The following is a 230,686-nucleotide window of genomic DNA, read 5'->3' as shown; positions in this document are numbered from 1 at the left end:
CCCTACTTGAAGGGGCTAATATGGCCGAAGAAATAGAAGAGGTCCTAAGCCGATTGGTCAATGCCCTGGATCAATTTCGAGAACCCGAAACGCTCCCTCCAGTCACCCTGCTGCACCATCGAACCCACCCCCATCATCCCACGACCCAGGGATTGGAACCCTCCTCGGCTAACCCCAAGGGAAGCCCCCAACCCGAAGTGCAGCTAACACCGCTCCTTCCCCCCTTCCAGGAGCTCCTTCCCCCCATCCAGTTTGCCTCTCCTCCCCTCCTTAACCTTTCTTCCCAAAACTTTTTCACCGAACTTGTGGATCACTATCTCTTCGCCACCCTCCATGAAATCTGTTACGCCTCCTTGATGGCCGAAAACTACCACCGTATGCAACACCTAGAAGGGGCTATCCATCGTTTAGAGGAAAAAATCGCCAATCTGGCGCTCAAATCTAATACACTACGCCAGGAAGAAATTATTGAAGAAATTGAAGTTATTCTGTTAAGTGCGGAGACGATGATACCGGGTTTATCCCCCTAATCTAGATTTTTCACCACAAAGACACAAAGGACACCAACGTGTTTGTGTTCTTCGTGCCTTTGTGGTGATCCCAGGCATTATCCGGACTAATCCAAATTTCACCATAAAGCTCAAAAAGCAATAACAACAACTGTCGATGAACACCCTACCTAGCGACTACACTCCATCCCCCCATTGGTTTCACCGCGGTTTTCTGCCCGCCCTATCTCCGCCAATTCCCAAGGATGTGAAGCAACTCCCAGTTGCCCCCATGAATTCTCGATAAAACCTGCCGTTAAGGTTTTCAGGTTGAGGTTGCCGAACTCAAGTTCGGTGATTTCCCAATCACTAAGTTTTGTCCTGCAACCCAAAGGAGCAATTTATGGAACGCTGTATCGCGCGCCAAGGAGCGCACCTCGTTTCACTCATTAAAACCACCTCCATGCTTTTTCTATTAGCCGCCGCCCTGCCCCTATTCATTTCCCCGGCCCAAGCTGAGCCCCCTGCCAAGCCCTGGGCTCCCGGACGCCTCCTGGTCCAACCTAAGGCAGGATTGCCAGACTCAGAACTGAATAAAATCTTTGCCCGGACGGGCGCTACCTCAAAGGGCCGTATTGGTCCCCTCAATGTCCATATTGTAGATGTGCCTGAACAAGCCGAAGAGGCCGTGGCCCGGGCCCTGGCACGCAATCCCCACATCAAGTTTGCCGAAAAAGACTGGGTGGTGGAGCTGAGTGAAACCATTCCCGATGATCCGAAATATTCAAGCGCTTGGCACTTGCCAAAGATCGCCGCACCTTTAGCCTGGGACACCGCCTTCGGGGATAACATTACGGTGGCGGTTCTAGATACGGGGGTGGATGACACCCACCCGGATCTGTTTGGCAAAGTCCTCTCTGGGTGGAATACGGCCGGCAATAACAGCAACACCTCCGATATCCACGGCCATGGCACCAAGGTGGCCGGCACTGCCGCAGCCAGCAGCAACAATAGCCAGGGGGTTGCCTCCATCGCTTGGAACGCCCTTATTATGCCCCTCCGAGTCACGGATTCCAGCGATGGCTGGGCCTACTGGAGCGATATTGCCGAGGCCCTGACCTGGGCGGCTGATCAAGGCGCCCAGGTAGCCAACATCAGCTATGATGTGACCAATAGCTCGACCGTCTCCAATGCCGCCCAGTATTTCCAAAGCCTAGGGGGAATTGTGGTAGTCGCCGCCGGCAACAGTGGCAGTAATCCCGGCTACAGTGATAACCCCTACATGATTTCGGTTTCTGCCACCACCAGCAGCGACAGCAAAGCCAGTTGGTCCAGCTATGGCGACTATGTGGATGTCTCCGCTCCCGGTGCGGGAATCTGGACCACTACCCGGGGCGGCAGCTACGGCTCGGTTTCTGGCACCTCCTTTGCCAGCCCCGCTACTGCCGGGGTGGTTGCACTGATCCTATCCGCCAATCCGTTCCTCTCACCGGGAGAAATAGAATCCATTTTAGAAAGCACCGCCGATGACCTGGGTAGCAGCGGTTGGGACAGCTTCTACGGCCATGGTCGTATCAATGCTTACAGCGCCGTGGTTGCCGCCAGCGAGACGAACGCCATCGATACCCAAGCACCCTCGGTGGCCATCCTCTCTCCCAGCGAGGGAGCCACAGTGTCCGGTACCGTCGCCATCGACGTCAGTGCCGAGGATAACGCCGGTGTGACCCGAGTCGACCTTTATGCTAATGACCAATTCGTTGGCAGTGATACCACTTCCCTCTATGGCTTTAGCTGGGATTCCACTCAGGTAGCCGATGGTTCGGTATCCCTTATCGCTTATGCCTATGATGCTGCCGGCAACGAAGGGGTTTCCTCCACTGTCACCCTACTCGTGGACAACACCCCGGATTCCAGCGACACCACGCCTCCCAGCGTGAGCATCACAGAGCCTGCGGAGGGTAGCACCGTTAGCGGTACAGTCCATATTACAGTGAATGCCAGCGATAACACCGACCTTGCCGCCATTCAGCTCTTCATCGACGGGGCAATGAGGAGCGCAACCGACACCAGTCCCCTCTCCTACAGTTGGAATACCCGCAAAGACGCCAAAGGTTCCCATAGCATCAGTGCAGTCGCCGAAGACAGGGCAGGCAATACCGCCACGACCTCAATAACCGTCAATGTGGGTTCTGGTAGTAAAGGAGGCTCCGGGGGAGGAAAAGGCAATGGCAATGGGAAGGGAGGTAAAGATAAATAGCGGAAATTTTCTGTAGAAATTCAACCCCAAAGACACCGGCTTAAAGCCGGTGTCTGTTTTTTTTACACAAAAATTTTGTTTTAAGCTAAGCGCTTACGACGACGGCCAATGAGACCTAAGCCCAGAAGACCGGTGCCGAAGAGAGCCAGAACGCTTGGTTCGGGGATTTGCTGGGGTCCACCGCCGTCACTGTAAACACCCAAAGCAAATCCACTATCGCTACAACTACCATCAGGGCAGGTGGCATCATTCACTGCAAGTGACTGAAGATGAGCACCCAATTGACCGGAACCCAAATCATTATCCGTACTCACCGAACTAGGCGCCATCAAAAAATCATCTGCTACAAAATCGCCAATGTTAGAAACCATTGTAAAACTCAGTGACGTTAAATTATTAACATTTGATCCTGAGTATTCAAATAAGAAGTTTGGTGTAAAGGTCCCCCCACCCACAGGGTCGGCAGGCGAATCAATCAACCAATCAGCTGGATCAAAATCGGTAAAATAGAAATTAGCATTTCCACTATTTGATCCCGCTGGCGGGTTTGTTTCAAATGTCCAAGGCGAACTGTTACCGTTAAACGGATCTCTTAGATTAAAATAAAATTCATCAAGTTTGATGTCGGGGTGGTTAGTCGTATCGACAGTAATATCCCACTCTGCAACATTACCGGTCACATCTATCAGAACATCGACCTGGAGCAAGTCAGGGTTACCAGCCCGACCATCTCCCGTAAGCTGGGCGTTTATCAACACAGCTTGGGCTGAACTCGCTATAAGCCCGAGAAACAACAACAGACCAGACCATAAAAGTTTATACATAATCTCTACCCATCGTATTAGGCAACCAACAACAAGTTGTTCCTAAATCTATATTTTTATGAATGCAATCCTAATTAAGGGGTACTCTCTCCATACAAGATATCTTATGCAAGATAAACGCCAAATAAGTAAGTAACTGTTTTTTAAAATTTTAAAATTAAGTTTTTACCCTAACTGTAAACTTTTATGACAATCCACTAAATCTGCGTAGGATGGGTAGAGCGTTAGAAAGTGTAAAAGTGTTTGATTTTCCCCTATTCCAGCAAATAACAATGAACAGCCTGCATGTCCCAACGCATAAAAATCAGTAATACTTTTACACTCTCTTGAGCGAAACCCATCAATTCCATACTCTATTCCCAATCCATTTCCTGATTCACTTCATCACCCGCCCAATCTTGGGGATAAACTCCCCAACCCACGAAACGATGAAAGGAGGAATATGGCCAATCGACAACCCGCTGGACATAACCATGCTTTACAGGATTGTAATGAATATAATCCAGGTGCTGGCGATAATCCCTATCATCCCGTATCCCATGTTCCCAAAAACGGCGTTGCCATAAACCTCTTTCCCGTTTCTTGATCCTGCTCTTTGATCGCGCCTCCACCTTGGGAACTTGCCGCGAGAAAGCGGATTTGATCTGGCGCCACCGCATGGAAAAGCGATCGTCCCCTTCAGGAAGGGTCCAGATGCAATGCAGATGATCAGGCAGAATGACAATGGCGTCAATTTGAAAAGGATGGTTGGCCATGACCTCACGAAATGCTAACCGTAATTGGCCAATATTTTCTATCAGCACCCCCTGTTCCCTGTCCACAAGCGCAACGGTGAAAAAATAACAACCACCTTTGATACGATAGCGACGGTAGTCGGTCATAACATAATGATGAAACCCGCTGTAATGATGGGTTTCGCTAGCGCTCTACCCATCCTACGTCCTATATTTGCTGTCTCCGGGGTGAGGAGGGTGTCACCTCTTCGCTCTTTGGCCGGAGGCGGCGTACGAGAAAAGTACGGATAAGCAGCATGCCCGCTAAAGCAGCCAGTATTTGTTCCCAATGGCTCCCCAAGAGGAAATAGAAACAGGCAAGTACTACCGCGGAGCGCAGCACCAGGCTCAACATCATCCATAAGGCGGGATGCCGTACATGAGGCAAACGGCGTACGGTCAGCCATAGCCCTCCAAAATAAAATCCCCCCAGGAGCATCCCCCCCAAAAGGGCCAGGATCATGAACCCAAATTCCCCATACTCCATGACTAACTGCTCAAGATATGGCGTTCATTCGCGTGCATTCGCGGCTTCATTAGATTTGGTGCTTACTGCCGCTTCACAGGCTTAAATGCGGAAGGATCCAAGTTATGACGTTGCAAAAGCTTATAAAAATCGGTGCGATTACGCTGGGCCAGACGGGCCGCCTGAGTCACATTGCCATTGGTGATTTTGAGTAGGCCCGCCAGATATTCCTGCTCAAACTGCCTCCGGGCTTCTGCAAAGGAAGGAAATTGGCCTGACTGCTGCCGCAGTGCTTTTTTGACCAGTTTAGCGGAAATAATGGGGGTGGTGGACAAAGCGACGGTTTGTTCCACAACATTATGGAGCTGGCGTACATTGCCCGGCCAAGGAGCACTCACCAACAACTCTATGGCTTCGCCGGAAAACCCCCGAACATTTTTCTTGATTCCATTCCCAATAGTGGATAGAAAATGGCTGGCAAGGGGAAGGATATCTTCTCGCCGCTCGGCGAGGGGTGGAATCTCCAATACCACCACATTAAGCCGATAATAGAGATCTTCCCGAAAATTGCCATCACGTACTTCTGCATCCAAATCTCTGTGGGTGGCCGAGATAATACGCACATCCACCATGACAGTGGAGGTACTCCCCACAGGCCGTACTTGTTGCTCCTGCAAAGCCCGTAGCAATTTTACCTGGAGAGAAAAAGGCATATCCCCGATTTCATCCAGAAACAAGGTACCCCCATGGGCGGCCTGAAATAGTCCTGGATAATCCCGGGTTGCGCCAGTAAACGCACCTTTAGCATGGCCGAATAACTCAGATTCCAGCAGCAACTCTGGAATGGCCGCACAGTTAACGGCAATAAAAGGTTGTTCATTCCGGGAGCTGGCCTTATGGATAGCTTTGGCCAGTAACTCCTTGCCCGTCCCGCTGTCACCTCGCAGGCAAATGCTGGCATCGCTTTCGGCAACTAGCCGAGCCTGACTCAGTAAATCCTCCATCAGTGAGCTGCGGGTGATGATCTCCTCGCGCCAACTCTCTGTCGGCTCTTTCTCCGAAGCGTAGTGGGTACCCGAAATCTGAAGCGCCTTCTCCACTTGGGCCAAGAGTTCCCGGCTATTGAAGGGTTTAGTCAGAAAAGCGAAGACTCCATTTTTAGTCGCATGCACTGCATCGGGGATCGAACCATGGGCGGTCAAAATAATCACCGGCAATGCTGGGTTTTTGCGGTGAATGCAGTCCGCCAACACCATCCCATCCATTCCTTCCATTCGCAAATCGGTGATTACCGCTTGGGGGCGGGCCAACTCCACCTGAGCCAACGCCTCTTCCCCGCTTTCCGCGACTACAGTTTCGTAACCACGTCCAGCCAAACGCATTGATAATAATCGCAGCAGATCGCGATCATCATCTACCAGTAGAATCCTGTTTTTTTCACTCATCTAATTCTTTTCCCTGTTCAGGTAGTTCCAAATTCTCCTTGGATTGATTTCGGTGCTCTAGCCTTTTTTCTATGGTTTTAAGGGCCTCAAGCTTTCGTTCTAACGTTTCCGCTCTTCCTCGCTCGTCTTCTAGTTGCTTCTCCAAGCTCTTGGCCCACTCCTGCTCCTGCTTACGACGACCATCAAGGTATTTCAGTCCACTTCTCAAGCGTCTCACTTGCTCCTCTTTTTGTTGGAGCTTTTCTTGAAGGAGACGATAGCGACGTTCCTGTTGTGCCTCTTCCACCACAAACCCTTGAAGCAATAAGGCCAAATCATAGAGTCCTTCAGCATTCTCAGTCTCTAGAAAATCATGCAACATCCCCCGGGCTTGCTCCAAGTCCTGGAACGGTGCCTCGGGTAAAGAAAGGAGCAAAATCAGCCGTAAGCGATCAAAGGCCGTCGGCTCTTTGGCGGTCGCCTGCCATGCTCGATCCAATTCTTGCCGCAGCTCCCCCTCTGACAAGGAACGCAAACCACGATAATAGTGAAGCAGAAGTACCGAATTATTCGGATCCGGTTCTAAGTGGTTGGGTGGCGGAGTAGAAAGTTCATCAACGGGAATTGGATAAGCAGATTTCAGTGCGGTACAGCTGGCTAACAACAAAGCCAGCACCAACACACCTAGTGCCTTCCCATAGCTTATCTCCCTCATGGGCGCTGCTCCGCCACTGTCAAAGGCAGAGTCACTCGAAAATGCGCTCCCCTTTGACCACTATTGATAAGTTCGATATGGCCTCCATGGGCGAGGACGCTTTCTTTTACAATTGAAAGTCCTAAGCCGGTTCCTTTAACGGGGCCTAAGGGCTGCGCCCTCCCTTGATAGAAGGAATCAAATATCCGTTCTCCATCCTCAGACGCAACCCCGGGACCGGAATCACACACATCAAGGTGGACTTGATTGCCTTCCTGGGCTAATTTGACCTTCACTGAACTATCAGAGGGTGAATACTTAAGGGCATTGGACACTAAATTATCAATAATGGCTTTCAAACGTTCCCGGTCACCAAAAACTCTTACCGGATTCAAATCTGCAACGAGCTTAACCCGCTTCGATAGCGTGGTCGGCTTGTGATCAGATAACACGATTTTAATCAGCTGATCCAACCGCACGACTTCGGGAATATGTTCGATTTGATTGCTCCCTGCTAGGCTAAAGCGAAGCATATCTTCAATCAGCTTTTGCAAACGCAAACTATTGTCACGTAAGATCCGGGCCACTTCTAATTGCTGCGGATTCAAACGGCCCGTAACCTGATCGCAAAGCAATTCCGCCCCCTCCCGCAGGGCTGCCAACGGCGTTTTGAGCTCATGGGAAACGTGTCGAAGAAACTTGGTTTTGGCTTCTTCCAGCTCGACCAAACGTTGTCGTAACCAATCCAATTGTTGCCCTAGTGCTTCCAAGTCACGGGGACCCGTCACCTTGATAGGGGTCTCAAAATCCCCATCACCCAGGCGCCTTATGGATTTGTCAAACTGGCGAAAATATCGCCTAATCAAGACCGTAAACAAACCGGCCATGGCCACTGCCGCAGGAATAAGAATCAATGCTTGCCAAAAGAGCCACTCCTTCGACTTGCGTGCCGTCTCTTGCAGGGCATTAACCTCTTCGCCCACCAACTGATTACTCTCCGCTAGTAGCGCCTGTGCCTGGCGTGCTAAGCCGGAAAACTGGTTGAGAGCTTGTTTACTGGCATCGGCATCTAAAGCATAACGACTCAAAACATCGTAAATCTCGCTCTCTTTACGCGCCAGCGCGCCAAACCCTTGCCGTTGCTCCTCGCTGAGAGGTAATTCTAACATTTGCCCTAGAATATCCCGGAATTTGCGGCGGTTAGCCATATAGGCCTGATATAGCGCAGGATCATTCAACACCTGAAATTGCCTCACAGCACGCTCCATTGCAATAAGTTGTTGTCCCAAGATTCGACTTCCTTGAGTTACCCGAACGCTTTTATAAACGGCTGCCGTGCTTTGACGCGCCAAGTATTCCATTTCCACAGTGGCGATAATCAGTCCGGCGGATAAAGGCAAGGCTACAATTAAGAACCCCCCCAAAATCAAAGCAATAAAAGAGTTTGGGCGTGCCCAGTAAAGACGCCCCAAAGGGGATATTTTGGCCTGTGCTAATTTGAACAACCGCTGTCTAAATGGGACAATTCCAAACTTTCCGAAAGTCCAAACGCTTTTTTTGACACCAGACTTATGGGATCGATGGCGAGCAGTAACGGATTGATCCTCCATTTATGGAACCTAGACTCTAAGCTTGTATAATGAAAAAAGATTTGCCTTGGATATGATGACGAAACAACTCCTGGCCCATTCGCCATATCCTCTGACTTGACACAATAAGTAGGGCCGAAACAGCCATAAATTATCATGAGGATTCGAGCCAGTATTACGGAAAAATTAAGATCAGTTATTTCAGTTATTATTGTCCTTCTCCCTATAGCCTCATCGGCGTGGGCGGTTGAAGCAGCTCCCCTTGTCCCGGAACTCGTCTCTGACAGCCGTACTGCAACAGCAGGATTTTACCATCTAAAATGGCAGGGAAATGGGTTGTTAGCCTCAAGCTATGAACTCCAAGAAGCTAGTGACGCGGGATTTACCCAACCAACAACGATTTACCGAGGTCCCGATCAAGCAACGCTAATCAGCGGGCGCAAGAACGGCCAATATTTTTATCGGGTCCGCGCCTTGGACCAGGGACAGCCAACAAGCCCATGGAGTTCACCGGTAGCGGTAACTGTCCGACACCATCCTCCCGCGCGCGCTTTTGCTTTCTTTGCCGCTGGGGCCGTGGTATTCCTTGCCACCCTAGTTCTTATAATCTCTGGAGCCCGGCACAGTCAAAAAGAGAGAGCCAAGTGATGGCGAAATCCCTCAAGGTGAACTTCGAGCGGCTGCAAGCGGATGTGGAGACCTTAGCCCGTATTGGCCGGCATGAAAATTACAGCCTTTACCGCATGGCCTTTAGCGAAGGCGACCAGGCCGCCCGCGAATGGCTGCAAAAACGCATTCAAGAAGCGGGATTAGATCTGTACGTGGATGGGGCTGCGAATATCCACGCCCGCTTCAATTGGGATGGTCAACGTCCCAGCATCATGACCGGCTCCCATATTGATACGGTACCGGGAGCCGGCCACCTCGATGGGGCCCTAGGGGTATTGGTGGGACTGGAGTGCCTGCGACGCTTCAAGGAGCTGGGGCTGTCTTTGCGCCATGCGGTAGAAGCCATCGCTTTTACCGATGAAGAAGGGCGTTTCGGCGGCATGCTGGGGTCTCAGGCTATCTGCGGCCAGCTCACCCCTGAGGCTATTTACAATGCCCGCGACCTGGACGGAATGAGCCTCTCCCAAGTGATGACGGCCCAGGGCCTTAATCCCACGGATATCCTGCGGGCCCGGCGCAAGCCGGAAAGCGTACTCGCCTTTCTAGAACTTCATATTGAACAAGGTCCCGTTTTAGAACGGGAGGGAGTCAGCATTGGTGTGGTTGAAGGCATCGTCGGCTTGTTCAAATGGGAGGCCACCCTGAAGGGAACGGCCAACCATGCCGGCACCACCCCCATGGACATGCGCCAGGATGCCTTTCAAGGCCTGGCTGAATTTGCTGGGGAAATCCCCCGGATCCTGGAAGAAAATGGCAGCGCTCGTAGCGTAGCGACCATCGGTCGGGTAGAGATTTTTCCCGGAGCCGCCAATGTAGTCCCGGGAAGCGTCAAATTCTCGCTGGATGTGCGGGACACCGAAGGGGTCATCCTTAGGGATTTAGCTGATGCCTTCCGCCGCGCCCTCTCTGCGATTGCCCGTCGCCGAGGGCTCATGTTCGAATTTGAAGTTTTGAGTGAGATTGAACCGGTCAAGTGCGACCCAGGCCTCATGGAGGCCATTTTTGATGCGGCCCGAAATCTCGGGGTGGAGCCTTTGCAGATGCCAAGCGGAGCTGCCCACGACACCCAAATCATGGCGACCCTTACCCGGGCAGGCATGATTTTTGTTCCTAGCCAAGGGGGACGCAGTCATTCCCCGGCAGAATGGACCCCCTGGGAGGACATCGAAATAGGAGCCAACGTAGCGTTAAATACGCTCTATCAACTAGCCCACTAAGCTTTCATTAATACCATCATGGCCAAACCAAACTCATCCTCAAAGGAAAGTTTTGATCCATTGCGGGACAGCTACCGGGAGACCGTGACCGAAATCCCCGCCGTTGTGGAATCCTTAGAAAGGGGCCGCACCGCGCTGCTGGTAGTGGACTTACAATACCTGGATGCGGCGCCTGGCTATGGAGTTTTTGCCCATTTACCCAAAGGGCAAGTCCCTAAAGAGGCCCCCGAATTCTATTACTTTGACCAGTTAGAACAGATCGTCTTACCCAATGTGCGGCGCCTGCAAGACACCTTTCGCAGCAACGGCTTGGAGGTCATTCACACCCGCATCCAGTCCTTAACAAAAGACGGTCGTGATCGCGGCCCCCAACACAAACGCTTAGGCCTCTATGCCCCGCCAGGCTCTAAGGAAGCGGAGTTTCTGCCAGAAATCGCCCCCCAAGGAGATGAGATTATCATTAACAAAACCGCCAGCGGCGTCTTTAGCTCCACCAATTTGTCCTATGTCTTGCGTAACTTAGGGATTACGGGCCTATTCGTGGCTGGAGTCTATAGCAATGAATGTGTCTCCACAGCTATTCGCGACGCCTGCGATCTAGGTTTCTACACGACTTTGATCGAGGATGGTTGCACCACGGTCACTCCGGAACTGCAAAAGGCGACCATACAAACTATGAAAGATCGTTATGCACGAGTCATGTCCACCAATGAAGCCATTGAGGAAATCAACCAGGTGGTGCCCACATGAATTCGATTAACAGCGCCATCCTGGAGCCTCGCCTCGGTTGGATCACCTTAGCCATTCTCAGCGTGATTTGGGTCTGGCTCGGCTGGTTCTGGGGCCGCAATGCCAAAGCCCTAGACGAATATGTGCTGGCCGGACGCAGGGTAGGACTTGCCTTAGGCACTGCCACCGCCATGGCCACCTGGGTGACCAGCAATACTACCATGGCCGCCCCCCAGCTGGCCTTCCAGATGGGCATCTGGGGGATGCTGGGCTATTCCCTGGGAGCGGTAGGGCTGCTCATGTTTGCCCCACTTGCCAAGCGGATCCGCAAGCTCATGCCCAATGGCTATACGAGCGGTGATTTTATCCGCTTGCGCTATGGAAAAACTGCCTGGCGACTGTTCCTTCTCATCTCCCTGTTTTACGGCCTCGGCTGGCTAGTGAGTATGGGAATGGCGGGAGGCATTCTCATCAATGCCCTGACCGGCATTCCCTACCACTATGGCATGACTATTATTCTAACTATCTGTGTCAGCTATACCCTGTTGGGAGGCTTTCGCGCCGTTATCGGCACCGATTTTATCCAATCGCTGCTGATTTTATCTGGGCTGGTGGTGATTGCCTGGCTCGCCATCGATAACGTAGGCTTTGACCGCATCCATACCGCAGTCGTTGAAGAACGCCCCCAATTACTTAATCTCCTGATGCCCGCTGCCCTCATGTTTCTTTTCAATAATCTGTTGTTTGGGATAGGTGAAGTGTTTCACTCTAACGTGTGGTGGAGCCGCGCTTTTTCCTTTCGAGAAGGGGTGGGATTTAAGGCCTATTTCACTGCGGGCATCTTATGGATGCCGATCCCGGTCGTGGCTGGTTTTATTGCCCTGGCGGTTCCCGCCCTGGATCTCAATATCCCGGCGGCGGATATGGTCGGTCCCATGGTTGCCGGAGAATTGCTGGGTGTCACTGGCGCAGTTCTGGTACTGATTATGGTATTCTCAGCCCTTTCCTCAAGCCTAGATTCTTTATTGGCAGCGACCAGTATCTTGGTGGTGGAAGACCTCTACCGGCGCCACTTGCGCCCTCATGCCACCGGTCAGCAGCTCCGTAGGGTGACGGTGGTCACCATTATCGGTCTTGGGGTATTGACTTGGCTCCTATGCGTCCCCCGGCTAGCCACGCTCGCCGAATTGCTCTATTTCACCGGCGCTTTCGTGGCCAGCACCATCTGGCCCATTGCCGCAGGGCTCTATTGGCGCCGCACCAACCCAATGGGGGCAGTCGCTGCCATGGCCCTGGGCAGCATTGCCGGTCTCTCCAGTTATTTCGCCATTGGGTTTTATGTGGCCGCCCTGGTAGGCGCCTTCGTGTCCATGGTTATCGTGCTCTTAAGCACCTGGCTTTGGCCCCGGGACTTCAACTGGGACAGATTACAGGAAGCTCATCCACAAGAGGAAACCCCATGCTGATATCGGCAGAATGGCTGACTGGGTTAGTCACGGCAGCCCTAATCATCACCTCCGCTGCGCCTTTAGTTTTGCTCGTATTGCTGCTTCGCGATTGGATAAAGGGTCAGTTATGGTGAAGAAATTCAACCCTCTATTAAAGGAGCCTTTACAGCCCAAGGATGATACGGCCGGCATCGAGCGGCCCTTGGCCCTCATGGAGCAGATTCCAGAAAATCCGGCGCCTTTGGTGGATCTGGCTAATCGCCCTATACTCAGCGCTCGCCAGTTCGACCGGGAGAAAGTCATTCAACTCAGCCGTCTAGCGGCCCTTTATGAGACTACCCCCACCCGGATGCAACTGCCCCTCACGGGTAAGATTCTCATCAATGCCTTTTATGAACCCAGCACCCGTACCCGACTTTCATTTGAGAGTGCCTGGCATCGACTAGGCGGCGATGTAATGTCCATTACCGATCCGGCCACTACGGGCATTGCCAAGGGGGAAACCTTGGCCGACGTGGCCGAGATGTTCAATAACTACGGAGATTTAGTGGTACTGCGGGATGGCAGCGAGGAGGCCGTCTACAAAATGCTGGAATCCTTGCGTATTCCCATTATCAATGCAGGGAACGGCATTGATGAGCATCCCACCCAGGGCTTAGCCGATTTGTATACCTTGTTCAAGTGGCGACCTGAGTTGATAGCACCGAAGGTCCCGGCCGAGACCCAGATAAGGGTGGGCATCGTAGGAATACCCGGTTATATGCGCACCGTGCGCAGTCTGCTGTTGTTCCTGGCCTTATTTGCACCAGCGATAAAAGAAGTGGTCGTGATTTGCCACCAGGAAGACGTATTTGCAAAAGATCAGCGGGAGGAGCTAGAACTTTCCGGTCTTACCCTCCGAATAGCCCGCCATCTCAATCCTGAACTTCCCACCTTGGACGTGGTGTACATCAATTCCATTGCTTGGGTAGGAGACAGTTTTGAAAAGCTGGGAGAAGGCTTGGGACTTCGCCAGTCTTCTCCCCTAAAACCGGGGGCGATTATTCTCCATCCCTTGGCTCGGGGGGAGGAATTGTCCACTGATTTGGACAATACGGAGCATAATTGGTACTTTGCCCAAGCCCGGGGGGCCGTATTTATGCGCATGGCTTTACTCACTTCCCTTGTTCAACGTATCGATCAGGTGATGGACACCCCAGGGCAAAGCTAGCCTGGAATAAATACGCCCTAAAGAGCGCTTTCTCTAAACCCACTTGGTGACCCAACAGCGAAACCTAAAACGCCCTTTTAGGGAGTCACCCGCTTGCCATTTTCCTAGGAACTGATTCTCAACCCACAAAAGGAATGAAACTATGTGTGGTATTGCCGGTTACATACATCTCAACCCCTCCCATCCTATCGATCCCCAAACCCTCGTGGCCATGGCTGCCATTCAGCATCATCGCGGCCCGGACGGTTTTGGCTATAAAGTCCTCAATGAACAAGGGATCGGCTTCAGTCATGCCCGCCTCTCCATTATTGACCTGGAAGAGAACCGAGGCCAACAACCTTTTGCTTCTGAGGACGGTCGATTGCTGCTCACCACCAATGGGGAACTTTATGATTACAAACGAATCCGGGCCGATTTAACCGCGCGGGGGGCCCGTTTTCGAACCAAGAGCGACTCCGAGTTGGTGCTTCATCTCTACCCCCGGCTAGGGCTACAGGGCATGTTACCTCACTTGCGGGGAGAATTTGCCTTTGCCCTCTACGATCAGGAAAGGGATCGGCTAATGCTCGTACGGGACCGTTTTGGGATCAAACCCCTCTACTGGACCCAAGTGAACGGCACCCTGGTATTTGGTTCCGAACTCAAGGCCCTCTTTGCCCACCCTGAAGTTCCACGCCGCTTCAGCCCTCAAGGCCTCTTTCATCAATTGATGCAAACCATGGTACCCGGCAGCACCGCCTTCGAGGGCATTCATCAAGTCAAACCCGGTCATGTGGTCATTGTGGAGCGCAAACAGGGTACTTTCCAGATCCGGGAAGAGAAATACTGGGATCTTGATTTTCCCCGGCTATCGGATCGCCACGACTCCCTGCCGGAAGAGCACTATATTGAAGGAGTCCGGGCAAAGCTTACCGAGGCTGTGCAACTTCGACTAGAAGCAGACGTGCCGGTAGGGTGCTATCTCTCCGGAGGCATTGACTCCTGCATCGCCCTAGGTCTCTCGGCTGCCATCCAGCAGTCACCCGTCAAAGCTTTCACCATCGGTTTTGATGATGCGGATTATGATGAAACGCCCATCGCCCAGGAAATGGCGCGCTCAACAGGGGCTGATCAAGACATTATCCGGCTGCGGGCCGATCACCTCTATGACCACTTTGCCGAAACTCTCTGGCATACCGAGCGAACTATCTACAACACCCTTGGGGTTGCCAAACTGCTAATGAGCCGCCATGTCCACCAAGCGCAATATAAAGTGGTCGTCACCGGTGAAGGCTCGGACGAACTATTTGGGGGCTATCCCGCCTTCCGCCGAGACATGTTCCTCCATGGGCTTGATATCCTCTCCCCCCAGGAACGAGCCCAATGGGAACAGGGGCTGGCCCAAAGCAACCAACTCTTCCGGGGGGCGATGCTGGCCGAGAACGAAACCCAGGACCCGGCTCTGAATGCCTTGATGGGTTTTACCCCTAGCTGCCTTCAGCCTTGGCTCCATGCGGCTGAACATGTCCCTGCTTTGCTGAGCGCTCCGTTCCGGGAGCAACTAGAAAACTATAAACCGGGACAAGCTATCGCGGAGAATCTGGACGCAGATATGTTGGCTGACCGTCATCCTTTGGACAAGGCCCAGTATGTTTGGGTCAAAACCATGCTTGAGGGGCAGATCCTGACCTGGGGGGGAGACCGGGTGGATATGGCCAACTCCATGGAAGCTCGCCCCCCCTTCCTAGACCACCATCTGGCCGAACTCGCTACCCAACTGCCCCCCGCTATGCGGATTAAAGGGCAGAAGGAAAAGTATGTCTTACGGGAGGCCATGCGAGGGTTACTACCTAAGGTACTTTATGAACGAGAAAAATTCGCTTTCATGGCGCCGCCTGCCCATACGGATCCCCAAAAGTGGGCAGCCGTGAACCAATTGGCCCAAAAATATCTGACGGAGGAGGCCATCGCCCAGGCTGGATTATTGGATGTTCAAGGGGTCAATACCCTGTTTGAATTACATGAGGCCGAAGCAACACCAATATCCACTAAAGTGCGGTTAGATGCAATCATCAACCACCTCCTAGGGGTGCAAATCCTGCATCAGCATTTTATTGCTACGGATATCCCGGCGCTGGCGCGGCAACGGGCTCAAGAATTAGGTTGGGTCGCTTAACCCTTAGTGGTCAATCTGAAAGCGCAAGCCCTAGCGCCTCCTTCCAATGGGGCAGTTGAATCCCAAAGGTGTCCCGAACATGGCTATTATCCAAACTAGAGAAGGCAGGGCGCTGGGCTGGGGTAGGATAACCTGAAGTCGGAATAGCCTCCAGCCTCGCCACCGGCGTGGTCCTTTGCGCTAACCGATCCAAAATGACCCGCGCAAAACCATACCAGGTAGTTTTTCCCCCACAACTTAGGTGGTAAGTACCTGCCTGTTGGCGAATATAGTCCTGCATCTGACCTCGGGACTGGGCAATAATTTGGGCCGTTCCTTCTGCTATCAAACGGCTCCAGGTGGGAGTGCCCCATTGGTCATCCACTACTTTGAGGGCCTCTCTCTCCTGGGCAAGTCGCTGCATGGTCAATAGAAAATTACGGCCCCTTAACCCATAGACCCAGCTGGTTCGCAAGATCAAATAGGCTCCACCCACTGCGGCGATAGCCTTCTCCCCCGCCAGTTTAGTTTGGCCATATACATTGAGGGGGCGGGGAGTATCCGTCTCCCGATAAGGGGAAGTATTTTCCCCATCAAAGACATAGTCGGTGGAATAATGGATAAGCGCCGCGCCCTGTTGGCGCGCTGCTTCAGCCAGAATTCCAGGAACATCGCCATTGATGGCCATGGCCCGTTCCGGTTCCTCTTCTGCCTGGTCCACGGCGGTATAAGCCGCTGCATTGACAATTAAGATCGGCTGAATGTCGGCAAGGCAAGAGCCAATATTCTCTACTTGGGCCAGATCGAGGCGATCTCGTCTCAAGGCAATCACCTCCCCTAAGGGAGCCAGTGTCCGCTGCAACTCCCAACCCACCTGACCACTTGCGCCCAGCAAAAGTATCCGTTTCCGAGTATTGTTCATGGGAACAGCTCCGCCTCTTTAAAAGCGACACCTGCTTGGTCCTTGGTGGAGACCAGCGGAGCCTTCTCCAAGGGCCAGTCTATAGCCAGCTCCGGATCATCCCAGCGAATGCAACGCTCATATTCCGGGGCATAGTAGTCCGTGGTCTTATATAAGAACTCCGCATACTCACTTAGCACTAAAAAACCGTGGGCAAATCCTTCTGGCACCCAGAGCTGATGCTTGTTTTCCGCCGAGAGGTGGCAACCGACCCAATGGCCAAAACTAGAAGAACTGCGCCGCAGATCAACGGCCACATCAAAGACTTCACCCGCAACGACCCGAACCAATTTACCTTGGGGCTGCCGAATCTGGTAGTGTAAACCCCGTAGGACGTGCCTTGCCGAGCAAGAATGGTTGTCTTGTACAAACTCGGCCTGAATATCGGTGGCTGCCGCAAAGGCTATCTTGTTATAGCTTTCAAAGAAAAAACCCCGCTTGTCACCAAAGACACGGGGTTCAATGAGCAAAACCTCGGGGAGCTTAGTCGGCTTAGCTTTCATGGAGATTTAATAAACTTTTTCACGCAATAAATTCAACAAATAGTCACCATAACCGCTTTTTTGCAGCGGTCCGGCCAAACGCTCCAGATCTGCGTCGCCGATATAGCCCATCCGATAGGCAATCTCTTCGGGACAAGCAATCTTCAGTCCTTGGCGTTTTTCAATAGTATGAATGAATAAGGCGGCATCTAACAGGGAGTCATGGGTGCCCGTATCTAGCCAAGCCATGCCGCGGCTCATCACTTCCACAAACAGTTGTTCTTCTCTTAAGTAGTGTCGATTAACATCCGTGATCTCCAACTCTCCCCGAGCTGAGGGAGTCAGGGATTCTGCTATTTCCACTACCTGCTCATTGTAAAAATACAAGCCTGTCACCGCATAACGGGATTTGGGCGCGGCAGGTTTTTCTTCAATGCTCAAAACCTTGCGACCATCTTCAAATTCAACGACTCCATAACGCTCTGGATCATGAACAGGATAGGCAAATACCGTGGCTCCCGAATCCCGCTTGGCGGCCTCCTGGAGCAGTAAAGAAAGATCGTCCCCGTGGAAAATATTGTCTCCAAGTATCAAAGCACAAGGTTCTCCCCTGATGAAGTCTTTGGCAAGAATAAAGGCTTGTGCGATTCCCTCGGGCCGGGGTTGCACCCGGTAGGAAAAACTCAGCCCCCACTGGGAGCCATCCCCCAATAATTGCTCGATACGAGGCAAATCCTGGGGAGTGGAAATCACCAAGATCTGCCGGATACCCGCTAACATCAATACCGAGAGGGGATAGTAGATCATTGGTTTGTCATAGACAGGTAGCAGTTGCTTGCAAACCGGCTGGGTGACGGGATATAACCGGGTCCCCGACCCCCCGGCAAGAATAATTCCCTTACGCATAGACTTGCCCCCTTGTGCCCAAACGCTCTCGACGATAGCTGCCATCGAGTACCCGCTGACACCACTTCTGATTATCCAAATACCACTGAAGGGTCTTGCGCAGCCCAGTCTCAAAGGTTTCCTGCGGTCTCCAACCTAATTCGCTAGCGATTTTTCCCGCATCAATGGCATACCGTCGATCATGACCCGGTCGGTCCGACACGAAGGTAATGAGAGAACGGTGAGGCCGGTGGGGGGACTCGGGAAGCAGTTCATCGAGTAGCTGGCAAATGAGTTCAACCACTTCGATATTGGTCTGTTCGTTATGCCCACCAATATTATAGGTTTCTCCTGGCTGTCCCTCAGTCAGGACGATTTGCAAAGCCCGCACATGGTCTTCCACATAAAGCCAATCCCGCACATTGTCACCCGCGCCATAAACAGGGAGGGGCTTACCTTCAATCCCATTCAGCACCATAAGGGGAATGAGTTTTTCCGGAAATTGGTAGGGACCATAATTATTGGAACAGTTGGTGATCAAAACCGGCAATCCATAAGTATGATGCCAAGCCCTCACCAGGTGATCAGAAGCGGCTTTGCTCGCTGCGTAGGGTGAATTGGGTTGATAGGGTGAGTCTTCATGAAATAAGCCCGTTTCACCTAAAGAGCCAAAAACCTCATCGGTGGAAATGTGGTGAAAGCGAAACTGGGCTTGGGCGCTCTTATCAAGCTTTCGCCAATAATCTAAGGCTGTTTCCAGTAAGGTATAGGTCCCGGTGATATTGGTATTGATAAAATCCACTGGACTATCAATGGAGCGATCCACATGGGATTCGGCGGCCAAGTGCAGCACGGCATGGGGCCGATACTGGGCAAAGAGTTGCGCCATCGCCCCCCCATCACAGATATCGGCATGGACAAATTCATAGCGGGGATGGAAGGCGATAGATTCCAAGGACTCCAGATTACCCGCATAGGTGAGTTTATCCACATTAATCACCCTTTGGTCTGTGTTTTCAATGAAATGCCGTACCACGGCAGAGCCGATGAAACCAGCCCCCCCTGTGATCAAAAGCGTTTGTTGTGTCATTGGTTTTTATCTCTAAAGAGTATTCCGCCAGCGTTGGTCATCACGGTCAAACAAGCGCGAGGTTTCAGACGGCCCCCAACTGCCCGCCCCATAACTATGGATAAACTCCCGCTCACTTGCCCACACCTTAAGGATGGGATCCACCACCCGCCAAGCCCAGCGCACTTCGTCATAACGCAAAAATAGGGAATTATCTCCCTCAATAACGTCCAAAAGCAGCGCCTCATAAGCATCCAGTTTAATTTCCCCTCGGCTACAGTAGGCGGCATCCAAAGTCGTGGTATGGGCCCGCATTTCCAGCCCTGGCTCCTTGACCTGCAGTTCAAGCCGTAAGCACTCATTGGGTTGGATGCCAAGCAAGAGCCAGTTGGGTTCGAGGCGATGGATGGGGGTTTGGCGAAATAGCTGCTGAGGCACATGTTTAAAACGGATCGAAATCTGGGAGGTGGTCGTCGCCATCCGTTTGCCCGTGCGCAAATAAAACGGTACACCACGCCAGCGCCAATTATCGATATAAAGCTTGAGGGCCGCATAAGTCTCCGTGGTGCTATCCTTGTCGACCCCTTTTTCCTCCAAATAGCCTGGCACTTTTTTATCCTGGAAGGTGCCGGGTGCGTACTGGGCCCGAAAAGCATGGGCATTGACGGCGCTTGCCGGAATAGGGCGGATGGACTTCAATACCTTGACTTTCTCATCCCGCAAGGATTCCGGATCCATACTCGGCGGGGGTTCCATTGCCACTAGGGCAAGCATTTGTAAAAGGTGACTTTGGATCATATCCCGTAGAGCACCAGTCCCTTCGTAATACCCTGCCCGCCCCTCAAGCCCCTGTGTTTCTGCATGGGTGATTTGAATGTGGTCGATATAATTACGGTTCCAGAGGGGTTCGAGCATCAAATTAGCAAAGCGGAAAACAAACACATTCTGCACCGTCCCCTTCCCCAAATAATGGTCGATGCGAAAGATTTGACGCTCGGCAAAATATCGATGCAACCGAGTTTCCAGGCGCTCAGCGCTGTCCACATCATAGCCAAAAGGTTTTTCCACCACCAACCGCCGCCAACCGTCTTTTTCTGAGTTAAGGCCCACCACACCTAAATTATCGGAAACCACGCCGAACTCTGCCGGACGGATGGACATATAGAACACCATATTGGCAGGAAAGGCCTGAGCTTCCTCTTCCAGGTAGGCCTTAAGATGGGGGTAGGTGTCCGCTTCCGCAAGATCCCCCTGAAAATAATACAATCGTTGTTGAAAACGGGCTAAAATCGCTTTATCTAGGCCCCCTCTTGCCTTCGACTCAATTTTCTCAGCCACCCATTGGCGCCAGTGCTCAGTATTCCAATCTCGACGTCCAAGACCTATGATAGCCATTTTATTGGGCAGCCGTTGCTCCACCTCTAAATGATAGAGCGCAGGCAATAGCTTATTGCAGCTTAGGTTACCGGTAGCACCGAAAATTACGAAAGTACAGGATGCAAGCATATTAACCTCACCTGGCGATCACAAAGGCCATAGGGAATACTATAGCCTGGATTTTAGATCGTCCTTTTCAAGGTCCTCACCCGCCCACTCAGCATTCAAGTTGCTCAGCAGGAGAGAGAATATAACCATCCGCCAGGGTGAGAACTTAAAAGCCCGGCACAATATTCTGATTAGCACATGAAATCAAATTTTGGTATACTAATGGGCTTTTGTTAAAAATATATCTAGTTTTTGCAGACAATTTTTATTGCGTCTAAGCACCGACCTCCCGGCGCGGGTATGGTTTTGCTATACCTTAAGCTTAATTTTCCATTTTTTAAAACAAAAAAATCAAAAATAATCTGTCTAACTTAATGACATGCACCTTGTGGCCGAATAAGCTTTGTGATTTTTCGAGGCATCAAAGTGTATAAAATCCTTTTTGCCAGCAGTGAGGTCCATCCTCTAATCAAAACGGGCGGTTTGGGTGATGTCGCCGGCACCTTGCCCGTGGAACTCGCCCACCTAGGACAGGACGTAGGCATCATCCTACCGGCCTACCCTGCCTGCAAAATCCACCTTGGAAACCTGACAGAAGTGGCCTGTTTGCAGCTTCCCTCAACACCAAGGCCAGTTCGCATTTTGAAAAGCCAACTCCCCGAGGGGCCAAACCCCGTCTGGTTGGTAGACAGTCCTGAATACTTTGACCGCCCAGGCAACCCTTATTTAGACGAAAATGGCCAGGATTGGCCAGACAATGCCTCACGCTTTGCTACTTTCTGCCAAGCCATTGCCGCCTTTGCAAGTCATCCAGCACTGGGGCGACAGCCTGATATCATCCACTGCAACGATTGGCAAACAGGGCTGCTTCCTCCGCTTCTCAGCCAAGCCAAAAATCGCCCTGCAACGCTATTCACCATTCATAACCTCTCCTACCAAGGGGTGTTCCCCCGCCAGCAGTTCGAAGCCTTAAAACTGCCCTCCGGGTGGTGGTCCCCCGATGCTTTAGAGTTTCACCAGCAATTTTCCTTTATCAAGGGGGGACTGGTATTTGCCGATTGGCTCACCACCGTCAGCCCCACCTATGCCCGGGAAATCCTGACCCCAGAATTTGGTTGCGGCCTGGACGGCGTGCTTCGCCGGCGGGCAGAACACCTTACGGGCATTCTCAATGGCGCCGATTACCAGCATTGGGATCCAATCCACGATACTTTCATCGAGAAACCCTATGACAAAAGCTGTTGGCACCATAAAGCCTTTAACAAGTTGGCACTGCAGCGCCACTATGGCTTGCTTGAAGACGAAACTATCCCCCTGCTGGGTTTTGTCGGGCGGTTAGTAGAACAAAAAGGGATTGACCTTATCCTCAGGGCGTTACCTAAGCTACTCTCTGAAAAGGTCCAAGTGGTTTTTCTAGGCCAAGGCGACGAAGACTATGAGCATGCCCTGCAAAAACTTGCTTCCCGCTACCCCCACCAAATGGGATTGTCCATCCGCTATGATGAACAGCTCGCCCATGGCATCCAAGCGGGTGCTGATATCTTCCTCATGCCTTCTCGCTTTGAACCCTGCGGCCTAACCCAGCTTTATGCCTTACGTTATGGCACTGTGCCGATTGTGCGCCGCACTGGGGGTCTCTCCGATACCGTGGTGGATGCAACCGAAGAAAACCTCCGCCGAGGACGGGCCACAGGCTTCATCTTCACAGAGCCTACCCCCTCCGCCCTACTTGCTGCCATCCGACGGGCATTGGCTTTGTATCACCAGCGCAGCCTATGGCGCCAACTCGCCCTGACCGGCATGGAACAGGACTTTAGCTGGCGGGCTAGCGCTAAGGCCTACCTCCACCTTTATCGCCGGCTCGTCCCAAATTAGCCCCATGCCAAAGTATAAATAGGGGTGTATCTTAGCCTCGGAGTTCGCTGCTTATGAGTGACAATTATCGGCTTATCTGCTTTCGCCGACCGGGCTCCTGCCCGGTTGCCCTCTGCGCGTTTCCTGCTTCATTGAGGCCCCTATTGTCCCAGGCCGACCCTGGTATCGTCGGGAGGCTGTGCCCCTCCACAGGCCTAACTTCCCGCGCTCCTCGCGGTAGCCAAAAGGGATGTGCCGGTCGGGTTTTACATCATGGCCGATCTTCTGATAACAACCCCAAGGTCTCCCTATTGAGACCACACCCTAGCCTGAGGTCGATGTTACCGAAACGCGCCACAGTGAACAACAAGTTATGTGGCCCTCGCGCTCGATGCTCCGCAAAGCTGCGCACTCTCGCTAGGGGGTCGTCGTGCGTCCATGCACTCCTTCAAGGCCAGATGCGCCAGACCAAGCTATACAGGTTATAATGACACCCATGATGAAACAAATCCCCGAAGCCAAACCCGCACCAATAGCTTCCGTGTCCCCGGATCAAACCAAGAATGCCACTCCCTGGCGCGATAAGGAATTGCGTGCCCGAGTCAAGCTTTTTGGCAATCTACTGGGCCAAGTCATCCAAGCCCAGTCGAGGGAAAAAGTATTCGCCGCTGTAGAAGCCTTGCGCAAGGGCTACATCAACCTACGCAAAAAAGAGAATCCAGATAAACGAATCCAGCTACTGCGCCTTATCAGTAAGCTAGATGTGGAAACGCTTACCCAAGTGGTGCGGGCATTTAGCATCTACTTCAGTCTCGCGAATATTGCCGAGGAGGCCTACCAACACCGCCAACGGCAACGCCGCATTGATGCGGGGGGACCTCTTTGGCGGGGCTCATTTGAAGAGACCCTACAGGAGGTACGAAATGGGGGAGTTGGGCCTGGGCAACTTCAAATTCTACTGGATAGCCTGGCTTATATTCCTGTCATTACCGCCCATCCCACTGAGGCCAAGCGGCGCACGGTAATGGAACACCTCCGCAAGATTTTCCTCACCAGCAAACTTCTGGACGAGGCTCGACTGAGTCAACGGGAGGAGGAAGCACTGCACCGTCAATTAGAACGGCAGATTCAAGTCCTCTGGAAGACTGACGAAGTGCGGGCTCACCGGCCCCAGGTCCGAGATGAAATCATCAATGGCCTGTTCTATTTCAAAGTCAGCTTATTCCAAGCAGTCCCCGAAACCTATCGCCAACTGGAAGAAGCCATTCACAAAGTCTATGGGGATGATCTCCCTGAAAATACCACAATCCGAGTACCCAGCTTTTTGCACTTTGGATCCTGGATTGGAGGAGATCGGGACGGCAATCCCAATGTCAAACCGGAGATCACTGCCATGGCAGTGCGCTTGCAAATGCGGATGGCGTTGCGGCATTACCTCGAGCGCATTGGGGAATTGATGCGTATCCTGACTCACTCCATTCCCCTCATCCAACCCTCCACAGCCCTGATGGACAGCATTAACCAGGATCTTAATGACTGCCCAGAGGCCCTCCTCGGCAACCCTACCCGCTTTAGTCATGAGCCTTACCGGCGCAAGCTCTACCTGATGCGCTACCGCCTGCTTGATAATTTACGGGCAGTGGAGCTACATCTTAAGCCAGAGAGCGGGCTCAGCCCCCCTAGCGGTGTAGGTTATCCCTCTGAGGATGAATTCCTTCAGGATCTTTACCTCATTCGCGACAGTCTTATCAACCATGGCGATGGCAACATTGCAGCAGGAGAACTACAAGATCTGATTCGCCTGGTAGAAAGTTTTGGGTTTTACCTCCTTAAACTGGACATTCGCCAGGAATCCAGTTGCCATACAGAGGCAGTCGCTGAATTAGTAAAGCAGGCAGGACTCCACCCCGCTTACCTTGATCTCTCAGAGACCGAACGTCAACAACTGCTCTCCGAACAGCTCGCCCGTGAAGAAGGAGTCCCCATCGACCGGGAGCAACTGACTCCCCCTACCCGGGAAACCCTTGAAATATTTGACGTCATGGCCCAAATGCGCCGGGAGGTCAGCCCCCGGGTCTTTGGCACCTATGTGATTTCCATGACCCATGCCGCCAGTCATGTCCTAGAGGTCATGTTCCTAGGCCATCTCGCTGGCTTGGCTAAACACCAGCAAGGTCAATGGCATTGCGACCTCCAGATTTCCCCCTTGTTTGAGACCATCGAGGATTTGGAGCATATCGAGCCTGTCATGACCGCTCTGCTCGATGATCCCAGTTATCAAGCCCTACTCCAGGCTTCTGGTAACCAGCAAGAAGTCATGATTGGCTACTCGGATTCCTGTAAGGACGGGGGAATTCTGGCCTCCTCCTGGAAACTGTATGAAGCGCAAAAGAAAGTCACCGCCCTGACTGGCGACCGGGGTGTAGATTGCCGCATCTTCCATGGCCGGGGGGGAACCATTGGCCGTGGCGGCGGCCCCACCTTTGACGCTATCCTGTCCCAACCTCGGGGTACAGTCCACGGTCAAATCAAATTCACGGAACAAGGCGAGGTGCTCTCCTCTCGGTACAGCAACACCGAGACTGCCATTTATGAGCTAGACATGGGAATAAGCGGCTTGATTAAGGCGAGCGCTTGCCTCGTCCAGCCCCCCCAAGAAGAAAAGCGCGACTATCTCGGAGTCATGGACTTTTTAGCCGAAGCTGGCGAGCGGGCCTACCGGGAACTTACGGAGGAAACGCCCGGTTTTCAAGATTATTTCTACGAAGCCACTCCCGTCAATGAAATTGGACTTTTGAATATTGGCTCCCGGCCCTCCCACCGGAAAAAAGGCGATCGCTCCAAGGCCTCAGTACGGGCCATTGCCTGGGTCTTTGGTTGGGCCCAAGCCCGCCACACTTTCCCCGCCTGGTATGGCATCGGCAGCGCCTTGGAGCAATGGCGGGCCGGCGCCCCCGATCGGCTTGCAAAACTCCAAGCCATGTATCAAGAATGGCCCTATTTTCGGGCCATGCTGAGTAATATCCAAATGTCTTTGGCCAAGGCCGAGTTGCGCATCGCCCAACAATACGCCGAGTTGTGTCTCGATCCCGAGACGGGAGAGCGAATCTTTGCCATGCTCAGTGCCGAATATCAGCGCACCGTGACGCAAGTGCTCCATATTGTGGGCGCTCACACGCTACTGGAGGAAAATCCCTCCTTGGCCTTGTCCCTGAGGCGTCGGGACCCTTATCTAGACCCCCTCAACCATATCCAACTCACCCTCATCCAGCGCACCCGCGACCCCCTGCTCACCCCCGTAGAACGCCAAGCTTGGATCGATCCCTTGCTGCGTTCTATCAATGCTATTGCCGCGGGGATGCGCAATACAGGCTAGTCTATCTTGAAGGAGTATCCGCTGATTTTCCAACTAACCCAGGAGGGCAATGAAACCACCTACTCCCAAGCCCATCCGCCAAGTTGTCACTGTTTTTTTGGAACATCAAGGCAAGATATTGCTGGTCCGCCGCAGCCAACGAGTGGGCAGCTACCAAGGGCGCTGGTCAGGGATTAGCGGCTATTTAGAAGATCCCACTCCCCTAGCGCAGGCCCTCCGTGAAATCCAAGAAGAGACCGGGCTAAAGGGAGAAGACATTACCCTGCTCAAGAGTGGCCCACCACTCTCCGTGGATGACCCTGATTCGCCGGTACTGTGGGAAGTTCACCCTTTCCTATTCCAGGTTGAACATCCTGAGGCTATCCGTTTAGATTGGGAAAACACCGAGCTATGCTGGGTAACCCCCACAGCATTATCCGATTATCCCACCGTTCCTGCCCTTGCTGAGGCCCTTGCTCAAGTCTATCCCCCATGAAAGATGAGATAGCAATTCTTGCCGAGGATCGGGAACACGGGGCCAGCGAATTGGCTCGGCGCAGTCTCGCCTTGCTGGCTAACCGAGCCCAAACCAGCCCGGCCACAAGCTGTGGTGGCCTTATCACCGAATTAAACCTCATCGCTAATCGGCTCCGGCAAACCCGACCCAGTATGGCTCCCGTCCAGAATCTAGTAGGACGCTGGCAATCCCTCCTAGTTTGTCTCCCCCAGGAAGAGGTGGCCAGCCTGCGTCCAAAAATAGTGGCCCTTGCCCAGCAACTACAGGATCAATCCCAACAGGCAGTCACTGCCATCGCCCGGCAAACAGCAGCGCTGGTAGGTAGGAGCGCGACGGTGATGACCCACAGCCTCAGCTCTACCGTGGTGGCTTCTTTTAAGATATTGAAAGAGCAAGGGGTTAACGCCGTTGTGACCGAATCCCGGCCGCTCCAGGAAGGCTATAGGCTCGCCAGGCAACTGTCCGCATGGGGAATTGCCACGACCTTGATTACCGACGCCCAGATGGGGCTCTTTGTGGGAAAGGCCAAAGCGATTGTGGTGGGCGCAGACACCCTGCTCAATGATGGCTCCGTAATCAACAAAGCCGGTACCTTGCTACTCGCTTTAGCCGCCCGCCGCCAAAATATCCCCTTCTATGTGGCCAGCGAAACCTTTAAGCGGGTATCTGCTTCGCCGGCCCAGGCCCACCTAGAGGAAAAAGGGCCGGAGGAGTTGGCCCTTGAGCCCCAGCCCGGGATAACCCTGCGCAATATTTATTTTGATATTACGCCCCCGGATTTGATCAGTGCCTATATCACCGAGCAGGGAGTTTACCGCCAGGCGAGTGAACTTCCTTTTTTTACAATATAGCGGCCAGTAGTGCCTTTTTTCTTCTCCCCTGGCGGGAGAAGGTAAGGATGAGGGGGTGAATAGAGCACCGGCAGTATTGTTTTGCCGGATACGCGACGCTTAATCCGGCCTACAGGCTGTTTATTGGTGCCTCCTCGTAGGCCGGAGCGATTCGCCGGGAGCGAATCGGGACTTCCGCCGGAGGCCCGAAGGGGCGCGCATCAACATCAATAAGGCCTTGAGGCCGTTTCCGGCAAGCTCATACCTGAAACGGATGGACTTAGCCCCCATTAATTTGCTCAATTCTCCCCATTTAAAACACAACCTAGAACATCTTATGGATGGAGCACGGCACGCAACCGTTTCAACACCTCATCAACATGTATTTCCGGCTCTCAACGAACAACCGCTTGCCCCACCCCCCTGGGATCACTGGCCGCCTCAACCCGGTTTCGAACTCGATCCCAAAACAGGGCTTGCATATTCCCCCACCGCCGCTCATGGGGTGTCAGGCGATGCCCCAAAGCTTGCAAACGCCGAATTAGTTTGTCATCAAAAGCCTGGGGTTCATATTGCACCTCATCGGGTAAATATTGGTGGTGAAAACGGGGTTGCGATACTAAGCGGGTTAAATCCGCCCCCTCCACATGATTCAGGAGGCCAAGCAATACCATGGTGATAATCCGGCTGCCCCCAGGCGTTCCCAATACCAATACGCCGCGTTCGTCCTCCACGAAGGTAGGGGTCATGCTGGACAAGGGCCTTTTCCCAGGCGCAATGGCATTAGCTTGATTGCCAATCAGGCCATAGACATTGGGTACGCCGGGGGCAGCCGCAAAGTCGTCCATCTCATCGTTAAGTAAAACCCCCGTACCGGGAGGCATGAAACCAGAGCCAAAAGGGTAGTTGATACTCAAGGTGGCGGCGACCCAATTTCCCTCCCGATCGATGATAGAAAAATGCGTGGTATGTGGTCCGGTTTCCTGGTTTCCAATACCAGGAAGATGGGCGCTAGGGGTTGCCCGGTCGAGGCGGATGCCAGCCCGCAATCCGGCACCATAATAAGGATGGCTCAACCTTTCCACTGGAATATCCACAAAATCCGGGTCCCCTAAGTACTGGGCCCGATCCCGGTAAGCACGGCGCATGGCTTCGATAATGAAATGGGTACGAGCCGCCCCTGAGAGGGTGGATAAATCCTCCTGGGCGAGGATATTCAACATGGTCAGCAAAGCGATGCCACCGGAAGAAGGGGGACTCGCAGAAATAATATTAAAACCACGGTATTTACCCCGCACCGGTTCTCGCTCCACCACCTGATATTGGGTTAAATCTTCCAAACGCCAAATACCTCCAGCAGCTCGCACGCCGTCTACCAGGGCCTCTGCCACCGGCCCCTGGTAAAAACCTGCCGCGCCCCGTGCAGCGAGAGCTTCCAGGGTAGCCGCCAAGGCGGGTTGTTTAATCCGCTCCCCTAGGGTGGGTACTTTTCCATTGCTCAAAAACACCCGACTGGCAGCGGGCCAGCGCTTAAGCACAGGAAGGCGAAAGGCCACCCGGCGGCGGTAAGGCTCATCCACCTCAAATCCCCCATGGGCATAGCCGATGGCGGGGGCTAAAGTTTCGGCGAGGGACAAGCGACCATAATGCGCTGCCAGATGGGCCAGTGCCGCTGGCAGACCGGGGATTGCCGCTGCTAACGGCCCATCGACAGAGGCTCCCTCAATCAATTCACCTGCATCATCAAGATACATTTGAGAGGTGGCCGCAAGGGGAGCCCGTTCTCGGCCGTCAATCATGATTTCGACATTATCCTTGGCGCGATGGAGCAGCCAGAATCCGCCCCCTCCCAGCCCGGAGCTGTAAGGTTCCACCACCGCCAGGGCTGCGCTCATCGCCACCGCCGCATCAAACGCATTACCCCCCGCTTCCAGCACCTTATGCCCGGCACGGGTAGCAAGGGGGTGGGCACTGGCGATAGCCGCTGCGGGGGGGGCTTTCTGGGCGACAGCTAAACTACTCCCCAAAACCAGAAAAGCAAACACCGCGATACGGAGGAAGATGGTCATCACCGGGTCGACAACAGGCTTAATAGTAAGTGGAGTTGAGCGGACAGCCGCCATTGGTCTGAAGTATTTGAGAGATGATTTTGCTGCGTTAGATTGAACGCAAGTGTTTAGGCTGCTTCTTCGTTGACAAGGGGCAATAATCCTTTAGCTTTTGCGTCCAAAATCACCATTTGGACAACATTGCCCTGAGCGTCATAACTTTTGGAGTTTCGCCATGACTGATTTCAATTTTGTTCCTACAAAACTTCATCAACCTGGAGAATTCGCGATTCCTCGCGGTCCTCGACGAAGGGGTGACCTTGGTCTTGGGGTCTTTACCGCTCCTCGCGCTTTCACATCGGGTGCTCCCCACCCTAGGCTCCGAGAGCAATAAAATCATAGCGCCAATTCATGGCAAAACGCAAGCAATGCGGCCCTCGCGCTCGGCGCGCCGTTTCACTTCGCAACCTTGCTAGGGGGTCGCCTAACATCCATGTGAGGCTCCAATGGAACGCATGAGTTAACTCTCCTCAAAATGGTGCATCACCGTCTTGACGATCACCAATTAAACCTCTCAGGTTGGCACAGGCGCGGAGGCCCCGACCTTCAGGTGGGGGAGGAAGCGCCCGCAATTAGGGTATAATGTGCCTGCACTTAGGCACCCACCGGGTAAACAGTTCGTGCTTAAAAATACTGGCATTGTTTAACGTCTCCGGGTAACTGGACAGCATCGCCAAACGACCAAGATGCTGCGTTAATACAATAAGGCTGCTCCGCTTCTGCAGCGTCCTGGTCAGACGTGTCAACCAGCCTAACGGGCAAGCGGTTAAGCCAGGAAACCCGCTCTTGGTGCCCAATGTAGCGTGCGTTGATCTCATAGGGATTGAGGGAGTACAGCTACAAGCCTCTTCCTTTAGGGAGAGGTAGTTGACGTGGGCTCAGACTCTTCGGCAAACGAGGGTACAGAAATTCGGCAGGGTATTGCGGAATTCCGTCTTGAAATCATAGGGTTCATCCGGATCGTCGAATAGGGCATTCATTAAGGAGATTTTCATGAAAAGAGAGCTTGACGGGACAGGCTATCAACTTTATGCCATCGGCCTCGGCGCCATGCCTCTTTCCATCGCCGGGCGGCCGGAGAAAAAGGACGCCATGGAGGTCATTCGAGCATTTGTGGAAAACGGCGGCAATTTTATCGATACCGCGAATGTTTACTGTCTTGATGATGGAGAATTGGGTCATAACGAGCGCCTTATCTATTCTGCCCTGACCCAACTTGGGGCACGCAATGAAGTATTGGTTGCGACCAAGGGAGGACTCCGGCGTCCTCGCGGAGAATGGGTCGTTGACGCCCACCCCGAATGGCTACGCACCTCCTGCGAACAAAGCCTGCGAGATCTCCACTGCGAAATCATCGACCTCTATTATCTCCATGCGCCTGATCCCAACATCCCCTTCGAGGAGTCCCTGGGGATGCTAATCCGGCTCAAGGAGGAAGGCAAAATTCGGCACTTAGGGCTCTCCAATATTGATTCCCGGCAATTGGAACTGGCTTTGAAGCAAGTTCCAATTGCCGCAGTGCAAAATCGCTGCCATCCCTTCCACAAGCAGGATTTCCAGAGCGGATTAGCGGATCTATGCCAAAACCAAGGGATCAGCTACGTTCCTTACAGCCCTGTCGGAGGACGGCGTCACCACGAACGTTTAACTGCCCACCCTTTATTTCAAGATCTTGGTGAAAAGCACCAGGCCTCCCCCTATCAGATTGCGCTGGCTTGGCTACTGCAAAAAGGAGAGCATATCCTGCCTATCCCCGGGGCTAGCAAGATCGCCAGCGTGCTAAGTAGTATGGGGGCGATCAAGGTCCAACTGGAGACAGGGGATAGGGAGGCCATCGACCAGCTAGCGGATGATTAAGTCTCGATTCGGCTAACTGATCTATCTAGGCTAACCGGATATCGCAAAAAGACTTAGCTATCCAAAAAACTTCGAGTTACTCCGATTGAGCCATCAGCGCTTTATATTTGCCCTCTAGCTCCTCTTGGGTTTCTTTACGGCCAGGATCAGGAATAATACATTCCACTGGACAAACCTCAACGCATTGGGGAGTCTCAAAATGCCCGACACACTCCGTACAGAGCTTGGGCTCAATGACATAAATCTCCTCTCCTTGGGAAATTGCTCCATTAGGGCACTCGGGCTCGCAGACATCGCAGTTGATGCACTCGTCGGTAATCAATAAAGCCATAGCTTATTCCTGACTAAAATACTCAATTATAAATATTTTAGCCCAATTTTTCAGTCAGCGCAGCCAGCACACTAGGATGCACAAAAGGCGATACATCGCCTCCTAAAGCGGCCACCTCCCGTACTAGGCTAGCCGAAATAAAGGCATATTGCTCGGCAGGTGTCAGAAACAGCGTTTCCACTTCCGGCACCAAGTGGCGATTCATGCTGGCTAATTGAAATTCGTACTCAAAGTCGGATACTGCCCGCAACCCTCGCAGCAACACGCGGGCGCCACAATCCCGGGCAAAATCCGCCAGCAAACTATCAAAGCCTTGCACTTCCACATTAGGGTGATCCGCCAAGACCTCTTCGGCCAAAGACACCCGTTCCTCTAATGAAAAGCAGGGTGCTTTCACGGGACTGGCGGCAACGGCCACAATAATCCGCTCAAATAAGGGGGCCGCGCGCGCCACCAAATCACTATGACCTCGGGTAATAGGGTCAAAAGTCCCTGGGTAAACAGCAGTAATATTTGGCATGGGTTAGAATTCTCAAGTCAGCTGAGTTTAACTACGGCGAGCCAAATAATACCCCACTTCCCCGGCTTGTTTGCTGTGCACTAACTCCCAGCTAGCGGGCAAAGGCGGTAAACCCCCACGGCCCCGGGCCTCCAGATAAATGTAGGCGCCGAGGGTCAACCAACCGCCCTGCTCCAGGTGCTCGCAGCAGGGCCCTAGCAACTCACTCCCAAAGGGGGGGTCTAAAAAAGCAATATCAAAACTTTGAGTAGGGCTCCGGAGATAAGCCAAAGCCTCACTGGCAACCACCTCTACCCCCTTAGCATCAAGGCGCATTACCTGAGCATAAATTTCCCGACAGACCCGCGGATCCTTCTCCACCATGACCACTTGCGCCGCCCCCCGGGAACTGGCCTCCAGACCCAAGACGCCGCTGCCTGCAAATAAATCCAAGCAATGGGCGCCCATAATCACCGGCTGAAGCCAATTAAATAAGGTCTCCCGAACCCGATCCGGGGTAGGGCGCAGCCCTGGGCGAGGGGAAAAGGTGAGTTTCCGACCGCGCCAGAGACCACCAATAATCCGAACCTGGCCTCGGGAAGCTCCGGCTCTACCCTTCGGCGGCACCACCCACCATAACCGTGACCATCTTATCTAGATCAACTCTTTTCTGAAAGGCCTCCCGAATCTGGGCCACCGTGACCGCTTCCACCTGGGAGGTAAAGGTTTCCAAATAATCCAGCGGCAATCGATAGAAACCAATCATAGCAAGATACTGGACTTTCTCCCCATTACTATCGATTCTTAGTGGAAACCCCCCGGTAATATTTTGCTTGGCAAACTGGAGTTCCTCCTCACCGGGCCCCCTGGTCATAAACTCTTTCAGAGTGTTGCGCAGCACCTGCAAGGCTTCCTCCGCCTGTTCATTGCGGGTCTGTAACGCCAAAATATAGGGACCCCGGCGACGCATGGGGCTAAAATAGCTGTAGGCGCTATAGGTCAGGCCCCTTTTCTCCCGCAGTTCCACACTGATCCGTGACACCAGGCCGCTGCCGCCCAATACATGGTTCCCCACATATAAGGGGAAATAGTCGGGATCGCCACGGCGCATGCCTACCGTGCCCAGGATGACGGTGGTTTGGGTGGAAGGATAAGTAATGACCTCCCTACTGGCCTCCTCGAGGCTAGGTACAGAAGGTAGCGTGGGCGCCGGTTTTCCGGCGGGCAAATCGCCTATCACCTGCTCTGCGACTTCTTCGGCCTGAGTACGGTCCAGGGCGCCTACAATGGCCACTACCGCATTACGACCCACATAGTGGCGCTGATGGAAAGCCAAGGCGTCATCCCGGCTCAGACTGGCTAGCCCCTCCTCGGTCCCTGAAGGTAAATGAGCATAAGGATAATCGCCGTAAAGGTGACGGTAAAAGGCTCGGCTAGCAAGACTGCTTGGCGACTGCAACTGCCTTTGTAGGGTGGCCTCCATGCGTTTGCGCACTCGCTCAAAAGCCCCTGATGGCATGGCAGGCTTGGCCAAAACCAAGGCCATGGTCTCCAGCGCCGGCTGCAAAATTTCAGGCCTTGTCAGGCTGCGTAGACTCACTACTGCCATGTCCCGCTCGGCTTGGGTGCCAAATTGGGCGCCCAGGCTATCGAAACGCTCGGCGATGGCATCGGCATCCAGCTCGCCCGCGCCCTCCGACAATAAAGCATTGCTCAATCGGGCCAATCCCGGTTGGTCCCCATCCCGGGCCGCACCGGCGTCAAAGACCACCCGGATATCCACCATGGGCAGTTCCTTGGCCTGGATAAAATAGACCCGCGCCCCGTTTGCCGCGGTCCAGTGCTGAATATCAGGGGCTGCCGAAACCGTCCCCGCAATACCCCATAGAATTAAAACGAGCAGACTACGAAACATGGCGGCCTCCCTCGGTGGGCTGAGTTGGGGGTGCTTCTTCTCCCGGCTGAATAGGCAAAGGCACCAATTCCGCTCGGGTCAAATTGCCCTCCAGCAGATATTTTTGGGCCACCGCTTGAACTTGCTGAGCGGTGATGGCCTGTACACGATCCACATAGGCATCGGCTAGCCGCCAGTCTAAGCCCACTGTCTCCAACAAACCCAACTGCATGGCTTGAAAGAACATGGAATCCTGCTCAAAGACTTTATGGGCCACGACTTGGTTTTTGATTCGCTCCAGTTCTTCTTTGCTTACCAGCTCCTTTTGCAACCGCTGGATCTGGGCCCCAATAGCCTCCTCTAACTCGGCGATGGTATGTCCTTGGGCCGGGACCCCGGCAATCACCAACTGGTCCTGGCCACGGGCATAAAGATCGTAGCTAACCCCCACACTGGTAGCGACCTGACTGCCCCGGATCAGTTCCTTGGAGAAACGGGAACTGCGCCCCCCATCCAGGATTCCTGCTAGCACTTCCAGGGCGTAGGCCTCCCAATCCTCTTCAGCAGTCTTGATGACGGGAACTTTCCAGCCTAACAACAGATAAGGCAGCTCGGCCGGGGCCTTCACGAAGATCTCCCGACGGCCATTCTGGGGAATCTCTTGCTGGGGTTTCGGCGGAGTGATCGTCTCCGGCTCCAGGGGACCGAAATACTTTTTGGCCAAAGTATAGATGGCCTCCGGGTCCACATCGCCCACCACCACGACCGTGGCATTGTTAGGGGCATACCATTTCTGATACCAGGCCTGCAAATCCTTTAGCCCATAATGTTGGATATCACTCATCCAGCCAATGATGGGATGATGATAAGGACTACTCAGAAAGGCCGTGGCGTTAAAACGCTCGTAGGTCAAGGCATTGGGGTTATCTTCCGTGCGCATACGCCGCTCTTCCATCACCACCTGCTTTTCCTTGCGTAGTTCCTCGGGATCGAGCACCAGATTACGCATGCGATCAGCCTCCAAGCGGAAGCTCACCTCCACCCGGTCATTGGCCATTTGCTCAAAATAGGCCGTATAATCGCGGCCCGTAAAGGCATTCTCCTCGCCGCCGTTAGCGGAAATAATTTGCGAAAATTGGTTAGGCTCCAGGGTTTTGGTACCCTTAAACATCATATGCTCCAGCATATGGGAAATGCCGGTGATCCCACTGTGCTCGTAGCTAGAGCCTACCTTGTACCACACTTGGGAGACCATCACTGGTGCGCGAGGGTCTTCCTTAACCAGGAGTTTTAGCCCGTTCTCCAGGGTAAATTCATGCACTTTGGCCACAGCCGCCAGCGGCAGCACCAAGACCACAAAGGTCCCTAGCAAGCGTATGAATGGCGTCATCGTCTTCCTTCTTACTCTTAATGAAAATGGCAATAATGATAGGATACTTAGTCAGTATTACCTAATGAGTCGTAACAACCATGGTAAGTTTCTTTAAGCGAAAGGGAAAGAGCCCAGAACAAAATCCAGAAACGGTGACTTCTCCCCCTGAAATGGCTGAAACCCCGGAGGAAGCCAATGGGGGCACGGAAACCGTGAAAAAGCAGCGGTTGTTTAAACGCCTGCGTAATCGCCTGGGTCGCACCCGCGGCAACTTGACCGGCGGCATCGCCGACTTGATGCTGGGTAAAAAAAACATCGATGATGAATTACTGGAAGAGATTGAAACTCAACTGCTTGTTGCCGATGTAGGGGTAGAAGCCACCCAATCCATCATCGATAATCTCACCGTGCGAGTCTCCCGCAAACAACTCAAAGATCCGGCCGCCTTAATGGCCGCCTTACGGGAGAATATGCAAGAACTGCTGCTGCCCTCTAGCCACCCCCTCGTGATTCCCGAGGGCATCAAACCCTTCGTCATTCTCATGGTGGGCGTCAATGGAGTCGGCAAAACCACCACGATCGGTAAGTTGGCCAAAAAATTCCAGGCGGAAGGCCGCTCGGTAATGCTGGCTGCAGGCGATACCTTCCGCGCTGCCGCGGTGGAGCAGCTTCAAGCCTGGGGCGAACGTAACCAGGTGCCTGTGATCGCCCAGCGCAGCGGGGCTGATTCTGCCTCGGTGATTTTTGATGCCCTACAATCGGCCCAGGCGCGAGGAATCGATGTACTGATTGCGGATACTGCAGGCCGCCTGCATACCCAGGCCAATCTCATGGAAGAACTCAAAAAAGTCAAACGGGTCATGGGGAAAGTGGATCCCCAGGCTCCCCATGAAATAATGCTGACCGTAGATGCCGGGACGGGCCAAAATGCCCTCAATCAGGCTAAACAGTTCCATGAAGCCGTGGGCCTTACAGGGATTACCCTCACCAAGTTGGATGGCACCGCTAAGGGGGGAGTCATTTTCGCCATTGCCAAGAAAATGGCGCTCCCTATCCGCTTTATCGGCGTTGGTGAAGGAATCGACGACCTCCGTCCTTTCGACGCGGAAGAGTTCGTGGCGGCCTTACTTACCCCTACCTCCGCGGAAGAGATGGAGGAAGAAGCTTAAGATCGGCGCCTACGGGGACTAAAACCCTACTGAATTAAAATAGCCGCAAATGAACGCGAATATTTCAATGGATTAGAAACAGGTAATGCCTAGCCCAATTACCCCCTCATCCACATCTTCTCCCGCCGGGGGAGAAGAATTAAACATGGATTTTTACCACCCAGGCGCAAAGAGGAAGGAATCTCAGTCAGTTGAGCAGCCCTTGAAATTTTCCTGCGGTGGCCAAATTTAATAGTGCAAACTAGTAAAAAATATGCTTGTCTAATTTTTTACTCCCTGTGACCGGTGTTCAAAGGCCAACGCGCGCCACCGGCAGGAAACCTTTGCGATAAATTCATACTCAAAATTAGCACTCTTACTACTTGAGTGCTAATATAAGAAGAGCTTTTTTCTGAAGGGGAACTTATGGAACTGACTGTACGCAATAGTAATGGGTTCTTGGTGCCGGTGGCTGTGGGGGATCTGGATACCTACTGCCAAACTGTCCATAGCATTCCCATACTAAGCGCGGACCAGGAGCACAATCTGGCCCTTCGCCTTAGAGATCATCATGACCTGGACGCAGCTCGGCAGTTGGTACTCTCCCACCTTCGTTTCGTGGTCCGGATTGCGCGAGGATACAGCGGTTATGGGCTTCCCCTGGCCGATTTAATCCAGGAAGGCAATATTGGCCTCATGAAGGCGGTCAAACGCTTCGATCCAGAACAAGGGGTCCGTCTGGTATCCTTCGCTGTGCATTGGATCCGGGCTGAAATCCATGAATTTATTCTTCGCAACTGGCGCATCGTCAAAGTAGCCACCACCAAGGCCCAGCGCAAACTATTCTTTAATTTGCGGAGCGCTAAAAAGCGCTTGGGCTGGCTAAATCGAAAAGAGGTGGATGAGGTTGCCCGTGATCTAGGAGTCAGTCCTAAGCAGGTCTTGGAAATGGAAGCGCGCTTGAGCAGCCAAGACACTCCCTTTGAGGGCCCCAACGCTGAAAATAGCGAAGACGACATCCCCGCGCCGATCGCCTATCTTTTCGATCCTACCACCGACCCGGCGAGGCAAATGGAGCGGCTGGACCAAGAGAATCATTACGGCCAACGTCTACAGCAGGCACTGGAAGCGCTAGATCCTCGGAGCCGTGCGATTATCCACCGCCGTTGGCTTCAAGAAAGCAAAAGCACCTTGCACGAACTGGCTGCGGAATACCAAATTTCTGCCGAGCGAATCCGCCAGTTGGAAAATAACGCCATCAAGAAATTGCGCTCTATGCTGACTGATTAACCGCCCCTCAAATTGGGGAGCGGGAGACTATTACAGCTTCACCCCCGCTCTTTCAAGTAGGGCCTTGACATAATCCACTGGAATAGCATAGGTAATCCCGCTTGGATTCTTGAGTACGTTCTCCTTGCTACCTTTAACAAATACCATATTTACCACGCCTAGCACCTGTCCAGTATCAGGATCATAGACTGGACTACCACTATTACCGGGGTATGCCGTAGCATCCAGCTGAAATACTTTAAAAGAACGCTGGCGCAAGTGTTGAATTCGCTGAGGATTAAGATCTTGGCTGGTCCGGCCAGCTGTGGCAATAGGGGTAATAGCTGACACAATACCACGGTGGGTCACAGGATGCAGCCCCAACACAGCTCCAATCGGAAAGCCGGTAAAAGCAATGGATTCGCCTTCACGGACTTGCGAGGTATTACCCAACGACATAGGGGGCAGAGGGGAACCCTCTATCTTCAACAAAGCAAGATCATGTACAGTATCGACAGCCACTTTCTTTGCCCGCCGTAGCAGACCTTTTACACCGACAAATACTGCGATACGTTCATTACGTTTAGAATCAAGTTGGGATGGCAACACATGGGCGTTAGTCACCACATAGCGACCGTTAGCGACCACAAAGCCTGTCCCCCGATAACTTGCCTGGGCACCCCGGGTGGAGGCATAAGTACCTACTCCCACCACTGCCTGTTTAATATGCTCAATGGTCTCTGGTAAGCTCGCTATAGCATTGGTTGCCATTAGAAGCAATACGCCAATCTTTAACAGCAACCATAACCTTTGCAGCCGCGTTTGCCAACACAAGTTTACTGCCCTCTTTCTCTGGAAAAAATGCGCTTAGCGTTTAATATCCCGCTTTTTCATCCCTTAGTAGCCAAAGCGGGATAACATATAATACTAGCTCAGAGAAGATACACCATCGACTGTTCGATCGCCTTCCCCTGTTTCAGGGCGCTCCCTGCCAGATGTAAACTAAAACCAGAGTCTAGAGGCAGCCCACTTACCACCGCTGAATTACGGCATAATGAAGCTTTTTAAGGCGGGTAATGAATAGATGATGTTTGACTATTCTCTGATAGCCAAAAAGATCCAACGCGGGACCAGCAATTTCATCGAAGATAGCCTGATCTGAGAGTGGCATCTTTGATGTCCACTCAAAAACCTTGTCAGGGTCTGGCGCTTGCATTGATTTTTGGTGCCACTGAATGCTTCCTACTGGCATTTCAGCCTCTGAACTGGATTGATAAGCCATCATCCGGGCATGGAAAGGCTCCCCCAAAAAATTGCAAATGGTACGCAAGGTCGCCTCCGTATCCAAGACCAAATCCTCGTATCGAACCTCCAAATAATGTTCTCCAAGGAGGGTGCCCATCTTGCGCATAAGTGTAGTCTTCCAACGCCACTCTTCCGCTACCCTAGGGATATGTTTTGACCCCCAAGAGATCTTACTTAGGGAAAGGGCTACATCTCGACCATCACGGACTAAATGAATTACTCGGCAGCCCGGAAATAAATGCCATAGCACATCCAATTCAGTGCAATAAGATGGCGTCTTATCGCCCCAGCGCAACTTGTGCTTAGAACGGGCATACTCTAAAATATTGCATGGATAAGATCAGCATAGCTTTTGATAGGGCGAGCTAGGATAGTATCCATATCACCTGGGATAAGTCCCCCTCTTCTAACGAAGGGATGCGCAGCAATATCGCGCAAAAGATTAGCTACACTCTCCTGCTTAGTCAGATCACCATAGTCAGCTAGTCGCCTATAAAATTCTGGAATAAAAACCGATTCAAACGGTACTGCAATATTGGGGTGATTATTGACCATCAGGCGCAGCATTGTGGTACCGGAGCGGTGGACACCCACAATGAAAAATGGTTCCGTTTTAGGGTATTGAGTATACATTGACTCTTGATATTGAAAGCACGATGCATCGACTTTCAGGATAGGTACGTTTCGTTACCGTTTTATACCAATTTAATCAAAGAATGCAATTTATTAAGGCTTCAAGTGCTTGTTTAGACTGCATCTATACAATGCAAAATTACATGAAATTGGTATTATTACCGTTCCTAGACCATGGTTAAATTTCCAGAGAGCTCATAACGCTGCTCACCCGAACTTTGGGGAAGAAAGAAATATCTCCAGACCAGGAATCGGGAAAACTCCCAATGATATTGAGAGAAAATAACCCAGGAGTACCAGCTATGAACTTAGAGACTTGGCCTATAGAGGGTTAAGGGGGTTATGACTTGGCTGGCAGTAAAACGAAGAAGTTACCGTCTTTTAAAAACACGGGCAGACCCGCGCAACTCCTGACGTAAGGGGGCATATACCCAAGGTAGCCACCACGCCAGTAAAGCAAGCATGGCATCAGTGATATCGGGATATCGACCTGCAATATATTGCTGATTCCATTCCAAAGCAAACATTCCAATCAACACCCCCATTCCTCCCCACATAAGTACTCTTATGGGTTGCTGAGGACGGAAATGGAGAACCAATAGGCTCAAGGCAAAAAACGGCCAAACGCCAATAAAAGTGTCGATAATACCAATCAAAGTACCAGCAAGGTGCCCCTTGAAGGGAATCCAATTAAAATCGGAAGTTAAGATCGTTCCTCCCGCACACAGTTGGTCGATAATAATAACGCCGAGAATTGCCACAATTCCGGTTAAAATAGCAATCTTTGGCGATAGCCTACGTAGCCAGGCAAAACAAAGCATTCCTAAGCTGACACCTGCAATGGCTTCGGCCGAGAGCGGGCGACCTACCACGGGTAATTTGAGTAAAAGCACCGCACTGACAAATGCAGCAAACCACCAGAACACCGGTTTACCAGGCTTCAAAATCCCATTACTCACCGTGCCCAAAGCGATAATCGTTAAAATATATACCGCCATCTGATCGAGTTCTAAGGAAGCCTGTCGAGTAAGCGCATACCAAAGGGGCTTTAATTCCTGGCGCAGGCTATAGACATCAAGCGACGGTACCCATGGGCTGGTTTGAGAAAGTGCCCATAAACCCAAGAGAAACAAGCTTGAACTGGCCAGCGCTCCAGGCTGCATATGGGCCCGGCGTAGCGAGAGTAGGCCCTCATAGATCCGGCCTTGGGGGCAAAAAACAATGAAGAGTACCCCTCCGACAAGGGCCCCCATGGTATTAAGCCCTAAATCTAGAAATGAAGGCACTCGGCTTGGCAAGTAAATCTGCAAATACTCGAGCAAAAAACTTAATGTGGCTCCCCCGAATAGGGCTGCGGAAAATTTGGCAATTAGGGAACGGAAAGCCGCAGCACGCGCAAGCAAGAAGCCTAATGGGATATATACAAGAATATTCGTTAAAACATCCGAATAGCTGATATTCAACTCATATTCAAAAATAAATCGCCATTTCACTTCTAATGGAACTTGCCAGTCATGCAACGGATAGAGAGTGCCATAAGCCAACAGCCCCCCATAGATGATCACTGGCAATAAGCGAAATTGCTTACCCTGTTGCCTAGAGTACATGGTGTATAACCTACCTTTGGCATTCAGACAGTATGCCAGTATAACCCGGATATTGCACGAGCAGGAGAGATAAACCTAATTAATCCCTTATAATTCAACTAGATAATAAAAACAGGGAGGCTCTGTCCACGACAGGCTGTACCTTAGGATGGGATGGATTTTCCAGTATTTTACCTCCCGCATCCTTAAAGTGTAAAAGTTGGCATTTAACCTATCGGACATTGTCAGATGAAATTGTATTCAGGGCATGGTAGCCAAAGTGTACAGGACCGCATACCATGAAAATAGCCCTGAAGATGGAATTTGTTCCTACACTGTCTGATAAATGAAATACCGAGTTTTACAATTTTTTTTTGTAGCCGATCCATGACCAGAGTAGCATCCCGAGCCAAGACCACGTCAAAACAAAGGGGAATAACTCCAAGTACGATGGCCGTAATGACAATATCTCTTAGTGGCATCGAGGGGCTCTCTCACTTGGGTCCTAGCATCCGGAATATGGGCGCGCGTTTTGACGCTTCCACGAGATTTTCCCAATATCTACAAATTACGTCTAGTTTATCGAGCACTATGCACGCTGCACTGATTTGCTGTACCAGCCGTTGCGCCCGATCTTCACCAATCGAAGGATCGAAACAAACACGGGATACCAGCCGAGCTCCCGGAGCAATCCTAAGCGCGCCAATCCAAATCCCATCTTGGTAACGAATTCGTACCGGCTGTCCGATATGGCAACATTGACCCGCCAATCGTCGCTCTGCGTCCGAAACCCCTGAGGGAAGCCACGGGGATAAGTCCGTATTGAGCCAGTGATACGCTGCTGTCGCCTCGTCGTAGCTCAACAGGCCCGAGGTGCGCCGTACCAGAAAGGTGAAGATGGTAGGAACACTATCCCAAGATTCACTCTCTTCCCCACTGGCCCGCCGGTAAACGGACGGTGGTAGCGGTTCGATGCACGACCACCGGCCCATACGGCTGTGCAGAATTTCGGCGAAATCGCGGAAAATACCGTACCGACTTCTCGAATCTGCAGCGAAAAAGGCTTCCATTTCCCATAATGCTGCCTGCCATCGCAGAAGCAGCCCGTAGTTGGGTGAGGTGCCCAAGTGCAGCGCCTGGGCGCACCACTCCTCAGGGACGTCCCAGCGGCTCACGTAGCAGCCGAGACCTCGTGGAAAGGTTTTCTCCGCCTTGATGCCACTGACCACCGACGACGGGACCAGGAGCGCCCCTGCAAACGGCGGGCCAGTAAAGAACTTCGATCCAGTCGCAATCACGTAGAAACCTTGCCGCAGGTAACCGGCCAGGTTGGCGCGGCTCACCCGCATCTGGGCCGCATCCACGATCACTGCGACCTGATCGCCATAAGTCGCCTGCAAGTGCGCGATGCAATCGAGACCGGGCGCCCCCAACCCTGTCTTGGACGAGTCCAAAACATGAATGAGCACCGATTCGCCGACCTTGATCCCTCTTCTCACCAGCTCGCACAGGCGATCTTCCACCTCATTACGAGGCAGGGCCTGCCCCATCTCGTCGCGCAATTCTAACTCCCGTACTCGAATCTGATCGCAGGGCAAACCCTCCACCGCCGCGCCGGGCTGAACCGCACCACCCAACGGGCTCATGTGGTCGAAATGTCGCCCAGCAGCTGCATGCCGACTGCCACTGCCGATCTCTCGTGGGGAAATAAGGATGTTTAATAAGGGTCGCTTGGCCACCACGCTCGCGCAATACACCGCAAATAACTCTGCATCCGTGCCCGATGGTGTCAGCAAGACCTTGGCACCGGATACCTGTTCAAGCTGCAATACGTCAGCCAAGCGTCCCCTCGCCCATGCCATCTCTTCGACGAATCCATCTACCAGCCGACCGGCTAGGGCCGCCGGGAACAGGTGCCGGCGCTGCGCTTCGGCGCTCCCATACCCGGGTGCCGAAATCGAGGAGGCGGTACATGTGGAGAACGTGATCGCCCGGGAACGTGGGCTCGGGCTGCATCCGTATCTGTTGAGTCCTAAATCCGGGCGGACCAAGAGTCGTTCGTCGCCTCCAAGAGTCAGCAATCGCTCTGTCGGCTGAGCGATTGCTAAACCCTCCGCCGCGCATGCGACCGCAGCTTCGCAATCTTCGGCGGAACGAGAAAGATAGTCAGTTACCTCATATAAGAATGACAGGAAACGCGCCAAGCCGGCAGCGATAACCTGCGGCGAACTTTGCTGGGTGCGCTGGAATATCAGGGATCCAAAGGAATCTCCCAGCCAGGCGGGACCCGCTGCTAAAACCCGCGCCCGATCTTCTGAATGCATGCTTTCAAGAAAAAGCAAGCTAGAATGCAACGCAAGCAACGCCGCCGAGACCTCTTGCATCGACCCACGCGCCGCCCGTGCCCATGCAAGTTGCTCTACCCCATGTCGCAAATGGAAAATCGCCAGCGCAGAATGCGCGAGTGCACTAGAACCGATCTCCAAACTTCCGTCACGCAGGACCCGCAGGGGCTGGCGCTGTGTAGACACCCGGACTGAGAAGCCGCGCAGTAATATACCAATGGCCGGAGCCTGCAAAGCTCGCTCCAGAACCATCCGTTGCTCCGGTGTCAGCGGCGCGTCTACCCTTGGCTCCACGGCGAACGCAAAGTCACTATAGGTTTGGTAAGCCTCTTCAGCGTCCATAGTCATCGAGCAGCGCCCCCTGAAAACCGTTACCGCCGATCAGTGCCAGATGTATGCACTACACGCATCTGTGTTTGTGCAGAAGATCCTTTAGAGGACCTCTGTTGATCCCCGCGTCGACCACCAACTGGGGCAGACGCAGCCCGCCGATGATATTTACCTCGAGCATAACCGGACCCCGGTCCGTCAGCGCAATATCCCACGCCTGCATCTTCAAACCCGGCAACGATGCAGTGCCCTCCAGGCAAAGCTCCAGTGCCCGCCCCCAGTCCGGTAACGTTACCCCCACCAGCCATTTCCCGGTATCCGGGTGCTCGGAAACGTCGCGGCGCTGTAGACCGAGACCCGTGAACATCTGTCCAACGACTCCAGTCTCTGCGCCGATAGGCCCCACAAGATTGCCAGGCTCCCAAAAATTATCAGCCATTGCGCCGCCCGCAGCAACTTTCCAGAGGGTGCTAATCACCTGGGGCACCGGATCCAGCAACGTGACCATGCGAACGCTGCAGATGCGATTGCCACACAGATCTGACACCACCGGGTGCGGCTTCAGAAGCTCCTGAAAGAGGTATCCTTTCTCCGCCAGCGGCTCGAGGGTCTCCACAAACTCCGTCACGGCGATGCGCCGCCCGTTAACCAGCACCAGCTCGTCACATTCACCATCGAAACAGTCCACAGCGTACACGCCTTTTCCCCACATTCCGAGCACAGGCTTGGCGACCAAGGGAAACGGCGCCTGCTCGCGAAGAAACTGCCCCAATTCGGCGCCGTTCCGCACCACCGTCAAAGCGCCATGACGGCGGATCGGATGATAGGCTGCGTACAGTTTGGGTGTAGGCAACTGCAAAGCTTCGAACAAGCTGTACGCGACCAACTTGTCGTTTGCAATGGCATGCCAATGCTGGGAGTTGAACAGCTTCCAAAGATCGTACTCCATCTGCCGACCCAGAAAGGCTTGCTTCTGCTCGGGACTGAAGCGCTGGTCATCGAATAAGCAATACTGATAGTATTCATCAGGAGCAAGGTGACCAAAGCCACTGCGCAGCGCGATCATCTCCACGACCTGGCCCCATAACGACTTTCCGGAGGCCTCGCGAGCCGCTTCGCCATGTTCTCGCACCGCACGACACAATGCACCAAGGTCCTCGGAAATCCGTGCAACGCGTTGGCGCAGTCTCCAAAGCATTTCGGTTTACTCGCTCGCGACCCCGTGCGCCGACGGTGCTACCGCCGAAACGGGCGCTGTGTCCTCCCGGCCGAGCATGGCCGGTCGGTAACGGTCACGAATCTGCGCAACGGCCCAATGAAACTTGTACCCCGTCTGGGAAACCAGCAGGCGAAGGGAGATGGGCATTCGTAGCGGCACTCGCAGGCCAAGCCGGTCAGCGACTACATTGCCCCGCCACACAATCCAAAGATACAGAGAAGCCCATGCGCAGCGCAGACGGTAACGCACTGATCGACGGTTACGGGAGTCGAGTTCGCGCGAGAATGCCAGCAGAGCCTGCCGCGATGCCGCCGAGAACATCCCATCGTTGTCCAGAGTCACCCAAAAAGGTTGCGTAATTGCCTTCTTCTCCTGTCCAAACGCCTGTCGATCGATGCCAGCCGATTCGACTAGCCGCCGGGGAATAGGCCTATCGTAATCGTTTCCAAGACGCCAGGGTGCCATTTCAGGCGATTGAGAGATTTTCAGGATCTCGTCGTGGCGAGGCATCATCAGGACCGGCAACGGCGCGTGGATGAAGCCCAGTCGCAATCGGAATTCCCCTAGTGAGGCCCCGGAAGGATCCTTGCTCTTGAATTGAGTACTGTCCGCAATGGCTTGCGGCGCGAAGTCCCAAATCGTGTCGCCACGGAATCCGGTGAATAACACTGTACCGGGAAGCTGCTCGGCCAACACCGACATCACCACATCATCACCGCCATTGCCTGTGGCTAGGAACTCAGCCTCTGGGGCGTCTTCACGCTCAAGATAGTGCGAGCGGTCGAATTCGGCTACGCTGAAACCGAGCTGTCGTCCGATTTTACCCCCGTCGTCGTTAGTATTCTGAGGGGTGGCCTCATTAAACTCCATCCGCGCACTGCAGAAAGTCACTGCCTGAGTACCGCCGCACTTGCGCGCGATTACCGCGCACGCCGGCGAGTCATACCCTGTGGAGACAGTGACGAGCGGCGCATAGGTGATGGAACGGCGAGAATCGTTGGCATTGCCAAGAACCTGTTGCGCTGTCGCTTCAAGATGGCCCATGTAATCCTCATAGGTGCGGAAATGGGGAAGGGATGGTGGAAGATCCATGCGCATATGGAGATTGCGGTCGACGCTGAGCCTACGGTAATACTGGAGCTGAATCCGGCGCCTTCTCGCTGTAGGGACCCACTGTCGCGCGCGATGATAGCCCTTCAGTATTGTCAAAAACTCCGATTCGTACTCGGCGTGCATCGGATCAGGTCCATCTTCGAGCACTGTGAGCAGGTAGACAAATGAATTGGAGACAAAGAGGCGGTCGCAATCCCGGCAGAAGTGCAGGCGCTCCATGGTATGGCTGCTGGGAATGAACACTACCTGATCCTTGGATAGCCCCCCCCCAGAACCCAACACCGCTTCGGCGCCCAACAAACCACGACGATCATAGGGTCCGGCCCATGCACCTTCGAAGAAAAAGTCGTCCTGGCTTTCTACCCAGGGCCCGTGCTCCACAGTAACGATATCGGAACCGCGCTCAATGCGAGCACACCAAGCCAGTCGCGGCAATGCCGCATTCTTTTGCATCCTAAATTCCACTGCCGTACCCCCTTGGTCGTTCACGCTGCATCGACTACTGCCAATATCTAAATATAGTGCGGAACGCTGTAGCGCTCCATGTTTTTAGTCACCGCCCACAGAAAGCTGTCGGCCAAACGGTCCGGTCCATAGCGCCTTTCAAAGTAGTTAGCCGCTGACCGGCCACACTCGGTTTCGGGCATGGAAAAACAGCAGTCTCAATTCGTCCCAGATGGGATGACGGAGTGCGATTACAGCAGCGAGCCAACCCACGCCGCCCCCCGCGGCGCCAATGATAAAAGTCTGCCAAAGGGGCTGACCGACACCAGCCGTCGCCCAAAGATGGAGCATCGGGAGCGCTGCCGTAGCAGCGGTGATCAGCAAGCTTGAAATGATGGCCCTTGCATAGATACTGAATTCGAGACCAATAGCCGAACGCATCAACCAATAGGAATAGAGCCATCCCACCGCAGCCGGAAAGACCATGGCGAAGGCAACAGCCTCCAGCCCCTGGGGAACAGCCAGCGCCAGTGCCGAGATCGTTGCCAATAGCGTGGCAACCCGTAACCGCACCAGCAGGTGTACCGCGCCGACTGCAACTAGAGCCTGTCCGGCAAAGGCGAAGAGCACATTGACTGCCGCATAGATGGACAAAATGCGTGCCAGAGGAACAACAGCATCCCACTGGTCACCGAACAGGATTCGAACCACCGGGAGCGCCATTATGGCGACGAAGGCATAGAACGGCCACGCTAGGGCCGTGATTAATCCAAGTCCATGGGCATAAAAATCCGTGATGCTATCTCCCGATCGGTGCTTCGCCGACATGTGCGGCAAGATTACCGGGTGTACCGCCGCCAACACGGTGCGGTCAAATAGCTGAATGACACTGAGGGCCTTGCCGAAGAAACCAACCGCCGCAGCGCTCAAATACCGGCCAATGATGACGTCAGGCGCACCCCGCTGAAACTCGAGCGCGATGGTCGCAAGCGTAGCTTGCCCTCCAAAACCTACAACCCTTCGCCACTCCCGAAATTCTGGGCGCACGACGAAGTGCCTGGGCCCCAAGAGACGGGCCAGCGCCACTGTGGCGATTACACCGAGGAGTGCGCTCCACGCTAAGCTCATGGCCCCGAGGCCTATCCATGCGAACCAGATGCTGCTTGCGGCACGGATGACTTCACTGCTGACAGCCACGAGGAAAATGGTTGTAAACTGCATCTCCCGCCTCATGTATGACAGGACCACCGAGCCGAACGGGATCAAAGCGAAATTGATGGCAAGGACCCGCAGGATTTCCGTCACCCGCTCGTCACCGTAGAAACCGGCGGTCCAAGGTGCCGCAACCGCTAGCAGAATGGCCATGGACCAGGCAATTACCAACGTAATCCCGAAGGCGGAGCGGATGCGTTCAGTAGTAAGCTCCTTCTCCTGAATGATGTACTGGCCCACACCGAAGTCACGCATGGAGTGGGCAAGGTTCACGAAGACCACCGCCATGGAAAAGATTCCAATCTCAGCCGGAGTAAGCAGGCGCGCCAAGGCCATCGTGGAGACCAGTGAGATAATCAGAACCGAATAGCGGCTCAGCGTCGTGACCACCATCGAGCGCCGAACTCCCGGTTTGTTTTCGCTTCTGGTCATGCTCTCCTTTACCCTTTTCCCACAGGGACTGCGAGCAGCGAGCGTACTGCAGCTGCAGCTGCAGCTTCGAGCAAACCCAAGATCTCTCCGATAAGATTACGGCGGCTATAGCGCTCCAGCCGACTGAGCGGCACGGCTAGCTCTTTTATCTGAAGCGCTTTCTGCGATGGAATAGGATTACTACAGAACTCGGCGTTGACACTGCCTGCGTGAAAAACCCACAGTAGTGTTCTAGATTGGGAGATCACAAAATTATATCCGCACGCCAAGTTCATACTCGATCGACAAAAACCCCAGCAACAATATCATGCAATTGGCATATTTTGGAAGGCGTTGTTGCACGAATTGACCTCCGCTCCCATATGTCGCACAGGTTAGGGTATACCCATATGATCCTCCGGGTTGTCAATAGGCAAATCTATGCTTAGCTGAGCCCCTATCAACACCGATTGAAATTTGACCCACCCGCTTTATTAATCGTCTCTGATTTTGGAAGCCGGAAACACACCGGCCTGACGTTTCTCCCTCAATCGATAACTTTCCCCCTGAATGGGCACCACATGGGAATGATGCAACACACGACTTGGAAAGTTAACCTCAAAATGCGGAGATAGGGGTAGAGTTAAGGGGGCATCAGCTGCTCCAACACCTATTCCTGAGATTGCCCCTGTGCGAAGAGGGCTTACACGAAGTGCAACATCTGCCCTAAGGCCTGACGGGTGAGGGTATGGAGTTTCTGGCCGACAGTGTGCTGGTGGTTTTCAGCAAAGGTAAATCGTTCAGATTTTCTGCCGCCTGCCGGGGTGCGCTGAAGCAGCGACTGCGCTACGCAACTCAAGCGGAAGTGGCGTTTGACCGCCTCCTCCCTGCGCACCTGAGACGCTTCCAGCCCCACGGCCTGTTTGCAAAACCCATGAAAGATTTCCACCGGCCAGCGGTAGCTCCAGACCCGAATCACCCGGCTTCCTTCCCAGTTGCAGGGCATCGGTGAGTAAAAATCGGGGCGGGTCCGGTAGCTCGGCCTGCTCATGAACAATGACCAGGCGTTTGCGACCATAGCGCTTTAACCGCACGGTCTTGGTAAAGACCCAGAAGGATTTTTCCTCACCGCTACGCAGCTTCACGTTGACGCGACGAAAGCTCTCGGGAGGGTGCTGGCGCAACTCGGTGGCGATCTCATCGACCCGGCGCCATTGCCCCTGCCATTGAATGAGCCGCGAGCTTTCCAGCTCCGACACCCAATGCTTCCCTTGCTGTTCAATCAACCGCGTGAGCGGCAGTGAGAGCACCCCATTATCAAACGCGTAGTGGGCTTGCGGAAACTGGCCCTCGGTCTCTAATTGACGCACAATCTCCACGGCCATTTCCGTACGCTTGCGGTAGGACAACCGATTTTTCTGATAAGGGAGCAAGTCAATAAATCGCTGCCGGGCAGCCTCCAAGTCCGCGTAGTCCTCTTGGGGCTGTCATGTTCAAATAGCCTAACTCTTCTGCCTGGTAATTAGGGAACTGCACCTCGACCGCTAAACCATCGATTCTATCGGTATTGGCCACTACCGCCGTGACCAGTGTCTGGTGACGGCTCATCCGCCCTTCCACATAGTCATACGCACGCTTGGTAGCGTAAATCTTCGGTCCCCGGTCATGATGGAGATAGGTCCAATCCAGGCTCATCACTTCCAAGCCCCGTCCATGATGCGCTCCCGACACCACCGCTCGATGCCGTCCCATCAATCCTGCACTGTCCCAGCCCGCCTCAAATACCGCCGCGTGCATCGCCCGTTGACTCACCCCTTGAGATTCCGGCCACACCTGCTGGGCGTAAATCCCTTGCAGCGTTTTATTAGAGCTGAGCAACAGACCCGTCACGTATCGGCTCACATGTTCAAAACCTGCCTCCCGACAGAACAGATCCCGGTAAGGTGCTAGACCCTCTTTGATAAGGTAGCCACATCTCTCAGCATTTCCTTGAGCTATTTTTCCCCTATCATGCTCTTTAGACCCTTAACTTTCCAAGTCGTGTCAATAAATATCAACGCAAACCAGGCTACCGAAACGATACACTTTCAACTGCCACCTTCAAGAGCGCTTTTCCTGAGTAGATCGGCTATTAACGTTTTGTGGGCTTGATGCCCAAAACCAGGTCATCGCCAAGTGCAGAATTTTTATTACTGACGCACGGTTATAACAAGCAGCTAACTCACTCACGCGACTTGATCGGGGCAAACTCGCCGTATTGGGCCTTAGCTCTTTCCACGGCCCAGGGAAAAATGAATCGCCTGAGATAAGTAGGTTTACCCTCGAACCAGCTAGCCATACGCCAAATCGCCGGCTGCTGCTTGGCCCAATCGGCAAAAAGGTTAGCGGCTTGATGAAGCCGCCGATCCAAACTTGCGCTCGCAAGAGGCGGTATACGCCCTCTACCCCACCATATGGATCTGTGATCTTTGAGCCACAGCAAAAAGTCTTGCATAGAAGAAGGGGTGAGAAACTCATCGTAGTTGTGAATTATTACCGACGCCATGCGCTTGTTCACACCGAAGGCTTCTCGGGGCACTCCTTTGCTCTCGACAATACGTCGACATATGGGACGACTGTACTCGTCACTCACATCCCACTGGCTCATCTCCGGATCATTACTAATCCGATTCACGTCTCGGATAAACCTAACCGCCCAAAAAGGGACGGGGCAATGAATGAAGCCAGCCCACAGCCTAAACTCAGCCAAACCCAATCCAGAAGGATCTCCGCGAACAACATTCGGGCCGAGGTGCTTTGTGTGTTTGCCCCACATTTTATCGCCATGATAGCCTGTCAGAAGAACCCGTCCTGCTAGGGTCTCCTCTGCCGCACTAAAACGCACTTCCTCTCCCATGCTGTTCGCGGCGATAAAAGGAATTTCCGGTTTCTGTAAATGCCGCCAAGCAGTCCCTGACAAAACGATAGGGCGCACACCAAGATAACTCGCAATGGTTTCCCCGCTATCCTCTTCATCGAGGTGGGTTCGGTCAAAACAGATAGCTTCATCGCACCCAACTCGGCTTGCTAGCGTCATTACCGTCGGTGAATCGTATCCCGTAGAAAGTGTCCCCAGCATATGAAGTTGTTTGGGCCGACTTTGACTCTGAATGTTTTCGGCCATGCGTTCCATAGTTCTTTCCAGAAAGCCCAAGTATTGTCCAAAATTTGCAAGCTCTATATCTGCTGTGGGCTTAGGAATCACAGAGGCTACGCTGCCATCCCACAGCACGTTGTCAAAATAGACGAGCTCAATGTCCCCTTTAGAACTCGATAAAAATCGTTGGTAATTATCGATGCCGTAAGTGACTGAATACAAATCTTTGTAGTAATATCCATATGTTGGATCCAGTTCAGCATCGATTATAGACAGCAGGCATACGAGCGAATTCGACAACCATACACCATCATCCCTTCTCAACATGCTCAAACGATCAACTGTGGATCCAGAAGAGACGAATATTATGTCTTTTCCTCTTATACGCCCTCCGCTTCCCGCAACTACATCCGTCTGATCAAACTCTCCTGCTTCATATGATCCAGGCCACACCGCCTCACAAAAAAATTCTTGGGTAACATCCACTCGAGAACCATGGTAGACAGTGACTTTCTGACCCCCCTTGCGACATTCTGCAAGCCATGCCTGGCAGGGCCAATTGCTCATCAATTCGTACTCGAAACCCATCGACTCTGTCTGCCATGCCTAGCGTGTACAAGATTCAATACAAAGTTTCTGGTCAATCAAATTATCAACTCCTAATAATTTATCCAAAAATCCATGAACTCATTGCCATAGAAAAACAAAACGGGCTCAACATAATCCAAGATCTAAGTTAGGGTAGCAATTGTAAAGGTTTCCATGCATAGGCCGTTCATGCAGAGCATGCGGTGGAGGTTTGTTGCAAGAGTGTCGCCAGAACACTCGTACGCGAGATTAGTGATGCTCTCTAAGGATGTCAAGTTTTCTGTATAACGATGTTTAAGTGAGCATCTAACCCGTGTAAAACCCTAGACGCTCTGTTGAAAAACACCTGTGGTGAAGCACCCGCGATAAGCTGAGAGGTAGAGTGGGGTTTTGCCAAAACCGTATGGCGAAGGGGTAGGCGCTGAAATACAGAGGGATAAAGATAATCGCCTTGAGGACAGCAGGTACCGCTCCTTCTGTCGGTTGTAGCTGAAGTCACGGGGTGTATAGGGATCATGCAAGGGAATGTTATGGCGGATTTTCTGCTCGCGCAGTGGCGCATAGGTGGAGCCACGACTATACCCCCGATCAGCGATGATCTCTTTGACGGGCAGACCTAGGGTTTGGCAGCGATAGTCATAGTCCATTCGCCCGGGGAGGACCGGACCTTCGTGCCGGACCCCAGGCATAGTGAAGCAGTCCGTGACCATCCGTGACCATTTGACTATCCCCATCCACAGAAAAATGGGCTTTGTCACCCAGTTTTTTGTATCCCTCCCGGGCGAGAGACCCAACTCGCATTGGGATCGGGACTGCTGACATCGGCTTCCACCAAGCGGGCATCTGCCAAAATGCGTCGACCTCGCCGCTGCCCTTCCTCCTGTCAATGCCGGATAAACCGCTCAAAGAGTTCAGCAAAAATCGACTCGCCAAAGCGATCTCGGATACGGTTCATCGAGGAATGATGGGACACCGGCTCGGTAAGCCTCAAACCGACTTTCCGACCCTACTTTGAGATTTTTCACGGATAAGCCTCCTGATAAGGCAAGCCGAGCAAGGACAACAGTGTTCTGAGTTCTTCTTTGAGATTGACGGTCAAGAGTTGGGTGGTCTCTTGGGTGATCAAGAGTAAATGCACATCTAAAAAGAGTTCAAATATCCAGCGGGTAATCGGCTTCTGGGTCGGTTTGCCCTTTTGATCGGGCACGCTGGCCTGATGAGCGGCGAGGGTGGTACGGATACGGCGTTCCAGGGCCGAGTAAACCAGGAGGCAAACCGTCATGACCATCAAAAGCGCCATGATACCATTTCTTTAAATATTTGCATGCTTTAAAGCGGAGAGGATAAAGGGGTAACCGGTTAAAGAACGAATCGTTTGTGGAGTGAGGTCCTGGAGGATTTCCCCGACAGTCTGTCGAAGGGAGTCCAGTGTGCTAAAGAGAACCCAACTGAGCTGATCTTTCATGTGTTGCCAAAGTCGCTCGATAGGGTTGAGCTCGGGGCTATAGGGAGGCTGGAACATCAACACGATATTCTCAGGCAACTCCAGCTTCTTGGCCCAATGAGAGCTGGCATTATCAAGTTGAACGATATGGAGAGCGTGGGGATAGCGTTGAGCGAGGTGATCCAAATAAATCTGAAAACAGTCGCTATCGTGATGAGAGAACTCCAAAAAGAAGCTTTCCCCGCTCAGCGGCTCCACTGCCCCATAGAGATAGAAGGCTTTAAATTGCCATTGCACCGGCGCTAGGGGCTTGGTGCCGGTCAACGTAATCAGTCGCCGAGGGATGGTTTTAAGCCCAAAGCGCGTCTCATCGTAACACCAATACCGCACCGCTAAAGCGGGGTCTTCCGCCCCGTAGAGGACCGGCAAAACTTCTAGGCGCCGCGGGAGTTTTTTTTAAAGTCCACCCCCGCCGCTTCCTCTCGATGAAGGTGGCTCGGGCGCGCCACTTTGAGCTTGGCTTTGAGCCGGTAACGTACTGTCTGATGTACCGTTTTATACTTAATCTGCAACCCGTATTCTTCCCTCAGCCACTGTTGAATCGCCCCATAGCTCTTAAAACCCGGCGGTTCTTTCAAACGCTGCTTTAAGGCCTGCTCCACCGCCGGCGGTATAGCTCGGGCACGCCCATTATGCGCCGTCCCAAGCTCAAGCAAGCCTGCTAACCCTCGGGCCCGATACCCCTCAAACCAGCGGTAAAGGGTGGAGGGATTGCGCCCTAGCACTTTCCCCAAGGCTTTGAGTTCGGTGACCTGCTCGCTCTTGAGCAAATATAACGCCTGAACTCGTTCTTTGAGTTTCACCTCGCTCTGCTGGTGAAGCAGCGCTTTTAATTCCTCGGCACTCTCCGTGATTTCTAGCTCTAGGCGGCGACTCATCAACCTCGCTCCTCCCCATAAACTCGCTTTCAAACCTCCTCATTATAACATGCGGGGTCAGTACGAATTGGTATCAGTAACTGAAAAAATACGGCATTATGATGCGCCAAGGTCATGACTGCGATTAATCGAGCGACCCGGTCCGGGTCGGTGATATGCGTGTCTTCGAGGTTGAAGCCCTGGCGCTTCATCGCCGCAAACAGACACCGCGTTTGCCAGCGTCTGCGATAGTCCTCGAGCGCCTGCTCTGGGGCGTGGGTGGTGATAAGGTATGACCCCCAGGCGCCGTGGCCGGTTGAGTATCATCGTCTCGCCGATCTGAATGCTGAACAGCCGGGTGACGGGCAAACGAGCATTACGCTGACGGTTATGGGTCTGGGTGTTATTGGGAATGCGCAGGCGAAACCGAATCCCGCGCTGGAGCAGATAAGCTAACCACCGATGGCCGCGGAATTCCCGGTCTACCGTCAGACAATCAATTCGTCATCCTCTTCGGGGAGCGGATGCCCAATTGAAAATTAGTTACACAGAAAATTTGACACCCTCTGCCCTCGCTCCTCGGTGGAGGAATTGCCTTTTTTCCCCAACACCGTCCACATTAGCGGCACGGACACCCCAGCATAGGCCACTGACAGGACCAACACGTTGATCGGCGTGCGCCTCAACTGCCAGGTGGTCCGATCTAGGCATAGCACCCAACGATCGCCCAAATCTAGCCAACTCGTCACCAGCACCGATACCAGGTCGGTTTCAAGTTTATGATGACGAAAAAAACGCTTCACCCGTTGATAAACCGATTCCCGCTGCACCAGCGCATCAAACCCAACGCCAGTTGCGTTAAATTTACCGTCCGCACTTGAACCATCGCCACGATCAATTGCGCTAAACAGTCGATGCGGGCTTGATGCCAGGGCAGAAAACGCTTAAGTTCTAATTTCAGTGGCAGTAGCCAATATCGAGAGAGTAGATGGTTTAGCGGTGGACGTGCAATTCCCCAACTATCAGGCAGAAAAATTAGGGTGTCTGACCATGACAACTTAACCCGACTACCCGGAGCTAGAATCGGCGCGAAAGCGATTTATTGACTTGCTCCATCATCAGAAGAACCGCTTGGGTTATCGCAAACGCACGGAGATGGCCGTGGAGATCGTTCGCCAACTCCAAGCCGAGGGGTATTTTCCACACGCGCCGTAGCTTTTGACAAGGAGAGCTCTCGCTGCCGTTAACTCAGCTGATTGTACAGCAGGACAAGCATTGGGTTTCGGAGCTGGGGAACGCTCGGCTGATTCAATGGCACTGCGTCGATGCGGTGGCCGCCGAGTTGGCCAGCAGCACCCCGAAAGCTTTCGAGCCCTGACGGTGATCCTGCGTCATGGCGAGCATACCGCCTTCTGGGTGTTTACTAAAACTGAGTGGGCTAAAGCGCTATGGTGGCAAGCGCCCAGTCATGTTCCATCAGCAGACGGATTTGGGTGATACCCCCTGCTTTTTACTCACCGATGGGTTGCACTGGGGAGGGAGCCGGGTCATTCGCGTGTGGAGCTACCGCTGGCCGGTGGAGATCTTTCATGAGTTTTGCAAATTCTACCAACGGGATCCTCAACCGCATCCCAGGACAGGGACAACTGCTTTAGAGAAGCGGTAAACGAATACGACCAACTTATTATTGGAGACCCAAGACATGTTTTATTTTCATGTTGGAATGCACAAAACCGGCACCACTTTTATGCAAAAAAATGTTTTTCCAAAATTTCACGGTATTAAATATCTGCCTCCCTGGTCTCCGTTTGATCGCTTTCTTCGTTTGCACGATAAGGAGAATTACTTGTATTCCAATGAGAGGTTGGCGGGAATACTATGGGCTACCCAATCTCAAGTTGACTCCAGCCTAAAACAGCTTAGTGACTTGTTTCCATCGTCGCGCATCTTAATAAGTTTTAGGCGCCATGACGGATTTATAGTATCCTCTTATAAGCAATTTCTTCATGAAGGTGGTACGTTGAAATTCGAAGAATACTTTGATATTAACAATGACCGAGGCTTTATGAAGAAAGATCAATTCCTCTATAAAAATAGGATTGATTCCATAACAAAACATTTTGGAGATATACCTTTTACTTTTCTGCAAGATGAAATAAAAAAAGATCTACAATGCCTATTGAAAGATATAGAGAAATTCATTGGTGCAGCCGCTCCGAAGCTAGAAGAAATTAATATGCAGTTTATGAACACAGGCGTTAGTTATTATCAAGCTAAAGTTCTGCGTTGGCTGAATCAATTTGCTCATTCTCATCTTAATCCAGATGGCCGTTTTAAAATTAAAAACGCTTTTACGAGCGCTTTTAGGTTAGAGCCTCGTCAGTTCTCTCAGCACTGGCTCGGTTTTCTCCCTGACAAGGATTTTCTAACCAGTGAACAAAGGCAAAAGATTATTGAATATTATAAGGAAGATTGGAATTATACATTATCTTGTGTGAAGTCGAGAGCGAAAACTTTCAGGGCGGTGGAACAATCTCGAATTGGGTCGACGGTGTATGAACCACCAGGCCTTTTGCAAAATCGGTTAAGAGCCTTTAAAAAGACAAGGTAGTGCTCAAAAAGTAATGCTGCTCAGAATTGTCGTATGACTTCTTGGTTGTAATGACAAATAAAGAATTTGATTGCTCCGATATGATTAGCCAGTTTTTTCGAAAATGAAAGGGTGTGACGAACTAAGCGCGAGACGCGCTGGCGCAAGGTGCAGTTAAACCGTTCGATGGCATTGGTTTGCCCCGACCCCTTGGAACACACTTGATGTTGCGCTGGGGGAATAATGCCCCGATAGGCCTCCCAGTCGTCGGTGGAAAAAGTGGCGTATTTGCGATAGCTTGTCGGAAGACGCTGCCATAGCTGATGGGCACTGTCCCGTGAGCGGTCACCGACAGAGAAGGCCAAGACTTGGCGTAAGCAGGGATCGAGCGCCAGCCAGAGCCATTGCTTATTCGCTTTACAGCCGATAAAGCTCCACAATTCATCGGCTTGGACTTCCAGACAAAGGAGCTCAATGGCCCGATCGGGTGAGACCGGTTGAACACCTAGATCATCAGGCAAGTGTGCGTTGCAGCAACCACGTCAAGCTCACCTCCAGTACCCGACAAATGCCTCGCAACGACAGCCGCTCTAGCAGTAATTTTTTGACCAAGGTGCGCGTGGTCTCGTCAATACGATGGGCCTCAGCCACAAACTGCCGCCCACAGTCCAGACAGGCGTGGTTTTGTTTACCATAGTGGGTGCGACCGTTTTTCTTAATGTGCGATAATCCACAATGTGGGCAACGCAAGTTGTTCATCAGAGTGGTTCCTTGTTAAAGAAAGTTTGGTCACTTCCTATTACAACGGAGTCGCTCTGTTTTCACAAAGTCAAAGCATTACTTTTTGTGCACTACCCCCACGATATCGTTAGGGTACCTCTAAAAATTCGCCATTCCATGTAAAATAACCTAAAACTCTACCCTGGTGATAAAGATGCAGCCCAAAGAAGTTAAACGAGCAAGACGCTTTGATCGGGCTTAAATTGAGTGGGAAGGGTTTCGGGAGGCCTTGCAGCGATGCCGAGAGAAGGCGAGGAAAAGTGCGGTCGGTAAAAAAGCCTTTGACGTGGTGATGATGTTCAAGGCAGGGGTGCTGCAACAGCTTTATCATCTTAGCGGTGAGGAATTGGAGTTTCAGATCTGCGAGCGCTACAGCTTCTGTCGTTTTCTGGGGCTCAACCCCGAAGACCGGGTGCCAAGACCCTCTGGTTGTTCTGGGAGCAACTCACGGAAAAGTACCTCATCAAGCCGCTGTTCAAGGATTTTGAGCAGTAACTGGAAGAGAGAGGATTGAAGGCCTGCAAAGGACAGATTGTCGTCGCCAGCCTGGTGAGCGCCCCCATCTAGCGCAACCACCGTGAAGAGAACGCTCAGTTCAAGGAGGGCAAGAGGCCTGGGCGTTTCGAGAAGCACCCCCACGTGAAGCGGCAAAAAGACCTGGAGGCGCGCTGGCCCGAGAAGAACGGGCAGAAATACTACGGCGACAAAGATCATCTCGTCATCGACAATGAACCCAAGCTGATCCGCGATTTTGAGCTCACCTCCGCTGAGGTGCATGACTCCCAGGTATTTTTTCGGCTATTGGGTGAGAACATCTCCAAGGCGGTGTGGGCTGACAGTGCCCACCGTAGCGAAGAGAATGAACTCGTGCTGAAAGCGGGGGGTTATCATAGGAAAGGCTATCGCCACCGGCTGCTCCACAAGCAAGAGAAAGAGGCGAACCGCAGAAAATCCCAAACACGCGCCTGCATCGAATATGTCTTTGGTTCGATGGAAAACGAGATGGGGGCCTGTTTATCCGGGTGATTGAGCTGGTACGGGCTTAAAACCAAGATCGGATTGATGAACCTCATCTATAACACCAGGCGTTGCGTGACGCTCTGCAGGAGCGGTCTGTCCACCGCATGAGCAAATGAGTCGATGTTGCCCCATTTACGAGAGGATCATGAAAAAGGAAACAAAACATGATATTCTGTCGCACAAGGACGCAGACACAACGAGGATTGAGCATCGCGGAAAATCAGAGGCATTATAAATGTGTAAAAGTTGGCACTTAACTTATCGGACATTATCAGATGAAATTGCATTCAGGGCATGGTAGCCAAAGTGCTGGTCCCTGTAGTCCTATCAAGCTCCAAAGTTCTTGAGGATGCGTAGCAGGGCTTGATAGGGCTACAGGACCGCATATCATGAAAACAGCCCTGAAGATGAAATTTATTCCTACACTGCCTGATAAATTAAATACCGAGCATTACACAGCTCATACCATTTTCTTCTGACATGCACCATGGTTCGAGGCTCCTTTCACCAATCATCAAGGCTATACCGACTGCTCTGAGAATGAGTTCCTTTCCTTGCCGTATGAGAGTCTTCCTTAAATGAGCTTTTTCCCTTTTTCAAGGGTCCGCCAGACCGAAGAGAAATTCTAGCGAGCAGGACATGAGCTTTCGTTTTTGTTATCGTGAAAATGCTGCAATTCCCCGATTAGCGTGGTGCGCGAGCATCACCAAAGGGAATGATACAGTAGTCGTTGAGCACGGTCCCTGGGTAGAACGCGCAACTACTTTCTTTGTTGAGGGTGCCTGGTTGGGCGATTTTTGCAAAGGCAAACTCCGTGATTCCGAAGTCTTGTTAGGATCGGGCGGTACTCTCAATTCTAGCGAGGTATTTTTTTTTCCTGCAACGTATCCTACCGAGCGGCTTCACAGTGTGTGCAATGGGAACACACTCTACATCTCCAATTCCTTCTGTTACTTGTTAGAGGTCAGTTCACTACAGCTGTTGGACGACTATGGCTTCTACGAAACAGACTTTTTTTCAATTCTTCGAGGGCACAACAAAGCGGTAACTTCGGTTCCACTTGACAGGAAGCATCGAGTCACCCTTCACTATCATGATGGCATCGCCATTGACCGCGACCTCACTCAGCGGCGGATACCTCGACCTGCGCCTCCTGTGTTTACCAATTACACCGGATATATCGACTACCTCACTGAAATCATTCATGCTATTTACGATAACGCTACGGACACCGCTCGAGCTATTCGGTATACTCCGTTGAGTTCGCTTTCGACTGGCTATGATTCCCCAGCGTGCACAGCGCTCGCCAAGTCAATTGGTTGTACGGAAGCGATAACATTTATTGATTCTCGGCACGGACACATGGAGGATGCAACGGATATTGCAAAAGCACTCGAAGTCACCCTACTACCGGTTAAACGCGAAGCATATTTTGAATTACACCAGTACCCTGAGGCTGAGTTCCTAGCCACCGGAAACGGCGGCGACGACGTTGTCTATGCACCATTAAGCACCACACTTGAGAAGCGGCTCTTCATAAAGGGTGATTTCGGAGATGGTTTGTGGAATGTCACCACCAAGAATGTAGATAACCATCGCTACGGACGATCCACAACTGGTGGTCTCGGTGGCTCCATGTCCGAGTTCCGGCTACGAGTAGGTTTCCTGAATTTACCCATTCCACTGCTAACTATGTATAGACGGCCCGAACTTAATAAAATTTCCTTATCTAATGAAATGTCCAAATTCCGGTTAGGTGGCTGGTATGACCGACCTATTCCACGACGAATGGCTGAGGAAGCAGGGGTGCCCAGACAAGCTTTTGGCACTATCAAGAAGGCCGTGACTCAGCCCATGTGGATCGCCGGCAATATTCCCGCGCTATTTACTGAAACATCTTGGGATGATTTTCTACGGTTTCGAGAAAGCAAAATCAGATTCGGACCTCATGGGCGAGATACCGCCCGGCGCATGGTGGAGGAGGTCAGGGTTCGATTGTTTCGGAAGATACGGTACGGAACATTGGGATGGTATCTTTCCAAAACCCGGCTCCGCTCAGTCATAGAGATGTTCAACCTTGACGTACCTCGTCCAGGATCGGGAACCCGTTCGGGAAGAGAATATAGCTTGGTCTTCCACTGGGCCATAGAAAAAACTCGCAAGCGATATGCTTCTACAGGGCTGAAGATGATCTCCCATTCCGATTGAACAGAATCTATTCATGCCACACCATGCTACGTATCTCTTGCAAGCACATGGAAAGACGTCTAGATAGTAGCCGATATAAGGTGCGATGCGTTCACCACCCGCATGATCATTGCGCACTCGGCTTCTGAGGGTCGTTGCAACCCGAAGGTGTCCATCCTCTCTAGGACGAAATCGACGTCCACGACCTGCTCTAGCGGTTCGCGGCTGTGTTCCAATTGATCGATGATCCGTTGCCGGGTTACTTCTAGTGCCTGCCATCGGTCGATCACCCGCGGCCGTTCCGACGGCGGTAGCCCAACATCTGCTCTCTTGAGGAATCGAGCGAGCTTCCAAAGAGCGCGCTGGAACATGTCTTCTGCCGGCGATACCGGGCGGTGGAATAGCTCGGGAAACAACTGGTGGTTCGCTCGCCTGTAGAGGGCTTGGCGTTCCAGGTCATGTAAGGGAAGATTTGCCCATATCTTCCAGATAGCCGGATGGTAGAAAAAGCATACGGGAAGCAGCACCGCTCCTATATCATTAGGTTGTGAGGCTACCCAGCGGCGTTGGCGACAGTAGAGATCGAGATGAAATGCCTTCTGGTGTGGGAAAGCAACCTCTAGTGTATTTGTAGCCTGACGGAAGTTGGCGGCAAGGTTGTTAAAGAGGCCTTTGCGCCACTTTTTGCGAAGTCCAGGCCATTCCTGCCATTCCCAGCTTAAGCTCCAGTGGGTCCAATAATTGATCCAGTCGCTTCGATCTAGTTGCCGCGAGCTAAGATGCTTTCCCGTCAGCGCATCCCCTAAGTAGCCGATCACGACTGCATCGGCTTCATTGGCAAGCATTGCCCGCCACCTCTGTGCCCAGCCCGACTGTTGCACTGGGCCGACGCCACCCAGCCTCTGAATGTTCATTGCCCAGTCTCCCCAGGAAGCAGTCGGAATCTCAAAGAGACGGGTATTACAGCTAATATGCTGTGCAACCGCTTGAGCTCCTATCACCTCGGTGCTGCCGGGTTGCCCAAAGGTGTGGAAAGACATCTCCACTCCAACCCGACGAAGATAGGCTAAAGCAGTCCGAGAGTCTAGGCCAGCGGATAAGGAGAGAGCAGTCCGTGTCGGTAAAACCTTCTTCCAAGAGAGAGCAGCCTCGTGGAAGGCGGCCTCAACTTGAGCAACCTTCTCGGCGTCAGTCGCTCCGGCGAGAGCATCTCCGTACTCGAGTTGATGGCTACGGACGCTGTGAAAGTCTCCAGTACCCCATTCGTAAACGCAGCCGCCAGGAGCGAGCTTCACGCTAGGGATGATGGTCTCTTGCTCCAGGTTATAGCCGAGAACCAGAGCACGGCAAAGGGCTTCCGGGTCGATATTCTGGCCTCTATCAGCTGCCTTAGCGACAATCCGAAAGCTGTCAGAGAACACTACTCCATCGGAGGTTTCTGCAAAGTAGAGCCACTGTGCTCCGATAGGATCTGAGGCCCACTGGATAGGCTTATTAGTGTCATGGGGCACGGATATGGCGATCCATCTTCCCGGCAGTGACCAGGATAGGGGGAGCTCTGGAGAAAGAGTATCAGTTTTCTCTGGCTGACTCCCGCGTTCCCCAATGTATACATCGGCGAGGACGATGAGCTGGCCATCTGAAAAGGGAATTATACTTATTCGAGGTCGGCTGTAGGGCATATCCGGTATAGCCATGATAGCCAGACGAGAGCCAAACGTTTGGATTTGGTCAAGTGCGCTATCTCTATCTACGGGGGGACTACCGATCCGTTTAAAGAGCGCCGCCAACGTTTGACTAGCATCACTCTCTGCTCGCAGGGTCAGCATGCCAAGGATCATGTAGCAACTCAACTCAGCAACTGTTCCACTGGCGTGCGATCATCGATAACCACAAATCAGAAATCACTAGTTATCCTACCGAACGAAGCTGTTCCCCAGCAAAGTGCTTGCGAGCTAGTTTTATCATCGCAAAGATTATCTCTAGCATATCCACTATCTGCAAATCCGATCCACCCTGTTTCGTTTTTGAGTCCTATATATTTTTTTATATTAGCATATTCTGGTAACTAGGCTTGCTTCCCATCAGAATCGGGACCCAGTACCAATGATATTTCCAAAGTAAGATGACGAGGATAGAGAAACCAAAACCTGGTGCCTAACCTCTGCGAGGTAAAGCCAATAGCCCTAAAACAACAGCAAACCACAGCGTAGCCAGTCGTACAAATAAGGTACAAGCAACAGCTTGAGCCTCCCCCATACCATTTAACAGCAATAACCCTATCATCGTGACTTCGGCGCTACCTAGCCCTCCGGGCAGAAAGCTCAACGCCCCAATAAGCATAGAAAAGGCATAAATAAACACTGCTTCCGTAAGGCTAACCTCACCTCCCATCCAATTGGCCACATAATATAGTCCCAGCCCCTCAGCACCCCAGGCAATAAGACCCAAAAGGATAGCATAGGCCATTGTGGAGAAGGCGAAACAGCGGCGAAAATGCAAGATCATTTCAATGGCTGAGACCAAAAAAGTTCGCAACCGTGGTTTGGAAAGACGCTCTACCCAGGTCTCTATGCCTCGAAGCCAGCGGGGAACATGTAATAACGCAAGGCCTAGAATCAGAACTGCCCCGAGACCAAAGATGATCGGCTGGGCACCCTCATGGCGCCAAGCACCCGCTGCCACCAGGATAAGCACTGCGATGAGATCACAAAGACGTTCCGCAAAGAAAGCCGCCAAACTTTTAGAGTAAGGCATCCCATGGTGTTTTAAAAACACGCTTCGAAGCATCTCACCTGCTTTACCTGGAGTAGTAGTCAATGCAAATCCAGCCAAATAGATACGCAGACTAGACGCTGGGGGAAGAGGGTGACCAAGCAGTTGCAAATAATGCTGCCATCGTACAAAGCGCAATCCATAATTCACCAAAGAGAGCCCTAAAGCGATGGCAGTGCCAAAAAAGCCAACAGCCGCTACGGCATGCAAGACTTCATTCCATCCCCCCCACAGGGAAACCCCCAAATAGCCCAAGGCAGAGAATGCCACCGAGGCCAAAAACGCCCTAAAACGCCAGCCCTCCCCAAGTTTAATCTCAGCACTTGCCATTGTCGCGCTTCTAATAAATCAGCCAGAAAGTGAGGACTACCCAGCCCGCCACTGAAATCAGGATATGGGGGTCACGCATCAAATCACGGGAAGGCTCCCCTCCTTTGCCCCTATGGTGAAGCAAGAAAATATAACGAAATATGGCGTACATCACCAACGGCAACGTATAGATGAGATTTTCAGTTTGGTGAATCCGGATTGTTTCCGGACTCATAGTATAGAGACCATAGGACATTAGTACACAAGCCGCGGTCACCGTGATCATCTTATCAAGCAGGATAGGGCTATAGTAGACTAGCACCCGACGGTGCTCCACACTACCCTCTTGCAAGGTCATGATTTCAGCGCGTCTCTTGGCAAAGCCTAAAAATAAAGTCAGCATTAGAGAGCACAAAACCAACCACTGGGAAGGAGGGATACCTACCCCAACCGTACCCGCCAAAATCCGCAATAAAAAACCCGCAGCAATAATAAACACATCTAAAAGCACTACATGTTTGAGCCTAAATGAATAAGCAAGATTCATGAAAGCGTAGCCCAGCAGGATTAACAGCGCAGCTTGGGAAACCCACAATCCCAACCCGAGGCTTACCACTAGTAAGACTGCCGCCAAGCCAATGGCTATACCTATGCTGACGGTACCCGCAGCAAGTGGCCGGTGCCGTTTAATGGGGTGGTTACGGTCGCTCTCCCGATCACTCAGATCGTTAATAATATAAATAGCACTGGAAAGCAGAGAAAAAGCTACCGCCATAACAATAGTAAGAATGACCAAGGTGAGGTTATTCCAAGCATGGCCGAAGAATACGCCCACAAAAACAAAGCTATTTTTCAACCATTGGTGGGGCCGCATCAGATGCAGCAAGGCGCGGGGGTGATTCAAAACCTACTCTCCATGGGAAATTGGCGGTAATAAGCATAATCGGCGTAATCCAGTAATGCTTGATCTCCCTTACTATCCCCATAAGCGTATAAGCGATAGCAACGGCGGTCACCAAGTAATGCGGCCAAACGCCGCGGTTTTTCCTCACCGTAGCAGTTTTTTCCACTCAGTCGCCCTGTCAGCACGCCAGCAGACGTCAATTCCAAATGGGAACCAAGTACTTCCATAAAACCCATGTTCTCAGCCCAGGGCTTCAAATAGAGCTCCAAGGAGGCGCTGACCAGGATACAACGATGGTTTTGGCGCTGGTGCCATGCTAAACGTTGCAAGGCTCGTCGACGTAATAGATAAGGGAGTGTCTGCTGAATAAAATGATGCACTATCTGCTCAAGGCTGACCAGCTCTCGCCCCCCTAAAAAATGAGCCAAAACCTGTTGCTTGGCCTCATCGTTGCTAAGCCTCCCCCTTTTGTAAGCCAGCAAGGTAGGGGACAGCACCACTAAATCCCGTGTAAAACGGCGGGTTCCCGCGACAGCGTGCAAAAAAGGTAACAGGCTATCCATATAGGTAAGGGTGCCATCAAAATCAAAGGCTGCTACAGTAGGCAGATCCTGTTCCGTCCTCATCAGAGCTTGAGACGCTTAAATAACGGCTCTGGAATTATACGGATGATGAACATCATATAGCGCCAGAACCAAGGGACATAAACGACATCACGATGGTGCTCCAAGGCCGCCACAATCTGCTCGCCCACCTTAACAGGTGAGGCTACCCAAAAAAGACCTGGCGAGCCGAAAGTCATCGCAGTATCCACAAATCCTGGCTTGACTGTAAGCACCCGCACGCCTGCAGGAAATAAGCGATTACGCAAGCCTTGAAGGAAAATGCTCAGCCCCCCTTTAGCCGCACCGTAATGATAATTGCTTTGCCGACCCCGATCCCCAGCCACTGAGGACAAGCCAATAATAAAACCCGCGCCTTTGCCTTCCAGATAATTGGCACATTCACCAAGGAGAGAAACAGCGCCGGTGAAATTGACGGTAATAATCTTTTCGGCCTCCTCAAAGCGTGTCCGAGCAGTGACCGGATCTCCCAGATACCCGAGCGCCAACACCACTCCCTCTAGCCCCCCCATGGTTTCAACGACTCGCTCTAGGAAGGGGCGATGCACCGCATAATCCGTGGCATCAACTGCGCCGTAGCCCACTTCGACTTGATACCGGATATTGAGATCGGCCGCGATCCGCGCTAATTCAGATTCATCCCTCCCCCCCAAGTACAGGGGGTGGCCACGACGCGCTAATGCCAACGCCGTGCCGCGGGCAATTGCAGAAGTAGCCCCCAACACCAAGACCGGCCCCCTCATGGTGCACCTGTCAATTGCAACCGGCGCGAGAGATCGGACTGAAAACGCCCTTCTGGGTCGACCATCCGTTTAATCTGCTGCCATTCCCCAAGGCGAGGATACATAGTGCGCAAGCTCTCTGGACTCAGGCGTGCATCCTTGGCCAGATACACCCGCCCCCCATACTCAAGCACTAACTCATCCAATCGCCGCAATAAATTGAGTACCTTTTCACCCGCCATGGGTAAATCCAAAGCCAGAGTATAGCCTGCCAAGGGAAAGGACAAAGGGGCGGCATTCCCCGGACCCAAACGCTTGAGCACAGCCAAAAACGAGGGTTGCCGGCTGCTCGCGAGACTTTCCAGTAAACAACGCATTCCCTCATAAGCATGGGGCTCCGGAATGGCGACCTGATACTGAAGAAACCCCCGCTTACCATACAGACGATTCCAATCATTCAATGCGTCCAAAGGATAGAAAAAATCATGGCAATTAGTAACAAAGGGTCTTTTCTTGCTTCCTTGACGGCGATAATAATGCTCATTGAAGGCAGCCACCGTGAATCGATTGAGAACAAACCTAGGCAGGTCAAAGGGAACATTTTTTGGTTGCCGAGGCGAAAAACCTAGCGGTTCTTCCCAATCACTCGGTAATTCATCGCGACCCGCGTGATGGCCACCCATAACAATGCCTCGGCCAAGCTGGCGACCACGACCAGCGCAGTCGATCCAAGCAACGCTGTACTGATCGTCATGGTCAGCATCCTCCAACCATTTGAAAGTAGTCTCAAGGTCTGGGGCTGCATAATGCTGGGCCACGATAGCAGCCGTCTCGATAGGCATCAGGCGGAAACTCACTTCGGTGATAATTCCCGTCAGCCCCATCCCCCCCACAGTGGCCCAGAAGAGCGCTTCATTCTTCCCAGGGGAGCAACGTTGTCGGCGTCCATCTGCAAGAATTAATTCTAGCTCCGTGACATGAGCAGCAAAGGTCCCCCCATGGTGATGATTTTTACCATGAACATCGGCGGCTACAGCTCCCCCTAGAGAAACATATTGGGTTCCTGGAGTGACTGTTGGAAACCAGCCACGAGGCACAAAAGTCTCCAGAATTTCTGCTAGAGTCACGCCAGCCTCAGCCGTTAACAGCCCAGTGACACTATCAAAAGCCAAAAATCGGTTAAGGCGCTCAGTGAGCATCACCCAACCTTGGGAAGAAATAGCGGCATCACCATAGCTTCGGCCCTGACCCCGGCAAATTAAACTATCCCCCTCAGGCATGCGAACCTGTCGCATTTGTTCAGGACGTACCAGTATAGATTCTGCTACCGGGTAGCGTCCCCAGCCAGAGATAACTTTACTAAGTGAGGCTGTCATAAAATGTCTAAACTTTTTACACTCTTTCGGCTTCTTTGAGAAAAGATGATAAGCCCACCAAAATGATTTTTAAAAGCCGTTTTTTGCACAATACTATGCTTTAACAAATTGATATATAGTTATTCTTATACTTTTGAGTTCTTAGAAACGCCCGCCTTTTATGTTTTCCTCTTACCTGGAAAAAACTCCCATTTTGAAATAAAGATCGTATTTGATGTAAGAAGTCTCTTACATTCTATTATGCTTTATTTCTAAATAAATCATTAAATAACAAATACTTAAAACAAGGCATGTTTTTTGCAAAAGCTTTTTATTGAGCGTTCCCGGTTTTAAAAACAATGCAGCTAAGGATATTTCTAATGTTAAAGAGATTAGTAGTTTTTTATACGCTATTGCTGACTCCATTTTCATCGAGTTGGGCAATTTCCTTTACCCCCTTTGGACCTCATGGTGAAGGTGGATTTATCAACGGGCAAACTTTTTTTTTTAATGATGATGGTGCAGTTTTTGAATTAGACGCCTTTTTAAATATTGAAGGCTTAGATTTAAATGGTGGCGCAATAGGAACCAGTGCTCAGTTCTCTTTTGACCCGCTCCCTCCTGGCCTCACATTTGATTTTTCCCCTTCCTTATCTTCTGATCTTACAGACCTGAATTTGACCTATACTTTTTCTAACACCACCACAGAAGCTTTTCCAAATATAAAATTTTTCTCATTCTTAGATACAGATATTGCCGAATCTATTAGTCCCTTTAATGAATTTGGTCAAGCTTTTGGAACCATCGGGTCCGGAGCTGCTGATAGCGCTCCCGATTCTTGGGAAATCGATGAACCAGGATTTTTATTCGGCGATATCTTTGTAAACCTTTTACTCGGGACACTCGATAACACCAACGCTATCCCTCAAACCTTTCCAGAAGATGTTTCCATGGCCCTCGGATTCGATTTAGGGAATTTAAATCCCCTTGAAACCATAACAGTAGATATCTTTTTATCCGAAGATAGCGACTTTATTGGGGATTTCTTTTTAACACAAGAGGATCTCAACCCACTATCCCTTGCCTCGATTACAATGTCAGGTCAGTCTTCCATTCAACAAAACTCGATTCCAGAACCTAATACCTGGCTATTATTGACAACAGGATTAATTGCCCTGGGAGGAATCTTAACCAAGAAAAAATGATGTCGTTCGCCCTAGCCCCTAAAGCTATACTTCCAACTTCGGTCTTAAGCGCGCGCGCATTGCCAATAGCAAACGGTGCGCCTTTATCTGCCACACAAAGAGTATTATGAAGGTAATCATAAGCGATTGGGTGGGAATTGAATAGCGCGTATTACCATATTCAAACAAGGCTTGCACCAGGGAGGTGGCCATAATAAGCGCAGTAATCACTAGCGGAACCCGGAGAGTGGGTTCCGCATAGCCTCGAAATAAAATAACTTTTACTATGAGGCCAACAGTAGAAAACACAAACAAGAGATTCATGACTCTGACCAACCACTGTTCAGCCCCCCAAAGTTCCCCTAAAAACGCAGCTATTTTGGGAGATTCTACTTGAGCAGGCTTCCAATAATTAGGCGCAGCCCAAAAAGAAACCCATGATCTAAAAACGCTTTGAAGGTAGAGGACAGGATGTTCAATAAAAAGTTGGAGTGAAATGCGAGCGAGTTCCTGCGAGAGTTCCACGTGGCCAAAGCCCGTCTCTGCCATAATCTCGTCCTTGGCCTCGAAGATTGTCATACTGTGGTTCCCGCTCTGCTTTACCTTCTCCGCCCGGTAGCGGAGGTATATATCCCGTATCTTGGACGGTGGTGCATGCTCGATGAAACCGCCGCTGTGATTGCTAAGATTATACCCCATGAAGGTTGTGATTCCGGCATAGCCAAGGGTTACCTTATTAAAGCCAATCCACCCTGATAAGGGTAGCGCAAAACATAACAAAACAATGAGAGGAACATGAATACGATTGCGGCCCCGAAGCAGCAAAAATGCTAGCAAAATATACAAAGGACCGACAAAAGCAAAGAGCGGGTGGGTGAGCGCCAAGAGCGAACTCGTCGCCCCAAGGCCAATCGCCAGCCAAAAATTCCGCTCGCTCGCCGTCAACTTCGAGAAAATAAATACCGAGAGTACCAGCAGAAAAGCCGAAATTGACTCAGTCAGCAGGTTTGCCTCAAACAGCAGTTCATTTAGAGCCAAAGAGTGAACCGCCCCGACGATAAAGGCAAGGCTCACTTTGCGGGTCTGTTCAAAGACTAGCGCAAACAGAAAAAGTGAGGTCAAAATCCCAAGCACGGATTGAAAAAGCCAAATAAAAAAAGGATTTTTACCTGCCAAAAGCAAAAGCAAAGGGTAAATAGGGGTCCGTGTGCCATCATACTCACTAAAGTCCAGCTGGACCAGCTGTTCAGCAAGTCGCAGGTATGTCCCTGTATCGGGCCAGACCACGGGTACATAGACAACCCACAGGAATACCCTGACTAGGATGCAAATTCCTAAAAGCCAGAATACTCCCTGGCGTACGGCCCGCTGTTCGTAAGACAAAGCTGCCTCTCCCCTTTTAAGTATTGTTTACTATTGGACCAAAGTCGCTGTACCGGAATTATCCCACCAGCCGCTCGATACGTGCTGACAGGGCATTGCATACTTGACGGATAGCTGGATCGATCTCGGGGGGACTCCTCCGGCGCACGGAGCTGGCAACCACTTGACGACTTACTCGCGGCGTATAAGCGATTCCAAGAAAGGCAAACAATTCATCGAATGTCTCATGCTGGCGCTGAACAAGTTGCTCGTAACACACCAAACGCACACGAGGATCCCGATCCAAGCCCTGCTCGAAAAAAAGTATGTTGCGGAAATACCAAAAAAGCGCACAGGCCGATTCATTGCTAATGCCAGGGTGATAAAGGGACCTGACGAGTGCATGGGTCTCATCCGACATCCCCCGCCCACGCCATCCAGCACCATTGCGGTCTTCAACAATACGCCGAATGCTTTCTGGCATGCCGCTCCAAAGATCTAAGTGTGAATTCACTACGTCTTCATAGTGGCGTACCAACCATATCCCCTTTGAGGGTGCGAATTCATCCATCAGGCGACGCAGATCTTGGAGTTCACAGAGTGCTTTAAGCACCACATGCGGTGCACTAGATACCTTCACTAGCTTGTGAATAATCCTCGGTGGGCGCATCTCATAGCAATCGAAAGCACGAGGGTCACGTTCATGGTAAACCTTGGTCTCAAAGCTTCGCTCAAGGACATCCATCAGCATGTTAGTCCCCGATCGCTGGACCCCCGCGACAAAAATGAGCCGTTTAGCATCTTTACGAGGCAGGGATAAAAACAAAGTCTGATAAGCCTGCTTTTTAAGAAGAAAAGCGCGATATTCCATCTTTTCAAGCACAGGGGTAAAACGGCTCTGCCTTTTCATAGCCCCCCTCCATGCCGCTTCTCAGACACGTGTCCCCTCTGCTCCTTTTCCGAAGAAGCTGTCTTACTTAAATGGGGGGAAGAATATGCCCCATGGTGTCTCCCCTTGCCCGCAAATGCCGCTATTGGACGCTGGTTCACTATCCGCTCATCAGCCGACACCTCCCGCCAAAGCATCGCAGTCAAAGCAACAATAAGATAATAAAGATCGAAGTAAGCCAGATTCAGAAAGGCTCCTGTAACAGCGTAACCGATAAGAGCTGCCCGCAATGCCCAAGCATACTCGCTTATCCACTGCAGATCGGGAACCCCCACAGTCTGTTTCTTGAGTTGGCCCAATCGTTGATAGGTCAGGAACAGGATTATCATAAATAGGCCGAAACCGACAAAACCATGCTGCCCCAACACTTGGAAATAGATGCTATGAGCCACATGGGCGCCCTTCATCACATCGTAGTATTTAGGATCCAAGTAGGTGTGCCATCGGGCGGGATCGCCTTCGAAATTGAAACCGCCGCCACGCAATGGCCTGTCAACGGCGATATTCCAAGCAAGATCCCATGCCGCAATACGCTGCATTGCCGAGTCATCCTGTTCGTAGTCTTGAATACTCTGGGCCCGTTCAAATACCTTTTCGGGGGCAAACGCTAAGCCGGCGAAGACCATGGGAATAAGCAAAATAACCAGCAACACTTTGTTGCGCCATCTCATAAACAATAACAAAGACATGACCGCGAGCCCTAACATGGCGCCACGTGAATAAGTGAAGGGTATGGCAATGAAGGTAAGGGCAAACGTAACGTATAAAAGCCTGCGCAGCCAAGCCCGCGCTTCCTGTTGTGCTAGGACGAGCAGAAGAGGCAACCCCATCACTAGCGCTAAGCCCAGAAAGTTATTCCCGCTGAGGAAAGATTTCTCAGGGCCCCTCACATGGAACTGTCCGCCGGTGAAGATGGAAAACAAGCCGCTTTTAAAACCATAAAAACCAATGCTTAAGGTCGCCACCAAAACCAGCCAATAAATGCGCTGCTTACCATAGATAAGCATCGTCGTGATATAAGTCATCAAGAGGATTTTTGCTATTTTGTCCCACCCTACCCACGCATCCTCCGGCGCCCAGGCAAAAAACGTCGTAAAAGTCATGTACCCAAACAGTACCAATAAAAGTCGGAATTCCGGCGTCCAGGCGATGGGCTTTCTGTCTCGCGCCAGCAGCAACCCTCCAAGTATCGCCACTGCTACCAGTTGGGCAAAGGGCATATCCCAGGCAAACCCCCACGTCAACCGATGAGGATTCATGATGCCTATCCATGTCCATACCAAAATGCCCACCCACGGGCGCAAAAAACAAATCGGCAGGAGGGCAAAAATAACCCCTGTAACCAGGATATCGCGAAACGGCATTAGCAAGTTATACTAGAGTGGCTTTATATAAATGTTGAAGTAGGTTTCATTTGTTTCGGCATGGAATATCAATATTTTAGTTTTCTTAATGCCAAATTTCGCTGAAACTGGCACGGATAGAAACTTATGTCAAGAACCCATTCATTAAACGAATTGGTACACCACTTTGTGCTTGATAACGCTGCTAAACGCCCAGATGCGACAGCAGTAGTGCATGGCCGCCGAATCTTAAATTACGCCCACCTTGGCGAAGCGATCGAAGCCTGTGGGCGCGGCTTTTTAGCCCTTGGACTAGCCCCCTCCGAACGGGTTGCCGTCTACTTGCCTAAATGTCCTGAAACTGTCACCGCCCTCTTCGGCGCTGCGGCTGCCGGCGGCGTATTTGTTCCCATCAATCCGCTTCTCAAACCCCGACAAGTCGCTTATATCCTTCGAGACTGCAATGTCCGGGTGCTCGTTACCGCCGGCGACCGCATCGATCTTCTACAAAACGAACTTGCCGAATGCCATGATTTACGCAGCCTTGTGCTCATCGACCCGCCGGCTCAAGGAGTTGAAGAACTTGCCCACTTGACTATCGCTTCTTGGGCAAACCTTATATCACTGGGAGCAAACCAACCCTTGGGACATCGCCGCATCGACAGTGACATGGCTGCCATTCTCTATACCTCTGGAAGCACAGGACGCCCCAAAGGAGTGGTGCTTTCCCATCGAAATTTAATCGCTGGCGCCCAAAGCGTAGCTCATTATCTGGGGAATAACCCTAACGATCGTCTGCTCGCTATATTGCCTCTCAGCTTCGACGCCGGCTTTAGTCAACTCACGACCGCCTTTTCCGCCGGTGCCAGCGTAGCACTGATGGAATATCTACTACCAAAAGATGTCATTAAAAACGTAGTTCGCGAGCGAATCACCGGAATCACAGCCGTCCCCCCCCTATGGATACAGCTTGCCCCTCTCACTTGGCCTCCCGAGGCTGTGGATAGCCTGCGGTACATTGCCAACACTGGGGGTCGAATGCCTAAAGCAGTGACAGCGACCTTGCGACGATCTCTGCCCCAGACTAAGGTATTCCTGATGTATGGACTCACCGAGGCCTTCCGTTCAACCTACCTTCCTCCCGAGGAAGTTGATAAACGCCCCGATTCCATTGGCAAAGCCATCCCCAATGCCGAAATCCTGGTGGTGCGGGAGGACGGTAGCCTATGCGCGCCTGGAGAACCAGGGGAACTGGTGCACCGCGGTCCTCTGGTAGCCATGGGCTACTGGAATGCCCCTGAGAAAACTTCCGAACGCTTCCGCCCTGCTCCAGGACAGCCTGCTGAGCTCCCACTTACCGAGATCGCAGTATGGTCCGGTGATACTGTGCGTATGGACGAAGAAGGTTTTCTCTACTTCGTCACCCGCCAGGATGAAATGATTAAGACCTCTGGCTATCGAGTAAGCCCGACTGAAGTGGAAGAAGTCTTGTATGAAACGGGGCTTATTTCCGAAGTTGCCGTCGTCGGGGCACCTCATCCCAAACTCGGTCAGGGGATTATCGCTGTTGTCAAACCGAACCAGGCGGATTTTGATCCGGAGCACCTGCTCTCTGCCTGCCGTGCTGAACTTCCAAATTTCATGGTTCCGCTTACCGTGATCACTTCCAATGCACTGCCCCGAAATACAAATGGTAAAATTGACCGGCGCGCCCTAGCAGCCGAATTTGAATCTCTATTCAAGGAGCAATCTGCCCCATGAATACTCCCCTCACTCACTCCCCTTTGAACTGCTTTCCAGTAAAGGATGATTGCCTCTTCGTCGGCGGAATTTCTCTTACTGAACTCGCCACCCGGGTCGGCAGCACGCCCTTCTATGCTTATGACCGCCGTTTAATCAGTGAGCGCATACAGCAACTACGCACTCATTTACCTCCCGGGATTCACCTTCATTATGCTCTCAAAGCAAACCCCATGCCAGCCTTAGTAGGATACCTTGCACCGCTCGTAGACGGTCTCGACGTGGCTTCCCTAGGGGAACTGCGGCTAGCCTTAGACTCTGGCATGCCCCCTGAAACCATTAGTTTTGCCGGTCCTGGAAAATCCGATAATGAACTGGCTGCTAGTCTGGCTGCAGGGATTATTATCAATATGGAGTCCGAGGGTGAGATGGAACGCATCGCCCGCTTGGCCGAAAAACAAGGACATCGCCCTAAGGTCGCGGTGCGAGTGAATCCCAACTTCGAGCTGAAAACATCCGGCATGAAAATGGCTGGAGGACCTAAACCCTTTGGTATTGATGCGGAGCGGGTTCCCCCAATGCTAACCCAAATCGGCGCCCTGGACTTTGACTTCTATGGCTTTCATATCTTCAGCGGTTCCCAGAATCTCCGGGCCGAGGCCATTATCGAGGCCCAAGAACGTACCTTTAAGCTGGCCCTGGAGCTTGCCCGCTCAGCCCCTGGGCCAGTGCGCCTGCTAAATATTGGCGGTGGTTTCGGTATTCCCTACTTTCCAGGCGATAAACCACTTGATCTTAGACCTATTGCCAACAATCTCGCTACCTCTCTCCCCGAGGTAAACAAGCAATTGCCTGAAGCTGAAGTGATCATTGAACTCGGCCGCTATCTTGTAGGCGAAGCTGGCATCTACGTCTGTGAAGTCATCGATCGCAAGATCTCCCGCGGTCACGTTTTTCTGATAACTAATGGCGGCCTCCACCATCACCTTGCGGCTTCTGGCAATTTCGGTCAGGTTATTCGCAAAAACTATCCCGTGGTGGTGGGCAACCGAATCCAGGGCTCAGCGCGGGAGACCGTCAGCGTCGTCGGCCCCCTTTGCACTCCTCTTGACACTCTCGCCGATCGCATGGAGCTCGCCTGTGCCGATGTAGGGGATCTCGTCGTCGTTTTCCAGTCTGGGGCCTACGGCCGTTCTGCTAGTCCTCTAGGTTTTCTGAGCCATCCGGCCCCCGCTGAGGTGCTGGTGTAACCCTTACCTCCCAATAGTCTCCTCCAGAAGCGCCGCCAAGGACGCGCCGCGGCTACGCCTTGAGCTACGAGCGATCTCCGCCTCGCTTGCCCCTGGAACCGTACCAGCCTGTAACCGCTTGACGAAATCTTGAAATGCTGCGGCGATAACCGTGGCTGAATCCAATGGCGCTATGGTCTCAATACCCGCCCGACGTAAAACTCCTGCGGTATCTCCCGCCGGGTCCGTGAGTGCCAAGATCGGCCGTCGGGCGTGCAGATATTCGTAAAGTTTTGCCGGGATCTGGTGATTACAATTGCTCGCCTGCAGGACCAAAAGACCGTCGGCGGCAAGCATCTCGGCAAGCGCCTCACGGTAGGAAATGTGAGGTTCAATGCGTACGATGTCCTCAAGCCCACGCTCCCGCAAAAGCTGACCGAAATATTCCTCCGAACCGCTAGCCCGGAATACTATCTGGACACTATGGGCTGTGAGTTCACCCGCTCGTCGCAGATTCGCCAGTGCATCGAAAAACGCTCGGGGATCCCGCTCATTGGGATACACCACACCGCTGTGCACAAGCCGAAGAGGTCTAGGGAAATCCACCGATGGGGGCGAAGACACTTCATCAAAAATAGACTCTTCGTAGCCATTTTCGATGAGAGCCCATGTTTTTTCCGAGCGCTCCGGATAACGCTGAGCATACATCCGTACCGCCCCAGGGGCAGTAAATACAGCATGCGCGCAACGGCGTACCGCGGCTGCCTCAATGGCTCGATATGTCTGTCGTACCCGAGGGTTCGGCGGATAATCCTCCTCAGTCATGGAATCACGAAAATCGGCAACCCAAGGAAGTCCACTTAGCCGCTGCAGAGTAAAACCGATAAGATGGGCCGTAGCGATGGGATAGGTCGACCAGAGAACCTGCGGACGATAGCGGCGGATAAGTTTCAACCCAGCGGGCACAGCCCCAAGCCACCAACTCACCCAGCGATCAGGAAGCGCCAGCAATTGGCTATAGCGCCCTCCAAGCGCAAGATGGCGTGCAGTATCAAGCCCAAAAGCCCGGTGTACAATGGTTGCAGAGGCAATATCAGCCAATTGGTCGTCGCGGCGTCGCTCATAGGCACGAGGGTGAACACTCAAAACAATGGGTTGCCAATCATGTTCGGGAAGGTGGCGGGAGAACGAGAGAGTGCGTTGCACACCGCTACTGCCACTAACGGGTGGGAAATGGTAGGCGATCATCAATACCCGCTTTACCATGACCGCACCCATGCAAGAGTCCACGCCGCCACCTGCTCACGCCATGTACGGCGGGAGAAAGTATGATCGGCGGCAGGCAATTCGCAACGTTCAAAACGCCCGCAGTTAAACAGCCTTTGCCAAGAGGATGAAGCCGAGATGGTATCACGGAACTCATCTGCAGTAAGATCCTTGCCGCTCAGGATTAAGAGTACCCGGCCTTGGAATTGCTCCAGAGCTTTATATACCCTCTTGGGCAGTGGCTGCATTTCCTCAGCCTCAACTTCATCAACCTTCTGCCGCCAGGAATTGGCTTTCCTCAGCATTTTTCCCAATGAACGCAGGGAAGCCTTATAGTCAAATTCCCGGCGCCAAATCTTGCGCCAAAAGTCGCCACTGACTAATCTTCGAAAATAATAGTGCTTAAGGTAAACCGCTGCCTCTCCTTCCTCCGTTCGCACCCAGGGATTTAACAACACCAGACCTGTTACTCGCGGATCTGAGGGGGCATAAAAACATGCTGCCGAGGCAGCATCACAAAGGCCCCAAATCACCACTTCCTTTAGCTTCGGCGCAGCCCCCAAAAAAGCATCGATCGCCGCCCGAATATCAGCTTCAATAGACTCAAAGGTCCGTGGCGCTCCCCCACTATCTCCCATTCCCCGATAATCAAAACGGAAGACAGGAACCCCTGCTTCCGCCAACTGACGGGCAAACAGAACAAACTGCCGATGGCTGCCCACTCGGTATTGGGGGCCGCCAACGACGACAAGAACACCCCGCCTGGCCTCCTCGGACCCCCGGTGCAAAATACCAACGAGAATATCATCAAGGCAGCGGAATGTGAGCGGCAATTCCACCGCCATTGCCATTCCCCGGCGGCTGTTTTCGCTTGCGCTATTTTCCCCTTGAATCTCGAAACAATCTAGCTCTTCTTGGCCGGCAAGCTCCTGCTCTCTCATCTTAAATACCTGTCACATTTATCCGCTCATAGTCTAAATTATCTATGGGGTTTTACATTATCCGGCTGGAGACTCCCCCATTAGGCGCCAGTAACATTTCTCAGCGCCTCTAATGGGCAGCCAACCTGTAGGATAGACGCATAAATTGCCCTGTTTCATGGGGGGCATCCTTCATTTTCGATAGCATCGAAAACCTCACGGATACTTTGTTCACTTACGATTACCCTTACTTTTCGTCGAATCACTTGGCAGCCTAGATAGAATAGAGAGAGCACGCGCCGATGTTTTATCGAATTGGCCTGAAACTGATAATGTAATTGTTGCCGCTCTGTCAGCCAACCCACGGCCCAGGCCACCATGCCTGCCAAAGCCGCAATCAACAGCAACACCTCAATGCGGTGCGGGTCACGACTATAGGCCAGATTAAAACTGAAGCCATAGGCTGGACTTTTCAAATCCCGGAACCCTTCTTCAATCTGCATCCGCGTACGATAGAGTTTCACCACGCGCTTGGCCGATTGACGACCGCACAAGGAGCTGGCCAACAACCACGGCTCCTTCGCCGCCAGACGGTATTCGGCTATCGACTTGCCATGCCGACCCCGGGCTTTTCCTTTGAACAAATAGAACCTACTCTTTAACGGGTTCTTACGACACATCTCTACCGCTCCGAGTGCCTTCGCTCGGCCACTGGCTTGCGCCCATAATTCTCGGCAGGGCCGCCATTCCCGCTCCCCCACCGGTCGGTAGGATTTTCGCCCCCGGATCCGGCCTACGTAATCCCAGCCATAACTCACAATTTGCTTAAACCAGGGGTTATGAAATCCGGCGTCCGTGATAATCACGGGCCGACTCGCCGCCGGTAACAACGCCTTGAGCGTCTTTAAAAAAGCTCGCTGCACGCGCTCATTCCCCTGCTGCGATTGCGCATGGACCGTCTCATACAGGGTCAACGCCCGTCCCGGCGCCACTAATGCTGCCCGCAATACATACAAGTCTGTGTTCGGTAGATGACTCCAATCTACCAGTATCCACGGCCGCCGTTTGTTTCCCACCAGCTGCTTGACTAACGCCTCATACACCGCTTTGCTTTGGGCTTGGACGTACTTATTCCCCATAAATCGGTCCGACCGCCGTATCCCACTGCGCTCTTGAATCGGTAACTTCAATGACCGACCCAGCTGGGTTACCGATAACCGCTTCGTCTCCAAGACCGTCTCCACCAACAACACCAACGTCCACAAGCGTTTTAAATGCATGATCTCCGACAACATCCGGTGTAAAATCTTCTTCACAGGCACGGGAACAACCTCTCTTCGGTTTTTAATCGTGACCCGTATGAGATCAGATGTCTCCGTGCCTGTCTACTCCTTCTATTCTTGCAACCGCTTGTTTCTTAATTAAACAATTCCCTTTTATCCGTCTATACCTCAGGCTGTCAAGGGCTCGCTCCCCATCATGGTTTCCGGTTCAAGAACAAGCTCTACTCACTTGATGCTTCTCTCTCGATCTGTGCCTGAGCGTCTTTCCCTGGGCTAGGTTTCGCACCACCAAAGGCGCTGTCAGACTCCACCTTGGTCTGGATCATGACGGGCTGCTCCCCGCATTGATGACCGTCACTGACGGCAAAGTCCACGATATCACCGTGGCCCGTACTTTGGCATTACCAAAGGCAGTATCGTGGTCTTCGATCGGGGCTATACCGATTATGATTGGTATCATCAACTCAATACCCAGGGCATCTTTTTTGTCACGCGCCAACGTAAAAAGGCCCGCTATCACGTGGTTGAACGCCGTGAAGTTCTACCTCTTCAGCCATCAGTGCAGTCTTGGTGAATGTTTATGGGACAGTAGTGAACAAAATTATATTTTTCACCCAGTTACACTAAATTATTAAAACATTATATTAACAATTAACACCAACCTCTACATATCATAAAAAAACTTAATAACAATCACTTATTAAATATACTTAACATTTTAATTCAGCAAATAATTGAAAAATGAGTCATTATTTTAACGGGACTCCAGGGCATCGTGCTAAGGAGACTCTTTACCAGAACCGGAAAAATTCAAAGTCCTCTACATCTTTCAATCATTTCATTCGTTCTTTCTTCAATAGAGTTCGCTAACGCTCTTTCTAGCTTTGCCGCGTAATTAGCGAGATAAAATGTAAAAAAAACATTCATCGCTTGCTCAGGAATGCTTCTTTTAAAAGCCTCTTCCCTAGCCTCGCGAACGAGTTCAAAAGATCTTTCGTTGATAGTAATCATTGTGCTGTACCTTAAAAAATATTTAATATAAATAGTATAAACCTTAAATTTATATATTCCTTTTCTAGTGTTTAGCCCTTACTTAATTTCTTCTAATCACTCATTCCTATAATCACCAATTTTCGCATTTTTTCTAACACTATCGTCGCTCCATGACTTACTAAATCATCGTCTTTTAATCCAGCAAGTAAAGGTTTTACACAAGGAACAACCAATGAGGACACAATAAAAACCCTACTGCCTTCTATAAAGGCAGCCAATCAATTAGGTTACCGATCATGCCAAAACATCAACCCAGTATTCCAATGGATTGATGCTGTAATAAAGACGGGCTTATAGACGGGCTTATAGACGGGCGCAGCAGGCTGGCGGCTAGTTCAACAGCACTACTTATTAATTATTATTATTAAAGTCTCCCCTCTCAATAACATCAACAGGTCCTATTAAACACGTTAATAGATACCAAGCTTTATTGTTATACTTTTGTTCTCAGCGATTTGTTTGCTCGCAAAGACCTGACTGCGTGCATAAGAAAGACAAATCCCAGCAGCAACATTAACAATGAAATAAGAACCATCAAAAGGACCGCAACTAATGGCATTGAGGCTGGCAAGCTCCAGACCCATAAAACAAACCCAATGAGAGCAACCGCAGCAACACTCAAAAAACCCCCCATAATTAGGAGCGCTGTTTGTTCATTTTGCATATTCTCCTGGGCGTCATTATTGTAGTGAAAAATTACCAACCGGCATTTCTCACATCTGACCGCCTTAATGCTTGGCGCAAACCACCACCAGCGCCCTCGGCGCCAAAAATCTTTTTCAAGTTTCATGAGTGGAACGCCGTGAAAAATAGTCATTCCTTTAGGAGACTTTGACCAACGGATTCGATTCTGTTTGCCAAGTAGATAACCGCACTGCAACTCACTCCTACAAATAGGACAATGCTCAATGTCCACTTCAATATTATCTCTTTTCATCATTTTCTCTTTTCACAAACTTATTGGAATATTATGAATGGCTGTATTTTTTGGCGTAATCTTCCATGGATGCAGTGACCACCTGGAAAGCATGCTCGCAGCCATAGGTCTGGCCTATGGAAACTGGCGAAGATTCGCCAGGTATCATCTTGTAAGTAGCAAAATAATGGCGTAGCCGCTCAATTAGAATAACGGGAAGATCTGAAATATCTTTAGCAACATCCAAAAAGTCATCTTTCTCTAGCACGGCAATAATTTTGTCATCGATCTGTCCATGATCAATGGTCTGCAACCCCCCCACCACTCTCGCATTCAAAATCACTTCCGAGCGACTAATAGGTCTTTCACTGAGTACACAAATATCCAAGGGGTCTCCATCCCCCTCTTCTGCTCCCTCACAAAGGCTTGCCACTTGATCGCCACAATAGGTTCTTGGAATAAAACCATACAGCGCCGGGGGAAGCGAAGAACTACGCTGAGGACGATCAACCCGGAGATAACCCGTGGTTTTATCAATTTCATATTTCATAAGATCAAAGGGGGTGATTTCAATATAGGCATGGACCCGTTCTGGGGGGTGCAAACCTGTTTCTAAACCATGCCAGGGATGGGGGCGCCAGCGGGAAAACTCGTCAGAAGGGCTCATCTCACTCACTCCTCTTTCATTTCTTTTATTCAAATCGCATCAGATTTCCGCCCGGCGTAACAACTGGGCATTCATCGCGACAATGACGGTACTTAAAGACATCACCAAAGCACCGACAGCCGGGGAGAGCAAAAAACCCACCGGTGCTAATATCCCGGCGGCCAAAGGTAAGGCCACAATATTATAGCCGGCCGCCCACCACAGATTTTGTATCATCTTACGGCGGGTAGCACGACTCAATTTGAGGACTCGAACCACATCCATGGGATTGCTTTTCACCAAAATGATCCCGGCCGATTCCACGGCCACATCCGTGCCGCTGCCAATCGCAATGCCCACATCAGCCCGGATCAAGGCAGGCGCATCGTTAACCCCATCACCGACCATGGCCACCTTCTTACCTTGGGACTGTAGTTCACTGACCTTATCATTCTTATGATCCGGTAGAACTTCAGCAAAATAATGGTCAATCCCTAATTCCGCCGCTACGGCTTTGGCCACCTCCTGACTATCGCCAGTAAGCATCACCACTTCTAGCCCCATGGAATGCAACTGTTCGACGACTTCTTTGCTCTCTTCCCGGATAACATCGCTGAGGGCAAAGGCAGCAACGAGCGCCTCATCTTCAATCAGATAAATCACCGTCTGCCCCTTCTCTCCAGCCCCATTGGCAAAAGATTGCAACATCGAGGGAACTTCCAATTCCAACTGCTCCAATAATCGGGGGCCCCCTACAAAGACACGATGGTCCCCCCTACGGGCGCGCACTCCCCGCCCCTTAAGCGCCTCAAACTCTCTGACTTTAGGCAGAGATAGCTCCTTCTTTTGGGCGGCCTCTTGAATGCCACGGGCAATCATATGCTCGGAGTCCCCTTCCACCGCAGCGGCAAGAGCCAGCGCCGAGTCCTTATCCCAGCCTTCCATCACCGCCATATCCACTACGCCCTGTTTCCCTGTCGTTAAGGTGCCGGTTTTATCAAAGATCACCGCATCCAATTCCCGGGCCGCTTCTAAAGCCAAGCGATCTCGTACCAAAACGCCTTTGCTTGCCGCCACAGAAGTGGTAATCGCCACCACCAAGGGTACCGCCAATCCCAAGGCATGGGGGCAGGCGATAACAAGGACCGTCGCCACACGCTTGATGACTTCGACATTAAACCCTACCGCCAAAGTCCAGGCAATGGCGGTTATACCGGCAACAGCCAAGGCCGTGTAAAACAGCCAACCCGCAGCCCGGTCCGCCAGCACTTGGGTCCGAGATTTGCTTTGCTGGGCCTCCTCCACTAACCGCATGATGCCCGCCAAAGTGGTCTTCTCGCCCGTGGCCGTCACTTGCACCCGTAGACTGCCATCGCCATTCAGAGTACCCCCAATCACTTTGTCTCCTGGCTGTTTCTTAACAGGGCGGGACTCGCCAGTGATCATGGATTCATTGACCTCAGATTGACCCTCCGCAACTTCGCCATCTGCGGGAATATTCTGCCCCGGCCGGATCAACACCCTATCGTTTTCCTGCAAAGCGCTTACAGGGACTTCTTCCGTGCGGCCTTCGGCGGTAATGCGCTCGGCGGTTTCAGGCATCAATTTAGCCAATTCATCCAAAGCTCCCGAGGCCTGGCGCACACTGCGCATTTCGATCCAATGCCCTAATAACATGACATCAATTAAAGTGACCAATTCCCAGAAAAACCCTATGGCTTCCTTCATTAGGAGGGTGGCAAGGCTATAGATAAAGGCAACGGTAATGGCTAAAGAAATTAAGGTCATCATCCCCGGTTGCCGGCTTTTTAATTCCCCCACTGCCATTTGCAGAAAAGGGATGCCGCCATATAGGAACACGATTACAGAGAAAGCCGGCGTAATCCACTGACTGCCAGGAAATGCTGGCATGGTAAAACTCAGCCAGTCCTGGAGCGTCTCACTGTAGAGCAAAACGGGCAATGACAATCCTAAGCAGATCCAGAATCGACGGCGAAACATTTGTTCATGGCCCGTGTGGTCTATAGGGGCAGCCGCTTCCGCTTTTTTTGATTGGTTATTATGTTTTGAATGTTTCAATGATTGAGTCCTCCCTTTATGTTGCCCTTTGCAGTAATAACTCTATCACCTCGATTATTAGGCTAAATTGTAAAAAGTGTCTATGCTTTACTTTGAACATCCACTAAACGGGAGGCAGTTCTGTTATGAAAGCCCGTTATATTATCCCCATGGCAATGCTCGCCATAGTCCCTGCTTATAGTGCCGAACCACAGGTAAATATGGAGCGTATGCAGCAGCGTCTCCAAGAAATGGAGACCATCATGGATAAGGCACAGGCTGCAAAAGGAAATCAGCGCAACGAACTCATGAGAGAACACATGCGGTTGATGCTTGAACAAATGCAGGAAATGCATCACATGATGGGGCACGAAAATGACATGGGCCAAAAAATTACGGCTCAAGACACCCAGGAATGGATGCAAAATATGGAGCAACGGATGGATGTCATGCAGCAAATGATGGAGCAAATCCTAGAGCAAGAGAAGATGCAGTCTGACACCATTCTCGAATTACCAATACCTGGATGAAAAAATTCTCGAAATTCTTACGAACGCTCTAAAGATAAAGGAAGACATACCAAAATAGGCAGGGACGCCAATGTTTTCCTAGGATACTTACCAAGCACGGCAGCACCACTTAGATTGGCTTTTTTAACAGCTAGAAAGATCTGCTGAAATCACCCATATAGGTGGTGTAAATCAACTGCTTCCCCGGATCTCCCCCGCCATAAAATCACTTTGATCGCCTTATTTTTTTATTGAAATTATAAAGTTACCTTAATTTTCAAAAAAAATGGCATGAAATTCGCTGCTAATTAGAAAGCGCCTTCATTAGCGCTGTTATACCAATCCAATTTTAAATACCAGTAGGCGGTATGGTCGGTCCAGCCTTTATTGGGCCTAGTCATCAAATACCGCCCAATAGCAGCTAGCATAGTTCATACCAGACAATACATGAGAATAATGAAGGAAATAATAACCATGAAAGAAAGCTGGAAATTAATAGCAATTGTAATGCTATCACTATCCGTCATCGCTCCCTCCAGTGCAGATCAGCAGAATCTATTTCGGGGGCTACCTCTCAGCGCTGAGGCCGATATCAACCTAAACCTAGAATATAGGCATATGCCCCGAGGCAGGGAAGATGAAATTATCTGGGGTTATGAGGATTTCAATGGGCCAGACAAATGGGCCGAGCTCGATCCTAGCTTTTATCTTTGCTCCGAGGGTATGTCACAATCCCCCATCGATATCGATCCGATGACGGTCATCCCCCAGGCTCTTCCCGATATCGGTTTTTCCTATCAACCGACATCAGTTCATGTTTTTAATAATGGCCGTACTATTGAATTAGAATACGACCCCGGAAGTTTTATCGAGATCATAGAAGAGGACGAGTTCGAAGGAGAAGGAGAGCGCTATGATCTCCATCAGCTTCACTTTCATAGCTATAGCGAACATACTTTAGCCTTAGGGGCTCGGTTTGATATGGAAATGCACCTAGTGCATCTCAGCACTGACCCTGGTAGTGATACCCCGGTGGCAGTGGTCACTGCCTTCATCCGCGAAGGTGAAGAAAATCAAGTTTTAAAAAGAGTATGGAAAAATTTACCCAAACATGAAGGAGATGAATTCTATTTGCCTTTCTCCCTAAATATTGACGATGCCTTACCAACCGACCGGCGCACTTACCGCTATAAAGGTTCATTTACCACCCCTCCCTGCACAGAAGGGGTCCAATGGGTGGTATTAAAGCAACCCATTGAAATGTCCCAGGAACAAATAGAAAAATTTAGGAAAATTTTGAATCATTCCTGTTGCGACAATAATTATCGTCCTACTCAGCCGTTAAATGGACGTCAAATATTGTTTGACACCACTCAAGGAGGATTACCGGAATAATTAATCACATTTTGAGGGGGATTTAATGGCTTGCCTTAAATCCCCCTCTTTTCCCTAAACCGCCAACATAAAAGCTTCTGGATCAGCCAAAATGTCGACAATTGCTCGAGCAAAACGAGCGGCATCGGCCCCATCATTTATCCGGTGATCAAAAGCCACAATTAATGGCAAACGCAAGCGGGGAACCACGGTAAAATCCTCTCTGTCCCCTTGAATGACAGGTTCTAGCCGCGCGCGGCCCATCCCTAAGATAGCCACCTGGGGGTAATTGACGATGGGAGCAAAACGAGTTCCCCCAATGGCAGCAGGGTTAGTCAGCGTGAAGGTACCGCCTCGCATCGTCTCGGGTTTCATATTACCGCTTTGTACCTGCTCCACCACTTGCGGCAGTTCAATGGCCAAATCAATAAGACTTTTACGATCCACATCCCGTATGACCGGCACAATCAATCCTTGTTCGCTATCTACCGCGATCCCCAAATGATAGTATTCCTTTAAAATAATCTCTTCCGACTCCACATCCAGGCTAGCATTAAAGCGGGGAAATTTTTTAAGCGCTGCCACAGCAGCTTTCATCACCAACACGGTCAAGCTAAGCCGACCCCCCTGGGCTTCCACGGTGGCTTTTTGCTGGCGGCGAAAATCCTCAAGTTCCGTAATATCAGCGACATCTTCATGGGTGACATGGGGAATCTGGGACCAGGCCAGGGCCATGCGTTCAGCGGTTCTGCGCCGGATACCCCGGAATGGAAGGGTTTTTACAGTCCCCCATTGGCTGAAATCAGGCAAAGGAGGAACCTCGGGTGGAAAACGGCCCGCTCTTTGTGGGGGTCTCTCCTCTTTAGGCGCCTTCTTTTTCTGCTCTGCGTACGCTCTGACATCTTCAGATTCCACACGCCCAGCGGGTCCACTCCCTGAAACCTCCCGCAAATTCACACCTAACTCTCTTGCCAACCGTCGCGTTGCCGGCGATGCCGGCACTGGACCTTTTTCTGGCTTGGGGGGCTGCTCCGGTTTTGGCTGCTTTTTTTCGGAGATTTCTTCTGCCGGCGGAGTTTTTTTCTCCTCCTCGGGCTGTGCTTTTTCCTCAGTCGGAGCCTGTTCTCCCTTTGCTCGATAAGTCATCAACACATCACCTACTTGAGCCCGATCCCCTTCTTGGACTTTGATCTGCTCAATGGTGCCGGTGAAAGAAGCCGGCAGTTCAAAGGTCGCCTTGTCCGTCTCCGCGTCCAGAAGAATCTCTCCTTCTTCTACCGAGTCCCCCTCAGACACTCTGATTTCATGAATTTCCGCTTCATGGATACCTTCCCCCGGATCTTGAAATTTAAACTCTTCGGCCATGGAATTCCCTCCTTATGCACTGAGCGCCTGTCGGGCCGCTGCCAGAATACGGGGCACGGTAGGTAAATAGTCCTGTTCTCGTGCAAAGAAGGGCACAATGACATCGAATCCAGTGACCCGTTGAATCGGGGCTTCCAAGTAGAAAAACGACTTCTCTATCAAACGGGCCATGATTTCCCCTGCGGGTCCAAAACTTCGATGAGCTTCATGGACAATGACGATTCGGCCCGTCTTCCGAGCCGATTCAGTGAATAGTTTGTCATCCAGAGGATGTATAGTGACGAGATCAATAACTTCTGCCTCCACCCCTTCTTCTTCTGACAGCCTGGCTGCGGCCTCTAAGGTGCGATGCAGCATAGCGCCATAGGCAATCAAGGTCAGATCATTGCCTTCTCGTAGGATCCTGGATTTTCCTAAAGGGAATGTTTCTTCTTCCTCGGGAACTTCCTCGCGAAAAGCACGATAAATCAGCTTAGGTTCAAAAAACACCACTGGATCCGGATCGCGAATAGCACTGACTAATAGGGCCCGGGCGTTACGAGGGCTAGAGGGTATGACCATTTTGAGTCCCGGCGTATGGGCATAGTAGATTTCTTTACTTTCGGAATGATGCTCCAGTGCATGGACACCGGCGCCATAAGGCATTCGTATCACCATGGGAACGGTATAACGCCCCTGGGAACGCCAACGCAGCCGGGAGACATGGCCCTCTACCTGGTGCATAGCAAAGTAACTAAATCCAGAAAACTGCATCTCACAAACAGGCCGAAGTCCATAAGCCGCCATGCCAAGGGAAGCCCCCACAATGACCCCCTCTGCTAAAGGGGTATCCATCACCCGTTCTTTACCAAAGGCATCAATGAGGCCATCAGTAACCCGAAAGACCCCACCGTCTACGCCCACATCTTCACCTAGCACCATCACCCGGTCATCCTTTTCCATTTCTTGCTTAAGGGCAAGGTTCAAGGCTTCCACCATAGTGAGTTCAGGCATGGTCTGCCTCCTTTTGCGCCTCTATAAACTGGCTGAAGGCTTCTTTTTGTTCCTGAAGATAAGGAGGCAATTGGGCATAAACATGCTCAAACATATCGAGGGGATTACCCATCTTTTCCATTTGCTGCTGGGCTTCTGACCACTCTGTATCCAGGTGTTCTTTTATTTCCTTCTCTAGATCATCAATATCTTTTTCTGAGAGGTGTCCCGCTTCTTGCAAAAATTTTTGAAATCGCGGTAGGGGATCCCGCTTTTCCCAGATTTTGACTTCCTCTTCCTGGCGATACTTGGTAGGGTCATCCACGGTGGTGTGCATGGTAAGGCGGTAGGTGACACACTCGATCAAAGTAGGCCCCCCGCCAGAACGAGCACGCTCAACCGCCTCTTGAGTTGCTGCATAAACGGCCAAGACATCGTTACCATCCACTTGAATCCCCGGTATCCCATAGGCTAAAGCTTTTTGTGCTAAGGTCTTGGACTTGGTCTGCTTCTCACGAGGAACAGAGATAGCCCAATGATTGTTCTGACATATAAACACTGCGGGAACCTCAAATACGGCGGCAAAATTTAATGCTTCATGGAAATCGCCTTCGGAAGTTGCCCCATCGCCAAAGAAGGTCAACACGACCTCTTGTTTCTTCCGGTATTTAATCCCATAAGCAATTCCCACCCCATGGGGAAGCTGGGAGGCTACCGGGACTGCATTGGGAAAATCCCGCTGCTGTTGTGGAATCTTTCCCCCCTCATTGTAGCCTGCATTAAAAATGATTAGGGCCGAAGGGAGCGTCCCTCGCCAGAGAATAGCGGCAATTTCGCGGAAAGCGGGGAGCATCCAATCTTCAGCTTTTAAATTGGCAACAGCGCCAATTTGCGCTGCCTCCTGACCCTTGACGGGCGCAAAGGTTCCAATATGTCCTTGCCGTTGCAACAACAACAAGCGCTCATCAAAGCGGCGAGCAAGCAACATCCCTCGGTGGAACCGAAGTAATTGCTCTTTGGAGAGATCTGGCATTAAATCCTGATCGAGCCTGCCATTCTCATCAAGTATGGAAAGGTGCTCAATCGAGTGATCTAACTTGATTTCTTTTCTTGGCATATCGGCATCCTGTTCTTTGCCCTTTGTTTATACCCATCGCTAATCGCAGCCACTGGGTGGGGCGTTTATTCTTGCCACTGCTATAAATCTATAGCAAAGCCTTGTGCCAAGTGCCAAGTGCCAAGTGCCAAGTGCCAAGTGCCAAGTGCCAAGTGCCAAGTGCCAAGTGCCAAGTGCCAAGTGCCAAGTGCCAAGTGCCAAGTGCCAAGTGCCAAGTGCCAAGTGCCAAGTGCCAAGTGCCAAGTGCCAGGTCAGGATGACTTAATTTCTGTAAGAATAACCCCTGCGTGCAATAATTTTCCTTAGAATATTTAACTTAAATACTCTTCCTTAGCATAGAATAAAGCTCTCAACCAATCCCACGGGAGCTCCATGATAGAAAACAAGCCATGGATTGCCTTCCTCTCCAATGGGTATTGCCACAGTTGCGCCTCCATTGGCCAGGCTTTCGCAAAGTCCACGGGCAAGTACGCAAGCGTGTCTGCAAGCGCCTACAAGCTTTGCATTTATCTAGTCTGCCTGTGCAGAAACCTGGTCTATACCTATTTCCAACCAGATCTACAGCGCGAAATTACCCAGCAACTCTACCATTCCCTGCAATGTGGGGGAATACTGGTGCTCGGTATCCACGAGGCATTACCTGAGTCTATTCCAGGTTTCTACTCTTTATTCCGCGAAAAGGGGATCTACATAAAATCTTAAATAGATCATGTAGACAGCTCAAACACTGCAGCCCGGGTATTCGACGGTTGGCCTCACCATGGCCTGTCTGGCCAACTGATGTGCAGAGTGATTATGCTGGCGGGGCACATTTTGCAGTTGTAATAACTTGAACTCACCTGCGAGACGACGCATCTCTGCCAACCTTGCATCCTCACGCCGCCGAAACCACAACTGTACCAGAGCCTTACAATCGGTGTGTACCCGCAACCTAGTGACCCCATGGGCACGGGCCTTTCCCAAAACCGTTTCAATTGCCGCGATTTCCGCGGTAAAACCGTCCCTCTCCTCTTTCCGGAGAGAGAACTCGCTGATCATCGTGCCCCCCGGATCCAAAAGAATACCCCCTAGGCCAGCAATACATTTCTCAGCCGCACTATACACAGAGCCATCCGTCCAGGCGCAATAGCAATCCGCCGGTGCCCTACCGGCATAGATTAACCGTATTAATGTATCCCGCCTGTCCAGAAATATTTTTCGAGACAGGCGTTCCCTGCGGGCTAACAGGGTGGCTCGTCGCCGCACGCGTTCCGCCATGGCAGCGGTCATTGCAGGGCGGCTCGATTGCACTACCTCCTGGATGTGCTTCTCAGTGGGCTCAAGCAACACCCTATCAATCACCTTATTCAAGTGGCGCGCCTGAGCCTGGCGTTGCTGTGATGAAGACATCAGTGTCGTTTTTAAGAAATCTTACCCTTTTGCACTATAGTCATAAGTATGATCCCGATACATGAATTGTTGAACAGGATTCGCTGGGATAAGACATACGGCGATGCAGAATTCGTAATCGGTTATTATGACCGACTCGAAGACCGTGTGCTTCGGGTTTCTTTTCGGGAATTATTTTTTCCCGAAGAGAATCACTTTTCCTTTCAGCTAGTCGATGCCAACGGTGAACTCCACGATATACCCTATCACCGAGTCCGGGAGGTTTTTCGCAACGGTAAACTGATCTGGCACCGTGAGCAGTCATGTTGACAATGCCTTTGCAAAAGACTTACCGAGCCTTTAACGCAATCATCCAACGATCCGGGGCCTGCTCTTGCATATTCACCTCAAGACCTATGAATTGTTGCAAGACTTCAATATTAGTTTGGGTATGCAGACTGGGCTGTACGGTCAGCATGGATCCTGCTCCTGCCAATGCCATGGGTAACAGCAACTGATCAGCCATATACTCACTGACCGCCACACCGGCCTGGAGATAACGTTGCACTTCGCCAGCTAACCGTTGCGCCACAGTTTCCGCACCCACACCTCGCTCACCGAAGCCGGTGAACACTTCAGTGATATACTCACTGATTACGCTTACCGTAACCGCATTACCGGGTCCTCTGGCATTACTCACTCGGTTGATGGTTTGTTGTTCTTTACGAATATCGAGCGCCTTAGACAATACTTGCAGCTCCCGCTGGGCAATGTGATCCGGTAACCGGGACAGCAGCACACAGACCCGAATATCAACGATATTGCCCCGTTCAAGCAGGTGAATCGGCTCCAAGCGATCTCCGGGATCAATATGGACATGCACCCTACCTCCGCCGGCAGGATAAAACCCCGGCCGCTCCAGCGCAATCTTCAAGGAAGGACCCATACGGTTAATCAATGGGATAAACGCCTGCTGCAAAAATTCAAAGGGTGGCGCCAATGGATTGTGGGTGCCACCGATTAACGCTAACCGGGAAACCCTCTTTGCCTGCAACAACGCCGGTAAGACTGTCTGGAGCACCAAGCTGGTGCTCCCCGCAGTACCAATATCAAACCGATATTGGCCTGTCTTGATCCCCTTGGGTGCAAAACTTAATGCCTCCGAACCGATGTCCGCCCCTTGCACCCGAGCATTTCCCACCTCAGCCGCGGCCCGAACTGCCGCTAAGTGCTGGGGTCTAAGGCCAGGTTTTTTTCGCCTGCTGCGAATGTTGATGATACGAAAGGGCTTGTTCAAACACAGGGAAAGGGCCAGTGAAGTGCGTAGAATCTGCCCCCCTCCTTCCCCCATAGAACCGTCAATAATCAGCAGTTCGGAGCTGATATTTTCCCCTCTTGCCATTAACTCATTGAACTATTATTCAGTAATAGCTCCTCCCGGCAACCACTTTTCCCTTAAATATTCGATAACTAAAGGCAGTATAGCCGAGAATGAGAGGCACGAGGATGACGGCACCTACCAATAAGAAGCTTTGGGATTCAGGGGGTGCTGCCGTTTCCCACAGAGTCACTTGATAGGGTATGGTGTAAGGCCAGATGCTTACCGCCAGACCAATAAAAGAAAGAAAAAATAGAGATACACTGAGGATAAACGGAGCCCGTTCACGTTGTTTTTTTAAAGCACGCCAAAGAGCGAACGCAACCACCAGGGTCGCGACAGGGATAGGAGACAAAAATAAAAAATTAGGCCAAGAAAACCAGCGCTCTGCAACTTCAGGTTTAGCCAGTGGCGTCCAGAGGCTGACCATTGCAATCCAGGCTAAGACAATGAGCAGCAACCAGCGGGCAGCCTGGTAGGCCCACTGCTGTAACTCTCCTGTGGTTTTGATGATAAGCCAGGTCGCCCCCAATAGGGAATAACCACACATTAAGGCAAAACCCGTCATCAGGCTAAAAGGGGTCAACCAATCTAAGGTCCCTCCCGTATAGACCCCTTCGGTGACCTCTAATCCCTGGATAAAAGCCCCCAGGATTAAACCCTGGGCAAAGGCCGCCACAGAAGAGCCAAAGTTAAATGCTCCGTCCCATACCCCCTGACTACGCTCAGATTTAAAACGAAATTCAAAGGCAACACCGCGAAAAACTAGGGCAAACAACATCACCAGAACGGGGATATAAAGGGCCGGCATTAAGATGCTGTAGGCTAGGGGAAAAGCTGCAAAAAGTCCGCCACCCCCAAAAATAAGCCAAGTCTCGTTACCATCCCAAACCGGGGCGATACTGTTCATCATCATATCCCGCTCCTTGGCATCTCGACCCCACGGAAAAAGTATCCCGATTCCTAAGTCAAAGCCATCCAAAATCACATATATCAAGATGGCAAAAGACAGCAGTGCAGCCCAAATTAGCACCAAATCCATAATTTTCTCCTCCCTATTTCACCCACTTGGAAGCCACGCTGTACGGGCTGAGGTAAAGGGGGGTGGCTCGGTTTTATAATCAGGTCCGGCCCGGAATAATTTGAAAAGGTAATAGACAAAGGCCAAGAACAAAATCCCATAGACCAGCACAAAGAGTGAAAGGGAGATCAGCACGGCCTGTGCCGGAATATCGGAAGCCATATCTACCGTCCGCATCAAGCCTTGCACGATCCAAGGCTGCCGACCCACTTCAGCAACCACCCAACCCGCCACCGTGGCGACAAAACCTAAGGGGGCGGTAAACATGCAAAGGCGAAAGAACCAGGGTCGTTCATAAAGTTGCTTTCGCCATCGAAGCCATAACCCTATCAAAGCTACCCCTAGGAATAAAAACCCAATAAACAGCATCAGGCGGAAAGAAAAAAAGACAATGGGTACATTGGGCCGCTGGTCAGGAGAGACCTCTTTTAGACCCTTTACCTCGCCCTCTGGATCATGCTGCAGGATCAGGCTAGCGGCCTTGGGAATACCTATCTCAAAGTGATTAGTTTCCTTCTCCTGGTCTGGCCAGGCAAAAATTAGGAAAGGAACCCCCCGGCCAGTTTCCCAAAGTCCCTCCATGGCAGCCACTTTCATGGGTTGATCTCGCTGAACCTGCAAACCGTGGAGATCGCCCATGAGAATTTGGGCAGGGGCAAGCACCGCAGCCAATCCCAGAGTAAGAGAAAAGCAGGATCGGGCCACAAACTCGTGCTGCCCCTTTAGCAAGTACCATCCGGCTACACCGGCAATCAGAAGAGCGGTACTAAGGAAGGAAGCAAGCAACATATGGGTAAAACGATAAAGGAAAGAAGAAGTAAAAATCACCTCACTCCAATCCGTTACGTAAAAAATTCCTTCCTCCAAACGATATCCTGCCGGTGTATGCATCCAAGAATTCGCCGCCAATATCCAGAAAGCAGAAATGATGGTCCCCAATGCAACCACACAGGTGGACAAAAAATGCAGGCGATTGCCTACCCGATGCCATGCAAATAGCATGACACCTAAGAAACTCGCTTCGAGGAAAAAAGCCGTCATCACCTCGTATCCAAGCAGTGGACCGAGGACATTTCCCGTGGCTTCAGAGAAACGACTAAAATTGGTTCCAAACTCAAAGGAGAGCACAATGCCAGAGACCACTCCCATCCCAAAACTGAGCCCGAAGATCCTTACCCAGAATTTGTAGATATAATAATACAAATCCTTTTTTGTCCTTAACCATAAGGCCTCAATAATCACCAGAAACACAGCAAGCCCGATGGTAAGGGTAGGGAAAAGAATATGAAAAGCTAGGGTAAAGGCAAACTGAATCCGGGACAGCAACACAGCGTCAAATTCCATCGTCTGGCTCCTTAAAAGTCGCTCTTAAAAGAGCAACCTTTCAAACTTTCTAGTGTTTATTCCCAATATTGGCTGCGACCATAATGGCCATAAAGTTTCACTTCATAGTCGCGACCGATAATCTGCCCTTCTTCGTATTCAGGCGCTGAACGGATAGCTTCGCGCAATAGGTCAACTCGCACTTTGCGGTCCTTCCAATCGACTTGCTCAATCCAAGCGGGCGCCACGAGAACTTTCTTTCCAAACCACCCCTGATGGGTACTGATTTCCAGATATCGAATGACCCAGTCTTTCTCATCCACGATAAAATCTTCGACATGCCCGATCTCCCCATCACGGGCTTCGATACGATATCCGGTCACCTCAGCAGTGCTCCGTAAATAGGGATCTCCAGCCGCTTCCTCCTTGTTTTCGTTTTTGGACTCCTGACCTAGGTGGCCAAACAAATCGCTTCTCCAGTAAGGTAACCAGCTATAGTGCCGGTGGTACTCCTCTTCCTGCTGCCGTGATATTGGTTTTTTCACATCCATGGAGGGACCAGTCTCTATCTGCTCCCGGGTTAATTCCACTTGCAATATCCATTTTTCTTCATAAATGGGGCCTAAAGCCTCGGGAGTAATCAGGATCGGGCGCCCTGCTAACCAGTTACCCGTTTCAACGACTAGATAACGCACACTCCAAGAGGAGTCGTCAAAATAAACTTCTCGGAGTCTCCCAATATCTCCATCTTTGGCATGTAATGTGAAGCATTTCAGCCCTTGGATCCTTCTTAGAACGTGTAACATCGCAACCTCTTAATTCCAGTAACTTAGATATCAACCTCTTTTGAGCACCCTAGCCCAAAATCTCCACTTTGCCCTCCTTAGCTCCGATTAGTCTAATATTTCTAATATTAAAGTGTAATGCAATTTTTTCTTTGCATCCTGCCAAGATAGGACTACATATAGGGGATAGCGCCAATCTATCCTAGAGGATAGGCAATGATCTACTGATGAGATAGGGAAAACTATGTGGGTTGAGCTTGTTGAAATAATTGAGCAGCGTTGCCTTAATGATAAATTACCACGGCAACGTCGGGCCAGAGCAGCGATATTGCTTTATGGAGGTCTTATCAATTGCGAAGAAGCATTTACACGGTACAAACACACCCAGTCCGAAGTTGATTTGGCCAATGCGGTGTTAGCCATAGATAGCTTTATTTCTACCCTCTATAATTTGGATTCTCTCCTTTCCTTATTCGAACCTGAGCTAAAAGCGAAATTAGGAAAATATGCTTTAGAGGAAAGCCGCATGGCCTACCTTTCCAAGCCCAAGGAACTGCTTAAAACCCAAGTAGAATTGCTGCGTAACATAGTGAATGCGGAAGTTGAAGTAATGCCATTGATTACCCATAACCTAAGCGCCTTCACAGGAACCCGGGAAAGGCTTGCCCGCTTTATTACCGATACTTTCTCTCCCAATGAGATTTTCGAAGGGTCCTAGTGCCCCTTGAAGGAAAAAATGCTACCACTTAACGCCGAAGAGGAAAGGATAAACTTACTCCTGCAGCGTGACGGATTAGAGGCAACCCGAAACTGGGTAGCAAGAACGCTCAATATCTATCGCGAGGCGGTCGCTAGCCCGGCCAGTCATGCTTCCCAAAAAAACTACAAGCCCCTCTTTGAAAAATCAATCAAAGAGTTTGAGGAATGGCTATCACTTACCCAGGAACCGACTCCAGAAACCTAACAACCTAATCCCATTTTAAGGATAGAGCACCCAATATCCCTTGTTTTCTTGGGTATTTATCAACCTTGCAGCCAGCGCTTTCCTCGCCTACGGTTTAGTAAAAGCCTTTTAGGATTTTTATGAGTCTAATGCAATCAACTGAATTTTGGCCTTTTGTTCTCTATGCCGGCATTGTCCTTGCCTTAGTCGCGGGGATACTAGGACTCTCCTATATTTTGGGACAGCGTCATGGGGAAAAAGCAACCGGTGAGCCTTTTGAATCCGGTATCGTGCCGGTCGACTTCGCACGGCTACGTTTTTCCGCCAAGTTTTATTTGGTTGCCGTCTTGTTCGTCATCTTTGATATGGAAGCCGTCTTTATTTTCGCCTGGGCGGTGGCGTTCCGAGAAACTGGCTGGATAGGATATGGGGGGGCACTGACTTTTATCGCCATCTTGGTGGTGGCCCTGATCTATGAATGGCGGGTAGGGGCTCTGGATTGGCAACCCCAGGAAAGAAAAAGACAAACCTCAAGGCAGTTGTGACTCTATGAGATGGTGGTTAAGCAAACCCAAAACAGCAGCTTCAATTGAACAGAGCAAAGGTTCTTTTGAGGATGCCATCCGCCGTAATTTGCTATTTGCTCGACTACAGGATCTTATTGCCTGGGGCCGGAAAAATTCTATCTGGCCTTTTAATTTCGGGCTCTCCTGCTGCTATGTGGAAATGGCCACCAGTTTTACCAGTAAATATGACCTCGGCCGCTTTGGTTCGGAAATCATCCGCGCCACCCCTCGAGAAGCCGACCTCATGGTGATCTCGGGAACGGTATTTATCAAGATGGCTCCTGTGATTAAACGCCTCTATGAACAGATGATGGAACCCCGCTGGGTGATCTCTATGGGCTCCTGCGCCAATTCCGGTGGAATGTACGATATTTACAGCGTGGTTCAAGGAGTCGATAAATTTCTTCCGGTGGATGTCTATGTTCCCGGCTGTCCTCCCCGTCCCGATGCCCTACTGGAAGGGCTATTATTGCTTCAGGAAGCCATCGGCAAAGAACAACGTCCCTTAAGCTGGATGATCGGTCCCCAAGGGGTAGAGCGGTTACCCCAGCCTAGCCTACGGGATCAAAAACGCCCTCAACGCCAGCAAGCGACCGTCCTGCGAAGTCCGGATGAAATTTAAACCCTATGGCTAGTCCTATTACGGAGAAACTCTACCACCAATTTGGCCCATCCAGCTTTATCTTGCAAGAAACCGGCGAGGGGATTCCCACTTTCTGGGTAAAAAAAGAACAAATTACTAAAGTTTTAAAATATCTCAAATCAGAGGTGGAGCGTCCCTATCCCATGCTCTATGACCTAACGGCCATTGATGAGCGGGTCCGAACCCATCGCCCTGCTCAACCAGAGAGCGATTTTAGCCTGGTGTACCACCTTTTATCCTTTGACCGGAATGAGGATATCCGTCTTAAAGTTCCCTTAAAGGGGGAATCTCCTTCCTTACCGACCATCACCCCCATTTGGCCCGCCGCGAACTGGTATGAGCGGGAAGTATGGGACCTCTTTGGCATCAACTTTGAAGGCCATCCTCATCTTCGCCGTATTCTCTTGCCACCGACCTGGGAAAGTCATCCCTTGCGCAAGGATTATCCGGCCCGGGCAACCGAGATGGACCCTTTTCAGCTGTCTGAAGAGAAACAGGTGCGGGAACAGGAGGCCCTACGTTTTAGACCGGAAGACTGGGGGATGAAACGGACCTCCAGAAGCACTGATTTTATGTTCCTTAACCTTGGCCCCAATCACCCCAGTGCCCATGGGGTTTTCCGGATTGTCCTGCAACTCGATGGGGAAGAAATTGTCGATGCGGTTCCCGATATCGGTTATCACCATCGGGGCGCTGAAAAAATGGGTGAGCGCCAATCCTGGCACACCTACATTCCCTACACCGATCGGATCGACTATCTGGGTGGGGTGATGAACAATTTCCCCTATGTCTTGGCCGTCGAGCAGTTGGCAGGCATCCAAGTCCCGGAGCGGGCTCAGATCATTCGGGTCATGCTGGCAGAGCTCTTTCGCATTGCCAGCCATCTGGTGTTTTACGGCACTTTCGCCCAAGACGTGGGCCAGCTTTCCCCGGTCTTTTACATGTTTACGGATAGGGAACGGGTTTTTGACATTATCGAAGCCATCTGTGGGGGTCGGATGCATCCAAGCTGGTTCCGTATCGGCGGCGTAGCCCAAGATCTGCCCCTCGGTTGGAAGTTTTTGATCCGAGACTTTCTCCATTATTTACCGCCACGCCTGGACGAGTACGACAAAATTGCCATGCAAAACCGGATTCTCAAAAAACGCACCCAGGGCGTGGGGAATTATACCGTTGCGGAAGCCATTGAATGGGGAGTCACGGGACCAGGTCTACGGGCTTGCGGCCTGGAATGGGATTTTCGTAAACAACGTCCCTACTCAGGATATGAACAATTCCAGTTCGATATCCCCATTGCCCAGCACGGCGACTGTTACGACCGCTGCTGGGTACGCATCGAGGAAATGCGCCAAAGCCTGCGGATCATCCAGCAATGCCTCGACCATATGCCCGCCGGTCCCTATAAGGCCGATCACCCCCTAACCACCCCGCCGCGCAAAGAACACTCCATGCATGATATTGAGACCTTAATTTCCCATTTCTTGAGTGTGAGCTGGGGTCCCGTGATTCCAGCAGGGGAAGCCTGTGTAGGGATTGAAGCTACTAAGGGCAACAACAGCTACTATCTTATTAGCGACGACCACCCGCACCCTTATCGGGTGCGTATCCGCACCCCCTCCTTCCCCCATCTCCAGATGATTCCCCTCATTAGCCGAGGGGAGATGGTCTCTGATCTGATTGCTACCCTAGGTAGCATCGACTTTGTGATGGCAGATGTGGATCGCTAGTAGCCAATCTCCCACCTAAAGGAAGGAGCTTTATGGTCGCCCGAAGACGCCACATTCCGACGGGTTACAGCGCCGGTCCCAAGGCCGATGGACCTTGGGAGCCCTGGGTTGCGAGATTGCGGCTCAGGGCTAGCACCATAATTCTGTGGAGACGTTCAGAGTTTTACCCGGCGAACGGTTCATGCCGGAACCTCATACTCATCAGTTTCAAAGAACGTGTCCTTAAACTGTTTACCCGGTGGGCGCCTTTGGACAAGTTTATTTTAGCACATAACAAAAGGAGGCGCGCTTTCCTCCCCGCCCTGAACGGCGGGGTCTCCAGCGCGAAAATTTGATGATGCTAAGTGACGAAGAAAGAAAAGAGATCGAAACGGAGTTCAAACAGTACCCCCAGAAGCAAGCGGCCTCGGTGGAGGCACTGAAGATAGTGCAGCGGCGCCATGGTTGGGTCTCTGACCCGCATCTGCGCGAGGTCGCACAAATACTAGGAATGTCGGCCGAGGAACTGGATGGGGTGGCCACCTTCTATAATCTGATCTTCCGTCGACCGGTGGGCAGGCACGCCATTTTGCTCTGCAACAGCGTCAGCTGCTGGATCATGGGCTACGACCGGCTGTACCAACACTTGCAGAATCGTTTGGGGATCGGGCTGGGGGAAACCTCGAAGGATGGCCGGTTTACCCTATTGCCCACCTGTTGTCTGGGGGATTGCAACCATGCCCCGGTGATGATGGTGGACGAGGATCTACATCGGGATCTGGCCCCGGAGAAAGTGGATGAGATTTTGGGGAGGTATCAATGAATGGAAAATTTATGGCCACTCCCCTCACCCAAAACATCACCCCTGACCGGGAACCGCTGGATATCAAGCAATACCAACAGGTTGGTGGCTACCAAGCGCTTCGTAAAGCCCTCCGGGAAATGAGCCCTCAGGAGGTTCAACAAACAGTCAAAGACTCCAAACTCCGGGGCCGGGGCGGGGCAGGCTTTCCCACGGGAATGAAGTGGAGCTTCATCCCCATGGGCGATGACGCCCCTCATCCCAAATACCTGATCGCCAATGCCGACGAAATGGAACCGGGCACCTTCAAGGACCGCCTGCTCATGGAGGGTGATCCCCACCAATTGCTCGAGGCAATGATTGTGAGCAGTTACGCTACCCAAGCCGACGTGGCCTATATCTTCCTCCGTGACGAATATAAATTGGCAGCCCACCGCCTCAAGCAGGCGGCTCAGGAGGCCCGTGAACAGGGCTTGCTGGGAAAGCATATCCTAGGTTCGGGATTTAGCCTGGAATTCCATATCCATACTAGCGCCGGCCGCTACATCTGTGGGGAAGAAACTGCCCTTGTCACCTCTTTGGAAGGCAAGCGGGCTATCCCCCGTCAAAAACCCCCCTATCCTCAGACCTGCGGCCTATGGGGCAAACCCACCGTAGTGAACAACGTGGAGACCCTCTGTAATGTGCCCCATATCATCAATCACGGCGCCGAGTGGTATCAAAACCTAAGCCGCAGCGAAGACGGAGGAACCAAGATCTATGGGACCAGTGGCCGGGTCAAACGGCCCGGCGCCTGGGAACTTCCCATGGGCACCCCAATTCGGGAGATTCTGGAGGAATATGCGGGAGGAATGCAAGAAGGCTATACCTTCCGGGGGCTGCTGCCAGGCGGTGCCTCCACCGATTTCCTGGTGGAGGAGCATTTGGAGACTCCCATGGATTTCGATGCGGTCATGAAGGTAGGTAGCCGTATGGGCACAGGAGGAATGATCATTCTGGATGACAAAACTTGTCCGGTGGCTATGGTCCTTAATCTGGAGCGGTTCTTCGCCCAGGAGTCCTGCGGCTGGTGTACGCCCTGCCGGGACGGCCTGCCCTGGGTGGCGCACATTCTACAAGCAATCGAGGAAGGCCGGGGACAAATGGAGGATTTGGAGATACTGGAAATGCACACCCAATTTCTGGGGCCGGGTAAAACCTTCTGCATGCACGCCCCAGGGGCCATGGAGCCATTGCAGAGCGCCCTCAAATACTTCCGGGAAGACTTCGAACAACATATCCGTGAACAGCACTGCCCCTGGAGGAGCTAATGGCCGTCATCCATATTGATGACCAATCCTATGAGGTCGACGCCGGACACAACCTGCTTCAGACCTGCCTGTCTCTGGGCTTTGACCTACCCTACTTCTGCTGGCATCCGGCCATGGGATCGGTGGGGGCCTGCCGGCAATGCGCGGTCAAACAGTTCCAGGACGAGAAAGATACCCAGGGGCGCATCGTGATGTCCTGCATGACTCCAGCTCAAGACGGTACCCGCATCTCTATTCATAATCCTGAGGCCAGAGCCTTTCGAGCCAGCATTATCGAATGGCTGATGATCAATCACCCCCATGATTGTCCGGTCTGCGAGGAGGGGGGAGAGTGTCATCTTCAAGACATGACCCAAATGAGCGGACATACCTATCGCCGTTACCGGTTCAAAAAGCGCACCTTCCGTAATCAATACCTGGGTCCTTTTATTAAGCATGAGATGAACCGCTGTATTGCCTGCTACCGGTGCGTGCGCTTTTATCGGGAATATGCCGGCGGACACGATCTCAATGTCTTTGCCACCCACCACCATGTCTTTTTCGGCCGCCATGAGGACGGGGTGCTGGAGAACGAGTTCAGCGGCAACCTGGTGGAAGTCTGCCCCACGGGGGTATTTACCGATAAGACCCTGAGTGCCCGCTACACCCGCAAGTGGGACCTGCAGACCGCCCCTTCCGTGTGCGTCCATTGCAGCCTGGGCTGCAATACCAGCCCGGGGGAACGCTACGGGGAGCTGAGACGAATTCAAAACCGCTATAACGGGGAGATCAATGGTTATTTCCTTTGCGATCGGGGCCGGTTCGGCTACGACTTTGTCAACAGCAAGCGGAGAATCCGTCAGCCCCGGGAGAGGAAGGGGGAAAAAACCGACCCGCTCAATAAACCAGAGGCCCGCCAACACCTGGCCTCCTTGCTTTCCCAAGCCGGTAGGATCATGGGCATCGGTTCACCCCGTGCCTCCCTGGAGGCCAATTTCGCCCTGCGCACCCTGGTGGGACCTGCCAACTTCTATTCCGGAATGGCGGCCCGTGAGCAGCAACTCGTCTCCCTTATTCTAGATATCCTTAAAAACAGCTCCGTCCACCCGGCCTCTTTGCAGGATGCGGAACAGGCCGATGCCATCCTGATCCTGGGCGAAGACGTCACTAATACGGCTCCCCGGCTGGCCCTCACCCTGCGCCAATCGGTGCGACAGCGGGCCTTTGAAATTGCCGATCAGCAGAAAATTCCCCACTGGCAGGATTCCGCGGTGCGGGAGGCCGCCCAGCAGCAGCGAAGCCCCCTGTTTATCGCCTCGCCGACCGCCACCCGACTCGACGATATCGCCACCCAGACCTGGCAGGGTGCTCCCGAGGATCTGGCCCGATTGGGCTTTGCCATAGCCCATGAACTTAATCCTGATGCTCCTGGGATAGCCGATCTTTCCGGGGAACTGGGCGAGCTGGCCCAGTCCATGGCACAAGCTCTGAAGTCAGCCAAGCGTCCCTTGGTGGTTTCTGGTACTGGCTGCCAAAGCGGGACGGTACTCCAAGCTGCAGCCAATGTGGCCCTGGCGTTGCGCAAAGATGAGCGCCCGATCGACCTTCTCTTCACCGTGCCCGAGTGTAACAGCCTAGGACTGGGCCTTATGGAGGGCGGCGATCTAGATCAGGCCTTTAAGGCCCTGGAGGAGGGCATGGCGGATACCCTAATCGTGCTGGAAAACGACCTCTACCGGCGGGCGGATAACAGGGCTATAGAGTCCGCCCTAAATAGGGCCCAACAGCTCATCGTCATCGACCATCTTGACCACGCCACCGCAGCAAAGGCCCAATTAGTACTCCCCGCCGCCACCTTTGCCGAAGGGGATGGAACCCTGCTCAACCATGAAGGCCGGGCCCAGCGGTTCTTCCAGGTGTTTGTTCCAGAGGGGGATATCCAGGAGAGCTGGCGTTGGCTGAGTGAGGCCATGGCCCCTGCTGGCTCTAAAGAAGGGCTTTGGCAACGCTTAGATGAAGTCACCCGCGCCTGCGCCGAAAGCATAGCTTCTCTGCAAGATATCACCCAAGCCGCTCCCCCAGCAAAGTTTCGCCTCCAAGGCATGCGGATCGCCCGGGAATCCCATCGCTACAGCGGGCGCACCGCCATGGGCGCTCACCGGAATGTCCATGAACCCAAAACCCCGGAAGATCCCGATTCCCCCTTCTCCTTCTCCATGGAGGGGTATTATGGCCAACTACCGGGGGCGCTGATACCCTATTTCTGGGCCCCCTCCTGGAACTCCATCCAGTCGGTCAACAAATTCCAGGAGGAAGTGGGTGGCCCCCTGCGGGGAGGAGATCCGGGCGTCCGTCTGATTGAACCCCCTTCGGGGGCAAAGATCGCCTATTTCACTCAAACGCCACCCCCCTTCCAACGCCGTGTCGATCAGTGGCTAATCTTGCCCCTGTACCACATTTTTGGCAGTGAGGAGCTAAGCGCCTTGGCGCCTGCCATTGCTGAACGTGCCCCCGCCCCCTATCTTGCCCTTCACCCGGAAGATGCGGCTCAATTGGAAGTGGAACCCAGCGGCCAGGTGGAGCTTATCCTGGCCGGAAAATCCTACCACCTGCCGGTCCGCCACCAAGATTCTTTACCCCTCGGAGTGGCCGGAATTCCCTGGGGCCTACCCGCATGGAAAGCTAGGGTAGCTCTGCCCGCTTGGGGCCAGCTATCCAAGGGGGCGCCATGAAAACCGTCTTGGCATCGCTGTTTAATATCCTCGGCATTTTAGGGACATTGCTCACCCTGACGGCCTTGTTGATTTGGATTGAGCGTCGCTTGCTGGGATTTTGGCAGGATCGCTACGGTCCCAATCGGGTAGGTCCCTTCGGCATCTTGCAAGTGGTGGCCGATGTCATCAAGCTCTTTACCAAGGAGGATTGGATACCGCCTTTTGCCGATAAGGGGGTCTTCATCCTGGCGCCAACGGTAGTGGTAATCACGGCTTTACTCGCCTTTGCGGTCATTCCCATTACCCCGGATATTGGCATTATCGATCTCAATATTGGACTGCTGTTTTTTCTAGCCATGTCCTCTTTGGCCGTCTACAGCGTGGTTTTAGGCGGCTGGGCCTCCAACAACAAGTACTCCTTAATGGGCAGTCTGCGGGCGGCGGCGCAAATGTTGAGCTATGAGGTTTTCATGGGCCTGTCTCTGATGGGGGTCGTAATGCTGGCCGGCTCCTTTAATCTGCGAGAAATTGTAGCCGCGCAACAAGGACTATGGTTTTGCATTCCCCAATTTCTTGGCTTGGTGGTGTTTCTGATCGCTGGAATTGCAGAAGCCCATCGTCTGCCTTTTGATCTCCCTGAGGCTGAAAATGAATTGGTGGCGGGTTTCCATACCGAGTATTCGGGTATGAAATTCGGCCTCTTTTTTGTTGGTGAGTACCTGGCCATCCTCCTTATCTCAGCCATGATTGTGACTCTTTTCTTTGGCGGTTGGCGAGGCCCTTGGCTACCGCCTCTAGTTTGGTTTTTTATCAAGCTTTCTTTCTTTGCGTTTTTCTTTATTTTACTACGGGCCGCTCTCCCCAGGCCCCGTTATGATCAACTCATGGCCTATGGTTGGAAACTCATGTTGCCCCTGACATTGCTCAACTTAGTGGTTACGGGCGCTGTGGTACTCACCATCGAAGGAACCTAATCTCAAAGGAGGGATGTCATGTGGAACCAATTAAAAAGCCTTTCCCTAGGCAGTGAATTGAGAAGCCTCTGGACCGTATTTCTCCATCTTTTCCGGCCCAAGGCCACGATCCAATATCCAGAGGAGAAACCCTATATTGCGCCAAGATGGCGGGGACGCATTATCCTCTCCCGGGACCCGGACGGTGAGGAACGCTGCGTCGCCTGTAATTTATGTGCCGTCGCCTGCCCCGTGGATTGCATTGCCCTGCAAAAAGCGGAAGACGAACAGGGCCGCTGGTATCCTGAGTTTTTTCGTATCAACTTTTCCCGTTGCATTTTTTGTGGCCTTTGTGAAGAAGCCTGCCCCACCTATGCGATTCAACTTACTCCAGATTTCGAAATGGGCGAATATGAGCGGCAAAATTTGGTTTACGAAAAAGAAGATTTATTGATCAACGGCCCCGGAAAATATCCCGATTATAATTTTTATCGAGTGGCCGGCTTGGCAGTTCGCGGTAAGGATAAAGGAGAAGCGGAAAACGAAGAACCCCCCGTGGATGTGCGCGGCTTAATGCCTTAGTCGCCCTAAAATCAGCTTTTAATTTAGGAAGGAGAAAAAAAACAAACTAAAAAGTCAGCTAATCCAATCTATTCTTAGGAGTAGTCAGCACCGGAAAACTAAAAATACTTATGGAAATCACCTTCTATATTGCAGCTTTTGTCGCCGTTGTTTCCACTGCCATGGTGATCACCCGCTTAAATCCCGTCCATGCATTGCTTTATTTAATCGTTTCTCTGCTCTCGGTGGCCTTAATTTTTTTTCTCCTCGGCGCGCCCTTTGCAGCCGCCTTAGAAGTCCTCATCTACGCCGGTGCCATTATGGTGCTCTTCGTCTTCGTGGTGATGATGCTCAATCTAGGAAAAGAGGCGATTGCCCAGGAAAATCGCTGGCTCAACCCCCAGATGTGGATAGGTCCTGGAGCTTTGTCCTTTATTTTGCTGATAGAACTGATTTATCTCCTGGAAAAAGAGAGCAGTCTCCTCTCCAGTGCTGAAATGGTTGAACCCCAACAGGTGGGCAGGGCCCTATTTGGTCCTTATTTATTGGCGGTTGAACTGGCGGCCATGCTGCTGCTAGCAGGCTTGGTGGGAGCCTATCACCTCGGGCGAAGAGAACAGGAGGAGGGCCCATAATGATTTCGATTCCCATAGAGCATGGTTTGTATTTAGCTGCCGCCCTTTTTTTACTGGGGTTAATGGGCGTTCTGGTGCGCCGCAATCTGATATTCATGCTCATGTCCCTGGAAATCATGCTCAATGCCACCGGGCTGGCTTTCATCGTGGCCGGTGCCCGCTGGGGGGAAGCAGAGGGGCAGATTTTTTTCATGCTTATTCTGACCCTAGCCGCTGCAGAGGCGGCCATCGGTCTGGCACTCATTCTGCTGATTTACCGGCATTTTGGCACTTTAGATGCCGATCGCATCAGTGAGATGAGGGGTTGAGATGCTAAAACTCCTATGGCTCATCCCCACCCTGCCCTTGGCCGGTTTTGTCCTGTTAATACTGGCCCCTGGCCAACTGTCCAAAAAACTTAGCGCCTTCATTGGCGTGGGCTCGGTGGCGTTATCCGCCCTCTTAGCCTTAGGCCTTGGCATGGAGTTTCTACAATCCCCGCCTTCGGGAAATGCCTATAGGCAAATTTTATGGACCTGGATGACTATTGCTGATTTTACTCCCCACATTGGTCTCTATTTAGATTCCCTCTCCCTGGTCATGATCCTGGTCATCACCTGGGTAAGCTTTCTGATCCATCTTTATTCCACCGAATTTATGCTTGATGAAGCCGGTTACCAGCGCTTCTTTGCCTATATGAACCTGTTTGTTGCCTCCATGCTGCTGCTGGTATTGGCCGATGATTTGTTATTCCTTTATCTGGGCTGGGAGGGGGTGGGACTGTGCAGTTACTTGCTGATTGGCTTTTGGTACCAGGACCCTGCCAATGGTTATGCGGCCCGCAAGGCTTTTCTGGTCACTCGAGTCGGGGATACCGCCATGGCCCTAGGGCTGCTGTTGTTGGTCACTCACCTGGGGACACTCAATATTCAATTGCTCATGGAACGGGCCTCGCAAGCGTGGCCTGTGGGCTCCGTGCTAGCCCTAGCGGCGGCCGCCCTGCTGCTCGGGGGCGCGGTCGGCAAATCAGCCCAACTGCCCCTGCAAACCTGGCTGCCCAATGCCATGGCCGGTCCTACCCCGGTCAGTGCCCTTATCCATGCCGCCACCATGGTTACTGCCGGAGTTTACTTGATCGCCCGCACTCATGTGCTGTTTGAACTGGCTCCCCCCGTCCATACGGCGGTGGCGGTGATCGGAGCGTTCACTTTACTGCTGGCAGCCTGTAGCGCCTTGGTCCAAACCGATATCAAACGGATTCTGGCCTACTCCACCATGAGCCAAATTGGCTATATGTTTTTGGCCTTAGGGGTCGGCGCTTGGTCGGCGGCTATTTTTCATTTCATGACTCACGCCTTTTTTAAGGCCCTGCTGTTCCTGAGCGCTGGGGTGGTCATTACCAGCCTGCAGCACGAGCATAACATTTTCAAAATGGGCGGCTTACGAAGGCAGCTTCCCCTTGCCTTCTGGGGGTTTCTCATCGGTGCCGCCTCCCTGGCCTCTTTACCCCTGATTACTGCCGGTTTCTATAGTAAGGATTTGATTCTATGGCAGGTTTGGTCGTCCCCCTTAGGGGGAGGCTGGCTCTGGGCAGCAGGCCTCATAGGGGCTCTATTAACGGCGGTATACATTTTTCGGGGCTGGTTTATCGCCTTTTTTGGCCCGGTAAAAACGACCGTGGGCAAAAAACCGGGCATGCTTATGGGTATTCCCTTACTGGTGCTCTCCTTGCTCTCCATCGTTGGGGGCTGGGTGGAATGGTTGCCAATGGGCGGGGATCAACCCTTTTTCTCTAGCCTATTGCACTTAACCCTTCCTGAGCTGGAAGCAGGGCATGGAAGCCCATGGGTGGAGCTTAGTTTGCAAATTACAGCCTCGACGGCCTCCTTGCTAGGTGTTGTGCTGGCTTATTTATTTTTCTTGAGTAAGCCCCAATGGCGCCAGGCCCTGCTAGAAAAAAGGCCGGTTTCGGCATTAAGGCGTTTCTGGTACGCCGGCTGGGGCTTTGATGGGGTATACCAGCTGTTCCTAGTACGCCCTTTGCAGTGGTTTGCCCACCTGAATAGAAATGACTTTATCGATGCCTTTTCTCGGGGAATGGGCTGGCTATTGGTATGGCCTTTCCTGTGGCTCGCCCGAGTTAATAAAAATGACTTCATTGATGCCTTTTATCGGGGAATGGCCTGGCTAGCGCAAGTGGGCCACCAGGGGCTCAGCCGGACCCAAACCGGACTGGTACGCTGGTATACCGGAGGCATTGCCGCTGGGGCTGCCCTACTTATCGCCATGGTGGTGTTCCTATGATACTCATCTGGTTACTTGTAATCTTAATCGTAGGGGGAGTTGGGGCCTGGGTTGCCGAACGCCAGCATCCCCTCTGGTCTCGGATCATTGCCTTGCTTGCCCTAGGAATCAATTTCCTCTTGGTGGCGGCATTATGGCTATCGCAAGCGAATCCCTTTGCCATTGCCGGGCAAGGGGCTTGGTTGGTGGAATTGGACTGGCCCTGGATCGCCCATTTTGGGATCCGCTTTCATCTGGCCTTGGATGGACTGAGCCTCCTCTTGGTGCTCCTGGCCTGTTTCCTGGGGCTCATGGCAGTAGTGGCTTCCTGGACTGAGATCCAATACCGGGTTGGCTTTTTTCATTTCAACTTGTTATGGGTCCTCACGGGAGTCATTGGGGTCTTTATGGCCCTGGATTTGTTTCTGTTCTTTTTCTTCTGGGAAGTGATGCTGGTCCCCATGTATTTTCTCATCGCCATTTGGGGCCACGAGCGTCGCCTCCCGGCGGCCTTCAAGTTTTTTATCTTTACCCATAGCAGTGGCCTGATGCTGCTGGTGGCGATCCTGGTGCTGGTCTGGACTCATTATCAGCATACGGGTGTGTTGACCTTTGATTATTTTGACCTGCTGGGCGCCTCCCTCGATCCCAATACCGCCTTTTGGATAGCGCTCGGATTTTTTATTGCCTTTACCGTCAAGCTGCCCGCAGTGCCCTTGCACTCTTGGCTGCCGGATGCCCATACTCAGGCCTCCACCGGCGGCAGCGTGATTCTAGCGGGAGTACTCTTAAAGACGGGGGCTTATGGATTGCTCCGTTTCGTGGTTCCCCTGTTCCCTGCCACTGCGTTTGATTATAGCCCGGTGATCATGCTGCTAGGGGTAATCGGGATCCTCTATGGAGCGGTACTGGCCTTCGCCCAACAAGATGTCAAGCGCTTAATCGCCTACAGCAGTATCAGCCATATGGGTTTTGTCCTCCTAGGCGTGTTTGCCTGGAATCCGGTGGCCCTCCAAGGCGCGGTCATGCAAATGCTGGCCCACGGCATCTCCGTCGCGGCCCTGTTTATGGTCGCCGGCGCCCTGCAAGAACGCCTTCACACCCGGGACATGGGCCGCATGGGAGGGCTGTGGAGCAAAGCTCCCCGGCTGGCGGCCATCAGCTTATTTTTTGCCGTAGCGGCCCTGGGTCTCCCTGGGCTCGCCAATTTTATGGGAGAGTTCTTGGTATTGCTGGGAACTTATCAGGTCAGTATTGCTTTCACCGCCGCCGCCGCCCTGGGGCTTATTCTCTCCGTGGTCTATGCCTTGATCATGGTGCAGAAAACCCTCCACGGTGAGGCGGAAGAACAACGGCGCTTCGCGGATTTTTCTACCGGGGATATGGCCGCCATGGGCGCCATGATTTTCATCCTCTTTTGGCTGGGACTATATCCCCAACCGGTATTCGATATGGCCCATCCTGCCCTGGAGGGGTTACAGCAATGGGTCATGGAACCGCCAAGACAAAACTGACCCATGTCTGATTTTATTGCCTTGCTGCCTTTGCTGCTCCTAACCCTCGGGTCCCTAGCCCTCACCTTGGTGGTGGCCTTTTATCGCCAGCATCGGTTGACCTTGCTGGCGACGGTGTTCCCATTGCTGCTCTGCCTAGAGATGATACCCATCGCCGCTACGGTGACCCCCCATCAGGTATCGCCCTTGTTGATCATCGATCAATATGCCCTGTTTTACACCGGGCTCATCTTGGCCGCAGCCTTGGCCGTGGCCCTCCTGGGCTATGGTTATCTGCAAGGGCTTGGAGATCAGCCAGAAGAGTTCTATATGCTCTTGCTCTTAGCCACCCTAGGGGCAACCGTCCTGGCTGCCAGCAATCATTTTATCTCCCTCTTCCTGGGCCTTGAAATCTTAAGCGTCTCCCTGTTTGCTTTGCTGGCCTACCCGCGCCACTTCCGACCCTCCCTTGAGGCGGGGGTGAAATATTTGATTCTCTCCGGCGCTTCTTCGGCGATGTTACTGTTTGGTATCGCCCTTATCTATGCCGAAATGGGGACCCTAGAATTTGGGCATCTCAGTACCCTTCTGAACCGCGGCGAAATTTCTTCTAATGTCTTTTTTCTGGCGGGCCTCGTTTTCATCATTAGCGGTTTGAGCTTTAAACTTTCATGGGTGCCTTTTCACCTCTGGACTCCCGATGTTTATCAAGGGGCACCGGCCCCGGTGACTGCTTTTCTCACCACCGTATCCAAAGGGGCGGTATTTGCCCTGTTATTGCGTTTTTTTATTCAAGTGGAAGGTGACAACCATCACCTCCTCACCGTGATACTCAGCCTGATCGCCTGGCTCTCCATTTTGGTCGGTAATTTACTTGCGCTGCTGCAAAATAATATCAAGCGGATTCTGGCCTATTCTTCCATCGCTCACCTGGGCTACTTATTAGTAGCCCTTCTAGCCAGCGGAAGCCTGGGCATGGAAGCAGTCATGTTCTATTGGGTAGTCTATTTCATAATGAATTTAGGGGCCTTTGGGGTAGTAACCGTGCTCTCCTCACCGGCCCAGGAAAAGCAAAACCTAGAGGACTATCAGGGGTTATTCTGGCACCGGCCGGCGCTGGCTGGCATGTTTACTTTCACCCTGCTCTCCCTAGCGGGTATCCCCCTGACGGCAGGGTTTATCGGCAAGTTCTATATCTTCACCGCCAGTGTTGAGGCCGCCCTATGGCCACTCCTGTTTACACTCATCATTGGCAGCACCCTGGGCCTATTTTATTACCTGCGAATCATCATTGCCCTGTACCGCTTGCCTACCGCAGAAATAGAACGGGTTTATCCTTCTACCCTACCGCTGACCAGCAGTTTAATGCTCGCTTTACTTGCCTTGTTGCTAGTGTGGTGGGGGGTCTACCCTGAACCATTAATGCAGTTCATTCAAACTGTAGCCATGACGCTGCTTTAGCCCCTTAAAGTTTAATCCTAGACTAGCTTGCTCCAGACTGCCGAAAACGTGGAGAAATTTAAAAGCCCGAAGGCTTTTAATGGTATGACTGGTAGGCTGAACGCAAGGGCAATTGACGATTTTCTTGCAACAGGACTTCCATCTCCGAGGCAGGTAAAGGACGGCTGAAATAATGGCCTTGCATTTCCTCGCAACCATTTTCCCATAAAAAGCGAAGCTGTTCTTCCGTCTCCACACCTTCAGCAACCACCTTAAGGCCTAAGCTATGGGCTAAAGAAATCACCGCCAGTACAATAGTCTCATCCTCTGGAGTCTTGGTGAAGTCATGGATGAAATCCTTACCGATCTTCAACCGGTTCAAGGGAAAACGCTTGAGGTGGATCAGCGAAGAATAACCCGTGCCGAAATCATCAATGGATAAATGCACCTTCATTTCCTTGAAAGCCCTCAAGGAAGCGATCGCACTCTCCACATCCTGCATAATCTGGCTCTCGGTAATTTCTATGGCAAGGCAAGAAGGCGGTAAACCGGTTTCATCTAGGATGTGGGCGACCCGATCGGTAAGATCGACCTGGATAAACTGTTGCGTCGAGAGGTTCACCGACATGGTCAGCATAGGCAACCCAGCATCCTGCCAACGGCGGGCTTGAAGGCAAGCGGTCCTCAGCACCCACTCCCCAACCGTGGGCATTATTCCCAACTCTTCGGCCAAAGGAATAAACTTGGCAGGGGGAACAACCCCCAACTGGGGGTGTTGCCAACGCAACAGTGCCTCCACCGCCACCATACTGCCGGTCTGCAAATCCATTATCGGCTGATATTGGAGTACGAACTCCTCTCGCTCCAAGGCCTGGCGCAGTGACTGCTCCATGGTCAGGCGCTCCACCACCTGGGCATTCATCTCCGAGGTATAGCTGCGAATGCATCCCCGTCCCTGGGCTTTTGCCCAATGAAGCGCGGTATCAGCGCTTTTGAGCAGTGTCAAGGCATCCTTCCCATCCCTGGAAAAGAGGCTAATACCCACACTGGCGTTGATACGGAAAGTCTGTCCCTCAAGGGCAAAAGGGGCTTGCAGGGCCGCTAGGATTTTGTTGGCGATGAGGCGTGACATCTCGCCCCCACGCAATTCTTCCAACACCAAAACGAATTCATCACCGCCCAGGCGGGAAACCGTGTCCTCGTCACGAACACAGCCCCTTAACCGCTCGGCCACGGCCTTTAACAGTGCATCACCAACATCATGGCCCAGGCTATCATTGACCATTTTAAATCTGTCCAAATCCAAAAAAAGCACGGCGACCCCCTGCCTGATGCGCCGGGCATGGGCAATGGCGTGCTCGAGTCGGTCCTGCAGCAGATTCCGGTTAGGTAAGCCTGTGAGACTATCATAATTGGCCTGGTACTCTAGTTGGGATTCGTAGGCCTTGTGTTCACTGATATCCCGGGCTACGGTGGAAAAAAACTCAACCTCCCCCTCAGAAGTGCGATGGGCTAGGATAAGCTGAGATACGGGAATTTCGCGGCCCTCCCGGTGCAGCAAAGCCGTCTCCCCCCGCCACCAACCCTGGCGCTTCGCCGCTGGTAAACCTTCATTTTGGATGATAATGTTGGCCCAGTCCGGGGTAAATACGGTGATCGGCTGGCCCACCGCTTCCTCAGCGGTCATCCCCGCCAGGCGGCAGCCGGCCTGATTGACATATTGGGCAATCCCCTCATTATCCGAAAAGCCGACAAAATCGGTAGAAGCTTCCAAAATAACACTTAACCGTTGCTGCCTCTGCTCTACCCGCTTGCGATCAGTAATATCAACCCAATAGCCAACGATCTCCAAGGGCTGTCCATCTGCATCCCTCACCAATTGCAACTCATCATGTATCCAGAGGTAGCTTCCATCTTGATGCCGGAAACGATATTCATAACAAGCCTTACCGCGCTGAAGTAATGCCCCCAGATCCGCCGCCACTCGCTCCTGGTCCCTTGGATGCACATGATTAATCCAGAAACAAGAATCCTCAATAAAATCCTTGGGCTTATAGCCTACTAAGGCCTGGACATTTTCACTGACAAAGGTATTGACATAGTTGCCGCCGACTTTGCAACAGTAGATAACGGCGGGGCTGGCAGTGAGTAGGTGCTCAAGCCTTGCCCGCGTTATTTCCAAAAACTCCTGCGCTTGCCTGCGCACAGCGACTTCTTCCGCCAGGGCCAAATTGGCGGCTTTTAATTCACCCGTGCGGGTTTCCACTGTCGCTTCTAGGGCTCTTTCCACCTGCTTGCGACTCTCCACTTCCCGGGATAATCCATGGACAGCCGGCATCCACCGCATCAATCCCAGCAACAGCAAGAGATAGCCCAGGGGAAAAATTACGACCTTTTCCAATAGCGCCTGGATATGAGTGTTGCCGACAATAAAAAAAGGGTTTAACGCCTCGAATTCATCGGTAATATCAAGGAGACTTCCAAATACCAGCAGGCCAAAGCCGCTGAGGAGGGTATTCCAACCCCTTGGAGGCAAACTACGTCGTGTCCTACCCACCCACAGCAGATACCCAAAAATGGCCAGTAAAAAACCAGTACGGAAGATTTCAGAGCCGAGATCGATAAAATTAATCACTACGCACCATGACTATCTTTATCGTACCCAACCAAGCACCTGAAAAAAACACAATGGCGGGATACCATAGGCAGTGACATGGCACCATAGGACTACTTAGCCTAGGTCGACGCCCCCTCCTATATTTATGTTTTTAGAACGGCCTAGCAGGGTAGAACTAGGGTACAGGGGAATAGATCCCCAAAACTTTTGTCGAGGTATTGGGTAATATCGGCCGGAAAACTGAGATTATAAATAAAATCACATTTCCGGGGCCGGCACTTCTAAGCTCCTGGTTTTATTCCACTCCATCTAAGCGATAATGGTATTTTGCTGCAACGAACATAAGTGGGAATCCACCCCCCTGGCGGGGATAAATCGAGGCTATCGGGGCGGCTGGAAGCCCGGCCCGACAAGAGGAGAATTTGCCCTCGATAGGCCCAAACCCGCAGATCCGTCCAAAGCCGAGTATTTTTGGGTTCCTTCCCCCTCAAAAGGCTTTTGGGGATTTTTTTCTGGGCCACATAGCCGACCCCTTCCTTGAGCAGGCGGCGCAGGCGGGAGCGTCCCACCTGGGTACTGGCCAGCACACCCCTGGCGGCAAATCCTTGGGCAGGCTTAAAGATAAATTCTTCTTTCCTGCGGGCAAGTTCTTCCACATTCTCTGGACGCAGCCAGTGGGTTTCCGGAATATGGGCACTCAGAATAGCCCGTTCTTGAGGTTGAATCCCCAATGCCTGATCCCAGTCAGATAAGGACAGCCGTTCCATGAGGCGCTTATCGCTGCGGGTTGCATAGGTAAAAGGATTGGGCGCCACATAGACTTGGCCTGCTTCATAGGCAGCGCGCAGCGGAGAAAAAACCTCCGCCTGCCAGAGAAAATCCGTGGATCGATTCACAATAAAAGAAACCTTCTGCCCCTTCCAGCATAGCTGCTGCCCATCCCAGTCCATATATCCAGGGGCGGCCATTTCCGCTCGCCAACCCTGTTGCCGAAAAAGATCCCGCAGGAGCATCAATTCGTGACGAAATTTTCCCCTTTGCAACGCTTCCCTATCCTCTAAAATCAAGAACAATCCCTGGGGCCAGCGGGGAAAAAATGCCATGACTTCCTGCTTCACAGAGGCAATGATCCGTTCGGTCAATTCAGTATAAACAGGCGGGGGCTGGAGGGCAGCCTGTTGGGATAAGTCAAAGATTTGATAGTAGCGATCATTGATCAGCCCCGCAAAGAGAAGACCGGAACCATTATCATTGAATTCAATCATTTGCCAGTTCTGATCCGGTGGCAAATGAAAATCCCAAGCGCTGAAAAAACAAACCTCGGGGCGTGGGTGCCGGGCAATCTCTGGAGCGGCGGCAGTCACGGTTTCCTGCCAACTCGGCCGCCTAGTGACATCTTCAAAAGTGCGAATAAAGACCTGGATTTCCTCTAGGATCCCAGGAGAAATGGCTTGATACCATGGCACCACCGAAAATTCATCGGGGACGGGGGGCATTCCCGCCTCTTCAAGGACCGCAAACAATTGCTCTTTTTGGGTCTGCATGGGTATGCTCATGATAAGTGGGAAATCACTAGCCTATGGGCCTGACCATCGTCGGTATAGGAAAACAGGAGGGCCTGGGAAGTCGATTCCCATTGCCCGTCATTTATCACAAGGTCATCAAAGAGAACCTGTTTCGGTGGCTGGGGCAAGTATACTTTTAAAGTAAACATTCTTGGTGAGGGCTGATAGGGGCCTTGACGGCGATCAACATGGACAATGACCGCAGCCCCATCGGACTCAAGGGCAAAACGGGTTTCGGCTATCCCCCCTTGCTGATAATCATTGGAATCCCCATCATCTTCAATCAAAGTCCAATGGCCGGATACGCCGGGATAGACGGCCAGGGTAAGTTCGGCGAGCGGCTCATTCGTCGATTGCCGGGGGTTGCCCAGGGTCAGCAGAGCCCCTGCGGGAACAAAAACACCGGGTTTTCCTAAAGGAGCCTCCCAAACCCTGGGTTTTCCCCCCGAAAGGGGCTCGCCCGTCCAAAAATCATACCAGAGCCCCTGGGGAAGGTGGACCAAACGCTGTCTTGCTCCCGGTTGATAAATCGGGGCCACCATGAGGTGGGGACCCACCATCCACTGGTCTTCCACCGGGTAAAGTTCCGGTTGCTCGGGGAATTGGTAAAGCAATGGGCGCACCAGAGGCGCACCGGTGCGGTGAGCTAGATGGGCCAGGGTATAAAAATAGGGCAAGAGGCGATAGCGCAACAGAATCGCCCGTCGGCTGAGTGCTTCCACCTCCGGCCCAAAGCACCAGGGCTCTTGTAATCGGGTACCCAGTGCCGTATGGCAGCGCATAAAGGGATAAAAGGTCCCCAGCTCCATCCAGCGAGCATAAAGTTCCGAATGAGCATTTTCATAAAAGCCCCCAATATCCACCCCCACGTGGGGCATGCCACACAACCCCATGCTAGCAAGTTGAGGCAAACTCAACTCCAAGTGCTCCCACCAGGAACTATTATCCCCCATCCAACTCACGGCATACCGCTGGGTTCCTAAAAAGGCGCTTCGGGTCAGTACCCAGGGTCGCTTATGGGGGCGTAAACGCCGCAAACCCTCGTAGCTCGCCTGAGCCATGAGGGCACCATAGAGGTTGTGCACCTCGGCATGGCAAGTACGCTCTCCCGCTTCCCCCTGGGGCGCGGCCAGCGGCATAGGCTGCTGTTGGAGATTAGGTTCCCCAAAGGGGCGGTCAAAAATGGAAGGTTCGTTCATATCATTCCAGAGGCCATCTACCCCTGCCTCCAGTAAGACCCGCTGTTGTTCGCCCCACCATTCACGGACCAAGGAGCGGCTGAAATCGGGAAAAAGGGCTTCACCGGGCCAACAATAGCCCCTAAAGAGGCTGCCATCAGGATTAGTGATAAATACCTCCTTAGCAACTCCCTCATCGGCGACCCCATAGCCTTTTTGTAGTTCCCCCTTAACCCCCGGGTCAAGGATAGCCACCACCCGAATCCCCTGGGCATGGAGACGGTTTATGGTTTCCTGGGGGTCGGCAAACCGTTCTGTATCCCAAGTAAAGACCCGAAATCCCTCCATGTAATCGATATCCAAGTGCACCACATCCAAGGGAATATTGCGGGCGCGAAAATCTTGAGCAATCCCTTCTACTTCTTGATCGTTTGAATAGCTCCAGCGAGATTGGTGAAAGCCCAAGGCCCAAAGGGGCGGCAGCAAGGGCCGGCCAGTTAAACGGGTGAGTTGTTCAACCACGGCTGCGGGAGTAGGGCCGGTCAATAGGTAATAATCCAGCTCCCCGCCCAGGGTAAAAATCCGCAACCGGTCCTCTTGGCTAGCCCCCACATCGAATTGGTTGTACCAAGTGGAGTGGAGAAAAAGGCCCCAGGCAAAACCCGGGCGTGCGGCTAGAAAAAACGGGCAAGCTTGGTAAAGATTGTCATCTCCCCGGGAATGACTTGCCCCCGCCAAATCCACATTCCAATTGGTAAGGCGGCGGTAGCGGCGATTGAGCTTGCCAGTCCGCTGGCCAAAACCATAGTACCCTTCATTAGCCGCCATCCCTTTTTCCACGGCAATCCCCATCTGGGCCTTCCCTGCTGGAAGCCTGTCGCCTGCTCTAGCGACGATTTGAGTCTCCTCTAGGGAAACGGTTCGCCAATAGGGTCCACTGAGATCTTCTGCAAAAGAATGCCCAGAAATATGACGAAAACGCAACTGCCCTGTCCCCCGGTGGATTTCGATCTCACAGCTAGGCGCTTGAACAATCAGTTTTTCGGGGACTTCCCGGCATTGTAAGGGCGCACTTGGCTGCAAGCCCTCTTCCTTGACCACATCCCAGGAACGGCGCGGCGTAAAAATGCCTTGAGGATTAAACCGCACCCGCAAAATCTCATCCGCGATTAATTCAATCTCCAGGATCCCCCGTTCATGGTGGGCCATCAGCACCCTGTCAGATAATGCCCATTTTATGAGGGAGCCGCAGCTCACCGCACTCTCAGTCATGGGGGGAATTCCTTTTTTAGTTGTTTTAATGGATAGTTCAAATATAGCGACTATAAGAGAGTCGTGTAAAAGTCTAAATAAAAGGGTTATTTAAAATGCTAGTGAGACTCTGGAACAAATTTCACGATGCTCTACTTGTGCTTTACTACTGTCGCTTCAGCGTTTTGGTGGTAGCACTAGGAGGCGGAGGGTTGCTTTTCATTCAACAAGGGCAAGAATTGGCGCTACGGGTAGGGGATAGCGGCGTCCACGCTTTGTTTTTTTATCTGGGTATATTTTTCTGGGCACTGCATAGTTGGTTTGCTTGCCGGCGTCTGGTGGAGTTTCGCTTTGGGCGTCCCACTTGGGAAGAAAATCCCATTCTTTCTTGGAGTGTCAATCATATTCCCCGTATTATCGCCGTCATCGCTTATTTCTGCGCAACCCTTTCCTTGCTGTTTGCCTGGAAACAAAAAGGCTATTCCCTGATGACACTTCATGGGGCTTTATTGTTACTGACAGTGGCCACGGGAGTCATTTTTTATTTCTCCTTGGTAAAGCGCCGCCACTGGATGCAACATTTTAACCTGGATTCCTCATCCAAGGGCTCGAGCGCTGATTTAGATTTTATCCAGAAAATTCTGCTTCCTGTAACCGTGACCTACAGCCTCGTTTTCCTCCTAGGCGGCTTTGCAGCCCCCGCCTATTTCGGATTCTGGGTGGGCTCCCTGGGGATTTTATTTTTTGCCCTCAGTTCCATAGTTCCAGTGGGCAGTTGGCTGGTCTATAAAACCACCCGCTTCGACCTGGGTACCGAAACTAGAGCCCGGGATTTTCCAGTAATTTTGACGCTTTTTTTAGTGGCGGTGGGGTTCAGCTTTATCAATGATAACCACGATATCCGCACCCTGGAGTCGGTACCGACCCAGCAACCCCTGGAAAAGGCCTATAGGCAATGGTCCGAATCAGCCCCTTTGATCGAGGGGAATATTAAGCCGTTGATCATTGTAGCAACCACGGGAGGTGGTATCCGCGCTTCCCAATGGACGGCAACCGTGTTAGGAGGCCTGACTGACGCCGAACCGAAATTTCAGAATGCGCTCTTTGCTATCAGTTCGGTATCCGGGGGCAGCGTGGGCGCTGCCTTCTTTGAGGCCACGTTGCGGGAAAACAACACCCAATGCGAACAGGCCAAGGCACAAACCCACGATTGGAGCAAAACCTGTTACCAATGGCAAACACAACAGGCCTTATCCGCCGATTTCCTTGCTCCTAATTTTGCCAGCATGCTGTATCCGGATTTAATGCAGCGTTTTCTCCCCCTCGCAGTCATGCCGGATCGACAAAGAGCCATGGAACTGGGATGGGAAAAGGCCTGGCAAAATATTTTTGAGAATGCCTATAGCCGTGGTTTGGCGGACGGATTTACCAAATTTAGCCGCAATATGGAGGAAGCCCGGCTGCCCCTGTTGATGGTCAATAGCACCCATATGGAAACTGGCAAGCGCATTGTCACCACTACTCTCAAACTAGAACCGGAGCAGTTTACGGACACGGTAGATTTTTTCCAACTGACCGGAACGGATCTTCCCTTAAGCACCGTAGCAGGAAATAGCGCCCGCTTCCCCTATGTCAGCCCCCCAGGCACCCTCCCCTGTAGGCCGGATGAAGAAATGGGGTTCTGGCAGGGTTTACTGTGCCGCAATGGCCATATTTTAGACGGCGGTTATTTTGAGAATTTCGGCGCCATCACCGCAATGCAATTGATGCAAGCGGTCCTTGCCAAAAATCCTGGCGATAACTTAAAACCCATTTTTGTCCTCATCAGCAGCGATCCTGAATTAGCCCAAAATAATACCATTGAAAATGACAAACCCCTTACGCAACTTCCCACCAACCGAGGCGCCAATGAAGCCTTCGGGCCAGTACAGGGCCTTTTAAGCACCCGCGGAGGACGGGGAATCCTCGCTGCAAAGGAGTTGCGCGACTGGGTGAAACGCTGTCAAGCCCAACCCACCCCATGCAGGGCGACGGTGAAACCGGAATTCTTTCATTTCCGCATGGACGTGGCGGAGGGGGATCCCGAACCTGCCCTAGGCTGGCTCTTGTCAGAGGAGGCGGAACAGCAGATTTGGCGCATGCTGACCTGCAGCAGGTTTAACCTTACAGAATTCGAGCGGTTGCTACACCTTATGGGCACCCCCCCAGCACACATTGAGAAGGCAAGCCGATGTGATAATTTGAACTCAAGCTGAATCCATGAATGCTGTGGACTACACTAATCTATATACCAAGAGGCAAGGGAACTGCCCCTTGATTTTACGGCTCGCAAGGGCGGCCATAGGTTCGAAGTTCCACGCCACTCCTCCCAGGGGTATCAACCAAGCCATCCAAATCTCTATGATTTCCGTTATCATCCCTGCCTATAATGAGGAAAAGGCTCTTCCCGCCACCTTGGACTGCCTCTTCAACCAACCTGGTGTTTTTGAAGTTATCCTGGTTGACGGGGGCAGCGTTGATCGAACCCAAGAGATTGCAAAAGCCCATGATTCCATTCAACTTCTGAGTTCTCCCAAAGGCCGGGCCTCTCAAATGAACGCCGGTGCCGCTCGAGCCAGGGGGGATTGGTTACTCTTTCTTCATGCAGACACTCTGCTCCCTGAAGATGCCCTCATGACGATTGACGCCTTGGACGGCAATATAGCTGCAGGAGGATTTCGCCATCGCTTCTCTGGCCAGAATGGATCCTTGCGATTGATCTCCCTCATGGATAATTTCCGCTGCCGTTCAACTCGAATTATTTATGGGGATCAAGCCATGTTTGTTAGGCAGCGGCTGTTCCAAGAACTGGGTGGATTTCCAGACCAGCCCATCTTGGAAGACATTGCCTTTTGTCAGCAACTTATTCAGGTGACCCAGCCCATACTTATGGAAAGCACGGTCGTCACCGATTCCCGTAAATTCATCAAGAAGGGAATATGGCGTAGCACCGGACAGGTCGTCTTGATTCAGTTGTGCGTGACATTACGCTTGCCTATTCCAAGGACGGCTTTGACTTTCTTTCAGGATGTACGCTAAATCATTGAGAGGGTATCTTCAATTCCCATCCTTTGAATCGCATTGGATACAGTTGAGTACTCGCCCCAACCTGGACTTGCGCCCTTCCGCAGTCACGACCCAAGGTCGATTGATAAATGGGGGTTGGTGCCGAACATGTTGGCTATGACCACACTCCAGATCCGCCACCCAATCGCCCTCCTCATCTTGATGATAATCGACTATTTTGCGCTCCATAGGATCTCTATAATTCAATATTAAATAACCGCTGTAAAGAGATGCTGTGCATGATGAAAACACTAATCCGACTCATTGTTCTTATTGTTTTAATGCTATTACCATTAACTGGTTTTTTATTAGAAAATCAAATGATTATTGACTTTAGAAACCAAGAGCCTCGCTCCTGGCAAGTCATCAATGATGGGGTCATGGGCGGCCTTTCAAAAAGCAACTTCCGGACAACCTCATCGGGAACAGGTGTTTTTGAAGGGCAGGTGTCCTTAGCAAACAGAGGGGGCTTTGCCTCAGTACGTTGGCCGGTTAGAAAATTAGATCTGTCGTCTTTCACTGGTCTAGCAGTCCGTATTCGTGGCGATGGCCAGCTATATCGCCTTAGATTGCGTACCGATGCTCAATTCGATGGAATCGCCTATCAAACAAAATTTCAGACCTCTAATCAAGCTTGGGAAGTAGTGAAACTACCCTTTTCTGGGTTTGTGCCTACTTTCCGTGGCCGCATTTTGGAAGATGAAAAACCACTCGATTCTAGCGCAATTTTCCAGGTAGGCGTGATGATTGCCGACAAGCAGGCAGGCGATTTTCAGTTGGAGATTGAATGGATTAAGGCCTACTAATAGGGTCAATTCTCATTCACTGCTTTGTCCTTACTCTCCCTCGCTAGGAAATTAAGGCTCCTTATAAATCCCCTCCTGTCAATAGGGATTCGGGCTACCTGAGTAAGGAACCCGTTTTATATTATGGGTAACTGCGCTATATAATGCTTGAAGGGGCACAACCAGGATTCGCCCATCAGGGTAAAAGTAGCCGTTCGAAGGTCTATTAGGACAATTACCAGGCCTACTTAATGCCAATATCCTGACAAGCGATTTTCTGAAAAAACCCAATTGAGTGCAACACACAACGATAAAGGAGAATAATACATGAAAAACCCTTTGAAGTTAGTGGCTATAATCTGTGCTTTGTCTCCACTCTACGCCTATGGGGGCGGGGACCCTGAATTTGTGAAGTTTCCAGAAGGTTATGAGCAATCTTTTAGTCATTATGCCACAATCAACCGCGCCAACCAGAAACAGGTAGCCAAACTCTATGCTAATGAGACTGCCGTTTCCAGCCATAAGGAAGGTCAGACCGCGGATTCAGGATCGGCCATTGTCATGGAAGTCTATAAACCCAAGACAGATGCTGAAGGTAAACCCATTCCCGGCGATAACGGTATTTTCAAAATTGATGCACTCGCTGCCGTTGCCGTCATGGAAAAAAAGGACAATTGGGATGCGGCTTACCCCCAGGAGCATCGTGCAGGCAATTGGGGATTCGCCGTGTATAACCCTGACGGTACCCCCAAGAGCAATGATCTAGAGTGCGCCCAATGCCATACTCCTCTGGAAAGCCAGGACCACATGTTCACCCACCAGAAACTTATCGACTACGTAAAACATCATTAAAAGCAAAACCCTAAACCTAAGTCTAAGCCACGCGGCAATGGTATGCCGCGTGGCTTAGCAGCTAACCGCACTTCTCAAACGCGCCTCACCGAGTCTCAGCACAAACTTGCTATTTTTAAAACGGTTTCTCATCAGTTAACGCGTAAATCCTCACCCAATAGCAGTCTGTTTCGCATTGCCTTCCTTGCATTCAGTAACGCGTAGACAAGTGAACCGCTCCTACAAGCCGACAAAACACCTTTAACAATTCTTAATATTTTTTAATAAATCTTGTAATAATCCTTTTCTTCGATAATAGGATGGTAAAGTCCCAGCACCGGCCCTAATTTCCTGACCTTTTCAATCCCCCCGCCAATACAGTCTTTGTAAAAGTCATAACCCAGCAATCGGAAATAATAGGTGCAAGACGCTCTCCCATCCAGATTGCTGCTGGGTTGCGCTGCGCAAATATGGTACTTAGACGATCAAAGCCCGCCCTACGTTTCTGGGCGATGGCAGGAGGAACATCATCGGAGGAAAAAATTGTGTCTCGTCATAGTCATAATTTGGAATTATGCTGGCAATCAGCTTCGATATTTTGGCATGACCGGAGAGGGAGCCGTGTTTCGCCTGGGACAAAAGAAACCTTGATCGTAACTGGGGCAATAAAAAAACTAGCGCGCTTCCGCCAAGTAACATAATTGTAATAAAAATTGTAGTTTCTGAATTCATTGTCTTATTTACCGTGCAAGGACATCAATAATGAAAAAAAACTTTGTTGTTCAATTTTTTCAGCAAGAGAATATCAATTTCTGGCTGACTAATCGAATTCCCCGTCGACTCCTGACTTTGTTCATGGGTTGATTTAGTCGAATAGAAAATCCTCTAATTGCCAAAGTTTCAATTGCGATTTGGCAATTATTTGTGGACGATCTACGTTTGGAAGAAGCGCAAAACAAGTCCTTTCGAAGTCTACATGACTGTTTTACCCGCAAGCTTAAAGACGGTGCCCGAACGATTGATCCCGACCCAGCAATAGTGATCAGTCCCTGCGATGCTATCGTCAGCGAGATAGGGGCCATTCAAGGGACACAATTGATACAGGCGAAAGGATTCCCCTGTACTTTGGAAGACCTACTGGGCGACTCGGAACAAGTGGCCCGTTACCGGGATGGCTGGTATGTGACACTGCGGCTCAAATCCAGCATGTACCATCGCTTTCATGCCCCCTGCGATGGCCGAGTTCGAACGGTCAACTATATCTCCGGCGATGTCTGGAATGTCAACCCGATTGCCTTGCAACGCATTGAACGGCTCTATTGCAAAAATGAACGGGTGGTGATTCCCCTAGACACCGCCGCCTTTGGTCAGGCCATCACTTTGGTGCCCGTCGCCGCCATCTTGGTCGCTAGCATTCACCTGAATTTTCTGAACGTCCTGCTTAACCTCAAATACCGAGGACCGAATCACATCCCTTGTGAAGCTTCCTTTAAAAAAGGCGAGGAGATGGGCTATTTTCATCAGGGCTCCACCATTATTGTTTTTTCTACCCACCAATTGAAACCCTGTGCCTGGCTTCGGCCGCAAACCCAAGTACGAATGGGACAACCCCTACTGGACAGAAATTTAAAATCAAGCAAAATCAATAGGGAGCATTTATACTTAGGAATTTAAGGGACCAGGGAACGGCGTATCAAAGAAGAGGTGATTTCAAACCCATTAGGTTGGAGTTTCATCGTGACTGATTTCAATTTTGTCCATTCAAAATTTCATCAGTCCGACAAATTCGCGTTTCTCAGCAGTCCTCGGCAAAGGGTTTACCTTGACCTCGGGGTCTTTACCGCTCCACGCGCTTTGACTTCGGGTCCTCCCGACCCTAGGCCCCGTGAGCAAGAAAAGTGTAGTACGAATTTGACGCTGAAACAACATTTAACCGGCCCTCGCGTTCCGTGCGCCGCTGCGCTTTGCATCGTCACTAGGGGGTCGCCTAACATCCATGTGAGGCTTTAAAGCGAAATGGCAGCAAGTCATGTATTATCTATCGATGCGGGCACGACCGGCATCACCGTTTTGATTTTTGATCAGCAGGGGCGCATTCAAGGCCGAGCCTATTCAGAGTTTACCCAACATTATCCCCGGCCAGGATGGGTGGAGCATGATCCTAACGAGATTTGGTCAGTCACCCAAAAGGTAGTCGCCACCGCCTTGCACGAGGCCCATTTAGATCCCGCTAATCTGGCAGCAATCGGCATCACTAACCAGCGGGAAACAGTGGTGATGTGGGACCGGCGCACGGGAGAGCCCGTGGCAAAAGCGATTGTCTGGCAAGATAGGCGCACCACCCCCCTCTGTGAAGCACTCAAAGCCAGGGGTCTAGAGGAGACCTTCCGGCACCGAACCGGGCTGGTCATCGACCCCTATTTTTCAGGCACTAAGGTCAAATGGCTTCTCGACCATGTGGATGGCCTCAGACAACGGGCAGAAGCCAGTGAGATCGCTTTTGGAACCGTTGATTCCTGGCTCGTCTGGAAACTCACTGGCGGCAAGAATCATATTACCGATTACTCCAACGCCAGCCGGACCCTGCTTTACAACATCCACGACCTACAGTGGGATGAGGAAATCTTGCAAATGCTCCAGATTCCCCCTGCCCTGCTGCCCCAAGTCAAGCCCTCTTCTTATGTCTATGGGGAAACAGTCCCCCAAGCCCTTCCCGGAAGCGGCGGTATTCCTATTGCGGGAATTGCAGGGGATCAACAGGCCGCCCTCTTCGGCCAGGCCTGCTATGGGGAAGGATTGGCCAAGAACACGTACGGGACTGGCTCCTTTGTGCTGATGAATACCGGTAAAGAGGCTATTTTCAGCCAGGAAAAGCTGCTGACCACCATCGCCTGGGGGATTGGCGATGACCCCGTTGAATATGCCTTGGAAGGCGCCATCTTTATTACCGGGGCAGGAATTCAATGGTTGCGAGATGGCCTAGGAATCATCAGCCACGCCTCAGAAACCGAGGCCCTAGCCCGCTCGGTGGAAACCAACGAGGGGGTCTACTTTGTGCCGGCTCTCGTCGGCCTTGGCGCCCCCCACTGGGATCCCTACGCCCGCGGCACCTTGCTGGGAGTTACCCGCGGCACCACTAAAGCCCATCTGGCGCGGGCAGTGCTAGAAAGCATGGGCTACCAAACCCGAGATGTGGTAGAGGCTATGGAACGGGATTCGGGAATCCCGCTAAAAGTGCTACGCTGCGATGGGGGGGCTTCAGTCAATCGCTTTCTGATGCAATTCCAGGCAGATATCCTCGGCGTGGCGGTAGAAGTTCCTGAGATTACAGAAACCACCGCCTTGGGGGCGGCCTATTTGGCGGGACTTGCCACCGGATTCTGGCATAGCCGTGAGGAGCTGGATTCCCAGTGGCAACTTGCCCACCGCTATGAGCCCACTCTACCTGAATCGGAGCGCATGGGCCTTTACCATCAGTGGCAAAGGGCCGTAGAACGAGCCAAAGGTTGGGCCCAGGAAAAGGAGTAGCTTTGCCCATGCAACTGCGAGCGCGCAATCTGGAAAGGCTGCCTCAAACCACTTATGATGTTCTGATCATTGGCGGAGGGATTAACGGCGCGGTCTCTGCGGCCGCCCTTGCTGGCAAAGGCGCTAAAGTCGCTCTAATTGACAAGGGGGATTTTGCAGGTTTTACCAGCCAGCACTCCTCTAATCTCATTTGGGGCGGAATCAAATATTTGGAAACTTACGATTTCCGGCTGGTCTGGAAACTGTGCCAGTCTAGAAATCAATTAATGAAGAATTATCCCTCCACCGTCAAAGAAATCCGTTTTTTTACAACGGTTCCCCAAAACTTTCGATACCCCCGCTTACTCCTATGGCTAGGTGCTTGGCTCTATTGGTTGATGGGCAAGGGGTTTACCCAACCCCCCCGCCTCCTGTCACGGAATGATATAAAAAAAGAAGAAGACATTATCAATATAGAAAGCATCCAAGGAGGATTCGAGTATTCGGATGCCTACCTATACGACAATGATGCTCGGTTTGTCTTCAACTTTATCCGCTCTGCCTTGAACTGTGGCTGTATCGCCGCCAATTATGTGGAATCCCTAGGAGCCCAAAGAGGTACCGATAAGGTGTGGAGAACCCAGGCCAGGGATCATATGAGTGGTGAAGAATTTGAAATTAAGTCTAAAGTCCTGCTCAATGCCACGGGCCCCTTTGTGGACCAACATAACCAGCTGACCGGCCAAAAAACGCCCCATCAACATGTCTTCTCTAAAGGGGTACATTTAATCGTCGATAAACTCACCCCTCACCAACGGGTACTTGCCTTTTTTGCCAGTGACGGACGCTTATTTTTTGCCATTCCCATGGGCGTAAAAACCTGTATCGGAACGACCGACACCCCGGTAAAAGATCCTACTACCACCGTCACGGCGGAAGATCGTCAATTTATTCTTGATAATATCAATAAATTGCTTACCCTCAAGAAACCCTTGAAGGTGGAAGATATCATTGCTGAGCGCTGCGGGGTCAGACCTCTAGTCGTCAAAACAGGCACCTCGAGAAAAAGGGATTGGTTGGAGCTTTCCCGCAAACATGAGATTGACATCAATTGGGAAAGTGACCATATCAGTATTTTTGGGGGAAAACTGACGGATTGCCTCAATGTGGGGGAAGAGGTTAGCGAATTAGTACAGGCGCTAGGAGTCACCCTTCCCCATCCCCAACACCCCTGGTTTGGTGAACCACCGGAAGCCATAAAAAAAGCCTTTTTGCATCAGGCCGAGTTAATGGATTTAGACCGCTACACTCCACCCAATTCGACGGAAAAACTGACCTGCCGCCTCTGGCGAAGATATGGATCAGAGGCGATTGGCCTATTAGAAATGATCCAAGCCGATCCTCAACAAGCTGAAGCTCTCATTGAAGGAACAGAATATCTCCGCTGCGAACTACAACTAGCCGCGCGAGGCGAAATGATTGTCAAACTAGAAGATTTTCTACGCAGACGCTCTAAAATCTCTTTAATCGTAGGGCCGCAAGACCTTAAAAGATCAGCAGAACTAAGGGAAGCCTGTGAGACCCTGTTTGGTCAACAAGCTCAGGAAAAATTTGCTGAGTATTTTTAGGAGAATTAAATCTGTTGCGATAATTGACCAAGAAATCGCTCTAGCCTATTGAAACCTCAGCTATAGTGTTCTAGATAATACTAAGGATTGTATTTTTGGCTTGGCTAGCCTTTATTACCTTTATTAAAAGAAATTAAGGAGAATTAGCAATGCCGAAAGAAAGCGGAAAACAAATGTCAGAAACGGGGAAAGAAATAGAAAGGCAGAGGGTGGAACCCGCCCGCATGCTCTCTCCCTTTGAAGAAATGGAACGGTGGTTCGAAAGCGCCCTTCCCCGGGGTTGGATGCGCCCTTTCCAACGGGAATGGCCGATGTTGGGTGAACTCGCCTGGCCCCCTGAAGGCAGGATTCCCCGGGTTGATGTGGTCGACCGGGATGAGGAAGTGGTTGTCCGCGCCGAACTGCCGGGAGTAGAAAAAAAAGACCTGGATATCTCGGTTACCGATAACACGGTCACAATTAAAGCCACCACCAGCACCGAGGAAAAAGAAGAAAAAGGAGATTATTTTCGCCACGAGATATCCCGTGGCAGCTTTGCCCGCACCGTCGCGTTACCCAGTGATGTAGAAAGTGAGAAAGGGAAGGCCTCTTTCAAAGAAGGTATCTTGGAGCTCACCTTGCCCAAGGTGAAAAAATCAAAACGGCGCCGCATCAAAGTCGAATAGAGCACTCCTCACAATATCTCCGGTGCATAGCGGCATTGCTCTGCCACGGCAGCTTTGCCGCTATGCACCGGAGTTTAGGATTACAAACTCACTCTCAATAAGCCCCATTATTTTTCTACTCAACCCTGCAAAGGGTAACTTCCTTTAGGGAAATGCCGGAACAGTAGGCTCAGTCCCACTAATTTCTGCTTCGGGATGATGTTTTTTCACCAATTCATCAATTTCATCGACCCGAGCTTTGGGGACATCTACTATCATCAGGAGTTCTCCTTCTTCAATGGCTTTTTCAAACTTCTTAATACGGGAATTGGGTACATCTGAGCCAATCATAGAGGAAAACCACGCTCCGAAACCGGCGCCTGCAAGGCTCATCGCTAATACGGCACCTCCACCAAGGACAATCCCTGCCGGCGGAAAGGTAACGGCCACTAATCCCGCCAAAGCACCGGTAGCACCACCTACCGCAACTCCTCTCTCAAGCGCGGGAATAAAATCACTTTTTTGCATCAATCCTGCTTCCGGAAGATTTTCCAGGGAAATTCCTTCCTTGGCAATAATATGGATATGCCGCTCTTCCACCCGGGCCAACAACAACTCGTTGACAATTTCTCGGGCATCTTTAACATCAGGTACCAAAAAATAAAGTCTTCTCATGTTCTTTTCCCTCTTTGATGCATCTGCATATAGGCTTCTGAACGAAGCACTTGTTTTACTCTATGTTGTATAGTAAAAACTTCGCTTAATTTCGAGATTTACTTTTCAGCTCCACCAAGAAACTAACAAAAAAGAGAACAGTACAAAGAATTGAACCTACCCCTGTGCCTTCGCCGTTTTAGGAAATAGGCAAACCCAGCGCTTTTTACAATCCCACTGGGTTTGAACCAGCAGGGAGCGCTATATTCGATTAGAGGGTGAGCTTAAAAATCCGTTCCCCGGGACTGGATCATCCCTGTTAGCGGGAAAGACCAGCCGGGGAGAATTGACGAGGGCCTCAGAAACGAGGCCCTTCTCCTATTGGAGTAGGGAAGAAAAAACTTGGATATTAGGGAAAGGCCGGAATGGTAGGCTCGGTCCCATTAATTTCGGCTTCGGGATGATGTTTTTTCACCAATTCATCAATTTCATCGATCCGATCTTTGGGAACATCCACCATCATCAGGAGTTCTCCCTTTTCGATGTCTTCCTCAAATTGCTTAATCCGCGAATTGGGAACATCCACACCTATCATAGTGGACATCAGACTTCCCACACCTGCACCCGCAAGGCTAATCGCTAATATAGCCCCTCCCCCCAAGGCGAGCCCTGCCGGCGGAAAGGTGACCGCGACTATTCCCGCCAAGACACCGGTGGCGCCACCTAGCGTAATCCCCCTCTCTAATGCCGGAATAACATCGCTTCTTTGCGCGAGTCCCGCCTCCGGTAGATCTTCCATGGGGGTTCCTTCCTTGGCAATAATATGGATATGCCGCTCTTCTACCCGAGCCAACAGTAGCTCGTCAACAATAGCTTTGGCACTGTCAACATTAGGTACCATAAAATAGAGTCTTCTCATATCTTTTTTTCCTCTTTGCGACGTCTTCTGCACATGAACTTCTATATACCGCCTGTACTCAATGATACTGATTTGACAAATTTGTGCAGTTTTGAGCTTAATTTTTCATTCCACTACAGCGATGTATCGTGACTTCGCTATTTTTCAGGAATATTTACTTTAAGTTTAGCATGCGATCCCCCAAAGATCCTTATATATGAAATTGGTATTAGAAATACCGACCCATTAAGATCATGTCTCAACTATCCGAAACAGTAGAATATTCCTATTGAAACGGCCAAACACGACTTATGGAGATAACAATGAAAAAAATTACTTTATATTCAATGGTATTTATATTAAGCATGGTCCCGAGTATCTGCTCAGCCGACTCTTTCAGTGAAGCGTCCGAGAAACTTTGTGAGAAAATAAAATTCTGCGCCCTTAAAAGCCTAGAGCAGAAAGACCTATCGCCACAAATGAAACAAATGATGGCCCCCATGATGGAAAATATGTGTGCCTCTATACAGCAAAATTATAACGCTGCACTTGAAAATCATAAGCTATATGAACCCGCTACCCGCTGCATGGAAAGTATGCAGGGCCTTACATGCGGGGACCTTCAACAAGCTGACGGACCGCTAACACCAGAATGCGAAGCTTATCAAAAGCTTGTCGAAGAATAGCAGTCATAAAAAAGGGGCTCATACCCATTTCATGGGATTTTGCATTGTATAGATGCAGTTTAAACAAGCACTTGGAGACTTAATAAATTACATTCTTTGATTAATTGGTATCAAGTAAAAAAAAGCGGCAGATCGCCGTTACCGGTGATCTGCCGCTCGTTCTCATACCCTGTCAGGGGTTTTTATGGACTAGCGACCCCCTGACCAACCACATCCCAGGCATACGTGTCCGAGATGTAGCCGTCTATGTACCAAACCCGCCGCCACATGGCATCGGACTCAAAATCAGGCCTGCCCGGATTGGCGCCGGCGGAATTGCCTTGACCCAGGCCCTGGCCTGGGTTGACCGCAGGCGCATTGCCCGGAGGCGTGGCCTCGCCCGTGGCCTGCGACCACACACCATAGAGCCATTCACCGCCCGGATTGGCCTCGATGCTGCCCTCACCGGAGGTGATGTCCTGCTTGCCCTCCAGATCGTCGAACTCGTTGCAGAAGCCAGAACCTTCCACCACCGAGTCAATCACATCGGGGTCACCGTGTGGATCAGAAGGATAGCACACGCTCAGATCGTCCTCTTCGGCCCAGACCTGATAGTTGTTCCCGAACTGGACGCCGCGGCTGTAGAACAGATTTAGTGATTCTGCCTCACCAAATTCCACGGTCCGGTTGTCGCCGGTCTCGTAGACAATGAAGTAGCGCGAAGGATCCCTAGCGTCTTCCTCTCTCCCAGTGTCCGGGATGGTCGGCGCCGTTTCCGAATAGCGCGGGTCCAAGATAGTGAAGCGCATGGATTTGAGCTGCGACACGTTACGGGCCTGTTCAGCGCCGCCGGCATCATAGCTGAAGCAGGCTTGGGGTTCATCGCTTACCTCACCTTGATCACTTCCTACCTGGGTTTCTGCGGTACGGAAGGTCTCGCAGGTGGTAACCGTGCCATTGCCATCGAAAATCTCGCCCGAATGGGAATAATTATCGGGCAAAGTGGTCCAGGTCTGACCGCCATCGAAGGAACGCCGGATGTAGAGTTCATAACGATCCCGGCCGCGGGTATTGAGCTTCCAGTTGGGCGACCAGGCATAGAGGAGCATGATGAAGTCGCCGTCCACGAAGCCCCGGTGGCCTTTGGCCACATCCAGGGGATTGTACCAAGACTGGTCGAGGATGTTGTTGGCCCGGTTGGTGGCGCTGTCCTCGCAGGCCGTCACCGGGCTGATACCGTCGCTATAGCTAACCACCGCAGCGTCGGACGGGCACTGATGCCAGGTGAGCACCTTGGTGGTGTTGGGCTCTGGGATCTCGCTGCCCTGCAGAATGGGATTGGTATCCCCGATTCCCGTCGCCGGATCAACCGACGGACAGTCGGCATCTCCTGGCTGTGGATTGTCAAGTGAGGTATCGGTACAGGTATCCGGGGTCACCGACGACAGATTGATGGCCGGTGCCCCGCACAGTCCATCTGGATAGTATGGGTTCTCTCCTGCGTTAACGACCCAGTTGTCGCAGGCCATGTTGGTGAAAGCATAGGGGTTGTGTTCACCCTCTTGGTAGCCGCTTGGCAGCAGCATCCGCCGGGCCATGACATCGGCCGGGCCGCAAACCTTCCGGATCTTCCTGCCAGGTGATCACGGCACCGACACCTTCCACCATATCCGCCTCGACCCGGTTGACGTCCCGCCGACCAGAGGTGAGCCGCTCGGCCTTACGCCAGACTATCTGGTAGGTGTCGTCATCCTGTTGTTCAAGTGTGCCCCGTGCGGCCCACAGACAAGCGTAGGGTACCTCGCCAACAATTTGATTTTTTTCAAATTCATCCTCCGCATAATCCACCGATTGCTGCTGTCCGGAAACCCTGTACATGTCGGTGAGATAGAGATCATCGGGGGACGGGTCGCTCAGATCGAGGCCGAGATAATCCACAATCGCGCCAAGGCGCGCCTCATCGTTCTTCAGCGAGTAGTTCGGCTGCCCACTGCCGCAGTAGCGGCTAAACCAAGCCACGATGGTCTGCTTGCCCGCGGTGGCCTGGGCGATGTTGAGAACGTCGCCCGGGTAGTTGATATCGTCATTTTTGTAGAGCTTGACATCCCTCCGGTCGAAATCCGCGGAACTCTTGTCGGCCGATTCAGACAGATTGGTCAACTTCCAGGTGTTGCCGTCGTCCAGGCTCACCGCCGCATAGGCCTCCCGCTTGCCGTGGCCGGTGAAGCCGATCTCCTCGTTGCCTTCCACGTGCTCAACGGGGCCGTACAGAAACACCCCAATCTGGGGCTTGGCGTCGCTAAGTGTCTCCTCAAGGACGCCATCGATGTTGTAGTGCTCGACTCCTCCATCGGTGTTGAGTAGGGTACCATCGGCCGCCTGGGCCGGCACATACAGATTCATCACATCAATGAAGGCGTGTTCTGCTTCACCACCTGGGGGTAGTTTCTGCGACATGCTTTTCTGGAACGGCGAACCGGGATTGCCGTTGCCGCCGTCATCGGCAAAGGCCGCCCCACCCGCCAGAAATGCTCCGATTAGAAGCGGGGATACTTTCCATCTCATCAATAACTCCTCCCTTTACTACGGTCAAAAAAATATAGGCAGTGATCGAACTTTCCCTAAGCCGCTCACTGCTCTTTGCTTAAACCGACTTTCTGTGCTTAATATGGATTAAGAACGCTTCACATGGTTAGGAAAATCTTGCAGACTTTTATGATTATTTATGACTATATGATTACTTTATTCTCTTCATTAAGTTGATACCAATTTCATGTGATTTTGCATTGTATGGATTCAGTCTAAACAACCACTTGAAGCCTTAATAGATTGCATTCTTTGGTTAAATTGGTATGAGTTTAAATTTATAGATAGCCTATAAATTTTAATTTTTCTATGTTTTTTCATCCCTTGAATTTAACGAAGTGATAACATTGGTGTGGTTGCTAAACAGAAATGCAATATTCCAGACCTAATCTCTGGGAAACCTTTATTAATCTAAATTTTTAATCTATTAATCTTGAGTAGCAAAGCTGCCTGATAATTCTTATAGTTTTGATCATGCTTTTTTACAATAATTGAATCGAGCATTAGGCAAGAGCAAAAAACGAAAACATGCGCCTATCTATGGTTTACAAAAAGAGGCATTTTTACTACACAGGTCATCACCGAAGCATTCCCTTTTACGAATAACAGCTTTGACTGCCAGAGATCCGTGGGATTGAAGTTTTGCGTAGCGGCCATGGCAAGGAGGTTTTTGTGGTGGTCAAGATACGCCGCGCCTTGTCCATCTAGAAGGGGGTTTGCTCGCTGTGTTGCTTGCACTCAATAATCAATAAGGTGCCCCGGAGCAAATAACATGGAAAATACATTCTGGGTGGCATTGGCCGCCAGTTCCTTGGCAGCACTGGTGACGGCACTGGGTATCTACACCATTCGCCATTTTGAGGCCTGGGGCCGAAAATATAGTATCTACTTCGTTTGCTTCGCGGCTGGCGTGCTGATTTCCGTCTCCTTTTTGCACATTATCCCGAAGTCCTTCGAGATGAATGCCAATGCTCCCGTGTATCTGCTTATTGGGTTTGTCCTACTGCACCTGTTCAACCGATTTATCACCGCTTTTGTCTGTGAGCGGAATCCAAATTCCCGCTACGGTATCGGACTGATCCCCATGCTCGGCATCGGTTTCCATTCATTCATCGACGGGTTCGTGTACTCCATCACGTTTACCGTCAGCATCTTTACTGGAGCGTTGGCCGCCACCGGCATGGTGCTCCATGAATTTCCTGAAGGAATCATCACCTATTTGCTGCTTTTGCGCGGGGGGTTTAGCGAAAAAACTTCTTTGATTCTAGCCTTCCTCGCCGCCTCACTGACCACCCCTCTAGGTATGCTGATTTCTTATCCCTACATTAACCAGATCGACAAACCGTTATTGGGAGCTTTACTATCCCTGTCGGCAGGCGCGCTCGTCTATGTGGGCGCCACCCATCTGTTGCCTCAGACGGAAAAGGAACACCGAAAGTACAGCATGTTTGCCTTCGGTGCTGGCATCCTGGTGGCCGTCCTCATCGTGCTAACCAAGTGATGGATGACACCCGTGGACGGTGGGTCCACCAGCTAGGGGGCACCTCCCCACAACTCGGCCTAGATGGGAGAGCGGGAAGGAAGGGGCTCTCGCCCTAGCCCAGGACAGACGGGCCTCTCGTGAAACCTTAGCGTGCCCGCCTGCCCTTTAGCTGGGGCTATCTTAAGCCCATGCAGTTGGCATAGTAGGTCACCGTAGCAGGCCAATCGGAAAAAATGCCCAGGATACCCACATCCTTCGCCAAGACATCAAGCACTTCCAGCATGTCGCCATCATTATCGATGGCGTCGGTAGTGGTCTGATAGTACCAACCGCCGCCGCCCTTGAGCGGACCGGAACGCTCAATCGTCCAGGTGATGATATCAAGACCAGCAGCCTTGGCATTCAAGGCATACTCCGAGGGCACAATCTCATTATTCTCATTCAGTTCCAGCAGGGCCCACAGGGGGGGCGCGATAATTGTCACCCCCTGGGCAACGAGGCTCTCCATGGCAGCCGGGGAGGAATCCAACTCGCCGACGGAGTTGGCGTCGTCAAGGAACACCGCCTGCCTGCCGAAGGCGGGTTCATTATGAATCCAGTAGAGTACATCATTGAGATTGAAAGATTGGGGATACACCTTCCTCGCTCGAACACCTGCCTCATGGTACTCATCAATCAACTGCTGGGCATAATCCTCCTGGGTATAATCGCCTTCAAAAGGCATGGCAACGGCAGGAGTTTTGAGCTCAGGGGCAAACTTCACGCCCAACGTCTTAAAGAGCTCAATGCTCTCTGCATGACTCAGTAAAGTACCCTTGGCGGAGTACAGATCAGTACGCCAATTTGGCGTAGCATTCATGTACTCTTCGACGGTAGTGGCGTTGGAGTTGAAAGCATCCATCTTACCCTGGAGGGTCTTGAACTCCTTAAGGGTAATGTCGCTGGTACAGCATTTGGCCGAAGCCGGTGCGATAGTTTCGCCGGTCACGGGATCGATCTCAGCGGGCGTAAAAGGTACAGAGCACTTAGCGGCCAGGCCGGTGGCAAGGATATTGGTGGTGGTATGTAAGTCGCACTGGGAATGGCGACACACCAACTCTCTGTCCTGAGTGAAGGTGACATCGCACTCTAGGATACCGGCCCCCATGCGGGCGGCTGCTTCGTAGGACTCCTGGGCGTGCTCGGGGAACTGCAGGGGAGCGCCCCGGTGGCCTATGGAAAAATCGGTCTTATAGAAGGGACCTTTGGTGCACCCTTGAAGGGCCTCCTTGAGCTTACTCTCCTCCATGTCCTCCACGAGGTAGAATGGCCGGGGACCCAACTGCACATGTTGCCCCCCTTTTTTGTTGGCGGACAGCTTTTCCCCCTTATCTTTTCCCCACTTATGGTTTTCGTTATCTCCAAAACCGTCAGCAGGGGCAAGGGCGGATAACGCCATAAAAATAGTAGCAATCATAAGCATAGAGCTATTTAGGCGCATTAGATCCTCCAGTTCTTTAGCATAAAGAGGGTTCAGGCAGGATCGAAAAGGATCCAACGCGCCACACTACTGAAGTTTTATGTCTGTTAAATGGCAGTATCGTTAAGGGCTAATGAAAAGCCAATAATAGACGTTATTTTCTCCCTTTGCCGCCCGGCCAAAGCTAAATAGGTGCCCATAGCCCCTGATTCTTTTAATACAATTATCTATAATATGTAAAGCTCAAACACCAGCGCAGCCGGGTCTAGTCCCACCGATATTTACCCTTGATACCACACAGAAGGTAAAGGTGCTTATTTTTAGGTCGTTTCATTCATGTGGTTTTACAAAATTCTAGGTTTCGTTTTTACGGGTCTTGCCACAATGGGAGTTATTCTTCCCCTCCTTCCTACGACCCCTTTTCTCCTTTTGGCCGCGGGATGCTTTGCCAGATCCTCTCCAAGGCTTCATCAAATGCTTATAGAAAATGCCACCTTCGGACCGATGATCAAGAACTGGCATGAGCATAGGGCGATTCCCCTGAGAGCTAAGATCATTGCCATCCTCTCATTAATTTTTTTCGGTGGTTATTCGGTGATCTTTGCTATCGAGAATACTATCCTCAAAATTTTAGGCACCTTAATCATTGTCTATGCCCTGTTTTTTATTGCGAGGATTAAAATACACCCTGTCCACCCTACGCTTGTTGAATGATTTCAACAGCGTCACCCACAGTGTTCGCAATATGGATAAGATCTATGTCTTTGGGGCTAATCACCCCTTCGCCCAACATGGTCTCTTGAGCGAAGCGCCGTAAATGTTCCCAGAAATCGCCACCCATGCCGATAATAGGAAACCGCTCTAACTTGCCTGTCTGCACCAGCGTGACAACCTCAAAGGCTTCATCAAGAGTACCAAAACCGCCGGGCATGATCACAAATGCAGAGGAATATTTGACAAGCATTACCTTACGAACAAAAAAATGTTCAAACTGGATAAACTTATCAAGATAAGGGTTAGGCTTTTGCTCTTGGGGGAGTTGGATGTTGCAGCCCAGACTCAAGCCTCCTCCTTCTTTGGCGCCACGATTAGCGGCTTCCATAATTCCGGATCCGCCACCGGTTATCACCGCATACCCTGCCTTGGCCAAGGCACTGCCAAGCTGTCTTGCAAGTTGGTAATAGCGATGATTCTCCGGAAAGCGGGATGAACCGAAAATCGTGACACAGGGGGGCTTAAAGTCAAAACTTTCAAACCCCCGCAAAAACTCTAGAAAAAAAGTGACCGCGCTTTCTAAATCTGATTCCCGGTTCCGTCTTCCCGACAGGAATACCTTCTCTGCTCCCTCCACTTTTCCGAGGAGCGAATAATGGGCTGTATCATCAGTAGTAGTTTTGTCATTCATGATTATCTCTTTTAAGAGATAATAGTATAATCAAAGAGTTGGATATACTTTGTCTCATGCATATTAAATTGATGGGTTATTTTCTAGTCACATTACAGTTTTTAGCAATTATTTTATGCTGTTTTCCTTTTGGTCTAGCAGATAGGAACTTTATGGCTAGCTTGTTATTAGTGACTATTGGATTAGTCGCTGGGATAATCACGCTATACTTTAACCGATTAAGTAATTTTAACATCCATCCTGAAATAAAACATAATGCCGACCTCATTACCCATGGCCCTTACAAGTATATTCGCCATCCTATGTACACCAGTTTATTCATAGTGATGTTGGGTATCACAATCTACAATTTTCATTACCTAAATTTTATCGGCTTGACAATTTTAGTGCCAGTTTTAATAGCCAAATCCCATATTGAGGAGACTCTATTGAAGGATTCTTTCCCTGAGTATCTCGATTATATGGCAAGAACAAAAAAATTTATCCCTTTTGTTTTCTAAAAACCATGGGAAGGTTTAGTCCATGCAACTTAAAGGTTTGTGCCATTGCGGCAACGTACGCTTTACACTTCATTCCCCACACCCTTACCCCTTTAACCTCTGTTATTGCTCTATCTGCCGGAAAACAGCAGGTGGTGGAGGCTATGCTATCAACCTAGGTGGAGATTATGAAACCCTGAAAATAAAGGGTAAAAAACATCTCAGTGTATACCAAGCAAGAATTTCAGACCCTAAAACAGGGGAAGTTAAGAAAAGCCCAGCACAGCGGAATTTCTGCAAAAATATGAAGAAACCAAAGCGGACAACACAGTACTCAGATAAGGCCTTCTGGGAGAAAATCAACATATATGCAAAATCAGTAGGGCTAGATGTTATCGAAACTTCCTTAAAACTTTATTATGCTTTACAAGATGAAGATACTCCCAAATGGGCAAAAACGGTTATTTATAGTGCTTTAATTTATTTCATCTCTCCAGTTGACGCCCTACCCGATTTGCTGCCAGGGGGTTATGTGGACGATTTAGGCACGTTATTATCTGCAGTTGCAACAGTATCGGTTCATATTAAAGAAGAACACTCAGACAAAGCAAAGGTTAAAGTCGAACAGTGGTTTAAAAGGTAACTTATGGGAAATAACAATAAAAAAACTATAAAGGTGTACTACAACAGCGCATGCCCAGTCTGTAATGCAGGGATAAAAAATCAAAAGTCGAAAATGGCTAACTGTGAAATAGACTGGAAAGATGTTCATACCCAATTAGGCATTCATAATGAGGTCTCACCTGATCTTGAATTTGTCCGCAAAAGACTTCATGCAGTGAATGAGAAAGGAGAAATAAAAGTAGGAATTGAGGCATTCGAAGTCATTTGGAGACATTCACCTAATGAGCACTGGAAAGCCAAGCTCATCTCTCTTCCCATAATAAAGCAAATTTCTATCTTTCTCTATAATACGTTTGCCTGGTTTTTATATAAGTGGAATCTGCGAAAACACCACTGGTAATGATTACTACGAAATTAGAACAAATCTCAGACATAGGGTGAACAGTAAACACACACAGGTTCTTCCCCTTGATGTCCGTAAATATAAAATCGAACTTCCGGATCAACACCAGATTGTGGTGTTTTAATTTCGATAAGACCAAGATTTAATCCACCATAAGGATTTTTTCTATAGTTTTTTATCCCCTTTAAAAAATTAACTTTTGCACTCAATAAACCATTATTAATTGATATCTTTCGATTAGCCCGAATAAGCAGTTTTGAGAAAAATTGAACAAAAAAAGAATTAATATGGGTAATGGGACTGGAAACCACTTGATAAATGTTAGGTCCTTCTTTCTCCCATTTAATCCGGTGGACACATCCAATATGAATATCGCCACTCAGCAAAATAATTTTTTGTGAAGGATGTTTAAGCTGATGCTGATAAATCGTTTCTAAAAACCTATTTCTATCCTGCACATGGGCGCCAGAAGACCATCGATCTGAGAAATCTTCGCCAGAATAAGTGATTTTAGCCGCCAGTTTTGCTAGAAAACGAGGTAAATGGATAACGGGTACACTCAGCACAAAAAACAATACCTTTTTCTTTCTATGAGTTTTTAAGAATTGTTTAATTTTTATATGCTGATTTTCAGAAAAAAGCTTACCATTCCTTCCAGCTTTTCGATTAGAACGCAGATCCAAGACAAAAAGGGCTATATTTCCATAGGTAAAGCTATAATCAAATGAATCGGGTAGCTCCTTCTGAGAAGCCATAACGCGGGAAGCCTGATAATCAAAACAAGATAATTTTGCTCCTTTAAAGAACTCCTGCCACTGGGGGTTTTGATGATTTGGATCAGAACCCCAATTATCAACGATGTCATGATCATCCCAGATAGGATAGCATGGATACTCAGTGTGTATTACTTTTAAATCAGCAAGATTACAGAAATATCGGTAACGGCGTTGAAGTATCTTCCGTATACTTTCAGATTTATATTCCAGAATATTTTTATTACCTTTAGGCGCAATAAGAGAAAAGTATTTTGGATTAAAAAGAGAAAGGTTTTGAGGATGATCAGAATACATCTGATCTCCCACCATCAAAACGAATTTGGTATCATGACGCCTCATACATCGCTTTGCGGCACGTAGCATTTGAATAGATTCTAAGCGGACTGAACCATCTTCATTAAATGGCTGATTACAGCTCATTAATGCAATTGAAAAACGATGTGGAGTTTGATCGGGATGGTCAGGAGCTGTTTCAAAGGATCCCACTCCAATGAGCTGATCATCTGCTACATTTTTTACTTCATAAACATACCAGGTTAAAGGCTCTAAAAATAAATTATCTACAGTAAGTGGCAGTTCCACACTGCGAGTGTTATCATTTTTATTCTCATATTCAATTTCTATATATCCTTCCTGTGCATTTTCCTGATCTCCCATTTTCCACCAACGTAAACGCAAAATTCCGGGTCTTTCTGAGCGAATCCATAGCCGGGCTGATCTTGCCTTTACAGCACTGACAGATACCATATTTCGGAGCGGCTCAATCTGAAAGCTTTTTAAATTTTCCATATTATTTAAGCGGCTAAGGATATGGGTAAGCTAATTTTCAAAAAAAATATTTATTTTTTATCAGGGCTAATACGCTTTAATATCTGCTCAACTACCGGATATTTCCCAGCTAGTCGTTCTGTCCAATTTCGTACACGCGGTGAATGTTTTATTAAAATTGGCAATCCAATTAAGATTAATGGAAGACCAAGCGGGATTGGTAACCAAAATATTATCAAACCAGTGAAGACAGAAACGGTTCCAAAACTGATATATATTAACTTAATCATTTTTCTTAAGCTCCACTATCAGCCTCCCCCGCCACACTAAGATTTGCCTACATTCATAATCACAATGGCCATGCCGGAGAAGACTCGTTGAAAAATGATCTTAAATAGGCTTTCCTAAAAGGCGTCCAAAAATTGAGCAAGTGGACCCCCTATAACATCGTTCAAACAGAACCACCCTTTACCATTTTAGGCGCTTTATCCTTAATCCCAATTTACGCCTTTGTTGATACTAATGCTAGTAAAATCGGATAGTTTAATATGGCTTTACACTTCCCCTCGGTGGGATGAGTCACCTACTTGTAATGGGAAACGGGTTTATGGGCTACCCAAATGGACAAGAAGGGCTATCGGCTAGCACCTCGTGCCCTTATGGGGATCATCATTGTGGGAAGAGATCTTGGTATCTCGGAAATGCCTATTCCCTATATTTAATAGGGTATTTTAACTTCTAGACTTTGATTCCTGGATTCCTGTCTCAATATATCCTAATTTTTAATATAGAGCCATTTACAGCTTTAATAATTGGAACAAAGCAAGGAGGTTCTATGAATAAATTCACTCTGACCAGTTCTCGTATCTTTGCCATTGCCATGCTGTCTGTGGTGGCGACCCATCCCCTCAATGCAGCCGACCCAGAGGAAGAAAGCAAGGTAAAAGAGTTTATGCAGGTGAAGCTCTCTAGCTCCCATGATGTTTTGGAAGGCTTAGTCGAGGAAGATTTTTATAAGATCTTAGGGGAAGCAAAAAGAATGCTAGCAATGAGTCATGCAAGTGAATGGTATGTTATGAAAACCCCCAAATATAAAGAATATAGCACTGAGTTTCGTGACCACCTGCAGGAACTCATAGGTGCGGCTAAGGATAAAAACCTTGATATAGCGGCCCGTAGTTACTCCCAACTGACCGTAACTTGCGCAAAATGCCACAAGCATGTGAGAGAGGAGCAATAGCAGAACCTTTGGCTTAGCTATTTTCCCTCAAAAATGGATTTGATCGTCGCTCTTCTCCAAAAGTGGACATAGGTCCATGACCTGGAATAAATCGGACCTCATCTCCTAGAGGAAGCAGGCGTTCACGAATAGATCGAATTAAGGCATCATAATCGCCACGGGGAAAATCAGTGCGGCCAATGGAGCCCTGAAACAGGACATCCCCAACGAGGGCCAGATGACTGTCCAGATGAAAAAAAATCACATGGCCAGGCGTGTGTCCTGGACAATGATAGACGTTAAGGACCACTTTGCCAAAGGAGACCGTATCGCCCTGCTCCAACCAACGATCAGGCACAAAAGCTTCAGCGGGAGGAAAACCAAACATTTCGCTTTGTGAAGGCAATGAATCGATCCAAAATTTATCCTCTATTTGGGGGCCTTCTATTGGCACGTCTAACCGGCGTGCCAATTCGGTCACCCCCCCCGCATGATCAATGTGCCCATGGGTTACCAGGATCTTTTCTATCTTTAATTGGCTAGCCTCAACTTTTTCCAAGATTTGATCCAAATCGCCCCCGGGATCCACAACCGCCGCCTTCCCGGTCTCTTCGCAACCAAGCAGTGTGCAGTTCTGCATAAACCGGGTAACGGGTAAGATTTCAAATTTCATACACTACTTTTATCAACAGGGTGAAATAGGTTAATTCGCAAGGGAAACCTTTGAGTCTACGCCAATATCGGCAAGCAAACCTTTATCATCAGGCTCATTAAGAATCGTTACCGGAGTGCCGGGCCCTATAAATTGACGCAATTCATCAATTTCAGTGTTGGTGAGAGCAATACAACCTCGAGTCCAGTCAAAATCCTGGTGGATCGCCAATTTTTGATTTGTTTCTTCCCCGATACCATGAATCCCAATAAATCCCCCTAACCGGGTTTGCTGGGGGGGAGTACCATTTTGTTCTTGATGGGCCCGATAAATATGGATTAGCTCCTCCCATGAAATCAGCCCCTTTTTGTACCCCGCCATGGCATCCTGACGACCAGGATAATTGAGATGTATGAAGTAATAAAACTTACGACTGGGCCAAGAACCGACTATCTCATATTCTCCCTCCGGGGTGCGTTTGTCTCCCTCAACACGCTTCCCCCCTATTCCCCCTTGTCCCAGGGCAACATGATATTTTTTAATCACCCGTGTTCCCTTTTTCACCACCAGTAACCGTTTGGACTTTATGACAATGATTTCGTAAGGAAACTCGGTAGGCGGCGTTGCGAGCACAAATGGGCTTGCTAAACTTAATGCCAAGCTAATGAATAACAACAAAAAATTAGGCATTGTTCACGATGTCCTATTGTTATTTTGGAACAATTATCCTGCCGCCAATGTTTTGACTTACCCAGAAGTTTTAGCAACTTCTATGCCTTTTTTGCTTATTATTGCCTATAGGGGCTATGTTCTCCCAATTCCACCATGGCGTTCCTTATCATCCGGCGTTCTTGGGCAAGAAAATCAGCAACCGCCCCACGGAAGCCGGAGTCACTGAGCCAATGAGCGGACCAAGTAGCGGTGGGCAAAAAACCACGGCTAATCTTGTGCTCCCCCTGGGCTCCAGGCTCGAAGCATTGTAAACGGTGCTCAATACAATATTCTAGACCGCGGTAATAGCACAGTTCGAAGTGCATGCCAGCCAAGTGCTCGTGGCACCCCCAATAGCGGCCATAAAGGGTGTCTTGGCTTCGGAGGTATAAAGCCCCCGCAATGGGCTGATTCCCTCGAGTAGCCAACGCCAATATTACGGCTTGCCCCATGGTCTGCCCTAGAGACTTAAAAAAGGGCAAAGTAAGAACAGGGTAATTTCCTTTGGCATTAAAAGTGGCCTGGTAAAATTGATACATGGCGTGCCACTCTAAGTCGGTAGTTTCATTGCCATGGATAACTTTGATGTCTACCCCTTGTTTTTGAGCCTGGCGACGTTCTCGCCTAACCTCTTTGCGTCGCTTTGAACTCAAGGCCGCCAAGAACTCCTCAAAATCTCGATAACCTCGGTTGCGCCAATGAAACTGATAACCCTGACGCAAGAGCAACCCGCAACTCCCTAGCCACTCCATCTCTCGCTGGTGAGGAAATAACCAGTGAAGGGATGAAACTCCCCATTCTTTAGCTAGCGTCATTGCCATCTGAATAAGCCCATGGACAACCGTTTCATCCACATCCGGCCTCAACAGCAGCCGTGAGCCGGTCACAGGGCTAAAGGGTACGGCGGCTACCAATTTGGGGTAATAACGCCCCCCGGCCCGTTCCCAAGCTTCAGCCCAGGACCAATCAAATACGAATTCGCCAAATGAATTGTATTTCAGGTATAAAGGGACCGCTCCAAGCAAGTTCCCCTGTTCATCCTCAGCAAGAAGGTATCGCGGAAGCCAACCCACATGAGCGCCGATGCAGCCATGGCGCTCAAGGGCACTTAGGAATTCATAGCATAAGAAAGGATTATCGGTTCCCTTCAAAGCATTCCACTGCCTAGAACCAAGAACCTCGATAGACTCAGTAACCTTAAATCGCATGGCAACCCTATTCTGCATCGTCTATCTTGACTAGAATACTCAAGATTTATATACAGCGCACTGGTGATTTTTTGACGCTCTGTATGTTACTATCTTATCTAGTCCGGTAATGTATTAGTTGCCTATGAGACTTTCTAACCGTCCCCGTTATGCGATTAGCGCTATGATGAATTTGGCCTTGGCCAAGCAGCCAAGCTCAGTTACTCTAGGAGATATAGCCCAACTTGACAATATCTCTGTTTCTTATCTAGAGCAAATCTTTGCCAGCCTACGCCACCATGGTTTAGTGGAAGGAGTGCGGGGTCCAGGAGGAGGCTATCATCTTGCGCGAGCTGCGGAGGAAATCACCATTGCAGAGATTATTGCCGCGGTAGATAAACAACCGGGTAAGCTCAATCCTTTAGCGATCGCAAATAATTCCGTGAGTGAAGCAGAGCGGCTTTGGAATGACTTCAGCGCACGGCTTTATGATTTTCTCAATCAAATTACCCTAGCGGATCTCACCCGGCGCTGGCCCCACTTACGCCAGTGCTAATCTTATCTGTAAATGTATATTGATAAAAAAAGCTTTTCTCTATCTTAGAACATCCCCCCGGCGTTACATGAATGTAAAGTAACGATCAAAGTCTCGTGCTTGCAGCTGCCTGTGTAGTTCTGGGCGACAATTAACTATATTGATATCGCTCTGATCCTTTCCCGTACATTCTCTTAACATTAATAGCAAGGCATAACCAGAATCGCGAATCATCTCAGTCTGCCCCATATCAATAACAAATATTACATCCCTATCACGGGCTTGTTGCGCTGCATGCCAAAACTCTTGGCACACGGAAAAATCTAGTATTTCAGAGGTGGCCAAAGTAATCACATTCGTTTCTGTAGCAGTGCCAACGTTAAAAGACATAGCAGGCTCTCCTTGGTTCAATAGGTTGGGAATTGCTGCAGCAGCAGTACTTCCCTTTACTCTGCACTGCTTCACACTACGAAGTAGAACGCGGCAGCTATCCTCTGGACCTTTGGCCTTTTGATTAACAGGTCCGGCGAATATCCGCCCCAGTATAAATAGCAAGCTGTAGGAGCTAAATAGGTAATTCTACTTATATAAGAAGGGTCATTTTCGCGCTTGCGGCCAAGGCTATGAGGAACGTCGGAGCATGAGTACAAGGCGTGCTAATTCCGTAGCACGCCTTACTCTCATCTTAGACATAATCCGGGCGCGGTGGATTTCCACAGTACGGATGCTAACCCCCAATTCGGCGGCAATCACCTTATTGAGCTTTCCTTCGATAACCTTGTTGAGGACATCCCGTTCTCTAGGAGTTAGGGAAGCCAATCGTTTTTCGATGGTATCCCGTTGCGCTCGCTCGGCCCGTTTAACCTGGTCTAAGTCAATGGCCTTATGAACGCACTCTAGTAAGGTCTCAAAGTTGAAGGGTTTAAGTAAGAAATCCACTGCCCCCTGCTTCACCGCCCGCACTGCTGTAGGCACATCGGCATGGCCCGTGATGAAAATAATCGGAATATCGACCTGTTCAGAAACAAGATATTCTTGCAGCTCCAACCCTGTGTTCTCTGGCATACAGACATCTAAAACAACACAGCCAGGCTGATTGGGCTCATAGGCTTTGAGAAAAACTTTGACGGATTCGCAGCACCTTACGCGATAACCCACTGAGTAGAGCGACAGGGCCAACGAGTCTCTAACTGCAAAGTCATCATCGACAATAAACACCACTGGTTCACGTGTAGCCATGCTTAAGCTTTCATCGGGGGGTCACCTTCGATTCTTAGGGGGATCAATGGAGACTATCGACTCCACCCCGGGTTTAACCCGCTTAGCCTGCTACTGTCAAGAGCAAATTATTTAAACGTTTAACAAACAGGGCGGGTTCTTCAAGGCGCCCTCCTTCGGCAAGCAAGGCTTGTTCAAACAATAAGTTAGCCCAATCATCGAAGCCTTCTTCCGTCTCCTCCCCTTTAAGACGAATAACGAGGGGGTGAGTCGGATTCAGTTCAAGAATAGGTTGGACATGGGGCGCCTGTTGCCCTGCCTCCTTAAGGAGGCGCTCAAGATAGCCGCTCATATCATGCTGTTCAACGACTAAACAGGCCGGAGAATCCGTTAGACGGTGGGTAACTCGCACTTCCTTGACTTTGTCACCTAGACTTTTCTGAACCCTATCAACGAGGCCTTTAAAGTTTTCTTCAACCTCTTTTTGCTGTTGTTTATCCTCCTCATCCTCCAAGTTGCCCAAATCCAGTTCGCCTTTGGTGACCGACTGCAAAGGCTTACCTTCAAACTCAGGGAGCGATGCCGCCAACCACTCATCCACCCGATCGGAAAGCAGCAACACCTCAACCCCCTTTTTCCGGAACACTTCCAGATGGGGGCTACTCTTGGCGGCCAGGAAACTGTCAGCAGTGATATAGTAGATTTTTTCCTGCCCTTCTTTCATCCGTGACAGATAATCGGCCAAAGAGACGGTTTGCTCGGCACTGTCATGATAAGTAGAGGCAAAGCGTAACAGCCTGGCAATCTGCTCTCGGTTATTGGGATCTTCACCGGGCCCTTCTTTCATGACCTGCCCAAATTCTTTCCAGAAGCTTTGGTATTTTTGGGAGTCACGCTTCGCCATATCTTCCAACAACCCCAGAACTTTCTTAACCGAACCCGCGCGGATACTATCAATGATCCTGTTGTTCTGGAGAATTTCACGGGAAATATTGAGGGGTAGATCATTAGAGTCCACCACTCCCCGGACAAAGCGGAGATAGCGGGGCATCAACTGCTCGGCATCATCCATAATAAATACCCGTTGCACATAGAGCTTGATACCGTGCATACGGTCCCGGTCCCAGAGATCAAAGGGAGCCCGGGAAGGGATAAAAAGTAGCGAGGTGTATTCGAGTTTACCTTCCACATGATTATGGGTCCACGCCAGGGGATCTTCAAAGTCGTGGGCCACATGTTTATAGAAGGCCTGATATTCTTCCTCCTTGATTTCGCTTTTAGGCAAGGTCCAAAGAGCAGTAGCTTTATTGATCTGCTCCCATTCTTCCTGCTCCCCCTCCTTGTCACCCCCGCTTTCCTGCTTCATTTCAATGGGCAAATCAATGTGATCCGAGTACTTAGTGACAATATGGCGCAAACGCCAACCATCTAAAAATTCCTCCTCCCCTTCCCGCAAGTGGAGGGTCACCTCGGTCCCACGAGGCGCTTTCTCTATGGTCTCAATGGTGTAATCGCCCTCGCCTCTCGATTCCCAGCATACGCCGTGCTCCGAACCTACTCCTGCCCGCCGGGTTTCCAAAACCACCTTGTCAGCGACAATGAAGGCAGAATAGAAACCCACGCCAAATTGCCCGATAAGATGCGCATCTTTAGCTTGATCGCCAGAAAGAGCTTCCAAAAAGGCCCGGGTGCCCGACTTGGCAATGGTGCCGATATTATCGACGACCTCCTGGCGCCCCATACCAATACCGTTATCGGTGATGGTAATCGTACGCTTCTCTTTGTCGTAGCTGAGACGAATACGGAGGGTACTGTCACCCTCGTAAAGCGCATCATCGGTGAGGGCTTCGAAACGCAGCTTATCAGCCGCATCGGCTGCATTAGAGATTAGCTCCCGCAGGAAAATCTCCTTGTTACTGTACAAAGAGTGGATCATGAGGTTCAGCAGTTGCTTAACCTCGGTTTGGAAGCCCAGAGTTTCCTTATGGCTTGCTACAGTCATAGTATGTGGATCTCCTCCGTATGATGGAAACTAGATTGATGCCAATCAGCTAACATAAGGGCAACTCCTCCGGAATCAAGGGTCGATTTCAAATACTCCTTATGGTTGAATGGGGCTATTTCATGATATCTAAATATTAATAGAGAGTAACTCAGCCTCCGCGAGAGCACTGTTTACCATGAATATCCATACTGTATCGACAACCCCCTATTCTGACCAGCGCCCAGGGACTTCTGGTCTGCGCAAAAAGGTGAAACACTTCCAACAACCCCATTACCTGGAAAATTTTGTGCAATCCCTCTTCGATTGCCTGGGGGAGCTTACTGGAAAAACGCTGGTTTTAGGGGGAGATGGGCGTTATTACAACCCGGAGGCCATTCAAATTATTCTCAAGATGGCCGCGGCCAACAAAGTGGGCCGGGTACTCGTGGGCCGCGAGGGGCTCTTCTCTACCCCTGCGGTTTCTTGCGTCATTCGCCGCTATAAAGCCTTGGGTGGGATCATTCTTTCCGCCAGCCACAATCCCGCGGGGCCGGAGGGCGACTTTGGAATTAAATATAATATTAGCAATGGCGGCCCAGCGCCCGAATCGGTCACTGACGCCATCTACGCCCGGAGCAAGGAAATTGACCGCTACCTGATGGTGGAGGCCGAGGATATCCCCCTTGATTCCCTCGGAATCCGGAATCTGGCTGGGATGGCTGTCGAGATTGTCAACCCCCTCGCTGATTATGCGGAGTTGATGGAAGAATTATTTGACTTTCCCCGGATCAAGACCCTGTTTGACACCGGGGTCTTCCACATGCATTTTGACGCCATGCATGCAGTCACCGGTCCCTATGCCAAGGAAATTCTAGAACACCGTTTGGGGGCTGATCCCGACACCGTACTAAACAGCGAACCCCTGCCGGATTTCGGCGGGGGCCATCCGGATCCCAATCTTGTCTACGCTAAGTCCCTGGTGGCCAAAATGTATCGGGGCAATGCCCCCAGCTTCGGCGCCGCCTCGGATGGGGATGGGGATCGTAACATGATCCTAGGCAAACGTTTCTTTGTGACTCCTTCCGATAGTCTGGCTATTTTGGCAGCTAACGCCCATCATATTCCCGGTTACCGCTTAGGTTTAGCCGGAATTGCCCGCTCCATGCCCACTAGCCGGGCAGCCGATCGGGTTGCTGAAGCCCTGGGAATCGAGTGTTTTGAAACCCCCACTGGATGGAAATTTTTCGGCAACCTTCTGGATGCGGGGAAAGTCACCCTGTGTGGCGAGGAAAGCTTTGGCACAGGTTCCGATCACCTCCGAGAAAAAGACGGCCTCTGGGCAGCCCTGTTCTGGCTCAACATTTTAGCGGTACGCCGCCAGTCGGTGGAGGCTATTGTCAGGGAACATTGGGCCAACTGCGGCCGCAATTTTTACTCCCGCCATGACTACGAAGATCTTCCCGCCGATCTTTCCCAGCAACTCATGGAGGATCTGCGGAAACAACTTCCTACACTAAAGGGTAAACGCTTCGGGCAACGGGAGGTGATACTGGCTGATGACTTTAGCTACACCGATCCCATCGATCACAGCCTCACCACCGGACAGGGAATTCGGCTCTGCTTTGAAGACGACGCCCGGATTATTTATCGTCTCTCCGGGACAGGAACTGAAGGGGCAACCCTGCGGGTCTATTTGGAAACTTTTGAACCGGATCCAGCTCGGCACGATCTGGATACCCAAGTGGCCCTCGCCAGCCTCATTCAAATTGCCGATCACGTAGCCCAAATTCAGCAGCGTACGGGCCGAGCACAACCCTCGGTCATCACCTAAACTTAGCTCTAACAGTCAACCAGACCATATGGATTAAGTAGTTGATTAAAAAACTTTTAATTCCCAATCGAGGTGAGATCGCGGTACGTATTATCCGTGCCTGCGCCGAACTGGGCATCACTTCTGTGGTGACCTACACGGATGTGGACCGCCACGCCCTCCACGTCAAAAAAGCGGACGAAGCCTATAATGTAGGCGCAGATCCCCTGGCCGGCTACCTCAATGCCCGCCGTATCGTCGCCCTTGCCCGCGCCACCGGATGCGATGCCATCCACCCCGGCTACGGATTTTTATCAGAGAATCCCCACTTGGCGGAGCGCTGTGAACAGTATGGGATCCGTTTTGTAGGCCCCCCCGCCCAAGTCATTCACCGCCTCGGCGACAAGATCGAGGCCCGTCATACCATGGAGGCGGCGGGCATTCCCATCGTCCCTGGCAGCCACACCAGCTTAGGAGGGGTAGATGAGGCCCTAAGCCTTGCTGAGCAAATCGGCTATCCCGTCATGCTAAAAGCCACCGCTGGCGGCGGTGGGCGAGGTATTCGCCGCTGTAATTCCCCCCTAGAACTAAGCCGTAATTACGAGCGGGTGGTCTCCGAAGCCCAAAAGGCCTTCGGCAGCACCAAGGTTTTTTTAGAAAAGTGCGTGGTTAATCCACGTCATATTGAGGTCCAGGTCCTGGCCGATCACCAGGGCCATGCCATTCACTTGTTCGAGCGGGACTGCTCCATTCAACGGCGCCACCAGAAACTGATTGAAATTGGCCCTTCTCCTCAGCTCAGCGAGAAACAACGGGCCACAATTGGTAAGCTGGCCGTTAAAGCCTGCCGGGCGGTGGGTTACCGTAATGCCGGCACAGTGGAATTTCTACTGGATGCCCAGGGCAATTTCTATTTCATGGAAATGAACACACGGCTGCAGGTGGAACACCCGGTCACCGAAGCTATCACGGGAGTAGACATCGTCCAAGAGCAACTGCTCATTGCAGCCGGTGAATCCTTGAGCTACCGGCAAGAAGATATCCAACACCGGGGCTATGCGATGGAACTTCGGATTAATGCTGAAGATCCTAAAAATGACTTTTTGCCTAGTTTTGGCCGCATTACCCGTTACTATGCACCAGGCGGTCCAGGCGTACGCACCGATGGAGCTATTTACACCGGGTATGATTTACCCCCTTATTTCGACTCCCTCTGCGTCAAACTCACGGTCTGGGCCATGAGCTGGGAAAAATTGCTTAATCGCGCCCACCAGGCTTTGCATGACATTGGTATCTATGGCGTCAAAACCACAATTCCCTATTACCGAAAAATCCTGGCCTCACCAGAGTTTCGAAGGGGAGAGTTTGATACCTCTTTCGTGGACAACCACCTAGAATTGCTAAACTACAGCGCCGATACCCGCGAGCCGGAGCTAGCAGCCGTGGTGGCTGCAGCCATTGCCGCCCATATGGGAGCCTGATCTAATAAAGGCCGAAGGAGTGAAAACTTTGTCCCGGGTACATATCACCGACACCATCTTGCGCGACGCCCACCAGTCCCTTATCGCCACCCGGCTCCGCACTGAGGACATGCTGCCCATCTGTCCGGAGCTTGATAAAGTGGGCTACTGGTCCTTGGAAGTGTGGGGAGGAGCCACTTTCGATAGCTGTCTACGCTTTCTTAAGGAGGATCCCTGGCAGCGTCTCACCCGGTTACGGGAGGCGCTCCCCAATACCCGCCTACAGATGCTCCTACGGGGGCAAAATCTAGTGGGCTACCGCCACTATCCAGACGATGTGGTGCAGGCCTTTGTCCAACGGGCGGCGGCCGGGGGAATTGACGTCTTCCGAATCTTTGATGCACTCAATGACTTGCGTAACCTCAGGGTCGCCATCGAGGCCGTCAAAGCCGCCGGCAAACATGCCCAAGGGGCTATCTGTTACACGGTCAGCCCGGTCCACAACATTGCGGCCTTTGTCGCCCAAGCCAAAGAACTGGAGGCGATGGGCTGCGACAGTCTTGCGATTAAGGACATGGCGGGACTTCTCACGCCTTTTGCCACCGCCGAGCTGGTCTCCGCTCTCGTGGACTCGGTGTCGCTACCCCTCCACCTCCATACCCATTCTACTGCCGGCCTGGCTAGCATGTGTCACCTTAAGGCAATCGAATGCGGCTGCCGCCATATCGATACCGCCATCTCTTCTTTTGCGGGCGGCAGCAGCCATGAACCTACCGAAAGCATGGTGGCCGCCCTTAAAGACACCCCCTTTGATACGGGTTTAGATCTAGAACTCCTGCAAATGATTGGCTTTTACTTCCGGGATGTGCGCGGCAAATATGCACAATTCGAGAGCGACTATACGGGGGTGGATACCCGGGTCCAACTCAACCAGGTGCCTGGAGGAATGATTTCTAACCTGGCTAATCAACTGCGGGATCAAGGGGCGCTCACGGCCATGAATGAGGTGCTTGCAGAAATTCCCCGGGTTCGCCAGGATCTGGGATATCCCCCTCTAGTGACTCCTACTTCCCAAATCGTGGGGACCCAGGCGGTGCTTAATGTGCTGACTGGCGAGCGCTACAAGAATATTACCAATGAGGTTAAGCTCTACCTGGAAGGCCGCTATGGCCAACCTCCTGGCTCTATTAACGGCAGTGTACGCCAGCTTGCCATTGGCAACACGCCCGTCATTGAAGGACGCCCCGCCGATCTATTACCGGAAGAGATGGAACGCTTTAAGCGGGAAATCAGCGACTTGGCCCAGTCAGAGGAAGATGTCCTGACCTATGCCATGTTCCCAGAAATTGGTCGAACTTTTCTTCAAGAGCGGGCTGCCGGCACCTTGCAGCCAGAGCCCCTCAACCCACCGCCTGAGCAGGGCCAAAAAGGGGGCGTTCCCATTGAGTTCAATATTACTCGCCATGGCGAAACCTACAACGTTCGGGTCAGCGGCAGCGGTTTGCATCCAGGCGGTCAACGCTTGTTCCATGTCTACGTGGACGGGCTGCAAGAAGAACTGTTGCTAGAAACCCTATCGGAGGCGCCCACACCCCAGGATGAAGCCACCGCTCCGGGGAAAAAGACGGGCTCCCGACCAAAGGCAACGGCACCAGGCCATGTGATGACTTCCATGCCGGGGACCATTGTGGAGGTGCTGGTAGAAACCGGCCAGCAGGTGGCCGCCAAGGAGCCGGTCTTGGTGGTGGAGGCGATGAAAATGGAAACGGAAATCGTGGCCCCTATTGGGGGTAAAGTAACGACCCTCCATGTGGCCAAAGGGGATTACGTGACCCCAGAAGAACGACTACTTGAGATCGAAAGCAACCCCCAATGAGTTTAGCGCCTCCGACCCTCGTCCTCGCTTCGAGTTCTCCCTATCGGGCCGCCTTGCTAGAACGCTTGGGCTTGCCTTTTGAGACCTGCGCTCCCCATATCGATGAAACCCCTCTGCCCCAAGAACAGCCCGAGGAATTAGTGGCCCGCCTAGCGGAGGCTAAAGCACGGGCGGTAGGGGCTGAATTTCCCCATGCTTTGGTCATTGGTTCTGATCAAGTGGCGGTTCTGGATCGGTACATTCTGGGAAAGCCAGGGACTCACGAACGGGCTTTGCAACAACTGCGGGCCGCCTCAGGACGGGAGGTGATCTTTTATACTGGGCTTTGTCTATTCAATACTACCACCGGTGAAGCCAAAACCACCGTTGAACCCTTTCGGGTCCAATTTCGCCCCCTCACGGAAAAACAGATAGAGCACTATCTTCAGCGGGAGCGTCCTTATCAGTGTGCCGGGAGTTTCCAATCCGAGGGATTGGGAATCGCCCTTTTCAAACGCCTTCAAGGAGACGACCCGAACACCTTGATTGGCCTCCCCCTCATTCGTTTGACTGAACTGCTGGAACAAGAAAGCTATCCGGTTTTATAAAACGACCTATCGATGGGCTAGCCAATACCGAGTCAGAGCAAGATACTGTTCCAAATCCACCGTCTCCGGCCGCTGCCGGGGATCAATCCCCAGGACTTTTAAATCGGCTGAACCCAAGAGACCCTTGAGGGCATTGGCCAGAGTCTTACGCCGCTGGGAAAAAGCTTGGGAAACCACCCGATTGAGAGCAGCGTGGGGAATTTCCGGTGCCAAAGACGGTCGGTGTGGTTTCAAGCGCACCACCATCGAATCCACCTTCGGTGGGGGCATAAAAGCTCCAGGTTTCACCGTGAATAAGGGTTCAACCCCACAATAAAACTGCACCATTACACTCAAACGTCCGTAATCCTTACCCCCAGGCTTGGCGGCCAATCGAACCACCACTTCCCGTTGCAGCATAAAATGCATGTCCTCCAAGACCTCGACCTGGGCCAATAGATGGAACAACAAGGGGGTTGAGACGTTATAGGGTAAATTGCCCACCACCCGCAGGCGCTGGTTCTGTTCCCGGGCAAGGGTACGAAAATCAAAGGTTAAGGCGTCCACATTATGCAGGTGCAAATCCCCTTCCGAGGCACAGTTTTCGACCAGGTAGGCCGCTAAATCCCGATCTAACTCAATCGCTTCAAGATGCCCAAGGCGACGAAGCAGGGGAAGAGTCAAGGCCCCTTGACCCGGGCCAATTTCCACCATTAACTCACCCGGCTGGGGATTAATAACTCTGTGCAGGCGATCAATAACCTGTTTATCATGGAGGAAATGCTGCCCAAAGCGCTTGCGCGCCTGGTAGCTTGGAATATTCATTGTCTCTTTGCCAACTCCAAAGCGGCCTTAACGGCGGCCTCCAGGCTGCCACTATCCACCGGGCCGCTGCCGGCAAGGTTTAAGGCCGTGCCATGATCCACCGAAGTGCGAATAATTGGCAATCCCAAAGTAATATTAACCGCCTGTCCAAAGCCCAGATGTTTGAGTACAGGCAATCCCTGATCATGATACATGGCGAGCACTGCATCAGCCTTTTCCAAGTAGCGAGGCACAAACACCGTATCCGCGGGCAACGGCCCCAAAAGTTGCATTCCCTCTGTCCGCAAGGTTTCCAGGACCGGCTCGATGATCTCGATTTCCTCCCGCCCCAAATGCCCCCCCTCTCCTGCATGGGGATTCAGCCCACAGACTAAAATACGTGGCTCGGGGATTCCGAAGCGCTGCTTCAAGTCACGATGCAATATCCGCAGGGTACCTTCTAGACCCTGGGGGGTAATGGCATCACTGACCTCGCGCAGGGGTAAATGGGTGGTGGCTAAGGCAACCCGCAACCCAGGGGCTGCCAGCATCATCACCACCTGGGAACTACCACAAAGCCCCGCCAGAAACTCGGTATGGCCGGTAAAGGCCATTCCCGCCTGATTGATAACCCCTTTATGGACGGGACCGGTGACCAAAGCAGCAAACTCTCCCCGCAAACATCCCGCCACAGAGCGCCGCAAGCCCTCCAAGACGTAAGCTCCATTAGCGGGGGACAAGCGGCCTGGAGTCACTGGTGCTGGAGCCTCTAGCGGGAGGATTTTCAGCCTTCCGGGTATCCCCGGCTCCGGCGGCTGGACGGGATCATAGATATCAAGGGCTAGCGCTAGCCCCCGCTGCCGCGCGCGCTGAGTGAGGACCTCCGGGTCGGCCACCACCACCAGTTCATATTCCCGCCGGTGGCAAGCCAATTGGATCGAGATATCAGGGCCAATTCCAGCAGGTTCACCAGGAGTCAGCACCAGCCGCAAACAGGTCATGGGGAAAGACAACGTCCTTCAGCTATCCAGGCGATATTCCACATAGGCTTCATCTCGGAGCTGCCGCAGCCAGTTTTCCAGTTCTTCTTCGATTTTACGCTGGCGAATCTCCATCCGCGCCCGATTCCGATTGAACTCCTCGGTCATGTTTTGCTGTCGCCGATTCAGTATTTGAACCACATGCCAACCAAATTGTGTCTGGAAGGGTTTGCTGATCTCCCCCGGGTCCAGGGACCTCATCACTTCTTCGAAGCGGGGGATCATCTGGCCTGGGCTAATCCAACCCAGATCTCCCCCTTTTAAGGCGCTGGCTTTGTCATCGGAATGGGCTTGTGCCAATTCAGAAAAATCATCCCCTTGTAATGCCCGCTGGCGCAACTGGCCAAGGCGTAACCGAGCATCCCGGTTGCTGGTTAGTTCATCGGTACGAAGAAGAATATGGCGGGCATGAGTCTGAGTCACAACCTGTTGTTCTTCCCCTCGACGATCCAGGAGCTTAACGATATGGAAGCCGCTGGGGCTGCGAATTAATTCGCTTATCTCACCTACCTGGAGTTTGGGAACCACATCAACAAACAAGGTCGGGAGTTGCCCCATTTTACGCCAACCTAGATTACCTCCTTCTAAGGCTTGTTGCCCATCGGAATAGGCGAGTGCCGCCTTCTGGAAATCCATTCCCTCCCGCAACTGGCGCAACAATTGCTCTCCCTTAGCCCGAGCTGCCTGGAGCTGTTCTGGGGAAGCCGCTTCAGGCACCGCGATCAAAACATGGCCCAGCTGATATTGAACGTCCTGATTGCCTCGTTTTCTCTGGGTTGTCAAAAAATTATCGATCTCCGCCTCGCTTACGGTCACACGATCGTTAACTTCCCGCTTATGGAGCTGAGAAATGATCAACTCCCTGCGAATATTTTCGCGAAAAGAAGGAAAATTATAACCATCTTGTTCTAGGACATCACGAAACTGGCTAAGAGTTAACCCGTTATCCTCAGCGATCCGGCGCAAAGCCTGATTGAGGGTTTCATCACCAACGCGGATGCCGGTACGTGCAGCCAACTGCAACTGCAACTGTTGCATCACCAGCCGTTCCAACACCTGCTGCTCTAGCATATAGTCTGGCGGGAGCGGCGTTCCCTTAGCCACTAATTGTTCTTGAACCGTATGAACCATCTGCTCCAATTCGCTTTCCAAGACGACTTCTTCATTCACTACCGCCACAATACGATCGAGGATGGTCGCCCCAAAACTCCCCATAGACCAAAATACCGCAAGGACAGCAACAAGCAATCTTCGCATAGCTACTCCATCAGCTTCACAGTGGGATTAACCGCAAAAAACTTTATCTGTCTATGATTGTACATTTATCTGCCAGTTAGAACTGTTCTCCATAGCCCAACACCGTTCGCCTCAGCAACGATTCCACGTTTTGCCCCAAATTACCTAATCCCTTTAGCTCCAATTGGACCATAACCGAGTTGTTCCTATCCCCCTCGATGTTGGTAATGTAACTGCGCCCCACCAAGCGTATCGCCCAACAACAACTGTCATACTCCACCCCCCCCAGGACCTCAAGGAGCCGATCATCGGCAATTGAATGATACCAACGTCCGACGACACTCCAATTCTTCGTAATGGGATAGCGGCCAGAGATATCAACCTGCTCCAACAACTGCCGACGGAAACGGTAACCCATATTCAGCAGGCTCCCCCCTTTTCCACGATAACGCAACTCGGCAGACCCCAAATCCGCCCGCTCCTGATGAGGATCAAAGCGCAACTCACCTCGCAGCGACCACTCTGGCGCCAACCGAGCCGCCATTTCCGCAATAATGGAAGAACTAGAGTCAGTCTCCTCAGGAAATCCAGGCAAGGTGACCTTGCGGTCGCGAAAAAACTGAATCTGACCGATGGATGCCCGCAGCAACTCATCCCCCGTACTGGACTGCAGTAAGCGGGTAGTGACGGCTAGAGTCAGTTGATTGGCGTCGTTAAGGCGATCCGCTCCCGTAAAACGGTTGGGTTGGAATAGCCGAGCAAAGTAAAAATCCAACGGAGCGCTATCAAAAACCGGAAAATCTTCTTGATTTTCAAAAGGAATATAAAGATAGTAGGCACGCGGTTCTAAAGTTTGACGCAAACGGCTACCCCATAAAGACAGTGATCGCTCAAAAACAGCGCCGGTATCTATACTGAAAACCGGTAAGGTACGGCTGACCGTGTTGTCCGTACCCGGCGGGGTATCATCTAGGAAATAACGGGTATCCCGTACACCAAGACTTGGGGTGAAGAAGGTACCGGGAGTGCGGAAGGGCAAACTCACGGTAGGCCACAAGTCTAAACGTACCCCGTTCGGTAGCGCATCCCGCTGAAAGTTTACCACTTCCCCGTGAAAGTCCAAATCCAATCCTAAAAACCGATCGGGAAAAAAGCCATCCACTAAAAGCTGAGGTAAACGTTGGTGAGGGCGAGAAAAACCAGGAATAGTCCTGTCAATGGTTTGAAAGCCTTGGAAACGCCCTAGGGCATACCAACCCTCCCCTTGGTAGCTCACATCCAACTGATTATTGAGGTAGGTAGTACTGGCAATGCTCAGGCTGTTACCTAGATCCTCAAAATAGGTGTCATCAGAAACGAGATTGATATCCAGGTTGGTAAACCAGCGCGACCAAGGGCTGCCGGTATGCTGATAGGAGAAAGCGCCGCGATAATCCCCCTTCCTGTCATCGTGGGGCAGAATCGATCCCTGGATTTTCCCTTGGTTGCGGGGATTAAGATAACGCAATTCCCCTTCCAGCATGGGACCCCGCTCGGACAAGTAGCGGGGAGTAATGGTCGCATCCCGATCCGGGGCAATATTCCAATAATAGGGCGTACTGATATCCACACCCGAGTTACTGGAACTCCCCACGGAGGGGACCAAAAACCCAGATTTACGCCGATCGTCGATGGGAAAGCGTAGAAAGGGAGCATAGAGTATGGGGACATCCCACAATTTGAGGCGGGCATGACGGGCCCAACCTACCCCTTCTTCGTGATCCAGGCTTACCTGGCTCGCCTTCAACTGCCAAGCATTATCCCCAATATCACAAGTGGTAAAAGTGGCATCCTGCAACTCACTTTTAGCGGAACCTTCTCGCTCCACCTCAGCCGCCTCTCCACGGGCATGGTAATCTCGTAAAAAATAGCGGGCATTTTCAGCGACACCAATATCTGTCTCCAGATTTACTTTAGCGGAGTCACTGATCACATCCACCGTGGCATCCTGATAGCGCACATCGCCAAAAGCCTTCACGGTGTTATTTGGCTTGTCGTAGTGCACCTCATCCGCATCTAACCACTGTCCCCGGCGTCTAAATTTAACATCACCACTAAATATAGAGATCCCCTCCTTTTCGGATTCAACCTGATCAGCGGTAACATCCACTGGGCCTCTAGGTTCCGGGTCCAGTAACTCCTCTGAGGCGGGTTCAATAAACCGCTCACATTTTTCCCACTGGGGTATCTGTGCCCTGGCCATAGGAACTAGTCCCAACAGGAAAGAAAAGAGCCCCACAAGCAAGATAGTATTCTTTTTCTGTTCCACGCAGCATGAGTATTATTATTAATATGGCGGGTAAAAATCGCATAGAATCCACGGATCTTCAAACTTTTCAAAATGGCGCTTGACATATGACCGCCAAGCTCGTAAAGTGTGCGTTTTTTTGAAGGGGCCATAGCTCAGCTGGGAGAGCGCTTGCATGGCATGCAAGAGGTCGGCGGTTCGATCCCGCCTGGCTCCACCAGGCATTTAGGCGTGCTCGCCTTCCTAAGGTGGGTAGGCCCAGCCAAAAAACAGAATTTGTCCCCATCGTCTAGACGGCCTAGGACACCGCCCTTTCACGGCGGTAACAGGGGTTCGAATCCCCTTGGGGACGCCAATTCCCTCTGGTAAATTAACCCACAACCGCAGATAACCGACCTAGGGCTACCCAGAAACCCAGGCGAAGCGGTGGGTTTCGCTATTCTCAACCTACCAAGGGATTTTCCATCAATCTCACGGCTTGTTACTTAATTGGCTCTGCCTAGTTCCAAGACATGACTTCTACCGCTGTTCTACCAAACTAGCACAGGCAACGGCCTGTGGAGTAGATGCAGCGCTGCCTCCGCCCGCCGCCGTTCTCGCTCAATTTGAATGCGCTGAGCCCGTAACATGCTCTCTTGGTCTTCCAAGGTCTCCAACAACCGGGTCTTTTCCTGCTCATACTGAGCTCTCAAATGGTCAAATTCGTAGTTCTTTGACGAATGGAAATCTAAAGCACTTCGCCCGGTAATCAAAGCTGCCCGGTGGGCAAGCAAGTCTAAGATCAATTCCCGCTTAGCCGCTGGTGTCAGTTCGTAGTCTAGTCCCAATCCAGCCGGCATTGCCTTGACGCGGCTGATCTCCTTGTTAATTAAATGCAGGTGCTCAATCTCTAACTCTGGGCAACTCACGGGGGGCTCACGCCTCATCAATTCCCTCTGCACCTCCGCAGCAGGAACAGCTTGGATGCCTAGGGGCGGCTGATAACCATATCTCGCCGTGCCCGAAGCATCAGTCCAACGGTAAAGCGTTTCGGCTGCTACAGAAGGTAAAGTTATCAGTAAAATGATTAATGCCCATCCCAATAAATAACGTTCTTTATTCATTTCCTCACCCTCCTTCTCTCCCGCTTGGAGAGAAAAGACAGAAAAGAACCTCCATTGCTGAATTAATATAGAGCTTTTTTTCTCATGACTACAAAAAAAAGCCCCGGCGAAACAACCCTGGGCTTTTCAAACATTATTTAAAATATTTTTTTATTCAGGAGTTGGAGCATCTTCTGAAAACGTATTTCCAAGTTTAACCGAAACCCCAATGGAGGTCCCTGTTGGCAGGGTACAGTCTTTTACTTCTTCTTTATCTGTACAAGCGTTGTTGATAAAAGCTATATCGGTGATGATGCTGACTGTATTTGCACCATCCGTTATTCCTGTTTTGTATTCATTGAAATAAACTCCAGTTAATAAACCCACGATATAGATTCGCTATGAAAAAATGACCTTCCCTGGTCTAAACTGCACTCCGTCTTAGACGGAAACAGGCTCCCCAGGTTGAAAGAGACATGGTGTCGGTTTCGGTGTCCACAATGGTGATGGTGGCAGTCAAGGTGTTGGCGGTCACCACATATTCGCCATCGGGCGAAACCGGTGTTTGAATGGGAAGTCCTCCTAATGCAATCTTCTCATTTCCATCATTATCAGAGAATTCACCGGAAACAGGGTCGTAGTCGGCAAGGAGATTAATGTTTTTTTTGAGCTTTCCTGTAATCAGCTCAACGACACTCAGGGTGTTGTCTAAATAAATTAGCCACATAAAATTTGCTATCATCCGGCATCAATCCGATGGCAATAGGATGGGCGCCTGGAGAACCTGTGGGTATGCGTGACAAGATATCGTCTACGCCGAAATCGTTGTCAATATTCTGATACCAATTTAATCAAAGAATGCAATTTATTAAGGCTTCAAGTGCTTGTTTAGACTGCATCTATACAATGCAAAATTACATGAAATTGGTATGACTTCTCCCCGCCCTGTCGGGCGAGGGTTGTTGGATCACTCCAAGAACTTTCCTGGTTCAACACGCCTTCCCTAGGCGACAACGCCTGTTGTCGCCCCCGTTCCAGTCGCTCCAGAGGCTAACCCCGCCAGCCCGGCGGTTTTGATATTGATCGCCGCTGCGATGTCGCGGTCATGGACAGTCCCGCACGAGGGACAGCTCCATTCACGCACCTCCAGCGGCAGCGTTTCGTTGATATGTCCGCACCCTGGGGTGGGGCAACGCTTGGAGCTGGGGAACCCGCGGTCGATCTCGACTACGGTTCGCCCTACCCACTGCGCCTTGTACTTCAGTTGACGGACAAACTCACCCCAATGGGCATCGGCTATGGGCTTGGCAAGCCGGGGGTGTTTGATCATGTTCTTCACCGCCAGAGATTCAACGCACACGACTTGGTTTTCGTTGATCAGTGTGCGGGTCGCCTTGTGGGTGGCGTCCCTACGGCAGTCAGCTATTTTGGTGTGCACACGGGCCACCTTCAGCCGCAGTTTGTTGCGGTTACGGGAACCTTTGCGCTTCTTCGCCAGCTTACGCTGCAGATAGGCCAGCTTCGCTTCGTACTGCTCGGTGTACTTGGGATTGCCGGATTTGAATCCGTCGCTAGTGACGAACAAGTCTTTCAGACCCAGATCGATGCCGACCGTCTTGTTGACCACCGGCATCGGTTCGGACTCGAATTCACACAGCATGGACACAAAATAGCGTCCCGCTGCGTCCTTAGAAATCGTGATAGCGGAGGGCTCTGACGGCAGACCGTCCTTGAAGCTCCAGTGGATATTCAACGGTTCGCTCGACTTGGCGATGAACAGGTGGCCGTCCTTGAACCGGAACGCGGCTTTGGTCAGTCGGATTGACTGGCCCCGATGCTTGGATTTGAAACGCGGATACCCCGCTCGCTTCTCCCAGAAGTGCTTGAAAGCCTGCTGCTGATCGCGCAGCAACTGCTGGAAAATAACGCTGGAAACCTCATTCAGCCAAGAAAAGTCCTGCTTGAGTTGGACAAGCCTTTTTTCCAGCGCCGAATGGGGAATGACTTCGCCGTTCTGATAGAACGCATCGGTACGATGCTTGAGCGTGTTGTTCCAAACAAAACGCGCACAGCCGAACGAACGCGCCAGCAGTTCGGCTTGTTCAGCTGTGGGATAGAATCGTTCCTGGTACGCCCTCTTCGTCATATTTGTATTTTACAAAAATCAGAGAATCCTGTAAAGCCGCTTCGCGGCTTGCGCTTATATCACCGCCCGATTGGGCGATGCTTTACGCGCTATTGGGTAAACCCCCGCATCGCCAGTAAAGATGTTAGGGGTGATGACCTTGCTTCCATCTGCGCTGATCCAAGGGCCATGGGGATGGGCAGGGAGCTGGCCAAAATCTTGTGTCGGAATGAACCGATTGACTTTATCTTCTCCTGGAAGGATTTCATACCAATTTAGTTAAAGAATGCAATTTATTGAGGCTTCAAGTAATTGTTTAGACTGAATCTATAGAATGCAAAATTACATGAAATTGGTATCAGCGTTGCCTTCCTCCCCGTTAAGGGTCACCAGGATAGTGTCATTGTGGGGGCGAGTCATGACATGGGCAGGAGACTCGCCTACCCGAATGTTTTTGATGAGCTGGCCAGTAACCCTGTCAACAAAAGTGAGCTTGTTATCGAACCATTGGGTTTGGTAGACAACTTTTTGATCCCGGTCGGTCCACATGTTGTGGGGATGGTTCATGTTGATCTCGGGTAAGGAGATCTTGCGCTTGATTGTCCAGTTCTCTGCATCTAGTACGGTAATCGTTCCTGGCTTGGTTTTGCTGTTAGTTTTTTCAAACTGGGTATCGATCCATACTTCTCCCACGCCAGGTATTTCAGGATCAAAAAGATTTGCCAATTGAATGTCTTGTCCGTACCTAGCTTCCAAGACCTCTCTTAAGTCAGCAACCGCCCCACCGGTGATCTGAACAGGAACACTAGGATACGTCACATGCCAAGGTGCAGCAGAAGTGACTTGGTCAAAGGGCATATTCTCTGCCCCCATCGGCCACAGCAAACTGGTCATGGTATGGGACGTGTGGGTATCTGACATGATAAAGTGAATACTGTCATTGGGATGAAGCAGTTCCAGAGACTGGGTATCGGTACCCGTAATATCGCCTCGGGTACTCTTAAACCAACGGCCCGGCTCGTCTGAAATCTCAAAGGTAGCTACCCCTGTTCCCGAACTGCCGAAAATGCCACCATAAAGAGAAGCGCCGGCAATGCTGACTGCCGCTTCAGACACCTCCACCACTTTGAAATGACCATGCATGCCCGCTTCCATATGGGCAAAGACATGGCAGTGGTATTGCCAGTCTCCAGGGCCTACGCCATCGCCCGCCTTGATCGTGAAGACTTCCGTCGCAAAGGGTTCGGGCATCAATCGAGTATCAATGGTGCTAGGAACCGGCGGATTGGGGATGACACCCGGGCGGGAATTTTGTTGGGCCATCATGAAAAGTGTTGGGAAAACCTGTTGAAAATGTTCATCCCGGTACAGATAAGTTCTCGCACGGTTAGCGTTGAAGGTGTAGGTCTGGGTTTTTCCCGGGTCGACCTTGGTCCCATAACTATTAAAAAAGCCAGGGACCTCAAAGCCTACCTTTACTTCCGTATTGTTGGTGAGTTCCACTTTGACCACATCTCCCTGCTTGGCAAAGAGAATAGCTCCGGGAATGACCGCAATATCAGCATATAACGCGGTATGATCTTGGGGGCCTATGGCATTGCTGACCCGGTGTTGGAGCATTTTATAACCATACTGACCGTTGGGCAGTTTCTCTGCCGCCAGCTTGATATGATGAGACGAGGTGGCTAAAACCAAATGTGGAGAGCACTTGCTGCTTCCCGAAGTTCATGGCCAGCAACAAGCAAAGTGGCTAATCGCGCTTCCATAGGCGTCAGCCCATAAAGCAGATACTTAATCAATACTGTGTCTAAGCAATAGAGCATCCTTTGTGGCTTGAAGGATCTTTAAAAAATTTGGTTTGCTTCAACAAGGCCAAAGGCAGAAATACCTCAAACTGCACCGGTTCACAAACCCTCACCTGAAGAAGGGCAAGAACAGAGGGATTGGTGTCAGTATGAGCATAGCGCGTTCTAAACAGATCCACAGATTCCGAATCCAATCGCGCGGTCCGTTTCCATCCCGTATAAGTAGAAGAAGTTAAAAGAAAAGTCAAGAAAATATGGTCCTAGAAATTTAGACAGTTGGGATCTAATATTTTTTTATCTGTGCCCCTAAACACCAACCATTCATATGAAATCAAGCCCAACACAGCATAGCCTTTTCTTTACGGCCATTCATTGGATACTGGCTTCGCTAATCTTTGTTTTAATTGGCTTGGGGTGGTATCTCCAGTACCTGCCACCCACAGCCCCAGAACGAGAGTTTTTTATCAATCTGCATATCTCCCTGGGATTGACAAGCGTAATACTGGTAGCTTTTCAAATCCTATTGTGGTTGATATTGGGTAGTTCCCCACTTCTAGGGGGTACTTCCGGTTGGCAGAAAGCAGTAGTCTGGAATTTATATCTATTGATCTATGGGTGCGTAGCAATTGCAGCAATTAGCGGTTTTCTTCAGGCTACATCCAGCGGAATCCCCATCAAGTTTTGGGGCTTATCGATTCCTACCTGGGAAACAAAGAATTCTGACTTGGTTGGTTTTTATAAAGCATTACATGAAATTACAGCGATTGTTTTGACTGTATTAGTGATTATCCTGGTGGGGGTTATTTTCCTAAAAACCCATCAACGAGATGAACTCCCTCCCCCTCACCCGCCTGCCAGGCCACAACAACCCGGCAGGCGGTTTAAATCGAAAAGAATGCCGTCGAATCTTGCCAAGGCCATTTTAAGATTAGTCAAAAATCTCCGCCGACTCGGATGGACCGTTTTCTGGATACAATTTATATTTGCGATCGCTTCTGCGCTACTATTGCTTTTTGCTACCTCAGGCCAAGTCCTTTCCCCTAACGAACTTAGCGGCGGTCTCCTGTGGGCGTTCTATGCCTTTGTCATCTTATGTCTAAGCACCATCATCTTTTTTTATTATACGCGGCTCGCTCGAAAAATATATTTGGAGCCGGATACTTATATTAGTGCAGAGAAGGAATCCTCCCCTTGGCTTTTAGGATTAAGTTCCAAAGTCAGCCTTCTAGGAACCCTAGTTAGCTTTATCGGCATGGGAGTAAGCATATCACTGCTAATAGCAAAAACGGTTTCCCAACCCCCCGGTATAGCCATTACCGATCCTAGCAAGATCATTCGCGCTCTTGATGTATTCATATTAGTGATAAATTTTTCTTTACTGACCGCTCATTCCATAGGGACAATGGTTTCCATTTGGGTCACCATCCTCGCCTCGAATGCTCATAAGCAAAAGCTACTTGCTAGCCCTCACCTTAATGCCTCTTCTATGACATAAATCACCACAAGAGTCAGGGAAGAGTCTCCCCCGGTGGAGGCGTTTTCTTATCATGAAGACCGATTCCCTGTTGAGCGAGTTCAACGAGAAGAGGCGCAGGAGTAAAACGCTCACCCCATTGCTTTTGGTAATGAGTGAGCCGTTCGACAATTTCGCCCGTGCCTTGATTATCAATAAAGCGAAAGGGTCCCCCTAAAAAGGGTGGAAAACCCAGCCCGAAAACAGCACCCACATCGCCGTCTCGGGCCGACCGCAGAATGCCGTCGCTGTAGCAGTACACCGCCTCATTAACCATCGGCAAAAGACAGCGCATGGCAATTTCATTGGCCTCAATTTTTTTGTGAGGTTTAACATCCAATAACTGATACACGGATTTATCGACTTGCTTCCCCTTAAAAACTCCTTCCACTTTCTGATAACGATAGAAACCCTGACCATTTTTTTTGCCAAAGCGATCGGCCCCCACTAATTTTTCCAGCACTGATGTGGGTTTCATCCGCTCACCGAAGGCCTCTTGCAAGATCTGGGCGATCTTTTGAACCACATCAATACCCACTTCATCTAGCAACTTTATGGGTCCCACCGGAAAGCCAAAATTAATCAATGCCCTATCAATATCCTCTATGGAGACTCCCTCGGCTAAAAGATGGGTGGCTTCATTAATATAGGGACCTAATATCCGCGTAGTATAGAATCCCGCTCCATCACGAACCACAATCACCGTTTTGTTTTGGCGTTTACCGAGCGCGACACAGGTGGCCACAACCTCCGGTGCCGTTTTTTCGGTTACCACAACTTCAAGGAGCGGCACCTTAGGCACTGGGGAGAAATAATGCATCCCAATCACCGCCTCGGGGTGATGGCTCGCCTCGGCAATTTTATGGATGGGAATGGAAGAAGTATTGGAAGCAAAAATCATCTCGGGGCCGCCATGGGCTTCCACTTCACGCAGTACCTGGTGCTTTACCTCAATATTTTCAACTACGGCCTCGATCACCACATCGGCCCGTTTAAACCCTGTATACTCGGTCGTGGGACGGACCAAGGCGAGCACCCGGTCACGTTCCCCCAACGTCATGCGCCGCTTTTGAACTTGCTCGGTCACCGCCTTCCATAGGGAGCGGAGTCCTTGCCGCAAGACCTCGTGACTGACGTCTTTCAAGCGCACGGGCAAACCCGCCTCAGCAGCGGTCACATAAGTTACCCCGCTTCCCATCAGCCCCGCGCCCAAAACGCCGACCTTATGCACTGCCCGGGGCGTCACCTCCGCCTCTGTTCCCAGGTCCTTCTTCAGCGCGGACCTCGCTAAAAACAGGGCCATGAGATTGCGGGCTTTGGTGCTCACAGCCAAATCACCAAAGGCTTCCACTTCCGCCTTAAAACCCGCTTCCAAACCCTCCTCAATGCCGGTTCTGATCACCTCCAGCGCCTGAAGGGGGGCCGGCAAATTGCCATGGGTATGGGACAGGACCTTTTTCTTTGCCTGGCTAAACAAAACAGACCGGCCTGCCGGATTCTCTTCTAAAAGCAGTGTTCTAAGTTTCCCCAGGCTCAAAAGGCTACCAAGAACCTGACCAAGCCGGCGGGAAGAGCGAACCTCCTCTTCCTTTTTCTCCCTCAACTCTTTCCAGGCAAGCTCACGGGCACGGGCCAAAGCCGCTTCTAAAAGGACCGGCCGGGGAACCACTTCATCAACCAATCCCATAGCCCGGGCCTTAGGGGCGGGAATCGTTTTGCCGGTCAAGATCATATCCAGTGCCGTTTCAAGACCCACCAGGCGGGGTAGCCGCTGGGTCCCGCCCACCCCAGGAATGACTCCCAATTTGACTTCAGGCTGGCCAAACTGGGTGCGACGGCTATTGGAGGCAACCCGCGCCCGGCAGGCCAAAGCCACCTCCAGCCCTCCACCCAGACAAACCCCGTGAATTGCCGCCACAATGGGAAGAGGAAAAGATTCCACCCGTTCCATTACCCCTTGGGCTGTGTGTGAGAGCTGCCTGGCCGCCTCAGAATCCGGCAATTGAGTTAACATCTTGATGTCGGCGCCCGCGATAAAGTCCTCTTTGGCTGAGGCCAATACCACCGCCTCCAGGTCCTTATCTGCCGTCAGTTGCTCAAGCACATGATTAAAGTCCTGCTCAAAACCTGCTTGGAGAGTATTGACGGGGGCGTCGGGAACATCAAACCAAATAATGGCAGCATTATCCTCTCGTCTTTCAACCCACAGTGATTGGGAGTTCCCGGTATCCCTCATGAGGTCACCTCCAGCACCATGGCGGCCCCCATTCCCCCTGCGGCGCAGGCGGTACACAGGGCCACCCCACCTCCCCGGCGCTTCAATTCCCCTAGGGTCTGGGCAATTTCCCGAGCGCCGGTGGCGGCAAAGGGATGGCCCATGGCAATGGACCCTCCATTGACATTGAGCTTATCCCAATTGACTTCGCCAATGGGCTTGTCACGGTTTAATTTTTCCCGCGCAAAGGTCGCTGATTCAAAGGCTTGAAGGGTGGAAAGCACCGTGGCGGCAAAGGCTTCGTGCATGTCGATCAAATCCATATCCGCCAAGGTCATTCCCGCCCGTTCTAAGGCAATGGGGGTGGCGTAAGCAGGCCCTAGCAGCAGTTGATCAAAGGGATCCAGGGCGGCGAAGGCATAACTTCGCACTTTCCCCAGAATAGGCATTCCCAAAGCCTTGGCCTTGGCTTCATTCATTAACAGCAAAGCGCTGGCCCCATCGGTTAAGGGAGAACTATTCCCCGCCGTCACGGTACCGTATTTTCGGTCAAAAACAGGTTTCAACTTGGTATAGGTCGCCAAATCGGACTCGGGCCGAAGCAGATTATCCTCCACCAAGGTCTCGGTAAAATCAGGAGGAATATGCACGGCCATCACCTCATCGGAAAATTTCCCTTCTCGCCAGGCCTGGGCCGCCCGTTGGTGGCTGCGGCGGGCGAGCTCATCCTGGGCTTCCCGGGAAATACCGTTTTCCTTGGCCATCCGCTCCCCCGCTTCCCCCATGGTTTCTCCCGTAGAAGGCTCTGCAATGGCGGGTGGTCGGGGAAGCAAATCACTGAGGGAGAGTTTCCTGAAGGCTGCAAGGCGTTGGGCCATGGTCTTGGCACTGGCGGCCTCATGCAAGGCCTCTTGGAGAGGCTTGGAGACCGTGATAGGTATATCGCTTGCGCTCTCTGTCCCACCGGCAATACCACACTCAATGGCCCCCTCCTGGATGGCTTCCAACACATTCACCGTGGTTTGGTAACTGGTGATACAGGCCTTGGAAACCGTGTAGGCGGGAATCCCTGGAGGTAGGCCAATCCCTAATACGATCTCCCGGGCAACATTAGGGGCCTGGAGAGAAGGGATGACTTGGCCAAAAACCACCTGATCCACCCCTTTGGGATCAATATCAGCCCGCTCTAAGAGTTCCGCACAGACCAACTTTCCCAGATCCAGAGGAGTAAAATGCTTAAATGCCGTTTGCCGTTTAGCAAACGGCGTGCGGACTGCCGCCACAATCACCGCTTGCCTGTTATTATTCATTCACTGGGGTTTCCATCAAAAACAGATAAAGACAACCTTAGAAGATATGACGCCAAATTCAAGGAGGGGTAAAAATGTCCCCTCCTCTCATCCTGGGAGTCGTTATCCCCCCGATACAGCCCGCTTCCGTTCCACGGCCTGCGCTCCAGTGAGATCTTCCGGCGCAAAGTCATCGACGGTAATGATTTCCCAGGTGAGCTCTTCCGCTTTCGCCACCGTCTTTGCCTCCGCCTCTAAAATGACTCCCCCGTCTACAGCCTCTTCAAGGGAGAGGCTTTTCAGCCCTTTCTCCTTGGCTGCTTGATGCAGCTTTTCATTAATCTCATCGGCAGCAATCACCGCTTCAAAGGCTTTTTCTAAACGGGCCATGGGATCTTCCTCGCTACGGCCCAGGAAAATGCCTGCCGTCAGCCGATCTCGTGCGGTAGAAGGGGACAGTAGCAGGCTGGCGCACCTCCGTCCCAAATCATCCGTGGGTTTTCTGAAACGCCTGCCCCAAGGAAAAAGAACCCCGCGCAATAACCAACCCACAGGACGGGAGGGATAATTCACCAGGATCTCATCCAATGCCTGCTGGGTAAGATAAAGCTCTCTTTGGCTACACCAATGGAACAAGGGCAGATCTTGCTCTGGCTGACCCTCATCCTCGAATCTTTTCAGAAGACCACTGAGTAAATACATATGGCTCAAGCAGTCCCCTAGACGGCCCGACAGCTTCTCCCGCCGTTTCAGCTCTCCCCCCAGAATTAATGAGGTGAGATCGGCAACCAACGCAAAAGAAGCACTGAGACGACTCAGTTGTCGATAATAATCAACCGTGACTCCCCCTTCCGGGGCATGGGCCCAACGCCCCCCCGTAAGATTATGCCACCAGGCCCGACCCAGATTGCGTAGCAGAAAACCTATATGCCCGAATAAAGCCTGGTCAAAGGCGACCAAGCCCTGTTTTTCATCCGAGTCCTGGGCGGCTTGCATCTCTTTGAGGAGATAGGGATGGCAGCGAATCGCCCCCTGGCCGAAAATAATCATGCTTCGAGTGAGGATATTCGCCCCTTCCACGGTAATGGACACGGGAATGGCGTGGTAGCTATTGGCCAGATAATTATTCGGCCCCTCGCAAATGGCCTTGCCCCCATGCACATCCATGGCATCATTGACAGTCTCCCGCATCCGGGTGGTGGAGTGATATTTGGCGATGGCGGAGAGAATGGAAGGCTTGTTCCCCTGATCAACCACCGCGGTGGTGGTCGTGCGAAGGGAATCAAGTAAATAGGCATTGGCGGCAATGCGCGTTAGAACCTCTTCTACCCCTTCAAACTTGCCAATGGGAAGATGAAATTGTTTTCGTACCCGGGCGTAATCCCCCGTGGTGCGGGCACATAATTTGGCGGCCCCGGTGCTTAAGGAAGGCAAAGACACGGAACGCCCTACCCCCAGGCACTCCATCAGCATCTGCCACCCTTGGCCCACCCGCTCCTGGCCGCCAATAATCCACTCTAGGGGCATGAATACATCCTGGCCGGTGGTGGGACCATTTTGGAAGGCTTGATAGGAAGGATAATGACGCCGCCCAATTTGGACGCCCGGCGTGCCCGTAGGCACCAGGGCGAGAGTAATGCCAATATCTTCCTTTTCACCCAACAGATGATCCGGATCATATAAGTGGAACGCCAACCCTAATACGGTCGCAACGGGACCCAGGGTAATGTAGCGTTTATTCCAGGAGACCCGCATGCCCAAAGTACGCTGGCCTTGATAATCACCGTAGCAAACCACTCCCGAGTCAGGCATGGAGGCGGCATCGGAACCAGCGGTAGGACCTGTCATGGCAAAACAGGGTAACTCCTCACCCCGGGCTAATCGGGGCAGATAATGGCTTTTTTGTTCTTCAGTGCCGTAAAGCAACAAAAGCTCCGAGGGCCCCAAAGAGTTAGGCACCATGACAGTCACCGCCGCCGTCACGCTCCGGCTGGCCAGCTTGACAATGACCGAGGAGTGAGCCAAGGCCGAGAACTCCAGTCCTCCGTAGGCCTTAGGGATAATCATTCCCCAGAAGCCATTATCCTTGATGAATTGCCAAACCTCTGGAGGCAAATCCTTCCGCTCGTGGTTGATTTCCCAATCATCCAGGAGTCGGCAAAGTTCTTCGGTGGGGCCATCGATAAAGGCCTGCTCCTCCTCCGTAAGCTGGGGCGGGGGTAAATCATGTAGATATTGCCAATCGGGCCTTCCGGAAAAGAGTTCGGCCTCCCAACTCACTGTGCCTGCATGCAATGCCTGTTGCTCTGTCTTAGAGAGAGGGGGCAGCACGCGGCGCACCCTCTTGAGCACCGGTCGACTAATCAGATTGCGCCGCAAAGACGTGAGAAAAGTAGCCATTTTTAACCCCCTGTATTTCACCCTGAGAAGCACCCTGCCTTTTTCTAGGAATGAATCACACCCTAGGGAAGAGCGAAGATCGCCTAAGCAGGTTGCACCAAACAAGTGTAGTCAACTTAAGCATAAAATTAGAGTAATGCTTTTTGCTGTTGTTCCCACAAGGAACATTGCTACAATCACCTCATCCCCTGGGATATCATCCTGTTAGGTAAAGGCCCAAGCGCATTATGTCGAGAAATAATAAAAGACCCATTTACTACACCGATATTGAAAGCTGTGTCGAAAATACTTTGTGCAAGGTGGGTAAACATATTGTGCTCGGCACCCCTATTGGGCTGGGAAAACCTAACCAATTAATCAATGAATTCTTCCGTCGGGCAGCTCAAGATCCTAGCCTGAAATTAAAAATTTTTACCGCCCTAACGCTAGCAAAACCCCAATGGAAGAACGAGCTTGATCGCAGATTAATAGAGCCACTCTCTACCAGAATTTTTAGTGATTACCCTGAACTCGACTATGTTTCGGCGCTTAAGAAGAACAAGGTCCCCCCGAATATAGAAATTGCCGAATTTTATTTACAACCTGGTAAATTTCTCAATAGCCCCCACGCTCAGCAAAACTATATGAGCAGCAACTATACCCATGTGGTGCGCGACTCTTTAGATAGCGGCATTAATGTTTTTGCCCAGCTTATTAGCAGCCCTCAACTATTAGAGAATAAAGAGCGCTATAGCTTGAGCTGCAACCCTGATCTTACTCCTGATATTATTCCTAAAATGCGTCAACAGGAACGGGCCGGGAAAAAAATTGCCATACTGGGTCAAGTAAACCCTGAGTTACCTTTTATGTATGGCGACGCGCTGGTATCGCCGGAGGATTTTGACGCCATTGTGGACCATCCTCAATATACATTCAAACTCTTTGCTCCCCCCAATATGGCAATCAATCCAGCTGACTACATGATTGGGCTTCATGCCAGCGCCCTTATCAAGGACGGAGGAACAATTCAGCTTGGAATTGGTTCACTAGGGGATGCTGTCACCTATTTCGTCAATATGAGGCATCAACATAATCCTGCTTACCGCGATCTCTTATCGGAATCAAAAGTTTTCGATAAATTTGAAAATGTGATCCATAAAGTAGGGGGAATAAATTCTTTTAAAAAAGGTCTCTATGCTAACAGCGAAATGTTCGTTGATGGTTTTATGCAACTTTATCATAGTGGAGTGCTAAAACGAAAAGTCTATCCCCATGAAACCCTTCAACGGCTCCTTAATGAAAACAAGATTAGCAGCCAAGTTTCTCCAGAAACTTTATCTTGCCTCATAGAAGAAAAAATTATCCCCCCCAAGCTTAGTGCCAAAGATGTTGCCCTACTACAACAGTGGGGTATTTTTAAAACGGAATGGGCATACCAAAACGGCCACCTCTACGCCCCTAGCGGGATAGAAATTCCTGCCGACCTTACGGATACTCACGCTGTTGAGAAAATTTATCATTATTGTTTAGGATCTCAGCTCAAAGGAGGGTATTTACTCCACGGAAGTTTCTTCCTAGGACCCCAGCGCTTTTATAATTTTTTACGGGATCTAAAAACAGAAGAGCGTGAGCTATTCTGCATGAAGAAGATCTCTTACGTTAATCAACTTTATGGTGATGAGGAACTCAAAAGGCTGCAAAGAAAAGAGGGTCGTTTTTTCAATTCCGCCCTTATGGTCACTCTTGATGGCGCCATAATCTCAGATAAATTGGAAGACGGTCGTATCGTGAGTGGAGTCGGCGGTCAATATAATTTCATTGCCATGGCCCATGCCTTATCTGACGCCCGCGCCATTATCATGCTCCGGAGCATCAGAGAAAAACACGGCGAAATCAGTTCCAATATCATTTGGAACTATGGTCATACCACCATTCCCTGTCATTTACGGGATATGGTGGTCACCGAATATGGTATCGCCGATTTGAGAGGCAAAAATGATCGGGAGGTCATCATTGCCTTGTTAAAAATTGCGGATTCTAGATTTCAAGAATCTCTGCTCAAAGAAGCTAAAAAAGCAGGAAAAATTCCTAAAGACTACCAAATTCCTGACGGTTTCAAGGACAATCATCCAGAACGCCTTAAAAAGCTTTTTCACGCTTATAAAGCACAGGGTTTTGTCCCGGAATTGCCCTTTGGCACTGAATTCACCCCGGAAGAAATGGTCTTAATGAGAGTGTTCGAGTTACTTCAAACCATGGTGGTCAAAAAAAGATTTTCTATCCCCAATAGGCGTCAGCTCAAAATGATTACTTCTACCCCAGAAAGCGCCACTGTCTTCCTAAAGCGATTACAACTGGATAATCCCACCACCCTGAAAGAAAAGTTGATGCAAAAACTGGTACTCTATGGGCTTACTCAAACTGGTGCAATCTAATGTGTGGTCGTTATACCCTTCATGCTTCCCTTGAACAGCTCGCTGCCCATTTTCATCTCTCTCAAACACAGGAGCTCACTCCCCGGTTTAACATTGCCCCTTCTCAAGCGGTTCCCGCCGTGCGGGGGGAATCCTCCCAGAGAGAATTGACCATGTTACGCTGGGGGCTCATTCCCCACTGGGCTAAGGAAGAGAAAACCTCCTACAGCATGATCAATGCCCGTGCTGAGACCGTTGCTACTAAACCCGCCTTCCGGGGTGCATTCCGACATCGGCGTTGCCTTATCCCTGCCGATGGATTCTACGAATGGAAGCCAGCAACGGATGGCGCCAAACAACCCTACTATATTCGCCGGCGTAATGGCGAAGTGTTTGCCTTTGCTGGGCTCTGGGAGCATTGGGAAGGGGAAACGGGCAAATGCATCGATTCCTGCACAATTATTGTCACCGACGCCAATAAACTCATCCAACCCATTCACGACCGAATGCCAGTCATCCTCGAACCTGCCGACTACGAAGCCTGGCTTAATCCCAAAAACCAAGCTGCCAACACCCTGACAGCGCTGTTAAAACCCTATCCCCCGGAAAGCATGGAGGCTTACCCCGTAAGTCGACGGGTAAATAGGCCAACCAATGATGATCCTGAATGTATTGTGTCTATAAGTTGATACCAAATCATTTGCCTGTGGCAAGGCCTTCATCACTATCGTTTGGTCGTAGCCAACGTCCCAATACGGACCCCGTCTTCTATCAAATTCCGGTAGATCCTGAAACTACCCAGTTAAAAATTGGCGTCGAGAACAAAACCTATTATTTCTGCTCATCCAACTGCAAAGACAAGTTTGAACATCACCCCAAAAAAAACGAAACAACCGACCCTTACGAGGTGGCAATACGGCAAAGTTCGCCTCATGGGATGGCTCGGTTACTGGGTCATCACCATCATTTGTCGCACCATTCGCTGGGAGTCTCAAGGAGATAAGTATCTGGAACAGATCTACGCGGCTGGCTCCCGCGCGATCTTCACCTTCTGGCATGGTCGCATTTTCCCGGCAACCTGGTACTGGCGGAACCGGGGCATCATTGTCATGGCTAGCATGAACCTGGATGGCGAGGCAATGACCCACTGCATTCAACGCCATGGGTATAGTGCCGTCCGCGGCTCTAGCTCACGGGGCGGCTTGAAAGCCCTCTCCGCGATGGTGAAGGAGATCCAGCAGGGACGTGACGCCGCTTTCACCATCGATGGTCCCAGGGGTCCGCGGCATGTGGCGAAAGTCGGTCCCGTTATTCTCGCCCGAAAGACAGGAGCGGCAATCTCCTGCTTTCATGTTTCAATGAAACACAAAATCCAACTCAATAGTTGGGATGGATTTCAAATCCCGATACCTTTCACCCGAGCAATCGTTTTGAAGGCACCTCCAATTTGGGTCCCCCCGAATGCCAGCGAAGACAAAATGCGCCAAATCCACATGCGGATGCAACAGGTCCTAGAGGAGCTTTGCGAACAAGGAGATCACTGGTGGAACTGAGAAGCTACGCGCACCATAGAAATATAAAGTGCAAAGCACGGCGGGAAAAACAGAAAAAAGGTCAGAGCTTGCATTGCGCCTTTCAAGGCACTCCCTATCGCTTCTTCACTAAGCCCTACTAGGTGCTTACACCTAGCGCTGAAGGTATAATGGTTTTAAAAAGCTGTCGGAAAGCCTTGCTTTCAGCGAAGGGGGGATCAAGGTCGAGAGAGATTCCCTTACTTAAGCGCTTAAAATTTTGGTGGGTACGGTGCTAACCCGCCTTACCCCCTACTTTAAAAAGGGCTTTCCGCCAGTTTCTTAGCCATGGGCAGAACCTCTGCCCTTTCTCGTTTCTCCGATAACCAGCGATTTGCTAACTTCCATGGATAAAAGCTATAACCCACAAGCGATAGAACAACACTGGTACCAGACCTGGGAACAAAAAGGTTATTTTGCCCCCCAGGGAGATAATGCCCCCTACTGCATCATGATCCCCCCGCCCAACGTCACCGGGCACCTCCATATGGGACACGCCTTCCAAGACACTATTATGGATGCCCTGATTCGCTATCACCGGATGCGGGGAGACAATACCCTGTGGCAAGTGGGCACCGACCATGCCGGAATCGCCACCCAAATAGTGGTGGAACAACAGCTCAATGGCGAGGGGAAAACCCGCCATGATTTAGGCCGGGAGGCATTTATCCAACGGGTTTGGGAATGGAAAGAACACTCAGGCGGCACCATTACCCGTCAGCTCCGCCGCATGGGGGCTTCCGTGGATTGGAGCCGGGAGCGCTTTACCATGGACGAGGGGTTGTCCAAAGCGGTGTGCGAGGTCTTTGTACGCCTCTACGATGAAGGGCTCATCTATCGGGGTCAGCGCCTGGTAAACTGGGATCCAATGCTGCATACGGCCATTTCGGATTTGGAAGTCGTTTCGGAAGAGGAGCATAGCCACCTTTGGCATATGCGCTACCCCCTAGCGGATGGCAGCGGGTATTTGGTGGTGGCCACCACCCGCCCCGAGACCATGCTTGGGGATACAGCGGTGGCGGTGCACCCGGAAGATCCCCGCTACCGGCATCTCATTGGCAAAGCGGTGACCCTTCCCCTGACGGGCCGCACTATCCCCGTGATTGCCGACGACTACGTGGAGCCAGAATTCGGTAGCGGCTGCGTGAAGATCACGCCCGCCCATGATTTTAACGACTACGCAGTTTGGCAACGGCACAAGCAGGAACTAGCAAACCAACCGCAAGGCGGTTTAATTAATATATTCACAGTAGATGCACGGCTAAAATCCAGTGAATTCGACGATTTTACTTTCGGCCGGCGCGCTACGGTGGGAGATACACAGCTCGCCGATGGAGAGGGTCTGGTCGGTAACCCCATCTATGAACTCATTCCCGAAAAATACCGAGGCTTGGACCGCTTCGAGGCCCGCAAACAAATTGTGGCCGATCTGGAAGCCGCCGATTTATTAGAGAAAATCGAAGACCATAAGCTGATGGTCCCTCGGGGCGATCGCTCCCGCACCGTTATTGAGCCTTATTTGACCGACCAGTGGTTCGTCAAAGCCGCCCCCTTGGCCGAACCCGCGATTAAAGCGGTGGAAAATGGGCAGATCCGCTTTATCCCCGAAAACTGGAACAAGGTTTATTTTGAGTGGATGCGGAATATTCAGGATTGGTGTATCTCTCGCCAAATTTGGTGGGGGCACCGGATTCCGGCCTGGTACGATCCGGAAGGCAAAGTTTATGTGGCCCCCACGGAAGCCCAGGTCCGCCGGAAATATAATCTCTCTCCAGACCTCCCTTTAGAACAGGATCCGGACGTTCTCGATACTTGGTTTTCCTCGGCCCTGTGGCCTTTCTCCACCCTGGGCTGGCCGGAGGAAACGCCCCAACTGCACACCTTCTACCCTACCAGCGTGCTGGTCACCGGATTTGACATTATCTTTTTCTGGGTGGCCCGGATGATCATGATGGGCCTTAAATTCACGGGAGAGGTTCCCTTCCGGGAAGTTTATATCCATGGTCTGGTTCGCGATGCCGAAGGGCAAAAAATGTCTAAATCCAAGGGCAATGTTCTCGATCCCCTGGATCTCATTGACGGCATCGAGCTGGAAACCTTGGTGACCAAACGGACCAGCGGCTTGATGCAACCGGCCATGGCCAAACGTATCGAAAAGGCTACCCGCAAGGAATTTCCCCAGGGGATTCCCGCCTTTGGTTGCGACGCCCTGCGTTTCACCTTTGCCATCCTGGCGACCCGGGGTCGAGATATCCGCTTCGACTTGGGCCGGATTGAGGGCTATCGCAATTTCTGCAATAAGCTTTGGAATGCCGCCCGCTATGTCCTGATGAATGTGTCCTCAGAAAGGCAATCTCATCCAGAGCAAACCACAGGGGATGAGGTACTGGGCACTCCGGAACGCTGGATCATCTCCCGCTTGCAATCAACCACCCAACAAGTCATTGAAGGCATTGAAAACTATCGTTTTGATCGCGCCGCTCAGGCCATCTATGATTTTACCTGGAACGAGTATTGCGATTGGTACCTGGAACTTTCCAAGCCGGTGCTGAACAATCCGGCCAGTCCAGAGGCCGCCAAACGGGGGACTCGCCGCACCCTGGTGGAAGTACTAGAAGCCCTATTACGGCTCGCCCATCCCATCATTCCGTTTATTACCGAGGAAATTTGGCAACAAGTAGCTCCACTGGCTGGCCGCCAAGGGGAAACGTTGATGTTGCAGCCCTATCCCCAGCCGGAAATTAACACCATCGATCAGGAGGCTGTCGAGGAGATAGAGTGGGTTATTGCCTTTGTGACGGGGGTGCGTTCCATCCGTTCACAAATGAATATCGCTCCTAATAAATCCATTCCGTTACTACTGCAAGCCGGCACGGTCCATGACCGGACACGATTAGAAACCAACCAAGACTTTCTAGCCACTCTGGCCAAACTGGACTCTATTCAGTGGCTCGGCGAGGAAACCCCGCCGCCTGCGGCAACGGCCCTAGTGGGCGAACTTAAGCTTCTCATTCCTTTGGCCGGGCTCATTGACAAAGAAGCGGAACTCAAACGCTTGGATCGGGAAATCCAAAAAATGCGCAAAGATCTAGAACGGGTCCAAAACAAGCTGGCTAATCAGAACTATGTGGAGCGGGCTCCGGCGGAAATCGTGGCAAAAGAGCGCCAACGGGCCGAGGAAGTGACTACTGCCTTAACCACCCTGGAACAACAACATGCTGAAATAGCCGCCTTATAAATGATAGGGCTATAAAAAAGTTGGGCCGGATAAAATCCGGCCCAACCATAAGCAGCAAATCAGGGCTGAACACCCTATGACTGCTTTTTCAGCTCTACAAAGTTCCTTACTGTACGACGTTCAAGGAACCAGGCAGATGGATATTCTTGGGATGGAGTTGGCACCAAATGGTGAAGGCACCAGCCTTGTCAGCCACAAAACTGATAGTTTTGGTCTCTCCCGCTTTAATCACTTCCTGAACACCAAAAGCGTCAATGGAAAACCCTTCGCTGATGGGGGACTTGTTCTCTACGGTAATCTTTACCGAAGTCCCTTTCTTGACAGTCAAGGTCTCGGGCTCATTGAGAACATTAAAAGCGCGAATATTTTTAACCGTCACACCTTCGACGTTGAGCTCAGGAATAGTGGTGTCATAAGCGTTAACCACCACCTTAAAGCTTTGTTCCGTTGCTTGTGCATTCCCTGCCAACAATAATCCAAAAGCAAAGCTTACCAAGAGAGCTTTGGTTATTTTCATCATTAACTTTCCTCTACTCAATTTCTAGTTTTAAGTGAAATGGCCCCTCTTCGGGGGCAACTTACAACTCCTTAACAGTCAAATGAACCCCTCTGGATCTTTAATTACACAGCCCAGAGGGATTTCAATTGCTGTTTAGGATTGTATTCTGTTTACGCGTTATGTTTTTTGTATTAAAACCAACCCATTTGGTTTCGGGTCGATACTTTAGATGGGAAAATCACCCATGTCAATATTGTGACTCATTGAAGCAAGTACCCGCAAGGAGATTAAAAAAAGCTAAGACGTACTATTTCTTAGCCATTCACTGAATAGAAAATCGTCCCTGCTCACTCACTTTATTGCTAATTATTTGCCAATCGCCCGGCAATTAATAATCTTCTGGACGCAAATAGGGATTAGTCCATAAAGTCACCTGAAGCACGAGGGATTTGAACCAGGCCTGATGCATTTTCTCGACTTCGTCTGCACTGTGACCTTTTTTCTCTAAGAACGGCTTGATGGTCGCCGTAATGGGGTAAATAAAGGCGATTAAATAGCGATAGTTGATGATAGGAACCGACTGCACACCATCAGTCTGGTTTTTCTTGGTGCGGTAGTGTCTCAAACCAATCTCATGCTGATAATTGAGCCAATCCTGATCATAAGGGCGGTTGCAGGTATCAAGTATCCATTGACCGAAACGCTTGCGCACAGCCGCTAAATAGTCACTGTCAGGCTCACCCTGCAGGTTAGTGAAATAGTGCACCAAATGAGGATGGGAACCCACAAAGCCATACCATAAATCCAGAACTTCATCCACCTGATCGGCCAATACTTCACCGGCAAGGCGCAAATATTTTTCGTCCTCTTCGGTAAAGAGCACCGTCTTTTTGAGAAGATCAAAATCCTCCAAAGAGACAGGAGATTTAGCTACTGCCTCTGCTCCGTAAGTATACCCCGGTATTTCTTGTTCGCTCATTATCAGTTTCCTTTTTCCTTAAGATAAAAAGTGCTAAATAAAAAGTCCCAAAAAGTTAACGGGTGCGTTAAACGCACCCGTTAACCCGTTCTAACTAATTATTAGTATTAATCCCGAAGCTGGGTAAAAACGTAATTATTATCTTTCTGGGCGGTATGGCATTCATAGCAGGATTGGCCGCCATCTTTGGTAAGCCGCTCGGTTTTGCTATTCCCGGCAAAACCTTCAAAACCCCAGTTACCCGTGGATGAAAATCGCTCCTTGTCCCACTCCATAACACCAATCAGCTTCCGCTCACCTTCTTGTAGAGCGTTGCCACCTTTCTCGTAATCCAAAAGATCAAAGACCAGAACGGCCCCCTTGGTATAATTGCCGGTCTTAAGTCCTTCAAGTCCTTTGTCGTTAGCATAGATATGGTGAATACCTTGGAAGGGATCTTCCAAGGGATGCCCAGGCATAATCACCATGGATTTGACATGATACCAGTCACGATAACCTTCTGGGTATGCGACCTTATTATCGCCGCCACCTCCTCCGGCATAACCCGCATAGGCAATACCGCCGATAACCCCCAGAAACATGAAGCTAAACATTACTTGCAGTTTTTTCTTCATCACGATGTCCTCCATCGTTAATGTTATCGAGTCGACACCATAGACGAGACTTTCAACATTTGTCAAGTAGGGTATCGATTCCATAGAAATTTTTAAGTATGATTACAGATCATGGACAAGCAAAAATTATTTGACCTCCTAGAACGCGTCGGAACCCTGCTTCGGACAGAAGAACGGAAGACCGCAGCGGCGCTGAATCTACACCCGGCCCATCTCCAGGTCTTGCGCTATCTTGCCCAATGCAACCGCTACAGCAATACACCCATGGCTGTAGCGGAGTACCTAGGTACCACAAAGGGCACCACCTCACAGTCGTTGTTGGTATTACAACGACATGGATACCTTCAAAAAGAACCTGATCCAAAAGATCGGCGTGTGGTCCATTTAGCACTCACCTCCAAAGGCCAGGCACTCGCTGAAAAGCTTTCCTCCCTGCCCAATAAGGAATCAGCCTTCACCGGGTTAAACACAACTGAGCTGCAAACGACCCAACAGGTCCTTGAGCAATTGCTACGCAACCTCCAGAAGGCAAATCATCACCACACCTTCGGGCAATGCCATACCTGCCGCTATTTGCTGACTACCGATGACAAACAGTATTTCCGCTGCGGATTGACTCAGGAACTGCTCAAAGCAGAAGAGACCTTGAAGATTTGCCAGGAACACGTCTATCCCGCTTCTTCTCGCAGACCGGAAGTGGTCACCGCGCCCTAGGGGAGTTTGTCAGTTTTCCCCAGGGCGCAGCCTATCCCTCCAATAAATACTCTCCCTACTCTTCCCGCTGACCTAATTGTCTGTCGATCATTAATAATCCAGGTTTAGAATCTCCTATCAAGCTAAGTTGATCCACTATTAACTTAGAGGATACAAGCTCCTCAACTTGCTCTTCTACAAAAAACTGTAAAAAATTATGGGTTGCTGCATCTTCTACCTGGTCCGCCAGCTTCACCAACTGATTAATCAAATCCGTGACTTTCTGCTCATGGGCGTAAGCATCTTGAAATACAGCCAAAGGGGATTCCCAGTTACCGGAGGGCGCCTTGATGCTTTTTAAAATAACGCGACCCTCGCGATCATTGACATAGTCAAAGAATTTCATGGCGTGCTCTGTTTCTTCTTCTGCTTGCAAGCGCATCCAATGGGCTGATCCCACCAAGCTTTTCGATTCAAAATAAGCCGCCATAGAAAGATATAAGTAAGCAGAATACAATTCTGCATTAATCTGTTCATTCAAGGTTTCTTGCATTTTGTCATTGAGCTTCCCTACCTGGCTTGCTTCTTGCGCCTGAGCACTAAAGAGAAAAGAACTCAACACCAATAAGCAGATGGCCCAAATAAACAGCAGTTTCCGCATCACTCCTCCCCGTCTTTGTTAAATGGATGATGGATAACAGTCTAACCCTTCATAAAATCTAGCACACCCCAACGGCCTTTCAACTGGCTTTTCTGAATATTTTCATAATCTACCTGAACCTGGGTGCAAAAAGTATAAAGAATTTCAATGCAATGAATAATGGCCCCTAAATGGGCAATCTCATAACCATGGGTGTTTTGAGTGGGGAAACCTAAACAAGCGGCCCGAGGCACATGGCCATACTTCATGGCAATAGAACCATCACTACCAAAGCCATTAATCGTCGCCAATTGCAGGGGGATTTTTCGTCGGGTCGCCGCTTGCCTAATAAGCCCATTAAGCCCCTCATCATAAAGACCATAGCCGTCCTGGGAAAGCAACACAGGAGCACTACCTTCTTTGATAACGTATTCAGAGGCCAACGGACATATTTCCAAAGCGATCAAGGCATCTAGAGCTTGTCGCTGACTAAAGTAAAGTGCTCCTATCGCGCCTACTTCCTCCTTGGCAGAAGCTACTAAATAAATATCCACCAAAGGTCTCTGGAGATTCCGCGCCAATTCCAGCAGAATCGCCACGGAAGCTTTATTATCCAGAGTATAACTTGCGATATAGTCCTTCAGGCGGAATGGGCGCTTACGGTGCTTTCCCACCACCATCCGAGTACCCGGACGCACTCCCGCAGCGTCTAACTCTTTCGGCGTGCACTTCGTTTCAACCCACGCATTCTGCCATTGTAGCGGCGCCTGATCCTGTTGGGCTTTCTGTGGGGCTTCGTGGGAGACATGGCGGGAACCAAAAGAAAGAATGCCACTAATGCAGGCATGGTCACCTAGCAAATCCACGACCCCTTCCCCGTAGACCCAGGGGAAAGCGCCACCCAACTTCCTCACCTCCACTCGCCCTCGGTTATCAATAGATTTAACGATGGCGCCAATTTCGTCCTTATGCGCCGTAATGGCAATCGCGCCAGGATTTTTTCCAGGCACTTTCACAATAAGATTGCCTGCGGCATCTTGCCAGGTTTCCTGTCCCAAGGTAGCAAAACGTTCAAGCAACCAGCCATCTATTTCCTGCTCGGCACCACTTGGAGAATGCTGTAATACCAGCTCCTCGATCAAGCAAAATAGCTGGTTATCGCTAATTAAGTCCATGGAGTGGGTTCAATTTAATTGTTATATTCGCCTAATAGCGGCCAATGACGCCATTTCGGATTAGGGTAAAAACTCTTCCGCGAGGGCATTAGGGCCATTCATCTTAATTAATTGCTCTATTTCAGCAACCAACGTTTCGTCTTCATCTGGATCAATATCGCCCCTGCCGACGAGAGTGGCCACCAAACCCTGTCTCATGGCTTCTAGCACCGAGCCAAGCGTAACAGGCTGGATAGCATCAGGATTATCTATTTCCGCCTGGATCACAATCGCTAAATTTTCACTTGCTCTATATTTCGTAAAGCTTTGGGCGAGTGTTTCTCCACCATAACCCTCAATCAGGGCGTTAATTTCAGAAAAAAGATTCTCCCGCTCATCAGCATCGATAGTTCCTTCCCTAATCAGTCTATCGACCAGACCTTCATTCATCGCCTTTAGCACTACGCGCAAGGTGGGAGGATTTCTGCCTACTCGGTCTTTTATCTCGGCATCAATCACCCTGGCCAGGCTAGGACTGATATTGCCTGTAACATCTATCTTGAAGGTCATATTTTCTCTCCTTAATTGGCGGAAAGCTGCCGACTCATTCCAAAATATCAGCTATACTATGGGGTAAGATTTTTCTCTGTTCCGTCATATTCCAGCACAATCCAGTGCTTTCTGCTATGACCATCACTTTTTCAAATTGATTTCAAGCTTACTCATCTAAGAGACTTAAACACGCGCTTACCTCTCCATATCCCTAAAGGGGCACTATATTTGAATTTAAGCGCCTAAACTTAATCAAAACCTATAAGTCAATAATAAAAATCGATACCATACCTAATCTTACTGCTGCAACATAAAAGGTGTTATTATGCAAGTTTCTGATAGAAAAGTAGTTTATATTCATTACACCTTAAAAAATAAGGAAGGCACCGTGCTAGACAGCTCTTCCCAGGAAACGCCATTAGCCTACATACATGGGATAGGCAGTATTATTCCCGGGCTTGAAAAAGCACTTGCCGGAAAATCTGAAGGTGACAAATTCAATATTAGTGTAGACCCCGAAGAAGCCTATGGAGAGCGCAATGAGACCCTTATCCAGGCCGTTCCACGGGATGCTTTCCAAGGGGTTGAGGATCTCCAAGAAGGCATGCAATTTCAGGCCCAGACCCCTAGTGGTCCCCAATTAATCACGGTGACTGAAATCGGGACCGAGCAAGTTATGGTAGATGCTAATCACCCCCTAGCGGGTGAAACCCTAGACTTTGACGTGGAAGTGGTCGATATCCGTGAGGCCACGGAAGAAGAGTTGGAGCACGGCCATGTGCATGGCGCAGGTGGCCATCACCACGCCTAACAATAGGGCTACCCCTACCTTTAACAGGCCAAATCCGAAAAAGCGCAAGCCTCGCCCTAGCGGGGCTTGTCTCTCCCAAAAGCTTTCAATTCAAATAACTTTTCCCAGCTAGGTAAAAAAGGTGCAAACCCCTTTAGATGAACAACTGGAAAAGGTTGCTACCCTCAATGAACTCAAACAACTCTGTGAACACTATTTGGGTTCCGAAGTGAGCAAAGGAGAAAAATTCGTATTTGGAGAAGGTTCACCCCAGGCAGAAGTAATGATCATCGGTGAAGCCCCGGGTGTTCAGGAAGCAAAAACCGGCCGACCTTTTGTTGGCAACGCAGGAAAATTACTCAATACATTATTGAATCAAATTGGATTGGAACGAGAACAAATCTATATCAGCAACATTCTCAAAACCCACCCTTCCGGCAACCGTAAGCCTTATCGCGGCGAAATCAAAAAAGAACTCCCTTTTTTGCTACGGCAAATTGAACTGCTCCGACCCAAACTGTTGGTATTGCTGGGGGCAACCGCCCTGCAAGCCCTATACGATCCTAAAGCAAAGATCACCGAACTGCGAGGCAATTGGATAGAAGTTAAAAACTTACCCACCTTCGTCACTTATCATCCAGCGGCGGCCCTGCGGGATGAAACTAAGAAAAAGACACTGGAACATGACTTTAGCAAGCTCCAGGAGCGTTTGGCCTCTGCAGTTTAGTTATTTTTCTCTAACCGTGAGCAGCAATGGGCCTAAAACGTGAACTAGGGCCCGTCACGGTGGCCTGGCTAGTTGCCGGCAATATGATTGGCGCTGGCATCTTTATCACCCCCGGTTTAGTCGTTGATTGGCTTCCAGGGATGATGTGGCCCCTTGCGGCCTGGATGTTGGGAGGGGTTCTTGCCCTCTGCGGAGCAGCTATCTATGGTGAACTAGGCGCCAGATTCCCCCAAGCCGGTGGTGATTACCAATACCTGACTCTTGCCTACGGCCCCGCCTGGGGGTTCCTGATGGGATGGGCTGCGCTGGCCATTACCTTCTCGGGTTCGGCCGCCGCCATGGCTATCGCTGTTGTGGCCCATTGCCAAGCGGCCTGGCCGATACTCCAGGGGGGATCCCCCGCCATCCAATTAATTTATGCTCCCTTGCTTGTCCTGCTGCTCACCCTCGCCAATATCGCCGGCGCAAGGGTGGCTGGAAGGACAACGGTCTTGTTAACTGCCCTTCCCTTAGTGGGGCTGGCAGGACTCTTCAGTGGGGGGCTCCTATTTAGTGAAACGGCGACCCACTGGCCAGAACCACCGGCTATTGAGCTTAATGACCGTTTGCTAGCGCTGGGAGCTGCAATGGTGCCGGTATTCTTTACCTACTCGGGTTGGAACGCAGCGGCCTATGTGGCAGGCGAAATCAAAGATCCGGGGCAAAATTTACCCCGGGGTCTTTTGGGAGGCACGCTGCTCGTCATATTACTCTATCTCTTGATTAATCTCCTATTGCTGATGGTGGTCCCGCAGGAAATTCTGACCGGGTCCACCACAGCAGGGACAGAAGCCGCCCGGCGATTGTTAGGTCCAGGTGCCGAGCAGCCCCTGTCGGTGATGATCGCAGTGGCCATCTTAGGATCCACCAATGTGACTCTGATGGCAGGAGCGCGAATTTATTATGCCATGGCCTGCGATGGCCTAGCCCCCCCTATCTTTAGCCGTACTAATGCTGCTGGGGCTCCCTCGGGAGCCCTCTGGATCAGTGGCCTCTGGACTGCTTTGCTTGCGGCTACCGGAGGAATCGAGCTGCTTGTCAACTGGGCCACTTTAGCTATCTTGCTATTGTCCTCCATGGCGGCTGCGTCCTTGTTCATTTTCAGGCGTCGGAATGAAACCCCTCCCCCTTTTAGCTGCCCCGGTTATCCTCTAACGCCTTTGCTTTATCTGCTGGCTTCTCTAGGCGTTGCCTTTGCCAGTGCCATTCACAACTGGGAGCAGGCCTTATACGGAATATTACTCGTGGCTACGGGTCTACCCCTTTACAAATTAATACGACGATGGATGTGAGAAGCCCTTTTAAAGATTACATAATCCCTTTCCTAAAGCCACCCGCTCGGAGGCAGCGGAGGGAATCTCCCTAAGGCCCTCAATGCGTTGGAGACGAGACCGCAAGCCAGCCTTGTTAGCTAATTGAATACTCAAGCCAGGGCGGGCATTAAGTTCCAAAACCAAGGGTCCCAGCCCCCGATCCAAAACAATATCAACCCCAATATAACCCAAGCCTACTAAATCAAAACAGCGGGCAGTCAGTTCAAGAATACCATCCCAATGGGGTATCTCTAACCCCCTTATTCCCCCACCCGTATCAGGATGATGATCAATCGCTTGCTCTCGCCATACGCCAGAGCTAGTACGGCCGGTCATCAAATCAATACCGACTCCAATAGCCCCTTGGTGTAAGTTGGCCCTGCCATCTGAGAGACGGGTAGGCAGCCGGATCATCGCCAATACGGGTACCCCGCGGAAGACCAGCGTTCGGATATCCGGGACTCCCAAATAACTGACGGCCTCAAACACCGGATCGAATTTAACCCGATATTCAATAAGGGCAGTGTCAGGCAATCCTCCCAGGCTATACATTCCACTTAAAATATTGGCGATATGATGGCCGATTTCCTCTTCGGTCAGAATTATCCCGCTGGCCTTACGATAACGCCCTTTGTAGCGTCCAGTCACCACCAAGATTCCTTCACCACCACTGCCATGGGCAGGCTTGATGACAAAGTCCTCATGGGGACCGAGAAGCTTATCCAAGTTCCTAATTTGGTGAACTATATCGACGATGCCATAAAGCTGGGGCACTGCGATTCCTGCGTCTAAGGCCAATTGCTTGGTCAGTCTTTTATCATCTACCAAGGGATAATGGCGCCGCGGGTTAAAAGGCAAAATATAGTCGGCATTGCGTTGGTTCATCCCTAGAATTCCAAGCTGCCGTAAACGCCGCCAAGGAAGGATCATCGGGTATCCGTTTTCCTCAAAAATTCCTTAAACCGCCACAGTTCCGTGAGTCGATAGCCGGCATAGCGTCCCACCAACAAAGTCATGGCCAATACCACCAGTAATAATTCAGGAAAAACAAAAACCAAATGCTCTAATAACTTATCGGTCATCAATAAATAACCCAATACGGCCACCAGAAGGCTTCCCAAGCCTTGTTGCAGGGCTTCCCCAGGACCGTGCTCTTCCCACACCAGGGACATACGCTCAATAGTCATGGTCAAAATCACCATGGGGAAAAGGGCCACAGACAAGCCCCGTTCTAACCCCATTTTGTGGGTGAGTACACTAATGACCGCCATTAAGAGAATGACCATCACCAGTACCGAAGCCAGGCGTGGTACAAGCAGTAATTTAAGGTATTCCAAATAAAAACGCAGCAGCAACCCTAGGGCCACGATCCCCGTGAACAACAGGACTCCCCAAAGGAGATCGGTTTCCCGGAACGCCAGGGCTATTAATATGGGCATAAAAGTCCCAAAGGTTTTAATGCCAACAATGTTCCGCAGCACCACAATCAAAAACGCCCCAATGGGGATTAATAAAAGAACCCGATAAACATTTTGCGTCTGAACAGGAAGACTAAATAAAGAGAAATCCATGATCAGGGAATTAATTTGCCGTGCCCGTCGTTCCGCCACCAAAACCAACTCTTGAAATTGACTGGAAATGGAATATTCAACCTTGGGTGAACCTCCTCCTTCCAAGTTGATCAGAGAATCATTGCCCACATACCAGATCAATCCATTTTCAGGAAACCCTCGACTCCCAGTTTTGGGATCAAAAGCCAACCATTCCTGCCCATTATGGACTTCCAACCAAGGGGTCAAGGTACCATGGTTTATGCCATCTTTTAGCTGTAAGAGATGAACGATGCGGGCAGGAATCCGGGCACCCGCCAAGATATAAATCACCCGGTCTACCCAGGCAATCGGATCCTCAATACCTTTACGCAGGACCTGAACATTTTCATCGGAGTTAGGGGCATTAAGACGGACCAAAAGCTCCCCCGTGAAGGAAGCCACATCGGCAGATTTACGGCGCACTTCCTCCAATAGCGCTTGCACCACTGAACCCATGGGTTCAGGATAATCGGGAACCGCTGGAAATGGAGGGGTAATCCCACTGCGTGACTTTACCGGAATGGCTACCTCAGGGGCTAATTCAACACGGTAATATAAGACTTGTTTCCCTTTGGCCCGGCGTACTGCCCACTGAGCAATGCGATTAATACCGTTGTCTTCCATGGTCAGGCCATACTTGGTAGAGATGAAATCTTCATCCACCACCGTAAAGCCAAGGGGAGTGCTGGGAACATGGAACCGGGCTTTCACAGGTTGGTTGCCTTTAGCCTCAAATTCAAGACGGGCCTCCACCATCCAAACTTCGGTTTGTTCAGCCGGTAGTATCGGCAAACCCAGGCGCGTTACCTTATAATAAGTTAGGCCCGTCCCAATAATAACGAGAAGGAGGGCAAGGATTTTGACGTGTAAATTCTTCAAATTTTATTTTCCAACAAAGGGCTAATCCCAGCGCAAGGGATTTAATCTTGTTGTGTCTCGGCTTTTTTGTCCGAGGCTTCGTCGGCGGCGTATTTTATCAAGCAAGTATTCCATCCTTCATTAGTGAGAAAGGTTTTACTGGGATCAATGAGGGCCACATCCTTCAGAAAACGACGACCAAAAAGTACAGGGTAATTTAACCGACTGCGATCAACCAAACTAAACTGGGTCTCGTAGCCCTTACCATTTAGACAAAATTTCAAGTTAACTACAGGCCGTCTTTTGGCGTTGCCCCGATGTCGTTTTATTCTCACATTACGGACCAACGGTTGCTCCACCTGGAGTGGCTCTATCTCTTCTCCTTTTCCCTCCAGTTCAATGATAAAACGCACCCATTCCTCACCATCCTTCTCAAACCGTTCAATGTCTTCGGCATGCAATGATGATGTCTTAGCACCGGAATCCAGCTTTGCTTTAAGCTCGACCCCCCAGGGAATAAGAACGACTCGCTCCACCCATCCCATGATAATTCGTTCTTTGGCCCCAACGCCTTCACTGCCTGAATCTGCTGCTTCCGATACACCACACAGTGCCAGCCAGAACACCATTACGCTGACAAAACGTTGCATAGAACTTTTCAACTTTTTTAAGTTAAAAAAACATTAATCTTAACAAAAAACCGCTACCCCCCGCCGCCGAATTTTAAAAAACACATTAACAATTTATTAATCAAATACTTATAAAAACCCCCTATTATCCAAAACCTAAATAACGAGGGACTCGGCGCTGGTAGGCACGGTAAGTCTCTCCAAAGCGGGCTGCTAGTTGACTTTCCTCTAACAAAACACGGCGATGCATATTGAAGAGGTAAATGCCAAAACCCAAAGCCATTACCCAACTTGGGAAATAAAAGAATAAGCCAAGAAACCATCCATAATTTCCAACTAAACCAGGGTTACGGGACCAACAAAATACGCCTTCTACTTGTAATTGTGGCCAAGTTTGTTTTAAGGCATGCTTTTTCATCCCCGAACGCATTTCCAATACGCTAATAAGGGTAATAAGCGATCCTACAATGATCAAAGCAATGGCCAACCCTCGAAACAGGGAATTTTCAAAAAAGGGGATAGCCAATAAAGAGCCCTTCAACTGAGGGAAAAAGATTTGCAATAAAGGCAGAAAGAAGGCAATCACAGTCAAGCTTGTGGGTAGCAAAAAAACCCACAACTTGTGTCCTATAGGCATCCTATGGGCTTGCAGCAGAGCCCCTGAAAGTCGTGGTTCCTGAATTTGTCTCGAGAACAACAGTTGGTAAGTGGAGGCTTCACTAGGCACCGGCAGAAAAATCAACTCAACCAGCATTAACCCGTAAGTACCTAAGATGATGATCTCGGAAACCGACATTGCTTTAGCGTCAAGATTTTGGGGAGTAAAAAGAATGTATGAACCGCCCCCTGAACTGGTAAAGCATATCATCCGCAAACGAGTAGGTCAGAAAAACCAGCGCCAATGCGCTCAATAGGGTTTTTGCCGGCAAAGCCAAAGGGAGCAGCAGATTTCCTAATAGAGCGACCTGCGTGGCTGCACAAACGACCCGACCCCGGAGATTGCCTCCGGCCTTGGGCTTGGGATCATCTGCGGGGATCGCAAAAATTTCCAATAATAAGACATAGCCATAACGATAAAGAGGAAATAAAAGTAACCAGACCCCAACCCCTCCCACGGTAATCCCTAATACCGCTAGCATCAAAACCAGGGCCTGATCGGTTTCAACATCAAGAATGGCCCCCTGGGGAGTCTCTCCGTAGAGGGCGGCAAGTCGGCCATCCATCCAATCACCAAGAGAAGCCAGGCTCATCATGGCTAAAATCAACCACACCGCTTCCCCGTAGGAGGCCATTATCAAGCCTGCAATTCCTACCAAAAACCGAAATAACGTCGCCCAATCCGCAGGCGTTCGCCAAGCGCGGAGAGAATAGGCCAAGAAACCATGACTGCCCAGGACCCAAAGAATGGTCAAGACAATGCCAAAGACGTAGCCAGAAGAAACCGTTTGCAGATAAAATGCTGTCACCGCCAACAGCAAAATGGATATGGATGATTGAAAAATCAAAAACTTACGATAGATTTTTCGGGAACTGTGATCGAGGTGTTGCTCAGTCATCGTTAAAAACTCACCACTCCAATATAAGCGACAGACGATTTTAGAGCTATGGAATGTGCCGTACTTGACTCCTCGGTCGACGGGATCTGGGAAAGCCTGCTTGATTTTAAGCGTTGGTGCCGAAACGATGTTTCCGCACCAGAGCCCCCCTGTGTTTTCTTCTACCCTCTTGAAAGCAGGGGTCAGACGTCCCTATGGCAGTTCACGGCTAGCCTTGAAGTGATAGCAAAAATCAAACCCAAGGCGCTTATCCTCGTTTACTTATCCGCGCCCAAGCCCCCTTATCCCCACTTAGACAATCTAACTCTTGCCCCTATCCCAACGCTGCTCGCTTTTGATCCTTCGGCATTATCTTTGGGCGAATCGCCGTGGTGCTATTCCCGGGGTCCAGCACTGCCTTGCCACCTCCTGACCGCTTTTCGCCTCTACTTACCTTGCCTCACCGGTCATCATATCGCATCCCAAAACCACTCGCCATGGGTCAGCGGTCACCTGGCACAAACCCTGGACGGTAAAATTGCCGCCGCCAGTGGGCATTCCCAGTGGATCAGCAATCATGCCGATCGCAAACACGCCCACCGTCTCCGAGCCCTCCATGATGCCGTATTGGTGGGCCGCAGCACCATAGAAAAAGATAATCCGAGACTCACGGTGCGTGAAGTTCAAGGGGAAAACCCTGATCGGGTGGTTCTCGACCGCCACTGCCATTTACTCGCCGGAGAAAAACTCTACCGGATCTTCCATGAACCGGGAAACAATTGGTTACTCCATTCGGGCAGTCTCGATAAAGTCACGGAACGCTACCCTATTCCCGAAAAAGTCACCCCCCTGCCGATAAGAAACCAAGAAGGTAAAAATGACAGCAAAATTATGGACTTGAAAGCGGTGTTAGAGGCGATTTGGTCCATAGGGATACGCTCCGTCTTTGTCGAAGGTGGAGGAAAAACCCTCTCCCTTTTCCTCGCGGCGGGACGCACGGATCTACTTCATCTTCATATTGCGCCGCTGCTGCTAGGCTCTGGCCTGCCCTCATTCCAGTTATCTCCTGTCGACCGCATCCAAGAGGGAACCTATTTTCATATGACCCACTTCTATCTCGATAAGGAAATACTATTGGAATGCGTGCCTCGCCATCGTCCCTAGTCCCTTCTAGCACCCAGGCCTACTGGGTCGAAACTCCGGGGAGGGGTGCCATTCGCCAGGAAGCGCTTTCTCTACCGGTGCCGGAGGGCCACAGTCTCATCGAAACCTGGGTAACGGGCATCAGCCCTGGAACGGAACGACTAGTGGGATTAGGGCACGTGCCTCCCGAGTGCCGGGGCACCATGGAGTGCCCATCCATGGGGGGATCATTTGAGCTGCCGGCCAAATATGGGTACTGCCTTGTGGGCCGAGCCGTCAATGGCCCCTACGCTAACCGGCGGGTCTTCACCATGCATCCCCACCAAGATTACGCCATCGTCCCAGAGGATCGACTGCTGCCGCTGCCGGAAGATCTTCCTCCCCTGCGGGCCACCCTGATCCCCAACATGGAAACCGCCCTAAACGCCATCTGGGATAGCGAATACCAGCCCCCAGCGCCCGTTGCCATCGTCGGGGGAGGGATTGTGGGACTGCTCATTGCTTTTTTGCTCAAAACTGCCTGGGACAGCCACCCCTTGATTATTGAAATTGACAAGCAGCGCCGGCAATTGATTGAAGAACTAGGATGGGGGCTCACTACCCTTGGCCCCCAGGATTCTCCCCGGGAAGCTTTTTCCCTATGCTTTCATAGCTCGGGGCAAGGCTCAGGGCTGCAAACGGCTTTGGACAGCGTGGGTTTTGAAGGTCGGGTCATCGAAGTGAGCTGGTTGGGTCATCGCCCCGTGTCCCTCCACCTCGGCGGGTCTTTCCATTTCCAACGGAAACAGATCCTTTCCTCTCAAGTCAGCACGATTGCCAAACCCAAGCGGGGGCATCTGACTCACCGGCAGCGTTTAGAACAGGTCCTCGTCTATTTGCAAAATCCACGGCTGGATGCCCTCATCTCACAAGTCATCAGATTTGATAATCTGCCCCTTTTTATGCAGCAACTCTACCATAAAAACCCAGATGGCTTTTCCTTTGCCGTCATTTACCGCCCCTTTGAGCGCTACTTCCATAAAACTTAAATTTTCTTTGTACTTATGTATACCATTGCCGTTAAAGATCATTTTATGATTGCCCACAGTCTGCAAGGAGAAGTTTTTGGCCCCGCCCAAAAACTTCATGGCGCCACCTATAACGTTACCGCCGAGTTTCGCACCGAGAGACTCAGCCAGGACGGCATAGTGATTGACATCGGCCTGGCCCTCAACGCCCTAAAAGCCGTCTTGGCCTTGCTTAACTACAAAAACCTGGATGAAGAAGAGGCCTTCCGTGGCGTTAATACCACCACCGAATACCTGGCTCACTATATTCATGGCCAACTTGCCAAACGGGTGCGGGCTTCTTTCCAGGGAACACTGAAAATCACCTTGGAGGAAAGCCATGTGGCCTGGGGCTCCTACGAGGGAACGGTCACTTAAACCATGATTTACCTAATGGCGCCCGCGCCCAAAGCCCGCGTCTCCGGAGGATTCCGGGTCAATGAAGCCCTGCGCCAACGTCTCACCGCTACGGGAACCGGGGTTGGCATTCATGCTGATCCGGAAGAAGTGCCCGCTAAGATCCAATCCCTGCCCTCCACCGCACCGGCCCATATTGTCCTGGATAGTCTTTACCTGACTGACCTCAATCCAGCTCGCCTAAATCACGTTCTAGTAAACAGAGATTCTCCAACCCGCCTTTATTTTTTGCTCCATTTTCTACCCTGCATGAACCCTTCTCTTTCTGCTACAACACGGAAAGCTTTGCAAGAAAAAGAACACTCCTTACTTACCTTGGCGGATGGAACACTCGTCCCTGGTTCCACCCTAGCCGATTATTTGAGAAATGAGGCTTTATACACCGGCGCTATTTATCGTTGCCCTCCCGGCATTGAATTTACCGAACTGGATACCCCCCCATCCGATCCTTGGGATAAGGCTCCCTCCCCTAGATTAATAACCGTCGGCACTTTAAGTCCCAGCAAAGGGCAATTAGACATTTTGTCTCATTTACAGCAGCTAACTCCTTCCTTTAAAGGTACCTGGAGGTTGTTGGGTGATTTGCATACAGAACCTGAAGTTTACTGCCACTTTAAAAGAAAATTAAATAATAGCGGCCTAAAAGAATCAATCCATTTATGCCACAGCGTTCCCCATTCACACCTCGGCAAATTATTAACCGACGCCGATCTTTTAGTCTCAGCCTCACGCTTTGAGTCTTATGGCATGGCTATTGCTGAAGCGGTAGCAGCGGGTATTCCGGTCTTAACCTATAGGGTGGGAGAAACCCCGCAGTGGATTAAAGAAGGGGAAAATGGATTTTTAATTCCAGTGGGTGATCACAAAAAATTTAAATCAACCTTAGCAACATTACTTCATCATCCCGAAGAACTTTTTCTGTTAAAAAGGCAAGCGCAAAAAATTAAAGAAGAGATCTTCTTGCCAACCTGGGAAATAACTTTTCAGTGTTTTTTAGAAACTTTTGGAGAGTAAGCCAAAAAATGGGGTCAGCAAAAAATGGGGTCAGTTCTCACATCTCAACATTATTTTGGGTTATGCTGTTCAAATCGCCGCACCGCTCGGCTCACCGTCATATAGTGAACCCCGAAATATTCACCAATCTCCAACATCGTGTAGGCACCAGATAAATAGGCCCGGGCCATCGCCTCATCTCTATGCTCATAGCGGTCTCGATACTCCTCCAGCGACATCGCCAAGGCGCGCCGATGGGCTTTGGAAACCTCCCGCAGTTCTTCGGGCCTTTTATCCTGCCGATACCGCTTCACAAAAGCTTCATCCCCCAACACTAATTGATGGCGGGTCTGCTCCAGCGGACTGGACAGCCCTTTACCTTCCATCACAAAGCGACGATAGGACTCAATCGCCCTTTTCCGTTGCCTGCCGAAGTGACCTAGTAACCCCTCCACATCCAACCACTTCGGCACACTCGCCTCTCCTATCATGGCCAGATAACTGCTCCAAGGCCAATCCTCCAGTTTTTCCACTAATCCCCCTCGCAGCGGATTCAATACCACATATCTGGACAGCTCCAGCAAGTAGTTTTCCTTTTGGACTAAAATCGCCGGTAGTGCTCAAAAAGTAATGCTGCTCAGGGTTGTCGTATAACTTCTTGGTTGTAATGACAAATAAAGAATTTGATTGCCCCGATGTGGTTGGCCAGTTTTTTCGAAAATGAAAGGGTTTGACGAACCAAGCGCGAGACGCAAAAAATGGGGTCAGTTCTCACATCTCAACATTATTTTGGGTTATGCTGTTCAAATCGCCGCACCGCTCGGCTCACCGTCATATAGTGAACCCCGAAATATTCACCAATCTCCAACATCGTGTAGGCACCAGATAAATAGGCCCGGGCCATCGCCTCATCTCTATGCTCATAGCGGTCTCGATACTCCTCCAGCGACATCGCCAAGGCGCGCCGATGGGCTTTGGAAACCTCCCGCAGTTCTTCGGGCCTTTTATCCTGCCGATACCGCTTCACAAAAGCTTCATCCCCCAACACTAATTGATGACGGGTCTGCTCCAGCGGACTGGACAGCCCTTTACCTTCCATCACAAAGCGACGATAGGACTCAATCGCCCTTTTCCGTTGCCTGCCGAAGTGACCTAGTAACCCCTCCACATCCAACCATTTCGGCACACTCGCCTCTCCTATCATGGCCAGATAACTGCTCCAAGGCCAATCCTCCAGTTTTTCCACTAATCCCCCTCGCAGCGGATTCAATACCACATATCTGGACAGCTCCAGCAAGTAGTTTTCCTTTTGGACTAAAATCGCCTTATAACGACCTTGATACAGATGACCCACCAAGTCATGGCGGCGATTAAAGCGCTGTGTATACACCCCATTGAGCTGCCGCATCCCCTTCGAGAGGTTCCCCTCCACCGTTTCCACCACCAAATGATAATGGTTGTTCATCTGACAATAGGCCCACACCACCCAGTTGAAGCGGTGGCAGACAGTGCCCAATACCTCCAACCAGGCCTCTCTATCCTCCTCTCCCAGATAGATGTCTTCGCGCCGGTCTCCTCTCGAGGTCACATGATACAGCGCCCCCGCAAATTCCACTCTTAAAGGTCTTGCCCTATAGCGTTTCCCGAATAAATGAGATACGAATATTGACCTAGCAGGACCTTAATTCTCAATATCTCTCCTGTAAGGGAAACGCTATACACCAAATATAGCATTGAATGCTGTAATATGAGAACTGACCCCTTTTCCACTCGAGAGGTTCCCCTCCACCGTTTCCACCACCAAATGATAATGGTTGTTCATCTGACAATAGGCCCACACCACCCAGTTGAAGCGGTGGCAGACAGTGCCCAATACCTCCAACCAGGCCTCTCTATCCTCCTCTCCCAGATAGATGTCTTCGCGCCGGTCTCCTCTTGAGGTCACATGGTACAGCGCGCCTGCAAATTCCACTCTTAAAGGTCTTGCCCTATAGCGTTTCCCGAATAAATGAGATACGAATATTGACCTAGCAGGACCTTAATTCTCAATATCTCTCCTGTAAGGGAAACGCTATACACCAAATATAGCATTGAATGCTGTAATATGAGAACTGACCCCTTTTCCACTCTGACCCCTTTTCCACTCCTCAAAATTTTCATTAGACGCTCTTTGCCTCTTCAAGAAATTGTTCAATAGATAAATCTGCCAACCGTATTAAACTGCGTAATGTTCCTTTTGCTGCCTCTTTGTGATTGGGAACAGAAAGAGTAGCCGTATAACCTTCCTTGACCATAATGATATGGCTACCCCTTTGTCGCACCACCTTCCAACCGCAGCGAGAAAATACCTTCACGACCTCTTGTCCGCTCAACGTGGGTATAGATGGCATTACACCCTAACTTCTACTTGTTTGGTTTCTACCGTAAGAGGAAGACCATGTTCTGCACGCACTTCCAAGCAAAGCTGAATAGCTTCTTTTATATTTTCCAGTGCTTCCTCTCTAGTTTTTCCTTGACTAACACAACCCGGGATGGAAGGGCATTCAATGATCCACATTCCATCTTCGTCACGATCTAAAGTTACTACGAATTTCATCAGGCAACCTCTTTTTAAGACAAGGGTCAGTCCTCAATCCCTACACACTCGCCTCTCCTATCATGGCCAGATAACTGCTCCAAGGCCAATCCTCCAGTTTTCCCACTAATCCCCCTCGCAGCGGATTCAATACCACATATCTGGACAGCTCCAGCAAGTAGTTTTCCTTTTGGACTAAAATCGCCTTATAACGACCTTGATACAGATGACCCACCAAGTCATGGCGGCGATTAAAGCGCTGTGTATACACCCCATTGAGCTGCCGCATCCCCTTCGAGAGGTTCCCCTCCACCGTTTCCACCACCAAATGATAATGGTTGTTCATCTGACAATAGGCCCACACCACCCAGTTGAAGCGGCGGCAGACAGTGCCCAATACCTCCAACCAAGCCTCTCTATCCTCCTCTTCCAGATAGATGTCTTCGCGCCGGTCTCCTCTCGAGGTCACATGATACAGCGCCCCCGCAAATTCTATTCTTAAAGGTCTTGCCCTATAGCGTTTCCCGAATAAATGAGATACGAATATTGACCTAGCAGGACCTTAATTCTAAATCTAACCATATCTCTCCTGTAAGGGAAACGCTATACACCAAAATATAGCATTGAATGCTGTAATATGAGAACTGACCCTTTTTCTCTTTTTCTTCACGAACGGTATATGCAATGAAGGTAGCCAATATGATCATGCCCACAAATTTGTTTGTAAAAAACTCAATATCCAATGTGATTTCCTTAGTATGCTAAATCTTATCGGCGAGCGTAATATCCTAACTACATCCTCTGACCCACCAAGTCATGGCGGCGATTAAAGCGCTGTGTATACACCCCATTGAGCTGCCGCATCCCCTTCGAGAGGTTCCCCTCCACCGTTTCCACCACCAAATGATAATGGTTGTTCATCTGACAATAGGCCCACACCACCCAGTTGAAGCGGCGGCAGACAGTGCCCAATACCTCCAACCAAGCCTCTCTATCCTCCTCTTCCAGATAGATGTCTTCGCGCCGGTCTCCTCTCGAGGTCACATGATACAGCGCCCCCGCAAATTCTATTCTTAAAGGTCTTGCCCTATAGCGTTTCCCGAATAAATGAGATACGAATATTGACCTAGCAGGACCTTAATTCTAAATCTAACCATATCTCTCCTGTAAGGGAAACGCTATACACCAAAATATAGCATTGAATGCTGTAATATGAGAACTGACCCTTTTTCTCTTTTTCTTCACGAACGGTATATGCAATGAAGGTAGCCAATATGATCATGCCCACAAATTTGTTTGTAAAAAACTCAATATCCAATGTGATTTCCTTAGTATGCTAAATCTTATCGGCGAGCGTAATATCCTAACTACATCCTCGCCAACACATCCCGATGAGGAACCAACAATGAAAATTCCTGCTGACGCGCCTGATGCCGTTTTTGCGCTAACCATTGTTGGAATGAATTCCGCTGCCGAGCATCAGTTCCCACCAATTCAGTCATCGCTTTTTCGAAAAATTCGAGCTTGGCTAGGAGAACCTCCGTTTGCTGAGGGGATATTTCCCAAGCCGAGGAGCCGCTTTCCACCTTAAAGCCATTTTCCAGGAATAATCTTTCCATCCACTGCCCACAATGGGCCGCCATGGCTCGGCCAAAATGCTGGAGCCGGTGCATATGCTCTTCATAACGCCGACACCAGTATTCCGTTTCTTTATCAGTCGGGTTAAAACGGAGGCCTTGATCCAGGTTGAGGGTGAACAAAAACAAGGGGGAATGTTTTCCCCAGGCCTGGCGAAATAGCTGGAGCAACCGCTGAAATTGATCGGCGCTTAAGAGATCGAAGACGGCATTGGCAAGGACCAGATCAAAGGAGTGGCTATAAACAGGACAATCCGGATCTAAGAAATTCCCCCTCAAAGGATGGATGGCTTTGGGGATAATATTGCCCCCTTCTTCCCCCATACCCTCAATAAACCGAGGAAGCTGCTTTAAAAGCGCAGCATCCCGCTCCACCAGCCACCACTGGGTCGCGGAAGGCAAAAGGCGACGGTAATAGCCAATATTGGCCCCGGCGCCGGCGCCTAGATCCAAAACCCGAAGCGCCTCGCCCGCCGATAGCTGGCTTAAAGCTTGGGCTTCAAGATGCCGATTACGAGCTGTTGCATCCAGTGGATATCGGAGCGAAAGCCAATCAAAATGGGCCTTTTGGTAAGATTCCTTCAAATGATTGGTATTCATTGAAACCTACGCCATCACTTTGCGCCTAATGACAATAAGAAACTTAATTATTTGCACGCTAAACCGTTCCCTATCTTATTGCATTATCATACAGTTATGACAGAAAAAGCAGGTAAATCACTTCGACAAGGATCCCGCAACACCGAAGTGGATGCGTTCCTTAAAAAAGTCGCGGCCATGCCCCGGATTAAACCCGGTGGTCGCTATGGCCGGCTAATTTTCGCCATGGATGCCACCGCAAGCCGGGAGCCCACTTGGGATCGGGCTTGCCACCTCCAGGCCCAAATGTTCCAGGAAACAGCCGCTTTGGGTGGGCTCGAAATCCAGCTATGTTACTATCGAGGGTTTAAAGAATTTTTCGCCAGCCCTTGGGTCCGCCACTCTGATGCGCTCCTAAAACAGATGACTGCCGTGAGTTGCCTTGGTGGCTACACTCAAATTGAAAGGGTGTTACAGCATGCTCGGGATGAGGCCCGGAAACAAAAGGTCAACGCCTTGGTTTTCGTGGGCGATTGCATGGAAGAAAACGTGGACCGTCTCTGTCATATTGCCGGTGAGCTTGGGGTTCTGGGCATCCCCGTCTTTGTGTTTCAGGAAGGCCATGATCCCGTGGCGGAGCAGGCCTTTCGGCAAATAGCCCAATTAACCCAGGGCGCTTATTGCCGCTTTAATGCCGCCAGTGCGGCCCAATTGCGCGACCTCTTAAGCGCCGTGGCGGTCTATGCTACCGGGGGGCGACACGCCTTGGAAAACTTTAGCCAGCGCCAAGGTGGAGTAACCTTGCAGCTCATTCATCAAGTCAAAAAAGATTAGTCAACGTGCGTCCCGCTGTTCTGCTTGCTTTACTGGTCCTCATTGGGATTATTTTACTGCGCCGTTGGATTGCTCAAACCCCGCGCCCGGTGGTGATCCAGTCTATGCGCCGGGGCGGTATTGCACTGGCTATCGGCCTCTTTTTATTTCTCATGGCCACGGGCCGGCTGCCCTGGGTAATGGCGCTGCTAGGCGCCCTGGCGGCAGGGGTTGCACGGCTACTGCCCTTACTCCGCTTTGTTCCCCTGTTGCAGCGACTATGGGCTTACCGCCGCGCCAACACGGGTTTTGGGAATGCCGACTCCGGAAGTACCGCCCCTAACCGTTCCACCGTGGAAGCGCGGTTTGTGCGCATGACCCTGGATCACGAGACCGGGGAGATGACAGGAGAAGTGCTGGCAGGCAGTTTTTCCGGCAAACCCCTGGATGCTCTAGGTTTACCGGATCTGGCTCAGTTGCTCCTAGAATGTCAGGCGGCGGATGAAGAATCGGCGGCCCTGGTGCGGGCCTATTTGGAACGGGTCTACGGAGAGGATTGGCAAGACCAGGCCAATGCCAAAGCTCAGCAGGATCATCCTGCAAGTAATGGGGAAATGTCGCCGGAAGAAGCCTATCAAATCCTAGGCTTGGCGACCGGAGCCAGTAAACAGGAAATTATTACCGCCCACCGTCGGCTGATGCAGAAGGTCCATCCGGATCATGGAGGATCCGATTATCTTGCCGCCAAAATCAACCAAGCCAAAGACCTCTTGCTGGGGAAATAAACCCCGCCATTTTGAACCTCTGGGGTTTACCCTCCGGGACGGACTGAAATATTCTCCTGAATAGGGCCTATCCTACGAATCCAGGGGTTGTATTTTTTCCAAGGATCGGGAAGCGCTTGCAGAGCTTGCGAAGCGGAAGCCACATTCTCATAAACGCCGGTGACCACCCTGTACCGATACCATCCCCCCTCGGCAGTACGGAAATGGGCCGAATTCGAAGGAGGCGGATAACGCTCAATAAAATCCGCCAGCCACGCCTCATTGATTGCAGTTAACAATTGCAGCGTATAGTGTTCGGGCGGTTGGCCGAGCAGCCAATTAGCATTATTAAGACTCGAACCAAAACGGCTGATTTCCCCTTCCGGCGGCGACTTTTGCTCAAGAGCACTGACCCGCTGCTCTAATTGCCCCATGGAAGTATTCAAGCCGGTTGTTTTTTGTTTAAGATCGCTCCATAAACGGTTATGTTGTATAAGCGTTTCTTGAACTGCTTCCAGCTCCCCACGGGTTTGAGCGACTTGCGATTGGGTTTGTGCAATCTGGGCTTGAAGCTCATTTCGAGCCTGGTCCGCCTCATTGAGCCGGCCTGTTAATGTTGCCGGCGCTGGACCTTCCTTAGAGGTTTGGGCCTCTAATTTTTTGGTATGATTGAGATGCAACCAAACCCCGGCAATCGGCCAGAGAGCCACGGCAATTCCTAGCACCCAGAAAATTTTATGGGAGCGGGAGATGTGCTTATCGGTTCGAGTTCCAAGCGCCCTAAGTTGGGACGCCTGGTTGGCGGACTTGTTTTCAAGCTTGGTGGCCCGGGTGTTTAATTCATCTGAAACGGCCTGGAGTTCCCCAAACTGCTTTTCCAACCCTTCAATATTGGACTTCAGCCCATCGCTTTGAGAGGTTAAACGAGCAGTGGTGTCATTGAGTGCCGCCACTTGAGGATTTAGCTCACCCGTCCGTGTCTCCAACTGTTGGAGTCGTCCTGCTAAGGAGTCACCCTTTGCCCGAAGTTCCCCCGTGTGGGTATCCAGCTCTTTAATTTGCCCCTTCAGCTCATCAGCCATTCCTTCCAAAGAACCCGCCCGGGATTCCAAGGTATTGGCCGCCGCGGCAAATTGCTCATTCTTATCTACTAATGCGGAAAGTTCGGTTTTTAAAGCGTTTAATTGGGCCGCCAGTTCATCTTTAGAAGTGATCAGACCGCCGACCTTTTGCTCTAGGGTCGTTGCTGTGCCTAAGACTTCCTCCACTTTAGTGGCCAGATCGCCAGTTTTGCTCTGAAGTTCCTGGGTCTCGGAAGCAAGTTGGCGAGTGCTGGTCTCTAGGGTGTCGGAGCGGCCCTTCAGGGTCCCAAACAGGGACTCTGCGCTATCGCTCTTTTGGGTCAGCTTACCGATTTTAGTGTTCAGTTCTTCAGTACGGCGAGTTAATTCCTGAGTTGTCGCCTTAAGAGAACGGGTTTGTTCATCAAGGGAGGCCGTTTTGGTCTCTAATTCACCCGTTTTGGAAATTAGCTCTTCAGCTTTTTTATTATCGTCCATATCAGCCCCTGATTCAGTTGTGTTTATCAAATAAAATAGCCCATTACAGCCATTTTATTAAGTCATGGTGGAAGAGTAACGAAAAAAACAGGAAGAGAAACGATGGTAATGAAACCCCAAACACTCAAAGACCTAGGGCGCTAGCGCGAACAACTCAGGCTCTTAGCTGTAACGCGCTGCAACCCCCTACCCACAACTGCTAATTATTTTCTTTATAGGGATCCGCACCCAAGCTTTCTAGACCAGCACGGGCGCAGTTCTCATCTAAAACAGCGCCAGGAGCTCCCCCCACGCCAATGCCGCCCACGATTTCGCCCCCTATCTTGATGGGCAGTCCGCCCCCTAGGATCAAAATAGATTCATTCATATCTCTTAGTGCCTGAATTTCCGGTTTTTGGGCAATGAGTTGTGCTAGCTTTTGAGTCGGCTCCCGCAGACTCGCGGCCGTGTAGGCCTTACCCCGGCTACTATCAACGGTATGGGCGCCGGCGCCATCTCCTCTTAGCAGTGCGACCACCACGCCAGCCCCATCCACTACCGCGGCGCTGACTCGATAACCTTCTTTCTTGCACTGATCAACCGCAGCAAGCGCCGCCTTATTGGCCAAAGCAAGGGGCAAGATAGATTGCTTTGGAAGCTCTTCTGCGAAGACCAAATTATTAACGCCAATAACCCAACCCAATCCAAGAATTATTAAAGACCAAAAGACTCTAATTTTTAATGCCAGTTTGCTCATCATAGGATTCTCCCAAATTCCATTCCAGATACCACCATTCTAATGCCCCTCTCTAGACGAGTGAACTCCTCTTGAGATTAAGGCCCCATTTGCTAGCTTTAAAATATATGAGGAGAAAACGCGATGATTAAAACCCAATCAAGCATTCTCATTGATCGTCCACTAGAGCATGTTTTTCGGTACGTCTCCGTTGAATTTTTTGAGAATTATCCCAAGTGGTCCCCCGAGGTAATCGAACTTGAGAAGATAACCAGCGGTCCAGTGAGGGCAGGGACCAGGGCCAGACAGGTACGCGTAGATAGCGGCCGCCAGACGGAATCGACTTTTCAGGTCGTTGAGTATCAACCGCCACGGCGGATATGGTTTGAAAGCACTTCAAGCCCCCATTATCGGGCGCTCTATGATTTCGAGGCTATAAACAAAACCACCCGGGTCCGCTTTACTTTCGAGTTGAAATTAGAGCTTTTTATGAGACCCTTTGAACATGCTATCGCCCACTCAGTTAAAGCAGGTAGCGAAAGCGTAGTTTGCAACTTAAAACAGCTGCTCGAATCAGGGAAACGTTTTCAATCCACAACGACTCCCGTGCTCTAAGGAGATGACCTTAGAGTAAATTGCTCCTATCTGGGAGTGGCAATTTCCTCTCCCCTCGCCTATTCTGTCACTTTGACTGCCCACAGTGTTGTCCCAACTAACCCTAAAATAAACCGCGAATAGATATCCCCACTCTTGGAGCAACTCCATGGCAAAAAGACGAAATAACGTCCCCGCTTGGGGAGCCTTCATGCTATTTTTCTGTATCTTGCTCTCTACCGCCACGCTAGCACAGCCGGCTTGCAATCCAGATAACGGGGGGCTCATCTTACCTAAAGGCTTTTGCGCCCTTATCGTGGCGGACCAAGTGGGCCGAGCACGCCATTTAACAGTTGCCCCCAATGGGGATATATTCATTGCCATTGGCACCACCAATAAGTCAGGTGGAGTCCTGGCGCTACGGGACACCACAGGGGATGGCGTTGCCGACGTAAAAAAGCGTTTTGGCAACGGCCCTGGAAGTGACGTGGAATTTCATAAAGATTATCTTTATTTCTCCACCCATGACACCATCATACGCTATCCATGGCGGGCTGGAGATTTGGAGCCTGCGGGGGCGGCCGAGACCATTGTCCAAGGGCTGCCAGCAGCCCCGAGTCATCGGGCCAAAAGCATCGCTTTCGATTCTGAAGGGGGGCTTTACGTCAATATTGGCTCCCCCTCCAACGCCTGTCAAAAACAGGATCGGGCTGCGGGCTCACCGGGAAAAGATCCGTGCAACGAACTTGACACCCGCGCTGGAATTTGGCGCTTTGACGCCCATCAGCCCCGTCAGGATCAACAAGACGGGGCTCGCTTTGCCACCGGCCTTCGCAATACAGTTGCCCTTGCGATTCGCCCCCAAGACGGCAAACTTTATGGTGTGGTCCACGGGCGGGATCAGTTAAATCTGTGGCCCCATTTCGACGAGACCCAGAATGCGGAAAAACCCTCAGAGGAGTTGGTGCGTATCGAAGAACATAGGGATTTTGGCTGGCCCTACTGCTACCATGACCCGGCGCTGAACCAAAAAGTCTTAGCCCCCGAATACGGGGGAGATGGGAAAGCGGTGGGCCGCTGCCAGGAGAAACAAAATCCGTTGATAGCTTTTCCCGCCCATTGGGCTCCCAATGGCTTGCACTTTTATTCCGGCAACCAGTTCCCGAAAAAATATCAGGGAGGTGCATTCATTGCCTTCCACGGCTCTTGGAATCGGGCCCCACTGCCCCAAGGCGGCTATCATCTTGTCTTCGCCCCCTTTAAGGACAAAAACCCCGCCGGCGCCTGGGAAGTGTTCGCAGAAGGTTTTGCCGCTCAACACAAGAATCCCCGCGCTGCGGCCCACCGACCCGTGGGAATCGCTGAAGGACCGGATGGTTCCCTTTATATCAGCGATGACCAAGGGGGACGCATTTACCGTATTCTCTATAAAGCGTGCGACTGCTAACTAGCGCGGTTCAACAATGAAAATGAACTTGTTAGCTTCCAATTTTATCCCCATCGGTTTTGGTGATGGCAAGGACACTAGGCCGCGGAGGCCGGCCCTTACCCTCAGGCCAGTCACTGATCCTTTTGCTGAGGGTCCCCCCTTCTCCCGGATGTTGGATACTGACAAAGAGAGTCTGGTTATCCGGAGTAAATTCCGGCCCACACACCTCGCATCCTTTGGGGCCGCTCAGAAACTGGCGCACCCATCCCCTGTTTTTACCTGCCGTGGGCACTCCATAGAGGCCATTGTTAATAGGCTCGGAGAGGTTTAGGACATCAGGTTTACCATCCGTGGCGATCCATAAGTTGCCTAGACGGTCGAAGGCCAAATTGTCCGGGGAGCCGAGGGGGTTAATCCGGGAGGCGGCCGGATAACCTCCAAAATAGGTATCCTGGGGACCGATCCTCCCCTCACTGGTTAAAGAAGTTAAGAACTTGCCTTCCGGAGCAGAAGGGTTACCGCAAAGAATAAAGATTTCCCAGCTAAAGGTAAGCGCCGTCGGATCATGGGAATCCTCGGTCATTTCAATAATATGACCCGATTTGTTCGGGGTACGCGGATTTTTGGCATCCGCCGCTCCCGAAATCCGGCGGCCATTGAAAATATTCACTTCCGCGCCGCGCCAAGGATTGTTAGTCAAGGGGACATAAATTTTGCCATTGACTGGATTCGTTTCAATATCTTCAGGTCGATCCATGGGAGTCGCTCCCACCAGATCAGCCGCCCGCCGGGTGTTAATCAACACTTCCGCTTGGCTGGTAAAACCATGATCCTCATCAAGGGGAGCCTGCCCAAACACCAAAGGCAACCATTCCCCGGTGCCATCATCCCTAAAGCGGGCCACATAGAGGGTGCCCTGATCCAGTAGGGTCAGATTATGGGACCGGTTCTGGGGATCGTAGGCCTTATCGCTCACAAATTTGTAGATATATTCAAAGGGCGTATCATCGCCAGAGTAGACCGCTACCCGGCCTTCCGGCGCCACCACCACATTCGCCCCTTCGTGTTTAAACCGGCCTAGGGCAGTTCTTTTCTTGGGAACGGTATCAGGGTGATAGGGATCAATTTCAACGACCCAGCCAAAGCGAAAGGCCTCGGTGGGATGTGCAGCCACATCAAAGCGCTTATCAACCAGCTCCCAGCCCCGGCGGCTTAATTCCCTCGGCAGGGGCAAACGCTCGTGAAAGACCGCATATTTCTCTAATTCCGTTCTGTTTTCTCCCTCTTCCTCCGCCTGTTTTATTAACCCTTCAAGATTGCCGAAGTATTGATCAAAGTTTTCCTCACAGGTCAGCAACGTCCCCCAGGGGGTTTTGCCGCCGGCGCAATTATTCAGAGTGCCCAAAACCTGTTTACCGGAAGGATCGGCCGCCGTTTGCAGTAAATCATGCCCGGCAGCCGGTCCAGTCAGCTCCATGGGAGTCTCCCCCGTAATCCGACGATTAAAGGGGGAATCCTGCTTAAAATGCCATTGGTCATCCCGCCGAATCACTTCGACAATGGACACCCCATGGGCTGCTTTCATGACCGAAACCACGGCGGGAAATTGACGTATGAAACTGGCCCGAGCCGGAGCATCATCGCCAGGCCAGCCGGGAAACATGAGTTCCTCGGTGGTAAACTCATGGTTGGTGGCCAATAATCCCCGGAAGGAACGAGCCTGGAATAGGGAGAAAAAACCGTTGAAATCGCAGTTATAACCAAACTGCTTCGCCTGAAGTTCCGCCCCCTGGGGAGTCAACAGGATATCTAAATGCCCGGTGTCCAGATCCGGGACCCCGGAAAACAGTGCCTTACCCCAGGAAAGCAGTACCCTGGCCTGGTAACCCTCCGGCACGATGACTTTATCGGCACTGCTGCCGGCAATAGGCGTAAATCCTAACCCCCCCTTAGGAGCTGCCTGCGCCCGTTCCGGGGTCCAGAGGGAAGGGAGCAAGGAAAGCACGGGAGCGGCCGCCACCACCCCGACTCCTTTGAGCACGGTGCGCCGCTTGAGGCGGCGCTCGAGAATGGTCCCAATGGATTCCCCCGCGGTCGGAGGCTCCGCCTGATCCGGGGTTAGGGTATTGGGATCTTCTTCCACGTCATCAGAGCATCTAAGCGGTACATTTTTCTTCATCGCAACCGCCACCCCCAGCACGCCCCTCTTCAGGGGTAGACGGTTCAACCGCAGCTCCCTTGGCTTCACTGATAAGGGTCGCAATATCAGCCCCTATCCCCATATCGTCATCACGACCAAAACTATGCTTGCGGATATAGCCATTGTGATCAATCAAGATCAGGGTGGGGGTTCCGTGCATCCCATAGGCCCGCATGGTCAGGGGGGGTCCCGACTGCCCATCCGGCTGATCGACCCCTATGGGAAAGGTGTAACGATACTCGTGAATAAAGGCTTCAAGGGCCTGGGGAGTCATCACTTCATGGTGCTCGAACACCGTATGCAAACCGATTACGGCGACATCATTGGCATCAAAAGTGTTATAAATTTTCTGAGTCTGGGGCAAACCATGGACCACACATCCAGGGCAAAGCATTTGAAAAGCATGGATAACCACGACTTTTCCACGAAGATCAGCCAATTGCAAGGGCTGGCTGGTATTAAACCATTGGGCGATATTCCACTCAGGCGCCAAAGTTCCGCTCGACCGCATGTCCCACCTCTTTAAATCTCTCTATTATTTTGGATGAATTAACTGATTATCCTACGTTTCTATAATGGTTCCCATTTAGATAGAACTCCATTGGGCTTGGGGTCAGCGTGACCAGACCGTCGGCGGCAGGGACGCCGACGTCGAGCTTCCAGGGATGGATTGACAGCGTGTCTGGTTGCGTCTGCCCCGAGCGCCTTAGGTCTCTCAATTAAACGAGAAATGCTATTAGGATTATGCCAGGGGAAACCACTCGCAAGCAATTGACCGTCCCTGATTGTTTAATCCATTTGAGCCAGCAAGGGCAAACATCCGGCTGGAGTGCTAGAGCTGAATACCCGAGCAGGGACCTGCAGCCATTCAGCCAAGTCTTGCCAAACTTGTTCAGCCTCCCGATCCCGTAACAACATATGGTAACCCTCTGGATAAAAAGCCGCCGAGCGGGGTCCAGGGATTTCTTCCAGGAGACGGCAAACCGGCTGTTTAGGAATCACTTGATCCCGGTTTCCATACAAAACCAGGGTGGGGGTATAGAGTTGGGATATGGCCGCCCTAGCCCTATCCATGAGATGAACCACCCCATAGAGGGCATCGATTCGGGTCTTCTTAATCACCAGAGGATCAGCACGCATTTGCTTCAGCATTTCGTTATTATCCGAAGCTCTGATCTTCAAACCTCGCCCACTTACCCTCAACCAAGGTACCGTATGGGCTGACACCCATAATACTGAGCGGTAAAACCCATTCATGCTTTGCCCTCCCCAAACCGCCGGAGCGACTAGGATCAAACGCTCCACGGGGGGCGCATCCGGGGCAGCCATCGTCACCATGGCAACGGCTCCCCCCATGCTTTCGCCTAAAAGATAAAGGGGCTGATTCCGATATTGGGCGCCCACGGCTTTGATAAAGGCCTTAAGATCACTGGCAAGCAACTCAACACCGGGCCAAATTCCCCGCTGCCGGGTAGCGCCAAATCCCCGCTGATCATAGGCATAGACGGCCACGCCATGTTGGGCTAAGTAAGTTCCAACCGCCTCAAAAGCGTGGCTGTAATCATTAAATCCATGAATGGCAACCACCACGGAGGTGGCTTTCTCCTCCGGGAGCCAAGCGCGCATGGGAAGGATTTCACCATCTGCGGTGATAAACCGCTTTGCCTCAAGTCTTGGCATTTGCACCGGTTCACCTAGACGCTGCATACGGGGAATACACCCCACTAGCATTAACAGCAATAAAAGCAACAACATATTACCAAGAACTCGAAGTAACATCGCATACCCTTAAGCAAGTAGTTAATCACACGGCACTGTCCGCTCGGCCGCCCAAGAGCGCAAGTAGGCAATCTTCTCCGCCATCGTCACTGATAATGGCCGCGTCAGCGCAATCTCAGCGGCGATGGTTTGGGTATTCAGGGTGAGATTTTGTGCATGGGCGGAGTAATAGGCGGAAACAATCACCTGTTCGATTTCTGCACCGGAAAACCCTTCACTCATTGACGCAAGAGAGGGAATATCAATCGCCGCTCCATCCCCATTTCGGTTGACTAAATGAATACGGAAAATGGCTTCACGGGCAGATTGATCCGGTAAATCAACAAAAAATATCTCATCAAAGCGGCCTTTGCGGACCAGTTCCGGCGGCAAAGCCTCAATATCATTAGCGGTTGCAACGATAAATACAGGTTTTTTTTTCTCTGCCAACCAAGTCAATAAAGTCCCTAACACGCGGCGCGAAGTGGCGTTGTCCGAGCCATCGGTGGAGACTCCCTTTTCAATTTCATCAGCCCAGAGCACGCAGGGTGCCATGGCTTCAGCAGTTTTTAAGGACTCCCGCAGGTTACGCTCGGTCTCGCCAAAGAATTTATTATAAAGGGTACCAAAATCGAGCCGCAACAACGGAATGGCCCAAGTCCCTGCAACTGCCTTCGCGGCCAAGCTCTTACCGCATCCTTGCACGCCTAGCAGTAAAATTCCCTTTGGCACCCCAAGAGGGGGCGACGGCAAGCCGTCCGTTACGGGGCGGCGGCGCTGCTCAAGCCAGTGCTTAAGCCGCTTAAAACCGCCGACCTCAGAAAAACGTGCCGTATCATACTCAAAGGCAAGGACCCCTTTCTGGTTGAGAAGCTCATATTTTGCCTTCATCACCCGCTGCAGATCACTTTGGGTAATCGCCCCATCATTAAAAATTGCATTGCGAGCCAACCGCTTAGCATCCCTATAGGTTAAGCCAGACAAGTTACTCACCAGCATTTGAAGGGCCTCCGGATCGGCCTTAACTGATTGGCCGCTGTGGTGCAGGGACCATTCTCTAGCCACCTCTCGCACGAGGGCGTGCAGTTCTGAGGGGCTGGGTAGGGTTAACACGGCCCGGGCTGAAAATTTATGCAATTCTGGGGGAATATCAAGATGATGGCTCAACAACACCAGCGTGTGTTTCCTCACCTCACAAGTAAGGGCAATATCCTTCAATAAACGCACATGGAGAGGATCCTCCAAATAGGGATGAAAATCAGCGAGAATAAAAAGACCCGGCAGGGAAACCGCCTTAATGTGCTGCAGGACATCGAGCGGTTGACTATTATGGCGTTGTGGAGCGTAATCCTGGTCGAGGCGTCTCAAACCTTCGGTCACACTCCACTTAAACACCGGCCTAGCCAAGCGCCGTGTAATTTGGGTTAATAGTTCTACCGCACGCAGTTCTTCATGGGTTTCAATAACGATGATGGGGATATGGGATTTAATCAAAAGTTCGATATCGTAATGGTCGCTCATTGTGTGCTACTCAAGTGCTTGATTTATTTTGGTTGAAATTTTATCGGTAGCAAAAAAATCGGCTGAAGGTGCTCTCAAAATTTTCGTTTTCTCCCGGAATCACTTTCTTTCAGCTTTCAAAATCAAATACTTCGGGGCGGAACTTTATTGCCTGATTGCCGTGATCCTATGATTTTTATTTAAAGGGGATTTATCCACTTAGGAGCGAGGCAGCAAATCGCCATGAAAAATCAAGGAAAAAATAAGCAGAAACTCTTAGTACAAACGGCTGCCAAGGGGAAACAATCCATGGAAACCTTTTGGAAGACGCCCCCCAACATCGAAAATATCTTGGACAGCATCACCGATGCCTTTGTTTTAATCGATCAACAGTGGCGCCTCACTTATATCAACCCAGCCGCAATACGCCTCATGGACAAACCCCTGGAGGAAATCTTAGGTCAGGTGTGTTGGGGGCTCTTTCCTGAAGCCAAAGAAACTGATTTTTATACTCAACTTCATCGGGCCATGGAAGAAAACATTCCGGTCCATTTTGAAGCCTTCTATTTTCCCTCTGCCCTTTGGTATGAGTGTGACGCTTACCCTTCAGCCGATGGCCTCTCGGTCTTTTTCCGAAATATTTCGGAACGCAAACAGATGGAAAGGCAACTGCGGGAGCGGGCTGAGGAAATCGAAAAACTCATGGAGGTCCTCCCCCTGGGAATTGTCTTCGCCCATGATCCTGAATGCCAACGCATCACCGGTAATCCAACCGCCCATAAGTTACTGCAACTCCCTCCCCAGGTTAATCTGTCAAAAACAGCCCCGCCCAATGAACGCCCGCTAAATTATAAGGTTTGCCGAAACGGCCATGAAATTCCACCCCAGGAACTTCCACTGCAATATGCTGCAACCCATGGCGTGGAAGTCCGGGATTCAGAATTTGATCTGGTCTTCAATGACGGCTCAGCAACCAGCATCTATGGTTACGCCTCCCCCCTCTTCGATGAAAAAGGCCAAGTTCGAGGATGCATAGGCGCGTTTATGGACATTACCGAGCGCAAGCGGGCCGAGCAAGCCCTGAGCGAGAGCCGACGGCGGCAGAGCGCGGTTATTCAAGCCAGCAATGCCAGCTATTATGAGTTTGCCACCGACCTCAGTTGGGGGACCGTCGATAGACGATTCGCCGAAATGCTGGGGTACTCATTAGATGAGATACCCCCTGTGCCGGAGCGTTGGGATTGGTGGGAGCAGCGGCTGCATCCTGAAGATCGGGAACGGACTCTACAGGCTTATCATGATTTTGTTCAGGATTTAATTCCCGTCCTCCGCCAAGAGTACCGCCTGCGACACAAGGACAGTTCATGGCGGTGGTGGCGGGTGGTCAGCACCACAGTAAAACGCAACTCCCAGGAATATGCCACCGCCATCGCCGGATTAATTTTCGATATCACCGAACAGCGGCAAGCTGAAGAGGCCCTCCGGGAAAGCGAGGAGCGCTTCCGAGTAATGGCTGAAACGGTACCGGACATTATCTTCACCAGCCGCCCGGATGGTTCCAGAGAATACACCAATCCCCGCTTTTACGAACACACCCGGCTGACTCCCGAAGCAGCAGAGGGTTCTGGCTGGATGGCGGCCCTCCATCCTGATGACTTGGAACAGGTAAAAACCCGCTGGAGGCACTCAGTGGAAACCGGTGAGCTGTTTGAAGCCCAATATCGGCTTCGCGATGGCAACGGCCGCTACCGCTGGTTTCAGGGCCGCGCCCATCCCATCCGCAATGAAACCGGCCAGATCACCAAGTGGTTCGGCGCCTGCTCCGACATTCATGATCTGGTCCACATTCAAGAAGCCCTCAAAGAAACCGACCGCTGCAAAAATGAATTCCTGGCCATGCTAGGCCATGAGCTGCGTAATCCTCTTGCCCCTATCTGCAATGCGGTGGAGCTTATGCGGATGCACCTCCATCATCCGGCTATTCAGAGTAAGAGCATCGACATCATTGATCGGCAGGCCAAACACCTGACCCGCTTGGTGAATGATCTGCTCAATGTGGCCCGGATCGTCACCGGGAAAATCAATCTTAAAACCCAACCGGTGGAACTTAAAGAGGTGGTAATGCAGGCGGTTGAAACCGCTCAGCCTGCCATTGAAAGCGCTCGTCATGAGCTGACCCTGTCGCTCCCGGCGCAGCCACTTAAAGTGGAGGCAGATCCCGTGCGATTAGTGCAAATAGTCGCTAATTTGCTCAACAATGCGGTTAACTATACTCCATCAGGCGGCCATATCCAGTTGCAGGTAGCTCAATCCCAGGAGGGCGAGGCGATTATCCGGGTACGGGATAATGGGGTGGGGATTTTGCCCGAGAAACTACCCTATATTTTTGATATCTTCACCCAAGCTGACCGCTCCTTGGATCAAGCCCAAAGCGGCCTAGGGCTAGGGCTGACCCTGGTCCACCGTTTAACCGAAATGCATGGGGGAAAAGCTTTCGCGCTTAGTGAAGGACCGGGACGGGGAAGTGAGTTTACAATCCATCTGCCGCTTATCCTGGAATCCACTTCTCAGGAAATACCGCCCGCCCCCAGCACCGTACGGAGTCAAGGTTTACGTCGCATCCTGGTGGTCGATGACGAACCAGATGTCCGCGCATCCTTTGCCCTGCTGCTGGAAGCTTTGGGGCATGAAGTCATGATGGCGCCTGATGGCCCCTCCGCTATTGAAGCGGCGCAGAATTTCCAGCCCGAGGTAGTATTCCTGGATATTAGCATGCCGGGCATGGATGGTTATGAAACAGCTCGTCGTCTTCGGGAGAAATATTTCCGAGAAGAAATGATGTTGATTGCATGGACGGGCCATGATCTAGAAGGATACCGGGATCGCTCCGAGCAGGCGGGTTTCGATCACTACCTGTTAAAACCTATAGATATCGAGATGGTAGAAACCCTACTTGCCTCACGCCTTCCGCAAGAGGGTACCGGCTAGAATCAGCTCTACTTGAATAATTTTCTAACGGGCCAACGCTTGCTTGTCTTTAAGCTATTGAAATATTTGCGCTCATAGGCGTTTCGGGAAAATACCACTTGCCGACAACAATAGACAAATCAGGGGGACTTTTATGTACCACAACCCAAGAAGACTTCGTGGTGCTCTCTTTATATTAATATTATTTTTGCTCTCTACGACCGTTTTGGCCACAGAAGAAAAACTCGCCATAATCAAAAATAATGCTAACCAACCAGCGCTAACTCTTCAAATATATAACCCGCCGCTTGAAACCGAAGGCGGCATGGGCGCTAAACTCTTTCAAGATGTCCATATCTTCGGAAATATTCCAAGTTTTGCGACAGAAGATATCAACGGTATAGAAGGCGATGAATTCCTTTTCATCCCTCAAGGAAGAAATGGTGTTAACGGCCTTTATCTCTATGCAGCCACTGCTGAGGAGAGATCACTTTCTTTTCGCTTGCTAGCGGAGGATCGATATTTAGGGCGAAATACCCAATTTGCTACCTTCTGTGATTGTGATTCTGATCCCCAAAAAGAAGTTGCCCTCATTCACCGGCATCCAGAGGGGAACTATCAATTGGTGGTTTACGATCTTCCCACCACTATCAGGGGAAATGCTTTAGCAATCGCAGATGTTTCCGAGATTGGCAATAATATCGTGGGCCTAAGCGCCGGTGATTGGGTGGGTGACGGAAAAGACGAATTGGTCATCGCCAAGAAAAATCCGGATGACACCTTTAGCGTCGAAATTTATCAACCCCCTCACCCTATCTCTGAGGATCTTGGGCTACCCTTACTGAGCTATAGCAACCTGGGAAGAGACATTATTCCTCATGGTCTTGCTGCTGGGGATTTTGATGATGATGGGGAAGATGAAATTGCGATTGTCCGTTCCCAGGCCAACGGGGAGCACAGCTTAGAAATTTTTGATCCTCCCACCGCTGTAGAAGAGGATACCCCTGTCCCTATTGCCAGTGATTTAAGCATTGGCAAAGACATTGCCAAAATTACCGCTTTTAAAACAAAAACCCCAGAGCAATCCCAGCCCCCTCCCCCGGAAATGGTGGAATCGGCCGATGATAATGACAGCCATAGCCTCCTTCCACAAGAACAGGAACTTATCCAGTTGATTAACCAAGAAAGACAAAAAAATAATCTTTCTTCACTGACGATTCATAACGCTCTGGTGGCTGCGGCCAAAAGACATTCTGAAGATATGGCCCAAAACAATTTTCTCAGCCACACAGGCTCAGATGGCTCGACTCCCTTTACCCGGATGACGGATGCAGGTTACTCATATCGTACCGCAGGAGAAAATGTTGCTGCAGGATATACTTCACCCCAAGCGGTGCTCGCGGGCTGGATGAATAGCTCAGGACATAGGCGTAACATCTTAAATGCCAACTACTGCGAACTGGGGGTGGGTTACGTCTATAAAGAAGAGAGTACTTATCGCCACTACTGGACTCTTACCCTAGGGTGCCGATAGGTGGTAAATTGTTAATTTTTAAAAGAACCACGACTGATTTAGAAAGCGGGAGGAGACAATGAACCCCTTGAATTCTATTCTGGGCACGATTATTTCCGGGTTCGTCCTGGCGGCAGTGCTGACTTTCATTATCAAAATAATAGCAGGCGGCTAACCTGCTTTTTGCACCACCAAAACACAAAGGACACAAATAAGCTTTTAATTTCTTTGTGCTCTTCGTGCCTTTGTGGTGATCTCGTGAATTATTCGGGCTCTTCAACTTAATGGAGATAATCCTATGGAATCCATGACCTCACTTGCCCTTGATCGTTGGTTGCACTTTCTCGCAGGCATCACCTGGATCGGATTGCTTTACTATTTTAATTTTGTCCAGGTCCCCGCCCTCGCTGAAGCAACTAAGGATAAAAAGGGACCAGGCCCCGCCGCCATCAGCAAATACATCGCCCCTCGGGCTTTGGCGTGGTTTAGATGGTCAGCACTGGTGACTTGGCTGTCCGGGGCTTACTATTTAATGGCGGCGCCTCAATATAGTTTGCATGGGGCCTTCACCCTGGGTATTGGGGCTAATGATGTTGCCTTGACCACCATTGGGATGGGGGCTTGGTTAGGGACGATTATGTTGCTTAATGTTTGGGGGCCAATTTGGCGCAATCAGAAGAAAGTATTGGGTTTGGTTCCGGCCACTGAGGAACAAAAGGCCAAGGCCAAGCGGGTCGCCTTTCTCGCCTCCCGCACCAATACCATGCTCTCCATCCCCATGCTTTTATTTATGGGGGCCGCCACTCACGGCTTGCCCTTTTAGCTAGGAATGGTTATGCCCTCCTTCGCTCAGGCAAATGGGCGTAGGGGGGCAAAGTTTGCAAGCGGGTGTCCTCAAGGGGGCCTCCCAAAGTAAAATGGTACATGCTTTGAAACTGAGTCCCTCTCAACCCTAGGGTTTGGTGCAGGGCATCATCAAAATAGCAGCCAATTCCTGTCCCCCGAACACCAGCCGCCTCTGCTTCCAGATAGAGTATTTGTCCGATTAAACCCGCTTCCCAAAAAAGCCGCCGGTAACCCCAAGGACCTGCATCCAGGGCCTCTTCAAACTCGCCTATCATGCCCAAACTAAAGGCCCCGTCGGCGGCAATGGCTTGATGACAGGAAATGATGCCTGCCGCCCGCCGGGCATCGCCCTCCACTAACTGGTAAAGGGCCAAATGGTCGGGGCAATGATCTGGGCGCTGCCATAAAAATTCCTCGCCCAGGGCAGTCTGTAAGGGGACATCGGGGCGGCGCATTAGGAGATACAAACCTGGAGAGAGGCCCTCTACCCGGTGGACAAACAGCGCCAGGTGAATCCGGGGTGCCCAGGGCCAGGCCATCCAAGGGGGGCACCCGGGCCGAGGCAAGGTCATCTCTAGCATCCGAAAGAAGGTTGGAGCCGGAATGGCCGTCACCCCATCCAGGGCCTGGGCGCTGCGGCGTTGACGGATAAGATGGGCCGCTAAAAACCTGTCCCTGGTCGGCAAAGGCTCAGGCAGTGGGGGGGCACACCAAGGGGTTTCCTGGGTAGGGGGCTTGCGGCAAGCCTCAGCTACTTCCTCGATGATGGGCCATTCAAACCGATGGTGGGGGCTCAAAGCATTGGCCTGCCCCTGCCATTGGCCTGCTGCAGCCTTTGCTAGCCAGGATTCTGGGGGGAGAGCCTCAAAACCTTCGAGATTGGGTCCCACCAGGAGCACCAGATCGGGATGCTCTTGCTCCGCCCCCCGGTAGTCTGCTTCCCGATTTAACCCTAACAGGGTCGCAATGTCATCATCACTCCAGTGGGGCAGAAGCCGAACCGACCAGCCCAAAGTGGCAGCGGCATAAGCGACAGCGGCCAGGGCATGTCCCACATCATGCTGGCAGTAACGATAGGCCCGTTCCCCATACTTCCAAGCCTCCCGCCAGTGAATGGAGGACAAACCGACTAACAACGCCCCCTCAGGGAGCGACGGTTCAGAGGAATTTGGGGGGAAACGACAACGCTGCTCCAAGCGATGATCATAACTCACATAGTGATAAACTCCACCAGGAAGGCCCGCTAGGTTAGGGAAAATCCCATAGGCCTCCGTAGGATGCAGATTCCCACTGGAAGGATTACAACGCAGCGCCCAACGGGACTCCCCATATTGCTTCCAGGCCGAAATGCCAAAACTCAGTTCAAACAAGGCGGCAACCGTCTCCAGGGTCAAGGGCTGGGGCGGTATCGCCTGGGGGCGATATAGCGCCGGGTAAGGAGTTTGCAAACTATCTGCGGTAAGGGGCAAATCCACATAGTCGCACCCTTCATAACGCCGGAAGGGATCGGGCTGAGTGGCCCAGTCGAGCCCTCCCGGCCCCCTGGCGTAGCGGTTTAAATGATGTTTACTCCGCTGGTGGTATTGCCGGACCCGATCTGGGGCTGTTTTTTCCTGGGGTTTATCCATAATTCATCATCATCTCGCAAATCACCTTGTGGGTATCTTATCTTGTGGGTATCTTATAATGAGATTGATTACAGTCTCGACTATCTTTTACCAGGTAAGGGCTCTATCTGCCTCTAGCAAGTTGCTATCCCGAGAGGTTTACACTTATGTCAATGTTCAGGTTTCTCCCGGGGATTATCATTGTTCAGGCGGCCACCGCGGTCCTTGTTTTCGCTTTTGTGGAAAGCTCGAAAGCCAACTGGCAGCTATACGGTCTACTGGCCTTAATTGCCAGTTTTATGACCGCTTTCTGGTTTGGCTCCATCGCCAATCACATGAAAAAAGATGCCCTAGCGCGGATGAAGGAGAAGTTGGTTCGAGAACGAGAACAGTTACTTGTGGCCACGGAGAAAGAAAAGAGACAAGCATTCGAAAAAACTCAGCAGCGGATTGCAAAAGAGACCAACCGCGCCCATGCCAAAGCCAATTTCAAGGTGGGAGCCACCGTGGTTGGCGCCGTCGGTATTGGAGTAGGATTACTTTCTTTTCAGTTCTTTACTTTTGGTCTACTGACCCTGTTAGCCGCCGGCGGTGCTTTAACCGGTTATGTAGTGCGGGCCCGCCAGGATGCCCTCACGGGAAAAGCGGCTAGAAGAATCCTGGCCCGACGCAAACCCCCGGAGCTTATCGAGGCGGAAACTTCAGGACCCACGCCTCCCCGCCTGGAAAAGAAACCCCGATAACAGCTTCCTTTAACTTAGTGCCGCTTATCAGGAACAGATAAGCTTCGAATCAATTAGTTAGCCTAGTTAGCCGCAAATGGATGCCCATAGCGTTTCCCGAATAGATGAGATACGAATATTGATCTAACAGGACCTTATAATTCTCAATCTAACCGTATTTCTCCTATAAGGGAAACGCTATATGAACGCAAATATTTCAAGGAGCTAGATAAAGAATCTACCAAACCAAGGGAATAAAGCGTTTATTCGCGTGCATTCGCGGCTAAAAGAACCAAGCTAACATCGACCCCAGAAATTAGCACGCCTTTCCGTCCCTTCTCCTCTGGCGGGAGAAGATTAGGATGATGGGGTAATCAACACAAAGGCAGCACAATGGGCCATATTTTGATCATCAGCGCCCATCCCGATGACATGGAAATCGGGATGGGGGGAACGGCGGCCAAGAAGGCCGCCGCAGGCGCCCCTATTACCTCGGTGATTTTGACGGATGGGAGAAGAAGCCCCAATCCTTTTGGTTGGTCGGAAGAAACCCTGGCAGAGATTCGCAAGCAAGAAGCCACTCAAGCGGCAGGGGTGTTAGGGATCAAAGAAGTGATTTTTTTTGATCTTCCTGATCTAAAAAATACGCCCAATTACCGTTTGGCCAAAGATCGGCTCGGGGAGCTTATCAAGCAACTCCGGCCTGAAGAGGTCTATTCTCTCCATGATCGCTGGGACAGGCATCCTACCCACCGCCTAGCGGGACAACTGACCCGGGAATGTATTGAAAAAACGCCCCTCTCCATAGACGCCGTATGGGCCTATGAAGTTTGGAGACTATTCCCCTGTTGGGATCGCATTGAATATATCGATGACCAGGTAGGGAAAAAATTGCAGGCCATAGGAGCACATAAAAGTCAGATCGCTTCTATCCCCTATGGGGAAGGGATTTTGGGGCTCAATCGGTGGCGCGCGGTCTTCGCCGATCCTCAGCAAGCTGCCCCCCAAGGGGCCTTTGCGGAAGTTTTCCTCACCATGAAGCTATAGGCTTTCTTTATTTTTAGCCTGCACCCGCTGGTAGATATGCTCCATGGCCTCAATAAAAGAATTATCACGTTCCCAAAAGGGGGGATAATCTCCCTGTTTTTTGATTAACAACGCCGGAACCCCTGAAGATCCCCGAGGCGCACCCTCCCTGGGGGCCTCTTGCGGATGTCCCGATCGGTCAGGCAGTGAAGGACCACTCCAAAAAGCTTTGTAAGTGAGGTTTTTTTCCATAGAGCTCAGGGCGGGCTGGGGATAGCAGTGAGCCACCGCTTCGGGAGTCAATGCTTCCTGGGGCAACAACTCACTGGCCAAGGCTTGTCCAAGGGGCGTTTTCGCCAATTTCTGCTGGAGTTTTTCCTTGCTCAGACCCCGCAATTGAAATAGCAGAAAAGGATCGTGGTCTAGCAAATGGGCCACATGATAATAAACGCCGGCCACATGCTTGCAGGGATTGGCCCAATCCGGGCAGGTACAGTCGGTTTTTAAGTCTTTTTCAGAACTCGGCAGGAGGGTCTGTTTGCTTTCGGCAAAGGCTTCTTCAATGTCATCGGGCATTTCATTCAACAATAAGCGGGACAACCAGCCCGCATTGCTCCCCAAACGCTGAATAATGCCCGTCCAGGCTTTGCTGGGAATACTTTTGAGCTGGATTTCCACCTGATAGCGGGGCTCCTTGTAGACTCCGAAATAGGGATTAACATTGCCCCGGATTTTGGCCTTAATGGTGGCGCCTTCTAGGGAAAATGACAAGAGGCGACGAGGGCTTGAGTAGCCACGGCCACGGCTTAATCTCCCCGGATCAGTGCACTGCTCCAAAGCTTCAAGGAAGCGTTGTCCCCACCAAGTACGGCTTATTTTTGCCACAAATTACTCCAATACGGCGCTGCGGTTAAGTTCAATCAGGGCCTGGAAGGCGTCATTATCCAGCTCCGTTAGCCAGCTTTCATCGGTGCCGACAATGCTTCCCGCTAGACGCTGTTTTTCTTCCAACATTTGATCAATCCGCTCTTCCAGGGTACCGAGGGTCACCATCTTGTGGACAAAGACCTGCTTAGTCTGACCAATCCGGTAGGCCCGGTCAGTGGCCTGATTTTCTACCGCCGGATTCCACCAGCGATCAAAATGGAACACATGGTTGGCCCGGGTCAGGTTAATGCCCACCCCACCAGCCTTCAGGGAAAGGATAAACACCGCAGGTCCAGTATCCGGGTCCTGGAACTCGGCAATCATCCGCTCGCGACGGCGACGGGCAGTGCCCCCATGGAGATAATAGGTCGGGTAATGATAGTGGTGTTGAAAGCGTTTTTCTAAGGCCTGACCGATCTCCGTAAACTGGGTAAACAGGAGCAAGCCTTCCCCCTCCGCCATCACCTCCTCGACCATCTGGGCCACCCGCTCCAATTTGTGGGAACGGCCCTCGGAAAATTCGCTGCCATCCTGGAGGAATTGAGCCGGGTGATTACAAATCTGCTTAAGACGCATCAACGTGGAGAGGATCAATCCCTTGCGCTGGATACCCTCTGTTTCTGCCAAGGAATCCTTGACTTTCTGGATCACGGCCTCATAAAGGGAAGCCTGTTCCTGGCTAAGATTGCAGTAGATTTTTTGTTCGAGCTTATCGGGCAGCTCGGCAATGATGGTTTTATCGGTTTTCATCCGACGCAAAATGAACGGTTCCACCAGCCGTTTCAGGGTGGCGGAACAGGCCGCATCTTCCTCTTTGCGGATGGGAATCTCGAAGCGTTTTCTAAATTGGGTGGCGGTTCCCAGATAACCCGGATTAAGAAAACGGAAGATGGACCAAAGATCCAGCAATCGATTTTCAATGGGAGTGCCGGTCAGGGCGATTCGGTGCTGGGCCTCTAATTTTAAAACCGCCTTGGTTTGGGCCGCATTGGGGTTTTTGATATTTTGGGCTTCATCCACCACCAAACGACGCCAGGGAAGGGCTGCCAAAAGTTTGGCATCCTTACGGGCCAGGGTAAAGGAGGTGATGACCACATCCTGCTCCCGGCAGGCGGCCTGGAAGGCCTTAGGCTCCTGTGGCCGCTGGGAACCATGATGGATGGCGACTTTGAGCTGGGGAGCAAAGCGCTCTAACTCTTTTTGCCAATTACCGAGGACCGAGGTAGGGGCAATGAGCAGGGTGGGTCCAACGGCTTGCGCCTCACTGCGTTCCTGGAGCAACAAGGCGATGACCTGGATGGTTTTCCCAAGCCCCATATCATCGGCAAGACAGGGTCCTAAACCCAAATGTTCCAGATAGCGCAACCAGGAGAGCCCTCGCTGTTGATAGCCGCGCAGCTCCCCCTGCAGTCCTGGCGGCGTTTCCAGGGGGATGAAGGATTCTTTATTCCGAAGGCGCGAGAGCATCTCCGCCAGGGCTTCGTCGCAGACCAGCTCCATCTCCTCATCCTCCTCGCTGGCCGCAGCCCGCTGCAACATTTCGGTCAATGACATCTCTTGGGGAGTGGCGGGTTGCTTTTGCCAGAACTCCAACATCCTGGCCATTTTGTCCTGGTCCAGTTCTATCCACTGGCCCCGGAAGTGGACCAATGAGGCCTTGCTTTCCACCAATAGCTGCCACTCCTGCTCACTCACCGGTTGGTCGCCAATGGCCAGTTCGTAGCGATATTGCAACAAGGAGGGGAGGTTGAAATAGCCGCCGGCGGCTCCCTGGGAGGAGGTCGGAGCCGAAGTGCGAAGACGGAGCCGGGCCCGTTGCCGGCCTTCGGGAGTCCACCAGGCGGGGACGATTACTTTATAGCCCCCATCCTCCAACACCCAGGCACTTTCCTTGAGAAAGTCCAGGGCTTGAGGCCGATTCAAAGGGATTCCGACGGGTCGATCGGTCTTCAGCCCTTCCCACAGTTTAGGGTACATACGCGCCCCATGGGCGAGTTGTAATAACAGGCGCTGCTCAAAGCCCTTGCCAAAACGGCGCTGGAAGGTGGCGCGCTGGTTTCCCTTCAATTCCCAATATTCCTTCAAGGAAAGCTGCAAGGAAGGATCTTGGCGCGAGGTCACCAACCATTCCAAGTACCAATCATCGGGCCGTTTAGGCAAGGCCTCATGAAGCCGAAATCCTAAAATAAAACCGCCTTCTTCATGGAGGCTTTCCAAACGGCGGCGCCAATCACACCACTGCTTCCAAGTTTCCATGGAAGCGTGACCCTCTCGCTGCCCCAGGCTGCTCCCAATAAAAGTCCCTGCGACTTCCTTATAAATCTTCTGGGTAAAAGGGGTCTCGCTCACCAGCTTATTGAGGGTCTGTTCGGAAAAGTGCCGCAGTAGGTCTTGGGAAGCATACAGTTCCGGTTTTGCCTTACCCTGGTTTGGGCCTCGAGAGGCGGCCCGGCAGACCATCGGCATAGTGGCAGCATAGCTGCTGAGGAGCTCGCCATAACGGGGCGAGAGGATCCGCCAAGTGGGTTCAAAGCTGAAGGTGGAAGTCCGTTTTTGACGACGACCGGAAGGGGTTTTAGGGGAGCGAGGCAGTAACGCGGGGATGTACTCGTGCCGATTGATCAACTCACGGAAAGCACATCCATAACGGTACCAAAACAGCAGGTCATTGCCTAGCACAACCCGATCCGGATAGTGCTGGATTTGAAAATGGATCTCTTTTAACAGCGGTAGGGGATTAACCACTTCCAGGGTATCCACTTGCCAGGGTTGCCAAGTAAAGGACTCAGGCAATTCAATGCCCTGGTAATAGGCTTTCTCCAGGGAAGGCAAGGGAGTCTTATCCCCGCTCGGCAAGGTCAGCCAGGTAGGCGCCTGGCTGACTTTAAGAGGGGTAAGCAGGGGCTTAGCAAGGGGCAATACTTCAGTGAAAAAGCCCCTAAGGGCGGGTTGACTGAGATGATGAGGATGAACAGCGGACTTCCGACGCCCCCGCAAGGGGGTATCGCTCTCCACCCAGAATAGAAAACAGCCTTCATTTTCAAAATGAGCCCCATCGCCGGGCCACCAGGTACCGTGGAGAATATGCATCAGAGCTTGGAAATAGTCGTCCTAACAATTAATTTAATAGATTAGCATTTCGGCGGTGTTTCTGTCGTTAGAGGTGATTGGAAACCCTTGCTCTCATCGAAGGGTGGATCAAGGCCGAAAGAGGGTCCCCCATTAAGCGCTTAAATTTTAGTGGGTACGGCGCTAACACGCCTTAATCCAAGCTAATCCCATATTGCTCGTGTATAGTTGGCGTGGATTGTTGCGTCCTTCGTTACCAGGGGTGCACCAAATAAAGTAGCCTGAGCTACAATGAGCCGGTCGAAAGGATCCCTTGTCCAGATTTGCGATTCAGCCTCACGCACAATCGCTGGAAAAGCAGCTTTGCAAACCACAAGTCCGAGAGTCGACTCCAAGGCATCAAGTACTGGAAGTGGTGGTTGCTTCACCCGCCCAATCTCAAAAAGATACTGAAGCTCCAGCCGTACCATTGGCGAAATACGGATGTCATCAGTCTCTTCGATTAGGTGAGCCACTTGATGCGGTACCGCATCTCGTCCCTGGGCATACAGCCAAGCTGCAACATGTGTATCAAGATAAATCAGGGATGCCATTCCTGGGACCAATCCAGGTGCACGATCTCTTCGGGGGGGACCTGAAGGTACTCGGAATGCGGTTTAAGCAAATCAAGCTTTCCTCCCTGCTCGACCACAATGCGCAGCCGCCGTCCCTTGCGTTCAATCTCAACCGGCTCCCCCGACTCAAGGACATGATCGAGAATCCGATAGAGATTAGCCCGGAGCCGGGATGGAGAAAGATGTTTAATCATCTGATTACTCTCCAGCATAAAAACGTACGCAATAATACCAACATCGTACGATATCGTCTATTGCCCCTTCCCCGGATTATCGCTTTAGAATCTGCACCTGGCTCCCAAACATTCCGTTTGGATAGGCTTCGTGCTGATTAAAGAAGGCCTTGGCGACTGTCGTTAAAAAATGATTAACCGAATCACCACCCTATTTCCACTGCTGGCGCTGATGGGGGCTGGACTGGCCTACCAATATCCTGAGCCTTGGGTCTCCCTCAAGCCGGCCATCGTACCACTACTCGGCTTAATTATGTTTGGCATGGGCATGACCCTTAAAGCCCATGACTTTATGCTCATTTTCAAACAACCCCAGGTCGTGGCGACGGGCGTCCTCCTCCAGTTTTTATTGATGCCTTTCATCGCCTGGATCATCAGCGCCCTTTTTGGCTTACCGCCCTATCTTGCCGCCGGAATGATCTTGCTGGGATGTAGTCCAGGGGGCACCGCCTCCAATGTGGTTTGTTATTTAGCCCGGGGCGATGTGGCCCTTTCCATCACCCTAACGGCCACTTCCACCCTCCTCTCGGTCTTCGCCACCCCTTTTCTCACCTGGCTTTACGTGGGGGAACAAATCCCGGTGCCGGTGACTGACATGCTGCAAAGTATTTTGACCATTGTGCTGCTGCCCGTCACCTTGGGACTGATGATTAATACGTTTTTTGGCCAACGGCTGGGCAAGCTCACTGACATTTTTCCCATTCTCTCAGTCTTTGCCATTGTGCTTATCATCGCCATCATTGTGGCCATTAACCGGGATAAGCTGACCCTCATCGCCCCTGCCATCACCCTTAGCATCCTGTTACATAATGGGCTGGGCCTGGCGAGTGGCTACGGATTAACCCAGCTGCTCGGCTTTAATCCACGTCAAGCCCGTGCCGTGGCCATTGAGGTAGGCATGCAGAATTCCGGTCTAGCGGTCGCCCTCGCCTTAAAATATTTTACCCCTCAAGCGGCCCTGCCCGGGGCCCTCTTCAGCATCTGGCACAACCTCTCGGGTTCCCTCCTTGCCTACTATTGGTCGCGCCGTCCCAGGGGGTCATTAAAAGCCGAAAATCACCCTATTCGAAAGAAGGCTTCCACCTCTTTGATATCCCGACTCTGGGCGATCCTCGGCAAGCTCCTCAAAAAGAGGCGACCATAGGATTTACTGCGAAGGCGGGGATCGCACAGCATTAATACCCCCCGGTCATGGGTATCGCGAATCAGCCGCCCCACCCCTTGCTTAAGCTGAATGATGGCACTGGGAAGCTGGTAGTCCATAAAAGGATTACCGCCCCGGCGGCGGATAGCCTCGATCCTAGCCTGCAACAAGGGTTCATCGGGTGCAGCAAAAGGCAATTTATCGATAATCACACAGGATAAGGCCTCACCCCGGACATCCACTCCTTCCCAAAAGCTGCTGGTACCTAATAGCACTGCATTACCGAGGGTGCGAAAACGGCTCAATAGCTCACTGCGCGGGGCGCTGCCCTGAACCAACAGAGGAAAAGTAATTTGCTCCTGGAGCAAACTATGGGCTTCCTTCAGTGCCCGATGGCTGGTAAACAACAAAAAAGCACGGCCGCAGCTTGCAGCAAGCACCGGCAGAGCGGCTTTGATGACTTCACGAGTGTAATCCGGATGGTGGGGATCGGGCAGTCCAGTGGGCTGATACAACAAGGCCTGCCGCCCAAAATCAAAGGGACTTTCCCAGCGGTGAGTAATGGCGGTGTCCAAACCCAATTGCCGATTGAAGTGATCAAAGCGATCCCCTACCGCCATTGTGGCCGAGGTAAATATCCATGCGCTCTGTTGACGCCCCATGTAAGCCTGAAAATTTTCACTGATTTCCAGAGGACTTGCACTTAAAATAAAAGAGCGGCTGCGGGCCTCGAACCAATACACAAAATCCTCACTGGCCTCTTCAGAAAAGACCGCAATCTGTTCCTGTAAGCTTCCGCAGCGCTTAAAGCAGTTTTCCAAGCCCTTACCCCGTACTGCCGCCAGTTCCAGTTCGGCTTCCAGATCTCCTAATGCCTGACTTAATTTTTCCAAAGCTTTAATCACCGAGGGGGTATTGGCAACCTCCCCCCACGCCAAGCGACGTTCCCCAAGCCCCAAGGCCAGGCGGAAATCGGCAGTGGCCTTCTCCAGCCGCTGACAAGTTTCACGAATACCAGGCATATCGGGGGCATCGTTGAGCTGTTCTGCGACGCTGTCACGGGCCAACTCTACCAATTGGCGACTGCTCACCCGCTGTCCAAAAAAGCGGGAGGCGATTTCAGGGAGTTGATGGGCCTCATCCAAGATATAGGCCCCGGCCGTCGGCAACAGATCGCCATGGCCCTCTTCCCGTAAGGCCATATCCGATAGCAGTAAATGATGATTAATCACCAGAATGTCCGCTTCCTGAGCCTGTCGCCGGGCCGCCATCAGGTGACATTCTGAAAATGACGGACAATCTTGCCCAAAACAATTATCCGCCGTCGAAGTGACCCGGGGCCACAAGGGCGAATCCTCAGGGATTACGCTTAACTCACTGGTATCTCCAGTGGCAGTCTGTCTCGCCCACTGTTGCACCTTAACCAAATCCGCCGCCAAACGGCTATGCCCTGTTTTTCCTTCCTGTGCAAATAAATGTAAACGGTGCAGGCACAGATAATTGGCCCGTCCTTTAAGCAACGCCAACCGGGCGGAAACGCCCAGGGCATTTTTCACTAAGGGTAAATCTCGGTGGTAGAGTTGGTCCTGGAGATGCTTGGTACCCGTGGAAATAATGACCTTCATCTCCGACAACAGAGCTGGCACCAGATAAGCAAAGGTTTTACCGGTTCCGGTACCGGCTTCGGTCACTAGGGTCTGTCCCTCCTCTAAAGCCTTGGCAACCGCTTCAGCCATCTCCTGTTGTTGATGGCGGGGGGCAAAACCCTCAATTTGACGGGCTAATGGGCCGTCTTCACCAAGAAGCTCGGCCATAGAAAATAAAGCATATTCCATGGGTGCGTTGTTGAAAGCCAATGGCCAATTCCCCTTAAGTTGAGGCCTAAGTATCTCAGTATAAAGCTTTGAGGGGTGGGTTTTCCTGGCTTCTAATCCCTCCTCTTCGTGCGCGCAGCGCACGCTACTTGTCAGCTTGTAGGAGCGGTTGAACAGCGCGAAAACGACCCCATTCCTCCCAAAATTTTTACCGAAACACTTATGTCTTGTGCCTATCTCGCAAACCTCTCTATCCAATGTACACTATAGATTGCAGCTAAGACACAGTATGGACAACTCACTGACCTAAACCATGAAGCGACCCTTAGGCGCCATTATTATTGGCGATGAACTGCTTACTGGGAAACGGCGCGACAAGCACTTTCCCCATCTTATCGAAACCTTGAACCAGCGGGGATTAGAATTAAGCTGGTGTAGCTTTATTGGCGATGATGCCAGGATAATTACCCGGACCCTAGGCCATACCCTCCAATCTGAAGATATTGTTTTCTGCTTCGGCGGAATCGGCGCCACCCCGGATGATCGTACCCGGCAGTGTGCCGCAGAAGCGGCCGGCGTCTCCCTCTTTCCCCATCCCGACGCCATGGGGGAGATTGAGGCTCAATATGGAGAGCGAGCCTATCCTTACCGCATTCGAATGGCTCACCTGCCCCAAGGAAGCCAAATTATTCCCAACCCCTTTAATCGAGTCCCTGGTTTTTCCCTTCATTCCCATCACTTCTTGCCAGGTTTCCCGGAAATGGCCTGGCCGATGATGGAATGGGTACTGGACACTTATTATTCAGATTTACAGGAGCTAACGCCTAAAATAGAGCAAATTATTCGGGTGACAGGGGTTGGCGAAAGTGATCTGCTTCCGATAATGGAAAGAATAGTCTCCCGCTACCCCAATCTGCGTCTCTCCTGTCTTCCCCACCTCGGCGGTAACCAGCCTATGCTTGAACTGGGATTACGGGGAAATACTCCAGCAGTCATGGAGGCCATGAATGAACTTAAGGATAGTTTAGATAGGAGTAATGTACGCTGGCATTTTATTTGATTGGGTGCTGCTTTAGCTAAGACAGCCATACCAAAAGGGCAACGTCACTAGACTGAGAGCCGTAGAAAGAGTCACCGCCGCCGCATAAATGGAGGTATTCAGTTGAAAGCGATCGCACAGTACCACCCCCAACACCATACTCGGCATGGCCGCCTCCAAGATCACCGCACCCCGCTGAGAGGAATCGACGCTGGAAAAATCGCTAATGAACCAGGCCCAAACGGGCATCAATCCTAGCTGGATAACAAGTACGGGGAACAGTAACGGTAAATTCCGCCACTGGCCACGGGGCCATTCTAAACCCATACCCAGTGAAAGGAGCATTAAAGGCACCACACTCGAAGCCATCATATCTAAAAGGCCATGGAACCAGGCAGGCTCTGCCACGCCGCCAAGATTAAGACTCACCCCCATGGCAGCCGCCCACAAGGGAGGCACCTTGAGCAACTCAATCAAGGAATTAGCAGGTTTTGCGCCGACACCATGAATCCGGGCAATGTGGATTCCCAGGGTAAGCACCAGCGGTGTACAGGCAAATAGATCATACTGGATAGCCACTGCTCTTGCCCAATCCCCTAAGGTGCTTTGCAACACCGGGAGTCCTAAATAAGTAGCATTGGGAAAACCGGCCGCAAGAATTAACGCGCCACGGATAGGACGAGGAGTGCCCGCCAAATGATAAGCGACCCAAGCCAAGGCGAGTCCCATTAACACCCCGCTCGCAGCCACCATGGCAATGTCCGCGGTAGCCCTTCCTAAACTCGCTGACCATAGGACATCTAACACCAAAGCAGGGAGAAATAAATAGTAAACCAACTCCGTTAAGACTTCGCGCTTGTCTTTGGGGCTGAGGCGTCGTTGAGAAAAACGGCGCCAGGCAACACCACAGACAATGAACGCCGCCATTTGAAGCAGAACTTCAATCATGGATCACTGTGTCATGGATTTTAGTTATCGAATTGTGACCCCGATCCCTTAAGCCCCTAGCTGGAGTGTCGAAATAATGTCGGAATAATGCATAAATAAATCGACCTGCTTTTGGAGGCTCCACCATGGAATTCAAGGACTACCTGAAAATATTAGTGGCCCACGATGGCTCAGATGTTTATCTCAGCGCCGGAGCCCCCCCTTGTGCCAAGTTTCACGGTTTACTGAAACCCCTTGAAAAAAAAGCGTTAACTTCTAACGACATCAAGGAAATAGCCTACAGCATTATGAATGAAGAGCAAACGGCCGAGTTTGAGCAAAAACCGGAGATGAATTTAGCCATTTCCGAATCTGGCATCGGACGCTTTCGGGTCAATATTTTCAAGCAACGCAGTGCGGTTTCGATGGTCATCCGAAATATCAAGACCACCATCCCCAATGTGGATAACCTCGGCCTGCCCCCCATATTAAAAGAAGTCGTCATCTCCAAGCATGGCCTTATTCTGTTTGTAGGGGCAACGGGCTCCGGTAAATCCACTTCCCTTGCCGCCCTCATCGACCACCGCAATAATAACAGCGCGGGGCACATCATCACGATTGAAGACCCTATCGAGTATATCCATCATCATAAAAAATCTATCGTCAATCAACGGGAAGTCGGCGTTGACACGGAGTGCTATGAAGATGCGCTTAAAAATACCCTTCGCCAAGCTCCCGATGTGATTCTAATTGGAGAGATCCGTGACCGGAACACGATGGAACATGCGATTGCCTTTGCGGAAACAGGCCACCTGTGCCTCTCAACCCTGCATGCTAACAATGCCAACCAAGCCCTTGACCGGATCATTAACTTTTTCCCCGAAGACCGGCGTTCGCAACTTCTATTGGACCTCTCCTTGAACCTACGGGCTTTTGTTTCTCAACGTCTCGTTCCCACCATCGATGGCAAGCGTACCGCCGCTATTGAAATTCTACTAGGTACGCCCCTCGTTCGTGACCTCATCCACCGCGGTGATATCCATGCCATTAAAGAGGTAATGGAAAAGTCAGAAAATCTCGGCATGCAAACCTTTGACAGTGCCCTCTATAAATTATACGCGACAAGCCGTATCAGTGTTGAAGAAGCACTGCGTAATGCCGATTCCCCTAACAACCTCCGCCTCAAAATCAACTTATCCCAGAAAGGGCCTGGGACTACCGCCCAACCCGCCTCCGCGGAAAACACCTCCTCAGAACAAAAAACGGAGAAGAAAGCACCAGGGGGGCTCTCTTTTAGCCTGGTGGAAGAAGAAGATTAAATTTTCTTGGGCACCCGCGCCAACTCATTTTTGTGTTATTCT

The 230,686-nt window shown here is 51.1% G+C and carries 203 protein-coding genes, 2 tRNA genes and 10 pseudogenes (1 of these 215 cut by a window edge); 92 read left to right on the top strand and 123 right to left on the bottom strand.

Annotation, left to right across the window (positions count from 1 at the left end):
- On the top strand, positions 1-530 hold the 3' portion of the coding sequence (locus NHAL_RS10870; protein WP_013033189.1) for a F0F1 ATP synthase subunit gamma. It extends 382 nt beyond the left edge of the window; 530 of the gene's 912 nt are visible here — the last part of the coding sequence; its start codon lies off the left edge, out of view; the stop codon is at positions 528-530.
- A gap of 361 nt (positions 531-891) precedes the next feature.
- Positions 892-2,745 (top strand): S8 family serine peptidase, encoded by a 1,854-nt coding sequence (locus tag NHAL_RS10860; protein WP_013033188.1) that lies wholly within the window; start codon positions 892-894, stop codon positions 2,743-2,745.
- Between the two features lie 80 nt (positions 2,746-2,825).
- Here NHAL_RS10860 and NHAL_RS22000 read toward each other — a convergent pair whose 3' ends face one another.
- From NHAL_RS22000 to NHAL_RS10830, 6 genes are all read right to left on the bottom strand, one after another.
- Complete coding sequence (locus NHAL_RS22000) at positions 2,826-3,569, bottom strand: PEP-CTERM sorting domain-containing protein (RefSeq protein WP_013033187.1); 744 nt, start codon at positions 3,567-3,569, stop codon at positions 2,826-2,828.
- A 353-nt stretch (positions 3,570-3,922) separates the two neighbouring features.
- Positions 3,923-4,450, bottom strand: a complete 528-nt coding sequence (locus NHAL_RS10850) for an REP-associated tyrosine transposase (protein ID WP_013033185.1) — start codon at positions 4,448-4,450, stop codon at positions 3,923-3,925.
- 61 nt (positions 4,451-4,511) lie between these two features.
- Complete coding sequence (locus NHAL_RS10845) at positions 4,512-4,805, bottom strand: N-ATPase subunit AtpR (protein WP_041355656.1); 294 nt, start codon at positions 4,803-4,805, stop codon at positions 4,512-4,514.
- Positions 4,806-4,891: 86 nt separating this feature from the next.
- Positions 4,892-6,253: a sigma 54-interacting transcriptional regulator gene (locus tag NHAL_RS10840; RefSeq protein WP_013033183.1), complete on the bottom strand. Its 1,362-nt coding sequence runs from the start codon at positions 6,251-6,253 to the stop codon at positions 4,892-4,894.
- Positions 6,246-6,947, bottom strand: a complete 702-nt coding sequence (locus tag NHAL_RS10835) for a hypothetical protein (protein WP_013033182.1) — start codon at positions 6,945-6,947, stop codon at positions 6,246-6,248. Before NHAL_RS10835 ends, NHAL_RS10840 begins: the two co-directional genes overlap by 8 nt.
- Complete coding sequence (locus tag NHAL_RS10830; RefSeq protein ID WP_238985339.1) at positions 6,944-8,326, bottom strand: sensor histidine kinase; 1,383 nt, start codon at positions 8,324-8,326, stop codon at positions 6,944-6,946. Before NHAL_RS10830 ends, NHAL_RS10835 begins: the two co-directional genes overlap by 4 nt.
- A gap of 345 nt (positions 8,327-8,671) precedes the next feature.
- Between NHAL_RS10830 and NHAL_RS10825 the strand changes: the two genes are divergently transcribed.
- The 7 genes from NHAL_RS10825 (at position 8,672) to asnB (ending at position 15,943) form a co-directional block, all read left to right on the top strand.
- On the top strand, positions 8,672-9,163 hold the full coding sequence (locus NHAL_RS10825; protein WP_013033180.1) for a hypothetical protein: 492 nt from the start codon (positions 8,672-8,674) through the stop codon (positions 9,161-9,163).
- Complete coding sequence (locus tag NHAL_RS10820) at positions 9,163-10,401, top strand: Zn-dependent hydrolase (RefSeq protein WP_013033179.1); 1,239 nt, start codon at positions 9,163-9,165, stop codon at positions 10,399-10,401. Before NHAL_RS10825 ends, NHAL_RS10820 begins: the two co-directional genes overlap by 1 nt.
- 18 nt (positions 10,402-10,419) lie before the next feature.
- Positions 10,420-11,151, top strand: coding sequence for a cysteine hydrolase family protein (locus NHAL_RS10815; RefSeq protein ID WP_013033178.1), 732 nt, complete (start codon positions 10,420-10,422; stop codon positions 11,149-11,151).
- The gene (locus tag NHAL_RS10810; protein WP_013033177.1) at positions 11,148-12,596 is read left to right on the top strand and encodes a sodium:solute symporter family protein; all 1,449 of its coding nucleotides are present in this window, start codon (positions 11,148-11,150) and stop codon (positions 12,594-12,596) included. Before NHAL_RS10815 ends, NHAL_RS10810 begins: the two co-directional genes overlap by 4 nt.
- A complete protein-coding gene (locus tag NHAL_RS22255; protein WP_013033176.1) occupies positions 12,590-12,712 on the top strand; it encodes a hypothetical protein in 123 nt (40 codons plus the stop codon). The genes NHAL_RS10810 and NHAL_RS22255 overlap by 7 nt, the downstream gene beginning before the upstream one ends.
- Complete coding sequence (locus tag NHAL_RS10805) at positions 12,706-13,788, top strand: aspartate/ornithine carbamoyltransferase family protein (RefSeq protein ID WP_013033175.1); 1,083 nt, start codon at positions 12,706-12,708, stop codon at positions 13,786-13,788. The genes NHAL_RS22255 and NHAL_RS10805 overlap by 7 nt, the downstream gene beginning before the upstream one ends.
- Before the next feature lie 142 nt (positions 13,789-13,930).
- Complete coding sequence (gene asnB / locus NHAL_RS10800) at positions 13,931-15,943, top strand: asparagine synthase (glutamine-hydrolyzing) (RefSeq protein WP_013033174.1); 2,013 nt, start codon at positions 13,931-13,933, stop codon at positions 15,941-15,943.
- A 10-nt stretch (positions 15,944-15,953) separates the two neighbouring features.
- Here the strand turns inward: asnB and rfbD are convergent, their stop codons facing one another.
- From rfbD to zwf, 5 genes are read right to left on the bottom strand one after another with little or no spacing between them, the layout of a single operon-like run.
- Positions 15,954-16,844 (bottom strand): dTDP-4-dehydrorhamnose reductase, encoded by an 891-nt coding sequence (gene rfbD, locus NHAL_RS10795; protein WP_013033173.1) that lies wholly within the window; start codon positions 16,842-16,844, stop codon positions 15,954-15,956.
- Positions 16,841-17,386: a dTDP-4-dehydrorhamnose 3,5-epimerase gene (gene rfbC / locus NHAL_RS10790; RefSeq protein WP_013033172.1), complete on the bottom strand. Its 546-nt coding sequence runs from the start codon at positions 17,384-17,386 to the stop codon at positions 16,841-16,843. Before rfbC ends, rfbD begins: the two co-directional genes overlap by 4 nt.
- A gap of 6 nt (positions 17,387-17,392) precedes the next feature.
- Positions 17,393-18,271 (bottom strand): glucose-1-phosphate thymidylyltransferase RfbA, encoded by an 879-nt coding sequence (gene rfbA / locus NHAL_RS10785; RefSeq protein WP_013033171.1) that lies wholly within the window; start codon positions 18,269-18,271, stop codon positions 17,393-17,395.
- Complete coding sequence (rfbB, locus tag NHAL_RS10780; protein ID WP_013033170.1) at positions 18,264-19,340, bottom strand: dTDP-glucose 4,6-dehydratase; 1,077 nt, start codon at positions 19,338-19,340, stop codon at positions 18,264-18,266. The genes rfbA and rfbB overlap by 8 nt, the downstream gene beginning before the upstream one ends.
- A 12-nt stretch (positions 19,341-19,352) precedes the next feature.
- Positions 19,353-20,825 carry a glucose-6-phosphate dehydrogenase gene (gene zwf / locus NHAL_RS10775; protein WP_013033169.1) on the bottom strand — a complete coding sequence of 491 codons (1,473 nt, stop codon included), beginning with the start codon at positions 20,823-20,825 and terminating at the stop codon, positions 19,353-19,355.
- 405 nt (positions 20,826-21,230) lie between these two features.
- On the opposite strand from zwf, the gene glgA reads away from it, so the two are divergent.
- From glgA to NHAL_RS19855, 4 genes are all read left to right on the top strand, one after another.
- On the top strand, positions 21,231-22,679 hold the full coding sequence (glgA, locus tag NHAL_RS10770; RefSeq protein WP_013033168.1) for a glycogen synthase GlgA: 1,449 nt from the start codon (positions 21,231-21,233) through the stop codon (positions 22,677-22,679).
- Positions 22,680-23,145: 466 nt separating this feature from the next.
- On the top strand, positions 23,146-26,034 hold the full coding sequence (gene ppc / locus NHAL_RS10765) for a phosphoenolpyruvate carboxylase (protein WP_013033167.1): 2,889 nt from the start codon (positions 23,146-23,148) through the stop codon (positions 26,032-26,034).
- 49 nt (positions 26,035-26,083) lie between these two features.
- The gene (locus tag NHAL_RS10760; RefSeq protein WP_013033166.1) at positions 26,084-26,509 is read left to right on the top strand and encodes an NUDIX domain-containing protein; all 426 of its coding nucleotides are present in this window, start codon (positions 26,084-26,086) and stop codon (positions 26,507-26,509) included.
- On the top strand, positions 26,506-27,381 hold the full coding sequence (locus tag NHAL_RS19855; RefSeq protein ID WP_013033165.1) for an eIF2B alpha/beta/delta subunit family protein: 876 nt from the start codon (positions 26,506-26,508) through the stop codon (positions 27,379-27,381). The genes NHAL_RS10760 and NHAL_RS19855 overlap by 4 nt, the downstream gene beginning before the upstream one ends.
- A 374-nt stretch (positions 27,382-27,755) precedes the next feature.
- Here the strand turns inward: NHAL_RS19855 and ggt are convergent, their stop codons facing one another.
- Positions 27,756-29,429, bottom strand: coding sequence for a gamma-glutamyltransferase (gene ggt / locus NHAL_RS10750; RefSeq protein WP_041355646.1), 1,674 nt, complete (start codon positions 29,427-29,429; stop codon positions 27,756-27,758).
- 1,032 nt (positions 29,430-30,461) lie between these two features.
- On the opposite strand from ggt, the gene NHAL_RS10745 reads away from it, so the two are divergent.
- On the top strand, positions 30,462-31,325 hold the full coding sequence (locus NHAL_RS10745) for an aldo/keto reductase (RefSeq protein WP_013033162.1): 864 nt from the start codon (positions 30,462-30,464) through the stop codon (positions 31,323-31,325).
- A gap of 76 nt (positions 31,326-31,401) precedes the next feature.
- Here the strand turns inward: NHAL_RS10745 and NHAL_RS10740 are convergent, their stop codons facing one another.
- Genes NHAL_RS10740 through NHAL_RS10720 form a run of 5 tightly spaced genes read right to left on the bottom strand, consistent with a single transcriptional unit; the run spans position 31,402 to position 35,439 of the window.
- Positions 31,402-31,656 carry a YfhL family 4Fe-4S dicluster ferredoxin gene (locus NHAL_RS10740; RefSeq protein ID WP_013033161.1) on the bottom strand — a complete coding sequence of 85 codons (255 nt, stop codon included), beginning with the start codon at positions 31,654-31,656 and terminating at the stop codon, positions 31,402-31,404.
- Positions 31,657-31,693: 37 nt separating this feature from the next.
- Positions 31,694-32,176: a pantetheine-phosphate adenylyltransferase gene (coaD, locus tag NHAL_RS10735; protein ID WP_013033160.1), complete on the bottom strand. Its 483-nt coding sequence runs from the start codon at positions 32,174-32,176 to the stop codon at positions 31,694-31,696.
- Positions 32,177-32,203: 27 nt separating this feature from the next.
- Positions 32,204-32,782 carry a 16S rRNA (guanine(966)-N(2))-methyltransferase RsmD gene (gene rsmD, locus NHAL_RS10730; protein WP_013033159.1) on the bottom strand — a complete coding sequence of 193 codons (579 nt, stop codon included), beginning with the start codon at positions 32,780-32,782 and terminating at the stop codon, positions 32,204-32,206.
- Positions 32,766-34,070, bottom strand: a complete 1,305-nt coding sequence (locus NHAL_RS10725; protein ID WP_013033158.1) for a M16 family metallopeptidase — start codon at positions 34,068-34,070, stop codon at positions 32,766-32,768. The genes rsmD and NHAL_RS10725 overlap by 17 nt, the downstream gene beginning before the upstream one ends.
- A complete protein-coding gene (locus NHAL_RS10720) occupies positions 34,060-35,439 on the bottom strand; it encodes a M16 family metallopeptidase (RefSeq protein WP_013033157.1) in 1,380 nt (459 codons plus the stop codon). The genes NHAL_RS10725 and NHAL_RS10720 overlap by 11 nt, the downstream gene beginning before the upstream one ends.
- Positions 35,440-35,519: 80 nt before the next feature.
- Here NHAL_RS10720 and ftsY point away from each other — a divergent pair, with 80 nt between their 5' ends.
- Together ftsY and rpoH are read left to right on the top strand one after the other, a co-directional pair.
- Positions 35,520-36,590: a signal recognition particle-docking protein FtsY gene (ftsY, locus tag NHAL_RS10715; protein WP_013033156.1), complete on the top strand. Its 1,071-nt coding sequence runs from the start codon at positions 35,520-35,522 to the stop codon at positions 36,588-36,590.
- Between the two features lie 405 nt (positions 36,591-36,995).
- Complete coding sequence (gene rpoH, locus NHAL_RS10710) at positions 36,996-37,859, top strand: RNA polymerase sigma factor RpoH (protein WP_013033155.1); 864 nt, start codon at positions 36,996-36,998, stop codon at positions 37,857-37,859.
- A gap of 30 nt (positions 37,860-37,889) precedes the next feature.
- Here rpoH and NHAL_RS10705 read toward each other — a convergent pair whose 3' ends face one another.
- From NHAL_RS10705 to NHAL_RS10630, 18 genes and pseudogenes are all read right to left on the bottom strand, one after another.
- Positions 37,890-38,609: a S1C family serine protease gene (locus NHAL_RS10705; protein ID WP_083761443.1), complete on the bottom strand. Its 720-nt coding sequence runs from the start codon at positions 38,607-38,609 to the stop codon at positions 37,890-37,892.
- A 259-nt stretch (positions 38,610-38,868) separates the two neighbouring features.
- The gene (locus NHAL_RS21995; RefSeq protein ID WP_083761394.1) at positions 38,869-39,468 is read right to left on the bottom strand and encodes a sulfotransferase; all 600 of its coding nucleotides are present in this window, start codon (positions 39,466-39,468) and stop codon (positions 38,869-38,871) included.
- Positions 39,462-39,776 carry a sulfotransferase gene (locus tag NHAL_RS22250; RefSeq protein ID WP_041354885.1) on the bottom strand — a complete coding sequence of 105 codons (315 nt, stop codon included), beginning with the start codon at positions 39,774-39,776 and terminating at the stop codon, positions 39,462-39,464. Before NHAL_RS22250 ends, NHAL_RS21995 begins: the two co-directional genes overlap by 7 nt.
- Before the next feature lie 371 nt (positions 39,777-40,147).
- The gene (locus NHAL_RS10690; protein ID WP_013033153.1) at positions 40,148-41,383 is read right to left on the bottom strand and encodes a VanZ family protein; all 1,236 of its coding nucleotides are present in this window, start codon (positions 41,381-41,383) and stop codon (positions 40,148-40,150) included.
- A gap of 473 nt (positions 41,384-41,856) precedes the next feature.
- Positions 41,857-44,001: a hypothetical protein gene (locus NHAL_RS10685; RefSeq protein WP_238985338.1), complete on the bottom strand. Its 2,145-nt coding sequence runs from the start codon at positions 43,999-44,001 to the stop codon at positions 41,857-41,859.
- A gap of 106 nt (positions 44,002-44,107) precedes the next feature.
- Complete coding sequence (locus tag NHAL_RS10680) at positions 44,108-45,235, bottom strand: sugar-transfer associated ATP-grasp domain-containing protein (RefSeq protein WP_013033150.1); 1,128 nt, start codon at positions 45,233-45,235, stop codon at positions 44,108-44,110.
- Between the two features lie 6 nt (positions 45,236-45,241).
- Positions 45,242-46,822 carry a hypothetical protein gene (locus NHAL_RS10675; protein WP_013033149.1) on the bottom strand — a complete coding sequence of 527 codons (1,581 nt, stop codon included), beginning with the start codon at positions 46,820-46,822 and terminating at the stop codon, positions 45,242-45,244.
- Between the two features lie 159 nt (positions 46,823-46,981).
- Positions 46,982-48,418 carry a lipopolysaccharide biosynthesis protein gene (locus tag NHAL_RS10670; protein ID WP_013033148.1) on the bottom strand — a complete coding sequence of 479 codons (1,437 nt, stop codon included), beginning with the start codon at positions 48,416-48,418 and terminating at the stop codon, positions 46,982-46,984.
- 47 nt (positions 48,419-48,465) lie between these two features.
- Positions 48,466-48,705, bottom strand: a complete 240-nt coding sequence (locus NHAL_RS10665; protein ID WP_157862550.1) for a hypothetical protein — start codon at positions 48,703-48,705, stop codon at positions 48,466-48,468.
- A gap of 225 nt (positions 48,706-48,930) precedes the next feature.
- A pseudogene (locus tag NHAL_RS21605) lies at positions 48,931-49,038 on the bottom strand (ATP-binding protein); the annotation flags it as partial.
- A 198-nt stretch (positions 49,039-49,236) separates the two neighbouring features.
- Positions 49,237-49,899 carry a hypothetical protein gene (locus NHAL_RS21600; protein WP_013033146.1) on the bottom strand — a complete coding sequence of 221 codons (663 nt, stop codon included), beginning with the start codon at positions 49,897-49,899 and terminating at the stop codon, positions 49,237-49,239.
- A complete protein-coding gene (locus tag NHAL_RS21595) occupies positions 49,871-50,338 on the bottom strand; it encodes a transposase (protein ID WP_013033145.1) in 468 nt (155 codons plus the stop codon). The genes NHAL_RS21600 and NHAL_RS21595 overlap by 29 nt, the downstream gene beginning before the upstream one ends.
- A gap of 319 nt (positions 50,339-50,657) precedes the next feature.
- On the bottom strand, positions 50,658-51,794 hold the full coding sequence (locus NHAL_RS10655) for a hypothetical protein (protein WP_238985337.1): 1,137 nt from the start codon (positions 51,792-51,794) through the stop codon (positions 50,658-50,660).
- A 689-nt stretch (positions 51,795-52,483) separates the two neighbouring features.
- Positions 52,484-52,918, bottom strand: coding sequence for a hypothetical protein (locus NHAL_RS21150; RefSeq protein WP_157862549.1), 435 nt, complete (start codon positions 52,916-52,918; stop codon positions 52,484-52,486).
- A gap of 263 nt (positions 52,919-53,181) precedes the next feature.
- A pseudogene (locus tag NHAL_RS10645) lies at positions 53,182-53,463 on the bottom strand (IS1634 family transposase); the annotation flags it as partial.
- A 9-nt stretch (positions 53,464-53,472) separates the two neighbouring features.
- Positions 53,473-54,033: an IS630 family transposase gene (locus tag NHAL_RS21990; protein ID WP_157862509.1), complete on the bottom strand. Its 561-nt coding sequence runs from the start codon at positions 54,031-54,033 to the stop codon at positions 53,473-53,475.
- A 5-nt stretch (positions 54,034-54,038) separates the two neighbouring features.
- Entirely contained in the window at positions 54,039-54,542 is a 504-nt protein-coding gene (locus NHAL_RS21985; protein WP_041354723.1) for a helix-turn-helix domain-containing protein, read from the bottom strand.
- 518 nt (positions 54,543-55,060) lie between these two features.
- Positions 55,061-55,351, bottom strand: a complete 291-nt coding sequence (locus NHAL_RS10630) for a hypothetical protein (protein ID WP_041354877.1) — start codon at positions 55,349-55,351, stop codon at positions 55,061-55,063.
- 481 nt (positions 55,352-55,832) lie between these two features.
- Between NHAL_RS10630 and NHAL_RS21145 the strand changes: the two genes are divergently transcribed.
- Genes NHAL_RS21145 through NHAL_RS10620 form a run of 3 tightly spaced genes read left to right on the top strand, consistent with a single transcriptional unit; the run spans position 55,833 to position 57,132 of the window.
- Positions 55,833-56,018 carry a hypothetical protein gene (locus tag NHAL_RS21145; RefSeq protein ID WP_162010827.1) on the top strand — a complete coding sequence of 62 codons (186 nt, stop codon included), beginning with the start codon at positions 55,833-55,835 and terminating at the stop codon, positions 56,016-56,018.
- Entirely contained in the window at positions 55,990-56,187 is a 198-nt protein-coding gene (locus NHAL_RS19845) for a hypothetical protein (protein WP_013033143.1), read from the top strand. Before NHAL_RS21145 ends, NHAL_RS19845 begins: the two co-directional genes overlap by 29 nt.
- A gap of 36 nt (positions 56,188-56,223) precedes the next feature.
- On the top strand, positions 56,224-57,132 hold the full coding sequence (locus NHAL_RS10620; RefSeq protein WP_013033142.1) for a hypothetical protein: 909 nt from the start codon (positions 56,224-56,226) through the stop codon (positions 57,130-57,132).
- A gap of 20 nt (positions 57,133-57,152) precedes the next feature.
- On the opposite strand, the pseudogene NHAL_RS10615 reads toward NHAL_RS10620, so the two are convergent.
- A pseudogene (locus NHAL_RS10615) lies at positions 57,153-57,861 on the bottom strand (IS1 family transposase).
- A 259-nt stretch (positions 57,862-58,120) separates the two neighbouring features.
- Here NHAL_RS10615 and NHAL_RS22585 point away from each other — a divergent pair.
- Positions 58,121-58,258 (top strand): annotated as a pseudogene (locus NHAL_RS22585) (transposase); the annotation flags it as partial.
- 2 nt (positions 58,259-58,260) lie between these two features.
- Here the strand turns inward: NHAL_RS22585 and NHAL_RS21980 are convergent.
- Positions 58,261-58,524, bottom strand: a complete 264-nt coding sequence (locus tag NHAL_RS21980) for a hypothetical protein (protein ID WP_238985336.1) — start codon at positions 58,522-58,524, stop codon at positions 58,261-58,263.
- Positions 58,525-58,530: 6 nt separating this feature from the next.
- On the opposite strand from NHAL_RS21980, the gene NHAL_RS19835 reads away from it, so the two are divergent.
- Positions 58,531-58,917 (top strand): transposase, encoded by a 387-nt coding sequence (locus NHAL_RS19835; protein WP_049780635.1) that lies wholly within the window; start codon positions 58,531-58,533, stop codon positions 58,915-58,917.
- Positions 58,918-59,550: 633 nt separating this feature from the next.
- Complete coding sequence (locus NHAL_RS10600; RefSeq protein ID WP_013033139.1) at positions 59,551-61,119, top strand: hypothetical protein; 1,569 nt, start codon at positions 59,551-59,553, stop codon at positions 61,117-61,119.
- Positions 61,120-61,178: 59 nt separating this feature from the next.
- Here NHAL_RS10600 and NHAL_RS10595 read toward each other — a convergent pair whose 3' ends face one another.
- The 6 genes from NHAL_RS10595 to NHAL_RS10570 all read right to left on the bottom strand — a co-directional run bounded on the left by NHAL_RS10595 (position 61,179) and on the right by NHAL_RS10570 (position 67,807).
- Entirely contained in the window at positions 61,179-62,939 is a 1,761-nt protein-coding gene (locus tag NHAL_RS10595; protein ID WP_013033138.1) for an asparagine synthetase B family protein, read from the bottom strand.
- Positions 62,940-63,255: 316 nt separating this feature from the next.
- On the bottom strand, positions 63,256-64,203 hold the full coding sequence (locus tag NHAL_RS10590; protein WP_013033137.1) for a lysylphosphatidylglycerol synthase transmembrane domain-containing protein: 948 nt from the start codon (positions 64,201-64,203) through the stop codon (positions 63,256-63,258).
- A gap of 10 nt (positions 64,204-64,213) precedes the next feature.
- Complete coding sequence (locus NHAL_RS10585) at positions 64,214-65,086, bottom strand: decaprenyl-phosphate phosphoribosyltransferase (RefSeq protein ID WP_013033136.1); 873 nt, start codon at positions 65,084-65,086, stop codon at positions 64,214-64,216.
- Positions 65,083-65,712, bottom strand: coding sequence for an HAD-IB family hydrolase (locus NHAL_RS10580; RefSeq protein ID WP_013033135.1), 630 nt, complete (start codon positions 65,710-65,712; stop codon positions 65,083-65,085). The genes NHAL_RS10585 and NHAL_RS10580 overlap by 4 nt, the downstream gene beginning before the upstream one ends.
- Positions 65,712-66,452 carry an SDR family oxidoreductase gene (locus NHAL_RS10575; RefSeq protein ID WP_013033134.1) on the bottom strand — a complete coding sequence of 247 codons (741 nt, stop codon included), beginning with the start codon at positions 66,450-66,452 and terminating at the stop codon, positions 65,712-65,714. The genes NHAL_RS10580 and NHAL_RS10575 overlap by 1 nt, the downstream gene beginning before the upstream one ends.
- Positions 66,449-67,807, bottom strand: a complete 1,359-nt coding sequence (locus NHAL_RS10570; RefSeq protein ID WP_013033133.1) for an FAD-binding oxidoreductase — start codon at positions 67,805-67,807, stop codon at positions 66,449-66,451. The genes NHAL_RS10575 and NHAL_RS10570 overlap by 4 nt, the downstream gene beginning before the upstream one ends.
- 359 nt (positions 67,808-68,166) lie before the next feature.
- On the opposite strand from NHAL_RS10570, the gene NHAL_RS10565 reads away from it, so the two are divergent.
- Positions 68,167-68,991: a PEP-CTERM sorting domain-containing protein gene (locus NHAL_RS10565; RefSeq protein ID WP_013033132.1), complete on the top strand. Its 825-nt coding sequence runs from the start codon at positions 68,167-68,169 to the stop codon at positions 68,989-68,991.
- 24 nt (positions 68,992-69,015) lie between these two features.
- Here NHAL_RS10565 and NHAL_RS10560 read toward each other — a convergent pair whose 3' ends face one another.
- From NHAL_RS10560 to NHAL_RS10550, 3 genes are read right to left on the bottom strand one after another with little or no spacing between them, the layout of a single operon-like run.
- Positions 69,016-70,353 carry a hypothetical protein gene (locus NHAL_RS10560; protein ID WP_013033131.1) on the bottom strand — a complete coding sequence of 446 codons (1,338 nt, stop codon included), beginning with the start codon at positions 70,351-70,353 and terminating at the stop codon, positions 69,016-69,018.
- A 58-nt stretch (positions 70,354-70,411) separates the two neighbouring features.
- Positions 70,412-71,242, bottom strand: a complete 831-nt coding sequence (locus NHAL_RS10555) for a sulfotransferase domain-containing protein (protein WP_013033130.1) — start codon at positions 71,240-71,242, stop codon at positions 70,412-70,414.
- A complete protein-coding gene (locus NHAL_RS10550; RefSeq protein WP_013033129.1) occupies positions 71,239-72,645 on the bottom strand; it encodes a putative O-glycosylation ligase, exosortase A system-associated in 1,407 nt (468 codons plus the stop codon). The genes NHAL_RS10555 and NHAL_RS10550 overlap by 4 nt, the downstream gene beginning before the upstream one ends.
- Positions 72,646-72,771: 126 nt before the next feature.
- On the opposite strand from NHAL_RS10550, the gene NHAL_RS10545 reads away from it, so the two are divergent.
- Both NHAL_RS10545 and NHAL_RS10540 read left to right on the top strand, forming a co-directional pair.
- The gene (locus NHAL_RS10545) at positions 72,772-74,385 is read left to right on the top strand and encodes an acyl-CoA ligase (AMP-forming), exosortase A system-associated (RefSeq protein WP_013033128.1); all 1,614 of its coding nucleotides are present in this window, start codon (positions 72,772-72,774) and stop codon (positions 74,383-74,385) included.
- Positions 74,382-75,614: a pyridoxal-dependent decarboxylase, exosortase A system-associated gene (locus NHAL_RS10540; RefSeq protein ID WP_013033127.1), complete on the top strand. Its 1,233-nt coding sequence runs from the start codon at positions 74,382-74,384 to the stop codon at positions 75,612-75,614. Before NHAL_RS10545 ends, NHAL_RS10540 begins: the two co-directional genes overlap by 4 nt.
- Positions 75,615-75,617: 3 nt before the next feature.
- Here the strand turns inward: NHAL_RS10540 and NHAL_RS10535 are convergent, their stop codons facing one another.
- The 3 genes from NHAL_RS10535 to NHAL_RS10525 form a co-directional block, all read right to left on the bottom strand.
- Positions 75,618-76,883 (bottom strand): glycosyltransferase family protein, encoded by a 1,266-nt coding sequence (locus tag NHAL_RS10535; RefSeq protein WP_238985335.1) that lies wholly within the window; start codon positions 76,881-76,883, stop codon positions 75,618-75,620.
- Positions 76,853-77,800, bottom strand: a complete 948-nt coding sequence (locus tag NHAL_RS10530; protein WP_013033125.1) for a hydrolase 1, exosortase A system-associated — start codon at positions 77,798-77,800, stop codon at positions 76,853-76,855. The genes NHAL_RS10535 and NHAL_RS10530 overlap by 31 nt, the downstream gene beginning before the upstream one ends.
- Positions 77,801-77,955: 155 nt before the next feature.
- Positions 77,956-79,095, bottom strand: a complete 1,140-nt coding sequence (locus NHAL_RS10525) for an IS4 family transposase (RefSeq protein ID WP_238985334.1) — start codon at positions 79,093-79,095, stop codon at positions 77,956-77,958.
- 141 nt (positions 79,096-79,236) lie between these two features.
- On the opposite strand from NHAL_RS10525, the pseudogene NHAL_RS20425 reads away from it, so the two are divergent.
- Positions 79,237-79,573: pseudogene (locus NHAL_RS20425) on the top strand (transposase); the annotation flags it as partial.
- A gap of 299 nt (positions 79,574-79,872) precedes the next feature.
- On the opposite strand, the gene NHAL_RS10515 reads toward NHAL_RS20425, so the two are convergent.
- The 4 genes from NHAL_RS10515 to NHAL_RS10500 form a co-directional block, all read right to left on the bottom strand.
- A complete protein-coding gene (locus NHAL_RS10515) occupies positions 79,873-80,073 on the bottom strand; it encodes a hypothetical protein (protein WP_013033124.1) in 201 nt (66 codons plus the stop codon).
- 475 nt (positions 80,074-80,548) lie between these two features.
- A complete protein-coding gene (locus tag NHAL_RS10510; protein WP_157862546.1) occupies positions 80,549-81,055 on the bottom strand; it encodes a PF20097 family protein in 507 nt (168 codons plus the stop codon).
- 28 nt (positions 81,056-81,083) lie between these two features.
- A complete protein-coding gene (locus tag NHAL_RS10505; protein ID WP_013033122.1) occupies positions 81,084-81,698 on the bottom strand; it encodes an inorganic pyrophosphatase in 615 nt (204 codons plus the stop codon).
- Positions 81,699-81,737: 39 nt separating this feature from the next.
- Positions 81,738-83,756, bottom strand: a complete 2,019-nt coding sequence (locus NHAL_RS10500) for a copper-translocating P-type ATPase (protein ID WP_013033121.1) — start codon at positions 83,754-83,756, stop codon at positions 81,738-81,740.
- A gap of 125 nt (positions 83,757-83,881) precedes the next feature.
- Between NHAL_RS10500 and NHAL_RS10495 the strand changes: the two genes are divergently transcribed.
- Both NHAL_RS10495 and NHAL_RS10490 read left to right on the top strand, forming a co-directional pair.
- The gene (locus NHAL_RS10495) at positions 83,882-84,265 is read left to right on the top strand and encodes a hypothetical protein (RefSeq protein ID WP_013033120.1); all 384 of its coding nucleotides are present in this window, start codon (positions 83,882-83,884) and stop codon (positions 84,263-84,265) included.
- A gap of 453 nt (positions 84,266-84,718) precedes the next feature.
- The gene (locus tag NHAL_RS10490) at positions 84,719-85,639 is read left to right on the top strand and encodes a carbonic anhydrase (protein ID WP_013033119.1); all 921 of its coding nucleotides are present in this window, start codon (positions 84,719-84,721) and stop codon (positions 85,637-85,639) included.
- Positions 85,640-85,693: 54 nt separating this feature from the next.
- Here the strand turns inward: NHAL_RS10490 and NHAL_RS10485 are convergent, their stop codons facing one another.
- The 4 genes from NHAL_RS10485 to NHAL_RS10470 form a co-directional block, all read right to left on the bottom strand.
- Positions 85,694-86,983 carry a dihydrolipoamide acetyltransferase family protein gene (locus tag NHAL_RS10485; RefSeq protein WP_013033118.1) on the bottom strand — a complete coding sequence of 430 codons (1,290 nt, stop codon included), beginning with the start codon at positions 86,981-86,983 and terminating at the stop codon, positions 85,694-85,696.
- Positions 86,984-86,995: 12 nt separating this feature from the next.
- A complete protein-coding gene (locus tag NHAL_RS10480; protein ID WP_013033117.1) occupies positions 86,996-87,976 on the bottom strand; it encodes an alpha-ketoacid dehydrogenase subunit beta in 981 nt (326 codons plus the stop codon).
- The gene (pdhA, locus tag NHAL_RS10475) at positions 87,969-89,072 is read right to left on the bottom strand and encodes a pyruvate dehydrogenase (acetyl-transferring) E1 component subunit alpha (RefSeq protein WP_013033116.1); all 1,104 of its coding nucleotides are present in this window, start codon (positions 89,070-89,072) and stop codon (positions 87,969-87,971) included. Before pdhA ends, NHAL_RS10480 begins: the two co-directional genes overlap by 8 nt.
- A 720-nt stretch (positions 89,073-89,792) precedes the next feature.
- On the bottom strand, positions 89,793-90,461 hold the full coding sequence (locus NHAL_RS10470; protein ID WP_013033114.1) for a reverse transcriptase-like protein: 669 nt from the start codon (positions 90,459-90,461) through the stop codon (positions 89,793-89,795).
- Positions 90,462-90,509: 48 nt separating this feature from the next.
- Here NHAL_RS10470 and NHAL_RS10465 point away from each other — a divergent pair, with 48 nt between their 5' ends.
- Entirely contained in the window at positions 90,510-90,770 is a 261-nt protein-coding gene (locus tag NHAL_RS10465) for a DUF504 domain-containing protein (RefSeq protein ID WP_013033113.1), read from the top strand.
- Between the two features lie 19 nt (positions 90,771-90,789).
- Here the strand turns inward: NHAL_RS10465 and rtcA are convergent, their stop codons facing one another.
- Genes rtcA through NHAL_RS10445 form a run of 4 tightly spaced genes read right to left on the bottom strand, consistent with a single transcriptional unit; the run spans position 90,790 to position 95,028 of the window.
- Positions 90,790-91,842 carry an RNA 3'-terminal phosphate cyclase gene (rtcA, locus tag NHAL_RS10460; RefSeq protein ID WP_013033112.1) on the bottom strand — a complete coding sequence of 351 codons (1,053 nt, stop codon included), beginning with the start codon at positions 91,840-91,842 and terminating at the stop codon, positions 90,790-90,792.
- 19 nt (positions 91,843-91,861) lie between these two features.
- Positions 91,862-92,860: a cytochrome d ubiquinol oxidase subunit II gene (gene cydB, locus NHAL_RS10455; protein ID WP_013033111.1), complete on the bottom strand. Its 999-nt coding sequence runs from the start codon at positions 92,858-92,860 to the stop codon at positions 91,862-91,864.
- Between the two features lie 18 nt (positions 92,861-92,878).
- Positions 92,879-94,243, bottom strand: a complete 1,365-nt coding sequence (locus NHAL_RS10450) for a cytochrome ubiquinol oxidase subunit I (RefSeq protein WP_013033110.1) — start codon at positions 94,241-94,243, stop codon at positions 92,879-92,881.
- 56 nt (positions 94,244-94,299) lie between these two features.
- On the bottom strand, positions 94,300-95,028 hold the full coding sequence (locus NHAL_RS10445; RefSeq protein ID WP_013033109.1) for a PRC-barrel domain containing protein: 729 nt from the start codon (positions 95,026-95,028) through the stop codon (positions 94,300-94,302).
- Positions 95,029-95,251: 223 nt separating this feature from the next.
- Between NHAL_RS10445 and NHAL_RS10440 the strand changes: the two genes are divergently transcribed.
- The 15 genes and pseudogenes from NHAL_RS10440 (at position 95,252) to NHAL_RS10365 (ending at position 111,035) form a co-directional block, all read left to right on the top strand.
- Positions 95,252-95,725: a hypothetical protein gene (locus NHAL_RS10440; protein ID WP_013033108.1), complete on the top strand. Its 474-nt coding sequence runs from the start codon at positions 95,252-95,254 to the stop codon at positions 95,723-95,725.
- A gap of 18 nt (positions 95,726-95,743) precedes the next feature.
- A complete protein-coding gene (locus tag NHAL_RS10435) occupies positions 95,744-95,971 on the top strand; it encodes a hypothetical protein (protein ID WP_013033107.1) in 228 nt (75 codons plus the stop codon).
- Positions 95,972-96,099: 128 nt separating this feature from the next.
- Positions 96,100-96,495: an NADH-quinone oxidoreductase subunit A gene (locus tag NHAL_RS10430; RefSeq protein WP_041354867.1), complete on the top strand. Its 396-nt coding sequence runs from the start codon at positions 96,100-96,102 to the stop codon at positions 96,493-96,495.
- A gap of 4 nt (positions 96,496-96,499) precedes the next feature.
- Positions 96,500-97,012, top strand: a pseudogene (locus NHAL_RS10425) (NuoB/complex I 20 kDa subunit family protein); the annotation flags it as partial.
- Positions 97,013-97,143: 131 nt separating this feature from the next.
- Complete coding sequence (nuoC, locus tag NHAL_RS10420; RefSeq protein WP_013033104.1) at positions 97,144-98,886, top strand: NADH-quinone oxidoreductase subunit C/D; 1,743 nt, start codon at positions 97,144-97,146, stop codon at positions 98,884-98,886.
- A 334-nt stretch (positions 98,887-99,220) separates the two neighbouring features.
- On the top strand, positions 99,221-99,688 hold the full coding sequence (gene nuoE / locus NHAL_RS10410) for an NADH-quinone oxidoreductase subunit NuoE (protein ID WP_013033102.1): 468 nt from the start codon (positions 99,221-99,223) through the stop codon (positions 99,686-99,688).
- Positions 99,685-100,977, top strand: a complete 1,293-nt coding sequence (nuoF, locus tag NHAL_RS10405; RefSeq protein ID WP_013033101.1) for an NADH-quinone oxidoreductase subunit NuoF — start codon at positions 99,685-99,687, stop codon at positions 100,975-100,977. Before nuoE ends, nuoF begins: the two co-directional genes overlap by 4 nt.
- On the top strand, positions 100,977-103,688 hold the full coding sequence (gene nuoG, locus NHAL_RS10400) for an NADH-quinone oxidoreductase subunit NuoG (RefSeq protein ID WP_013033100.1): 2,712 nt from the start codon (positions 100,977-100,979) through the stop codon (positions 103,686-103,688). Before nuoF ends, nuoG begins: the two co-directional genes overlap by 1 nt.
- Positions 103,685-104,644 (top strand): NADH-quinone oxidoreductase subunit NuoH, encoded by a 960-nt coding sequence (gene nuoH, locus NHAL_RS10395; protein ID WP_013033099.1) that lies wholly within the window; start codon positions 103,685-103,687, stop codon positions 104,642-104,644. The genes nuoG and nuoH overlap by 4 nt, the downstream gene beginning before the upstream one ends.
- Before the next feature lie 18 nt (positions 104,645-104,662).
- A complete protein-coding gene (gene nuoI, locus NHAL_RS10390) occupies positions 104,663-105,205 on the top strand; it encodes an NADH-quinone oxidoreductase subunit NuoI (RefSeq protein WP_013033098.1) in 543 nt (180 codons plus the stop codon).
- A gap of 110 nt (positions 105,206-105,315) precedes the next feature.
- Positions 105,316-105,819: an NADH-quinone oxidoreductase subunit J gene (gene nuoJ, locus NHAL_RS10385; protein WP_013033097.1), complete on the top strand. Its 504-nt coding sequence runs from the start codon at positions 105,316-105,318 to the stop codon at positions 105,817-105,819.
- On the top strand, positions 105,819-106,127 hold the full coding sequence (gene nuoK / locus NHAL_RS10380) for an NADH-quinone oxidoreductase subunit NuoK (protein ID WP_013033096.1): 309 nt from the start codon (positions 105,819-105,821) through the stop codon (positions 106,125-106,127). Before nuoJ ends, nuoK begins: the two co-directional genes overlap by 1 nt.
- A 1-nt stretch (position 106,128) precedes the next feature.
- Positions 106,129-108,102: an NADH-quinone oxidoreductase subunit L gene (gene nuoL, locus NHAL_RS10375; protein ID WP_013033095.1), complete on the top strand. Its 1,974-nt coding sequence runs from the start codon at positions 106,129-106,131 to the stop codon at positions 108,100-108,102.
- A complete protein-coding gene (nuoM, locus tag NHAL_RS10370) occupies positions 108,099-109,595 on the top strand; it encodes an NADH-quinone oxidoreductase subunit M (RefSeq protein WP_013033094.1) in 1,497 nt (498 codons plus the stop codon). Before nuoL ends, nuoM begins: the two co-directional genes overlap by 4 nt.
- A gap of 3 nt (positions 109,596-109,598) precedes the next feature.
- Positions 109,599-111,035, top strand: coding sequence for an NADH-quinone oxidoreductase subunit N (locus NHAL_RS10365; protein WP_013033093.1), 1,437 nt, complete (start codon positions 109,599-109,601; stop codon positions 111,033-111,035).
- A 76-nt stretch (positions 111,036-111,111) separates the two neighbouring features.
- Here NHAL_RS10365 and NHAL_RS10360 read toward each other — a convergent pair whose 3' ends face one another.
- The 3 genes from NHAL_RS10360 to NHAL_RS10350 all read right to left on the bottom strand — a co-directional run bounded on the left by NHAL_RS10360 (position 111,112) and on the right by NHAL_RS10350 (position 117,646).
- Positions 111,112-113,649 carry a putative bifunctional diguanylate cyclase/phosphodiesterase gene (locus NHAL_RS10360; RefSeq protein WP_013033092.1) on the bottom strand — a complete coding sequence of 846 codons (2,538 nt, stop codon included), beginning with the start codon at positions 113,647-113,649 and terminating at the stop codon, positions 111,112-111,114.
- Between the two features lie 263 nt (positions 113,650-113,912).
- Positions 113,913-115,175 (bottom strand): ATP-grasp domain-containing protein, encoded by a 1,263-nt coding sequence (locus NHAL_RS10355; protein ID WP_013033091.1) that lies wholly within the window; start codon positions 115,173-115,175, stop codon positions 113,913-113,915.
- 8 nt (positions 115,176-115,183) lie between these two features.
- The gene (locus NHAL_RS10350) at positions 115,184-117,646 is read right to left on the bottom strand and encodes a glycoside hydrolase family 31 protein (RefSeq protein ID WP_013033090.1); all 2,463 of its coding nucleotides are present in this window, start codon (positions 117,644-117,646) and stop codon (positions 115,184-115,186) included.
- 95 nt (positions 117,647-117,741) lie between these two features.
- Here NHAL_RS10350 and NHAL_RS10345 point away from each other — a divergent pair, with 95 nt between their 5' ends.
- Together NHAL_RS10345 and NHAL_RS10340 are read left to right on the top strand one after the other, a co-directional pair.
- On the top strand, positions 117,742-119,880 hold the full coding sequence (locus NHAL_RS10345) for a hypothetical protein (RefSeq protein ID WP_013033089.1): 2,139 nt from the start codon (positions 117,742-117,744) through the stop codon (positions 119,878-119,880).
- Positions 119,881-119,938: 58 nt separating this feature from the next.
- On the top strand, positions 119,939-120,703 hold the full coding sequence (locus NHAL_RS10340; RefSeq protein WP_157862545.1) for a TIGR04283 family arsenosugar biosynthesis glycosyltransferase: 765 nt from the start codon (positions 119,939-119,941) through the stop codon (positions 120,701-120,703).
- An 18-nt stretch (positions 120,704-120,721) separates the two neighbouring features.
- On the opposite strand, the gene NHAL_RS10335 is transcribed toward NHAL_RS10340, so the two are convergent.
- Positions 120,722-120,919 carry a DUF3565 domain-containing protein gene (locus NHAL_RS10335; RefSeq protein WP_013033087.1) on the bottom strand — a complete coding sequence of 66 codons (198 nt, stop codon included), beginning with the start codon at positions 120,917-120,919 and terminating at the stop codon, positions 120,722-120,724.
- Positions 120,920-120,969: 50 nt separating this feature from the next.
- On the opposite strand from NHAL_RS10335, the gene NHAL_RS10330 reads away from it, so the two are divergent.
- The 6 genes from NHAL_RS10330 (at position 120,970) to NHAL_RS10305 (ending at position 128,146) form a co-directional block, all read left to right on the top strand.
- Positions 120,970-121,536, top strand: coding sequence for a CIA30 family protein (locus tag NHAL_RS10330; protein WP_013033086.1), 567 nt, complete (start codon positions 120,970-120,972; stop codon positions 121,534-121,536).
- 306 nt (positions 121,537-121,842) lie between these two features.
- Positions 121,843-122,367 carry a cytochrome P460 family protein gene (locus NHAL_RS10325; protein ID WP_013033085.1) on the top strand — a complete coding sequence of 175 codons (525 nt, stop codon included), beginning with the start codon at positions 121,843-121,845 and terminating at the stop codon, positions 122,365-122,367.
- Positions 122,368-123,270: 903 nt separating this feature from the next.
- The gene (gene asd, locus NHAL_RS10320; protein ID WP_203434313.1) at positions 123,271-124,020 is read left to right on the top strand and encodes an archaetidylserine decarboxylase; all 750 of its coding nucleotides are present in this window, start codon (positions 123,271-123,273) and stop codon (positions 124,018-124,020) included.
- Positions 124,021-124,362: 342 nt separating this feature from the next.
- Positions 124,363-125,874, top strand: coding sequence for a glycerol kinase GlpK (glpK, locus tag NHAL_RS10315; protein WP_013033083.1), 1,512 nt, complete (start codon positions 124,363-124,365; stop codon positions 125,872-125,874).
- An 8-nt stretch (positions 125,875-125,882) separates the two neighbouring features.
- Entirely contained in the window at positions 125,883-127,481 is a 1,599-nt protein-coding gene (locus NHAL_RS10310; RefSeq protein WP_013033082.1) for a glycerol-3-phosphate dehydrogenase/oxidase, read from the top strand.
- Between the two features lie 149 nt (positions 127,482-127,630).
- Positions 127,631-128,146, top strand: coding sequence for an Hsp20/alpha crystallin family protein (locus tag NHAL_RS10305; RefSeq protein ID WP_013033081.1), 516 nt, complete (start codon positions 127,631-127,633; stop codon positions 128,144-128,146).
- A gap of 144 nt (positions 128,147-128,290) precedes the next feature.
- Here the strand turns inward: NHAL_RS10305 and NHAL_RS10300 are convergent, their stop codons facing one another.
- Together NHAL_RS10300 and NHAL_RS10295 are read right to left on the bottom strand one after the other, a co-directional pair.
- Positions 128,291-128,800, bottom strand: coding sequence for an ammonium transporter (locus NHAL_RS10300; RefSeq protein ID WP_013033080.1), 510 nt, complete (start codon positions 128,798-128,800; stop codon positions 128,291-128,293).
- Positions 128,801-129,188: 388 nt separating this feature from the next.
- Positions 129,189-129,698 carry a DUF1269 domain-containing protein gene (locus NHAL_RS10295; RefSeq protein ID WP_013033079.1) on the bottom strand — a complete coding sequence of 170 codons (510 nt, stop codon included), beginning with the start codon at positions 129,696-129,698 and terminating at the stop codon, positions 129,189-129,191.
- Between the two features lie 302 nt (positions 129,699-130,000).
- On the opposite strand from NHAL_RS10295, the gene NHAL_RS10290 reads away from it, so the two are divergent.
- The gene (locus NHAL_RS10290; protein WP_013033078.1) at positions 130,001-130,363 is read left to right on the top strand and encodes a hypothetical protein; all 363 of its coding nucleotides are present in this window, start codon (positions 130,001-130,003) and stop codon (positions 130,361-130,363) included.
- A 182-nt stretch (positions 130,364-130,545) separates the two neighbouring features.
- Here the strand turns inward: NHAL_RS10290 and NHAL_RS10285 are convergent, their stop codons facing one another.
- Both NHAL_RS10285 and NHAL_RS10280 read right to left on the bottom strand, forming a co-directional pair.
- Positions 130,546-131,940, bottom strand: a complete 1,395-nt coding sequence (locus NHAL_RS10285; protein WP_041354860.1) for a choice-of-anchor O protein — start codon at positions 131,938-131,940, stop codon at positions 130,546-130,548.
- Positions 131,897-132,907 (bottom strand): choice-of-anchor O protein, encoded by a 1,011-nt coding sequence (locus NHAL_RS10280; RefSeq protein WP_013033076.1) that lies wholly within the window; start codon positions 132,905-132,907, stop codon positions 131,897-131,899. The genes NHAL_RS10285 and NHAL_RS10280 overlap by 44 nt, the downstream gene beginning before the upstream one ends.
- Positions 132,908-133,700: 793 nt before the next feature.
- On the opposite strand from NHAL_RS10280, the gene NHAL_RS10275 reads away from it, so the two are divergent.
- Positions 133,701-134,429, top strand: a complete 729-nt coding sequence (locus tag NHAL_RS10275; protein ID WP_013033075.1) for a ZIP family metal transporter — start codon at positions 133,701-133,703, stop codon at positions 134,427-134,429.
- A gap of 157 nt (positions 134,430-134,586) precedes the next feature.
- On the opposite strand, the gene NHAL_RS10270 is transcribed toward NHAL_RS10275, so the two are convergent.
- The gene (locus NHAL_RS10270) at positions 134,587-135,891 is read right to left on the bottom strand and encodes a glycerophosphodiester phosphodiesterase family protein (protein ID WP_013033074.1); all 1,305 of its coding nucleotides are present in this window, start codon (positions 135,889-135,891) and stop codon (positions 134,587-134,589) included.
- A gap of 315 nt (positions 135,892-136,206) precedes the next feature.
- On the opposite strand from NHAL_RS10270, the gene NHAL_RS10265 reads away from it, so the two are divergent.
- A complete protein-coding gene (locus NHAL_RS10265; RefSeq protein ID WP_013033073.1) occupies positions 136,207-136,584 on the top strand; it encodes a YbaN family protein in 378 nt (125 codons plus the stop codon).
- Here NHAL_RS10265 and NHAL_RS10260 read toward each other — a convergent pair.
- A complete protein-coding gene (locus NHAL_RS10260) occupies positions 136,568-137,275 on the bottom strand; it encodes an LOG family protein (protein ID WP_013033072.1) in 708 nt (235 codons plus the stop codon). The genes NHAL_RS10265 and NHAL_RS10260 overlap by 17 nt on opposite strands.
- 56 nt (positions 137,276-137,331) lie before the next feature.
- Here NHAL_RS10260 and NHAL_RS10255 point away from each other — a divergent pair, with 56 nt between their 5' ends.
- The 3 genes from NHAL_RS10255 to NHAL_RS10245 are packed head-to-tail and all read left to right on the top strand — an operon-like array spanning position 137,332 to position 138,778.
- Complete coding sequence (locus NHAL_RS10255) at positions 137,332-137,775, top strand: methyltransferase family protein (protein WP_013033071.1); 444 nt, start codon at positions 137,332-137,334, stop codon at positions 137,773-137,775.
- A gap of 22 nt (positions 137,776-137,797) precedes the next feature.
- Positions 137,798-138,397, top strand: a complete 600-nt coding sequence (locus NHAL_RS21975; RefSeq protein WP_013033070.1) for a GFA family protein — start codon at positions 137,798-137,800, stop codon at positions 138,395-138,397.
- Positions 138,398-138,400: 3 nt separating this feature from the next.
- Positions 138,401-138,778: a thiol-disulfide oxidoreductase DCC family protein gene (locus tag NHAL_RS10245; RefSeq protein ID WP_013033069.1), complete on the top strand. Its 378-nt coding sequence runs from the start codon at positions 138,401-138,403 to the stop codon at positions 138,776-138,778.
- Between the two features lie 26 nt (positions 138,779-138,804).
- Here the strand turns inward: NHAL_RS10245 and NHAL_RS10240 are convergent, their stop codons facing one another.
- Positions 138,805-140,346: an alkaline phosphatase D family protein gene (locus NHAL_RS10240; RefSeq protein ID WP_013033068.1), complete on the bottom strand. Its 1,542-nt coding sequence runs from the start codon at positions 140,344-140,346 to the stop codon at positions 138,805-138,807.
- Positions 140,347-141,160: 814 nt separating this feature from the next.
- On the opposite strand from NHAL_RS10240, the gene NHAL_RS10230 reads away from it, so the two are divergent.
- Entirely contained in the window at positions 141,161-141,565 is a 405-nt protein-coding gene (locus tag NHAL_RS10230; RefSeq protein ID WP_013033065.1) for a cytochrome c, read from the top strand.
- Positions 141,566-141,578: 13 nt separating this feature from the next.
- Here NHAL_RS10230 and NHAL_RS10225 read toward each other — a convergent pair whose 3' ends face one another.
- The 3 genes from NHAL_RS10225 to NHAL_RS10215 form a co-directional block, all read right to left on the bottom strand.
- The gene (locus NHAL_RS10225; protein ID WP_013033064.1) at positions 141,579-142,217 is read right to left on the bottom strand and encodes an MBL fold metallo-hydrolase; all 639 of its coding nucleotides are present in this window, start codon (positions 142,215-142,217) and stop codon (positions 141,579-141,581) included.
- A 30-nt stretch (positions 142,218-142,247) separates the two neighbouring features.
- Positions 142,248-142,886 carry a L,D-transpeptidase family protein gene (locus NHAL_RS10220; RefSeq protein WP_013033063.1) on the bottom strand — a complete coding sequence of 213 codons (639 nt, stop codon included), beginning with the start codon at positions 142,884-142,886 and terminating at the stop codon, positions 142,248-142,250.
- A gap of 98 nt (positions 142,887-142,984) precedes the next feature.
- Complete coding sequence (locus tag NHAL_RS10215) at positions 142,985-144,115, bottom strand: GNAT family N-acetyltransferase (RefSeq protein WP_013033062.1); 1,131 nt, start codon at positions 144,113-144,115, stop codon at positions 142,985-142,987.
- 124 nt (positions 144,116-144,239) lie between these two features.
- Here NHAL_RS10215 and NHAL_RS10210 point away from each other — a divergent pair, with 124 nt between their 5' ends.
- Entirely contained in the window at positions 144,240-144,650 is a 411-nt protein-coding gene (locus tag NHAL_RS10210) for an Rrf2 family transcriptional regulator (RefSeq protein WP_013033061.1), read from the top strand.
- Between the two features lie 63 nt (positions 144,651-144,713).
- Here NHAL_RS10210 and NHAL_RS10205 read toward each other — a convergent pair whose 3' ends face one another.
- From NHAL_RS10205 to htpG, 3 genes are all read right to left on the bottom strand, one after another.
- On the bottom strand, positions 144,714-145,019 hold the full coding sequence (locus tag NHAL_RS10205; protein WP_013033060.1) for an STAS domain-containing protein: 306 nt from the start codon (positions 145,017-145,019) through the stop codon (positions 144,714-144,716).
- Between the two features lie 231 nt (positions 145,020-145,250).
- Complete coding sequence (locus tag NHAL_RS10200; protein WP_013033059.1) at positions 145,251-145,868, bottom strand: response regulator transcription factor; 618 nt, start codon at positions 145,866-145,868, stop codon at positions 145,251-145,253.
- Between the two features lie 82 nt (positions 145,869-145,950).
- The gene (gene htpG / locus NHAL_RS10195; protein WP_013033058.1) at positions 145,951-147,849 is read right to left on the bottom strand and encodes a molecular chaperone HtpG; all 1,899 of its coding nucleotides are present in this window, start codon (positions 147,847-147,849) and stop codon (positions 145,951-145,953) included.
- Between the two features lie 178 nt (positions 147,850-148,027).
- On the opposite strand from htpG, the gene NHAL_RS10190 reads away from it, so the two are divergent.
- From NHAL_RS10190 to NHAL_RS10175, 4 genes are read left to right on the top strand one after another with little or no spacing between them, the layout of a single operon-like run.
- On the top strand, positions 148,028-149,662 hold the full coding sequence (locus NHAL_RS10190) for an alpha-D-glucose phosphate-specific phosphoglucomutase (protein WP_013033057.1): 1,635 nt from the start codon (positions 148,028-148,030) through the stop codon (positions 149,660-149,662).
- Positions 149,663-149,703: 41 nt separating this feature from the next.
- Positions 149,704-151,122, top strand: a complete 1,419-nt coding sequence (locus NHAL_RS10185) for an acetyl-CoA carboxylase biotin carboxylase subunit (protein ID WP_013033056.1) — start codon at positions 149,704-149,706, stop codon at positions 151,120-151,122.
- Positions 151,123-151,150: 28 nt separating this feature from the next.
- On the top strand, positions 151,151-152,977 hold the full coding sequence (oadA, locus tag NHAL_RS10180) for a sodium-extruding oxaloacetate decarboxylase subunit alpha (protein WP_013033055.1): 1,827 nt from the start codon (positions 151,151-151,153) through the stop codon (positions 152,975-152,977).
- A complete protein-coding gene (locus NHAL_RS10175; protein ID WP_013033054.1) occupies positions 152,974-153,564 on the top strand; it encodes a Maf family protein in 591 nt (196 codons plus the stop codon). The genes oadA and NHAL_RS10175 overlap by 4 nt, the downstream gene beginning before the upstream one ends.
- 6 nt (positions 153,565-153,570) lie before the next feature.
- On the opposite strand, the gene rsmA is transcribed toward NHAL_RS10175, so the two are convergent.
- The 4 genes from rsmA to NHAL_RS10155 all read right to left on the bottom strand — a co-directional run bounded on the left by rsmA (position 153,571) and on the right by NHAL_RS10155 (position 158,931).
- Positions 153,571-154,368 (bottom strand): 16S rRNA (adenine(1518)-N(6)/adenine(1519)-N(6))-dimethyltransferase RsmA, encoded by a 798-nt coding sequence (gene rsmA, locus NHAL_RS10170; RefSeq protein WP_013033053.1) that lies wholly within the window; start codon positions 154,366-154,368, stop codon positions 153,571-153,573.
- Positions 154,365-155,348: a 4-hydroxythreonine-4-phosphate dehydrogenase PdxA gene (gene pdxA / locus NHAL_RS10165; RefSeq protein WP_013033052.1), complete on the bottom strand. Its 984-nt coding sequence runs from the start codon at positions 155,346-155,348 to the stop codon at positions 154,365-154,367. Before pdxA ends, rsmA begins: the two co-directional genes overlap by 4 nt.
- Before the next feature lie 18 nt (positions 155,349-155,366).
- Positions 155,367-156,644, bottom strand: coding sequence for a peptidylprolyl isomerase (locus tag NHAL_RS10160; protein ID WP_013033051.1), 1,278 nt, complete (start codon positions 156,642-156,644; stop codon positions 155,367-155,369).
- 76 nt (positions 156,645-156,720) lie between these two features.
- Positions 156,721-158,931 (bottom strand): LPS-assembly protein LptD, encoded by a 2,211-nt coding sequence (locus NHAL_RS10155; RefSeq protein ID WP_041354851.1) that lies wholly within the window; start codon positions 158,929-158,931, stop codon positions 156,721-156,723.
- A 123-nt stretch (positions 158,932-159,054) separates the two neighbouring features.
- Between NHAL_RS10155 and NHAL_RS10150 the strand changes: the two genes are divergently transcribed.
- A tRNA-Ala gene (locus NHAL_RS10150) sits at positions 159,055-159,130 on the top strand.
- A gap of 58 nt (positions 159,131-159,188) precedes the next feature.
- Positions 159,189-159,265 (top strand) — tRNA-Glu (locus tag NHAL_RS10145).
- Positions 159,266-159,440: 175 nt separating this feature from the next.
- Here NHAL_RS10145 and NHAL_RS10140 read toward each other — a convergent pair.
- From NHAL_RS10140 to NHAL_RS21585, 5 genes are all read right to left on the bottom strand, one after another.
- A complete protein-coding gene (locus tag NHAL_RS10140) occupies positions 159,441-160,013 on the bottom strand; it encodes a DUF4124 domain-containing protein (protein WP_013033049.1) in 573 nt (190 codons plus the stop codon).
- Between the two features lie 150 nt (positions 160,014-160,163).
- Positions 160,164-160,379: a hypothetical protein gene (locus NHAL_RS21130; RefSeq protein WP_157862544.1), complete on the bottom strand. Its 216-nt coding sequence runs from the start codon at positions 160,377-160,379 to the stop codon at positions 160,164-160,166.
- Positions 160,380-160,416: 37 nt separating this feature from the next.
- Positions 160,417-160,719, bottom strand: coding sequence for a hypothetical protein (locus NHAL_RS10135; RefSeq protein WP_041354849.1), 303 nt, complete (start codon positions 160,717-160,719; stop codon positions 160,417-160,419).
- A gap of 276 nt (positions 160,720-160,995) precedes the next feature.
- Positions 160,996-162,138, bottom strand: coding sequence for an RNA-guided endonuclease InsQ/TnpB family protein (locus tag NHAL_RS10130; protein ID WP_013033048.1), 1,143 nt, complete (start codon positions 162,136-162,138; stop codon positions 160,996-160,998).
- 321 nt (positions 162,139-162,459) lie between these two features.
- Positions 162,460-163,812, bottom strand: a complete 1,353-nt coding sequence (locus NHAL_RS21585; RefSeq protein ID WP_041354846.1) for a multicopper oxidase domain-containing protein — start codon at positions 163,810-163,812, stop codon at positions 162,460-162,462.
- A gap of 435 nt (positions 163,813-164,247) precedes the next feature.
- Between NHAL_RS21585 and NHAL_RS10115 the strand changes: the two genes are divergently transcribed.
- The gene (locus NHAL_RS10115) at positions 164,248-165,417 is read left to right on the top strand and encodes a DUF3611 family protein (RefSeq protein WP_013033046.1); all 1,170 of its coding nucleotides are present in this window, start codon (positions 164,248-164,250) and stop codon (positions 165,415-165,417) included.
- A 13-nt stretch (positions 165,418-165,430) separates the two neighbouring features.
- Here the strand turns inward: NHAL_RS10115 and fadJ are convergent, their stop codons facing one another.
- From fadJ to NHAL_RS10100, 3 genes are all read right to left on the bottom strand, one after another.
- Positions 165,431-167,671 carry a fatty acid oxidation complex subunit alpha FadJ gene (gene fadJ / locus NHAL_RS10110; protein ID WP_013033045.1) on the bottom strand — a complete coding sequence of 747 codons (2,241 nt, stop codon included), beginning with the start codon at positions 167,669-167,671 and terminating at the stop codon, positions 165,431-165,433.
- Positions 167,668-168,960: an acetyl-CoA C-acyltransferase FadI gene (fadI, locus tag NHAL_RS10105; protein ID WP_013033044.1), complete on the bottom strand. Its 1,293-nt coding sequence runs from the start codon at positions 168,958-168,960 to the stop codon at positions 167,668-167,670. Before fadI ends, fadJ begins: the two co-directional genes overlap by 4 nt.
- Before the next feature lie 102 nt (positions 168,961-169,062).
- Positions 169,063-171,339 (bottom strand): acyl-CoA dehydrogenase, encoded by a 2,277-nt coding sequence (locus NHAL_RS10100; protein WP_013033043.1) that lies wholly within the window; start codon positions 171,337-171,339, stop codon positions 169,063-169,065.
- A gap of 644 nt (positions 171,340-171,983) precedes the next feature.
- Here NHAL_RS10100 and NHAL_RS10095 point away from each other — a divergent pair.
- From NHAL_RS10095 to NHAL_RS10080, 5 genes are all read left to right on the top strand, one after another.
- The gene (locus NHAL_RS10095) at positions 171,984-173,753 is read left to right on the top strand and encodes an acetyl-CoA hydrolase/transferase C-terminal domain-containing protein (protein ID WP_238985332.1); all 1,770 of its coding nucleotides are present in this window, start codon (positions 171,984-171,986) and stop codon (positions 173,751-173,753) included.
- Positions 173,753-174,421, top strand: a complete 669-nt coding sequence (locus NHAL_RS10090) for an SOS response-associated peptidase (RefSeq protein WP_013033041.1) — start codon at positions 173,753-173,755, stop codon at positions 174,419-174,421. Before NHAL_RS10095 ends, NHAL_RS10090 begins: the two co-directional genes overlap by 1 nt.
- The gene (locus tag NHAL_RS22465) at positions 174,400-174,735 is read left to right on the top strand and encodes a YHS domain-containing protein (RefSeq protein ID WP_083761392.1); all 336 of its coding nucleotides are present in this window, start codon (positions 174,400-174,402) and stop codon (positions 174,733-174,735) included. The genes NHAL_RS10090 and NHAL_RS22465 overlap by 22 nt, the downstream gene beginning before the upstream one ends.
- Positions 174,665-175,285, top strand: coding sequence for a lysophospholipid acyltransferase family protein (locus NHAL_RS10085; RefSeq protein WP_013033040.1), 621 nt, complete (start codon positions 174,665-174,667; stop codon positions 175,283-175,285). The genes NHAL_RS22465 and NHAL_RS10085 overlap by 71 nt, the downstream gene beginning before the upstream one ends.
- 364 nt (positions 175,286-175,649) lie before the next feature.
- Positions 175,650-178,541, top strand: a complete 2,892-nt coding sequence (locus NHAL_RS10080; RefSeq protein ID WP_013033039.1) for a valine--tRNA ligase — start codon at positions 175,650-175,652, stop codon at positions 178,539-178,541.
- 106 nt (positions 178,542-178,647) lie between these two features.
- Here the strand turns inward: NHAL_RS10080 and NHAL_RS10075 are convergent, their stop codons facing one another.
- From NHAL_RS10075 to NHAL_RS10065, 3 genes are all read right to left on the bottom strand, one after another.
- Positions 178,648-179,061 (bottom strand): nitrosocyanin, encoded by a 414-nt coding sequence (locus tag NHAL_RS10075; protein WP_013033038.1) that lies wholly within the window; start codon positions 179,059-179,061, stop codon positions 178,648-178,650.
- 367 nt (positions 179,062-179,428) lie between these two features.
- Positions 179,429-180,019, bottom strand: coding sequence for a protoglobin domain-containing protein (locus NHAL_RS10070; RefSeq protein ID WP_013033037.1), 591 nt, complete (start codon positions 180,017-180,019; stop codon positions 179,429-179,431).
- A 107-nt stretch (positions 180,020-180,126) separates the two neighbouring features.
- A complete protein-coding gene (locus NHAL_RS10065) occupies positions 180,127-180,633 on the bottom strand; it encodes a cytochrome P460 family protein (RefSeq protein WP_041354840.1) in 507 nt (168 codons plus the stop codon).
- 111 nt (positions 180,634-180,744) lie between these two features.
- On the opposite strand from NHAL_RS10065, the gene NHAL_RS10060 reads away from it, so the two are divergent.
- Complete coding sequence (locus tag NHAL_RS10060; protein WP_013033035.1) at positions 180,745-181,347, top strand: MarR family winged helix-turn-helix transcriptional regulator; 603 nt, start codon at positions 180,745-180,747, stop codon at positions 181,345-181,347.
- A 55-nt stretch (positions 181,348-181,402) separates the two neighbouring features.
- Here the strand turns inward: NHAL_RS10060 and NHAL_RS10055 are convergent, their stop codons facing one another.
- The 3 genes from NHAL_RS10055 to NHAL_RS19830 are packed head-to-tail and all read right to left on the bottom strand — an operon-like array spanning position 181,403 to position 183,690.
- Entirely contained in the window at positions 181,403-181,987 is a 585-nt protein-coding gene (locus NHAL_RS10055) for a ferritin (protein WP_013033034.1), read from the bottom strand.
- Between the two features lie 41 nt (positions 181,988-182,028).
- Positions 182,029-183,141, bottom strand: coding sequence for a M42 family metallopeptidase (locus NHAL_RS10050; protein ID WP_013033033.1), 1,113 nt, complete (start codon positions 183,139-183,141; stop codon positions 182,029-182,031).
- A gap of 60 nt (positions 183,142-183,201) precedes the next feature.
- Complete coding sequence (locus tag NHAL_RS19830; protein WP_013033032.1) at positions 183,202-183,690, bottom strand: hypothetical protein; 489 nt, start codon at positions 183,688-183,690, stop codon at positions 183,202-183,204.
- A gap of 307 nt (positions 183,691-183,997) precedes the next feature.
- Between NHAL_RS19830 and slyD the strand changes: the two genes are divergently transcribed.
- From slyD to NHAL_RS10030, 3 genes are all read left to right on the top strand, one after another.
- The gene (gene slyD, locus NHAL_RS10040; protein ID WP_013033031.1) at positions 183,998-184,483 is read left to right on the top strand and encodes a peptidylprolyl isomerase; all 486 of its coding nucleotides are present in this window, start codon (positions 183,998-184,000) and stop codon (positions 184,481-184,483) included.
- A 121-nt stretch (positions 184,484-184,604) separates the two neighbouring features.
- Positions 184,605-185,189 (top strand): uracil-DNA glycosylase, encoded by a 585-nt coding sequence (locus NHAL_RS10035; RefSeq protein WP_013033030.1) that lies wholly within the window; start codon positions 184,605-184,607, stop codon positions 185,187-185,189.
- A 26-nt stretch (positions 185,190-185,215) separates the two neighbouring features.
- The gene (locus NHAL_RS10030) at positions 185,216-186,520 is read left to right on the top strand and encodes an APC family permease (RefSeq protein ID WP_013033029.1); all 1,305 of its coding nucleotides are present in this window, start codon (positions 185,216-185,218) and stop codon (positions 186,518-186,520) included.
- A gap of 9 nt (positions 186,521-186,529) precedes the next feature.
- Here NHAL_RS10030 and NHAL_RS10025 read toward each other — a convergent pair whose 3' ends face one another.
- From NHAL_RS10025 to NHAL_RS10005, 5 genes are all read right to left on the bottom strand, one after another.
- Positions 186,530-187,471, bottom strand: coding sequence for an alpha-L-glutamate ligase-like protein (locus NHAL_RS10025; protein WP_013033028.1), 942 nt, complete (start codon positions 187,469-187,471; stop codon positions 186,530-186,532).
- On the bottom strand, positions 187,468-189,012 hold the full coding sequence (locus NHAL_RS10020) for an inactive transglutaminase family protein (protein WP_013033027.1): 1,545 nt from the start codon (positions 189,010-189,012) through the stop codon (positions 187,468-187,470). The genes NHAL_RS10025 and NHAL_RS10020 overlap by 4 nt, the downstream gene beginning before the upstream one ends.
- Before the next feature lie 41 nt (positions 189,013-189,053).
- The gene (locus tag NHAL_RS10015) at positions 189,054-189,641 is read right to left on the bottom strand and encodes an ATP-dependent zinc protease family protein (RefSeq protein WP_013033026.1); all 588 of its coding nucleotides are present in this window, start codon (positions 189,639-189,641) and stop codon (positions 189,054-189,056) included.
- Between the two features lie 124 nt (positions 189,642-189,765).
- Positions 189,766-190,416: a methyltransferase family protein gene (locus NHAL_RS10010; protein ID WP_013033025.1), complete on the bottom strand. Its 651-nt coding sequence runs from the start codon at positions 190,414-190,416 to the stop codon at positions 189,766-189,768.
- Positions 190,417-190,426: 10 nt separating this feature from the next.
- Positions 190,427-191,176, bottom strand: a complete 750-nt coding sequence (locus NHAL_RS10005; RefSeq protein WP_013033024.1) for a CDP-alcohol phosphatidyltransferase family protein — start codon at positions 191,174-191,176, stop codon at positions 190,427-190,429.
- A gap of 48 nt (positions 191,177-191,224) precedes the next feature.
- On the opposite strand from NHAL_RS10005, the gene NHAL_RS10000 reads away from it, so the two are divergent.
- From NHAL_RS10000 to NHAL_RS09985, 4 genes are all read left to right on the top strand, one after another.
- Positions 191,225-192,319: a RibD family protein gene (locus tag NHAL_RS10000; protein WP_013033023.1), complete on the top strand. Its 1,095-nt coding sequence runs from the start codon at positions 191,225-191,227 to the stop codon at positions 192,317-192,319.
- The gene (locus NHAL_RS09995) at positions 192,295-193,326 is read left to right on the top strand and encodes a zinc-dependent alcohol dehydrogenase (protein WP_013033022.1); all 1,032 of its coding nucleotides are present in this window, start codon (positions 192,295-192,297) and stop codon (positions 193,324-193,326) included. The genes NHAL_RS10000 and NHAL_RS09995 overlap by 25 nt, the downstream gene beginning before the upstream one ends.
- A gap of 15 nt (positions 193,327-193,341) precedes the next feature.
- Positions 193,342-193,722: a 6-pyruvoyl trahydropterin synthase family protein gene (locus tag NHAL_RS09990; protein ID WP_013033021.1), complete on the top strand. Its 381-nt coding sequence runs from the start codon at positions 193,342-193,344 to the stop codon at positions 193,720-193,722.
- Positions 193,723-194,046: 324 nt separating this feature from the next.
- The gene (locus NHAL_RS09985) at positions 194,047-194,775 is read left to right on the top strand and encodes a glycosyltransferase family 4 protein (protein WP_238985331.1); all 729 of its coding nucleotides are present in this window, start codon (positions 194,047-194,049) and stop codon (positions 194,773-194,775) included.
- Positions 194,776-194,825: 50 nt separating this feature from the next.
- Here the strand turns inward: NHAL_RS09985 and NHAL_RS09980 are convergent, their stop codons facing one another.
- From NHAL_RS09980 to NHAL_RS09930, 9 genes and pseudogenes are all read right to left on the bottom strand, one after another.
- Complete coding sequence (locus NHAL_RS09980) at positions 194,826-195,338, bottom strand: hypothetical protein (protein ID WP_238985330.1); 513 nt, start codon at positions 195,336-195,338, stop codon at positions 194,826-194,828.
- A 53-nt stretch (positions 195,339-195,391) separates the two neighbouring features.
- Positions 195,392-195,505, bottom strand: a pseudogene (locus NHAL_RS21115) (IS1 family transposase); the annotation flags it as partial.
- Positions 195,506-195,538: 33 nt separating this feature from the next.
- On the bottom strand, positions 195,539-196,342 hold the full coding sequence (locus NHAL_RS09975; protein ID WP_238985329.1) for a transposase: 804 nt from the start codon (positions 196,340-196,342) through the stop codon (positions 195,539-195,541).
- Between the two features lie 177 nt (positions 196,343-196,519).
- Positions 196,520-196,726: pseudogene (locus NHAL_RS09970) on the bottom strand (transposase); the annotation flags it as partial.
- A gap of 187 nt (positions 196,727-196,913) precedes the next feature.
- Positions 196,914-197,144: a type II toxin-antitoxin system HicA family toxin gene (locus NHAL_RS09960; RefSeq protein ID WP_013033018.1), complete on the bottom strand. Its 231-nt coding sequence runs from the start codon at positions 197,142-197,144 to the stop codon at positions 196,914-196,916.
- Positions 197,144-197,350, bottom strand: coding sequence for a type II toxin-antitoxin system HicB family antitoxin (locus tag NHAL_RS09955; protein WP_013033017.1), 207 nt, complete (start codon positions 197,348-197,350; stop codon positions 197,144-197,146). Before NHAL_RS09955 ends, NHAL_RS09960 begins: the two co-directional genes overlap by 1 nt.
- A gap of 49 nt (positions 197,351-197,399) precedes the next feature.
- A pseudogene (locus NHAL_RS09950) lies at positions 197,400-197,825 on the bottom strand (transposase); the annotation flags it as partial.
- Between the two features lie 308 nt (positions 197,826-198,133).
- A pseudogene (locus NHAL_RS09940) lies at positions 198,134-198,400 on the bottom strand (transposase); the annotation flags it as partial.
- 296 nt (positions 198,401-198,696) lie between these two features.
- Positions 198,697-199,566, bottom strand: coding sequence for a class I SAM-dependent methyltransferase (locus NHAL_RS09930; protein ID WP_013033015.1), 870 nt, complete (start codon positions 199,564-199,566; stop codon positions 198,697-198,699).
- A gap of 96 nt (positions 199,567-199,662) precedes the next feature.
- Between NHAL_RS09930 and NHAL_RS09925 the strand changes: the two genes are divergently transcribed.
- Complete coding sequence (locus NHAL_RS09925) at positions 199,663-200,379, top strand: vWA domain-containing protein (RefSeq protein WP_013033014.1); 717 nt, start codon at positions 199,663-199,665, stop codon at positions 200,377-200,379.
- 5 nt (positions 200,380-200,384) lie between these two features.
- On the top strand, positions 200,385-201,143 hold the full coding sequence (locus tag NHAL_RS09920) for a DnaJ domain-containing protein (protein WP_013033013.1): 759 nt from the start codon (positions 200,385-200,387) through the stop codon (positions 201,141-201,143).
- 26 nt (positions 201,144-201,169) lie between these two features.
- Here the strand turns inward: NHAL_RS09920 and NHAL_RS09915 are convergent, their stop codons facing one another.
- Together NHAL_RS09915 and NHAL_RS09910 are read right to left on the bottom strand one after the other, a co-directional pair.
- Positions 201,170-202,681, bottom strand: coding sequence for a sporulation domain-containing protein (locus NHAL_RS09915; protein WP_013033012.1), 1,512 nt, complete (start codon positions 202,679-202,681; stop codon positions 201,170-201,172).
- 199 nt (positions 202,682-202,880) lie between these two features.
- Positions 202,881-203,420, bottom strand: coding sequence for a GlcG/HbpS family heme-binding protein (locus NHAL_RS09910; RefSeq protein ID WP_013033011.1), 540 nt, complete (start codon positions 203,418-203,420; stop codon positions 202,881-202,883).
- A gap of 120 nt (positions 203,421-203,540) precedes the next feature.
- On the opposite strand from NHAL_RS09910, the gene NHAL_RS09905 reads away from it, so the two are divergent.
- A complete protein-coding gene (locus NHAL_RS09905) occupies positions 203,541-204,011 on the top strand; it encodes an SRPBCC family protein (RefSeq protein WP_013033010.1) in 471 nt (156 codons plus the stop codon).
- 148 nt (positions 204,012-204,159) lie between these two features.
- Complete coding sequence (locus NHAL_RS09900; RefSeq protein ID WP_041354833.1) at positions 204,160-205,437, top strand: PQQ-dependent sugar dehydrogenase; 1,278 nt, start codon at positions 204,160-204,162, stop codon at positions 205,435-205,437.
- 31 nt (positions 205,438-205,468) lie between these two features.
- Here the strand turns inward: NHAL_RS09900 and NHAL_RS09895 are convergent, their stop codons facing one another.
- From NHAL_RS09895 to NHAL_RS09880, 4 genes are all read right to left on the bottom strand, one after another.
- Positions 205,469-207,646 (bottom strand): PhoX family protein, encoded by a 2,178-nt coding sequence (locus NHAL_RS09895; RefSeq protein ID WP_238985328.1) that lies wholly within the window; start codon positions 207,644-207,646, stop codon positions 205,469-205,471.
- Positions 207,576-208,130 (bottom strand): peroxiredoxin family protein, encoded by a 555-nt coding sequence (locus NHAL_RS09890; RefSeq protein WP_013033007.1) that lies wholly within the window; start codon positions 208,128-208,130, stop codon positions 207,576-207,578. Before NHAL_RS09890 ends, NHAL_RS09895 begins: the two co-directional genes overlap by 71 nt.
- 278 nt (positions 208,131-208,408) lie before the next feature.
- Complete coding sequence (locus NHAL_RS09885) at positions 208,409-209,398, bottom strand: alpha/beta hydrolase (RefSeq protein WP_013033006.1); 990 nt, start codon at positions 209,396-209,398, stop codon at positions 208,409-208,411.
- Between the two features lie 21 nt (positions 209,399-209,419).
- A complete protein-coding gene (locus tag NHAL_RS09880; protein ID WP_013033005.1) occupies positions 209,420-210,898 on the bottom strand; it encodes an AAA family ATPase in 1,479 nt (492 codons plus the stop codon).
- A 222-nt stretch (positions 210,899-211,120) separates the two neighbouring features.
- Between NHAL_RS09880 and NHAL_RS19825 the strand changes: the two genes are divergently transcribed.
- The 3 genes from NHAL_RS19825 (at position 211,121) to NHAL_RS09860 (ending at position 216,180) form a co-directional block, all read left to right on the top strand.
- Entirely contained in the window at positions 211,121-213,865 is a 2,745-nt protein-coding gene (locus tag NHAL_RS19825; protein ID WP_013033004.1) for a hybrid sensor histidine kinase/response regulator, read from the top strand.
- 304 nt (positions 213,866-214,169) lie between these two features.
- Positions 214,170-215,378 carry a CAP domain-containing protein gene (locus NHAL_RS20410; protein ID WP_238985327.1) on the top strand — a complete coding sequence of 403 codons (1,209 nt, stop codon included), beginning with the start codon at positions 214,170-214,172 and terminating at the stop codon, positions 215,376-215,378.
- 277 nt (positions 215,379-215,655) lie between these two features.
- Entirely contained in the window at positions 215,656-216,180 is a 525-nt protein-coding gene (locus NHAL_RS09860; protein WP_013033001.1) for a urate hydroxylase PuuD, read from the top strand.
- Positions 216,181-216,190: 10 nt separating this feature from the next.
- Here the strand turns inward: NHAL_RS09860 and NHAL_RS09855 are convergent, their stop codons facing one another.
- Positions 216,191-217,831, bottom strand: a complete 1,641-nt coding sequence (locus tag NHAL_RS09855) for a SagB/ThcOx family dehydrogenase (RefSeq protein ID WP_013033000.1) — start codon at positions 217,829-217,831, stop codon at positions 216,191-216,193.
- Between the two features lie 146 nt (positions 217,832-217,977).
- On the opposite strand from NHAL_RS09855, the gene NHAL_RS09850 reads away from it, so the two are divergent.
- The gene (locus NHAL_RS09850; protein ID WP_013032999.1) at positions 217,978-218,553 is read left to right on the top strand and encodes a hypothetical protein; all 576 of its coding nucleotides are present in this window, start codon (positions 217,978-217,980) and stop codon (positions 218,551-218,553) included.
- A 372-nt stretch (positions 218,554-218,925) separates the two neighbouring features.
- Entirely contained in the window at positions 218,926-219,579 is a 654-nt protein-coding gene (locus tag NHAL_RS09845; RefSeq protein WP_013032998.1) for a PIG-L deacetylase family protein, read from the top strand.
- On the opposite strand, the gene NHAL_RS09840 is transcribed toward NHAL_RS09845, so the two are convergent.
- The 4 genes from NHAL_RS09840 to NHAL_RS09825 form a co-directional block, all read right to left on the bottom strand.
- Positions 219,574-220,443 (bottom strand): SWIM zinc finger family protein, encoded by an 870-nt coding sequence (locus tag NHAL_RS09840; RefSeq protein ID WP_013032997.1) that lies wholly within the window; start codon positions 220,441-220,443, stop codon positions 219,574-219,576. The two genes, NHAL_RS09845 and NHAL_RS09840, sit on opposite strands and share 6 nt — an antisense overlap.
- Positions 220,444-220,446: 3 nt before the next feature.
- Positions 220,447-223,575: a DEAD/DEAH box helicase gene (locus tag NHAL_RS09835; RefSeq protein ID WP_013032996.1), complete on the bottom strand. Its 3,129-nt coding sequence runs from the start codon at positions 223,573-223,575 to the stop codon at positions 220,447-220,449.
- A 182-nt stretch (positions 223,576-223,757) separates the two neighbouring features.
- Positions 223,758-224,147, bottom strand: a complete 390-nt coding sequence (locus NHAL_RS09830; protein ID WP_013032995.1) for a type II toxin-antitoxin system VapC family toxin — start codon at positions 224,145-224,147, stop codon at positions 223,758-223,760.
- Positions 224,135-224,362 (bottom strand): type II toxin-antitoxin system Phd/YefM family antitoxin, encoded by a 228-nt coding sequence (locus NHAL_RS09825; RefSeq protein WP_013032994.1) that lies wholly within the window; start codon positions 224,360-224,362, stop codon positions 224,135-224,137. Before NHAL_RS09825 ends, NHAL_RS09830 begins: the two co-directional genes overlap by 13 nt.
- 169 nt (positions 224,363-224,531) lie before the next feature.
- Between NHAL_RS09825 and NHAL_RS09820 the strand changes: the two genes are divergently transcribed.
- The gene (locus NHAL_RS09820; protein WP_013032993.1) at positions 224,532-225,545 is read left to right on the top strand and encodes a bile acid:sodium symporter family protein; all 1,014 of its coding nucleotides are present in this window, start codon (positions 224,532-224,534) and stop codon (positions 225,543-225,545) included.
- Here the strand turns inward: NHAL_RS09820 and NHAL_RS09815 are convergent.
- Entirely contained in the window at positions 225,458-227,380 is a 1,923-nt protein-coding gene (locus NHAL_RS09815; protein ID WP_013032992.1) for a DNA repair helicase YoaA, read from the bottom strand. The two genes, NHAL_RS09820 and NHAL_RS09815, sit on opposite strands and share 88 nt — an antisense overlap.
- Before the next feature lie 292 nt (positions 227,381-227,672).
- Between NHAL_RS09815 and NHAL_RS09810 the strand changes: the two genes are divergently transcribed.
- Entirely contained in the window at positions 227,673-228,419 is a 747-nt protein-coding gene (locus NHAL_RS09810) for a competence/damage-inducible protein A (protein ID WP_013032991.1), read from the top strand.
- Between the two features lie 12 nt (positions 228,420-228,431).
- On the opposite strand, the gene NHAL_RS09805 is transcribed toward NHAL_RS09810, so the two are convergent.
- The gene (locus tag NHAL_RS09805) at positions 228,432-229,346 is read right to left on the bottom strand and encodes an AEC family transporter (protein WP_013032990.1); all 915 of its coding nucleotides are present in this window, start codon (positions 229,344-229,346) and stop codon (positions 228,432-228,434) included.
- A 125-nt stretch (positions 229,347-229,471) separates the two neighbouring features.
- On the opposite strand from NHAL_RS09805, the gene NHAL_RS09800 reads away from it, so the two are divergent.
- Positions 229,472-230,644 carry a PilT/PilU family type 4a pilus ATPase gene (locus NHAL_RS09800; RefSeq protein WP_013032989.1) on the top strand — a complete coding sequence of 391 codons (1,173 nt, stop codon included), beginning with the start codon at positions 229,472-229,474 and terminating at the stop codon, positions 230,642-230,644.
- The last annotated feature ends 42 nt before the right edge of the window (positions 230,645-230,686 follow it).

This window comes from Nitrosococcus halophilus Nc 4, from assembly GCF_000024725.1.
Taxonomy (GTDB): Bacteria; Pseudomonadota; Gammaproteobacteria; order Nitrosococcales; family Nitrosococcaceae; genus Nitrosococcus; species Nitrosococcus halophilus.
This window is presented reverse-complemented; position numbering and strand designations above follow the sequence as displayed.

Excerpts from the sequence above, each read along its gene's own strand:
- NHAL_RS10860 (WP_013033188.1), top strand. The coding sequence starts at position 892 with ATGGAACGCTGTATCGCGCGCCAAGGAGCGCACCTCGTTTCACTCATT.
- NHAL_RS22000 (WP_013033187.1), bottom strand. The coding sequence starts at position 3,569 with ATGTATAAACTTTTATGGTCTGGTCTGTTGTTGTTTCTCGGGCTTATA.
- NHAL_RS10850 (WP_013033185.1), bottom strand. The coding sequence starts at position 4,450 with ATGACCGACTACCGTCGCTATCGTATCAAAGGTGGTTGTTATTTTTTC.
- NHAL_RS10845 (WP_041355656.1), bottom strand. The coding sequence starts at position 4,805 with ATGATCCTGGCCCTTTTGGGGGGGATGCTCCTGGGGGGATTTTATTTT.
- NHAL_RS10840 (WP_013033183.1), bottom strand. The coding sequence starts at position 6,253 with ATGAGTGAAAAAAACAGGATTCTACTGGTAGATGATGATCGCGATCTG.
- NHAL_RS10835 (WP_013033182.1), bottom strand. The coding sequence starts at position 6,947 with ATGAGGGAGATAAGCTATGGGAAGGCACTAGGTGTGTTGGTGCTGGCT.
- NHAL_RS10825 (WP_013033180.1), top strand. The coding sequence starts at position 8,672 with ATGAGGATTCGAGCCAGTATTACGGAAAAATTAAGATCAGTTATTTCA.
- NHAL_RS10820 (WP_013033179.1), top strand. The coding sequence starts at position 9,163 with ATGGCGAAATCCCTCAAGGTGAACTTCGAGCGGCTGCAAGCGGATGTG.
- NHAL_RS10815 (WP_013033178.1), top strand. The coding sequence starts at position 10,420 with ATGGCCAAACCAAACTCATCCTCAAAGGAAAGTTTTGATCCATTGCGG.
- NHAL_RS10810 (WP_013033177.1), top strand. The coding sequence starts at position 11,148 with ATGAATTCGATTAACAGCGCCATCCTGGAGCCTCGCCTCGGTTGGATC.
- NHAL_RS22255 (WP_013033176.1), top strand. The coding sequence starts at position 12,590 with ATGCTGATATCGGCAGAATGGCTGACTGGGTTAGTCACGGCAGCCCTA.
- NHAL_RS10805 (WP_013033175.1), top strand. The coding sequence starts at position 12,706 with ATGGTGAAGAAATTCAACCCTCTATTAAAGGAGCCTTTACAGCCCAAG.
- asnB (WP_013033174.1), top strand. The coding sequence starts at position 13,931 with ATGTGTGGTATTGCCGGTTACATACATCTCAACCCCTCCCATCCTATC.
- rfbD (WP_013033173.1), bottom strand. The coding sequence starts at position 16,844 with ATGAACAATACTCGGAAACGGATACTTTTGCTGGGCGCAAGTGGTCAG.
- rfbC (WP_013033172.1), bottom strand. The coding sequence starts at position 17,386 with ATGAAAGCTAAGCCGACTAAGCTCCCCGAGGTTTTGCTCATTGAACCC.
- rfbA (WP_013033171.1), bottom strand. The coding sequence starts at position 18,271 with ATGCGTAAGGGAATTATTCTTGCCGGGGGGTCGGGGACCCGGTTATAT.
- rfbB (WP_013033170.1), bottom strand. The coding sequence starts at position 19,340 with ATGACACAACAAACGCTTTTGATCACAGGGGGGGCTGGTTTCATCGGC.
- zwf (WP_013033169.1), bottom strand. The coding sequence starts at position 20,825 with ATGCTTGCATCCTGTACTTTCGTAATTTTCGGTGCTACCGGTAACCTA.
- ppc (WP_013033167.1), top strand. The coding sequence starts at position 23,146 with ATGACACCCATGATGAAACAAATCCCCGAAGCCAAACCCGCACCAATA.
- NHAL_RS10760 (WP_013033166.1), top strand. The coding sequence starts at position 26,084 with ATGAAACCACCTACTCCCAAGCCCATCCGCCAAGTTGTCACTGTTTTT.
- NHAL_RS19855 (WP_013033165.1), top strand. The coding sequence starts at position 26,506 with ATGAAAGATGAGATAGCAATTCTTGCCGAGGATCGGGAACACGGGGCC.
- ggt (WP_041355646.1), bottom strand. The coding sequence starts at position 29,429 with ATGACCATCTTCCTCCGTATCGCGGTGTTTGCTTTTCTGGTTTTGGGG.
- NHAL_RS10745 (WP_013033162.1), top strand. The coding sequence starts at position 30,462 with ATGAAAAGAGAGCTTGACGGGACAGGCTATCAACTTTATGCCATCGGC.
- NHAL_RS10740 (WP_013033161.1), bottom strand. The coding sequence starts at position 31,656 with ATGGCTTTATTGATTACCGACGAGTGCATCAACTGCGATGTCTGCGAG.
- coaD (WP_013033160.1), bottom strand. The coding sequence starts at position 32,176 with ATGCCAAATATTACTGCTGTTTACCCAGGGACTTTTGACCCTATTACC.
- NHAL_RS10725 (WP_013033158.1), bottom strand. The coding sequence starts at position 34,070 with ATGTTTCGTAGTCTGCTCGTTTTAATTCTATGGGGTATTGCGGGGACG.
- NHAL_RS10720 (WP_013033157.1), bottom strand. The coding sequence starts at position 35,439 with ATGACGCCATTCATACGCTTGCTAGGGACCTTTGTGGTCTTGGTGCTG.
- ftsY (WP_013033156.1), top strand. The coding sequence starts at position 35,520 with ATGGTAAGTTTCTTTAAGCGAAAGGGAAAGAGCCCAGAACAAAATCCA.
- rpoH (WP_013033155.1), top strand. The coding sequence starts at position 36,996 with ATGGAACTGACTGTACGCAATAGTAATGGGTTCTTGGTGCCGGTGGCT.
- NHAL_RS10705 (WP_083761443.1), bottom strand. The coding sequence starts at position 38,609 with ATGGCAACCAATGCTATAGCGAGCTTACCAGAGACCATTGAGCATATT.
- NHAL_RS22250 (WP_041354885.1), bottom strand. The coding sequence starts at position 39,776 with ATGTATACTCAATACCCTAAAACGGAACCATTTTTCATTGTGGGTGTC.
- NHAL_RS10690 (WP_013033153.1), bottom strand. The coding sequence starts at position 41,383 with ATGTACTCTAGGCAACAGGGTAAGCAATTTCGCTTATTGCCAGTGATC.
- NHAL_RS10680 (WP_013033150.1), bottom strand. The coding sequence starts at position 45,235 with ATGCTTTGGAGACTGCGCCAACGCGTTGCACGGATTTCCGAGGACCTT.
- NHAL_RS10675 (WP_013033149.1), bottom strand. The coding sequence starts at position 46,822 with ATGCAAAAGAATGCGGCATTGCCGCGACTGGCTTGGTGTGCTCGCATT.
- NHAL_RS10670 (WP_013033148.1), bottom strand. The coding sequence starts at position 48,418 with ATGGTGGTCACGACGCTGAGCCGCTATTCGGTTCTGATTATCTCACTG.
- NHAL_RS21985 (WP_041354723.1), bottom strand. The coding sequence starts at position 54,542 with ATGAGTCGCCGCCTAGAGCTAGAAATCACGGAGAGTGCCGAGGAATTA.
- NHAL_RS21145 (WP_162010827.1), top strand. The coding sequence starts at position 55,833 with ATGGCACTGCGTCGATGCGGTGGCCGCCGAGTTGGCCAGCAGCACCCC.
- NHAL_RS19845 (WP_013033143.1), top strand. The coding sequence starts at position 55,990 with ATGTTCCATCAGCAGACGGATTTGGGTGATACCCCCTGCTTTTTACTC.
- NHAL_RS10620 (WP_013033142.1), top strand. The coding sequence starts at position 56,224 with ATGTTTTATTTTCATGTTGGAATGCACAAAACCGGCACCACTTTTATG.
- NHAL_RS10600 (WP_013033139.1), top strand. The coding sequence starts at position 59,551 with ATGAGCTTTCGTTTTTGTTATCGTGAAAATGCTGCAATTCCCCGATTA.
- NHAL_RS10595 (WP_013033138.1), bottom strand. The coding sequence starts at position 62,939 with ATGATCCTTGGCATGCTGACCCTGCGAGCAGAGAGTGATGCTAGTCAA.
- NHAL_RS10590 (WP_013033137.1), bottom strand. The coding sequence starts at position 64,203 with ATGGCAAGTGCTGAGATTAAACTTGGGGAGGGCTGGCGTTTTAGGGCG.
- NHAL_RS10580 (WP_013033135.1), bottom strand. The coding sequence starts at position 65,712 with ATGAGGACGGAACAGGATCTGCCTACTGTAGCAGCCTTTGATTTTGAT.
- NHAL_RS10575 (WP_013033134.1), bottom strand. The coding sequence starts at position 66,452 with ATGAGGGGGCCGGTCTTGGTGTTGGGGGCTACTTCTGCAATTGCCCGC.
- NHAL_RS10570 (WP_013033133.1), bottom strand. The coding sequence starts at position 67,807 with ATGACAGCCTCACTTAGTAAAGTTATCTCTGGCTGGGGACGCTACCCG.
- NHAL_RS10565 (WP_013033132.1), top strand. The coding sequence starts at position 68,167 with ATGTTAAAGAGATTAGTAGTTTTTTATACGCTATTGCTGACTCCATTT.
- NHAL_RS10555 (WP_013033130.1), bottom strand. The coding sequence starts at position 71,242 with ATGAAAAGGCAGAGCCGTTTTACCCCTGTGCTTGAAAAGATGGAATAT.
- NHAL_RS10550 (WP_013033129.1), bottom strand. The coding sequence starts at position 72,645 with ATGCCGTTTCGCGATATCCTGGTTACAGGGGTTATTTTTGCCCTCCTG.
- NHAL_RS10545 (WP_013033128.1), top strand. The coding sequence starts at position 72,772 with ATGTCAAGAACCCATTCATTAAACGAATTGGTACACCACTTTGTGCTT.
- NHAL_RS10540 (WP_013033127.1), top strand. The coding sequence starts at position 74,382 with ATGAATACTCCCCTCACTCACTCCCCTTTGAACTGCTTTCCAGTAAAG.
- NHAL_RS10530 (WP_013033125.1), bottom strand. The coding sequence starts at position 77,800 with ATGAGAGAGCAGGAGCTTGCCGGCCAAGAAGAGCTAGATTGTTTCGAG.
- NHAL_RS10515 (WP_013033124.1), bottom strand. The coding sequence starts at position 80,073 with ATGATTACTATCAACGAAAGATCTTTTGAACTCGTTCGCGAGGCTAGG.
- NHAL_RS10510 (WP_157862546.1), bottom strand. The coding sequence starts at position 81,055 with ATGATGAAAAGAGATAATATTGAAGTGGACATTGAGCATTGTCCTATT.
- NHAL_RS10505 (WP_013033122.1), bottom strand. The coding sequence starts at position 81,698 with ATGAGCCCTTCTGACGAGTTTTCCCGCTGGCGCCCCCATCCCTGGCAT.
- NHAL_RS10495 (WP_013033120.1), top strand. The coding sequence starts at position 83,882 with ATGAAAGCCCGTTATATTATCCCCATGGCAATGCTCGCCATAGTCCCT.
- NHAL_RS10490 (WP_013033119.1), top strand. The coding sequence starts at position 84,719 with ATGAAAGAAAGCTGGAAATTAATAGCAATTGTAATGCTATCACTATCC.
- NHAL_RS10485 (WP_013033118.1), bottom strand. The coding sequence starts at position 86,983 with ATGGCCGAAGAGTTTAAATTTCAAGATCCGGGGGAAGGTATCCATGAA.
- NHAL_RS10480 (WP_013033117.1), bottom strand. The coding sequence starts at position 87,976 with ATGCCTGAACTCACTATGGTGGAAGCCTTGAACCTTGCCCTTAAGCAA.
- pdhA (WP_013033116.1), bottom strand. The coding sequence starts at position 89,072 with ATGCCAAGAAAAGAAATCAAGTTAGATCACTCGATTGAGCACCTTTCC.
- NHAL_RS10470 (WP_013033114.1), bottom strand. The coding sequence starts at position 90,461 with ATGTCTTCATCACAGCAACGCCAGGCTCAGGCGCGCCACTTGAATAAG.
- NHAL_RS10465 (WP_013033113.1), top strand. The coding sequence starts at position 90,510 with ATGATCCCGATACATGAATTGTTGAACAGGATTCGCTGGGATAAGACA.
- rtcA (WP_013033112.1), bottom strand. The coding sequence starts at position 91,842 with ATGGCAAGAGGGGAAAATATCAGCTCCGAACTGCTGATTATTGACGGT.
- cydB (WP_013033111.1), bottom strand. The coding sequence starts at position 92,860 with ATGGATTTGGTGCTAATTTGGGCTGCACTGCTGTCTTTTGCCATCTTG.
- NHAL_RS10450 (WP_013033110.1), bottom strand. The coding sequence starts at position 94,243 with ATGGAATTTGACGCTGTGTTGCTGTCCCGGATTCAGTTTGCCTTTACC.
- NHAL_RS10445 (WP_013033109.1), bottom strand. The coding sequence starts at position 95,028 with ATGTTACACGTTCTAAGAAGGATCCAAGGGCTGAAATGCTTCACATTA.
- NHAL_RS10440 (WP_013033108.1), top strand. The coding sequence starts at position 95,252 with ATGTGGGTTGAGCTTGTTGAAATAATTGAGCAGCGTTGCCTTAATGAT.
- NHAL_RS10435 (WP_013033107.1), top strand. The coding sequence starts at position 95,744 with ATGCTACCACTTAACGCCGAAGAGGAAAGGATAAACTTACTCCTGCAG.
- NHAL_RS10430 (WP_041354867.1), top strand. The coding sequence starts at position 96,100 with ATGCAATCAACTGAATTTTGGCCTTTTGTTCTCTATGCCGGCATTGTC.
- nuoC (WP_013033104.1), top strand. The coding sequence starts at position 97,144 with ATGGCTAGTCCTATTACGGAGAAACTCTACCACCAATTTGGCCCATCC.
- nuoE (WP_013033102.1), top strand. The coding sequence starts at position 99,221 with ATGATGCTAAGTGACGAAGAAAGAAAAGAGATCGAAACGGAGTTCAAA.
- nuoF (WP_013033101.1), top strand. The coding sequence starts at position 99,685 with ATGAATGGAAAATTTATGGCCACTCCCCTCACCCAAAACATCACCCCT.
- nuoG (WP_013033100.1), top strand. The coding sequence starts at position 100,977 with ATGGCCGTCATCCATATTGATGACCAATCCTATGAGGTCGACGCCGGA.
- nuoH (WP_013033099.1), top strand. The coding sequence starts at position 103,685 with ATGAAAACCGTCTTGGCATCGCTGTTTAATATCCTCGGCATTTTAGGG.
- nuoI (WP_013033098.1), top strand. The coding sequence starts at position 104,663 with ATGTGGAACCAATTAAAAAGCCTTTCCCTAGGCAGTGAATTGAGAAGC.
- nuoJ (WP_013033097.1), top strand. The coding sequence starts at position 105,316 with ATGGAAATCACCTTCTATATTGCAGCTTTTGTCGCCGTTGTTTCCACT.
- nuoK (WP_013033096.1), top strand. The coding sequence starts at position 105,819 with ATGATTTCGATTCCCATAGAGCATGGTTTGTATTTAGCTGCCGCCCTT.
- nuoL (WP_013033095.1), top strand. The coding sequence starts at position 106,129 with ATGCTAAAACTCCTATGGCTCATCCCCACCCTGCCCTTGGCCGGTTTT.
- nuoM (WP_013033094.1), top strand. The coding sequence starts at position 108,099 with ATGATACTCATCTGGTTACTTGTAATCTTAATCGTAGGGGGAGTTGGG.
- NHAL_RS10365 (WP_013033093.1), top strand. The coding sequence starts at position 109,599 with ATGTCTGATTTTATTGCCTTGCTGCCTTTGCTGCTCCTAACCCTCGGG.
- NHAL_RS10355 (WP_013033091.1), bottom strand. The coding sequence starts at position 115,175 with ATGCAGACCCAAAAAGAGCAATTGTTTGCGGTCCTTGAAGAGGCGGGA.
- NHAL_RS10350 (WP_013033090.1), bottom strand. The coding sequence starts at position 117,646 with ATGACTGAGAGTGCGGTGAGCTGCGGCTCCCTCATAAAATGGGCATTA.
- NHAL_RS10345 (WP_013033089.1), top strand. The coding sequence starts at position 117,742 with ATGCTAGTGAGACTCTGGAACAAATTTCACGATGCTCTACTTGTGCTT.
- NHAL_RS10335 (WP_013033087.1), bottom strand. The coding sequence starts at position 120,919 with ATGGAGCGCAAAATAGTCGATTATCATCAAGATGAGGAGGGCGATTGG.
- NHAL_RS10330 (WP_013033086.1), top strand. The coding sequence starts at position 120,970 with ATGATGAAAACACTAATCCGACTCATTGTTCTTATTGTTTTAATGCTA.
- NHAL_RS10325 (WP_013033085.1), top strand. The coding sequence starts at position 121,843 with ATGAAAAACCCTTTGAAGTTAGTGGCTATAATCTGTGCTTTGTCTCCA.
- glpK (WP_013033083.1), top strand. The coding sequence starts at position 124,363 with ATGGCAGCAAGTCATGTATTATCTATCGATGCGGGCACGACCGGCATC.
- NHAL_RS10310 (WP_013033082.1), top strand. The coding sequence starts at position 125,883 with ATGCAACTGCGAGCGCGCAATCTGGAAAGGCTGCCTCAAACCACTTAT.
- NHAL_RS10305 (WP_013033081.1), top strand. The coding sequence starts at position 127,631 with ATGCCGAAAGAAAGCGGAAAACAAATGTCAGAAACGGGGAAAGAAATA.
- NHAL_RS10300 (WP_013033080.1), bottom strand. The coding sequence starts at position 128,800 with ATGAGAAGACTTTATTTTTTGGTACCTGATGTTAAAGATGCCCGAGAA.
- NHAL_RS10295 (WP_013033079.1), bottom strand. The coding sequence starts at position 129,698 with ATGAGAAGACTCTATTTTATGGTACCTAATGTTGACAGTGCCAAAGCT.
- NHAL_RS10290 (WP_013033078.1), top strand. The coding sequence starts at position 130,001 with ATGAAAAAAATTACTTTATATTCAATGGTATTTATATTAAGCATGGTC.
- NHAL_RS10285 (WP_041354860.1), bottom strand. The coding sequence starts at position 131,940 with ATGGCCCGGCGGATGCTGCTGCCAAGCGGCTACCAAGAGGGTGAACAC.
- NHAL_RS10280 (WP_013033076.1), bottom strand. The coding sequence starts at position 132,907 with ATGAGATGGAAAGTATCCCCGCTTCTAATCGGAGCATTTCTGGCGGGT.
- NHAL_RS10275 (WP_013033075.1), top strand. The coding sequence starts at position 133,701 with ATGGAAAATACATTCTGGGTGGCATTGGCCGCCAGTTCCTTGGCAGCA.
- NHAL_RS10270 (WP_013033074.1), bottom strand. The coding sequence starts at position 135,891 with ATGCGCCTAAATAGCTCTATGCTTATGATTGCTACTATTTTTATGGCG.
- NHAL_RS10265 (WP_013033073.1), top strand. The coding sequence starts at position 136,207 with ATGTGGTTTTACAAAATTCTAGGTTTCGTTTTTACGGGTCTTGCCACA.
- NHAL_RS10260 (WP_013033072.1), bottom strand. The coding sequence starts at position 137,275 with ATGAATGACAAAACTACTACTGATGATACAGCCCATTATTCGCTCCTC.
- NHAL_RS10255 (WP_013033071.1), top strand. The coding sequence starts at position 137,332 with ATGCATATTAAATTGATGGGTTATTTTCTAGTCACATTACAGTTTTTA.
- NHAL_RS21975 (WP_013033070.1), top strand. The coding sequence starts at position 137,798 with ATGCAACTTAAAGGTTTGTGCCATTGCGGCAACGTACGCTTTACACTT.
- NHAL_RS10245 (WP_013033069.1), top strand. The coding sequence starts at position 138,401 with ATGGGAAATAACAATAAAAAAACTATAAAGGTGTACTACAACAGCGCA.
- NHAL_RS10240 (WP_013033068.1), bottom strand. The coding sequence starts at position 140,346 with ATGGAAAATTTAAAAAGCTTTCAGATTGAGCCGCTCCGAAATATGGTA.
- NHAL_RS10230 (WP_013033065.1), top strand. The coding sequence starts at position 141,161 with ATGAATAAATTCACTCTGACCAGTTCTCGTATCTTTGCCATTGCCATG.
- NHAL_RS10225 (WP_013033064.1), bottom strand. The coding sequence starts at position 142,217 with ATGAAATTTGAAATCTTACCCGTTACCCGGTTTATGCAGAACTGCACA.
- NHAL_RS10220 (WP_013033063.1), bottom strand. The coding sequence starts at position 142,886 with ATGCCTAATTTTTTGTTGTTATTCATTAGCTTGGCATTAAGTTTAGCA.
- NHAL_RS10215 (WP_013033062.1), bottom strand. The coding sequence starts at position 144,115 with ATGCGATTTAAGGTTACTGAGTCTATCGAGGTTCTTGGTTCTAGGCAG.
- NHAL_RS10210 (WP_013033061.1), top strand. The coding sequence starts at position 144,240 with ATGAGACTTTCTAACCGTCCCCGTTATGCGATTAGCGCTATGATGAAT.
- NHAL_RS10205 (WP_013033060.1), bottom strand. The coding sequence starts at position 145,019 with ATGTCTTTTAACGTTGGCACTGCTACAGAAACGAATGTGATTACTTTG.
- NHAL_RS10200 (WP_013033059.1), bottom strand. The coding sequence starts at position 145,868 with ATGGCTACACGTGAACCAGTGGTGTTTATTGTCGATGATGACTTTGCA.
- htpG (WP_013033058.1), bottom strand. The coding sequence starts at position 147,849 with ATGACTGTAGCAAGCCATAAGGAAACTCTGGGCTTCCAAACCGAGGTT.
- NHAL_RS10190 (WP_013033057.1), top strand. The coding sequence starts at position 148,028 with ATGAATATCCATACTGTATCGACAACCCCCTATTCTGACCAGCGCCCA.
- NHAL_RS10175 (WP_013033054.1), top strand. The coding sequence starts at position 152,974 with ATGAGTTTAGCGCCTCCGACCCTCGTCCTCGCTTCGAGTTCTCCCTAT.
- rsmA (WP_013033053.1), bottom strand. The coding sequence starts at position 154,368 with ATGAATATTCCAAGCTACCAGGCGCGCAAGCGCTTTGGGCAGCATTTC.
- pdxA (WP_013033052.1), bottom strand. The coding sequence starts at position 155,348 with ATGACCTGTTTGCGGCTGGTGCTGACTCCTGGTGAACCTGCTGGAATT.
- NHAL_RS10160 (WP_013033051.1), bottom strand. The coding sequence starts at position 156,644 with ATGCGAAGATTGCTTGTTGCTGTCCTTGCGGTATTTTGGTCTATGGGG.
- NHAL_RS10140 (WP_013033049.1), bottom strand. The coding sequence starts at position 160,013 with ATGAATAAAGAACGTTATTTATTGGGATGGGCATTAATCATTTTACTG.
- NHAL_RS10135 (WP_041354849.1), bottom strand. The coding sequence starts at position 160,719 with ATGTGGCTAATTTATTTAGACAACACCCTGAGTGTCGTTGAGCTGATT.
- NHAL_RS10130 (WP_013033048.1), bottom strand. The coding sequence starts at position 162,138 with ATGACGAAGAGGGCGTACCAGGAACGATTCTATCCCACAGCTGAACAA.
- NHAL_RS10115 (WP_013033046.1), top strand. The coding sequence starts at position 164,248 with ATGAAATCAAGCCCAACACAGCATAGCCTTTTCTTTACGGCCATTCAT.
- fadJ (WP_013033045.1), bottom strand. The coding sequence starts at position 167,671 with ATGAGGGATACCGGGAACTCCCAATCACTGTGGGTTGAAAGACGAGAG.
- fadI (WP_013033044.1), bottom strand. The coding sequence starts at position 168,960 with ATGAATAATAACAGGCAAGCGGTGATTGTGGCGGCAGTCCGCACGCCG.
- NHAL_RS10100 (WP_013033043.1), bottom strand. The coding sequence starts at position 171,339 with ATGGCTACTTTTCTCACGTCTTTGCGGCGCAATCTGATTAGTCGACCG.
- NHAL_RS10090 (WP_013033041.1), top strand. The coding sequence starts at position 173,753 with ATGTGTGGTCGTTATACCCTTCATGCTTCCCTTGAACAGCTCGCTGCC.
- NHAL_RS22465 (WP_083761392.1), top strand. The coding sequence starts at position 174,400 with ATGTATTGTGTCTATAAGTTGATACCAAATCATTTGCCTGTGGCAAGG.
- NHAL_RS10085 (WP_013033040.1), top strand. The coding sequence starts at position 174,665 with ATGGGATGGCTCGGTTACTGGGTCATCACCATCATTTGTCGCACCATT.
- NHAL_RS10080 (WP_013033039.1), top strand. The coding sequence starts at position 175,650 with ATGGATAAAAGCTATAACCCACAAGCGATAGAACAACACTGGTACCAG.
- NHAL_RS10075 (WP_013033038.1), bottom strand. The coding sequence starts at position 179,061 with ATGATGAAAATAACCAAAGCTCTCTTGGTAAGCTTTGCTTTTGGATTA.
- NHAL_RS10070 (WP_013033037.1), bottom strand. The coding sequence starts at position 180,019 with ATGAGCGAACAAGAAATACCGGGGTATACTTACGGAGCAGAGGCAGTA.
- NHAL_RS10065 (WP_041354840.1), bottom strand. The coding sequence starts at position 180,633 with ATGAAGAAAAAACTGCAAGTAATGTTTAGCTTCATGTTTCTGGGGGTT.
- NHAL_RS10060 (WP_013033035.1), top strand. The coding sequence starts at position 180,745 with ATGGACAAGCAAAAATTATTTGACCTCCTAGAACGCGTCGGAACCCTG.
- NHAL_RS10055 (WP_013033034.1), bottom strand. The coding sequence starts at position 181,987 with ATGCGGAAACTGCTGTTTATTTGGGCCATCTGCTTATTGGTGTTGAGT.
- NHAL_RS10050 (WP_013033033.1), bottom strand. The coding sequence starts at position 183,141 with ATGGACTTAATTAGCGATAACCAGCTATTTTGCTTGATCGAGGAGCTG.
- NHAL_RS19830 (WP_013033032.1), bottom strand. The coding sequence starts at position 183,690 with ATGACCTTCAAGATAGATGTTACAGGCAATATCAGTCCTAGCCTGGCC.
- slyD (WP_013033031.1), top strand. The coding sequence starts at position 183,998 with ATGCAAGTTTCTGATAGAAAAGTAGTTTATATTCATTACACCTTAAAA.
- NHAL_RS10030 (WP_013033029.1), top strand. The coding sequence starts at position 185,216 with ATGGGCCTAAAACGTGAACTAGGGCCCGTCACGGTGGCCTGGCTAGTT.
- NHAL_RS10025 (WP_013033028.1), bottom strand. The coding sequence starts at position 187,471 with ATGATCCTTCCTTGGCGGCGTTTACGGCAGCTTGGAATTCTAGGGATG.
- NHAL_RS10015 (WP_013033026.1), bottom strand. The coding sequence starts at position 189,641 with ATGCAACGTTTTGTCAGCGTAATGGTGTTCTGGCTGGCACTGTGTGGT.
- NHAL_RS10010 (WP_013033025.1), bottom strand. The coding sequence starts at position 190,416 with ATGTCGGTTTCCGAGATCATCATCTTAGGTACTTACGGGTTAATGCTG.
- NHAL_RS10005 (WP_013033024.1), bottom strand. The coding sequence starts at position 191,176 with ATGACTGAGCAACACCTCGATCACAGTTCCCGAAAAATCTATCGTAAG.
- NHAL_RS10000 (WP_013033023.1), top strand. The coding sequence starts at position 191,225 with ATGGAATGTGCCGTACTTGACTCCTCGGTCGACGGGATCTGGGAAAGC.
- NHAL_RS09995 (WP_013033022.1), top strand. The coding sequence starts at position 192,295 with ATGCGTGCCTCGCCATCGTCCCTAGTCCCTTCTAGCACCCAGGCCTAC.
- NHAL_RS09990 (WP_013033021.1), top strand. The coding sequence starts at position 193,342 with ATGTATACCATTGCCGTTAAAGATCATTTTATGATTGCCCACAGTCTG.
- NHAL_RS09960 (WP_013033018.1), bottom strand. The coding sequence starts at position 197,144 with ATGCCATCTATACCCACGTTGAGCGGACAAGAGGTCGTGAAGGTATTT.
- NHAL_RS09955 (WP_013033017.1), bottom strand. The coding sequence starts at position 197,350 with ATGAAATTCGTAGTAACTTTAGATCGTGACGAAGATGGAATGTGGATC.
- NHAL_RS09930 (WP_013033015.1), bottom strand. The coding sequence starts at position 199,566 with ATGAATACCAATCATTTGAAGGAATCTTACCAAAAGGCCCATTTTGAT.
- NHAL_RS09925 (WP_013033014.1), top strand. The coding sequence starts at position 199,663 with ATGACAGAAAAAGCAGGTAAATCACTTCGACAAGGATCCCGCAACACC.
- NHAL_RS09915 (WP_013033012.1), bottom strand. The coding sequence starts at position 202,681 with ATGGACGATAATAAAAAAGCTGAAGAGCTAATTTCCAAAACGGGTGAA.
- NHAL_RS09910 (WP_013033011.1), bottom strand. The coding sequence starts at position 203,420 with ATGATGAGCAAACTGGCATTAAAAATTAGAGTCTTTTGGTCTTTAATA.
- NHAL_RS09905 (WP_013033010.1), top strand. The coding sequence starts at position 203,541 with ATGATTAAAACCCAATCAAGCATTCTCATTGATCGTCCACTAGAGCAT.
- NHAL_RS09900 (WP_041354833.1), top strand. The coding sequence starts at position 204,160 with ATGGCAAAAAGACGAAATAACGTCCCCGCTTGGGGAGCCTTCATGCTA.
- NHAL_RS09890 (WP_013033007.1), bottom strand. The coding sequence starts at position 208,130 with ATGCGGTCGAGCGGAACTTTGGCGCCTGAGTGGAATATCGCCCAATGG.
- NHAL_RS09885 (WP_013033006.1), bottom strand. The coding sequence starts at position 209,398 with ATGTTACTTCGAGTTCTTGGTAATATGTTGTTGCTTTTATTGCTGTTA.
- NHAL_RS09880 (WP_013033005.1), bottom strand. The coding sequence starts at position 210,898 with ATGAGCGACCATTACGATATCGAACTTTTGATTAAATCCCATATCCCC.
- NHAL_RS19825 (WP_013033004.1), top strand. The coding sequence starts at position 211,121 with ATGAAAAATCAAGGAAAAAATAAGCAGAAACTCTTAGTACAAACGGCT.
- NHAL_RS20410 (WP_238985327.1), top strand. The coding sequence starts at position 214,170 with ATGGGCGCTAAACTCTTTCAAGATGTCCATATCTTCGGAAATATTCCA.
- NHAL_RS09860 (WP_013033001.1), top strand. The coding sequence starts at position 215,656 with ATGGAATCCATGACCTCACTTGCCCTTGATCGTTGGTTGCACTTTCTC.
- NHAL_RS09855 (WP_013033000.1), bottom strand. The coding sequence starts at position 217,831 with ATGGATAAACCCCAGGAAAAAACAGCCCCAGATCGGGTCCGGCAATAC.
- NHAL_RS09850 (WP_013032999.1), top strand. The coding sequence starts at position 217,978 with ATGTCAATGTTCAGGTTTCTCCCGGGGATTATCATTGTTCAGGCGGCC.
- NHAL_RS09845 (WP_013032998.1), top strand. The coding sequence starts at position 218,926 with ATGGGCCATATTTTGATCATCAGCGCCCATCCCGATGACATGGAAATC.
- NHAL_RS09835 (WP_013032996.1), bottom strand. The coding sequence starts at position 223,575 with ATGCATATTCTCCACGGTACCTGGTGGCCCGGCGATGGGGCTCATTTT.
- NHAL_RS09830 (WP_013032995.1), bottom strand. The coding sequence starts at position 224,147 with ATGGCATCCCTGATTTATCTTGATACACATGTTGCAGCTTGGCTGTAT.
- NHAL_RS09825 (WP_013032994.1), bottom strand. The coding sequence starts at position 224,362 with ATGATTAAACATCTTTCTCCATCCCGGCTCCGGGCTAATCTCTATCGG.
- NHAL_RS09820 (WP_013032993.1), top strand. The coding sequence starts at position 224,532 with ATGATTAACCGAATCACCACCCTATTTCCACTGCTGGCGCTGATGGGG.
- NHAL_RS09815 (WP_013032992.1), bottom strand. The coding sequence starts at position 227,380 with ATGGAATATGCTTTATTTTCTATGGCCGAGCTTCTTGGTGAAGACGGC.
- NHAL_RS09810 (WP_013032991.1), top strand. The coding sequence starts at position 227,673 with ATGAAGCGACCCTTAGGCGCCATTATTATTGGCGATGAACTGCTTACT.
- NHAL_RS09805 (WP_013032990.1), bottom strand. The coding sequence starts at position 229,346 with ATGATTGAAGTTCTGCTTCAAATGGCGGCGTTCATTGTCTGTGGTGTT.
- NHAL_RS09800 (WP_013032989.1), top strand. The coding sequence starts at position 229,472 with ATGGAATTCAAGGACTACCTGAAAATATTAGTGGCCCACGATGGCTCA.